This is a genomic window from Brevibacterium oceani, from assembly GCF_017948325.1.
GTDB lineage: Bacteria > Actinomycetota > Actinomycetes > Actinomycetales > Brevibacteriaceae > Brevibacterium > Brevibacterium oceani.
The window spans coordinates 344,362-575,047 of record NZ_CP072846.1 but is presented as its reverse complement, the minus strand read 5'-3'; the positions used below and the strand labels follow the sequence as shown (position 1 = coordinate 575,047).

The window sequence follows — 230,686 nt, the reverse complement described above, 5'->3', positions numbered from 1 at the left end:
TGGCCCAGACACGAGGCCAGTATGGCTCGAGAGGTTGTGTAGACGTGTTCACCATCGCCTTCATCACCAAGAGAATCGCAGGCATGAGCCTCGAGGAGTTCACCAACCACTACCAGACGACTCATTACAAGCTCGGTTCGTCACTTCCTGGCCTATTGGCCTACCGACAGGCGTTGATCGCCCATGGTTGTCAGCTCTGGTCAGATCCGGAGTCTTATCCCGGGTATGACGCATTCTCCACCTACCGTTTCGCCAGTCGCCAGGCAGCAGATCACGCCTTCGCCTCCCCCGAAGGGCTCCAGCTGCTGGATGACACGGGGACATTCATGGACTGGCCCAGTGTTCTGTCCATTCCGGTGGAAGACATCAAAGATTTCGTGGCCCCGCCTCGGGGATGAGGCGGGGCCACGTCATCACATGAGCGCCGAGGCGGTCGCGCAGCTGTCAGCGCTCATCGATCGCTTCAGTGCGCTTCAATGCGCGTCGGAAACCTCAGTGATCCTCGGTGACCTTCGAGTTCGTCAGCGTCCGTGCGCCGATGAACCCGAGGACGAGGACGATGCCGGCGAGCACGGTGAACGAGATCTGCTGGGAGTGGATGAAGCCGGCGACCATCGTCGAATCCCATGCTCCCTGCGGCAGCGTCGAGCCGAGCACGGTGGCCATGATGGTGCCGACGATCGCCACGCCCACGGCATTGCCGAGCTCCTGCGCGGTGTCATTGAGCGCCGAACCGATCGAAGTGTGCGTCTCGGGCAGTGCGCCGACGAGAGCCACGGCACCCGTGGTCATCACGGTCCGCATGCCGAAGGTCATGATGAGCATGCCGATCGCGCACCAGAGGAATCCGTGCGAGAGCGCAAAGATCCAGATGACGACGCTGAAGAGGACGAGGCCGACGCCGCCGATGGACGTGGCGCGGTGCCCGTACTTCGCGACGGCACGGTCGACGAACGGACTGGCGACGAGCATGCCGACGACGAACGGCAGGTTCGCGAGCCCGGCCTGCAGCGGCGTCCACCCCCACGCGAACTGGTAGAGCTGGGTGGAGACGAACATGACACCGACCATGGCGATCATCGTCGCGGTCTGGAGGATCGCCGAACCGCTGACAGTCGGCAGGGCGAGCAGCTTCAAGTCGAGCATCGGATCGGCCGCGGTCTTCTCGCGCCAGATGAAGCCCACCAGTGAGAGAATTCCAGCGGCGAAGACGGCGATGGTCAGCGGGGCGGTCCAGCCGTTCTCGACTCCCGCGGTGAAACCGTAGAGGAGGAAGCCGAGCGCGGCGACCGAGAGCACAGCGCCGGGGACGTCGGCTCCGCCGGTCCGCCGATCAGCGGGGTCATCGGGGGCGATGCCGAAGCGCACACCCAGCCAGGCGATTGCCGCCACGGGTGCGTTGAGCACGAGAAGAGCCTGCCACGGCCAGCTGGCGATGGCGAGTCCGGCGAGTGTCGGGCCCAGCGCGAAGCCGATCATCGACACGACCATGATGAGGCCGATCGCCTTGTTGCGCAGCTCGTCGAGATCGAAGAGTCGGAAGATCAGAGACATCGTCAGCGGGGCGATGAAGGCGGCAAAGGCTCCCGAGAGGGCGCGCACGATGATGAGCTGGGCCGGGGTGGTCACGAGCAGTACGGAGAGTCCGGCGAGGCCGAAGAGAGCGAGCCCGACGAGGAGGGTGCGCCGTCGGCCGAGCTTGTCACCCATCGTGCCGCCGACCATGAGCAGGCCGCCGAAGGTGAGCGAGTAGGCGCCGACGATCCACTGCAGATCAGTCGGTGAGGCACCGAGGTCGCGGCCGATCGTCGGCAGCGCGATGTTGAGGATGGAGTTGTCGACCATCTCGACGAGCATGGTCAGGCACAGGGCAACGAGAGCGGGCCAGGCGGCGCGGAGACTCTGCGGCTTGCGCGACGGAGTCTCCACGGCGCCGGAAGCTGGGATCGGAGTAGTCATAGCGGTCCTTTCAGATCGAAGGGAGGGAATTCATCGAACCTCGTTCGTTTATGGAACGTTGTTCGAGTCAGTCGAACCATGTTCGAGAATAGAACGTTGTTTGATACTTCGCAAGTCCCTCGGTAGATTCGGACCATGGCTTCTGACACACCTCGGCGCCCAGGCGGCGGCACCGACCCCCGATCCGCCGGACCCGATCCACGCACCGCCCGGGCGGCGCGGATCCAGCGATCGGCTCAGGCCCGGGAAGCGGGGCAGGCTCGCCGAGCAGCGGCCCAGGCTCACGGAGCGGCAGCTCGAGCACGCGGGGCAGGCCGTGCGGATCTCCGTCGCCGAGGCGGCGGCAGGCAGCCGCGTGCGCGGGCTTCGCTCTCCCTCGATCAGATCATCGAGGCGGCGATCGCCACGCTCGATGCTGTCGGTGCGGAGAAGGTGACTCTCCGTGGGTTGGCGGCTCAGCTCGACAGCGGCGTGGCCAGCCTCTATTGGTATGCCTCGGGCAAGGACGAGCTCATGGCGATCGTCGCCGATGAACTCCTCGGGCGTGCCCTCGATGATGCTGATGAGCTCATCGATGCTGGTGAGGCGACTCCCTCGATGTTCGCCGACTATCCGGGGATCGATCTGGGCGAGGCGACGAGCGAGGTCACGGCCGAGGCATTGGCCGACATCCGCCGCCTCGTCCTCTGCCTGTTCGTCCAGATGATCGAACATCGCTGGCTCGCCGGACAGCTCATCAAGGCGGGGCCGGACGAACCGAACTCGCTGACCTATTGGGAGCGGGTCGGCCAGGCGCTCCAGCGCACCGAGCTCGACCTCACGACCCAGTTCCACGCCTCGCTGGCCGTGGTCAACTACGCCTCAGGCATGGGCGCGGAGGTCTCCCAGGGGGCGATCGACAGAGACGCGATGGACGACGCCGATGCCGAATTCGCCGAGCAGATCGACCGTTGGTCGAGCTTCGATGAGCAAGAGTTCCCCTTCGTCCACTCCGTCCTCGGCGAGTTCGCGAAGTTCGATGCGAAGTCCGAGTTCATCGTCGGACTCCACCTCGTCCTCTCCGGCATCGAACGGCTCACCTGGAGCTGAGCCAGCGCGGCAGCTCTCCCTACCCGTCCAACAGTGCCGTGAGTTCGGCGACCGTTCCCACCGGCAGGGAGCATTGCGTGCCCCGACAGACGATCGCCGTCCCCGCGGGGACGTCCACCTCGTCTCCGTCTGGCCCCGGCACCCCGGTCGAATCCGTCAGCAGAGTCACCGATGGGTGCCGCGCAGCAGCTTGGCGCAGCTCTGTCTCGTGGGTGGCGACCCGGACCGGGCCGAGCGCGCGCTCAGCCTGCCAGAGAGCATGCCCACAGCCGCGCGGGGCCTGTCCGGCGAGCGCCCGATAGACACCGAGCAACCGGTCGCGCTCCTCGAGCAGCCGACCGGTGTCCACCGGCTCAACACCGCCTGACTCGGCAACGTCGTCACCGGCAGAGCCGTCACCGGCAGAGCCGTCACCGGCAGCGCCGGTCCCACGATCGGCCCCGCCCGCCTCGACCCCGAGTTCGGCGAGCAGCAGCACCGCCTCGGCCGCGGCCGACCGGCCCGAGGGCACCGTGTTGTCCACCGGATCCGCCGACTTCACATCGATGATCCCGTCACCGAGCGAATCGACGACCTCGAGCACTTCGTCCGGTTCGCCCGCGGTGAAGAGGTCGAGCATCCGCGCGATCGTCCCGGTCAGGAATTCCACCGGCACCGAGGCGGCCCCACCCCGGAGCTGCCGAACCGTAATTCCAGCGGTGATGAACTGCGCCCAGTCGGCCAGTCCCCCGCGCCCGGGTCCGGCCTTGCCGCCAGTGAAGCTGCGCCGGATGTCGAAATCCGCTGCCCCGTCGCCGTTCGGGTCCGCTGCTCCTCCATCACCCGTGACTTCGCCACCCGCACCGTCTTCACCCGTACCATCGTCAACTGCCCCGATGAAGCGCGCACGCATCGCCGTCCAGTAGCGCAGCGCGGTTCTCCCCCACGACTCAGTCTCGGCGGTACCTTCCGCCCCACTCGAATCTCCGGCGGCACCATCAACTGCCCGCGAACTCTCGGCACCATCCACACCACGCGGATCTTCAGCACCCGCGCCCATGTACAGGGCCGCCTCGGCGAGGGCGGTGACACCTAAGGAATTCCACTCGGTGATGATCTTCTCGTCGCGGGCCGGCTGCGCACGCCGGGCCCGGATCTCGTCGAGGACCTCCCGTTGGCGCCGGGTGTCGGCGATGTCCCACGGCGCGGGGTGCGCGGCGTCGAAGGGCACATCCTCCATGCCCAGCCAGTCGATGATGCGCACGGCCGCGACCACCTGGCCCGACAGCTCAGCGCCGGCCGGCGAATCGACGAGGCCCAGCAGGCCCGCCTGTCCGGCTTCGGCGAATTCTTCGGGAGTGAACACATACGCCGCCCCCTCCTCGGCGACCCCGGCCGAGTTGAGCGAATCGGCGTCGAGCGCAGCGATCAGCCCGTCCTCGGTCGACAGATCGCTGACCAGGAAGTTCGCGGTGTCGGCGATCTCCCGCTCGGCCAGCGCCAGCCATTTCGACGCCGGATCCAGGGCGCGTTCGACCTTCGCCCACGCGGTCACCGCGCGCAGGTAGAGGGCGTTGTCGTAGAGCATCTTCTCGAAGTGCGGCACGAACCACTGCCGATCGACGCTGTAGCGCGCGATCCCGCCGCGCACCTGGTCACGCATGCCGCCCGAGGCGATTCTGGCGAGCGTGCTGCGGACCGCGATGAGGCAGTCGAGGGCGAGTTCGCCGCTCAGGTGCCCATCGGCGCCGAGCCAGCCCAACCGCCCTTCGGACCGCACTCGATCCACTGGATGAGTCTCCGACTCGTCAGCCGTTCGGTTGTTCAGCCCGTCGGCCGATCCATTCGTCGAGGCGGCTGCGCCCTCCGCGAGGTTCACCGCGGTCGCGTCGCTGCCGTCCTCCTTCGCCGAGGCGGTCCCACCCAATCGCACGAACGCCGCCAAGAGCTGGAGGACGTTCATCATCGGCGGGAACTTCGGCGCCGCACCGAACCCGCCCCAGGCCGGATCGTAGGAATCGAGGAGAGCAGCGGCAGCGGAATCGAGCTCGTCGGCACTGAGCAACTCGGCGGCCGCCTCGGCGGGCAGAGCGCTCGTCACGGCGTCGGCCATCTCGGCCAGGCCGCGGTCCATGCGCTTGGTCATCTGGTCGACCTCGGGGCGGCGGTCGGTCCACGTCTGCGACACAGCGGTGAGGACCTGGGTGAACGCGGGCAGGTTCCCGCGCGGAGCGGGCGGGAAGTAGGTGCCCGCATAGAAGGGGCTGCCGGTCGGGGTCGCGAAGATCGTCATCGGCCAACCGCCCTGCCCGGTCATCGCCTGCAGCGCGTTCATGTAATAGGAGTCGATGTCCGGCAGCTCCTCGCGATCGATCTTGATCGGCACGAAACGGTCGTTCATCACTGCCGCGATCGCCTCGTCTTCGAAGGATTCGTGCGCTATGACATGGCACCAATGACAGGTGGAATACCCGATCGAAATGAGGAGGGGCACGTCACGGCGGGCCGCCTCGGCGAGGGATTCCTGGCTCCACATCCGCCAGTCCACGGGATTGTCGGCGTGAGCGCGCAGGTACGGGCTGGTCGAAGCGGCGAGTTCATTCGGCATGGCCCCAGCGTCTCACTTCGGACCGGCGCACGCGAGGGCAGAGCAACAATCCCCGCCATCCCAAAAAGCAAGGAAACTGGTTTTATGGAATGATGGAATCATGAGCGTGACCCCGAACGAGACCACGGGAACCGCCCACGAGGCGACCCCTCCCACCGCACCGACAGCCCTGGGCAGCACGGGCATGTCCATCACGGTCGTCGCCTTCGTCGTCTTCATCGCGGCGTGGATCGGAGCGAAGGCAGTTGCCCTCACCGCCCCCACCAGACTCACCGGACTCTCCGGCGCGAGCGATTTCGACCTGCTTCGGCTCGTGCTGTTCGTCATCGCCGGCGCGGCCGCCATCGTCGTCGGACGGCAGCTGAGATCGATCCAGCGCAGCGTCTTCATCGTCATCACGGTGTTCTACTTCGTACTCGCCGGGCTGGGATCGATCTTCGCCTCGGACAGTTTCGAGGGCGATGTCCCGTTCCTCGCGATCCTCACGGCGATCGTCTTCGTCGCCGACCTGGCCTATCCGCTCATCATCGCCCAGGTCCTCGCCGTCACGGTCTCTCGAGTCACGCCCGTGGCCGACGCCGACGACGACACCACGGCCGACAGCGTCGGCGCCACTGTCGCCGACGCCGCCGACGACACCACGACCGACAGCACCACCGACGCAGCCACAACCACCGAGGTCGCCGAACTCGACGCCCGAGCTCGCCGTCACGGCAAGACGGCAGCGACGTTCCTCTTCATCACGGCGGCCATCACGATCATCGTCTGGCTGGCGCGCACGGTGCCGCTTTACCTGCCGTACTCGCAGTTCACCGACTGGGCGACGAGGTCTGGGCTGTGGACGTGGGCGGATGTCCCCAACGCGATCGCCGCGGCGGTCGGCTCGGTCGCCGCCGTCTTCGCCCTCCGCGCCGTCGCGGAGTCACGCGCACTGCCGATCCCTGATCCGGTCGCAGGTCCCCACCCGAAGCAGGCACGCCCGAAGCTTGCCCATACGCTGACATTCCTCACGGTCGCCGGCGGTCTCTATTTCTGCCTGACGTCGACGTCCATCGCCATCGGCTTCGCCTTCGGAACCGATGGAAGCTACCCCGCGTGGGCGCTGGGAATGATCCTGTTCACGCTCGGCTCCATCGTGCTCGCGATCGTCACCCTCGACGCCGTGACCAGCCGCCGCACGACCCCGACCACGCACTCCTGAGCCCGCGCACTCCTGAGCCCGCAAGCCCTGCCGCACGCCTGCCCGTCAGCACGCACGTCCCCGACGCCACACGTCCCTGAGACTCCAGGTCCCGATTGTCGGCACCCTCTTCCCTCGCCCACCCCTTTCTTCTACTCTAAGTAGAAATCGGCGGTGAGGGAGCCGACCCCCGGCCCCGCCGCTGACGGATGGGAGGCCGACCGTGAACGCCGAATCAACCTGGAACCTCGAGGCCAAGGACTGCTGGGAACGCCTGCGCGCGACCTCCGTCGGACGCCTGGCCGTCATCGTCGACGATGCCCCGGAGATCTTCCCGGTGAACTTCACCGTCGAACATTCCGCGCTCGTCATCCGCACCGGCGACGGCACGAAGATCGACGCCATCCGCCGTCACCCGCGCGTCGCCTTCGAGATCGACGGCCTCGAGTCGGGGTACGCGTTCAGCGTCGTCGTCAAGGGCGAGGCGAAGGAGATCAGCGCCCCCGAGGAGCTCCGCGACACCGTCTCCCTCGACGTGTCACCGCTGCAGGCGGGCACGAAGAATCACTTCATCCGGATCCTCGCCGAGGTGGTCACCGGCCGCTGCTTCCCCGTGACCGATGCCTCGACCTGGGAGTCAGCGCTCAGTCACGTCGCACGCGCACCGCAGGAGTGACTTCCGCCCGCCTCGTCACAGCGCTTCGACGATTTCGACGAGGCGGTCGGGGATGTTCGTGATGATGCCGTCGGCGCCGACGTCGATGGCCCGCTCCATCTCGCCGAGGTCGTCGACCGTCCACACGAGACTCGACATCCCGAGCTCGTGGACGGCGGTGAGGAAGCTTTCGTCGGCGGCACGGAACTCCGGGTTGATCTGGTCGACCCAATCGGCGAAGTCCTGGAGTTCGTCCGGGCACGGCCGGCCGAGGATGCCGACGGGGATCTCGGGCGCGAGCCCGTGGAATTCGCTGATGAACGCCCAGTTCGCGGATTGGACGACAAGCATGCCGGCGGCCAATGCCCGCTGCAGGTAATTGGGCACGGCCCGCAGGGAATGAACGATCGCCTCGGCGATTCCGGGATAGCGTTCGGGGTGTTTGACCTCGAGCAGCAGGCCGGTGCGGGTGTCGTGGACGAGGGTGAGCACCTCGGCGAGGCGGGGTACACCGATGCCGGCGAACTGCTCACCCTTCCAACGTCCGGCGTCGAGGGTGGCGATCTGGGCGGCGTTCATGGCCGCGATCGACCGGTCGATGCGGCCGGGGTAGAGGTTGCGTGCGTCGGTGGTGCGGTCGACGGTGGTGTCATGCATGATGATGAGTTCACCGTCGGCGCTCATGTGCACATCGGTCTCGATCATGTCCGCGCCCTGGTCGATGCCGGCCATGAACGCGGGGATGGTGTTCTCCGGCCAGTCTTCGGACGCGCCGCGATGTGCGATGACCAGGGGCGGGACACGGTGGCGAGTGGATTCGGCGAGGTCGGCGCCATGGTCGGCCAGATCTGCGGATCGCCGCGGGGCGGGTCCGGCGGTGGGGGTGATGAGGGTGATGGGCATTTTCAGAACTCCTCCACGGAGACTGCAGGTTGGGGATCGAGCAGCAGTGGGAGCGGCCGATCGAGCTGTGCTTGACGGGTGGTCGGGTGGTGCTGTGGCGGCCAGCCTAGACGGCGAGGGCGAGTTCCCGGTGATATGCGGGTGGACGGGACGTGAATCCTGCCGGTGCCGGAGCTTGACGTTCGCTTGGTCGACGCTGCGCGTTCGGCATTGACGACGTTCCGCCGCAGTCGGCAAGGCAATCGCCGCCCCAGCTGGACAGCCGGCCTCACTGCGTCAGGGGCCACCCTCCCCGAGAGCGACCGTTGATGGCAGACTGGAAGCAACCACGGACGGAGTTCTTGCATTCTGCCCTCCGATCCCCGCAGCACAATTGCCGAAGGAGGCGCAGTTCGATGGAGATGCTCCAAAGTGCGTTCGACAGCGTCAGCACCGTTTCGTCATACGTCCTCGTGGCTGTTCTTATCCCCACGGGTCTGTATTTCACGATCCGCACGGGAGTGGTCCAGGTACGACTGCTTCCCGAGATGTTCCGTACCCTGACGGAGCCTGGCGGACGGGATTCCGAAGGCAACCGGAACATTTCACCGTTCCGTGCCTTCTCGATCTCCGCAGCCTCGCGTGTGGGCACGGCGAACATCGCCGGCGTCGCCCTGGCCATCTCGCTCGGCGGCCCGGGCGCGATGTTCTGGATGTGGCTGACGGCGATCGTCGGCGGTGCCACCGCCTTCGCCGAGTCCGCCCTCGGCCAGCTGTACAAGCTCAAGGACGGTCCGAACTTCCGCGGCGGACCCGCGTACTACATCAAGCACGGGCTGAACATGAAGTGGCTCGGGCTCGTCTTCGCCGTCATCGTCGCAATCACCTACGGCATCGTGTTCAACTCGGTGCAGTCGAACTCGATCGTCGACGCGGTCGGGGCGTCTTTGGACGTCGACTCCTCGAACGGCACCTTCGCCGCGATCGCCGGTGCGATCATCGCCGTCGCTGCCTTTGCGATCTTCGCCGGCGGCGCCAAGCGCATCTCGAACATCTCGGCCTATCTCGTGCCGTTCATGGCCGGCGTCTACCTCATCGTCGGCATCATCGTCGTGGTAATGAACATCGGCGCCGTCCCCTCGATGGTGGCCACGATCTTCTCCGATGCCTTCAGCATGGATTCGATCGCCGGCGGTACGCTCGGTTCGATCATGCTCATCGGCGTTCAGCGCGGCCTGTTCTCCAATGAGGCGGGCATCGGTTCGGTGCCGAATGCGGCGGCGACGGCCTCGGCGTCGCATCCGGCCAAGCAGGGCTTCGTGCAGGCGCTCGGTGTGTACTTCGATACGATCCTCGTCTGCTCGATCACCGCGTTCATCATCCTGCTCTCGAACCCCGAGTACGGCAGCTCAGCCGAGGGCATCCAGCTCACGCAGACCGCACTGAGCGGTCAGCTCGGGCAGTGGGCGATCCACTTCCTGACCGTGGCGATCTTCCTCTTCGCGTTCTCCTCGATACTCGGCAACTACTATTACGGTGAGGCGAACATCGAGCACCTGACGACGAGCAGGGTCGCTCTGCGCATCTATCAGGTGATCGTCATGGCGGCCGTGTTCATCGGCGCGATCGTCGCCCTCGACCTCGTGTGGACGGCGGCGGACATCTTCATGGCGATCATGGCGCTGATCAACCTCTTCGCTCTGCTGTTGCTGTCGCCGCTGGTGTTCTCGCTGCTGAAGAACTACCAGCAGCAGCGTCGCGCCGGCGAGGAGCCGATCTTCCGCCGCGGGGACCTGCCGACGTTCAAGCGCATCAACACCGAGGTCGACGCCTGGGACGGCACCGACGAGGTGACGACCGCGAAGTTCTGGCGCGACCGCGGCAAGAAGGTGCGCTCCGACGCTGATGACGCTGCCCGTGCCGAGTGAGGCCGCCCGCACTCTGATTCCGCACGCACAGTGACCCGGAAGGCAGATCGGGCGTTCCCTCTTGGGACCGCCCGATCTGTCCTTCCCGACGCCCAGAACCATCCCCTTGATCCATGAGAGGAGAATCCGATGAGTATCGATCGTGCTGAGTTGGCGAACACCCTCGCCGAGGCGACCGGATGGTCGGTCTCGGCCGATACCAAACGGTTCACCTTCGTCAATGATGATCCACCGCAGGTGGTCATCTGGACGGTCACCGATGCCGAGATCGGTCAGTTGCGCTACAACGAGAATCTCCGCGCCAAGGGGTATGGAGGCAGCCAGACGAACGACCCCGGCGTTTTGAGCCTTCCCCTCGACGAAGCCCTGGGTCCTTTTGGGCTATTTGGGGGTTCCCGAGGGTTTATGGATGGAACGGACCTGACGATCCGCGAGTGAGAAGCGTCAGCGCTTGACCGACTTCGAGGTGGCTCCCGTCGCCCAACTGACCTGGTCGAAGGTGACGCGATAGGTCTTCTTGCTCTTCGACTTCACCTTGTAAGTGGCTTTGCCTTTCTTCGCGGTGACCGTCTTCAAGGTCTTCCACTTGCTGCCGGACTTGACCTGGAACTTCACCTTCGAGTTGTAGCTGACCTTGCCGTACTTCTCGGGGTTGTAGACCTTCGTCGACGAGGTCAGAGTGACGGTGCTTCGGCTGCGCTTGGACGCGAGCGACGCATAGGACTTCCCTCGGACGTAGAAGTAGCCCTTAGTTTTGTCAGTGCGTGCATCCCAGTGGGTGTCATAATCGGCATCTACATATTCCATGTCGACCTCAGACGGCCCAATCATGTACCTACCGAGCCCTTCCAAGCTGGGACAGATCATTACTCGGTCTTTGTTACTGGGACTCGTATAGTTGCCGAAATACGCCTCGGTGGTGCTTCCATGTCGGCCAGCGATATCAGAGTCGACTGACCACGAGTCAACGTTCTTCTTCTTGTACTTCAAGTAGACGTTGAAGTACTTGCAGTTCGAGTTCGAAATGACCATGTCACTTGCGGACAGCTTGGTCACATCGAATGACATAGAAACCGCCTCGGCGGAAACTGCCGGACCAACAGCGAGAGCAACAGCAGCGATCGACGCCACCAGGGCGCGCTTGAGGAACTTCATGGACACTCCAATGAGTTGAGAGAGACAGGATGAAAACGAACAGAGGATGCCAAAGTCGAAGTCACTGGAGTGATGTCGGCAGACTGCGTCACGATAGTTGAAGTTTCGTCAAACCGAAGAGTACCACACCTGCAGTCGCCGCGGTCGTACCGTGGGCTCGTCAACAGGCAGACGGCACAAAAGGGCGGCCCGAGCGCAAAGCTCGGACCGCCCTTTCTGAGCTCAGGAGCTCAGTTCGCGGGTGCCGCTTCGTCCTCGACGATGAGCGGGTACACGCCGTTCTCGTCGTGGACCTCGCGGCCGGTGACCGGCGGGTTGAACACGCAGGCCATGCGCAGCTCTTCCTCGGCGACGACGGTGTGCTTCTCATGTCCGTCGAGCATGTACATCACGCCGTCGTGGAGCGGGTAGACCTTGCCGGTCTCCTCGTCGGTCAGCGTGCCCTTGCCCTGCACGCAGTACACGGCTTCGACGTGGTTCTGGTAGTGGAACGTCGAGGTGGTTCCGGCGTAGATCACGGTGTCATGGAAGGAGAAGCCGACGCGCTCGCGACCGAGCACCATGCGGCGGCTGCGCCAGGTCTCGGACTGGATGTCGCGCTCGGTGTCGTTGAGGTCATCGCGGTTGACAACGTACATAGGTGAAGTCCTTTCGTGAAGGGACGGTGATGTTCAGGGGGGGGTGGGCATCGTCGATCCCGGCAATCCGAGTCCGATTCCGCCCAGAGCGCGGGCCGGCGCCACTGTCGCGACGCCGGCCCGGCAGAGGTGGGTTCAGGCCAGAACGGCTTCGGCCTTGGGAGCGAATTCGAGCACTCCGGCTTCGATGATGTCCAGACCGGCCTGCAGATCGCGGGAGTCGATCGTCAGCGCCGGCATGATCTTGATGACTTCGTCCTCGGCACCCGAGGTCTCGAGGAGCAGGCCGCGCTCGAAGGCGTAGGCGGCGACCTTCTCCGCCACCTCGGTGTCCTCGAAGTGGATGCCAGCCAGCAGACCGCGTCCGCGGATCGAGGCACCCTCGGCCTTCTCGACGATCGAGTCGAGACGCTGGTGCAGCTCGGCGATGGTGTCGGCAAGCTGGTTCTGGAACTCGTTGTCGGCCCAGAAGTTCTTGATCGCGGCGGTCGCGGTGACGAACGCGGGGTTGTTTCCGCGGAAGGTGCCGTTGTGCTCGCCGGGCTCCCAGACATCGAGTTCGCGACGGAAGAGCGTCAGCGCCAGCGGCAGACCCGAACCGGAGATCGACTTCGACAGGCAGACGATGTCGGGCTCGATTCCGGCCTCTTCGAAGCTGAAGAACGAACCGGTGCGACCGCAGCCGGCCTGCACGTCGTCGACGATGAGGAGGATCTCGTGCTTCTTGCACAGATCGGACAGGGCGCGCAGCCATTCGGCGCGAGCGGCACGCAGTCCGCCCTCGCCCTGCACGGTCTCGACGATGACAGCGGCAGGCTTGTCGACACCCGAGCCGGAATCCTCGAGCACCTTCTCCAGCCACAGGAAGTCCGGGATCTCACCGTCGAAGTAGTCATCGTAGGGAATCTTCGAGCTGTTGGTCAGCGGGATGCCTGCGCCTTCGCGCTTCATCGAGTTGCCGGTCACCGACAGCGACCCCAGGGTCATGCCGTGGAAGGCGTTGGTGAACGAGAGCATGTGCTGACGGCCCGTGACCTTGCGGGCGAGCTTGAGCGCCGCCTCGACGGTGTTGGTTCCCGTCGGTCCGGGGAACATGACGGAGTAGTCGAGTCCGCGCGGTTTGAGGATGAGGTCCTGGAAGGTCTGCAGGAACTCGCGCTTGGCCGGGGTCTTCATGTCCATCGAGTGGAGAACGGCACCGGACTGGAGGTACTCGATCAGCGGGTTCATCACCACGGGGTTGTTGTGCCCGTAGTTGAGAGCGCCGGCTCCGGAGAAGAAGTCGAGGTATTCGTTGCCGTCTTCGTCCCACTGCTTTGCGCCCAGCGAGCGAGCAAACGTCGCCGGCCATGAGCGGCAGTAGCTGCGAACTGCGGATTCGCGGGTCTCGAAGATGTCGGGCTTGTCGGTCGGTGCGGTAGTGCTTTCGGTCATCACTTGAGTCCTTTCGACTTCTGGATTGCGCGTCTGCCACGTGAGCAGGCGCTGCAGGCGGTGGCCGCTCAGCCGCCAGGCTGCCGATTCGCATGATCGCTCATCGGCTCTCGACTCGTGGGCGGGTCGGCCCGTGTAGGCCGGTCAGCCCGTCTGCGCCGGTCAGCTCATCGGCCGGCGGTCGCTTCCGCCTTCGGACACCGGGCGCGGGAGCACCCGACAGGAGGCGCCTCGTGCAACGGAGGCTCCCGTCCAACGGAGGCTCACTCCCGTGTCGGAGTTCGCGCGGTGTCGGGGTGGGGCTCGTTACAGCGGAGCGATCTCGTAGAGGTATTCGGTGTCGTGGCCGTCCGGGTAGAGATCCGGGGTGAACAGCGGGCGACGGTCGAAACCGGCTCCGCGCTGATCGGCGAATGCCTGGAACAGACGGTTCGATGCCGCATTGTCTGCGGTGATCGTCGTCTCCAGGCGCAGGGCGCCGGTGTGATCGGCCAGCTCATGGAGCATGGTCGAGGCGAGCCCATGGCCACGGAACTTCTCGTCGACGGCGACCTGCCAGATCATCAGGGTGTCCGGATTCTCCGGACGGGTGTACCCGGTGATGAAGCCGGCGGGTTCTCCGTCGATCCGTGCGATCACCGAGGTGTCCGCGAAGTCACGGCACCACAGCAGGTACGAGTACGAGGAGTTCAGATCGAGCACGGCTGTATCTTTCGCGAGCCGCCATAGATGTTGTCCGTCCTCCAGCTCGGGAGTACGAACGTCGGTTTGCGTCTTCGGTTCAGCGAGTGCGTTTCTCACGCCAACAAACCTAACGGGATGAGACCCAGCGTCAACCTCACAAACGTCGATTCCGGGGCACTTTCGCAACGTTCGCCACGGCCTACCGACATGTAACAGACCAGGCTTTCCCCATGGCATCTCTGGGATGTGGCGGGGCGCTCGTTCGCGCTCATTTCGCGGTTTCGCTTCGTTATCGTTTCGTTACATTAGCGGGTAGTTGGAACAGTGGTTCCACGTGTTCCATGTCACTGCAGCGGATTTGGGACAGCAAGGATTCCTGCTGATCTGGTACGCCACGGAAGGCTCAGTGAACGGCTTGAAGGCGATTGCGGCGTGCCGAAAGGTGCGATGGCCCACGCAGCGTCGGAGAGGCAGCCGACAATGAGGCGAGCCCGCCGCTTTATCGGTCGATCCGCGGGGTTCTCCGCGCGGCCTCAGACGCGGTGGATCGACCAAAGAATCTGCCGACCGCTCGCGTTACCGTCCACCGCTGACCGCACAGCGCGATACAGCGACGACAACGTGAGCGGTCGGCGTGTGCTGGGCCCCGGCCAGGCGTTCAGCTCCAGCCAGCCACGAAGCCAGCCCCGGTCTCAGCCCGACCTCCGAGCCCTTCAGCCCCTCAGCACTCGACGACGTTGACGGCCAGGCCGCCCTGCGCAGTCTCCTTGTACTTCGAGGACATGTCCGCGCCGGTCTGGCGCATCGTCTCGATCACCTCGTCAAGGCTGACTCGGTGCTGCCCGTCGCCCCACAGCGCCATGCGTGCGGCGTTGATGGCCTTGCCCGCTGCGATCGCGTTGCGCTCGATGCACGGGACCTGCACCAGTCCGGAGATCGGATCGCAGGTCAGGCCCAGGTTGTGCTCCATGGCGATCTCGGCGGCGTTCTCCACCTGCTCCGGCGTGCCGCCCATCACCGAGGCCAGTCCGCCGGCCGCCATCGACGAGGCGGATCCGACCTCACCCTGGCAGCCGACCTCAGCGCCGGAGATCGAGGCCCGCTCCTTGTAGAAGACCCCCACCGCCGCCGAGGTGAGCAGGAAGTCGATGATGGCCGCATGCTTGGCGCCTTCGCCGCCGTCGACGACCGATTTCACGTAGTTGAGCGCGTAGTGGAGTACGGCCGGGATGATGCCCGCCGCCCCATTCGTCGGGGCGGTGACGACCCGTCCGCCGGAGGCGTTCTCCTCATTGACGGCCATGGCGATGAGGTTGACCCACTCGAGGTAGTAGCCGGGATCGCGATTGGGATCCTCGGCCTTGAGCTTGAGGTACCAGTCGTGCGCACGACGGCGGACCTTGAGCCCGCCCGGCAGGTAGCCCGAGCGGTCCAACGACGCCGAGGCGCACTCCTCCATCACCGAATAGATATGGAGCAGCCCATGCCGGATCTCGTCCTCCGAGCGCATCGAGCGTTCGTTGGCGTACATGATCTCGGTGATCGACATGTCGTTCTCGCGACAGCGCTGCAGCAGCTCGGCCCCGGAGTGGAACGGGTAGGGCAGTTCCTCGCTGTAGGTCTCGAGCTCGGCCTCGATGACGGACTCGGAGACCGCGAACGCGGAGCCGTCCCCCACACCGGACGCGACCTGACCGGATGCGACCTCACCAGGCGCGTCGTCATCAGCCGCGGCCCCAGTCCCATTCTCCTCCGCCCCACTCTCCTCGGCCTCAGCCTCGGCCGCAGACCCGGCAGCAGCCTCGGCGGCCTGTTCCTTCTCAAGGAATTCGGTCTCGGAGGTGACGAATCCGCCACCCACGGAGTAGTAGGTCTCCTCGGCCAAGGTTTCGCCTGAGGAGTCGAACGCGGTCAGCGTCAGGGCGTTGGTGTGGCGCGGAAGGACGGTCAGGGGTCGCTTGACCATGTCATCTTCGGTGAAGGGCAGCTCGACGCCGTTGCCGGTGGCATCGCCGAGGATGATCGTTCCGGTCTCGGACATCCGTGTCCGGCGGGCGGTGAGTTCATTGGCTTCGACGAGGTCGGGGCGGCAGCCTTCGAGGCCGAGCAGGATCGCGTCGAAGGTTCCGTGGCCGGCACCGGTGGCGGCCAGGGATCCGTACACGTCGACGCGCAGGTCCGTCACGGAGCCCAGCGCGTCGCCGAGGAGGGTGATGAAGCTCGAGCCTGCACGCATCGGTCCGACGGTGTGCGAGCTCGAGGGTCCGATGCCGACGGTGAAGAGGTCGAAGACGCTCAAGGGCATGGCAATCACTTCGTTTCTGCGGATATGCACAGCGGGGCCGACGAGAGGCCGGCTCGGCCTGGTGTCGGCCCCGCTGCGGGGAGAGTCGTCTCAGAGGGAGTTGGCTTCGGCATAGGCGGCAGCGTCCATGACCTCGCCGACCTCGGTGACGTTGACCTTGACCAGCCAACCCTCGCCGTACGGATCGGAGTTGAGCAGACCGGGGTTTGCCGTGGCGAGTTCGTTGACCTCGACGACCTCACCGGAGACCGGCGAGTAGAGGTCGGAGACGGACTTCGTCGACTCGACCTCACCGCAGGTCTCGCCAGCCGTCACGCTGTCGCCGACGCCGGGCAGATCGACGTAGACGACCTCGCCGAGCGCATCGGAGGCGACGGCGGTGATGCCGACCTTGACGGTCTGTCCGACGAGGCCGTCGGCAGGTCCGTCGACCCATTCGTGCTCGGCGGAGTACGTGAAGTTCTCGGGGAGCGGGGGCAGCTGTGCCATGTTTCTTCCTTCTCTGCGACCGACGCTTGAGCGCGGCGGCCGCGACGTTGTTGGGGCAGGTGAGACCAGTGTACGAGCCACCGGCAGCACCCGATTGAACTCTGAGTGAGCGATTCCCATCCGTGCCGAGGCGGTTCATCCACCTCGGCGCGGGCAGGACCCGATCAGTGCGATTGACGCTTGTAGAACGGCAGCTGCGTGACGGTGAAGTCGTGCACCTTGCCGCGGATGTCGACGGTGACCGCGGTTCCCGCCTCGGCGAATTCCCGGTCGAGGTAGGCCAGTGCGATCGGATGGCCGAGCGTCGGGGACGGCTGCCCCGAGGTCACGGTGCCGACCTCGGCACCGTCGACGACGACCGTCGCACCCGAGCGTGCGGCGCGGCGTCCCTCCGAGGTCAGGCCCACGAGCACGCGCGCCGGCTCGGTCTGCCCGAGCTTCTCAAGCGCCTCCCGGGCAACGAAGGTCTCCTTCGTTGTGAACCCGATCATCCGGCCCAGTCCCGCATCGAACGGGGTGGTGTTCAGGTCGAGTTCGTTGCCGTAGAGCGGCATCCCGGCCTCGAGGCGCAGCGAATCGCGCGAGGCCAGCCCGCAGGGCACGAGCCCGTAGTCGGCGCCCGAGGCCACAAGCGTCTCCCACAGCCGGGTGGCGCCGATGTTCGGGGCGTAGAGTTCGAAGCCGTCCTCGCCGGTGTATCCGGTGCGGGCGAGCATGAGGTCGATCCCGGCGATCGTCAGCGGCATCCATGCGTAGTACTTCAGCTCGCGCACCGCCTCACCGATGGTGATGGTCTCATCCCCCGCCGAGGTGGCTCCCCCGTTGGCGGCGTCCGTGACCTCGGCCTTCGCCTTATCTCCGGCTCCGGTGCGGGGCCCGAATTCGCCGTCGGCGCTGTCGTCGAGGGCGCGGAGGATGATGGCCTCGGAGTTCGGGCCCTGGACGGCGATGAGCGCAGTGGCATCGGATTCGTCGACGAGGCGGACATCGGCGCCCGGGATCACCTCGTGGACGAAGTGCTCCACACGCTCCTTCAGGGCCGCGACCACGGCAGGCGTGTTCGAGGCGTTGGGGACGATGAGGAACTCCTCCTCACCGATGCGGTAGGTGATGAGGTCGTCGAGGAGGTAACCCGACTCGTTGACGATGACGCCGTATTTGGCCTTGCCGACCTTCATCGTCGAGTACTTCGCCACGAGCGCGTAGTCGAGGAACGCCGCCGCGTCGGTCCCGCTGAGGCGCACCTCGCCCATGTGGGAGAGGTCGAAGAGGCCGGCGGCCTCGCGCACGGCCCGGTGCTCGGCGAGCTCCGAACCGTATTTGAGCGGCATGTCCCAGCCGCCGAAGTCGGTAAACGAGGCACCGAGTTCCGCGTGGATCGCGTGCAGCGGGGTCTCCTTGGTCTGGGTGGTCTCACCCTGCGTGTTCTCAGTCATCACTTGTCCTCTTCCTCGAACTCTTCGAACGCCTCGGGAGGCGGGCAGGAGCACACCAGGTTGCGGTCGCCGTAGGCTCCGTCGATGCGGCTGACCGGCGGGAAGTACTTCGTGTGGCGCAGGCCGGGGACAGGGAACACCGCGGTCTCACGGGAGTACTTGGCGTCCCAGTCGTCCATCACCACTGTCGCCGGGTGCGGGGCTCCGACCAGCGGCGACTCCTCGTAGGAGTAGGACTGGCCGATCTCGTCGATCTCGGAGCGGATGGTGCGCATCGCTTCGATGAACCGGTCGAGTTCGGCCTTGTCCTCGGATTCGGTGGGTTCGACCATGAGGGTGCCGGGGACCGGGAATGCGAGCGTCGGGGCGTGGAAGCCGAAGTCGATGAGACGCTTGGCGACGTCTTCGGCGGTGACTCCCGTCGCCGAGGTGATCGCGCGCAGATCGAGGATCGTTTCGTGACCGACGAGTCCGTTCTCTCCCGAGTAGAGGACGGGGAAGACGTCGCCGAGCTTCTTCGCGATGTAGTTCGCGCCCAGCAGTGCGGCCCGGGAGGCCTCGCGCAGGCCTTCGGCGCCCATGAGTTCGAGGTAGGCGAAGCTGATGGGCAGGACGCCGGCGGAGCCGAACAGTGATCCGGAGATCGGCAGCTCGTGGGCATCGGGATCGCCTGCGACGAGTTCGGCGGTGGTGGGGTCGCCTGGCAGGTAGGGGGCCAGGTGGTCGCGCACTGCGACCGGTCCGACGCCGGGTCCGCCGCCGCCGTGGGGGATGCAGAAGGTCTTGTGCAGGTTGAGGTGGGAGACGTCGCCGCCGAACTCGCCGGGCTTGGCCAGCCCCACCATGGCGTTGAGGTTCGCTCCGTCGACGTAGACCTGGCCGCCGGCGGCGTGGACCTTCTCGCACACCTCGCGCACCTGCGGTTCGAACACGCCGTGCGTCGAGGGGTAGGTGATCATGATCGCGGCGATCTTGCACTCGTGCTTGGCGATCTTCGCATCGAGGTCGTCCATGTCGACCGATCCGTCGTCGGCGGTGGCGACGACCTGGACCTGCAGGCCCGCGAGCACCGCGGAGGCGGCGTTTGTGCCGTGCGCCGACTGCGGGATGAGCACGACGGAGCGGCCCTCATCGCCGTTCGCGACGTGGAAGTTGCGGATCGCGAGCAGTCCGGCGAGTTCGCCCTGTGAGCCGGCGTTGGGCTGCAGGGACACTCGGTCGTAGCCGGTGACCGCGGTCAGCGAGTCCTCGAGACGGCTGATGAGCGTGCGCCATCCCTGGGTCTGCTCGGCTGGGGCGAAGGGGTGGATGGAGGCGAATTCGGGCCAGGTGATCGGTTCCATCTCGACGGCGGCATTGAGCTTCATCGTGCAGGAGCCCAGCGGGATCATCGTCCGGTCCAAGGCGAGGTCCCGATCGGCCAGGGTGCGCAGGTAGCGCATCATCGAGGTCTCGGAGCCGTGGGTGTTGAACACGGGGTGGGTGAGGAATTCCGTGTCGCGGTGGAACTTCGCATCGAAGGCGGGCTCGGGCACGGCGTTGGCCCCGAAGGTCCCCGCCGAGGCGGCTTCGAATTCCGCTTCGTCGATCCTCGCGTAGATGCCGAGTGCTTCGAGCAGGCCGTTGGCGTCGGCGACCGTGTGGGGTTCGCCGAAGGAGACGCCGACGGTGGTGGAGTCGATGACGCGGATGTTGTATCCGGCCCGGTCGGCGACGGCGCGGGCGGCTTCGGCGTCGGCCACGCGGACGGCGACGGTGTCGAAGAATTCCCAGGTGGCCACCTCGGCGCCGGGGGCGGTGTCAGCGGCCTTGGCGAAGGCGTGGGCGAGGCGGTGGATGCGGGAGGCGATGCGGGTCAGCCCGATGGGGCCGTGGTAGACGGCGTACATCGAGGCGACGTTGGCCAGCAGCGCCTGCGCGGTGCAGATGTTGGAGGTGGCCTTCTGGCGGCGGATGTGCTGTTCGCGGGTCTGCAGGGCCAGGCGGTAGCCGGGCTTGCCCTGGGCGTCCTTGGACACGCCGACGAGGCGGCCGGGCAGCTGGCGCTGGAGGCCGGACTTCACGGCCATGAAGCCGGCGTGGGGTCCGCCGAAGAAGAGGGGCACGCCGAAGCGCTGGGCCGAGCCCACGGCGATGTCCGCGCCCTGGGAGCCCGGGTCCTTGAGCAGGGTGAGCGCGAGCAGATCGGCGTCGAAGGTCACCAGTGCGCCGCGGTCGTGGGCACCGGTCACGGCCTCGGTGAAGTCGCGGATGGCACCGGTGGTGCCGGGCTGGGCGCAGACGATGCCGAAGATGTCTTCGCCGACGAGGCCTTCGGCGAGGTCGGCGACGGTGACGCGGAAGTCCATGGCCTTGGCCCGGGCGCGGACGACGGCGATGGTCTGCGGGTGGAGCTCGGAGTCGAGGACGACGGTTGTCCCCTTCTTCACGGCTCGACGCATGAGGAGGACCGCCTCGGCGACGGCGGTGGCCTCATCGAGCAGCGAGGCGTTGGCGATGTCGAGGCCGGTGAGGTCCTGGACGACCTGCTGGAAGTTCAGCAGCGCTTCGAGTCGGCCCTGGGAGATCTCGGGCTGGTAGGGGGTGTAGGCGGTGTACCAGGCGGGGTTCTCCACGAGGTTGCGGCGGATCACGGCGGGGGTGATCGTGTCGTAGTAGCCCTGGCCGATGAACTGGGTGTGCATGACGTTCTGGGCGGCCAGGTTTCGGAGGTCGGCGAGCACCTCGAATTCGGAGCGGCCGGCGGGGAGGTCGAGGTCCTCGTGCTGGATCGAGGAGGGGACGGCGGCATTCGACAGGGCCGCCAGCGAGTCATAGCCGAGTTCGTCGAGCATGGCCTGCACGTCGTCGGCGCGGGGGCCGATGTGGCGGTCGGAGAAGGGGCGCGAGGTATCCCCGGTCACTGCGGTGGTGTGGGCGAGTGAACTTGTCATTGCCGTCCTTGGGTCGGTGTCGCGCCCACCGATGGAGGACGCGTTGTGCACTGTGTCCTCCCCGATCTGTCGGGCGCGTGAGAGCGCCACAGTTATGCGGCGATCTCGCGTCCTTCAGAAGTGCCTGCAATCGGTGGTACTGGGCCTGAGAGTTTCCCGGGGAGGGAATTGCACCTACGGCGCTGCGTCGCGCTGCTGGCAACTGGTCGTTGCGGCAGCGGGCAGCTCTCCCACGTCATGTCTTAGCGGCGTATGAAGTTATCCACGTCTCAGTCTAGTCAATGCTCACACGGCGGCCAAACAGCCTGTTCGGGGGCTCCGACCGAAGTGCAGGTCGCTATCGGATGCTTTCCGGCGGCAGGAAGTATCCGATGGTGACCTAAGTTCTGCGCTGCCGACTCAGGCCGAGCCACCGGCGGTGATGACGCCGCCGTCGGCGGTGAGCACCTGGGCGGTGATCCATTCGGCGTCGGCCGAGGCGAGGTAGGCGACGGCGCCGGCGATGTCTTCAGGGGTGCCGAGTCGGCCCACCGGGTAGGTGGCGGCGACCTCGGCCTCGCGACCTTCGTAGAGTGCGGTGGCGAAGTCGGTCTTGACGACGGCCGGGGCGACGGCGTTGACGCGGATGTCGGGTCCGAGTTCGACGGCCAGGGACCGTGTGAGGTGCGAGACCGCGGCCTTCGAGATGCCGTAGAAGCTGATGCCCGGACTCGGGACCTGCCCGGCGACGGAGGAGATGGACACGACCCGGCCCTTGTTCTGACGGAAGTTCAGGCGCTCGTGGTGCACGGCCTCCTGGATCCAGGCGAGCGTACCGATGACGTTGACGTCGAGGATCTTCCGAGCGGCGTCGAGGTCGATGTCGATGAGCGGCCCGTAGACGGGGTTGATGCCGACGTTCGTGACGAGCACGTCGAGGCGTCCGAACTTCTCCGCGATGGTGTCGAAGACCTCCGCCCGATGGTTTGGGTCATCGGACTTGCCGGCGATGCCTACCGCGGCGCCGTCCGGGAACTGCGCGACCGCCTCGGCGAGGGCATCTGCTTTGCGTGCGGTGAGGATGACGGTGGCGCCTTCGGCGTTGAGGCGCTGGGCGATGCCGAGGCCGATGCCGCGGCTGGCCCCGGTGATGAGGGCGACCTGGCCGGCGAAGCGCTGTCCGGACTGCGGGGTGGTGGCCTCTGACATGCGTGAACTCCAGTGTTCTGTCGGTGACGGTGGACTCGTGAAACCCGATCGAGATTGATCGTTCGTTCAGTACCTGGATTCATCGTAGCCACGGCGTGCGCCCGATGACAAGAAGGGCGTGCCCGATCGAACTACACGATGCTCCTCATTTCGACCGGACGATACGATGCCCTCATGTCGACCGCGCAGCAGCACGCACTCAGGTCCGCCTCGGCGCTGCTGGGGCGTGAGCTGCGGTTGGTCGAGATCTTCACGGCGGGCCAGCATGCGACGACGCTGCTGGCCTCGGACGGGGAGGATGAGTTCGTCGTCCGCTCCTTTCCTGCCGGTGACGCCACTGCGGCGAAAGAGCCGGAGGTTCTTCTGCGGCTGAGCACGCTCGGCGAGCAGGTGCCGCGGCTCATCGAGCATCGGGCCGATCTCGACGATCCTTTCATCATCACGACGAGAGTTCCCGGCTCCACCCCGGATCCGGCGCTTCCTGCCTCGACGATCGCGCGCGAAATGGCGAGAGCGCTTGTGCGCATCCATGCCCTCGACGGGACCGGCCTGCCGCAGACACCGACCGTCCCGCCCATCGGCGACTCCCCCATCGCACACCGCGTCCGCGCCGGCTTCGCCGAACTGCTCCAAGGCGAGCGCGTCCTCAGCCACGGCGATTTCTGGTGCGGCAATGCCCTCTGGTCAGGCGAGAGGCTCACCGGTGTCGTCGACTGGACCGGCGCCTCGCATGCACCCCGCGGCCGAGACCTCTCGTGGTGCCGCCAGGATCTCGTCCTGCTCGGCTCCCCCGATGCCGCCGCCGAATTCCTCGACGAATACGAGTCTCTGCTCGGCCGTCGGATCACCGACATCCACGCCTGGGATCTGCACGCGGCGGCGAGCGCGATCGACCGCGTCGAAACGTGGCTGCCGAACTACCACGGCATCGGCCGAACGGAGATCACCGCCGAGCTTCTCCGCCGCCGCCTCGACGAGTGGAATTCACGCCTCTGAGCGCTGCCACGATGAGGAGGCAGGAGAGACGCTGCAGCGACACGAGACACTCCGGGTGGCACAGGGACTACGAATGCGCGACGGTGCGCGCAGGCGGTCAACTGGGATTCATGAACCAAATCGCAATAATCTTCTTCAATTATGACCGATCAAGCGTTAAGGTGGACTGAGCCACCGAACTGGCCCAGCCGCAGAATTGACCGAGCGGCAGAATCCCCGGATCGAACGAGAATGGACTCCCCCACGATGACCGACCGTGACGACTTCCTCACCCGCGCAGGCTCCGGCCCGCTGTCCGGCCAGGTGGTCGTCGACTTCTCTCGGGTCCTCGCCGGTCCCTATGCGACGATGATGCTCGCCGACCTCGGTGCCACCGTCATCAAGGTCGAAGGACCCAAGGGCGATGACACCAGGCACTGGGCACCACCCGTCCGCGACGACGACGCAACCTACTTCCTCTCGGTCAACCGCAACAAGCTCGACATCGTGCTCGACTTCGCCGACGCCGACGACCTCGCAGTCGCCCAGGATCTGGCCGCACGCGCCGACATCATCGTCGAGAACTTCAAACCCGGCGGACTCGCCAAGTTCGGCCTCGACTACGACACTGTCGCTGCGACCAACCCTGCGGTCGTCTACGCTTCCATCACCGGCTTCGGCCCGGACAACCCCCTGCCCGGCTACGATCTCCTCGTCCAGGCGATGTCGGGATTCATGTCGGTCACCGGCAGCCCCGAAGGATCGCCCTACCGTGCCGGAGTCGCGGTCTTCGACGTCATCACCGGACTGCACACGACGATCGGCATCCTCGCCGCCGTCCAGCACAGAACGCTGACCGGAGAAGGCCAGCTGGTGGAGACGAACCTCATGTCCTCAGCGATGTCCGGCCTGGTCAACCAGTCCGGAGCCTATGCAGCGGCCGGGGCGAACCCGACGCGCATGGGCAACGCCCATCCCAGCATCTACCCCTACCAGCCGATGGCGACGAAGGACGGAGAGATCGTCATCGCGGTGGGCAACGACGGCCAGTTCGCCACCTTAGCCGAGGCGCTCGGACGCCCCGATTGGGCCGAAGACGACCGTTTCGCAAAGGCGAAGATCCGCAATGCCAACCAGGAACAGCTCGAGCCGGAGATCCTCGAGGCACTGCGGGCCCACACGGCGCAGGAATGGTTCGATGCGCTCACGCCTCTCGGAATTCCCTGCGCCCCGATCAATTCGATTGCCGAAGGGGTCGAGCGTGCGAAGGACCTCGGCCTCGATCCCATCGTCGAGGCAGGGGAAGGCGAGCGCATCATCCCGACCATCCGCAATCCGATCCGTCTGTCGAAGTCGGAGGTGTCCTATGACCTCGCGCCACCCGAATTCGGCAGGGACTCCGAACGGGTTCGCGACTGGCTCCGGAACTCCCCCGCCGCCACGACGCTCGGCACCACCGTCACTGATGAAGGAGAATCACACCATGGACACCACTGAACTCGACGACATCCTCGCCGCCGTCCGCGAATTCGTCCGCGAGAAGGTCGTCCCGCTCGAGACCCAGGTCGAGGACGAGGACGCCTTCCCGGAGAGCATCATCAAGGAATCCGCCGAGATGGGACTCTTCGGCTGGGCCCTGCCCGAGGAGTACGGCGGGCTCGGTCTCAATGCCGAACAGGACGCGCTGCTGGCCATGGAGCTCGGCTATACGACCCCGTCGTTCCGCTCGCTGTTCGGGACGAACAACGGCATCGCCGGTCAGGTCCTCGTCAACTACGGCACGGATGCGCAGAAGTCCGAATGGCTGCCGCGTCTGACCTCCGGCGAGGTCGTCGCCTCCTTCGCCCTGACCGAGTCCGAGGCCGGCTCCGACCCCTCCGGACTACGGACCAAGGCCGTGCGCGACGGCGACGACTACGTCATCACGGGTTCCAAACGCTTCATCACCAACGCCGAATCCTCCGACGTGCTCATGGTCTTCGCCCGCACGGACCCGAACGCCACCGGGTCGAAGGGGATCTCCGTCTTCCTCGTGCCCACGAAGTCCAAAGGTGTGACCGTCGGACCCCACGACCACAAGATGGGTCAGGCCGGAGCCTGGACCTCGGAGATCTTCTTCGACGACGCGCGCGTGCCCGCCGCCAACCTCATCGGCGGCGAAGAGGAGAAGGGGTTCTACGCAGCCATGGCCTCGCTGAATAAGGGCCGGCTCCACATTGCTGCGATCTGTGTGGGCCAGTGCATCCGCATCCTCGACGAATCCGTGAAGTTCGCCGCCGAGGCGAAACAGGGCGGGGAACCGATCTCCCGGTTCCAGCTCGTCCAGGGGATGCTCGCCGACATCTACACCGACACGGCCGCTGCGAAGTCGCTCGTCCTCTCGGCCGCCCAGCGCTGGGACGCCGAGGCCGACCGCAAGCTCGGCCCCTCCTCGGCGAAGCTCTTCGCCTCCGAAGCACTCGCCCGCGTCGCCGACAAGGGCGTGCAGATCCAAGGCGGCATGGGCTACATGCGCGAGTCCGCGGTCGAACGCTTCTACCGTCACGCTCGTCTGTTCCGCATCTACGAAGGCACCTCCGAAGTCCAGCGCGTCGTCGTCGCCAAGCAGCTTCTCAAAGGCGCGCACAAGCCTCAGTTCAACCTCTGACCTGCATGAACAGGACTGTTCACGCACAAACACAACGGCGGGCCGCCTCGGCGACCTCCACACACCACCGAACACCGACGAAAGGACACATCGTGACCGACTCAACCACACCGGCGAATTCCGACTCCGGGATCACCGCCACCGAGGTCGGCGGGATCACCGCCGTCCCCGGCTTGCTGACCGGCAAGGTCGCCGTCGTCACCGGAGCCGCTCAGGGCCTCGGACTGGCGATGGCGCACAGCCTCGTCGATTCCGGGGCACGCGTGGTCATCGGCGATATGGATGCCGAAGCCATCGAGGCCGCCGTGACCGAACTCGGCGGATCCGACGTCGCTGCCGGCCTCGTCTGCAACGTCTCTTCACTCGAGGCCGTCCAGGAACTCGCCGACACCGCCGCGAACACCTTCGGCGGCGTCGACATCTGGGTCAACAACGCCGGCATCACTCGTGATGCGACGATCCGGAAGATGACCGAGCAGCAGTTCGACGACGTCATCTCCGTCCACCTGCGCGGCACGTGGAACGGGCTCAAGGTCGCCACCGCGCTCATGCGCGAGCAGGACCGCGGCGGCTCGATCGTCAACGTGTCCTCCATCAGCGGCAAGGTCGGCAACGCCGGCCAGTCGAACTACTCGGCAGCGAAGGCCGGGATCGTGGGCATGACGAAGGCCGTGGCCAAGGAGGTCGCGTTCAAGAACATCCGCATCAACGCCATCCAGCCCGGCTTCATCAACACCGCGATGACCGCCGCGATGCCGCAGCACGCGATCGATTCGAAGCTTGCTGACATCCCGCTCGGACGCGCCGGCGAACCCGAGGAGGTCGCCTCGGTGGTCCTCTTCCTCGCCTCCGGACTCTCGAGCTACCTCACCGGCACGGTCACCGAGATCTCCGGCGGCCGCCACATCTGACCTGCATGGTCCCCTCGCCGAGGCAGGGCGGCGTTCCCGTCCTCCCCTGAGGATCAGCCCTTAGCGCTCGTGCGGCGGCCGGGCAGGCGGACGACGCCGAAGGCGAGCATGCCGACCAAGGGCAGCAGCGGCCAGATCCAGGTGACCCCATCGGCGTTGACCATTCCGGTATCGGCCATGATCGCCAGCCCTGCGCAGATGGCCACCGAGGCGGCGATCGGCATCCACATCGGCGGCGCGGGCCGATCATCGGGCGCCGGTGATTCGAAGCGGCCGAAGACGGCCACGAGCACTCCCGTGATCGCCAGCAGGGCGAGTGCCCACAGCGGACGCGTCAGCCACCAGATCCCCGTCAGCGGAGTGGGCAGAAGGGCCCGAACGTCAAGAGCCAGTAGCACATTCGCCAGTGCCGTCAGTGCGGTCAGGTGCCAGAGGAACCAGGTCATGATGCGCTGATTGACCAGGACGGTGAGGAACCACAGACCGGGGCTGCGCAGCAGTGTCGCCAGTGGGCGTTGGAGCATGAGTACGATTCCGGCCTGGGCCATGCCGAGGAAGGCCATGGTCACGCGGGTTGGTGCCGAGTTCGAGATGGCATCGCCTCCCGCGGTGATCATCGAGACCGGATACGGTCCGAGCCCGACGAGGAGCCCGAGGCCGACCGCCCCGATGACGAAGAGCAACAGGCAGCGCTTGAGGTTCGAGAGCCGACCGTCGAGCCAGGCATACCCGAACTGGTGGAAGCTTGCCCACACGAGGAGGTAGTTCGGGTATCCGGCGAGCGTGCTCTCGGTGGCGATGCTGATGACATCGATGATGCCGGCCAGCCCGATGCCGAGGATGATCGACCACCAGCCCCATCGCTCCCACAGCAGCAGGCAGGGCGGGGCGACGATGACGACGAGCAGGTAGGCGGCGAGGAACCATGTCGGCACGAGGGCCATCTGCGAGGCCAGCTGCACGGCGGCGGGCGCAGCCCCGGCGGCCAGGGCGATGACGCACGTGACCAGCCAGGTCAGCAGCAGCGGGATGAGCGGCAGACCCAGGCGACGCAGACGGGTGCGCAGCCACTCGGCGTAACCGGTGTTCTTGCGCCGGGCCGAGCGCCACGACAGAGCATTGGAGTAGCCGCCGACGAGGAAGAAGATCGGCATCACCTGGAACACCCAGGTCAGTGGGTGCGTCCAGCGGGCTTGGTCGAGCAGTCCGTGCGGGTTGATGCCGCCTGAGACGCTGACGGCGATGATCGTCCAGTGACCGAGCACGACGACGGTGATCGCCGCCGCACGCAGGAAGTCCACCTCGCGGCTGCGCGAGTCCGGGGTGGCCGCATCGACCTTGCGGGCCTGGGCCAGGAACGATCGGGGCATTCTGCGGTCTCCTTCTCGGTCGACGGCCAGGGCCAGGCCAGGTAGCCAGGGCCAGGCCTGACGGCCGGGGTCAGGCCTGGTACTTGATCTCGCCTCCGACGACGGTGAGCGCGACACGGGTGTCGCGGATCGCCTCGGCGTGGGCGAACAGCGCTTCTTCGGAATCGTAACCGAGGAGACCGTCGGATTCGCCCACGGCCGCCTCGGCGTTCAGGCCCTCGGCGACGCAGGGGTCGGTGTCGACGAGGATGAAGTCGGCGTCCATTCCCGGCGCCAGATATCCGCGTCGGTCCTCCAGACCGGAGGCGTACGCGGGTCCCTGCGTGTGCAGGCGGATGGCGTCGACGGCGGTCAGCCGGCGCCGAGGCTGGAAGGACGTGGACGCGTCACCGGAGATGTTCGCCCTGGTCATCGCCGCATAGATCGCGGCGAACGGGTTCGCCGGCTCGACCGGCCCATCGGAGCCGAAGACGACGTACGCTCCGGTTCCGAGGAGATCCGGCCAGGCGTAGGCGGCCAGCTGTGCGGACTCGTCGATGAGGTGGAGGAGGTGAAGGTCGGAGATGCAGTGCCGCGGCTGCATCGAGGCGATGACATCGAGTTCGGCGAAACGGGAGACATCTGAAGGCTGGATGAATTGGGCGTGTTCGACCCGATGACGCAGGGGTCGGCCGTATCGTTCCTCGGCGGCAAGGGTGGTCTCGCGCAGACGTTCGAAGACGTTGAGGACGTGGTGATTGGCCTGGTCGCCGATCGCGTGGATCGCGACCGAGATCCCTGCTTCGGTGGCCCATCGGGCGTTGTCGAAGAGGTCGTCCTCGGACATCTGCGCGATGCCGTAGTTGGCCTCGACGGGTTCGGTGCTCAGCGTCCCCGCGGGGACGTGGCCGGGGTAGGCGTAGGTCCCAGGGTCGGAGTCGGACGATTCGGCGCCAGCCGGTGCGGCACCATCCGCTTCGGAACCGGCGGCAACTGCCGCCGGACCGTCCGTCCCGGCGGCTTCTTCGTCGAGGCTTCCCGGCTCGGGGAACGGTGAGGACATATGCGAGGTGTGCGAGCCCAGGGCTCCGTCGGAGAAGAGTTTGAGGCCGCCTCGGCGCAGCCAGTCGTCACCGTCGCCGGTGTGCCACCCGGTCTCGATCGCCCACGGAACCTCGTTGCCGCGCAGGTACTTCGTCACGCGGATGTGCTGGCGATCGACCGCACGGAGGTCGGCCCAACCCAGCGTCGAGGCGATCCCGTCGAAGTCGTGGATGCCGGTCAGGCCTTGGGAAAGGAACAGCTTCTGCGTGCGATCGAGACGTTCGATCTGCTCGTCGCGGCCGGGTTCGGGAACGTACCTGGCGACGAGTTCGGTGGCGTCTTCGCGCACGAGCCCGGTCAGAACTCCCTGTTCGTCGCGGACGAACTCTCCGCCGAAGGGGTCGATGGTGAGATCATCGATGCCAGCGATCTCGAGGCCGTGCCCATTGGTCCACAGGGTGTGCAGGTCGACCGACCACATCGCCACGGGATGGTCCGGCACGACCTGATCGAGCAGCTCCCGGTCGGGGTAGCGCGGATCGTCCCATTTGTTGAGGTCCCAGCCCGATCCGACGACCCACGTGCCCAGCGGAACCTGTTCGGCGCGTTCACGGATCGCCTCGACCGCCTCGGCGAGGGAATGGACATTCGACAGGTCGAGGTCGGTCAGCGAATCGGCATAAGCGATCGAGTGCATGTGTGCGTCGACGAAACCGGGCAGGATGACCTGCCCGCCGCAGTCGATCTCTTCGATCTCGAAGCCGGGGATCACCGTCGTGGCTCCGACCCCACCCGCCGAGGCGAGCGCCGCCGTCGTCGACGATTCCGCGGCAGCGATGTCGAGCAGTTCGGCCCGGGAGCCGATGGCCACGATCGTCTCCCCGTCGACGAGGATCGCATCGGGTGCCGTATCAGAGTCAGTGGGCAGCGTTGCGGTGTCGGACTCTGGGGAGGAAGGGGCAAAGCTGCGCACAACGGCGTTGGAGAACAGACGCATGAGCACCAGTCTAAAGCGGAAGGCACCTGCACCCCGGCACGAGGAAAACGGAGTTTCGCAGGGGCTCGATGAGCCTCTTTCTACTCGGAGTAGAATCCGAGGCATGGCCAACGTCTTCAGTTCTCAGGACACCAGGCTCGCCGCCGGTGCCCGCATTCTGCTGCCCGCGATCTGGCTCGGGCTCATCATCGGCATCTCACTCATCGAGGCTCCGCTGAAGTTCACCGCTCCAGGCATCACGATCCCCCTCGGCTTGGGAATCGGCCGGTTGGTGTTCGCGGCGATGAACTGGGTGGAGCTGGTCATCGCAGTGGTCCTGCTGTGGGCGATACTCAAGTCCGGGGTCGACCGCGCCTTCCGAACGCTGGCCTGCGGGCTCATCGGTGTGCTCATCATCAAGGTCGTCGTCATCCGCCCGCTGCTCAACCAGCGCACCGATGCCGTGCTCGCCGGCATCGACAACGGCGGCTCTGCCCTGCACGTGTTCTACATCGCCGCCGACGGCCTACTCATCGTCGGGCTGGTCACCGCGCTCATCCTCGGCGTCCGCCGCTGGGTGAGCGTCCGTCCAGGTGTGGGTGGCGCGGCCCAGGGAGACTGACGGTCGACGACCGAGCGCGAGAGCCCCGAGTTGCGCCAGTCGCGCAGAATCGGATCCGGCGGCGGGACGACTCTGTGGTCCACATATAGGTCGGTTGAGATGATCGCGACGGCGACTCGGTTCAGATCGCGGCGACGAGCCTGTCGACCTCTTCCTGGGAATCGGCAGCGGCGGTCGGTCCGCCGGACCCTCCGCGGCTGACGAGGAGCCCGGCCTCCTCGACGATGACAGCGCCGCCGGCATAGTCATAGATGCCCAAGCCGCGTTCGGCATAGGAGTTGATGCGCCCCTCGGCGACCATGCACAGGTCGATTGCGGCCGAACCGCAGCGCCGCAGATCGTCATAGCCGTCCATGAGGTTCTCAAGCTTGGCCAGCTGCGGACCTCTGTTGTCTCCGGTGTAGGCGAAGCCGGTGGCGAGCAGTCGGCCGGAGAGTCCGGCCGGGGTGCCGTGCAGCCGCCGCGCGGGGATGCCCGCCGGGGCCTGACCGTCTTCCGCACCCACCGAGGGAGGGGCCTGACCGTCTTCCGCACCCACTGAGGGAAGCGCATCGGAGACCGCCGTGGAATCAGACACCGCCGTGAATTGGTCGGCCAGGCGGCCATCGACCCGATAGGAGCCGAGACCATCGGCTGCCAGCCAGGTGGCGTCGAGTCCGGGTGAGGCGACGAGCCCGATGAGCCACCGGCCGAGGCCGAGTCCACCATCGGACGCCGAGCCCTCGCAGACGCCGACGGAGAAGGCGTGATGTTCGATGCCGCGGACAAAGTTGACGGTCCCGTCGATGGGATCGACGTGCCACTCAAGCGACGGTCCGCTGTCGCTGAGGTCGACCAGCCCTCCTGTCGAAGCGTCAAAGGCATGGAGACGTCCGAGGATTTCGGCGGAGTAGAACTCGACCGGGTCGAGCGCAGGCGAACCCTCTTCTCCGACCATGAGGTCGTTCGGCCTCACTTGGGACAGATAGCCGCGGACGAGTGCTTCGATCTGTGCATCGGCCTGAGTGACGAGATCATTGGGTGAGGTCTTCGTGTCGACGACCCGCGCGTCGAGGCTCGCGCCGAGCAGCGGCCGGAAGGCCCGCATCTGCTCCCACGCCATGAGAGAGAGGTCGCAGGCGATGCGAATGAGGGCAAGGTCGGCGACCTCGGCAGGCAGGGTTTCGGATTCGATCGGCATACCGCCACTCTAGACACAGAACGCGACGCAGCCGCGCAGAGTCCACTCTCCCGCACCCTGTAACAAGATTGCAATACAGCGCCGAGTATGTACTTCTTGTATCTAAGCCGCTCGAACGCGGTGCAGACGTCCGAGGATTCGACATTCTCGCCGCGGGCGGAACGCGTCTGCGGATTCTTCCGCCGAGCGCCAGAGCCGAACTTTCTCTCGGTCGAGCCCGGGACAATGGGCAACGGTTTTCGTGCGGGGAATCGCATGGTCGATTCGGCAGATCGCCTTCCTCGCCGAACCGATTTCGACACAATAAGATTCCTTGTTTCCCGGGGGCAGGGCGACCCTGACACGAAGTGAGCAAGAAACGGTCGTGAAATGTTCACGGAACACACAAGGGCGGTGACCCATATCCGAAAGGGGTCACCGCCCTGGTGCAGGCGCGGGAAAGGTGCGCGCTCAGCGGTCCGACCGGAGCCTCCTCGGCCCCGTCATGTCAAGGTTCAGGCGCCTCCGGCGACACCCGCCTTCGGCTCGCTGCGCTTGACCGGCGCATGCCGACGTACGATCTCCTGCACGGCCTGCGATGAGGTGCCGGCCGCCTCGGCGATCGCACCGAAGGTCGCGCCCTCTTCACGGGCGCGCAGAATAGCCATCACATAGTCGGTGTTGATTTTTGAACGTTGCCGAGCAACCTTTCGCACGACGCCGACTAACGCCGTCTGATCAACTGTCAATTCTCGAGCTCTGCGCGACATGGTTTCTTCCCCTGCATTCCCACTGTGGCCCGTTGCCACGAATTCGTGTAGTCCCATTAGATACCACGAATATGTCAATACACCAAGAATTCCCGGATATTGGAATCAACGCCAGATAACGGCACCGTTCTGAGCACGTAATATAACGAAACGGTAACGCCGAGGTGGCCTGATCGGCACGACGCGCCCACATTTCGAATCGTGAGCTGCCACACACCCCGGGGGTGAAATGAGTCGATGTTCCGACAACCCTAGTGGCACAATGCGAAGCATGACGACTATGGCCCATCCCACCGGAGCGAATCGGGCGACCGTCGACGAAGACGAGTCCACGACGACGCTGCCTGCCGCCCTCGACGCCGAGTTCCGTGCTGCGGGTATCGACGACTTCAGCATCGAGGCGACGGACCGAGCCGCCTATACCTCCGACGCCTCCCTCTTCCGGCTCGTCCCCGCCGCCATCGTCTTCCCTCACAACGAGGACGATGTGCGGTCCGCTCTGGCGATCGCGCGCCGCCGCGGGGTCCCGATCACCAGCCGCGGAGCCGGCACCTCGATCGCCGGCAATGCGATCGGACGCGGGATCATCCTCGACTTCTCACGGCATATGAATGCCGTGCTCGACCTCGACCCGGACGAGCAGTCGGCGTGGGTCCAGGCCGGCTGCGTGCACGCCCACCTGCAGAAACAGGCCAAGCCGCACGGCCTGCGGTTCGGCCCCGACCCGTCGACGCATACACGGTGCACGATCGGCGGGATGATCGGCAACAATGCCTGCGGACCCCGGGCCCTAGGCTATGGGCGCACCGGGGACAACATCCTCGCGCTCACGGTCATGCTCATCGACGGCAGCGTGGTCACCCTCGACGACTCGGATGCGTCCGGGATCTTCCCGCGACTGCATGAACTCGTGGCTGCGAGCCTCGGCACCATCCGCACGAACTTCGGCACCTTCTCCCGCCAGGTCTCGGGCTACGGACTCGAGTCCCTCCTGCCGGAGAACGGCTTCGACGTCCGCCGCGCCTTCGCCGGCACCGAGGGCACCTGGGGCATCGTCCTCGCCGCGAAGATGCGCCTGGTCAAGGATCCGAGCCACACCTCGGCGGTCGTGCTCGGCTACGAGGACATGGTCGCCGCAGCTCATGATGCTCCGCTGCTGAAGGACTTCCCCGTCGCCGCGTGCGAGGGCCTCGATTCGCGGATGCTCGCCCGGGTCATCGAAACCAAGGGCGCCGAGGCGGTCCCCACGCTGCCCGAGGGATCCGGCTGGCTAGTCGTCGAACTCACAGGTGAGGACGAGGACGAGCTCGACCGACAGACCCAGCGCCTCATCGCCGAATCGCAGTCCCTGGACTCCGCGGTCCTCGACGCTGCGGCCGCCGCCGAGGTGTGGGCGATCCGCGCCGACGGCGCGGGTCTGGTCTCGCGCACCCCGGACGGGCGGGACGCTCATGCGGGGTGGGAGGATTCGGCGGTTCCGGTCGACCACCTCGGCGATTATCTGCACGACCTCATGGCGCTGCTCGACGAACATGGGCTGTGGGGGATTCCATACGGGCATTTCGGGGACGGGTGCCTGCACATGCGGGTCGACTTCCCGCTCGAGGACCCGGACGGGCCCCAGATCATGCGTGATTTCATGGTCGCGGCCACGAAACTCGTGGCCCGCTACGGAGGGTCGGTCTCCGGTGAGCACGGCGACGGTCGGGCGCGCTCGGAGCTGCTGCGTCTCATGTACACCCCTGCTGCGCTCGATCTGTTCTCGCAGGTCAAGGCGCTCTTCGACCCACAGCATCTGCTCAATCCCGGGGTCATCGTCGATCCGGACGCGCTCAACGAGTCGATTCGGCTGACCGAGCTGCCGCTGCGGCAGGAGCTGCCCGGTGGGCTGGCGATGGCGTATGAGGGCGAATCGGCGGGCTTCGCCTCGGCGGTGCATCGGTGCACCGGTGTCGGCAAATGCCGCGCGGATTCGGCGGGCGGCGGCGGGACGATGTGCCCGTCCTATCAGGCCACACGCGATGAACGGCATTCGACCAGGGGGCGTGCCCGGGTCCTGCAGGAGATGGTGTCGGGGGATCTGCTCGAACCGCGGTGGGATTCGCCCGAGGTCGCCGAGGCTCTCGATCTGTGCCTGTCGTGCAAGGCCTGCGGGACCGAGTGCCCGACCGGCACCGACATGTCCACGTACAAGGCCGAGGTCCTCCACCAGTCCTACAAAGGCAGACTGCGGCCGATGAAGCACTACTCGCTCGGGTTCCTCCCGCAGCTCGCACGCCTGGTCACACCGGTGGCGCCGGTACTCAACCGGGTGTCGGGGCTGCCGGTGCTGTCGACCGTGGCGAAGCGGATCTCCGGCATCGACGTCCGCCGGTCGATCCCGCAGTTCGCGTCGACGACGTTCCGGAAGTGGTGGCAGGGTGCGCGTGCGGGTGCAGTGCCTGCGGATTCTCGCACCGGCGCCGAGGCAGGTGCGCAGTCGGGCGCGGGAACGTCGAAGACCGCCGAGGTGGTGCTGTTCGCCGATTCATGGTCGAACCACTTCGCCCCGCGCATCCTCGCGGCGGCCGTGGCCGTGCTCGAGCGGGCGGGGGTGACCGTGCGGGTGATCGACCAGACGGTGTGCTGCGGTCTGCCACTCATTTCGACCGGTCAGCTCGATGCCGCTCGTGCGAATCTGTCGCAGACGATCGATGCCCTCGATGCCACCGGGGATGTGCCGATCATCGGCGTCGAGCCCTCGTGCCTGGCCACGCTCAAGGACGATTCGCGCAAGCTCGTCGCCGACGAGGCGTCGAACCGGGTGGCGGCTCGCGTGCAGACCTTGGCCCAGTATCTGCTGAGCATCGGCGCGGAACTGCCGGATCTCTCCGGTGTCGAGGCGCTCGTTCAGCCGCACTGCCATCAGTCGGCGATCTTCGGCACCGCGGCGGACAAGGAGCTGCTGGCCAGGGCCGGGGCGAGCAGTCGGTTCCTCGGCGGGTGCTGCGGCCTGGCCGGGAACTTCGGCGTCGAGGAGGGCCACTATGAGACCTCGGTCGCCGTCGCCGAGGTGGCACTGCTGCCCGCGCTGCGGGAGCGGGGTATGCGAGCCGGCGACCGGGCCGGATCCTCCCCTGCCCACTCTGGTCGCGCAGCGACGGGGAACGACAGGGATTCGGTACAGTCCGGCGGCCGCGTCGGGCCCGCGCCCGAATCCGAGTCACAGACGTCGGTCGTGCTCGCCGACGGCTATTCGTGCCGGACGCAGATCACGGATCTCAGCGACGCCGATGGTGTGTCACTGGCCGAGCTCCTCGCGTGGGGGTGGGGGCTGGAACCGCGCCGTTGATATCACCGGCAGAGCCGCCTCGGCGAAGGTTTTCAGTCCGTTCGACGCAGAGTTCCCAGGTCTCCTCGGCGAGGCGATCGACCCCCGACTGTGAGGCGGTCAGGCTTTCGCGGTCAGCACCGGGACTTCGGCCTCGAGGAGGATGCGCTGGGCCTGCGAGCCGAGGATGAACTTGCCGATCGCCGAGCGTTTGCGCAGTCCGATGACGATGAGTTGGGCCTCGTATTCGACGGCGAGGTCGTTGAGGGTGCCGGGCAGATCGTCCTCGTGGTCGGGCTGGAGCACCTCGACGTCGACATCGGACTCCTTGCCGAGGTCGACGATCCGTTTGATCTCATCGGGACCGATCTCGGTCGGGGTTCCGCTGGCACCTCGTCGTTGTGAGTTGATCACGACGGCAGCGCTCGACCGCAGTTTGGCCTCCGCGAATCCCGCACGCAGAGCGGCCTCACCCTCGGGAGCGGGCAGGTAGCCAATGAGAATCGTCATGGCCCCCAGTATATGGACTCATCCAGGATTCATTCATTCGGGTCTCACCATCCCTTCACCTCCCCTCCTTACTACCCGACGGCGGCGCAGCAATGTGGCGCGAGGTTGCTGCGCCGCCGTCGGGTAGTACGGAGGTGTGGAAGTGGTCGGGTGCGGAGTCAGACTGCCGGGGCGAAGCGGGCGCGATAGTCTCGTGGACTGAGCCCGAACCGAGAGGCGAAGTGCTTGCGCAGATTGTCCTGTGTTCCCATGCCGGAATCAGCCGCGACGATCTCGATCGGCGCCGAGGTGGACTCGAGCAGCAGTCTGGCCACGTCGAGCCGCAGACCGATCAGCCACTCGTGCGGGCTGGTGCCCAGCAGCGACGCGAACGTCCGGTAGCAGGTGCGCTTCGAGAGCCCGAGCTCCGTGGCGAACCGCGCCACCGACCAGTCCTCATAGGGCTTCGACCTCACGCGGTCTTCGAGCAGGCGGAAGTCCTCGGCCGCGCTGGTCTCAACCTCATGGTCGATGAACTGTGCTTGGTTGCCGGACCGGCGCAGCGGAATCACCATCGACCGCGCGACGATGCCCGCGACCGTCGCCCCGAGGGTCGATTCGACGAGGTGGATCAGCAGGTCCGCCCCGGCACTGACCCCAGCCGAGGTCCAGACCCCGTCACCGCCGACGAAGATCTCATCAGCGGCAACGTCGACCGCGGGGAACCGTTCACCCAGCGCCGAGGCGAATCTCCAGTGCGTCGTGGCTCGTCGACCATCGAGCAGACCCGCCTCCGCAAGGGCAAACGCGCCCGTGCACAGTCCCGCAACGATCGCTCCGCCTTCGTGGGCTCGCCGAATCCATGCGAGCTCTTCCTCATCGAGGCGACCCAATCGTTGGTCCGACCCGGGAACGATGAGGAGATCCGGGATATCGGCAAATCCGGTGAGTTCGATTGTTGCTCCCGAGTCGCAGGACACCCGTGGCTGCGATCCGACCAGGCGCACATCATGGCGCGGCAGTCCTCGATCGCTGCGATCGGAGAACACCTCGAGCGCAGTCGCGAGGTCGTACATCCGCGCCTGCTCGAACACGAGGATGTCGACGCGCAGGCCCTGCGGGCCCGCACCCTGATCCGGGCCCGCAGCAGTATCTACGGCAGATTCCATGGCACAATCCTATCGAATGCTGTCATTCATGCCGCTGACTTCTCGGTGAGATGCGACTTGAATACCACCATGACTACGAACATTTCACCGACCGCCGACCTGCCCCGGGCGCTCATCGTCATCGACATGGAACAGGGATTCCTCGATCCCAGCTGGGGAGCCCCCCACGACCTCGAAGGGTGCCGGGCGAACGTGGCCGCGCTCATCGCCGACTTCACCGGGCGGGGGCTGCCGATCGTGCTCGTCCGCCACGACAGCATCCACCCCCACTCGCCCTTGCGGGTCGGCCAATCCGGCAACGACTTCTTCCCCGAGGTTGCCGCTGCCGTTCCCGATCTGCTGGTGACGAAGACCGTCAACTCATCGTTCCTCGGCACTCCGGATCTGGCCGAGTGGCTGCGCGAACGCGGCATCGATGCGATCGTCCTGGCCGGAATTCAGACGAACATGTGCGTCGAGACCACGGCCCGGATGGGCGGGAACCTCGGGTTCACGGTGACGGTCGCCCTCGACGCGACGACGACCTTCCCGCTCAGCGCGACTGGCACCACACCGAACTCGCCCTCGCTGAGCGCGGAGCAGCTCATCGAGGCCACTGCGGTCAATCTCTCCGGCGGCGGTTTCGCCGAGGTGACGACGACCGAGTCACTGCTCTCGCGGCAGTCACGTTTCGCCTGAAGCTCCGCGCGCGACCGGCGCGGTTCACTCGCCTGCTCCCAGCGGCGACTTCCCTGTCTGACCGATGGACCGCGCCCGGTCTGCCAGCGCCGTGAGTTCGGCCAACAGTCCACCCGGTTCGAGGACGTCGAAAGGTTCGGGAGTCATCACGACCATCACCGCCGCCCATCTCAGGTCGTCGACACCGAAGGTGACACGGACACCGTCGGCAGCCTCGGCGACCGTCGCAGCCCTGCTCGGGAACCATCGTCTCGCCTCATCCACACCCGCATCGGTCCGCAGGATCACCGTGTGGCGGTACGCGGCCGAGGTGACAGCGGAACTCACGGCAGCCTCGGCGTCGGGATGGTCTCTGGGGGAGATCTTCGAACGCGTCATCTCAGGTATCGATGAGGTCCGGCAGACCGTCATCGACACGGGTGTCGATCTCGGGGCCGTGAGCGCGACTCCGCCGAATCCGTGGATGCCGCAGGACTTCGTCATGTCCGTGCGCTGGATTCTCCTGCATCTCAACACCGAGGTGGCCCGGCATGTCGGTCACGCCGACATCATCCGCGAGTCCATCGACGGAGCGATCGCCTATCAGCTCAACGCCGAGGCCGACGGCGAGCCGTGGCCGCCCGAGGGCATGGACGACTGGTCCTGACCCCCTCCCGCCCTCCCAGAACTACGTGACGGCGGCCCAGCAACCTGGCGCAAGGTTGCTGGGCCGCCGTCGGGTAGTAATAGGGGTCAGGCGACGTAGAGTTCCGCGTCGGTCTTCGACACCCGGTCGACCAGGTGGTCGTTGTAGGCAGGCATCGTGAGGAACTCGGCGAAGGGCTCGTCGAGAGCGGTGGAGCGGAAGATCTCCACAGCCTCGTCGAAGTGATCGTCGGGGCGGCGATCCATCGCAGCCAGCTCCTCTCCGAGGTAGCGTTCGACCAGGTGACGGGTCACCTGCTGGCCGTTGTCGAGGGTCACCTCATGGTGGATCCACTGCCAGATCTGTGAGCGGCAGATCTCTGCGGTCGACACGTCCTCGAGCTGGTTCTCCAGCGCCACGTGACCGTTGCCGCCGAGCCATTCGTTCATGTATCCGATGGCCACGCGGATGTTCACCCGCACACCCTCTTCGGTCACGATCGGCTCGAGGCCGGTGATGTCGAGGATGTTCGCGCTGGTCACCTGCACGTCGGGACGCTTGTTCTCCAGCTGGTGCGGCTTCGAGCCGAGAGCAGCGTCGAACACGTCCAGGGCGGCCGGAACGAGAGCCGGGTCGGCGACCCAGGTGCCATCGAAGCCCTGCCAGGCCTCACGAGCCTTGTCCTCACGCATGCGCTCGAACTCGGCGGCGACGAACTCCTTGTCCGGGTGATCGGCCATGAGGTTCGACATCGTGCCGATCGCATGCGCACCGCGGCGGTGGCAGGTGGCGACGAGGCGGTCGGTGAAGGCCTTCATCAGCGGCAGGTCCATCGTCAAGCGCTGCCGGTCGGGCAGCACGTAGTCGGTGGCATTGCGCAGGTTCTTCACCACGGAGAACAGGTAGTCCCAGCCGGCGGCCTCGAGTCCGGCGCAGTGGTCGCGCAGCTCGTAGAGGATCTCCTCCATCTGGAACACAGCCGTGATCGTCTCGATGTGAGCGGTGGCGCGGATGGTTCCCTGCTCGATGTCGAGCATGTTCTGGGCCTTGACGAAGATCTTGTTCCACAGCCGAGCCTCCTGCGAGGACTCGAGCTTCGGCAGGTAGAAGTACGGGCCGGAGCCGTTGCTGATGAGGTGGCGAGCGTTGTGGAAGAAGTAGAGGCCGAAGTCGACGAGGGCACCCCAGGTCGCGAACTCCTCGCCGTTGTCGTCGACGTAGAGCAGGTGCTTCTCCGGCAGGTGCAGACCGCGCGGACGCAGTCCGATCGTCGGCTGGTTGTCGTTGTTGATGCCTGGCAGCCGACCGCGGATGGCACGGAAGAGGTTGACCTGACCGCCGATGATGTTGGCCCAGTTCGGGCTCGTGGCGTCTTCGAGGTCGGCCAGCCACACCTTGGCCTGCGAGTTCAGCGCTGCCACGACTTCGGGTTCGGTGACCGGACCGGTGAGTTCGACGCGACGGTCCTCGAGGCCGGGAGCGTCCTGCGAGCCGGCGACGGTCCAGGACCGGTCGGCGCGGATGCGGGCCGTCTCGGGCTTGAAGCGCGGCAGGGTTCCGCCGTTCATCTCCTCGGCCCGGTTGGCGCGTGCGCGCAGCAGGTCGCTGATGGTGCCGGCGAACTCGTCATGCAGGGTTGCGATGAAGGTCAGAGCGGGCTCCGAGAGGACGGTGCCGAAGCCGGTTTCGAGCGGCGCGTTGATCTTGATGTAAGACATGGGCTTCTCCTCACCCGTCGTAGTGGCTGCCTGGATGGTGCGGTGGCGGTGGTGCTGGTTGGTGGTGCTGCTGGTGGAGGCTTGTGACGCCTGGCGGGGTTGTTCGATCTGTGGTGTGACGGCGCGGACCGACAATGCAAACCCCGTGAAAACATTGCCGACCCGCGCCGGGTTCGTGGCGGCCGATGGCCGGTGCCTCACCCGGGCCCGTGAGCCCGGGTGGGCGGGGCTCCGTGGAGCCCGGCCCAACTCAGCTGAACTGAGCGGTTTCGGTCGATCCGGCCAGTGCGGTGGTCGAGGACTCAGGGTTGAGTGCCGTCGAGACCAGGTCGAAGTAGCCGGTGCCGACCTCGCGCTGGTGGCGGGTCGCGGTGTAGCCGCGGTCCTCGGCAGCGAACTCGCGTTCCTGCAGGTCGACGTAGGCCTTCATCTGCTCGCGGGCGTAGCCGTGGGCGAGATCGAACATCGAGTAGTTCAGGGCGTGGAAGCCGGCCAGGGTGATGAACTGGAACTTGTAGCCCATGGCGCCGAGCTCGCGCTGGAACTTCGCGATCGTGTCGTCGTCGAGGTGCTTCTTCCAGTTGAACGACGGCGAGCAGTTGTAGGACAGCATCTGGTCCGGGTACTCGGCGTGGATCGCCTCGGCGAACTTCTTCGCGGCTTCGAGGTCGGGCGTCGAGGTCTCCATCCACAGCAGATCCGCGTACGGAGCGTAGGACAGACCGCGGGCGATGCCGGCTTCGAGTCCGTTCGTGATCTTGTAGAAGCCCTCCGAGGTGCGCTCACCGGTGACGAACTGCTGATCGCGCTCATCGATGTCCGAGGTCATCAGCGTGGCCGCCTCGGCGTCGGTGCGGGCGATGACGAGGCTGGGCACGTTCTCGACGTCGGCCGCGAGGCGAGCCGCGTTGAGCGTGCGGATGTGCTGCGAGGTCGGAACGAGGACCTTGCCGCCGAGGTGGCCGCACTTCTTCTCGGAACCGAGCTGATCCTCGAAGTGGACACCGGCAGCGCCGGCGTTGATCATCGAGCGCATGAGTTCGTAGACGTTGATCGAACCGCCGAAGCCTGCTTCCGCGTCGGCGACGATCGGAGCGAACCAGTCGTCGACCTGCTTGTTGCCTTCCGAGGTCTCGATCTGGTCGGCGCGCATCAGCGCGTTGTTGATCCGACGCACGACCTGCGGAACCGAGTTGGCCGGGTAGATTGACTGATCGGGGTAGGTCTGTCCGGCGGCGTTCGCGTCGGCGGCGACCTGCCAGCCGGAGAGGTAGATGGCGTTGAGGCCGGCCTTGACCTGTTCGACGGCCTGGTTGCCGGTCAGCGCGCCGAGCGCGTTGACGTAGTCACCGGAGTGGATGTCACCGGACGTGATCTGGTTCCACAGGCGCTCGGCTCCGTGGCGAGCCAGGGTGTGCTCCTCGATCAGCGAACCGCGCAGTTTGACGACATCCTCGGGCTCGTAGTCGCGAGCGATTCCCGACCAGCGGGCGTTGGTCGCCCAGTCGCGGCGGATGGCTTCAGCATCGTGCAAGTTGCTCTGCGTGGTGTTCTCAGTCATTGTCCTTCACTTTCTCGTTCGTTCGGGGTTGTTGATGTATCCAGTCTGGAGGGGCCGCAAGGGGTTCGACAGAGATTTCTCGGGTGAATAATCTCGATATTTCCGGTATCAGAAATTTCGGTGTTCTGTCATACTGATTTCCGAACGTGTGAAGTGAGGCACAGAAACGATTGGAGCCGCCTTGACCAGCGTAGAAGCGGAAGTCGAACCGGAAGAGCAGCAGACCGATCCATTGAGCATCGGCAGAAGAATCCGATTTTTTCGCAAACAGCGGGGTCTGACTCTCAGCGAGCTGGGGCAGGAAGTGGGGCGTGCGGCCTCGCAGATCTCGACGATCGAGAACGGCAAGCGAGAAACTTCTGTCACGCTGTTGGCCGCGATCGCGAAGGCCCTGAAGACCGATGTCGCCGACCTCATCGACCCCGCCCCGATCGACGAACGTCAGGCCCTCGAACTCGAGGCCGAACGCAATCAGGCCTCGCCCATGTACTCCTCGCTGGGACTGCCGCAGGTGCGGATCAAGTCCCTTCCTGCCGATGCCCTCGAAGCGATCGTGGGTCTGCAGCGGCAGCTCGGTGAGGTCCTCGAACGCCGTGCCGCGACCCCCGAGGAGGCCCGGCGCGCCAACCGTGAGCTGCGGGATCGGATGAAGGAGAAGAACAATTACTTCGCCGATCTCGAGGCCACCGCCACCGAGCTGCTCGACCTCGTCGGCTACGAGTCGGGCACGGTCTCACAGCGGCAGACCGCGCTCATCGCGGAGAAGCTCGGGTTCAGCCTCCATTACGTCTCGGACCTGCCGGAATCGACCCGGTCGATCTCGGACACGGAGAACAAGCGCCTCTACCTGCCGAACACCGATGCCGCGTTCGATCCGCGCTCCCATCTGCTCATGAGTCTGGCCCCGCATGTGCTCGGCTACGATTCGCCGAAGGACTTCCATGAGTTCCTCCAGCAGCGCGTCGAGGCGAACTATCTGGCTGCCGCGATCCTGCTGCCCGAGTCGGCGGCAGTGCCGATGCTCGAGGAGGAGAAGAAGAAGCGGGTGCTCTCCGTCGAGCACCTGCGCGACATGTTCGGCGTCGGCTACGAGATGGCCGCGCACCGGTTCACGAACCTCGCCACGGAGCACCTGGGTCTGCCCGTGCACTTCATGAAGGTGCACAACTCGGGGACGATCCACAAGGCGTATTCGAACGACGGCCTGCCCTTCCCGACCGATCCGCTCGGTGCGATCGAGGGCCAGTTCGCGTGCAAGCGCTTCACTTCCCGCACGGTGTTCCGCGTCGCCGACCGTTTCAGCCCCTACTACCAGTACACCGACACGCCGCAGGGGTCGTTCTGGTGCACCGCCCGCGTCCTGCCCGGCGGTGACTATGCGATCAGCGTCGGCGTCCCCTTCGCCCACGTCCGCTGGTTCGAGGGCCGCGAATCGACCATCCGCTCACGGTCCGAATGCCCCGATCCGTCGTGCTGCCGGCAGGCACCGGGGGATCTCGCCGAGAAGTGGGAGGAGAAGTCGCTGCCGTCGGCGCGCATGCACGCCTCCCTGCTGGCCGCGGTCCCGCCGGGTGCCGTGCCCGGCGTCGACGACACCGAGGTCTACGAGTTCCTCGAACGCCACTCCGAATGAGAGAGGCGGTGGATGCCGCTGGGCAATCCGCCGCAGTCGCCGAGGCCGGGACGGTGCGGCGCTCAGCGACCGCGCGCACCGGTGGGACCGCCGTCCAATGCCCGATCGACGATGGCTTCAGCGATGGCCAGCGCCGAGGTGGCTCCCCACTTCGGCACGGCCCTGACCACGGTCAGCCTTCCGCGCCGAGTCACGGTGAGATCGTCGACGAGCTCACCGTCGTCGTTCATCGCCTGCGCTCGGACCCCGCGGGGTCCGGGGCTCACGGCTTCGGCATCGAGGCCGGGGACGAGCTTGCGCACCTCGTCGACGAATGCCGACTTGCTCACCACGGTCTTCACTCCCTTGGCCGCTGTCTTCGCGGTCTGGGCGGCGAACCTCCAGAATCCCTTGAACCGCGCGGTCGAGCCGATATCGCCGAGGTCGAAACCGCGCCGCGCGTAGGACTCGCGGCCGAGGGCGACGAAGGTATTGGGACCGAGGATGAGGGAGTCTCCGAGGCCGCGGATGATCGAGGTCTCTGCGAAGGGTGCAGCCGGGTCGGGGACGGACCCGATGATCCCGCGGACCTCAGCGGAACCAGGAGCCTGCCCCGTACCAGGTGACTGCTCGGTGTTGGATGGATTCGTGGAGCCGGATGGCGGCGCTTGGTAGTAGTCGCAGGTGAACGGCACAATGCGAGGCTGCTCGTCGAGTCCGGCCGCGGCTGCGAGGCGGTCGGCCTGCAGTCCTGCACAGACGATGACGATATCGAAGGCACCCAGCACCTCCTCGGCGGATGCGTCTGAGTGTCCGTTCGCCTCCCCGTCACGAGCGCGGCCTGAGCCCTGCGTATCCGAGCCACGACCCGAACCATGTGTGCCCGAGCCGCGCGACCATGAGCTCGAGAGCCGGTCGGCCCAGTCCCCGATGGTCGATTCGGCCTGTTTGAACCAGTCCTGCCCGCCGAAGCGATCGCGCAGCTCATCGCCGATGCCGATGACCGGTTCCCGACCCTCGCCGCCGCGGTAGGTGCGGGGACGGTCGTAGACCTGATCGTCGATGTCGGACTCACCCGAGGTGTCCGAATCGCTCGAGGTACGGGAATCGCTCGGGGCACCAGCGCGACCGCCTTCATCGGCATCTCCAGAGTCGGCCGTCCGCGGGTCAGCCGCACCGCCGGCATCAGCAGCAGCCCCGCGTTCGTTCTGAGCTCCCGGCTCGACCGCTCGTCCGCGCAGGCGGACCTCGTTGCTCATGACATCGAAGTCGGTCACCTCGGTGCTCAGTCGGATCGTGCCGCCGGCAGCACGCACGTCGACGGCGAGCGCCTCGGTGAGTGCGGCGAAATCGGCGACCGCGGCATGGGGTGCGAACAGGCCGAGCACGCCTCGGGCCGCGGGTTCGACCGCCGCGATCTCGTGGCGTTCGAGCAGCCGGGCACCGGGGACCTCATTGTCCTCGGCTCGGGTGAAGAGCTCTTCCAGCCGCTCGGCCTCATCGGTGTTCTGAGCGATGAGCAGCTGTCCGCATTCGCGGTAGGGCACTCCGTTCTCGGCCATATAAGGCACGAGTTTCTCAACGCCTCGGCGGGCGAGCTTCGCCGCCTCGGAGTCGGGGATCTGTTCGAGCCCGGAGTCGACGATGCCCGAGGTGTGACCGCTCTGATGTGCGGCGACGGCATCGGCCTTGTCGAAGACGGTGACCTCGGCGTCGGGGAGTCGCTCGGTGATCTCGCGGGCGGCGGCGAGACCGAGGAGCCCGGCACCGACGACGGCCACTCGTGAAATACTCATACAGCAATCTTGGCACCGTTCGGGATGAAGGAGAAGGATGACGACCGTCTTGGAGTGGCCGGGCAAGGCCGCCGCCTTCGCTCTCGGCCGTCGCCTCATCGACTCAGCGATTCCCGGGTCCCACCTCGGCGAGTCCGACGGGAAGCCCGGCCCCCACCTCGGCGGTGGCGATGCGGAGCCCGGCCCCCACCTCGGCGAGGGTGTCCACGGTCCGCACCTGCGGAGCGACGACGGATCGATCGCTGTTCCCGATCCGCGCGACAATCTGCTCGTCGTCGGGGATAATCTGCCCGCGCTCACGGCGCTGCTGGCCACGCATCGCGGGCGCGTCAAGGTCGTCTACATCGATCCGCCGTACAACACGGGCAATGCGCACACATACAAGGATCACGGGCATGATCACGACAGTTGGCTGTCCTTCATGGCGCCGAGGCTGCTGCTGGCCCGCGAGCTCATGCGCGAGGACGGGGTCCTCTTCCTCCATCTCGATGACCGGGAGAGCGCGTGGGCGCAGCTGCTCGGGCACGAGATCTTCGGCGAGGACAATTCGCTGGGCACGCTCATCCACCAGCGAGCGAAGGGCGGAGGCAACGCGCGTTCGTTCGTCCGCGGGCACGATTACATCCACGTGTGGGGGCGGAACGCGAGTCTGGTCGGGCCGTTCCTCACGGAGAAGAAATCACCGGCGAAGCTCGAGGTCATTGACGGGCGTCGGATGCTCGTGGAGACCGATGTGCTGCGCGCCGGATTCGGTCGGTACGCCCGCGGGTCCGAGCGGCGGCTGATGTACGAGGACATCCTGTCGGTGAAAGGGGCGAAGAAACTCGCCGAGGTGGACGCGAAGCTGGCGACGGGTGAGTACATTCTGCGGCCCTGGGGTGATGCGGGCAAGCATGCGGTGGTGCGGGTGACCCCGGCGGAGAAGGCGAGTTCGAAGATGTACTCGATCATCAAGGCGCTCGGCGGGCAGAACGATCTGGACCCCTTGGGACTCGGCGGGATGTTCAGCTATCCGAAGCCGGTGGAGCTGGTCAAGGCTCTCGTGGACTCGCAGACCTTCTTCGACCCCGAGGCGATCGTGCTCGACTTCTTCGCCGGTTCCGGGACCACAGCGCAGGCGGTGATGGAGGCGAACCGGCGCGACCAGGGTTCGCGGTCGTTCGTGCTCGTCCAGACCCCGGAGCCGCTGCGGTCGAAGAACGCGCAGGCCGTGATGGGCGTGGGTGGCACCGTGGGTGACTCACGAGTCGCCGGGAGCGGCGATGGCCTGGAGCAGGGCGACGGCACGACCGGCAGCACGCGCCCGACCGGCAACACGCGCCCGGACGGCGACTCGCTCGCGGACGGCGATGCTGCGTTCCCGACGATCAGCGAGCTCACTGCCGAACGCATCCGCCGCGCCGCCGAAGTCCATGCACCGGGACTGCAGGTCACGCAGCTCGACGTGGTCAGCGTGGTCGACGGCCCATAGTGCCTCGCCGCCTCCATCCGCCGCTGAGATCTTTGGTCGATCCGCGGCGTTCTGAAGCTCGAGAACACGGCGGATCGACCAAACACTCACCTCCCAGAAGGCTGATTCTGAGACACCAGAGGCGAACAGTCGGACTCTTCAGACAGCACTCGGCTCCGAGTCGTAGGGTCGAGGTGAGCCAGCCGCTCACCGACAACCAACGCCTCTGAGGAGAAGGAGTTCCCATGTCAGTCGTCGCCATCAATACCCTCACCGTTCCCGAACCGGCTCGCGCCGAACTCGAGAAGCGCTTCGCCGATCGCAAGCACTCCGTCGACGGTGCTCCGGGCTTCGAAGGCTTCCAGCTGCTGCGCCCCGTGGCGGGCGGCGACAAGTACTTCGTCTACACCCAGTGGGCCACGAAGGAAGACTTCGAGAACTGGAAGCAGGGCCGCAAGTCCTCGCACGAGTCCACCGGCAAGGAGCCCGTCTCGAGCGCCGCGGAGCTCCTCGAATTCGAGGTCGTCGACCTCGGCGAATGAGGCGAGCCAACTGCCGGGCAGCCTTGCGCATCGTCTCACACGAACCGCCGCACCACCTCGGCGAATGAAAATCAAGCGGAGGACGTCGACCATTGAGTCGGCGTCCTCTCCGCATTCATGAGTCGTCTGCGTACACTCAGGTCACCTCGTCGACCGCGACGCTGCTGTCCGTTGTCCACGGAGCGCTCCGATAACGCTCAGATTGCTGTTACTCTGCTTTCAGAGTTCCAGAGTCGACCCGATCTCGCAGCGGATCGAGTCCTCGGCCACCCACATCAAAGTGACGAGGTAACCATGAGTCAGCCCGACGCACAGACAGTCATTCACGACCGCGGCCACGGCTTCGTCCGCGCGCTCGGCACGGTCGATGCCCTGTTCATCGGCTTCGGCGCGATGATCGGCTTCGGCTGGGTCGTGCTCACCGGGGAATGGCTCAACGGGGCCGGAACGCTCGGTGCGATCCTCGCCTTCGTCGTCGGCGGCATCATCATGTGCTTCGTCGGCACCGTGTATTCGGAGATGGTGGCGGCCATGCCCCACGCCGGCGGTGAGCACAACTACCTCATCCGCGCGATGGGTCCGCGCGTGTCCCTGTTCGGGTCGTGGGCGATCACCGGCGGCTACATCAGCGTCGTCATGTTCGAGGCGGTCTCGGTGCCGAAGACTGCGCTCTACCTGTTCCCGAACCTCGAGCAGATCAAGCTGTGGAACGTCGCCGGATTCGACGTCTACCTCACCTGGGCGCTGGTCGGGACCATCACCGCGATCATCATCGCCTGGGTCAACATCCGCGGCGTCAAGGTCGCCTCGCTCGTCCAGACCTTCGTCGTGTGGTTCCTCATCATCGTCGGCCTCATGCTGCTGACCGGCGGATTCGTCGGCGGCGACTTCGAGAACACCGAACCGCTGTTCACCGGCGGCGGAGCCGGATTCATCGGCGTCATGGCCGTGGTGCCGTTCCTCTTCGTCGGCTTCGACGTCATCCCCCAATCCGCCGAGGAGGTCAAACTTCCGCCCGCGAAGATCGGCAAGCTCGTCGTCATCTCCGTGATCATGGCCATCGCGTTCTACGTCATCATCATCGGCACCACCTCGATGGCAATGCCCGCCGATCAGCTGGGCACCCACGACCTCGTCACCGCCGACGCCCTGTCGGTCATGTTCGGGTCGACGATCTGGGGCAAGATCGTCATCGCCGGTGGTCTCGCCGGCATCATCACCTCATGGAACGCGTTCCTCATGGGATCCTCCCGCCTGATGTGGGCCATGGCCGCTGCCGGCATGATCCCGAAGTGGTTCGGCAAGCTGCACCCGAAGTACCGCACTCCGTCGAATGCGATCATCTTCATCGGCACCCTCTCGGCGATCGCCCCGTTCCTCGGCACCGCAGCGCTCGGCTGGATGGTCGATGCCGGATCGCCCGCGATCGTCATCGCCTACTTCCTCGTCAGCGTCGGATTCCTCGTGCTGCGCAAACGTGAGCCGAACATGGAACGGCCCCTGCGCATCGGCGGCCCGCGCGGAGGCGGCGTGGTCATCGGAGTGATCGCATCCGTGCTCACGCTCATCCTCTTCATCCTCTACATCCCGATCACCCCGGTCTCAGCACAGCTGGCCTGGCAGTCGTGGGTCGGCTTCGCGGCGTGGCTGCTCGTCGGCATCGTCTTCATGTTCCGGCTGCCGACCGGCATCAAGGCCGGCCCGAATGCGGAGAACGAACTGCTCGCAAAGGTGAAGTCGCTGCGCAGGAAGTGAGGGGTGTGACGGTGCCGGATGCCGGCAGCCCGACATGCGAACGCGGCCGCCGGCTTTGCGCAACGGCGACCGCGCTCGGTCCTGGGAGTGAAAAGCGACCTGTCCTTGGCGCGGGAAGCACCCGGTCCTTGGTGGCAGAACGCTTCTCAGACTGCGGCGTCGAGGCCCTTCATCTTCAGGCGCTCACGCTGGTTGGGGTTGACGCTCGGGCGGAACGGCATCTCGACCACCTCGGCGCGAACTGGGACTCCCGGAGTATCGGCGAACGGCTCGGGCAGATGCACCCAGTACTCGGTGCCTAACGCCGAGGACTCGACCGGCACGTGCGCCATCGCGATGTTCGCCTCGAGCTCCGGCGAGTACCACGGTGATGTCACATACCCGACGGCCTCCCCATCAGCGGAGGCGGAGACCAGCCAGAAGTCCGGTGCATAGTCCGTGATCGGCTTGCCCCCGACGAGCAGCCCCACCAGCTGGGTCCGGTACGGCGGCGTTCCGGCCTCGATCTGGGCCCGCACCTCCTCGAGCTTGGCCTTGCCGATGTAGTCGGCTTCCTTCTTCCTCGGCACCTGGTAGGACAGGTTGACCTGGAACGGCAGGGTCTCGAAGTCCATATCCTGCCCCCACGAGAGGATGCCCGCGGCGATCCTGCGGTGGTGGCTGGGAGCGACGACCCTGAGATTGTAGGGCGCGCCCGCCTCGAGGACGGCGTTCCACATGTCCTCGGCGTACTTCGTCGCATCCTTGAGGTAGATCTCGTACCCCTTCTCACCGGTGAACCCGGTCTGGGAGATGATGACGTCATGGCCGCCGACCTGGGCCTCCATGAGACCGTAGCTCGGCAGCGTGCGTCCTTCCTCTCCGACGAGATCGGCGATGACGTCGACGGACTTCGGGCCTTGGACCTGGACGGGCGCGACGTCGATCTCGCCGATCGTGACATCGAACCGGTGCCCGGCGTTGATGCCCTGCAGCCAGAGCATGAGGTCGGTGTCGGAGAGGCTGAACCAGAATTCGTCGATCGCCACTCGCAGCAGAATCGGGTCGTTGAGGATGCCGCCGGCTTCGTTGCACAGGATGACGTAGCGGGCGCGCATCACCGGGATCTTCGTCGCATCACGGGTGATGACGAAGTTGACGAACGCCTCGGCGTCGGGGCCTTTGACCTGGATCTGACGTTCGACGGCGACGTTCCACAAGGTGACGTCATTGACGAGGGACTGGTACTCGGCCATCATCCCGCCCTCGTCGCGGGGAATGTAGCCGCGCGGGTGATACATGCGGTTGTAGATCGACGCCCGCCAGCACCCCTGCTGCATGGACAGCTCCCAATAGGGAGACTTGCGGACACGGGTGTCGATGAGCATCTCGACCGGAGTGGGGCCGGATTGACGAAGGTTGATCGGGACTTCTCTGTCGCTTTGATCCACTGACGGGACGTTGTTGTCCATGGTGTTCCCCCTGCTCACACAGTTCTATATTATGGAACTCGATTCCCATATTATGGGTACAATGAGTGTAGGATCGAACACACCGGGACGCAAGGGATTCGCTCCCGCGAGTTTCATGCGACGCCACGAGGGAGACGAGGATGTCACAGGCAACACTGCGCACGCTTCTGACCACCGCCCGCTACGAGATCCTGCCGACGGCAGGCATCGTCGAACGCGTCGAGGAGTACGTCGCTCCCGGCCGCGAGATCACGATCACCGCGTCGACGGGGCTGAGCCTCGAAGCGACGCTGTCCACCGCCGAGCAGCTGCAGGCCCTCGGCTTCCGCGCCGTGCCCCACCTCGCCGCACGGATGATCCACGGCCGCACCGAACTGACGGAGATCGTCGATCGACTCGCCGAGGCGGCCATCGACCGGATCTTCGTCCCCGCCGGTGACGCCACTCCCCCGGCCGGTGGCTACGTGGGAGCGCATGACCTCCTCGTCGATCTCTCCTCCATGGCCGCACCGTTCCAGCACCTCGGCGTCAGCGCCTATCCGGAATCGCATCCGATCATTCCCGACGACGTGACGGTCCAGGCGATGTGGGACAAACGCGACTACGCCACGCACCTCGTCTCGAATCTCTGCTTCGACCCGAGCGTCGTCGCCTCGTGGGTGGCCCGGGTCCGATCGCGGGGGATCGAGCTGCCGCTCATCCTCGGCATCGCTGGCAAGGTCGAGCTCGTGAAGCTCGCCAAGGTGGCGACGAAGATCGGCGTGGGCGAGTCCACGCGGTTCCTGCGGAAGAACACCGCGACGTTCACCCGGATGGCCAAGCCCGGCGGATACAACCCGCGGAAGTTCCTCGACAAGCTCGCCCCGATCCTCGACGACCCGGGCATGGGCGTGGCCGGGCTGCACATCTACACGTTCAATCAGATCAAGGACACCGAGGTGTGGCGGCGCAAGCAGCTCGCTGCCCTCGGCGGGGCGGAGGAGTTCTCCAGCCTGCAGTGACCTGTTCTCACCGAAGAGCGGGGCGCCCTCAGACGACGCCCCAAGATTAGGTCGCAAACGGACATTTCCGCCGCGCAGAAATTATCCGATTGCGACCTATTTTCGGGTGAGCAACGGCATTGCCCGACGTTCAACGCTCACCGGTGCGCGACCTTGCGTCGCAGGGTGCGTGAGAGCAGACCCGCTTCGTCGGTCAGCAGCGCACCGAGCTTGTCGTGATGCTCGGCGATGCGCATCGTCGGACCCGAGATGCCGACGGCCGCGACCACGGCGCCATCGGCGCCGAAGACGGGGGCGGCCAGGGCGTCGAGGCCGATCTCGAATTCCTCGTGGACGATGGCGAACCCGCGTTCGCGCACCTCGGCGAGGTTGTCCGTGAGCTCCTTACGCGACCCCAGCGTCCGATCGGTCCGGCGTTCGAGCCGACCCGTCGGCAGGGGGATGACGTCGAAGGCGTACATGACCTTCCCGAGTGCCGAGCAGTGCGGCGGCACGTCGACATCGGCCCAGTTCGTGGCCCCGAGGACGAACGTCGAATCGACCTGAGCGACCTGGACGACGCCCTTCGGTCCGGGCATCGCCAGATTGACGGTCTCTCCGGTCTCCTCGCTCAGGCGCTGCAGAGTCGGGTCGGCCGCGGAGACGAGGTTCTCGACCCGGTCGAAGCGCGAGGCATAGGTCGCGAACAGCGAACCCCCGCGATAGAGACCATCGCCGTCGCGTTCGACGAGGCCGTTGCGCTCGAGCGCCGAGAGCAGCCGTGAGACCGTCGATCGGGCCAGCTCGGTCGCGTCGACGACCTCGGTGTACGAGATCGGGTCGTCAGAGTTGACCACCAGCGACAGTATCTCTGCCGCCCGGTCGATCGACTGGGTCCCATTGCTCATCGTGCTCAGCTCCGTCGGGGAAAGGTGGGTCGGCGCCCTTCGGCAGACCGACCGGAATCACCCTACCGCACGGCCGTCTCCCGGGCCCGGCCATCGTCACCTGAGCAGCCGAGGGGAACCCTTGACATGCCTCGGCGACGGGGAGGACGATCAACCTACCGAGTTCCATCTCGTGCAGTCTGCCGCCCGCCGCGCGGCACCTGCCGTTGGAGGCGAAGGTGCCTCCGGAGAGGGGCCGCCCCATGGCTTCCGTCCCCGCCCAAGCCAGCGTCGTCGTGATCGGCGCCGGCATCGTCGGCAACAGTCTCGTCCATCATCTCGCCGAGCTCGGCTGGACCGACATCGTCCAGGTCGACAAGGGTCCGCTGCCGAATCCGGGCGGCTCGACCGGGCACGCATCGAACTTCATCTTCCCCGTCGATCATTCCCGTGAGATCGCCGACCTCACCCTCGATTCGATGGCCCAATACAAGGAGCTCGGCGTCTTCACCGAGTCCGGCGGCTTCGAGGTCGCCCGCACCGAGGAGCGGATGGAGGAGCTGCGACGCCGCATGGCCTCGGCCAGGGCCTGGGGCATCGAGTCCTCCCTCGTCACCCCCGCCGAGGTGGCCGAGAAGGTGCCGTTCCTCGATCCGTCCGTGATCGTCGGCGGCTTCTGGACGCCGACCGTCGGCGTCGTCGATTCCGTGCGGGCGGGCACGATGATGCGCGAATCCGCCGAGGCGGCCGGTGCGCTGACCGTGTCCCCGAACACCGAGGTGACCGGCATCGACGTGGACAATGGCCGGGTCACACGGGTGCACACGAGCAGGGGTGAGATCGTCACCGACCGCGTCCTCGTCGCCTGCGGGGTGTGGTCACCGCGGATCGCCGCCATGGCCGGTGCCGCGATCCCGCTGACCCCGGCGGTGCACCAGATGATCAGCGTCGGCCCGGTCCCGCAGCTGGCCGAACGCCCCGGCGAGATCTCGTTTCCGATCGTGCGCGACATGGACACCTTCTGCTATGAACGCCAGCACGGTTCGGACATGGAGATCGGCTCCTACGCGCACCGCCCGATCCTCCACGACCCCGATGAGATCCCGTCCATCGAGGCGGCCAAGCTCTCCCCCACGGAGATGCCCTTCACCGATGAGGACTTCGACCCGCAGCTCGAACAGGCCGTCGAACTCATGCCCGAGGTGCTGTCGAACCCCGATGTCGAGATCCGCTATGCGATCAACGGCCTGCTGTCCCTGACTCCCGACGGAGCCCCCATCCTCGGCGAATCACCGCAGGTGGCAGGCCTGTGGTCGGCGGCGGCCGTGTGGGTGAAGGAAGGCCCGGGGGTCGGTCGGGCGGTGGCCGAGTGGATGACGAACGGACTGCCCGAGATCGATGTCCAGGGCGCCGACATCGCCCGCTTCCACCCCCACCAGCGCACCCGGGAACACGTGCGGGCCCGAACCTCGGAGGCGTTCAACAAGACCTACGGCATCGTCCACCCCGGCGAGCAGTGGGCTTCCGATCGTAACGTCCGTCTCTCTCCGATGCATGCGCGGGAGAAGGAGCTCGGCGCGGTCTTCTTCGAAACCGGCGGCTGGGAGCGACCGCAGTGGTTTGAGTCGAACGCGGGCCTGCTCGAGGAGTTCGGCGACCGTGTGATGCCGCGGCCGAACGAATGGGATGGACGCTGGTGGTCACCGATCATCAACGCCGAACACCTCGCGATGCGTCAGCGCGCCGGCCTCGTCGATCTCTCGAGCTTCGTCATCTTCGACGTCGCCGGACCAGCCGCGCTCGACGCGGTCCAGCGCATCGCGCTGGCGCAGATGGATGTGACGATCGGCCGGGTCGTCTACACCCCGATCCTCGATGAGAACGGCGGGTTCCGCTCGGACCTCACGATCATGCGCCTGGCCCACGACCGGTTCCGTATCGTCACCGGCGCCGCCCACGGCATGGCCGACGTCAAATGGTTTCACGACCGGCTGCCTGCTTCGGGTGCACAGATCGCCGATCTCACGAGTTCATGGACGACGATCGGGCTGTGGGGACCGAAAGCCCGCGACATCCTCGGCGGTCTCACCAGTGCCGATGTCTCCCACGAAGGATTCCGGTTCGGCACCGCCCGCACGATCGAAATCGGGTCGCTGCCAGTACTGGCCTCCCGCATCTCCTATGTCGGCGACCTCGGCTGGGAGCTCTACGTGCCGATGGAATCCGGGCTGAGACTCTGGGACGTCCTCTACGAGGCCGGCCGGGACCACGGCCTCATCCCCGTCGGCCTCGGCGTCTACGGCACCACCGGCCGGATCGAGAAGGGCTACCGTGCGTTCGGCGCCGAACTCGACTCCGAACGCACCGTGGTCGAGGTCGGGTTGAGCCGGCCGAAGGTCAAGGCGCAGGACTTCATCGGCCGGGACGCGCACCTGCGCCACCGGGACGAGGATCCGGCCACGGTCCTGTGCTCGCTGACCGTCGATGACCACACCTCGGCGAGTGGGGCCAAGCGGTACATGCTCGGCGGGGAACCCATCGTCTCTGCCGACGGTCAGCCGCTGACCGACGGGCACGGACGCAACGCGTACGTCACCTCGGCGGGGTCGGCTCCGAGCCTCGGCAAGCACGTCCTCATGGCCTTCCTCCCACCCGCCGAGGCGGTGCTGGGCAACCGTCTGCAGGTCGTGTACATGGAGGAGTTCTTTCCCGTCACCGTGGCGTCGATCGATTCCACGCCGCTGTTCGATCCCGACAACGAGTGCATCAGGAGGTAGCCGTGGACGTTCTCGTGTGCATCCGCCGCGTCCCCGACATCGCAGGAAGCGTCACCCTCGACGACACCGGCGCGAACATCGACGAATCCGGCCTCGGGCACACGATGTCCGCGCATGAGGAGTGCGCGGTCGAGCTCGCGATCCAGACGGCGGCCGCGACCGGCGGGACGGTCACGGTGCTGACCTTGGGCCCCGCCGAGGCGGTCGAACAGCTGCGCTCAGCCCTGGCCGTCGGCGCGAACGACGGAATCCTCGTCGAAGCGGCCGACCTCGCGGCGTTCGGGCCCGAGGACATCGCCCAGGTCATCGGGGACATCATCCGCGACCGCGCCGAGGGCGGGCAGACCTTCGACCTCGTGCTGGTCGGCAACGACGCCGCCGATACCGGGGATTTCCAGGTCGGCATCCGGCTCGCCTACGACCTCGGGTACCCGGTGCTGACGAGCATCCAGACGATCAGAGCGGTCGACGGGGGTGTTGGTGGCGGCGGTGCAGTCGACGGTGGCAGCGGCAGCGGATCCGGGGGTGTTGCCGACGGCGGCGCCGGGGTCATTGAGGCCCGCGGGATCGGTCCGGCCGGCACCGAGGTCTTCACGCTCGCGCTGCCGGCGGTCATCGCTGTCCAGGAGGGCGGAGTCGATCCCCGCTACCCCTCGATCACGGGGCGGATGAAGGCGAAGAAGGCTCCGATCGCCGAATACGACGCACCCGAACCCGGCACCGGCAACCCGCGGATCCGGCTCGAGCTGCCGGAGGTCAGGCAGAGTTCGGTGACGATCCTCGGCGAGGGCCCGGATGCGGCGCCGGCACTCGTCGACGTCTTGGAAGAGATCGGAGTGATGAGGCCATGACACTCGTCTTCGTCGAAACGGACGCCTCTGGCGAGGTCACTCTCACCTCCGCCGAGGCGGTCACCTTCGCCCGCAAAAACCCCCAATTACTACCCGACGGCGGCGCAACAACCTCGCGCGAGGGTGCTGCGCCGCCGTCAGGTAGTACGGAGGGGGTGGTGATCGGGTTGCTGAGCGATTCCGCCGTGAACGAGCTGGGGCGCCTCGGGGTCAGCGTCATCCACCATCTCGAGCACCCCGACCTCGCAGACTACTCGGCGGCCGCATGGGCGCAGGCGATCGTCGACATCACTCCCGAGTCCGGCACGCTCATCGCCTCGGGGACACCGCGCGGCATGGAGCTCATGGCCCACGCCGCCGTGCACACCGGCCAGCGGATGGCCGCGAACGTCATCGCCTGCGATGAGGACGGGCTGCTGCGGCAGGTCTTCGGCGGCACCGCGTTCGAGAGGCTCCGCCTCGACGGCGATCTGCACGTGATCACGATCGCCGGCCACGCTTGCACCCCGGAGGAGACCGATCCGATCACCCCGGAGGTCTTCGACTATGACCTCGACGTCGCCGAGGCGGACCTGACCACCCGTGTCCGACGCACCGAGGCCGAGGCCGCCGATGACGCATCCGGACTGACCTCGGCCCGGGCCGTCGTCGGGGCCGGTCGCGGTGTCGGTTCCGAGAACGGCTTCGGCGAGGTCCTCGAACTCGTCGACCACCTCGGAGGGGCGCTCGGTGTCTCCCGCGTGGTCACCGGACTCGGGTGGCGACCGCACGCCGAGCAGGTCGGCCAGACCGGTTCCCGAATCTCCCCGGACGTCTACATCGCCTGCGGAATCTCCGGCGCGATCCAGCACATGGCCGGCATCGAAGGCGCGAAGACGCTCATCGCCATCAACACCGATGAGGAGGCGACGATGGTCCAGCGCGCCGACTACGCGATCATCGGCGACCTCCACGAGGTGATCGCCGCCGTCAACGAGGAGATCGTCCGCCGCCGAGGCTAGAATTTCCGTTGCCGCAGTACACCTGGTTTACTGTAGAACGCTCGTTAAGTACCAATTTCTGCGACGTTCCCGGAGGCAAGCGTGGCGACATTCGAATACACACCCGAGGTGCGCTGGTCGGACCAGGACATGCTCGGCCACGTCAACAACGCGCGGCTGATCACCATCGTCGAGGAGTGCCGCATCCGCTGGATGCACGAGGTCAAGGCCGGTCACATCACCGGCGGCGGAATGCTCGTCGCCAACCAGAGCATCGACTACCTCGTGCCTGTCATGTATGGATCCGAACTGCTGATGACCGTGACCGTGAAGCGGATCGGCACCTCGTCGTTCACCGTCAACACCCGCGGTGACCAGGACGGACGTCAGGTATTCGACCACGACTGCGTGCTCGTCCACATCGACCGCGAGACGCAGAAGCCGACCCCGCTGACGCCCGAGCTGCGCGCCGCGTTCGAGCCCTACCTCCAGAGCTGAGACCCGAGGCGGGCGGACTTTCCCATCGCCCGGGCCTTCCGCCTAGATGGGCGAAATGGCCGGACGGCCCACGCGCGGTGAGTGGACCATTTCGCCCACCCAAGGGCGGTCAGAATACCCAGCGCACGCACGCGATCGTGGCCGATTCGTTCAAGCCGACATCGCACCCCTGCGCCTAGTCTGAAGTCATGAAACTCGACGCGATCTCGATCATCACCGCAGACATGTCCGCCGCCATCACTTTCTATTCGGCCCTCGGCCTCGACCTCGTCGACGGCGGCCCCGAGGCCCCACACACCGAGTTCACCTCCGGTGCTCTGCGCATTCTCCTCGACACCAAGGCGGTCATGCTCGGCATCGACCCCGACTGGACCCCGCCGACCGGCGGCCACAAGATGTCCTTGGCCTTCGACTGTGCCACCGCCGAGGCGGTCGATGCGACCTTCGCCCAGCTCACCGGCCGTGGCGGCGAGGGAAGTGCACCCGTGGCCGGGATCGTCCACGAACCCTGGGACGCCTTCTGGGGACAGCGTTATGCCGTGGTCTCCGACCCCGACGGCAACAAGGTCGACCTCTTCGCCGCCCTCGACTCCTAATTGCTACTGTGAGGATTGATAGTGGCTGGTCTGGGACTGGCTGGCAGAGTAGGAACCGACCGTCCCATCGATCATCATGACTCTAATTGCTACTGACTCAGACGATGTCATCGTCAGGATCTGTCTGGTGATCGGTGGGCGGCCGGCCCCGGCTCGGCCCACATCGGTAACTTGATCAGAAGGTTGTCCGTTCCTGACCGAACGTGACTCATCACAGTAGTGTTCCGACGTGACTATCTCCCGGACCGGAGCCGACCGTTCGACGGTCGGACATCATCCGCTCTAACACGGGAGAATCACGAACCGTCATGACTATCATCTCGCATTTATATGCGTTTGTCGTCGGCGTCGACACGCATGCGAAGAACCACGTCTACGCCGTGCTCACCAACACCGGCGAGCACATCGATACCCGCGAATTCCCAACGACGAATGCTGGACTGGCACGAGCGTTGGCCTGGGTCGGTCGTCGCACCGGCGGGCACTTGGACACCTTGTGGGTGATCGAGGGTATCGGCACCTACGGAGCAGTCCTGGCCGAGAACGTCGCTGAGGCTGGATACACAGTCGCCGAAGCAGCGAGCATGAATGTTCGCGACCGTCACAGCACGGGCAAGGATGACCAGATCGATGCCCGCAGAATCGCGGCCACCGTTCTGCCCTTGGAGCAGTCACAACTGCGTGTGCCCAGGCAGGCCGATGGGCCGCGCCAGGGACTGCGGATCCTGGTGGGTGCCCGCGAGTCCATGACGCGGGAGAAGACCCGCACCATCAACGCGCTGACCGCATTGTTACGGGCGAACGATCTCGGTCTCGATGCGCGAAGGAAACTGTCAGTCGCCAAGATCCGAACGGTGTCGAAGTGGCGGGTCAGGAACGAGCCTGTGGCACGTTTGGAGGCACGTCGGGAAGCGATCCGGTTGGCCAAACGTGTCATCGAACTCGATGCGGACATCAAGGATTACGCCACACGGATTCTGGCTCTGGTCAAGGACAGTCCGGCTGCTGTGTTGCTGGCTCAGCCGGGGATCGGGCCGATCACTGCCGCCGTGTTCTATCTGGCGTGGTCGCATCCGGGGCGGGTGCGTTCCGAGGCTGCGTTCGCGAAGCTGGCGGGGGTGAGTCCGATTCCAGCGTCGTCGGGCAATGTGGTGAGGTTCCGGCTCAACCGCAGTGGGGATCGCCGGTTGAACTCCGCGTTGTACATGGTGGCCATCACTAAGTTGTCCTTCGATGAGGAGACTCGAGCGTACATGGCCAAACGGCTCAGGGAAGGGCTGTCGAAGAAGGAAGCTATCCGGTGTATCAAGCGGTTTGTGGCTCGGAGAGTGTATCGGCTTCTCGAGGCGACGAACGTGGTTGGGCAGGCCGCTTGACAAGCATAGAAGGATCCCGACGGCGGCCCAGCAACCTGGCGCCAGGTTGCTGGGCCGCCGTCGGGTAGTTCTGGTCGGGACGAACTTACGGGAGGAGCGCAGAGGGCACCGCTACCCGATGAGCGAGCGCTCGTCGCGTCGCAGGTGAGCGGCATCGGCGTACCCGACATCCGCAGCGGCCGCAGTGCGGGTGCGACCTGCGGCGATGAGTTCTCTCGCGGCCTGCCAACGCAGGATCTTCGCTAAGTGTTTGGGTCCGTAGCCGAACCATTCGGCACTCAGCCGGCGCAGCTGCCGCGGTGAGTATGCGAACTCGGCGGCCGCCTCGGCGACGGTCTGTCCCGGCGATCCCGAGCGCACGTCCAACCGCCCGGCCAGGGCCATCGGCCACGGATCGAGCGATGCCCGATCGGTGAGGCTACCGGCCAAGTCGAGCAGGGCGCGAGCATCCCCCGTCACCGAGGCGGTCCCTCTCTCTTCCGCGGCCCGCGTCGCTCCCTCATCGTTGACCCTCGCCGCTTCCCCAGACGTACCCCGCACCCCGAATCGCGTATGCCTGAGTACCGCGTCGAGGGGTGTCACCCGGTCGGCCAGCTCACCCGCCGAGGTGGCCAGCAGCTGCGGAAGCACACCCGAGTCGAAGCGCAGGCCCACGGTCGGGGCGGCTGCACCCCAATAGGTCCGGGCGAGGGAATCGGCGCCGGCGATGACGATCTGCCCGTCGATGACGATGAGATCCATGCACCCGTCGGGGACGATGAGCGAGGAACCCGCGGCGGAGGGAGCTGCACCGACAGCCGAGTCCCCACTGTCGAGATCGGCCACCTCGGCGAGGGAATCTGCCTTGTCGGGAACCGACACCCACAGGCTCGCCCGCAACCGGGGGATGCGGGTCTGTCGGTACATGGACTCAGCCTTCTGCGGCGGTCGGCGGTAAACTCGAGGGTGATCATCTGGTGCGGGCGGCACGATCTTCCCCCAGACTAACGCGCGATCGGCTCTGGTGGGGCCGGCCTCACAGACTCAGTGGAAGGAACGATGGCAGCAGCATCCTCGGCGCCGGTGTCGGCACGCAGGCAGGCTCGCCATGTCACGGTCTTCCTTGACGTCGACGGCGTCCTCAACTCCTACCCCGTCCCCAAACTGCGGGGCATGGCCGAAGGGCGGAAGAGGCTGCGGGCGTGGAACTACGAACTGCACTACCGGCCCGCCGTCGTCGAATTCTTCGACCGAATCGTCGAGACGCACGAGGTCGACGTCGTGTGGCTGTCCACCTGGTCGCAGCGGTGCAAGTCCGAACTCGAACCGAAATTCGGACTCCGCAACTCCTTCGACGTCATCGAAATGCCTGACCAGACCCACAATCGCCATGCCGACGACCCGCAGCTGTGGTGGAAGGCCCGGGCCATGGAGGACTGGCTGGAGGCCCATGAGCACGGTCGGGCGGTGTGGATCGACGACGATCTGGCATGGCCGGCCACCCGCGACTACTTCCTCCGCAACTACTCGCCGAACCGGCTCAAGCTCATCGCTCCGGACTTCGCGCACGGCCTGACGAAGGCCCATCTCAAGGAGATCCGGGAGTTCGCGTACCCGAAGGGAAGTTCATGACACGCATCGGTCTGCTCGATTCCGGACTCGGACTCCTCGGCGCCGCCGATGCTCTCTTCCACCTCGCCCCCGACGCTGACCTCGTCCTGGCCATGGACCCTGACTTCACGCCCTATGGCAGCCTGAGCGCGGAGACCCTCGAGGCCCGCGCCCTCCATTCGGCCGGGGTGCTCGCCGAATGGGAACCCGATGCGATCGTCATCGCCTGCAACACCGCCTCGGTGCAGGCGCTCGAGGCCGTGCGCGCCCGCTACGAACCGGGCATTCCCGTCATCGGGACCGTACCCGCGGTGAAGATGGCCGCCGGCACCGGTCAGGACTTCGCGATCTGGGCGACGCCGGCGACGACGGGCAGCGCCTACCAGCAGAACCTCATCGACTCCTTCGCCTCCGACCTGCACGTGGCGAAGGTCGCGTGCCCGGGGCTGGCCGAGGCGATCAACGCCGCCGACCTCGCGACGATCGACCAGGCCATCGAGGACGCCTTCGCGACGATGGGCCCCGGCATGGAGACCGTGGTGCTCGGCTGCACCCACTACGGCCTCATCGCCGACCGGATCATGGCCGCTCGCGCCGGGGCCGTGACCCTCTTCGATTCGCCGCTGCCCGTGGCCAAGCAGACCCTGCGTCGCATCGGCCTCGAACCGGCCGGCGTCGGCGAGGAGCAGCCGGGCACCGGTCGCGTGCTCGCGACTTTCGCCTCCGGCCGTCGCGTCAGACTGCCGGAGACGCTGGGCGCCTACCCCGCGGGGAAGAGGTTGCTGGCGAGGGAGGCGTGAGCGGGGCGGAACCCGCTGACAGGCCCGGCTGACCGCCCGCACCGCCACAACCATCGCCACCCCAACCCCCACCTCCACATTGCCTCTGAACCGGGTCTTTCCGCGCCCGCCAGGAGTAAAATGGGGTGGACAGTCAATCGTCAAAGGAGGCGATTCGACATGTTGGCGCTCAGTATCCTCGCCGCACTTGTCGCACTCGGAGCCATCACGCTGGGAAACAGCCTGAAGATCGTCAAACAGTACGAGCGTGGGGTGGTGTTCCGACTCGGCAGAGTGAGTTCCGCGCCCAAATCTCCCGGCATGACGGCGATCATCCCCTTCGTCGACAAACTCGAGAAGGTCAACCTCCAGATCGTGACCATGCCGATCCCGGCCCAGGAGGGCATCACCCGCGACAACGTCACCGTCCGCGTCGATGCGGTCATCTACTTCAAGGTCGTCGACCCGCGCAAGGCACTCGTCGACGTCGAGGACTACCAGCTCGCCGTCGGTCAGGTCGCCCAGACCTCCCTGCGGTCGATCATCGGACAGAGCGAACTCGACGACCTGCTCACCAACCGCGAGCGCCTCAACCAGGGCCTGGCGATCATGATCGACAGCCCCGCCGTCGACTGGGGCATCCACATCGATCGCGTCGAGATCAAGGACGTCGCCCTGCCCGAGACGATGAAGCGCTCGATGTCGCGCCAGGCCGAAGCCGAACGCGAGCGCCGGTCCCGCGTCATCATCGCCGATGGTGAGCTGCAGGCGTCGAACAAACTCGCACAGGCCTCCGAGGCGATGGCGCACACGCCGTCCGCCCTGCAGCTGCGTCTCCTCCAGACCATCGTCGAGGTCGCTGCCGAGCGGAATTCGACCCTGGTCCTGCCCTTCCCCGTCGAGTTGCTCCGCTTCCTCGAGTCCAACACCCCGACCAACCGTCCCACCGCCGAGGCAGCCGCCGACTCCCGCACGCACGCCGAGTCGGGTGCGCCGACCGATCCCACCACCGCCGAGCCGACCGCACCTCCGGCCGACCTCGACGCGATCGTCCAGGCGATGTCCGAATCGCTCAAGCTCACCGGGCTGATGCCCGAGACCGAACGCGTCACTTCGGACATGCCCGAACAGGAGCGCACCACTTCGGACGCCGCCGAGCAGGAAGAGCATCTCGGCCACGCGTGAACGCCGAGGCGGTGGTGACCGTCGAACCACCCGACCGCGACAGCCGCCACAGCCGCAACCGAGTGCTCAGCATCCGTCCAAATCGACCGACTAGGCTGTGTCCATGGACCTCAAACGCACCGGCAGAACAGTCATCATCAACGGCGTCATCGCCTTCGTGATGGGTGTGCTGATGATGGCTTGGCCCGGTGCCACCGCCGAGGTGGTCGTGCGCATCTTCGCCTGCTGGCTGGCCGTCATCGCCGTCTCCTCCCTCGTCTTCGCGCCGAAGGGCGGCCGCACCGGCAGCCTGGTCACACGGGCGGTCCTGCTCATCCTCCTCGGGGTGCTCATCTTCCTCACCCCGATGCTCTTCGCCTCGATGGTCACGGTGCTCACCGGCTTCGCGATCGTCTTCTTCAGCTTCCTCGCGCTCACCGTGTCTTTCTTCATCCGCCGCCTCGGCGTCCGCTCGTGGTGGGTGCTCACGGTCATCGGTGTGCTCGGCATCATCCTCGGTGCGTTCTTCCTGTTCGCTCCGGGTGCGGGAGTCCAGGCGCTGATCTTCACTCTGGCCGGGTTCATCATCCTCGTCGGCATCGCCCTGGTCTCACTCGGATGGCGCCTGCGCAAGGTTGACCAGCGGATCAAGTCCGATCCGCATCGCAATCGTCCCGATGACGGGGGCGGCGACGTCATCAGCGGCGAGATCATCGAATAGGGAACGGCCACCTCGGCGGGCATCTCCCACCGACGCCGCGCCAGGGCCCGGATGAGCACATCTGCTCGTCCGGGCCTTTCCGTGCACCGTTCCATGCGTTCGTGACGATGTTCACACCGTCATCCTGCGCCCCGCTCAGTCCCCTTCTCTCTCCCTCGGGCACTCGCGCTCATAGCACCTGACCTGGAACATTGCATGAACTGCCGGCGAAAAGCACCGACTGTGCATGAGCATTTCGCGCACGTCCGATACGGAGTTCACCGGGTATTCACCATGCCCGTAACCTGGCAGTCATCCAGCCTGCGAATCATGGAGGCAGACCCCCAGCCTCGACGACTGATCCGCGCAAGGAGAACTCACATGACCCAGGTTCTGGCCCCGGAGCACCACGCTCCGACGCCTGCCGTCGGCCGCAGCAACGACCGCCTCTGGCACCTGGCCTTCGGCGCCCTGCTGGCGATCACCCTCATCGCCTTCACCCTGTGGTCGTTCGACTTCGTCGGCCGGGACGCACCGCGCATGGTGGTCATCACGACCGTCATCTTCGGCGCCTTCATGGCCTTCAACATCGGCGGCAACGATGTCGCCAACGCCTTCGGAACATCGGTCGGCGCGGGCACTCTGACGATGAAGCAGGCCCTGCTCGTGGCAGCCGTGTTCGAGGTCAGCGGCGCCCTGCTCGCCGGCGGAGACGTCACCGACACGGTCAAGAGCGGAATCGTCGACCTCGGCGCGGTCGCCCTCGACCCGATGGACTTCGTGTTCATCATGATGGCCGCCCTCCTCGGCGCCTCGGTGTGGCTGCTCCTGGCGACCCGGATGGGCTGGCCGGTGTCGACGACACACGCGATCATCGGCGGCATCATCGGCGCCTCCCTGACGATCGGCTTCGTCACCGGCACCGGCAGCTTGGCCATGGTGCAGTGGTCCGAGGTCGGGCAGATCGCGGTCTCGTGGGTTCTCTCCCCGGCCCTCGGCGGACTCGTCGCGTTCGTCATCTACGGACTGATCAAGAAGTACGTTCTCGGCAGCTCGCTCTCCCACACGCTCAAGCCGCATATGCTCGCCCCGGTCACCGCTGCAGACGATTCCGTCGATGCCCGACTCGACGAGGCGACCGACAGCTCGGACTCGGCTGCAGCCACCGGTTCCGGCCTCATCGGCACGCACGCGGCGCTGCAGCGCTGGGTTCCGCTCATCGCCGCCGTCGGTGCGGTGATCATCACCGCGATGCTGCTGTTCAAGGGCCTGAAGAACCTCGACATGAGCGTGTCCACCGTCGGCGGCGTGATCATCATGACGATGATCGGCGTGGCCGTGTGGCTGGCGGTCTTCGTCTTCGCCAAGACCCTGCGCCGACAGACCGTCCCCCGCGCCACCTTCGTCCTCTTCTCCTGGATGCAGGTGTTCACCGCCTCCGCGTTCGCCTTCAGCCACGGTTCGAACGACATCGCCAACGCCGTCGGACCCTTCGCCGCCGTTCTCGACGTGCTCCGCACCGACAGCATCCACGCCGAGGCGACCGTGCCGTTCGCGGCAATGCTCACCTGCGGGATCGCCCTGGTCGTCGGGCTGTGGTTCATCGGCCGCAAGGTCATCGCCACCGTCGGCACCAAACTCACCGAGATCCACCCGGCCTCCGGCTTCGCTGCGGAGCTCGCAGCGGCCGGAGTCGTCATGGGCGCCTCGGTGAGCGGACTGCCCGTGTCCTCGACCCACATCCTCATCGGCGCGATCATCGGCGTCGGCCTGGTCAACCGATCGGCGAACTGGAAGCTCATGAAACCGATCGCGTTGGCATGGATCATCACCCTTCCGGCCGCCGCGGCCATCGGTTCGATCGGCGTCATCACCCTACGCACCATGATGAGCTGACCCACTGACACGAACGCCCCCGAAGCGTTCATCGGGTCGCACTCGCAGCATCCGCTCGAAGGGATCCGGCTCCCCGCCCCTTCCGACGAATCCGATCCCCCGCCCCGCCGACCTCCCCGCCGACTCGATTCAGAAGTCGGCGGGGTGTTTTTTCGACCGCACCCTGGTGGAGGCAAAGCACCCTGTGCTACCTTGTCCAGCATGGGAACATTGAACAGCAGCGCAGTGACTGCGCCTTGCTTCTACATTCGTCACCGCAGCGCCTGACGGCGCGCTCGACGAATTCATTCGTGATCGGCTGACCGACGACGGTCATCCGGATCCATTCTGCAAGCGCGTTGTCCTCCCGGATCACTACGGCATCCGGGCGATGCGGCAATCGGCTGACTCCCATCTGATCCTGCACTGATTTCATCGGTCAGCACGGGTCGATTCGATCACCACAGAGCTGGCCCTCACCGATCCACTCACCCTCATCGCGCTGCCTCGGGTGCCTCCACACTTCTTTTCTGGAGCACCGCCATATGCGAACCCATCCACGTTCGACTCAATCACGTTCATCACATGGAGGCCGGCACGAACTCGGCCAGAACTTCCTGCGTTCACGCACCATCATCAACACGATTGCGAGCCTGGCTCGCTCCACCTCGGGGCCGATCATGGAGATCGGGCCCGGCGACGGAGCAGTCACGGCCGAGCTCTACCGGCTCGGACGCCCGCTCACTCTCGTCGAACTCGACGAAACGAGGCTTGATCACCTTGAAGACACATTCCCGCGGGCAGAGGTCCGGCACGACGACATCCTGACCACCCGGCTCGACCGGCCGGTCATCGTCGGCAATCTGCCGTTCCACCTCACCACTCCCATCCTCCGCAGGCTCCTGCGCGCAGACCGGTGGCAGCAGGCCATCCTGCTCACCCAATGGGAGGTGGCCCGCAAACGCGCCGGAGTCGGCGGTTCGACCATGATGACCGCCCAGTGGTCTCCCTGGTTCGACTTCCGCCTCTCACGACGCGTCCCCGCCGACGCGTTCGCCCCGAAACCCAGCGTCGATGGCGGAATCCTCACCATCGACCGCTGTTCCACCGGCCGGATCCCAATGAAGGAACGCGCCGACTATCACCGATTCGTCCATTCGGTCTTCACCGGCCGTGGGCGAGGAATGAAAGGAATCCTGACGAAGATGAGCATCACCGATCAGCGCAGCCTGCAATCGACCATGGACCGCAACGACGTCAGAGGAGACACCTTGCCCAAAGACCTCACCCCCGAGCAGTGGGCCGGACTCTACACCGAGCTGAGCAGCGGTTCGGACCGAGCACACACCGCTCATCAGCCGAAATCTGCACAACAGAAGAAGAATTCACAGAAGGGAAACACCATGCGAAACAACAAAGGATCAAAGACGAGCCCCATCGCCGAGGCGGCTGCTGAGAAGCCGGTGATCACCGGAGAGATGCCCATCATCGGTGCCGAACAGGCCACCGAGAAGCTCCAGGCGTCCATCCCAGGGGCTGATCCGAAGGCGAAGAGTCACGACAAGGGACACCTGCAGGCCGAACGCGGATTCATGAATCAGCATCAGAAGCCGCAGAAGCCCCAGCCGAGGTGGAACCTGCCGCGGCGGTGAACCGCTCACAGGGTCGAACCCCAGACGACCGTGAGCCGACGAAGTGAACAGCTGCGGCCCGGCGACTCCAGGGAACTGGAAGTCACCGGGCCGCAGCACTTCCGCTTTCGAACACTTTTATGAGAGCATGAAAAACAGGCGCATAGGAGGATCGGAAATGACTGGAACAGAGCACTCGCTCACGGGCGACGATCCACGGCGGGTCCGGCAGGGTGCGGACGCACTGCAGCGGCTGAGTGAACTCGCCATCAATGCCGAGGCGATCATCACCGCACTCAGAGCCGGCGAACTGAGCGCGCGACAAGCCGACGAATTCAGCCCGGTGACTGCCGCTGGCACACAGCAGTGGAACGGCACCGTGCAGGAGCTCAGACGAAACCTGGCGATCGACGGTTGGCTTGTGAGGAATCCGAACAACTCGCCCAGGATCGTCCGCCCCGATGGACAATTGTCCATTGCTGTCGTGTCGGGCAACCTCAACACCGGAATTCCCTTCAAGGAGCCGAGGAACGCACATCTGCTGGGTCCGACTGTCGATGCCTCGGTAGTCAGCAATCGACTCGGCGAGGTCACTGGTCAGCTCGTTTTCGAGAGCGTCGAAGAGGCGGCGATTGCCGATGCCGCCTCCACACCGCGCCTCGATCCCAACACGTGGATCCTGCTCTACGTCGACGATCCCGTCAATGGTGTTCGAGCCGAGCTGTCCCACCCGGATTCGACTGCCGACAGATTCATCTCGCATTGGCTGGAACGCATCATCATCCCCGGGGAGAATACGATGGACGAGACACTGCCGATCGAGACCCCGGTCGAAGACGTCCATTTCGATATCCGCGAAGCCTGACCGTTCCGAGAAAGCAGAAATCCCCATGCTCAACCCTGCCCGCATCACTCTTGCGCGGGAACTGCGCGGCCTGACCAAGGCTGCCTTCGCCGCCGCACTCGGGGTCAGTTCGCGCACCGTGCGGACCTTCGAGTCCGACGGCGCCCCGATGACACGGGCGGCGGACATGGCCGGGGTTCTCGATGTCAGCGAAGCTTTCTTCAGCCTTCCCGACGCCACGGAAGTCTCCCTGCAGGACGGTTTCTTTCGCTCACTGCGGTCGGCGACGGCATCGCAGCGCGCCTCGGCCCGCGCCTCTGCGTCCATCGGCACGGACCTCTATCGGTTCATCACCGACAGGTTTCAGCTGCCCCACCTCAACCTCCCCGAGGAGGCTCTCTCATCCCCGGAGCAGGCCGCTCGCAGCCTGCGGGCGGCGTGGGGACGAGGCACCGAACCCCTGCCGAACCTCATCCAGCTCTCGGAAGCCCATGGGGTGCGAGTCATGTCGCTGCCGGTGAAGTCTCAGACAGTCCATGCCTTCAGTTTCGTCCGCGATCACCAAGCCTATGTTTTCTTATCGACGGAGAAGACTGCGGAACGATCCCGCTTCGATCTCGCACATGAGCTCGGGCATCTGGTGATGCATACGCACCAACCACTGACAGATGACGCGGACTCGGCGCCGAACCGGGAACTCGAGCGTGAGGCCGACAGGTTCGCTGCCGAATTCCTTATGCCCGAAGAGGCAGTGCTTCCCCGCAGCAGCAGGGAGCCTGCAGTTCCGGAGATCCTCAAGCTCAAGGGACATTTCCACGTGTCGGCGATGGCGATGACGAAGAGACTCCATACCGTGGGACGTGCCACGGATTGGACGTACCGAAAGAACTGCTCCGAGCTCACCAAACGCGGGTTCAAGGCCGACGAGCCCGAGGGCATGCCGCGTGAGCGCTCACGAGTCTTCGATGTCGTATTTCCCGCATTGCGCAACAAGGGCAATCTCGAAGAACTGCTGTCAAATGAACTGGGCATATCGCTCCCTTTGGTGCATGAACTGTCGTTCGCCCAGGTGCCAATCTCTTTGTCCGGGGGGCGGGAAACAGTCACCTCTGACCGTCCGAAGCTGACGGTCGTCAAGGGATCCGCCTGAAGTCTGCAGTCTTCGGTGTCAGACCATCCGTGTCACCGCCCCCCCGCTACACTGAGAGCACGTTCACGAGTCGTGGCCATCGGTACCTGGCCGGCCACGCGGCAACCCGTCATCGACCGGGTGCCCCAGGGGAAGAACGGGTCCGGGCAGCCAGTCCGGGCAAGCTTCGATCCGGACCTGCGCCGAGCGGCGCTCCCGGGAAGGACGGTCCATCATGACTGCAGACTTCAATGAACATTCCTCGTCCGACAGCGACGATGAGTCCAACAGCAGCCGCGAACCCGGATTCCGCTGGCCGGGATTTGAGAAAGACGAGGCGCTGCACTGGTCGCGTGTTCTCCTGCGTCACTCCCCCGACCCGCAGCGTGCCGGCATCAAGGCGCAGATGTCTGCATCGATCGCGCGCGGTGTCGCCGTCGCCGGACCCGGCTGGGTGAGCACCGCCGATGCTGCCCGCAGCGACGGCTTCACACCTGTGCTCTACCAAGCTCTGTTCGAGGCGCTGGGCACCATCCCACCCGGCTCGTTCCGGTCCCACCCGGGGCATCGGAAGGTGACGTTCAAGACCTATCTGCCCGGCATCCCCTATGAGTCCGAGCTCTGGAGCGACTGGCCGCGTCTCTTCCTCGACGAAGGGTTCGATGCCCATGCGGCCACGGGTCTCACGCTGTTGCGGGCCGAGCCGAAATTTCCCGTGACCCGAGGTCAGGAAGGGTCTTAAGGCGCACTCAGATACACCGCCGAGGCGGCTTCCGGGTCGATTGAGACGGTGGTCTCTGCATCGATGACGACGGACAGGTCCTCTCCCTCCACGGTCACCTCGATGACCTCGACGGAGGCCCCCGGTCGCACCCCCGCCTCGGCGAGCTGTCCGAGAACCGCGGGATCCGCATCGGAGACCCGCAGCACGACGTAGCGACCGGGGGCAGCCTCGGCGAGCAGGGTGGGCGTGTGGGAATCCACGCGCCCATCCGGCCCCGGAATCGGATCCCCGTGCGGGTCCGCGGTCGGGTGCCCGAGGAACACGTCGATGCGGTCGATGAGCCGATCCGAGGCGGCATGTTCGAGGATCTCGGCCTCGTCGTGGACCTCGTCCCACCCATAGCCGAGCGACTCGACGAGGAACGTCTCGAGCAGCCGATGCCGTCTCACCATCGACAGGGCGATCGTCTTACCTTGGGCGGTGAGCACTGGCGGGCGATAGGGCACTCGCGTGATGAGGTCGAGCTCGTCGAGACGCTTGAGCACCTCGGTGACGTTGGCCTTCGTCGTGCCGAACCGGTTCGCGAGCTCCGTGGCCGTCATCGGGTCCCCACCCCATTCCTGGGCCGACCAGATCGCCTTGAGATAGTCCTGGCTGACCTCGGACACTTCGCCTGCACGCATGAGTTCAGTATCCCACGGACGTTCCGAACCTAGCCGATGACCGCAGGCGCCTGGCTCCGGAACCAAGCCGCTCACTTCACCGGTCGTGAACGTTCGGGAACAGATGTTGCGAAACGATTACCTGCCGACCGGCCCTTCGCCGAGGCGGCCCTGCCAGAATCTCAGACATGACCTCCCCTTCCAGCCCCTCCGAGCCGGTGCCCCCGACCGGCGAAGCCGGCCCCACCCGCTCCGGCCCATCCGGCTCCGCTTCCGAGAAGTCCTTCCTCGCGTTCGTCCGCACACCGTTCCTCGCGCTGCGCAGACGACCCGAAGTCAGCCGCGCCCCTGCCACCCGGGGCTCCACCCGTCGCACCCCTGCCGGCCGGTCGAGTCTCCCACCGGCAGATCTGTCCGGGCTGTTCCGCCCCGGCGAGGTCGAGTACGCCCGGCTGCGCAGCCAACCGCCCTTCGACTCCGACCTGTTCATCCTCACCGACCGGCGGCTGATGCGGGTGCGCACCGATGGCTCCGGCGCCGTCGCCCAACTCTCCCAGGCTGCCCCCTGGCAGATCGCGCGCGCCCGCGCCGAAGACTTCCGCAATCATGCGAGCGTCACCGTCGAACTCCACATCGGTGCCACGATGCGACTCGAGGAGACCGCACCGGACGAAGCCGAACGATTCGTCGCCACCCTCGCCGAGGTGGTCGCCCGCGCCTGACCAGGACCGCCACAAGGCTTAGTCGGTTTCCTGAAAAGAGGGGGTGCTGTCTTTGTGAAAATCCTCCACTCGTAAGATGGATCAGGCCCCTTTTCGGGGCCGTCCATTTTTCCCGACCGGAGGTTGATGCGTGCAGGACCCGAACGACGAGAAGTTGAAGCGCCCGGTCGTCGAACGTGAACGGTTCGGCGGCACCGATCGAGCGACGAGAATCAGCAGAGACATCGACCCCGACAAACGGCCCCCGATCGACAGTTCGGAGCTGAGCAAGGGGCCGGCGGAACTCACCGACGAACGTGGCTCTCGGATCAACTGGCGAGTCTTCATCGTCGCTTCGCTCATCATCCTCGCATTCTCCGTCTGGGCCATGCTGATGCCGGGCCAAGCACAGTCGACGATGAAGACGGTCGTGGACTGGATTGCGGAGAACCTCGGCTGGTTCTACGTCGTCACCGTCACTGTCGTCATCGGCTTCGTCCTCTGGGTCGCCCTGTCCAAGGAAGGTTCGGTCAGGCTCGGCCCCGACCACTCCCGGCCGCAGTACAACCTCTTCACCTGGGTCGCCATGCTCTTCGCCGCGGGCGTGGGCATCGACATGCTCTTCTACTCGGTGACCGGACCGATCACCCAATACCTCGAACCGGTCAACGCCACAGCCGAATCAGCCGCCGCCGCACAGGACGCCGTGGTGTGGACGATGTTCCACTACGGCATCGCCGGATGGTCGATGTACTCGCTGCTGGGCATGGCGATGGGCTACTTCGCCTACCGCTGGGGCATGCCCCTGTCGATCCGCGCCGTGCTCTACCCGCTGCTGGGCAAGCGCGTGCGCGGTGCCACCGGTGACGTCATCGACATCTTCGCCCTCGTCGGCACCGTCTTCGGTGTGGCCACCTCGATGGGCATCGGCGTCGTCCTGCTCAACGTCGGCTTCGCCACCCTCTTCGGACTCGAACAGGGCCTGGCCCTGCAGATCGCTCTCGTCATCGTCGCCGTGGTCATGACCGTCGCCGCCTGCACCTCGGGCGTGGACAAGGGCATCCGCCTCGTCTCCGAACTCAACCTCTGGTCATGTGCGGCGATGATGCTCTACATCCTCGTCACCGGCAAGACCGCGTTCCTGCTCAACGCCATGGTCGAAAACGTCGGCCGGTTCATCTTCACCCTGCCCGAACGCACCCTCTCGACCTTCGCCTACGTCGACGGCGGCTCCGAATGGATGGGCGGCTGGACCCTGTTCTTCTGGGCGTTCTGGCTCGCCTGGGGTCCCTTCGTCGGACTGTTCCTCGCCCGCATCTCCCGCGGTCGCACTCTGCGCGAGTTCGTCATCGCCGCGATCACCGCCCCCGTCATCTGCGACTTCATCATCGTCACGATCTTCGGCAACTCGGCCCTGTCGGAGGTCTTCGACGGCAACACCGAATTCGCGCAGACAGCCATCGCCTCCCCCGAACAGGGCTGGTACGACCTGCTCGAGATGTTCCCGGGAGCGACCTTCCTCATCGGCCTGGCCACCCTGTCGGGTCTGCTGTTCTACCTCACATCCGCGAACTCCGGGGCCATGGTGATGTCGAACTTCTCCTCCTCGATCCCGAACCCGGAAGAGGACGGAGCCAAATGGCTGCGCATCTTCTGGGCCCTGGTCACCGCAGTGCTCACGATCGCCATGCTCGTCGCCGGCGGCGTGACCACGATGGAATACGCGACCTTGATCTTCGCCCTGCCGGTGACGATCATCGCCTACCTCGTCATGGCCTCGTTCTCGAAGGTGCTGCGTATGGAGCGCGCCGAACGTGAGGGCCGCATCCGCCGCCGTCGCGCCACCGCGGCCCACGGCGGCAGGGCGCCGGAGAAGACCTGGCGACAGCGGTTGGCCACCCTGCGGTCCTATCCGTCGAAGAAGTCCGTCGAACGCTTCGTCGCCGAGGTGGTCGGACCGTCCCTGACGGCCGTGGCCGCGGAATTCAGCGAACTCGGCTACACCGTCGAACACGTTCAGACCATGGACGAGGACACCGGCATCACCTCGAACACGATCAACGTCGACATGGGCGAACAGCGCGACTTCCACTACGAGGCGGCCGCCGTCGAGGCGAACGTCCCGTCGTTCGGTGCCCGCAACGCACCACGCGGAGACGACCGCTACTACCGCATCGAGGTGTTCACGCAGACCGGTTCGGAGGGCTACGATCTCATGGGCCTGAGCGGTCAGCAGATCATCGACGACGTCCTCGACCGCTACGAGAACCACCTGTCGTTCCTCGCCTACTCGCACGAGCATTCGTACCAATCGGTCGTCACCCCGCCGAGTCCGCCGGCCACGGATTCGATCCCGGCGGTACCCACCTCGGCGGATGACGTCGAAGAGCTCGAAGAGCCGAAGCACTGACCCCATCCCTTCGCCGAGGTGGCCGTGCCCACCCGCAGAGGCGGCACACTGTTAGTGTGCGAGCGGCCTCTGCGAGGTGGGATTCGTCGAATCTGAAACATCATCGGCAAGTCGGGCACCCCCAGATCTGACAGACTCTGAGTATGAAGTTCCGCTGGTCAGCATTCCGCAGAATCCTCGTATACGGTGCAGTCGTCGCGGCCGTGATCACTGTCTACTTCCTCTGGGCAAATACAGGATTCATGGCACAACCGAAGAGCTTCGACGGCGGCACCCTCGATGCCTCGTTCGCCAAGACCCTCGCCTTTCAGCTCTATGGCTCAGTCTGCTTGGTTGCTTTCATCGTGTTCCTGCGGATCAGTCCGCGGGACGGCGATGACTCCGGCCCGGAACCCTCAGTCGCGCAGACGCGCGGATCCTTCACCGGATTCATCAACCAACCGTGGCATATGATTTTCGCTGTCGGTCCGATCTGGGCGGTGATCGGGGTCGCGGCGACTTTCATCTGGCACGCGAGTGCGCAGGACTCTGGGAACCTCGGAACCGTGTGGGGCGACTTCGCGTCCTCACCCTTGCCTGCTGTCGTCATGCTCTTCGCCTACTGGTCTGCGGCCAACCTCAGCTTCATCTGGACGTCGGTCGCCGAGGCGGTCAGCCGCCACCATCGCGGCCTGTACCTGACTATCCTGTCGTTCATGTGGCTGTTTGTCATCGCCGCCTCCTTCTTCTTCGGATACGGAGTGCCGGAGATGCCGACCTGGATTGCACTCGTCGTATGCGGTTTCATCTTGCTGCTGACGCTGCCCGTCCTCGCGGGCACACATTGGTGGGCGGTCGCCCGTATCTCAGGTGATGACCAAGCGGATCCACCGCAGGACCGGGACTTTCAGGACCGGCAGACCGCCGCTGCCAGACGTCAGAGGGCACGATCCGACAGGGCGCGGGAGGGCGAACCGCCATACGATCTGCTCGCGGCCAACGAGAAGCTCTACCTATATCACCTCAGCGATCGCGGTCGCGAACCGCAGATGATCGTGCTCACAAACACCCGGATCGTCCGTGCCTCCGTCGTCGCCCCGGGCCGATCGTTCGTCCTCGAACAGGCGGAACCGGGTCAGCTGCTCGGCGCCGAGACGACTCACCGCGGTTCGGAAACGGTCACCCTGCTCTACTTCCGGAACCGCCCGGACATGGAACTCGTCGGCGGGGACCCGGGAGCCGCGAGCACATTCGCCGAAGCGGTGACGTCCCTGGCTGCCACCGGCCGTCTGCCGCAGTAGGAGGCATAGGCCGTGGACCTCAGCCAGGTGATCGTGCTTCTCACCGCGAGCGACTACACCATCTCCCGCGAGATCATCCAGCGCGGCTTCGGCGCCCTCTTCTTCATCGCCTTCCTCTCTGCTTTCAACCAGTTCCCGGCGCTGCTGGGAGAGCGCGGGCTCACCCCCGCCCCGCGGTTCATCGCCCTGACCACGGCGGCTCAGGCGCCGAGCCTCTTCCGCTGGCGGAGATGAGTTCAGAAGGAGCGGTGACCGATACGGTCACCGCTCCTATTCGCATTCACTCTGATCTCTCTGCATTCACTCCGACGCAACGGATCCGGAACAACTCCGCGCCCCATGCTTGAGCAGTTCTTGCGATGATGGAGGTATGAAAAGGGACAGACGCTCCACAGGCACAGTGCTCGTGTTCGGGATCGGGTTCACGGTCTTCGCCTCGTTTCCGTTCTTCCTCGCCAATGCCGGCATCAACCCGCTCACCGATCATCGGTTCAGGGGAATCAACCCAGATCAGGCACCTGGTCTCGGAATCGGGGCACTGTTCCTCGTCGCAGCCCTTGCGGCCTTCGTCTTCTACGAGGACAAACCGCCCGCCGGAAGCAGCCGCGCTAGTGCAGACCACGCCGCCGATCCACATGGAGTGAAACGCAGGCAGCCACCCACCGCCTTCGTCCGGGACCCGTGGCCTCGGGTGTTCGCTGTCGGACCGGTGTGGGCCGCCTGCGGAGTCATCGCCACCTTCATCTGGCACACTTTCGCGAAGAACACCGGTGTTCCCGGCACAGTCTGGGGCGACTTCACCGAGTCCCCGCTGCCGGCCTTCGCTCTGCTGTGCGGACTATGGGCGGCAGCGAACTTCAGTCTCACACTCGGGGCCATCGCCGATGCCTTCAACCGCACACTCTGGGCGATCTTCCTCATCGTCTCGGTGCTCATCGCGATTCTGGCCATCACCATCGGTGTCGTGGCCTCGAACCTCCTCACGATGTCACCGCCGGCGGGCCTGGCTGTGACCGTCGCCTGTCTCATCATCACCACGGTCGCTTTGGTCCCGGCCCGCCGGTTCGCCGTCACCCGAGCACGTGCCACCAGCCAGATCGATGCGGCCCACGAAACTCGACTGCAGTCCCTGCTGTCGACGCTTGGCCCGGGTGAGAACCTCATGCTCCATTTCGCCGACAGGGAGAACCCAGCAGGACAGATTCTCGCCGCCACGAATCAGCGACTCCTGCTGGCCGCCCCCACCGGAACCGCCCGACCTGGGCAGATCCACATCCTCGACCGGGCCCATCCCGGTCAGCTGCGCGGAGCCAGCACAGCGTTCCGCCCGGACGGGCACACCACCTCGGTGCATTTCCGGGACCGCCCGGACATGGAACTCGTCGGCGGGGACCCGAGCGCCGCAGATACATTCGCCGAAGCATTGAACTCTCTGGCCACGACCGGTCGACTGCCGCAGGAAGACACATAGTCTATGGACGTCGGCACGGTCACGCAGCTCCTCACCGCGGGTGATTACACCATCTCCCGCGAGATCATCCAACGCGGCTTCGGCGCCCTCTTCTTCATCGCCTTCCTCTCGGCTTTCAACCAGTTCCCGGCGCTGCTGGGTGAGCGCGGGCTCACCCCCGCCCCGCGGTTCATCGCCCTGACCACCTGGGCGCAGGCACCGAGCCTCTTCCGGTGGAAGCGCTTCTCGTATTCGGATCGGCGGCTGCGCATCGTCTGCGTGGTCGGCATGGTCCTGGCCGCCTCGGCGATCATCGGACTGCCCCAGGCCGGGCCCGCATGGGTGCCGATTCCGGTGTTCCTGGCGATGTGGGGACTCTACTTCTCGATCGTGTCGATCGGGCAGCGCTTCTACGGCTTCGGTTGGGAGTCGCTGCTGCTCGAAGCCGGGTTCCTCATCGGGTTCCTCGGATCCGCCGAGGTGGCCCCGACCCTGCCGATGATCCTGCTGCTGCGGTGGTTCGTCATCCGCGTCGAATTCGGGGCGGGCATGATCAAGATGCGCGGGGATGCGTCGTGGCGCGATCTCACGGCGATGGACTTTCACCATCAGACTCAGCCGATGCCGAACCCGGTCTCCCGGCGCGCTCACTTCATGCCGGGCTGGTGGCACAAGGGCGAGACGTTGGGCAGCCATATCGTCCAGCTCGTCGCTCCGTGGCTGTTGTTTCTGCCCCAGCCGGTCGCGTCGTTCGCCGCTGCGGCGATCATCATCACGCAGCTCGCACTCGTCGTGACCGGCAATTATGCGTGGCTGAACTGGGCGACGATCCTGCTGGCCTGCTCCGGAATCAGCGATACGTTCTTCCGCTGGATCGTGGGCGGGCCGTTCCCCGGGTGGGGATGGAATACCGTGGGCTCGATCCTGTCGGATCCCACCGGCGCCGAGGTGGCTGGTGGGGACGTCGGCACCGGGTCACCTGTGCCCGCCTGGTGGCTCATCGTCGTCATCGTGTTCGTCGCGTGGCAGTGCTGGTTGAATGTCCCGGCGCTGCGCAATCTCTTCTCGCCACAGCAGTTGATGAATGCGAGCTTCAACCGGCTCGGCCTCGGCAACGCCTATGGTGCGTTCGGGTCGATGACCGAGACCCGGGAGGAGATCATCATCGAAGGCTGGATCTCCGACGGCGCCGACAGCTCGGGCGATGACGACGCGGACAACGGCGATGCGTACAACGGCGACGCGGACAACGACGATGACGGCTGGCGGGAGTATCAGTTCAAGGGCAAACCCGGTGACGTGCACCGTCGCGCACCCGTCGTCGCGCCCTATCACCTCAGGCTCGACTGGCTGATGTGGTTCGCCGCGCTCGGCGACTACCGGCAGTCCTGGTTCACCGAGCTGCTGCGCCGCATCGGCACCGGCGACGCACAGATCCGCCGCCTCATAGGCCCCGATCCCTTCGCCGGTCGCGCCCCGGACCTCATCCGCGTCCGCGTCTTCACCTACCGCTACGCCACCCGAGCCGAACGCCGTGACGCCGCCGCGGCCGGGCAGCCGCGACCGTGGTGGGTGCGCTCGGACCCGCGGATCCTCGTGCGGCCGATCGATCTGCGAACCGAGCGGCAGAGCTGACGACATGAGCGAACACAGGCGGATCCTCTCCCACGCTCTCATCGGAGCCGTCACGTTGAGCGTTCTGGCGACGGTGCTCTTCTTCGTCTTCAACACCGGGTTGGCGCGCGCATCCAGCACATCGAACAGCGTCATCGACGCCGAGGCGGCCGGACCGCTGAGCTTCGCGTTCATCGGACTCATCACCTTCGTGGCGATCATTTTCTTCACCGGCACCGATCGAGGCGAGGGGCTGAGGTCCGAACTCAACGGTGCCCCGCGAGGTGCCCTCACACTCTTCATACGAGATCCGCTCATCGGGTTGATGAGCATCGCGCCCCTGTTCGGTCTCTTCTTCTCCGCGGCGGCTCTGCTCTGGCGCTCCTTCGCCACCGCACCTGGAACACCCGGAACCGTGTGGGGAGATCTCACGAGTTCTCCGCTGCCCTTCTTCGCCCTGTTCGCGGCGACGATCGCCTCGACGAACTTCGGTCTGGCGCTCGCGGGACTCACCGTTGCCGTGCGCAGCCGGGTTCGGCTCGCACTCACCCTCGTCTGCGCTGATGTCGTTCTGGGAATCGGCGTCGGCGCGCTCTTCGCCTGGTTCTCTGCGGCAAGCACCGTCGTCACTGCCGCTGCCGCTCTCCCCCTGGCTATGATCTCCGTCGTCGCACTGGTCGGGGCGCGCCGCCTGGCCGCCTCGAGCCTCGGTGCCGATGGGCACCTCTCTGCACGTGCCCGCCGGAGGGGTCCGACCCCACCTCCCTATGACGCCCTCGAGCGCGGGGAGACCGTGCTGCTGATGATCGGCAACCGGATTCCGCGTGGACAGGAATTCCTCCTGGCCACCGCCACCCGCGTCGTCCACGCTCGAACGCGCACTGCCGGCCCCACGGAGATCCTCGACGAGGCGGCGCCGAATCAGCTGATCGAAGCGAGCACCCGCATCGACCACGGGCACACGACCGTCGTCGTCCGGTTCCACGACCGACCGGCGATGCGACTGCTCCGGGCCGACACCGAGGAGGCATCCGAGTTCGCACACAGGCTCACCGTGCTCGCCCGCTCGGGAATCCTCCCCGACTGACGGGCCCCTCCAGGGAAGTCCCCGGTCCGCGCGGAAAAGGGCTGCCGAGGCCCACCTCGGCGAAGGTCATTCCACGCCGAGCGCGAGGAGGACGATGAGCACGACGTTGAGGACGATGATGAGCGCCGAGGCGGCCACCGCGATGACCGTGATCCACCGAGCATTCGCGAACTCGCCCATCACCGTCCGGCTGCTCGTGAGCCTGACCAGGGGAATCATCGCGAACGGGATGCCGAGACTGAGCACGACCTGACTGAGTACGAGCGCCCATGTCGGGTCGATGCCGAGACCTAAGACGATGAGCGCGGGGATCATCGTCACCGCACGCTGCCACACGATGGGGATGTCGACGCGCAGCAGACCCTGCATGATCGACGCCCCGGCATAGGAGCCGACCGCGCTCGAGGCCAGGCCGGAGGCGAGCAGGCCGATGCCGAAGAAGAGCCCGACGATCTCGCCGAGGTTGGCCGTGACGACGGCGTGCGCGCCCTCGATCGTGTCGGTGCCCGCCTGCCCGCGCAATGATGCCGCGGCCAGGAGGAGCATCGCGATGTTCACGGAGCCGGCGACGACGAGGGAGAGGACGACGTCCCACCGGCTCGCGCGCAGCAGCTGTCCGGTCGAGGCTGTCGTATCGCGGCGGTGGCGGTCGACCGAGAGTGCCGAGTGGAGGTAGATCGCGTGGGGCATGACGGTGGCGCCGAGCATGCTGGCGGCGAGCACGACCGAGTTCGTGCCTTCGAGTCTCGGCACGATTCCACCGGCGGCTTGTCCCCAGTTCACGTCCCCGACGAACAGCCCTGCTAGAAAGCCGATAGCGATGATGACGAGCATCGCGATGATGACGAACTCGAAGGGACGCTGACCGCGGGTGGACTGGATCGAGAGCAGGAACAGGGACACGACGCCGACGATGAGTCCGCCGAGCAGGAGGGGTAGGTCGAAGAGGATCTTCAGCGCAATGGCACCGCCGATGACCTCGGCGAGGTCGGTGGCGACGGCGACGATCTCGGCCTGGCCCCAGTATGCAAGACGGGAGCGCCGGCGCAGCCGATCGCCGAGGATGCTCGGCAGGGACTGCCCGGAGACGAGCCCGAGCTTCGAGGACAGGTATTGGACGAGAACGGCGATGAGGTTCGCGGCCACGAGCACCCAGACGAGCAGGTACCCGTATTCGGCTCCGGCCGTGAGGTTGGCCGCGACATTGCCGGGATCGACGTAGGCGATGGCGGCGACGAAGGCCGGACCGAGCAGCGCGACCGTGGAGATCTTCTTCGTCCGGCCGCGCCGGTTCCGCCCACGTTCGCTGGTGTGCACTGCTGCAGATGGATCGACGTTCATGAAGTTAAGGTACATTAACTTTTCTGTGCGGGCAAGGTATCCCGCGACGCATGACCTGGAAAGTGAACACGAAAGGACTTAAGGTTCGAGCATGGTGAGTGAACATGTTCAATTTCGCACCGACAAGCGTCGACAGACCGAAGCGAGGATCATTTCGGCCGCCGCCGACCTGTTCCTCGAACACGGGTACAGAGCCACGACCATCCGTGCCGTCGCGAAGGCCGCCGAGGTGTCCGTCGGCCGAGTGATGGCGATCGGCGACAAGGGCTCCATCCTCGTCGCCTGCTTCGACCGCTGGATCGGCCAGCTCCAGGACGGAACGTACACCCCTCCGCCACCGCGGAGAGCGACCCTGTCGAAAGCAGGCAGCGAGCCGGCAGAAGCCGCGGGGGCAACGTCAATCGGTGGGACCACCTCTGCCACCAACCCCCGACCCGCCTCGGCGGTGCAGCGGCATCTGCTCGACCTCTTCCTGCCCTTCCTCGAATTCTTCGCCGCACACGAAGATCTGTCGCGCGACTACACGGCCGCGATGGTGCGGGTGAAGGAGGATCCCGAGGTGTTCCGCACTCTCGCCGAGGATCTGCAGGGCCGCCTCGGCGACTCCCTGACCTCGATCGGCATCGGCGAGGACCATGCCCGGGCCAGCGCGGTCGCACTCTATGACTCCTACCTGGGCATCCTCTTCCGCTGGGCGGCCACCTCGATGACTCTCGCCGAGGCCACGGACGCACTGCTCGCTGTCATCGCTTTCCACACTCGCGTCAGGAATCCGCTGTGAGCGCGCAGCCTGAGACATCTATCGCTGCCCCGGGCACCGCCGTGCACCGGATGCGGATCGCCGAAGCCATGGAGGTTCGCCCATGACTCTGCTGCCCGATCCCATCTGGCCCGTCATCGTCCTCGCGGTCATCGTCTTCGGCGACGGATTGCTGACGTTCCGGCCGCCCAGGGCGATCGCCGCGTGTCTCGACGGGGTCGGATTCCCGCGTGACTGGTGGTGGGTGATCGCGGTCGTGAAGTTCCTCGCCGCGGCGGGGCTGGTGGCGGGCATCTGGGTCCCCGGGGTGGGCGCGGCCGCCTCGGCGGGACTCGTCGCCTACTTCGCCTGCGCGGCCGCCGCTCACCTGCGCGCACGCTATGTCGGGCGGGACTTCTGGCTCAACTGCCTGGGCATGCTCGTCGTCTGCCTGGCCGTGTTCGTCTTCTGCTTCCTCGTCTAGCCGCAGCCCGCACACCCGCAGCCCGCGACGCGGACGAACCAGCTGTCTTGGGTGGGCGAAATGATCGGGACCACTCGCCTTGGGTGGGCAAAATGGTCAGCCCGCCGGCGGTGAGTATCGGAGAATTCCGGCGATTCCCATGTGCGCCGCGGCATTTCTGCCCTAGAGTCGAAGTACGGCATCGCCGCCGGCCCAGGCACAGCACGAACCGCCATCGGCGGCAGATCGTTCGGCTGACGCACCGCGTCGTCCGGCAGCCGTGCCGAACCGCCTGGCAGAGGAGTGTGGACATGCCCGAATATGCCGACAGCAGTCGCACCCGCGACGAAACTCCCCACGAACGCTACGAGCGATGGTCCTGGATCCACGAGACGGCCGCCATGACGGGATGGGACTTCTCCGCACTGGCCGGCCGCCTCATCGCCGATGACCCGCCGTGGGACTTCGACGAGATCTGCCTCGAGGCGATGGCCGAATCGACCACCTGCCTCGACATGGGCACCGGCGGCGGCGAGTGCCTCAGCGAACTCATCGACCGCCTCGACGAGGCACGGCCACCCGGCGAATCGACCCCGACGATCACCGCGACCGAGGGGTGGGAGCCGAATGTCCCGTTGGCCACCTCGGCGCTGGAGGATTACGGGGTCACCGTGACCCGGTACGACAGCGATCACCATCCGGAGATGCCGTTCGGCGACGGCGAGTTCGACCTCGTGATGAACCGACACGAAAGCTATGACATCGCCGAGGTGGCCCGTGTCCTCGCCCCGGGTGGGCTGTTCCTCACCCAGCAGGTCGACGGCACCGAGGCGCAGGAGTTCCGTGATTACTTCGGCGGCGGTCCGGGCAATCTCAGCCAACAGCTCGAACCCTGCCTCGACGGCCTCGAACGTCACGGGCTGACGATCGAGGCCGCCCGGAAGTGGCAGGGGACGATGTCGTTCACCGACGTCGAGGCGGTCATCGAATACCTCGCCTACATCCCGTGGGACGTGCCCGGATTCACGGTCATGCCGAACCTCGGCGTGCTCGGGCGCCTGGCCGAATCGAGCGATCCGATCGAGGTCACGCAGAAGAGATTCCTCATCGTCGGCCGCAAGCCCTGACCGGAGGGAGGTTTTCCCGACCCTCGGCTTGGGTTATCAGGATGGGCCGCGTCACGCCCGCGTCGATAGCGTCGAGGTATGACTTCGACGGACTTCACCTATCCCCAGCCGACCGATGACGAGCTCGCGTCACAGCAGCCGCGACACCCCGCCCCTGACGCCCCGCTGATCTACTCCTCACCCGGCGGTGCCGGGCCGCACTGTGCCGCGCCGCACTCTCCCAGAACCAACTCCGCCGATGCGACGAACTCGCCTGCCCTGGGTCGAACGGCGATGGTGCTGTCGATCGTCGCCGGAGTTCTCTCCGTGGTCGCCTCGGTGATCCTCGGCGCCACGGTCGGACCCTCCGAGGCCGCCTCCGGGTACTACTTCACCGACACCCCGGACTGGTACCAGTCCCTGGCGGCCGCCCTCGTCGGCCTGCAGGCCCTGTGCACCGGGCTGGGCGTCACGGCCATCATCCTCGGCATCGTTGCGGCGGTCACGGCACGCGGTCGCACCTTCGGCATCATCGCGATTTCTGCGGCAGTGGTCGCTCCCTTCGTCTCCTTCGGCACTTTCATCGCCCTCAGCTTCGCCTTCGCCTGACCGCCGAGCGGCGAGCGGCGAGCGGCACGCAGCTTCGGCACCTCGTGCCGGCAGCCTCCCGGCGCTGTCCGAATCGCGAGTCACCTGTTGACACTGCCCCCACCACGGTGCACGATTGAACAAATCGATTTGGCCATTGAGTTCCAGGCCGATCACGATGCGCCTCAAGGAGCAGTGCCATGAGCGAGACGAACGATGCCAACGACGACATCCACCCGGTCGACCGACTGCGTCCGATCCACACACTCATCCCCTTCGCGATCCAGCATGTGCTCGTCATGGTGGCGACGCCGATCTCCTCGGTGTTCCTCATCGCCACCGCGCTCGGGCTGGATGCCAGGACCACCTCGGCGGTGCTGTCTGCGGTCTTCGTCTTCTCCGGTCTCGGGTCGATTCTGCAGTCGGTTGGGGTGTGGAAGATCGGCGTCCGGCTGCCGTTCGTCATGCTTCCCGGCGGGGCGGCGACGATCCTGTTCATCACGATCGCCCAGGGCACCGACGTCGAGACGGCGGTCGGCGCCGTCCTGCTCACCGGTGTCTTCTACATCCTCGCGGTGACCCTGTTCGTCAAGGTCCTCAAGTTCTTCCCGCCGCTGGTCATCGGCATCATGGTCATCGTCATCGGCATCAACCTCGTCCAGGTCACCGGCAAGCTCATCGTCGGCGAAGCGGACTCTCCGGACTTCGGCGACCCGCAGAACCTGCTGCTGGGACTCATCACCATCGTCATCACGGTGCTGTGCTTCCGGTTCCTGCGCGGGATGCTCGGCAAACTGTCCGTGGCCATCGGGCTCGTCGGCGGCACCATCGTCGGCGCCTTCATGGGGGCGACGGACTTCGCCGGGCAGACCGACGGCCCGCTGTTCGCCCTGCCCACGCTCTTCCCCTTCGGGTCTCCGAAGTTCGACCTCATCGCCGCGATCCCGATGCTGCTGTGGGCACTGGCCTCCATGGCCGAGGCGACCGGGCAGACGATCATCAACGCTGAGGTCGTCGAGAAGAAGGTCGAACCCGCCCGCGCGGTCCCGCGCCTCATCCGCGCCGACGGAATCACCACGATCATCGGCGGCCTCTTCGGCACCCCGGCCATGGTCACCAGCGGCGAGAACGTCGGCATCGTCCGTGCCTCCGGCGTGCGCAGCCGGTACGTGACCGCGATCGCCGGCATCATCCTCATCCTCATCGGCATCAGCCCGATCGCCCGGATCCTCAACGGAGTGCCCTCGGCTGTGGTCGGCGGCACCGCCGTGATCGTTTTCGCGATCATCGCGGTCCTCGGCATCCAGATGCTCGCGAAGATCGACTTCAACAAGACGGGCAACCTCATCACCGCCACCGTGGGTCTGGCCGCGGGTCTGATGCCCGTGCTCATCCCCGGCATGTACGCGCAGCTGCCGCAGAGTGCGGCATCACTGCTCGGCAGCGGCGTCGCCATGGCCGCGTTCGTCTCGGTGCTGCTCAACCTGCTCTTCCATCACACGGGCAAGCGCAACCGCCACCCGAAGGCACGCACACCGATCGCCGATCCGAGCGGCCTGGAGCAGCGTCCCGCCGACTACCGGATCTGAGTCGGGCGGACCGTCCGCTGGGCGAGGTCGTGCCGCCCACCCCTACATGAAGCATGTCCTACGCTTGGGCTGTGGATATTTCGTATTGGGTGTGTGCCGGCATCACCGTCATCAGCGCCGCTGTGAGCTTCGGCTACTCGCTGGCGGGGCTGCGCACGTCGGATGCCCCGTCGAAGACGGCGTCACGCTATGCGTTCTCCAGGAGCGTCGCACTGCTCGCGGTGGCGCTGACGGCTCTTTTCGCTGGTTCGGTCGGGTTCGTTGCGGCGGCGGCGATCGCGATGGTCCTGGTCCAAACCATCGACGCCGTGATCGGCGCAGGCATCCACGATCGCCTCAAGACCTACGGCCCGGCACTCACGGCTCTGTTCAACCTCGCCGCGCTCGTGTGGATGCTCGTCGCGTAGGTGACTGCAGAAGGGCCAGGACTTCACTCCGTCGGAACCACGCGCCCTAGTGCCGCGGTCCCGCGGTCGATTCCCGGACCACGAGTGCAGGTCCGGGTACGGTCGCCGAGGCGGCTGTGCCCGGTGAGTCCGAGGCCGCCGGTTCCGCACTTGGTTCGCTCGCCCCCGTTGCCCCACCCGGCCCCGTCGGATCGTCCTTGAGGACGGCCACGAGCATCTCGACGGCTGCGGTCGAGATCACCTCGAGTCCGAGGTCGACCGCCGTCAACGCAGGCGTGCTCGTGCGAGCGCGCAGCCCGTCATAGCGGGTGGCGATGAGCAGGTCACCCCCGACGGTTCGCCCGGCTTCCTGCGCGGCCCGGACCGCCCCGGTGGCGAAGGTGTCGATGGGAGCGAGCAGGGCATCGATGCCCGGGTGCGCGGCCAGCAGCTCAGCGGCGGCCGCATAGGCTCCGTCTTCTCCTGTCGTTTCGTCCGCCTCGACGATCAGTGGGGCAAACCCCCTCGCCGAGGCGGTCTGAGCGTAGATCTCGCGTGCTGCCGTCTGCGCACCGCGCCGACTGCGACCGACGAGCAGCGCCGGCTGCCTGGCGCCCTGATCGAGCAGATGGTCAAGCAGAAGCTGAGCCGTGCGCTCATGATGCAGGTCGATGCTCCACCGGCTGTCGGCAGCACTCGGCACACCTGCCGCGATGCCAGGGTCACCCACCTCGGTGCCGGACTCACCCGCCTCGGCGATGCGCTCATCGGCACTCGGCCCGTCGATCGTGACATAGGGGATTCCCCTGGCACGCAGCGCCTCGGCGATGGGGTCGTCGGCGGCCGGTTCGAGCAGGATCGCACCGTCGATGTCGAGCAGATCGACGGGATCGGTCTCCTCATTCGGCGGCGCGAGGACGAAGACATATCCTTCGAGCAGTGCGGTGCGCGCGCACCCCATTGCGAGTTCGGTGAAGAACCCGAGCTGAGAGGGCCCGGCAGACACGGCCGCCGGCATCGACGACAGCAGGGCGAGAGTCTGCGACTTCCCGGATCGCAGGCTCTGGGCACGCACGCTCGGCCGATAGTTCAGCCGGTCAGCGACCTCTTTGACCTTGGCTCGAGTGGCCGCGTTGACCTTGCCCTGACCGCTGAGCGCATGGGAGACCGTCGTCCGCGAGACACCCGCCTCACGCGCCACGTCGGCGATCGTGACGCGGTGCGCACGCGGGAAGTCGGACATGGATTCAGCCTACTGCACAGCGTCCGGACCGCGGCTCGGACAAGACCGGGTGCGGCTCGGGAGCGGCCAGTTCACGGTGGCGCTACGGCTCCGTCAAAACATAGGTCACTAACGGATACTTTTTCATACCCGAAAGTATCCGTTAGTGACCTACGTTTGCGCAGAGGATGCCCTTTTCTTGCCGCAGGCCTGAACGCGCGCGCCTCACTGCCCGCCCGCGCGCCTCACTGCCCGCCCGCGCGCCTCACACCCGCGCGCGGCCCTCACGCCTGGACGATGACGATGGCCCCGGACACGATGGCGAATCCGAGGACGATGTAGCGCAGCACCGGTCCGTCGAGACGGTGGTGGACGTAGCGGGAGAGGAACGACCCGACGACGAGGAACGGCAGCATCCACGCCGTCGTGACCATCGTGTCGGCCGTGACCCGCCCGGAGAAGGCGAGCACGATGAGCGAGATGACCTCGCCGACGAGGAAGCACACCGCCACCGTCGAGCGCAGCTCCGGGCCGGGACTGTGCTGGTAGGCCAGCGCATAGGGCGGTCCGCCGATGCCGGTCGAGGTCTCGGTGACGCCGGTGACGAGCCCGACCGAGGCGAGCACCGTGCGATTCGGCGTGAATTTCGGCGCGAGCAGGGCGATGACCGCGGCGATGAGCGTCGACCAGCCGATGAGCAGGGAGAGCTGGTGGAGGTTGATGATGACGAGGATCCACAGACCCGCGAACGTCCCGGCGAATCGGCCGACGCTGATCCATTTCACCCCCGTCCAGTCGATGTGCTCACGTTCGCGCGCGGCGACGTAGAAGTTGAGCGGGATCATCAGCACGAGCAGCATCACCGGGATGAGGCTCGGGTCCATGAACGTCACAACGGGAGCGAGGATCATCGCAAACCCCATCCCCGTCGACCCCTGCACGAACGCAGAGATGAGAACGACGACGGCGATGATCGTGAACGCGAGACCCGTCACCAGTCGGCACCTCCCGCCGAGGTGGCTGTGCCGTTCCGCACCCCGTTCGCCGAGGCAGCGCCCCCGTCCCGAAGCGGAGTGCCCTCGTGCTCGGCCATCCACCTCGACCGATGCTCGGACGCGCTCGGATCGATGCGGGTGATCGGCGAGTTCTCGACGACGCGGCGCGAGACCTCCCTGGCACGGTCGAGGAATTCGCGTCCGTCCCAGTCGACGGGCCACCCGTGTTCGAGTCGCAGCTTTCCGTCGACGATGACCGCCTCGATCTGGTCGCGATTGGCCACGCGGACGAGTTCCCAGGGCAGGTCCCAGGAGGGGACGAATTCCGGGGTGTCGATGTCGACGACGAGGAGGTCGGCGTGGGCACCGGGGGTGATCTCGCCGACCCGGCCGCTCAGTCCCAATGCGTCAGCGCCGCCGCGCAGTCCCTGTTCGAGCCAGGTCCAGCCGCCGCCGGATGAGGAGTCGACGACGTCCATTCCACCGGTGAGTCGCTGCGCGGTCTCGGCGGCGTCGAGGAGTCGGAACGCATCCGAGCGGGTGCCGTCGGTGCCGAGTCCGATGCGCACACCGAGTTCGTGCATGAGCAGGGCGGGCGCCACGGCGTTGCCCTTCCATGAGCTGGCCACCGGGTTGTAGGCGATCGCGCCGCCGGAGTCGCGCAGCAGGCGGATCTCGCGCGGGGTGAGCAGGGTGGCGTGCGCGGCGAGCAGTTCGGGACCGAGGGTGCCGAGGCGGGCCATCCTCTCGAGCGGACGTTCCCCGCTCGAATTCAGGGAGCGTTCGACGGCGACGATGTGTTCGTTGAGGTGCGTCTGGAAGGGCACTCCCGCCTCGCGGGCCATTCGCGTGAGCGCCACGAGAGCCTCGTCGGAGGCGACCTCGGGGATGGATACGGCCAGGGAGGGGTGGACGAGCGGCTCCGCGTCCCACCTGATCAGGTGGGATTCGGCGGCGGCGACCACCTCGGCGACGGTCGAGGTGCGCACTCCCCCGCCGAGGTCGTTGCCGATCATTCCGAGCACGCAGCGCAGGCCCACCGCCGAGGTGACGTCGGAGATCGCGGAGATGTCGACGCTCGAGCGGGTGCCGGCGTCGGCGACGGTGGTGAAGCCGCCGCGCAGGGATTCCCAGGCGGCCAGCCGGGTGGCGACGTCGATGGCCTCGGCGTCCATATTCGACTCCATCGGCACCCACACGCGCTGGAAGATCTCGGAGGGTTCGCCGAAGACGAGGGACTTGCCGAAGGTCTGCGTGAGGTGATGGTGGGCGTCGATGAAGCCTGGCATGAGCAGGCGACCGGGCAGGTCGATGCGGGTGACCTGGCGTTCGGTATGGGCAGTGCCCGTCGTTTCGGGGGCGTGCACTTCGGTCAGCAGCGCTGGGACTTGGGCGGCCACCTCGGCGAGGGGACCGACGGCGAGGATGCGGCCGTCATCGACGAGGACCGCGTGGCCGGTCTGCGGCCCTTCGGGGAGGAGGACCTGGTCGGGAACGAGCAGGGCCGGGGATTGGTGGAGCGTGCGCAGCTGGGACATGGGTTCCTTCGCACTCGATAGGGATGGAGCCAAATCGATTTGGCTTTCTTGATTGTACTGTCCTCGGCGAGCCCGGGTCAACGATTTCTCGAGGGTCGCGGCAGGAAGCGCTGCGCGATTCCGAGGCCCGGATCGGCGACTAGAATAAGGGGATGACGACCCTGCCGCTCGCCCCCGCCTCGGCGGATCATGGGCACCTGGAGTGCGGGTATTTCGACCGCGGGGAGTGCCGCTCGTGCGTGCTCCTCGAGACGCCGTATCCGCAGCAGCTCTCGGACAAGGAAACCTGGTGCCGGGAGATCCTCGCCGAGGCGGCTCCGCAGGTGTGGCTGCCGAGTTTCGCCGGCGGGGTGGCCGGCTTCCGCAATCGGGCGAAGCTCGCCGTGGGCGGGTCAGCCGGTCGCGTCACCTTGGGCATCCTCGATGGGGAGTTCCACGGCGTCGATCTGCGCGACTGCGGGATCCAGGCGCCGGCGATCCGGGCCGTGATCCCGGTCCTCGCGGACTTCCTCGACGACACCGGGCTCGAACCCTACGATGTCTCCGCACGCCGCGGTGAGCTAAAGTTCGTCCACGTCACGGTAGCTCCGTCCGGGGATCTGATGATCAGGTTCGTCGTGCGCACCCAGCACGGCCTCGATGTGCTGCGCTCGCGACGGGTCGCGCTGTTCGAGTCGGTGCCGACCGCAACCGTGGTCTCGGTGAATCTGCTGCCTGAACATAAGGCCGTGCTCGAAGGCAGCCGGGAAGAGATGCTGCGAGGCGAGTCTCTGCGAATGAATCTCGACCGGGTCGACCTGCACCTGAGGCCGCAGAGTTTCTTCCAGACGAACACGGATGTGGCCATCGGTTTGTACAACCAGGTGGCCGAGTGGGTGGACTCGGTGCATGCGGAGAACCTGTGGGATCTCTACTGCGGAGTCGGCGGATTCGCGCTGTTTTGCGCGGGCGCCGAAGCGACGGCGGCGGGCACCGCTGCGGGGCCGTCAGCGGTCGTGTCCGGAAGCGAACGGTCGATCGACGAGGTCACCTCAGGTTTCCGTCGACCCCGCCGAGTCACCGGCGTCGAAGTCAGCGAGCAGGCGATCGAGTCGGCGAAGATCAGCGCCGCCGAGCTCGGCATCGAGGCACACTTCCTCGCCGCCGATGCCACGGAGTTCGCCGAGGAGCACCTGGGTGGTGCTGGTTCCACGCCCCTGGTCGGCGCTTCCGCCTCGGCGACCGAGGAGCACCTAGCCACGTATGAACGGCCGGACTGCGTGATCGTCAACCCACCTCGGCGAGGGATCGGCACCAGGCTGTCGACCGCACTCGAGAATTCGAGTGTCGAGCACATCGTCTATTCGAGCTGCAACCCCGTCTCCCTGGCCAAGAACCTCGCCCGGATGCCGAGCTACGCGGTCGAGCAGGCGCGGATCTTCGACATGTTCCCGCACACGAAGCATCTCGAGGTCGCGGTCCTGCTCCAGCGAAAGTGAACAACTGCGGACCTTCACCCTTCCCCTTCTGCTACCACATTGATACCATGGGAATATGGCTATGACACTGCGGTTGAATTCGGACGATGAACGCCTCCTGGCCGAGCTGGCAGAAGCCGAAGGCATCAGCCGCCAAGCGCTGACGATTCGAGCCATCCATGAGATGGCGGAGCGACGCGGCCACGCCGCCAAAGTCAGTCAAGCTTCCGAACGCGCGCGCGACCGCTATGCCAAACTCCTCGAACGCCTCGGTGAATGACTTCTTACCTCCGCACTGAGGACATGCTCGCGCTGACCGCCGACCTCAATGTGGGGCCGGTAAGAGATCTGGGCTTGCTGGAGTCAGCGACGCACCGTCCTCGAACTGTGCTCTGGGGAGCGGAGGCGTACCCTTCTCTGGAGACCAAGGCGGCTTCGCTCCTCGAATCCGTCGTACGCAACCATCCGCTTGTCGACGGAAACAAGCGTCTCGGGTGGCTGAGCGTCGTCGTCTTCTACGAGCTCAATGGGGTCTTTCTTGAAGCACCAGACGACGAAGCCTATGACCTGGTGATATCGGTCGCCAGCGGAGAGCTCGGTGTCGATGAAGTCGCTCACTCCCTCCGCCGGTGGCGTGACCAAAGCTGAAGACCCTCACACCGAGACCACCCCGCACCCTCGAGACGACCCAGCACAAAGGGAGGTCTCGACGCTCCGGGGTGGTCTCGAGGCACCGGCGGCCAGCACTACGCCGGCGTCAGTAGTCCATCCCCATCGCCGTGCGCACCTCGGCCAGCGTCGCCTCGGCGATGGCATTGGCCCGTTGGTTGCCGGCAGCCAGGATGCGCCTCACCTCGGCGGGGTCGGCTTCCAACTCGGCGCGACGGGATCGATGGTCCGCGAGATAGTCGTTGACCACCTCGGCGACATGGTTCTTCAGTGCCCCGGCACCTGCGTCGGCGATGGTCGCCGCAATGGCCTCGGGTGACTCACCGGTGCACACCGACGCCGTGGACAGCAGTGCCGAGACCCCCGGGCGGTTGTCGGGGTCGAAGGTGATGTGCCGCTGCGAGTCCGTCTGCGTGCGGCGGATGACCGCGGCTGTCTCGTCGGCGCTCATGCCCAGGGAGATGGCGTTTCCGTAGCTCTTCGACATCTTCCGTCCGTCGAGTCCGGGGAGTTCGGGTGTAGTGGTGAGCAGGGCTTCCGGCTCGGGGAAGATCGCGCCCGAATCAGACCCGTAACGCTCGTTGAAGCGGCGGGCGATGGTGCGAGTGATCTCGACGTGCGGCAGGTTGTCCTTACCGACCGGCACGAGGTTGCCCTTGCAGAAGAGGATATCCGCGGCCTGGTGGACCGGGTAGGTGAGCAGGAGCCCGCTGAGTGGTCGCCCAGAGGCGGCGAGTTCGGATTTGACCGTCGGATTGCGTCGGAGTTCGGAGTCGGTGACGAGGCTGAGGAACGGCAGCAGCAGCTGGTTGAGTGCGGGAATGGCTGAGTGCGTGAAGATCGTCGTCCGTGTCGGATCGATGCCTGCCGCGAGGTAGTCCAACATCGCCTCGAGGACGTTGTTGTGGACATTCGCCGAGGTGGCCCGGTCCGTGATCACCTGGTAGTCGGCGATGACGATGAACGTCTCGATGCCGAGGTTCTGCAGGCGCACACGCTCGAGTACGGATCCGAAGAGGTGCCCGAGATGGAGCGGTCCGGTGGGCCGCTCGCCGGTGAGCATGCGAAATCGGCCGGGGTGAGCGTCGATGTCGGCGCGCAGCTGCGGCATGCGTTCGAGGGTGGCCGTGAGTGAGTCCATGGATGTGTCTCCTGTGTTCGTGTCGATGTGATGACACGGACTGCACGGAAGCGACCTCACAGGGGGAGCGGGCTGCCATGCAGCCCGCGGGTATGCGTCAGTCGGCTGCGTCGAGAGGCAGCCACCACCAGTTGAGTCCGGAATTGCGCATGCCCCGATCGTACTCCGGCCCCATCGATCGCCGAAGCGGCGGGTGGGGTTTGTCAGCGATGAGCCGCGGTAAGCTCGACACCATGACCGGACAGGCATTTAGCCGCTCACGGATCGGTAACCAGGTCGGCAGTTGAGCCGCAGAGGGCAAAAGCGTTCGGCTCGCAGCCCTCCCACGAAGAAGTCTTCTCCAACATCATGCTCTCGGACGGGGTGATGCTCCAGTTCGCCTCTCCCCCGCCGGGGTTCGACATCCTCCCGGTCCATATGGCGTTCCTGTGCACGGCTGAGCACTTCGATCGGGCCGTTGGCCTGCTCGAACGACGTGGCCTCGACTTCTGGGCCGATCCACAGCGCACCCGCCTACACGAAACGAACGAGAAGCACGGCGGTCGCGGCGTCTACTTCCTCGACCCGTCGGGCATGTACTTGGAGCTCATCACCAAGCCGTACCTGTAAGGATCGCTGACCGCGCGAGTCAGCGCCCACCGCGCACCGCATAACGCACTACAGTGTCGGCAACTTGAGCGGGCGGCGTCCTGCTCGCTCATGTGCCGCCGCTGTCGACTGCGCCGAAGCTATGCCAGCAGACTCTGCCGGAAACGCTCGACGACAGCCGGCAGGGGCCCGCGCTTGCGATGAACGACGACAAGTGTGCGCTCGATGGTCGGACAGATCGGTATGCTCACGATGCCTTCGAACTGCACCAGGGGCACGACCATCTCGGGCACGACCGAGACGCCTAATCCAGCTGAGACCAAACCGCCTACAGCTGGAATGCTGCGGGCCGACTGCACTACGTCGACACTGACGTCGTGCTTGGCGAACGCGTGGTCGACCAAGGGTCCGATGCTGGTGACCGCATCAAAGCCGATGAACTTCTCCAGAGAGAAATCACTCCAGGTGAGTTTTTTCAGCTCGGCCAGCCGATGACCAGTCGACATTATCGCCACCAGCTTGTCGGAGACGACCTCTTCGATCTCAAGCTCGGCGGGAATACTCGAATCAAGGGCCAGGATGCCCAAATCCACGGTGCCGTTGAGGATCTTCTCCGCCACGTTCTCCTGGGGTTCGTCGTGGATCTTCAACCCCACCTGCGGCAGATCTCGGCGAAATCCCGCGATCACGTGCGGCAGCAGCGTCGCAGTCACTGATGGAAGGCATGCCACTCGCACGATGCCGTCTTCGCCGTTCATATGTCGTGCGATGCGATCCAGTGCCTCATCGTAGGTGGCGACTGCCATCGAAGCGTGAGCCGCGACCTCCTCGCCCAGACGGGTCGGGACGACCGATCGTGTGCTCCGGTCGAAGAGCCTGCTGCCGATGCGCCGTTCCGCCTCAGCCAATGCCCGACTCACAGCTGGCTGGCTGATCTGCAAGCCCTCGGCGGCGAGGGTGAAGCTGCGCAGTCGGTGAAGCGCCTCGATTGCGCGCAGGTGGTACATCGCCAGATTAATAACCATAGTTCATCAGTGTAGAGCGAAACGATATTGGACGAAGCCTTCAATGAGCCTGGATCATGGACTTTGATCTCTGAGAAAGGAATCAAAGGTGCTTTCACTCATTGGATACGTATCAATGCTGGTGATCCTCGCTCTGCTGCTCTGGCAGAAGGTGTCACCCATCGTCGCTCTCGCAGGAGTCCCGATCGTTGCGGCTCTCATCGCAGGCAATTCACCGGCGCAAGTCAGCGAATTCGCGTTGGCCGGCATCAACAGCGTCGCCAGCGTTGTCGTGATGTTCGTATTCGCCATCGTGTTCTTCGGCATCCTCCGTCACGTCGGGTTCTTCGACCCGATCATCGACAGGATCGTCCGCCTCGGCGGCTCGTCTCCGAAAGCCGTGGCGGTAGCGACGACACTGTTGGCCTCCGTGGCTCACCTCGACGGCGCCGGCGCGACAACGTTCCTCATCACCATCCCTGCGATGCTGCCGATCTATCAGCGTCTCGGCATGAGTCGCTTGACGCTGACGGCTTGCGTAGGTCTTGGTGCGGGTGCCATGAACATGCTGCCCTGGGGAGGTCCGACCGCACGGGCCGCGGCAACCGTGGGTGTCGAACCCAATGTGGTGTGGACACCGCTCATACCGGCCCAGATCGTCGGTGTCATCGCTGCGCTCGGCGTCGCATGGTTCCTCGGCAGTCGCGAAGCCAAGCGCATCACGAAGGGTAAGCCTGCCGAATTCGCCGAGGCGGTCGACACTCACAACGGTGACCACTCCACTCGTTCGATCGAGGTCGACACAATCGAGGCCGGCCGGAACAGGGCCGAGTCATCCGAGCACAACAGCTTCAACTCACGTTCAACCTCGGTAGTGGAAGACAAGGGTCGTCAGGAATCCGGCGACCGCTCCGACACCGTCGAGAAGGACTTCCGCAACATTCCGCTGTGGGTCAACGGGCTGATTCTGCTGGCAACCCTGGTGGTGCTGATGTGGGGCATCGTCTCCCCAGCTGTCGCCTTCCTCGTCGCGACGATCATCGCACTCATCATCAATTTCCGAGGGTTGGAGAACCAGTCACGGCAATTCGACATCAGTGCGAAGTCGGCAATGCTCATGGCCAGCACCTTGCTGGCCGCAGGTGTCCTCCTCGGTGTCCTCGACGAAAGCGGGATGATCGAGTCGATGGCCGAATCAGCGGTCAAGATCCTGCCGGCGGGAATCATGCCGATCCTGCCGATCGCCGTCGCCGTACTCGGCGTGCCCATGAGCCTGTTCTTCGGGCCTGACGCCTACTACTTCGGCGTCTTGCCGGTCCTATCCGCCGTGGGCTCGAACTACGGCATCGATCCTGTTGTGCTCGCCCAGGCATCAGTCATCGGACAGGAGACACTCGGATTTCCCATCAGCCCCCTGACCGGGGCGTTCTACCTTCTCGTCGGGCTGGCAAACGTACCGATCGGCAAGCACATCCTCGGCCTATTCGGCTGGGCATGGCTGGTCAGTATCATCGTGCTCATCGCCGCAATCGTGATCGGAGTGATTCCCCTGTGGACAGCCTGAACCTTTCGAACCCGAACGGACTCTCGTCCCCTCCCAAAGCTCCGGATCAGGTGCGGCTCGGAGCCGGCGCCGGATTCGCAGGGGATCGGCTCGATCCGGCGATCGCCCTTGCCGAGCACGGCCGACTCGATTTCCTCGTCTTCGAACTCCTGGGAGAGCGGACTGTGGCCGCGGCCCAACGACGCGAACGAGAGATTGCGGACACGGGCTTCGACCCGACCTTGATCGATCGAATAGTCTCGGTCGCCGCCCACTGCGCAGCCAACGGCACACGCATCATCACGAACGGCGGTGCCGCCAACCCGAGGGCCGCTGCCGAAGCCGTCGCCGAGGCGGTCCGGAAACTGGACGTCGACCTGCCCGTTGCCTATGTCAGCGGAGATGATGTCCTTCAGATCGTTGAAAACACCGATCCAGTGACTTGGGAGACCGGACAGCCGGCATCCTCTATCGACGGGGAACTCATTTCGGCCAACGCCTATTTGGGCAGTGAGCCGATCCGGCGGGCCTTGGATGCTGGTGCCAGAATCGTCATCACCGGTCGCGTCGCTGATCCTTCGCTCTACGTCGGGGCGATGGCTCACCACTTCGATTGGGACCTCCACGATGCCGACCTCATCGGTCGGGCCACCGTGATCGGGCACCTGCTCGAATGTGCCGGTCAGGTCACTGGCGGATATTTCGCTGACCCAGTAACCAAACCCGTGAACGGTCTCGCTGAACTCGGTTTCCCTTTCGCCGATGTCGATGCCGATGCCCAAGCCGTCCTCGGTAAACTCGACGGTTCCGGAGGAGAGGTGTCCGTACATACCTGCACTGAGCAGCTGCTCTACGAGGTCGCCGTGCCGAGCGCCTACATCACACCGGATGTCACTGCCGATTTCTCACATGTGAGTTTCGAGCAAGTGTCCGCTGACCGTGTGCGCGTGTGCGGCGGCTCGGGCGCGGTCAAGCCCTCTGACCTCAAGGTCACGCTCGGCTACGACTCCGGATGGCAGGGTGAGGGGCAGATCTCTTACACCGGCATTCGGTCGAAGGAACGCGCGGAGCTGGCGGCAGCGATCATCCTCGAGCGCCTCAAGTCGCTGCATGGCTTCGACCCAAACTCCGTGTTCGTCGAATACATCGGAATGGCCGCGGCGTTCCGCGGTCTGATGAAGGTCGATACCTCAGCCGAGGTGCGGCTGCGCATCGTTGGAAGCGCTAGCTCGCGACGGAGAGCAGCCATCATCGGCGACGAGGTCGAAGCCCTCTACACGAATGGACCGGCAGGCGGCGGAGGTGCGAGGAAGTCCGTGCACAGCGTCATCTCGGTCAAGTCGTGCAGCGTCGACCGAGCGATCATCGAAGATGCCGCATCCATTGAGTTCGTCGATGGCCGCACCCAGATCTGAGGAGAGAATTCGAATGACAACCATCGACGAGCTGGCATCGGTGCGCACCGGCGACAAGGGCGATACGCTCATTCTCGGCGTGATCGCCCACGACCAGGCCGCATTCGAACGTATGGACAGAGATCTCAGCGCACGACGCGTCGCCGAGCACTTCGGGCTCGATGCGCAGAAGGTGACTCGCAGCGATCTTCCGTTGCTGAATTCCTTCAGCTTCGAACTCTCCGGGCTGCTCGGCGGCGGAGTGACTGGTTCACCCAACTTGGACGGGCACGGGAAAACCATGAGCTACCACCTTCTGACCCTCGACATCTGAGTCTCCCGCTCAATCTCGAGGCGCAGATCTGCTCATCACTCGAGAGCATCCCGGGTTGCCGTGCCTGTAAGGATCGCCGACCGCCTAAGTCGGCGCCCACCGCTCACCGCATAACGCACTACAGTGTCGGCAACTTGAGCGGTCGGGGTAATCAGGTGGCGGGGACCTGCGTCAGCGGGTGCGCGCAGCGGCAGCGCAACCTCGCGCCTCACCGCAGCTTCGCGGTCACCTCGGCGGCGGTGGCGATGACCTTCTCGACCAGCGGCGCCAACGGGTCGGAGTCCTTCCCCAAGGCTTTCCCGGAGTCCTTCCCGGGCCCCTTATCCGTGTCCCTCCCGGAACCCGTCCCCGCGTCCTTCACGCTGTCGGGCACGGACAGTCCGATGGCCGCGATCGGGCGGCCGAGCACGTCGAACACGGGTGCTGCGATCGTCGAGATGCCCGGCGTCACCTCGCCGTGTTCGATCGCCCAGCCGACTCGTCTCTCCTGGGCGAGCACGGCGTTGAGGGCATTGACCGAGGTCGGACCCTTGCCCGTGCGGGTGACGAATCCGGTCTCGGACTGCAGCATCGCGAGCACCTCGGACTTCGGCAGCTGCGCGAGGATCGCCCGCCCCGTCGCGGTGAGGTAGCTGGGCATGCGCACCCCGGTCGCGGTGATGACAGCGACGGACTTCAGCGACTGCTCCTTGAGCACGTACTCGGTCTCCCAGCCGCGGATGACGGCGAGCTGCGCGGTGGCGGCGGTGTCTTCGGCGAGCTGCCGCACGATCGGCTGCGCCAACCGCTGCAGCGGGTTCGTCCGCAGGTAGGAGGCCCCGAGCTCGTGCACTCCGGCCCCGAGCACATACCCGGATTCCGTGCGCGCCACGAGCCCGAGTTCCTCGAGCACGGCGAGGATGTCATAGGCGCTCGACCGCGGAATCTCCAGCGACCTGACCAGCGCACCGGCCGTGATCGCCCGGTTCGATGCCGCCATGTGCCGCAGGATCCCGATCGCCCTGCGCAGCGCGGGGACCTCAGCCACAGCAGGCCCCTCCGATATCGGCGACGCCGACATTCCGACCCGCGACGATCTCACCCACGACTCAGCCCTCCATCTCCAACGCGGCGAAGGCTTCCGCGTAGAGTGCGGAGATGTCCCCGAGTTCGGCGTGCACGCCATCGCGCACGCGGACTCTGCCGCCGCTGACGGTCAATGACACATCCGCCGAGGTGGCCGTGAGGATGATCTGTTCGTCCAGTGATCCCATGGTCCGCATGTTGTCGGTGCGCAGGGCCACGAAGTCACACGCCTTGCCGACTTCGAGCGCGCCGACGGGCAGGTCGAGGCTGCGCGCCCCACCCTCGGTCAGCGCCGTGATGAGTTCGGCCGGGGAGAACCTTCCGCGCTGGCCCGAGCGCAGGCGTTCACCGGCCTCGAGGCCCTGGGTCTCGCGCAGGGCGTCGAGGACGACGTGCTGATCGGAGCCGAGTGAGATCACGGCCCCGGCGTCGGCGAGTTCTCTGGCCGGTCCGATGCCGTCGGCCAGGTCCGCCTCGGTGCACGGGCACATGACGATCCCTGCCCGCGAGCCGCCGAGGATCGCGATGTCGTCCTCGCTCAGGTGCGTGGCATGGACGGCGGAGAGTCGGTCGGAGACGACTCCGGAGCGTCCGAGCACCTCGGTGGGGCTGGCCCCGTAAGCTGCCTGACAGGCCTCGTTCTCCGCGGGCTGTTCGGACAGGTGCACGTGCACGGGTCCGTCGAGTTCGGCGAACCGGGGCAGGTTCGCGGCCGGGACGGCGCGGATCGAGTGGATGGCCGCACCGACGTGGACGAAGCTCTCACCTGGGGCGTTGACAGGGAATTCCTCGGCGAAAGCTTCGGTGAGTCCGGCATGCCGGCCCATAAAGCCGTCGATGGTGCCGTCGCCGAACCGGACCTGCTCGGCCGAGAGCTCCGCGTCGATGGCGCCGGTGAGATAGCAGGTGTCGAGGAGTCGGATGCGGATCCCTGCCGAGGCGGCCGCCCGTGCCAGCGCCCGTTCCATCGCGTGGGCGCGGGCTGCGTCGACCGTGCCGTCGGCAGTGCCCTCGCTCGCGTCCCCGCGGGGACGTTCGCTTCCGTACGGAGTTCCGTCCTGGGCGTGGTGAACGTAGTGGAACTCCCCCACCGAGGTGTAGCCGCCGGCGAGCATCTCCGCGAACACGGCGCGGGCCACGGTCTCGTACGTTTCCGGGTCGAGCTTCGCGGCGACGGAGTACATGACTTCGCGCCAGGTCCAGAAGGTGCCGCCGTCACCGTGGGTGCGGCCGCGCAACATGCGATGGAAGGCGTGGGAATGAGCGTTGACTCCGCCGGGCATGACGAATCCGGGAACCGCCTCGGCGTCGGAGGGAGCGGCATCGATACCGGTTTCGACGGCGTTGAGCGTCCCGGTGTCATCGGCGGTCAGCAGCACACCGCGGGCGACGGCTCCGTCGACCCAGGCCGTCTCGCACCAGTAGCGGGTGCTCATGCCGCACCTCCTGTCGCCGGACCTGCGGTGACGCCGTCGGTCGGGGCAGCGTCGGACGGGGCGCCGTCGACAACGAGTTCGCGTTCGAGCACCTTCACCAGCGCATCGACTCCTGCTCGCTGGTCGTCGACCTCGCAGGCCTCTTCCGGAGCGTGCGAGACGCCGGTCGGGTTGCGCACGTAGAGCATCGCCGAGGGCACGTGAGCCGCGAGGATGCCGGCATCGTGTCCGGCGCCCGAGGGCAGCAGCGGTGCGGTCGGCAGCACCGAGCTCAGACGTGCGTTGAGGTCGGCGGTGAAATGCGTGGTCGGCGAGTAGGACTCACGTGAAACGGTGACCTCGACGCCGGTCGCTGATGCGTGTTCGCGGGCGCGGCGGGTAATGGCTTCGAGGACCTGCTCGACGACGGCGTCGTCGGGGTGGCGGATGTCGAGCCAGAAGCTCATGGCCGAGGCGATGACGTTCGTCCCGCCCGGGTGGATGAGGGTGCGGCCGACGGTCGCCACGGCGCTCGCGTCAGTGGCTGCCGCTACGGTCGGGATATCCCCGATCACACGGGAGGCTGCGACGACCGGGTCCGCGCGATGGCTCATCGGGGTGGTCCCGGCATGATTGCCCTGGCCTGCGAAGGAGAAGTGCCAGCGGCCGTGGCCGATGATCGAGGAGCCGATGGCGACGGCCTGATCGGTGTTGATCAGACCGATGCCCTGTTCGACATGGAGTTCGATGAAGGAACCGATTCCGGCCAGCCGAGACTGGTCACGCCCGACCCGTTCCGGGTCGAGGCCATAGCCACGGGCGACGTCGGCGAAGGTGTCACCGGCGGAGTCCTTGAGCCCGAGCGCCCGATCGGCGTCGATGGCGCCGGTGATCAGCCGTGAGCCGAGGCAGGCGACGCCGAAGCGTGAACCCTCTTCCTCGGGGAAGACCGCCAGAGCCAGGGGCCGGGTGGCCCGGTCGAGCGCACCCGATGCCTTGAGCTCGTCGAACGCCGCCAGCGCCGAGGCGACACCGAGGGGTCCGTCGAAGGCGCCGCCGCCGGGGACGGAGTCGAGGTGGGAGCCGGTGACGACGGCGTTGTCCCCGGGCTGGGTGGCCCAGGCCCAGGTGATGCCGTTGGCGTCGATCTCGGTGTCGAGACCGCGGCGGTCCGCCTCGGCGAGGAACCACTCGCGCAGCTCCCGTTCGGTGCCTGAGAATCCCGGGCGCTGGTAGCCGGGACCGCGGCTGTCACGGCCGGTGTCCTCGATCTGCCCAAGCAGGGAGACGACATCGCTCATTGTCTGTTCACTCCGTTCGAAATCGGTCGGGGGCCGGTCCGGCCCCAACGTCGGGCCAGCCCCGGTGTGGGCCTGCTCTGGTGCGGACCGGGCCCGGGATGGGGCCACCCACTTGGCGAGATGGGCCCCAGCCCTGCCTCAGTCCTTGTGGGTGGTGGCTGCGTCGGTGCCCGAGGCTTCGGCCGCCGCATCGAGGTTGCCCAGTGCCGTGAACTCGGGGTCGTCCACGGCCGGTCCGCCGCCGGCCGGATGCCAGGTCCCGGCTGCCGACGTCACGGTGTGGCGGAACTCAGCGACTGCCTCGGCGGCGGTGACGAGGGTCCCGTCCTTGACCTTCGCGATGGTCTCGGCGAGCTCGGGCGAGAGGAACCGGTCCGGGCCGGGGCCGGGCACGGTCTCACGGATCGCGGCGATGACGGCGCCGGTGACCGGGGCCGGTGCGGCCTCGCGCATATCGCAGGCGCGGGAGGCAGCGTAGAGCTCGATGCCGATGACAGATGCGAGGTTGTCGACGACCTTGCGCAGCTTCCGGGCTGCCGACCAGCCCATCGACACGTGGTCTTCCTGCATCGCCGAGGACGGGATCGAGTCGACCGAGGCCGGGGTCGCTCCCCGCTTGGCTTCGGAGACCATCGCGGCCTGCGTGTAGTGGGCGATCATCAGGCCCGAGTCGACGCCGGCGTCATCGGCGAGGAACGGGGTGAGATCCTGGTTGCGGGCGACATCCATCATCCGGTCGGTGCGGCGCTCGGACATCGAGGCGACGTCGGCGGCGACGATGGCGAGGAAGTCGAGTGCGTGCGCCAGGGGTGCGCCGTGGAAGTTGCCGTTCGAGGACACCATGCCGTTGGTGAGCACGACAGGGTTGTCGATGGCCGCGCGCAGTTCGCGTTCGGCGACTCCGGTGGCGAAGGCGACGGCGTCGCGGGCGGCGCCGTTGACCTGTGGGGCGCAGCGCATCGAGTAGGCGTCCTGGACGAGGTGGGTGGACTCGCGGTGGCTGGCGGTGATGCCCGAGTCCTTGAGGGAGGTGAGCATGTTCGCCGCCGAGGCGGCCTGACCCTCGTGCGGGCGCAGGGCGTAGTGGAGTTCGGGGGCGAAGACGGCGTCGGTGCCGAAGAGTCCTTCGATGCTCATGGCCGCGGACACGTCGACGGCGGTGAGCAGGTTCTCGAGGTCGGTGAGCGCCATGATGAGCATGCCGAGCATGCCGTCGGTGCCGTTGACCAGGGCGAGGCCTTCCTTCTCCGCGAGTGTGACCGGGGTGATGCCGGCGGCGGCGAGGATCTCGTCGGCAGGTCCGGCGACGCCGTCGGGTCCTTCGGCCACGCCTTCGCCCATGACGACGAGCGCGCACGCGGACAGGGGTGCGAGGTCGCCCGAGCAGCCGAGCGATCCGTATTCGTGGACGACGGGGGTGATGCCGGCGTTGAGGAGGTCGACGTAGGTCTGGAGCACCTCGGCGCGGACTCCGGCGCGGCCGGTGGCCAGGGTCCGGGCGCGCAGCAGCATGAGCGCGCGCACGACCTCGCGCTCGACGGGGTCTCCGACTCCGGCGGCGTGGGAGCGGATGAGGGACTTCTGCAGCTGGGTGCGCAGCTCGGCGGGGATGTGCCGCTGGGCGAGTGCGCCGAACCCGGTCGAGACGCCGTAGACGGGCTTCGGTGCCGAGGCGAGTGCGTCGATGGCCTCACGGTACTTGTTCACTCGGGCCAGGGTGGCCTCGGACAGGGAGACCTTCGCGTCGTTGCGGGCGACGTCGACCACCTCGGCGAAGGTGAGCGTATCGGGGTCGAGATCGATGAAGTCGGTCATCGTCTTCCTTTCCTGGGATTCGTCGGTGATGAGGTTCGGTCGGAGGGTGGGTTGAGGTTCAGTCGTGGGGCGGCTTGCCGGCGATCAGTAGCTGGGTCGGTTGTCGGCGATGAGGTCGCCGCCTGAGTAGACGCGTTCGACGAGCTGCACGCCCGGCCGATAGGCCAGGTGGCGGAAGCTCGGAGCGTCGAGGACGGCGAGATCCGCGCGGGCGCCGGCGCCCAGGTGGCCGATGTCCGTGCGCTGGAGGGCGTTGGCTCCTCCTGCGGTCGCCGCCCACACGGCCTGGTCGACGGTGAAGTGCATGTCGCGCACACCGATGGCGATGGCGAACGGCACGCTGTTGGAGAACCCGGAGCCCGGGTTGCAATCGGTGGCGATGGCCAGGCGGACCCCGGCGTCGACGTAGCGGCGGGCGTCGGGGTAGGGCTGGCGGGTGGAGAATTCGATGCTCGGCAGCAGGGTGACGACGGTGCCCGCCTCGGCGAGGACCTTCAGATCGTCGTCCGTGGCGAAGGTCGCGTGGTCGACGGACGCGCAGCCGAGTTCCGCTCCGAGCTGGAGTGCCCCGCCCTCGGTGAGCTGGTTCGCGTGCAGGCGCGGAATCATGCCTGCGGCCTTGCCGGCGTCGATGATGCGCCGGGTCTGGTCCTCGGTGAAGGCACCGGTTTCGCAGAACACGTCGATCCACTTCGCCTTGCCCGCAGCGGCCGGGATGATCTCGTCGATGACGAGGTCGACGTAGCCTTCCGGGTTCTCCTTGTATTCGGGTGGGACGACGTGGGCGGCGATGAGCGTCGACTCCTCGGTGTGCCGGTTGATGATGTCGAGCGCCTGGATCTCGTCGTCGAGGGTGAGGCCGTATCCGGTCTTGATCTCGAAGGTCGTCGTGCCCTGGCATCTGGCCTGGTCGAGGAGGTGGACGAGGTTGGTCTCGAGTTCGGCTTCGGTGGCGGCGCGGGTGGCGGCCACGGTCGTGGCGATTCCTCCGGCCGAGTACTTCTGTCCGGCCATGCGTGCGGCGAATTCCTCGGAGCGGTCGCCGGCGAAGATGAGGTGGTTGTGGCTGTCGACGAAGCCGGGGATGACAGCTTTGCCGCCGAGGTCGATGGTCTCGACTGCGGCCAATCGACCCACCGAAGTGACTTCGCCGTTGACGATGTCATCGTCGTTGACCGTGGCCACATCGGCCCGCGGGGACGCTGGAGCATTCGCACCGGCACGGTCGAAGTGCTCCTCCAGTGCCGTGTCCGCCTGGGCGGACGGCCCCGACCAGACGACTCGGCCGTCGTCGACGAGCAGTGCGGCATCGGTGATGACGTCGAGTTCGCCGAGGCGGTCGAGGTCGTTGACGACCAATTCGCTGATCCCGGTGAATAGCTGCATGACGGTCGGCCCTTTCCGATCGAGTGTGGTCCAGTCCCAGTATGGACCGCTCGGAGACGACAGAGAACGGCTCACCGAGAGATTCGTCCGATATTTCGGACGGTCAGAGCGAGGAATGGCCCAAGCGACGTCGCAAGGCACGCCCGCGACGACGACAGGTTCGACGGCTCCGGCACGCGTGCCGCCGATTTCGGCACACAAGAAGCTGAGCAGCCCAGTTCGGAAACCGGGCCGCTCAGCTTTTCTTGAGCTGTTTCAGATCAAGCGCGGACGCAGCGCGCGGACCGCGGCCTCGCACTGAGCGCGCCCCACGCCACCTGCCTCTTGCTGCGCGTTACTGCGCGGCGGATTCCTCGTCGCGCTTGTCGAGCTCGGGGATCATCGGCACGCGCTGACCGCGCTCGGCGGCCACCTCGGCGGCGCGATCGTAGCCGGCGTCGACGTGGCGGATGACGCCCATGCCCGGGTCGTTGGTGAGCAGGCGGGCGAGCTTCTTCGCGGCCAGCTCGGTGCCGTCGGCCACGGAGACCTGACCTGCGTGGATGGAGCGGCCGATGCCGACGCCGCCGCCGTGGTGGATGGAGACCCAGGTGGCGCCGGAGGAGGTGTTGACCAGGGCGTTGAGCAGCGGCCAGTCGGCCACGGCGTCGGTGCCGTCGAGCATGGATTCGGTCTCACGGTAGGGGCTGGCGACCGAACCGGAGTCGAGGTGGTCGCGACCGATGACGATCGGGGCCGAGACCTTGCCTTCGGCGACGAGCTGGTTGAACAGCAGGCCGGCCTGGTGGCGTTCCTTGTAGCCGAGCCAGCAGATGCGGGCCGGGAGACCCTCGAACTCGACGTACTCATTGGCAGCGTCGAGCCAGGTGTGGAGGTGTTCGTTCTCCGGGAAGAGTTCCTTCAGCGCCTGATCGGTGACCTCGATGTCCTTGGGGTCTCCGGACAGTGCGACCCAGCGGAAGGGTCCGAGGCCTTCGCAGAAGAGGGGTCGGATGTAGGCGGGGACGAAGCCGGGGAATTCGAAGGCCCGGTCGTAGCCGGCCTTGCGTGCTTCGTCGCGGATCGAGTTGCCGTAGTCGAAGACTTCGGCTCCGCGGTCCTGGAATTCGACCATGGCTCGCACGTGCTTGGCCATGGATTCCTCGGCGCGGATGGTGAACTTCTCCGCGTCCTGTTCGGCCTCGTCGTGCCAGTCGTCGACGCTCACGCCGATAGGCAGGTAGGACAGCGGGTCGTGGGCAGAGGTCTGATCGGTGACGATATCGACCTCGGCGGCCTCGGGGCGATCGAGGATGAGCGGGAGGATCTCGGCTGCGTTGCCGACGAGGCCGACGGACAGCGCCTGCTTGTTCTTCTTGGCTTCGATGACCTTCGCCAGCGCGGTGTCGAGGTCGGTTTCGACCTCGTCGAGGTAGCGCTTGGACTTGCGACGGTCGAGTCGGGTCTTGTCCACGTCGATGATGAGGCAGGCGCCGCCGTTGAGCGTCACGGACAGGGGCTGGGCTCCGCCCATGCCGCCGCAGCCGGCGGTGATGGTCAGGGTGCCGGCCAGGGTGCCGTCGAAGCGTTTGCGGGCGATGGCACCGAAGGTCTCGTAGGTGCCCTGGAGGATGCCCTGGGTGGCGATGTAGATCCAGGAGCCGGCGGTCATCTGGCCGTACATCATCAGGCCTTCGGCCTCGAGCTCGCGGAAGTGCTCCCAGTTCGCCCAGTCGCCGACGAGGTTGGAGTTGGCGATGAGCACGCGCGGGGCCCATTCGTGGGTGCGCATGACGCCGACGGGCTTGCCGGACTGGATGAGGAGGGTCTCGTCGTCCTCGAGGTCGTCGAGGGTGCGCACGATCGCGTCATAGGCTTCCCAGGAGCGGGCGGCGCGGCCGGTGCCGCCGTAGACGACGAGGTCTTCGGGACGTTCGGCGACTTCGGGGTCGAGGTTGTTCATGAGCATCCGCTTGGGAGCTTCGGTCTGCCAGGACTTCGCAGTGATCTCGGTTCCGCGATCGGCGCGGATGACCCGACTCGGGTCGTGCTGGGTGAACGACGGCTTGGTGGTCATGGGATTCTCCTAGTCGCTGTGTCCGACAATACGGATGCTGGTCTGGTGCTTCGCCCGGGTTGCGTCAGTCGGCTTCCCGGGGCTGTCTGCTCTGACTACACCATCCATTCTCTCGGCTGGAGGTGAATGCGGAAGTGGCCCCGATCAAGTTCTGTCCGAAATCTCGGACTAAACAGCGACCGCCGCCCTCCGACCCTTCGGAAATGCCGAGGACAGGCACTGCCCAGCGCCTCGGAGATCGAGACGTCACTCGCCTCACCCGTTGACGCCGGCGACACCACAGCCCTCCCATTGATTACGCAGCGTGCAATAATGATGGCCATCCGCTTACCCGTCCGCCTGAAGCGTGACCGCCTGACCGGGGAGAACCTCCATGGAGCTGCAGCAGATCCGCGCCTTCGTCGCCGTCGCCGAGGAACTCCACTTCGGCCGCGCCGCCGAACGCCTCGGCATAGCTCAGCCGCCGTTGAGTCGCACGATCCGCACCCTCGAGACCGAACTCGACGTCTCCCTGTTCCAGCGCACCACCCGTTCGGTCAGCCTCTCTCCTGCCGGCAAGGCACTGTTCGAACCGGCCAAGCACATGCTCGCCACCCAGCAAGCCGCGATCGAATCGGTCCATCGCTCCTCCAGCGGTGAGGTCGGACGCGTCCGCTTCGGCTACTCCCAACCGTCCTCGCGTGACCTCACCGCCGCCCTCGTCACCGCATCGCACGAGCGCAGCCCGGGGATCACCTTCCAGCTCGAGTCAAGCGTCTACTCCGAGGAAGGGCTCGAGCGGATCATGGACGGCACGCTCGATCTCGCGCTCGTCCGCTGGCGCAAGCGCCCGCCACTCATCGCCGGACGCCCGGTCGCGATCGAGAGGCCCTGCGTCGCGATGCCGAACACGCACCGCCTGGCCGCCCGCAAGCAGATCCGCGTGGAGGAGCTGGCCGAGGAGCCGTTCGTCCTCTTTCCCGCCCGACCGAGTTCGAATCTGCGCGAAACGGCGATGCGTCTATGCCTCGACGCCGGCTTCAGCCCGCGAGTCGTCCAGGAGGCACCGGATTCGCAGTCGGTCTCGGCCCTCGTCGCCGCCGGGATGGGAGTGACGATCACCTTCGATTCGGTGGCCGTCGGCTACGATTCCCGCATCACGGCGGTCCCGCTCAACGCCCCGAACGAGATCACGCAGCTCCACCTCGCCTACAGGCTCGACCATCAGGACGCAGCACTGGACACCGTCCTCGACGTCGCCGAGGCGGTCCTGCCGACCGTCCGCTGAGCTCGCCGAGGCGGCCCTGCCGATCGTCCGGCAGCCTCGACCGGCCCGCCAAGCCGTTCCCCGTGCAGGAGCGAACCCCTTCCAGGGTCGTACGTCCGGACACCCATTCATTGAGACGCCCCCTTGTCACTCGCAATCTATTCGGATATGTTCATAAATCTGAATGTATTGATATCAGTATCGGCAGTGATGCCGAATGAGTCGAGCGTTCTGCCCCGGCAGGACGGCTCGATCACGATCCGAGGGAGACCGAAGTGTCCGAAGACATCGTCATCTGCGAACCCCTCCGTTCCCCCGTGGGCGGATTCGGCGGCCAATTCAAGAACGTTCCGCACGAGGAACTCGGCCGGCAGGTGCTCACCGCCCTGCTCGAGAAGACCTCACTGCCGGGCGAGGCCGTCAACGATGTCATCCTCGGCAACGGCTATCCGCATATGGAGACCCCGTCCATCGGCCGCGTCGTCGCTCTCAACTCCGGACTGCCGACCACGGTTCCCGGTCGTCAGGTGGACCGTCGCTGCGGCTCGGGACTGCAGGCGATCGGCGACGCCTACGCGATGATCCACGCCGGGTTCGCCGATCTCGTGATCGCCGGTGGCGCGGAGTCGATGAGCCGGGCCCCGTTCTACAACGAGGAGATCCGCTGGGGCGTCAAGGGCACAGGGGTCGAGCTCAAAGACAGCCTGGCACGCGGTCGAGTGACTGCCGGTGGAGATGACCACCCGGTTCCCGGCGGGATGATCGAGACCGCGGAGAATCTGCGCCGCGAGTATCGAATCCCCCGCGAGGAACAGGATGCCTATGCCGCGGAATCGCACCGCCGGGCCGCCTCGGCGACCGAGGAGGGCAGGTTCGCCGATGAGATCGTTCCGATCACCCTGCCGGCCACCCGCAAGACCCCGGAGCAGGTCATCACGACCGACGAACACATCCGACCCGACTCCACGCCGGAGAAGCTCGCGAAGCTCAAGCCGCTGCGCGCGAAGGTCGACGACGAGGCCACGGTGACCGCGGGCAACGCTTCGGGACAGAACGACGGTGCCGCAATGTGCATCGTCACCACCGCATCAGAGGCCGCCGAGCTGGGCCTGCGGGTCTTCGCTCGGATGCGCAGCTGGGCAGTCGCCGGCGTGGGACCGGAGACGATGGGCATCGGTCCGGTTCCCGCGACGACGAAGGCGCTGCAGCGCGCCGGACTCGAACTGTCCGACATCGACCTCATCGAACTCAACGAGGCTTTCGCCGCCCAGGTGCTCGCCTGCACACGGGAGTTCGAGCTCACGGAGTCCGACTTCGCCGAACGCCTCAACGTCAACGGCTCGGGCATCTCTCTCGGCCACCCGATCGGCGCCACCGGCGGACGCATCCTCGCCACTCTGCTGCGCGAGATGGATCGGCGCGGGTCGAGGTACGGCCTCGAGACGATGTGCATCGGCGGCGGCCAAGGAATGGCTGCGGTGTTCGAGCGCGTCGATCGCTGATCCCAGTCAGAGCACGAGGGCCCGGTTCGCAGCACAGCGGACCGGGCCCTCTTGTCACCCACCACGCCGGACCGACCGACCCCTCGGAGATCCGGCGTCATCACCCGGTCACTGGCGAAGCAGCGATCACGTCGGTTGAGTCGCACGACGGTTCGCAGCTATCCAACCGTCGAGAGAGCGCAGGACTCGGAGCGCCACCTCGACGTCCACATCTTCGAGTCCTGCGCCGTCGACCACTCGCAGCCATTCTTCGTGGACGCGACCGAGGTTCTCGGCGGCCCTGCGCGTGAGCGACAGGATCATGCGCCTCCCGTCCTCGGGGTCGCGTTCGCGTTCGACGAGCCCGACGTCGACGAGGCGTTTGATCGCAGCACTGGCGTTGCTCACCTGCAGGTTCACCTCGGCCGCGACATCGTGGAGTGAGGCACCCGGCGTTCGCTCGAGGTACTGGATGACGAGACGTTCAACGGGAGTGAGCTCGACGATGCGAGGATCATCGAACTTCCGCGTCTCCAGCCCCCTGGTGATGTGCAGCGCCGACTCGATGAGGTCGATGAGTGGTTCGCGCGATGAGACGGTCATTTGACCAGTCTACACAGTTAGTTATAGTTATATAAGTATTTACCGATGACGAGGCGGCTCGTCCATGCCCGGTCGTCATCACACCACACCTCACCCCTCGAACGGATTCGCATGCCAGGACGCTCCACCCGAGTCACACCCGCAATGCTCATCACCCTCGGCCTGCTGGCTGCGGCCGCCCCTCTGAGCACCGACCTCTACCTCTCGGCCTTCCCGACGATGGCCCAGGATCTCGCTACCTCGGCGACCGGAGTTCAGCTGTCGCTGACGACGTTTCTCGTCGGGGCCGGTGCCGGACAGGTGCTGTTCGGACCATGGTCGGATCGCGCCGGACGCATGCGTCCCCTCCTGGTGGGACTCGGCGTCTACGTGCTGGCCAGCATCGCCGCCGCCATCGCCCCGTCGATCACGATCCTCGTCCTCGCCCGCTTCCTCCAGGGCATCGGCGGATCATCGGGCATGGTCATCGGACGCGCAATGATCCTCGACCGACAGTCGGGCACCGAAGCGGCCCGGGCTCTGAATATCATGATGGCAATGACGGGAATCGCGCCGATCGTCGCCCCGCTGGCCGGCAGCCTGCTCGTCGACCCGCTCGGCTGGCGCGGAATCCTGTGGGTGGTCTTCGGCATCGCCGCCATCTCACTCCTCACCACCGTCTGCGTGCTTCGGGAGACCCTGCCGGCACAGGAGCGCGAGAGGAGGCGCAGCGATCGGCAGCCCGGCTCATGGCGGTCGCTGCTCTCCCGCCCGTATATCGGCACGACGGTCGCCTTCGCGTTCACGATGGGCATCCTCATGTCCTATATCTCAGCCTCCCCATTCGTCTACCAGACGCTCATCGGAATGGACGAGATCAGCTACGGACTCGCCTTCGCCGTCAATGCGATCGGCATGTCGTTAGCCACCATCTCCTCGAACCGGCTGAGCAGGAGCTATTCGCTCACCAGGCTGGCCATAATCGGGTTGGCAATCAGCCTCGTCGGCACCGCAGCCACTCTCATCTGCGCCGGTGCGGGCCTCGAGTCGTGGCCGCTGATGCTTCCGCTCTTCGTGGCCGTGGCGCCGCTGGGCATGGTGCTCGGCAATGTCAGCGCGATGGCGATGTCGGCGGTCTCGCCGCGGGCCACCGGGCTCGCCTCGTCGCTGCTGGGCCTCGGACAGTTCACCCTCGCCGGCATCGCCGGAGCTCTCGTCGGACTCGGCGGCGAGACGACCGCGCTGCCGATGACGATCATTATGCTCACCAGCGGGATCATCGCCGTCATCTGCCTCGCCGTGTCCCGTATCCGAGCGCCGCAGAGGGAACGGGAGGCCGTCGAGATCAGTTGAGTGCGGCGGAGCCACAGCGGCGAAACATCACCGACATCTTTCACGGTCTACCATCGTTCCGTCGGCCACGGCAGCGAATCATTCCGAGATTTCGGACATTAAGTGTGACCTAGGACTCGTGTGAGCCTGCGCGTGGTGTCACACTGAACCAGATTCATCAGTCCGAAGGAGACAGCCATGGCGAACGCAACGAGTTCGGGGATCGAGAAACGGTCCATCGAAATGGTCCCCGACGCCGAGCGCCACGGAACGCCGCGCTCGCAGTTCACCCTCTGGTTCGGGGCCAACACGCAGATCACGGCGATCGTCGACGGCGCGCTGGCCGTCGTGTTCGGCGCCGACGCACTGTGGGCGATCATCGGCCTGCTCATCGGCAACATCCTCGGCGGCATTGTCATGGCCCTGCACTCAGCGCAGGGCCCGCAGCTCGGGCTGCCGCAGATGATCTCCTCGCGTGCCCAGTTCGGCATCATCGGGGCGATCATCCCGCTCGTCCTCGTCGTCCTCATGTACATCGGTTTCGCCTCGACGGGTGCGGTCCTTTCCGGCCAGGCCGTCAACCTCATCATCGGCGTCGACACCCCGGCCGTGGGCATCATCATCTTCGGCGCCCTCACCGCTCTGGTGGCCCTGCTGGGATATAAGTACATCCACGTCCTCGGACGGATCTCCTCGGTGACGGGCCTGCTCGGCTTCCTCTTCATCACCGTCTGCGTCGTCACCCAGGTCGACGTCCCCGGGCTGATCTCGCACTCATCGTTCGCCTTCCCCGCCTTCCTCTCAGCGATCGCACTGGCCGTCGGCTGGCAGCTCACCTACGGCCCCTATGTCGCCGACTACTCGCGCTACCTGCCGCGATCGACCCCGTCGTCGAAGACCTTCTGGTTCACCTTCGGCGGTTCGGTCATCGGCTCGCAGTGGTCGATGACGTTGGGGGCGCTCATCGGCGCGGCCGCCATGACCGAGTCCGGCAACGAGTTCGTCGAGAACCAGGTCGGCTATGTCGGGGACATCGTCGGCGGCGGGGTCTTCGCCCTGCTCATCTTCATCGTCATCCTGCTAGGCAAACTCACCGTGAACACGCTCAATGCCTACGGGGCGTTCATGTGCACGCTGACGATCCTCACCTCATTCGGCGACAAGGCCACCATCCGTCGCTGGACCCGTGCGGTCTTCGTCATCGGCATCGTCACACTCACCGTGCTCGTCGCGCTGCTCGCCTCGGCGGACTTCCTCGCGAACTTCAAGAACTTCGTGCTCGCCCTCCTCATGGTCTTCACCCCGTGGTCCGTCATCAACCTCACCGACTACTACCTGATCTCGAAGGACCGCTTCGACATCCCTGCCTTCTACGACCGGGCAGGCCGCTACGGCGCATGGAACTGGCGAGCGCTCGTCGCCTACGGCGTCGGCGTCATCATCCAGATCCCGTTCCTCGCGCAGTCGTTCTACACCGGCCCGCTGGTCGCGAAGCTCGGCGGGGCGGACATCTCGTGGCTCGTGGGCATCGTCGTCACCTTCGTCCTCTACTACGCACTCATCCGCAACCACGGTGTCGCCCCGAAGGAGACGATCTACCCCAGCCTCGAGGACCTCGAGCGGAAGTAGATTCCCACCCTCACCGAGGCGGCCCCGCCCTATCCGGGCAACTGACCTCGGCAAGGTGGCTTCGTTTAGTCAACGGCCGTCGGTCGGCAGCGTGCTTCGCTACCGACCGGCGGCCCTCGTCATGTTCCCTGCGGGTGGATCCGCCTCGAAACCTGCATGGAGATCGGGGTGGATCCACCCGCAGGAGACATCAACGGTTCCCGCGGCGCGCGGTATCGGTCATCGAAAGCTCGCTCCAGTCGAATCGCCTCACCTCGCTCACAACGAGCAGTCCGTCATCGTCGAACCACTCCTGCATGCGCGATTCATGCACCATTGTTGCGCACATCACGCACTTAATGTCAGACTTGCATGAGCCGTGCCAACCGGGCCGTCGCGCGCCGATCACCCGGAAGTGCCGGCACGATCACTGGACAGATCAACCTTCGTGCAAGGAAGCCGAGTATGACCGCGCAGAACATCGACCGGGACGACCTCACAGGCACCGATGCCAATGTCGACCCCTACCATCTCGACCCCAAGGACGTGCTCGAACCGCCCACGACCTTTGCGGGCAAGCTCAAGTACCTCGGCCCTGGTCTCGTCATCTCGGCGGCGGTCATCGGCTCCGGCGAGCTCATCACCACCACGGCACTGGGCGCCAAGGCCGGCTTCGTCCTCCTCTGGCTCGTCATCATCTCCACCGCGGTCAAGGTCTGGGTCCAGCTCGAGCTCGCTCAGTGGACCATCCTCTCCGGCAAGCCCGCGCTCGAAGGCTACGGCCGCGTCGGCCCCCGCCTCATCGGTCGCGCCGGCTGGATCAATCTGCTGTGGATCCTCATGGACTTCGCAAAGGTCCTCCAGCGCGGCGGAATCATCGGCGGTGCCGTCGCGGCGCTGAGCATCATGGTGCCCGTCTTCGGTGAGCCGCTCTCAACTCCATCCCTCGTCTTCTGGACGGTCGTATCCCTCGCGGTCGTCATCGCCCTACTCGTGACGAACAGGTACAGCATCGTCGAGAAGTTCTCCGTCGGCGCGGTCATCATCTTCACCGTCTCGACCGTCGGCCTCGCGATCTCACTGCCCTTCACCGACTTCGCCTACACCTCGGCGGACGTCATGAGCGGACTCACCTTCGCCATCCCCGCCGGCACGCTGGGCTTCGCGGTCGCGATGTTCGGGATCACCGGCGTCGGTGCCGACGAGATGACGACCTACACCTACTGGTGTCTGGAGAAGGGCTACGCCCGCTACACCGGCCCCAACGACGGCAGCGCCGAACGCGCCCGCCGCGCCCGCGGGTGGATCTCGGTGATGCGCACCGACGTGCTCGTCTCCTGGATCGTCTCGACCGTGTGCACGATGTCCTTCTACGTCATCGGCGCGGCCATCCTCCACCCGCAGAACCTCGTCCCCGAGGGCAACGACATGATCACCACACTGTCGTCGATGTACTCCTCGACGATGGGCGAGGCCGGTCACTGGATCTTCCTCATCGGCGCCTTCGCGGTACTCTTCTCGACCTTCATCGCCTCGACTGCGAGCGTGCCCCGACTGTGGACGAATACGGTGTCCATCCTCGGTGTCTTCGACTGGGAGAACACACTCACCCGTGGACGCATCATCCGTGTGCTCACCGTGGTCTTCCCGATCATCTGGGCGCTGAGCTACCTCATCATCCAATCCCCGGTCATCATGGTCCAGATCGGAGGTGTGGCCAGCGGCGTCTTCCTCGTCGCCGTCGTCATCGCCGTCTGGTACCTTCGCTCCCGAGAGGTGCCGGCCGAATTCAGGTCCAACCACTTCTTCACGGTGATGCTCGTCTTCGCTTCGCTGGCGATCGGACTGCTGGGAATCTACACCGTGTTCGAGACCTTCGGAATCGAGATCGGAGCCTGATGCGCCTCACAGTCCTCACCCCGTCCTTCGGCAAATACTCCTCCGAGCCCAGTGCGCGATCCGCGCAGCTCGGGCTCGAGCTCGACTACCGAACAGAGAACCATCCCAAGTCGGGACCCGAGCTCATCGAGGCGATCTCCGGCGCCGAGGCGGTCATCGTCGGACTCGATCGGATCGACGCCGAGGTGCTCGCCGCCTGTCCCGACCTCAAGGTCGTGGCCAAACACGGTGCCGGAGTCGACAACATCGACCTTGCCGCCGCGGCTGCGGCCGGCGTCACCGTCGTCAACACCCCGGGAGCCAATGCGGAGTCCGTCGCCGACCTCACCCTCGGGCTCCTCATCATGGGAGCTCGTCGGATCCGCGAAGCCGAGGACTCACTGCGAGATGGTAAGTGGGGCGTGTTCTTCGGTTCGCAGCTGAGCGGCAAGCGGCTCGGCATCCTCGGCTTCGGCCGTATCGGTCGGGAAGTCGCGAAGCGTGCCGCCGGGTTCGGATTGAGCATATCCGCGTACGACCCCTTCGTACCCAATGAGGCCATCAACGAGGCCGGTGCTCGACCGCAGAGCCTCGCCGAGGTGGTCGCCGCCTCCGATTTCCTCACCCTGCACCTCCCCGGAGGCGAGGAGCCCCTCATCACCTCCGAGCACATCGCGTCGATGCCGGCAGGTGCAGGGCTCATCAACGCCGCTCGCGGCGGTCTGGTCGACGAGACGGCTCTGGCCGAGGCACTGCACCGCGGTCACCTCTCCTTCGCCGCGCTCGACGCCTTCGCCACGGAGCCCCCGACTGCCGATGATCCGCTGCTGGGCGCACCCAACCTCATCGCCACCCCACACATCGGTGCATACTCCGATATCGCGAACGCGAACATGGGCACGTGGGCCGTCGAGGATGTCGTGCGCGTGCTGCAGGGCGTGGAGCCCCGGTTCCCCGTGGTCTGATACCCCGTAGAACAACATCGCCGAATACGACAAGGGCCTGCGCTGACCGGCGCAGGCCCTTCACGATCGAAACACCTCAGGGTCTCCGGCTCGGGTGGTCATTCTGGTCTCCGGATTCCAGGTGGAACCCCGACCATTTCTCCCACCTGAGCGACGACGGAGGTGGGGCAAATGGCCGATCAGACCGGATCAGGCGAGTCCGCGCTCCACATCGGCGGCGACAGTGGTCTCGACCTGGCCCTTCGCTTCGACGGAAAGGGCGTTGAACGGCGCACGAGCAGGCCCCAGGCCGAATCCGCGCGCGTTCGCTGCGTGCTTGACGACGGTGTTCGGGTTACCGAGGGCGAGGCAGTTGCGGATCGGGCGAATGCTGTCCTGCGCGGTGCGCGCAGCATCCATATCGCCGGAGAGGAACAGATCATAGATCGACGCCATCGTGCGCGGGTAGATGTTGGCGATGCCGCTGATTCCGCCCGCGCCGCCGGCCAGGAGAGTCCACAGGATGAGGGAGTCGTTGCCGGAGATGACGTCGAAGGTCTCTCGATCGGTGCGCTCGAGGTACTGCAGGATCGTGTCGAAGTTCCCGCTCGAGTCCTTGACAGCGGTGATGTTCTCGACCTCGGCGAGCTTCTCGAGCGTCGCCGGAGCCACCGCGTTCCCCGTGCGGGCGGGGATGTTGTAGACGATGACCGGAACGTCGACGGAGTTCGCGACAGCACGGAAGTGGTTCTCGATCTCGACCTGCGACGCAGCAGCGAAGTACGGGGTGATGATCGACAGGGCGTCGGCACCGGCCGCGGCAGCCTCGGCGGCGATCGCGATCGTCTCCTTCGTCGTCGCCGCACCGGCACCGATGACGACGGGGACACGGCCGGACACTTCGTCGATGACGATGCGGGCAGCCTCGGCGCGCTCGGTCGGAGTCTGGGCGTAGAACTCACCGTTCGTTCCGAGCGCGAAGATCCCGTGCACGCCGGCCTCGAGCTGACGCCGGACGTGGGCGCGCAGAGCGGACTCGACGAGGTTCTCGTCCTCGTCGAACGGGGTGGCGATCGCAGCGAGGATTCCTGATATGGATGACATGATTTCCCTTCGAACGGTTGGTGCAGCCGAGCCTGTGCAGGGTTGCGAGATCGGTGGAGACGGATGTTGAGCCGGTGGCTCTGTCGAGCCCGCTCAGGTCCTGACTCAGCGGTTGTAGAGCGGTTGCGATCCCCGCACCGAGGCAGTCGCCTCGTCCACGGCGGCGAGCACATCGGCCGGAAGCGGTCCCTTCGCAATGGCCGCGATGTTCGCTTCGAGCTGCGCCGCACGGCTGGCCCCGAGCAGCAGGGCGGAGATGCCCGGCGCCTCGGCGACCCAGCGCAAGGCGAGTTCGGCCTGCGGGATACCGGCGTCGTCGGCAACTGCGGCGAAGGCCTCGACGGCAGCGATGACGGAGTCGGAGAGATAGCGCTGAGAGTACATCTCGGCGAGCACTGAGCCAGAGAACCGGTCCCCGGTTCCATCCGTCGAGGGTCGGCGGGCCAGCAGTCCTCCGGCCAGCGGGTTGTAGGCCATCGTCGCGATGCTGTGCGTCTGGCCGCACTCGAGCCATTCGTCTTCGATCCGGCGGGCCAGGACGCTGTAGACGTTCTGCGCCACGGCGGGTCGCGGGGCGCCCGCGCGCTCGGCGGCGGCGATGACGTCGACGGCCTGCCAGGCAGCGAAGTTCGAGATGCCCAGAGCGGTGATCTTGCCTTCTGCGCGCAGGGCGGCGAGGGTCTCGAGCGTCTCGTCGAGCGAGGCCGCACGGTCGGGCTGATGGAGGTAGAAGAGGTCGATCGATTCGACGTCGAGACGTCGCAGGGACCCTTCGACGCTCGCGCGCAGGCCTGTCGCGGACAGCGGCGAATGCTCGCCGGCGTCGGCGTGAGGCATCCCCGCCTTCGTCGCCAGCACGATCCGATCGCGGTACTTCTTCACCAGTGGCGAGATGAGTCCCTCGGTCGTCGACTTCGCGTAGCCGTTGGCAGTGTCGATGCCGGTGATCCCCGCTGCGATGGCGCTCTCGAAGACCTCGTGCGCTGTCGTTTCGGACACCGTGTCACCGAACGTCATCGTACCGAGGACCAGTCGGGACAGTGGGACGGAGACTCCGTCGAGCGTGATGGTCGAGTCTGTGGTCAAGAGAGTCTCCTCGTTGAGTGGGGCAGATCGTCGATACCGTTCATCCTCCCACCTATGCGTGAATCGTGCAAGAACTTGCGCATTGCGCGCACGCATGTCAATGTAGAGATGTTCAGCCGGACCGGACGCAAAGGAGTGCCATGTCAGCAGGCGAATCCGGTGTCCTGGTCATCGCCGACGATCTCAGCGGAGCCGCCGAGGTCGCCGCGACCTTCGAGGCCGGCACCCCGATCGTGCTCACCCCGTCGAACGCACCGTCCTCTCCCAGCTCGGAGGGCGATATCACCGAGGTGGCCGACACCGCTGCCCGCGACCTCGTCATCGATCTCGACTGCCGGTACCTCCCGGTCGAGGCGGGGTACGAGCGCACCATCGCCGCCCTCCGTGATTTCGGCACGGCACGCACCACGCTCATCAAAGTCGATTCGCTGCTGCGCGGCAACATCCGCGCCGCCCTCTCTGCGGCACTCGGCTACGCGCACGGGCCCGTGATCTTCGCTCCGGCGCTTCCGCAGCAGAACCGCACAGTCGTCGACGGTGCGCCCTTCGACGACGGAGTTCGCCTCAGCCGCACCCGCGCATGGAGCCTCGAGAGCGACCGTGCCCCGGAGTCGCTCGAGGATCTCTGCCCTGTCCCGGCCCGGCATCTGAGCCTCAAGGACGTCCGGGCGCTTCGCCACAGCGGGCCGAACTGCAACGATCGCACCACCGCCATCCTCGACGGAGAGCGCCTCATCACCGCTGATGCCGAGACCATGGACGATCTGGCGCGCATCGTCTCCGTCGCCGAGGCGGCCTCGGCCGTCCTCGTCGGCACCTCTGCCCTGGCACGTGCCCTGGCCGAGCACCGCGGTGACAGCTCCGCCGAAACGAGCATCGCAACCTCCTCCGCCGAAACGAGCAGAGACAAGGCAGAACGACGGCCCGAGCCGTCAGTCCTCGCGCACACGGCTGGTCGCGTCCTCACTCTCCTCGGCACCGCCGCCGAACGGATCGATGCCCAGGTCACTCATCTGCTCGACCATTCGAACACCCGTGTGCTCGAACTTCCCGCTGCCGAAGTGGCGACGTGGCCCGATCGCCCCGAACGGCTGCGTGAAAGCGCCGGACGCGTGCGCACGGCGCTGGCTCAGAGCCACCTCGTCGTCCGACTCACGGACACGGGGACGAACGTCGATCCTCGACCCCTGCCGGGGCTTCTCGCCGAACTCACCACCCAAGCCCTCAGCGGATTCGGCCCCGTCGCCCTCGCCGCCGCAGGAGGGGAGACGGCACGTGCCGTCCTCGACCGCCTCGGCGTGCATCGGATCGAGACGATCCGCGAGATCCACCCCGGGGCGGTGCTGTCCACCGTCGCAGCCACCTCGGCGAGATCTTCGGCAGACATCGATCGATCCATCGATGCCGGCCCCGCTCCCGCTGCAGAGTCCGGCCGCGAACCCGATGTCGAGCTCACTGCCGTCGTCACCCGCCCCGGCGGCCAAGGCGGACCCGATTCCCTCACCCTCATCCACACGGCTCTGACCACCGGTGAGCCCACGACCACCGCGGCCAGCGTCGCGAACCACGAAGGAGAGTCAATGAACGCGCTTCCCACAGTCGCAGTGACCATGGGCGACGGGGCCGGCGTCGGCCCCGAGATCTGCATCGCCGCCTGCCTCGACCCCTCGGTGCTCGCCGTCGCCGCGCCCGTCGTCATCGGCGATGCCGCACGGCTCGGGCAGGCCGCGCAGGTGCTCAGCGCCGCAGTCGAGATCCGCCGCGTCAACTCCCCCGACGAGGCCGACCACGTTCCCGGAGTCATCAACGTCATCGACCTGGCCTTTCTGCCGGGCGACCTGCCCTGGGGCGAGCTGTCCCCGGTGGCCGGCGATGCTGCGTTCCGCTACATCGAACGCGCCGCGCAGCTGGCGATGTCCGGTGAGGTGCAGGCGATCTGCACGGCACCGCTGAATAAGGAAGCACTGCATTCCGCCGGGCACAAGTACCCCGGGCACACCGAGATGCTCGCGTCGCTCACCGGGACCGAGGAGGTCTCGATGATGCTCTCCTCCCCCAAGCTGCGCGTCATCCACGTGACCACGCACATCGGCCTCATCGATGCCGTGGCGAAGATCGAGCCCGGACTCGTCGAACGCACCGTCCGCCGCGGCCACGAGGCCCTCGTCCGGGCCGGACTCGAACGTCCGCACATCGGGGTCTGCGCGATCAACCCGCACGCGGGTGAGAACGGGCTCTTCGGCTACGGCGAAGAAGAGGAGAAGATCGCCCCGGCGATCACGAAGCTCCAGGCCGACGGCATCGACGCAATCGGACCGCTGTCGGCCGACACCGCGTTCTTCCTCGCCGGCCGCGGCGACTACGACCTCATCGTCGCGATGTACCACGACCAGGGGCATGGGCCGATCAAGGTCCTCGGCATCGACGCCGGAGTCAACATCACCGTCGGCCTGCCGGTCATCCGCACCTCGGTCGATCACGGCACCGCCTTCGACATCGCCGGCACCGGCAAGGTCGACACCGAATCCATGAGCGAGGCGATGCGCCAGGCGGCCGCTCTCGCCGTCGTCTGAGTTCCGACCGCCTCTCGGCGCCGAGACGGCGGTCCGCGCCGTGGGGCCGGAGCGCGATCGAGGCGGCGGTCGTCCCGCACCGCAGACATGTTGCTGCGTAGTCTGCGCGGTCCGCGCGGAGATCCGCGATACAGTGGCGATCAACGGCAACTGATCAGGAGAGAGATGAACGCAGGCGAACGTCGCGAGGAGATCCTTCAGCTGGCCCGCACCCAGGGCGAGATGAGTGTCGAGACCCTGTCGGACATGCTCGGAGTCACAGCCTCGACGATCCGCAGAGATCTGGCGAAGCTCACCGATTCCGGCGAGCTGGCCCGGACCTACGGCGGTGTCATCGCCGTACCCACCGAATCCGAGACAACGCTGGCCGAACGGTCACACGAAGCCCCCGAGGTCAAGCGCGCGATCGGTTCGTGGTGCGCCAAGCAGGTGCCCGCCGGTTCGCATGTGCTCCTCGACGCCGGCACGACCACGGCGCAGATCGCGCGCGGACTGCGCGACACTTCCCCGCTGTCCGTCGTGTCCTCCGGTCTGACCTCCCTGCAGCAGATGGCCGATCTCGACGACGTCGAGTTCACGCTGCTCGGCGGTCGCTATCGGCCCGTCAGCCAGGGTTTCATCGGCCCCATCACCGAAGCGGGGCTGGAGAAATTCACCTTCGACTTCGCATTCCTCGGCGCCGATGCCGTCACCGCCGAGGACGGGGTGTGTGAGGCACTGCCCGAGCAGGTGCGCCTCAAGGAGCTGATGAGCCGCCGGGCCGCCCATGTCTTCGTCGTCGCCCATGCCGAGAAGCTCGGTCAGCGCCCTTTCCACGCCTGGGCCGACCTCGGCAACGGCTGGACGCTCGTCACCGACGACTCCGCAGAGCCCGCACAGATCACACCGTTCGAAGACCGCGGCATCACCGTCGTCCGAGTCGATCAGATGGGCAACGCCCGGCAGAGCTGAGAGCACAAGACCGCGCAGAGGCCCCGGGACTCCGACGAGCCCCGGGGCTTCTGCAGTTTCGCCAGGCCACCCAGGTCGAGCTCGGATTCCGCGCCTCAGCCCCAGAGCTTGCAGTCGGTATGGACCTGATCCTCGACTCCCGAGATCCACTCCTCGTCGAAGACGACGTGCCGGATCGCCCGTCGCGAGCTGTAGGCGTAGACGACGTGGATGAGCCCGTCGGCATCGACGATCCCGTGCGGGTACTCCTGCCGGCGGTTGCTGCGCAGATTGCCGACTCCGGCGAAGCCGTCGCCGGGATCGATGACCCGCCGCACCGGCCAGGTGCGTCCCTCATCGTTCGACACGGCGATGATGATCCGCATCCGCTCATACGGCCAGACCACCTCGCCGGGCTCGGTGGCGACCTGGTGTTCGTTCGACACGAGCGCGAGCATGCCCGAGGGCAGCAGGAAGGCGCTGAGACCGGCGTTGTTGTTGGGAACCTCGGTGGCTTCGGGCACCGACCAGGTCTCTCCCCCGTCCTCGGAGCGACTGAGATAGGCCCAGTCGGCGAAACGCGAGCGGAACAGGCACACCAGCCGACCGGGGGCCACCTCGACGATGTTCGGATGGACCCGGCCGGCGGCGTCGGGGAAGTCCACCTGCCGCCAGGTGGCTCCCTGGTCCGATGAGATCTGCACGACCGGTTGGTCTGAGCCGTTCTTCGAATCGTCGTCGAAGCACAGCCACTGAGTGTGCACCCACGTCCCATCTGCGAGGATCTGGATGGGCTGACGACAGAACGTTCCCTCCCGGCCGAACAGCGTCTCCGGTTCGCTCCAGGAGGTTCCTCCGTCGGAAGAGCGGCTCATCTTGACCACGGAGGTGTGTTGGAGGTTGAACGTCTCGGGCACCCCCGACTGCCGCGAGAGCTGCGAGGTGTAGACGAGCCGGATCGTTCCATCCGGAGCGGCGAAGAGTCCCGGGTTCTGGTCGGAGCGGATCTCATCGTGGGTGACGCTCGCCGAGGCGGCCCACCCTCCCGTATCCGGATCGAAGCGGGAGACGAGGATGTCGATGTCCTGATTGCCTTCATCGCTGCCGGCGAACCAGGCGGCAAGCAGTCCCCCGTCCCGCAGCGCCAGGATCGACGGGGCATGGTTCGACCGACGGTCGGTCGGTATGACCGCGGCCGCGCAGCCTTCGTCGTCGAAGAAGCGGAGTCGCCCGTCCGCCGGCGGTGCCGGCACGCGTTCGAGGGAGGGCTGGGACAGCAGACTCATGGGTGTTTCTCCTCCATGTCTCGGCAACGATCATCAGGGTACGCAGGGTGAGCCGCCTCGGCGGGGGATTCCGCGGGCTGACGGTCCGAACTCATCATCCGAACGCGGTCTGGAACATCGCGGGGATCTGCAGGGCGATCTGGACGCCGACGACGATGGCGATGATGCCGAGGAGCAGCAGCAGTCCGGTCTGCCATTTCCGGTTCACCGCATATGAGTGCATGTGCTTCTTCCGCGAGGTCAGCAGCAGAATGCACACAACGATGATCGGCAGGCTGAGTACGGTCGAGATCGCAGTGCCCACGATGTTGAGCGAGATGAGGTCCGGGGCGCCGGGGATCGTCGAGGCAAGGGGCAGGATGATGAAGACGATCGCCTGAATCCAACGGAAGGCAGGGTTCTCCTCGTCACGGCCGAGGAATCTCCGCATCGACGGCACGGTGTGATTGATGCCGTTGATGGCCAGCTGTGCGAAGCCGCGGGACTGCGGCGGGAAGCTCGTCATCGCTGCGAAGAAGATGCACATCCACAGCAGGTACGGACCGATCGGGCCGACCGCGACCGAGAGCATATGGGAAAGATCGAACTCGTCGCCGATGGAGAAGCCGGGATGGGCGGCGCTGAACTCGGCCGCGACGATCCAGAACAAGAGGTTGATGATGAGCAGCGGGGCCATGCCGACGATGAGGTCGAACTGCTGGATCTTCCGATATTTCGGTCCGATCCAGCCCTTGTCGCGCATGAAGCCGGAATACAGCAGATTGGGCATGTTGCCGGCGATCGTGCCGATCGTGGCCGAGGCGATGACGATCGGGGCGAACGCCGAGGTGTTCTGCTCCTTCGGGATCTCGAATGCCATTCCCTGGACGAAACCGGCGATGTCGAAGGTCCCGATCTTGATGAGCGCGTAGATGAAGGCGACGATCATCGCGACCGAGGCGAAACGGGCGAAGTACTCGAGGACGACGAACTGCTTACGCAGCATCACCAGCGACAATGTGAGTGCGACGATGATGATCGCGCAGATGAATCGGCCCCAGGCGCCGCCCCACTCACCGCCGGTGAGCTCGTGGAGCCCCACGGCTGCGGCGAGGAGGAAGGTGGCCTGGGTGATGAAGCCGGCGATGAGGACGACTGCGCCCATGATTCCCGGCAGCACCGGCGAGAGGCGGGCGAACCCGTCGAGGATCTGGGTGTCGCCGTGCTTGTTCATCAGCGTGTACTTCGCGATGGACGAGATGATGAACGTGCGGGCGACGAGCGAGAGGATGAGCGTCCACAGCAGCGCGTATCCGTAGGAGGCTCCGGAGACGGAGGAGCTGACGAGGTCGCCCGTGCCCAGGAAGGACATCGCGAGCACAAGGCCCGGTCCGACCGAGGTGACGAGGCCGAGTCCGCGCGGCAGCGGATTCTGCGCGGGCGTCGAAGAGACAGAGCTGCTTTTCACGCTATGGACATCGGCGGCCATGGCTGCACTCCCATGTGTAGATGGACTTCTGAACGATCGGCCGGTGGATGATGCCAGGATGGAACCACCACACCGTGCGCAATCTTCGTCAAGAGTAGCCCATGCGTGCGTGTTGTGCGCAAGTCTTTTCGAGAAAAAGATGCCTACCTGTGTGTTCTGCGCATATAGTGGCTGTTCAGAACGCGCAATGTGCGCTGCGCGGTCCAGTGCTCCAGTAACAGCGAAGTGAGGAATCGATGGAGATCATCCAGTACCTGATCATCGGGATCGTGGTGCTGGGCTCGGCATGCCTGCAGGGCTCCATCGGATTCGGCCTCGGCATGATCACCGCGCCTGTGCTCGCGCTCCTGTGCCCCGACCTGCTGCCGTCCGCCCTTCTGCTGCTGGCCACTCTGACCTCATTCACCGCCTTCGCCCGCGAGCGACAGGACGTGGACTGGAAGCTCGTCGGCTGGGGCGCCCTCGGCCGGCTGCCCGGCATTGCGATCGGCACCGCCGCGGTGGTGCTGCTGCCGGATTCCGGCCTCTCCCTGATGCTCGCGATCACCGTTCTCGGCGGCGCCGCATTCAGCCTGGTGGGCTGGTCCCCGGCAGCCTCGCACCGCAATATGTTCATCGCCTCGTCGGTCTCCGGCATCTTCGGCACGGCCACGAGCATCGGCGGACCGCCGATCAGCCTCATCATGCGCTCGCTCGACCCGTCATCGATGCGCTCGACGATGAGCGCCTACTTCACCCTCGGCAGCATCCTGTCCCTGACCGGCCTGACCATCGGCGGCGAGGTCGGCACCAGGCACCTCGTCGCGGCCGGACTCCTGCTCCCGTTCATGCTCATCGGCTTATGGCTGTCGAACTTCGTCATCCGCAGGGCCGACCGACAGCTGCTCTATCGCTTGGCAGTCGGAGCCTCCATTGTCGGCGCACTCCTCGTCATCGCCGAAGTGATCCGTTCCGCTCTCACCTGAACGCGGCCCACGACCGCTCATCGGTATTTCGACACCGACCGATCGCATTAAGTTACCACTGAGTTCTACTATCGAGTAGGCTTGTGATGCCCGTCACCATACGGGCACAGAACGATGGCGACCGCGCCGGCACCACCCCTGTCACGTCGGTCTGCGACACCACCCTGTCCATGCACTCTCAATGCCGAGATCCACGACAGAACAGGAATGCCGCCTATGAGAACGCGCACCAGCCGCACCGGCACCAACACCACCAGCGAAGATCCGAACCTCAGCTCGACCTCGTGCCACTCCGCCCCCCGCGGGATGCCGACCCGTCGCCTTGCCGCGCTGACCACCGCCGCTGCGGCCTGCCTCACCCTCGCCCTGAGCACGATGGCAGCACCGGCGCACGCCGCCCCGGCCTCAGACGTGGTCCCCCAGACGGACCAGGAGGCCAAACAGCTCGTCAAAGACCGCGAAGCCGAGGATCCCGGAGCCCTCAACACGAACAACGTCCCCGAGGGCGTGAGTGTCGAGCAGGCCCGCAAGGCGGTCGAGAAGTCCGATGAGCTCACTCCCGCCGACGTCGAATACGCCGCGGCCCAGGAAGACCTCCCCGCGTCCGGCGTCCCCGAAGACTTCTACAAGACCCCGTCCTCGCTGCCGAGCAAGGACGGCACAGTGCTCAAGCAGGCCGACTCCGAGTTCTACCTCGATCCGGTGAAGCTCATCAAGCATGATGCGAAGGCGACAGCCTTCATGTACAAAACCACAGATGAGAAGGGCACCGCGCGGGCGGCGACGGCCACACTGCTGACCCCGAAGGGCGCGAGCGGCCACGCCGACGACGCCGTCGTCATCTCGCCCGGCACCCAGGGCATCGCGGACAAGTGCGCGCCCAGTCGGCAGATGGGAATGGGCACGGAGTACGAGGGGATCTCGGTCGCCTCGGCCTTGGCCGCGAAGCATCCGGTCATCGTCGTCGACTACATGGGGCTCGGCACCGAGGGCGACCACCACTATCTCGATCGCGTCGAAGAGGGACGCTCGGTCCTCGATGCGGCACGTGCGGTCCAGCAGGTCGACGGCGGCGGCATCGATGAGGACACGAAGCTGCAGCTGCGTGGATACTCGCAGGGCGGTCACGCCACGACTTCGGCACTGGAGCTCAAGGATGAGTGGGCACCCGAGCTCAACGTCGCCTCCGCCTCGGCCGGTGCCGTGCCCACTGATCTGTACAAGACGGTCTCCGGGCTCTCGAGCGTCTACACGGCGTTCGCCCTCTACGGAGTCGACTCCTTCGCCGCCCAGGCCGACATCGATCTCACCGAGTTCCTCAATGAGAAGGGACAGAATACGGTCGCCGAGACCTCGAACCAGTGCACCATCGAGGCTCTGCTCTCGACCGCCTTCACTGACACGAAGTCGCTGACGAAGGACGGCCGGTCCCTCCAGGAGATCGTCGAGGAGCGATTCATGGACATCGCCGACAGGCAGCGACTGGGCAAGGCGCCCGTGCCCGATGTCCCGCTGCTGGTCAACCACAGCCACCTCGACGATGTCATCCCGTTCGAGCAGGGCAAGGAGCTCGCGGCGACGTGGTGCCGGGCCGGTCACAAGGTCGCCTTCGAGGACAACCTCGGTCCGACACACATCGGAGGTTACGTTGCTTCGGTCCCCCGCATCGAGACCTTCACCACCCGCACGTTCGCGGGCAAGGCACCACTCGACAGCTGCTGGAGGCTGTAGGACTAAGGCTTTAAAGCTCTAGCCATCTCCGGGAAACGGGGTCGGTGCCGAGACACGCATGTCGATTGCGCTGTTTCGGCTCCGGCCCCGCTTCGTTGGTACGACCGTCTCGTTGGTACGGGGGCTTCGTTGGTACGGGCGCTTCGTTGGTGCGGCGCCCCCCTCAGGGTCAGGCGCCCGTGAGCCGAGTACCTCCGATGTCGGCGGCGAACTCGAGCAGATCACGATCCCCGTGCGGCCGCCCGACGATCTGGACTGAGACCGGCGACCGCCCGACACCTGCGCTGCTTCTCACCGGCAGAGTGACCGCCGGCCATCCGAGCACGTTGAATGGCAGCGTGTAGCGCATGAATTTCGCTGCGGATCCGTCGTCGATCTCGTCCCAACGGATCACCTCACCTTCGATCGCGGGGGTGACGATGAAATCCACGTCGTCGAAGAACGAGACGGCCGAGGCTCGGAAGTCCTCCAAGGCGGCCACCTGTGACCGGTACTCCGCCTCGGTGATGGACTGCCCGGACAGGATCTTCGCCCACACTCCCGGCTGGTAGGCCTCCCCCTGTTCGTCGAGGTACTGCTCGTGGAGCACGAATGCCTCGTACCGGCGCACGATGTCGTAGATCGCAAGGCCCTCGTCGATGACCTTGACGAGGTCGTCCGATATCGCCGAGGTGGTTCTCAGCTCCGCATGATCTCGCCGGCTCTCCGTGAGGTTCTGTCGAGCCCATGCCTGGGCATCCTCCGCGAACGCCCCCGCGGAGTCGATCAGCCCGGTGTCGACGGTGATGGGTCCGCGCGCACGCGCCTCGCGATTTGCCGCCTCGGCGCCGGCATCACTAAGCGCGCCGTCCCCCGTGGTGATCGCCGCGAACGCCGTGGCGATCAGGGGGATCTCGCGGGCGAAGAGCCCGACGGTGTCGAAGGACGGCGAGAGCGGGAAGACCCCCTCGGTCGGGAGCGCGCCGAAGGTCGGTTTGAAGCCGATGACACCTTGGCATGCGGCCGGCACTCGCACTGACCCTGCCGTATCGGTCCCCACGGCCAGCGGCACCACCCCGGAGGCAACCAAGGCCGCCGAGCCTGAGCTCGATCCGCCTGTGCACAGTGCGGGGTCGACCGGGTTGGTCACCCGGCCGAAGGCGCTCTCATCACCGAGGATTCCGTACGAGTATTCCTGGCAGTTCGTCTTCGCCACCGGGATGGCTCCGGCCCGTTCAAGGAGGTGGACTACGGGAGCGGTAGTGCTGGGGTCCGGTCCGCTGCTCACTCGCGAGCCCATCGTCGTCGGGAATCCCGCGACGTCGATGACGTCCTTGATCGCGAACGGCACACTCTCGAGGCGCCGAGGAGGCTGCCCCGCAGCGGTTCGTTCGGCCGATCTCCGTGCGAGCGTCAGTGCTCGATCGCCCATCGCCGAGGTGACCGCGTTGAGTTCGCGCCCGATGTCCTCGACCGCGGCGATCGTTTCATCGATGTTCAGCGCCGAGGCGGCTCCGCGCCGTGTCGTCTCATCCACGATTCCCATCGTGTCAGAAGAACCGGAAACCGCAATGGCGAAATCTGCGCGGGCCGCTGGACCAGTTCACGCCGGGAGCCCAGCAGCACGATGACATTCGGCAGGATCAGATCTCGTCGGCGAGTAAGAAGTCGGCGATCTTCCGATGCCTGATCCCGTTGTCGTTTCCACCTGTAATGGGGTCCAGCGTAAGAACATACTTCGGATGGTTATCCGCGATAGCTTGAAGCGAACCATGTTCTCTGCGGTAGGTTTCTTCACTAGCGATTGTCGCCGCAACCTGAATGTAAACAACATCCTCGGCACGACGGCCGACGAAGTCGACCTCTGCCCCGCCGATGCGCCCTATGGTCACGTCGTAGCCGCGCCGCTTCAGCTCTGCCCAGACAATGTTCTCGAGAACTCCAGGCAAGCGCTGGTCGGAGTACCCGAAAAGGGCATTGACGATCCCATGATCCCCGACGAAGTGTTTCTCATCAGTGGCAAGAAGTGATTTGCCGTGCAGATCGTACCGAGGAACGCGAGCGATGACGAATGCCTCTTCCAGAGCCGCCAGGTAATTGAGCACAGTCTCATGCGAAACCGACCGGCGCTGAGACTTCATGAAGTCGGCGACCCGCCTAGCAGAAAAGGGGTTGCCGACGTTGTCGATCGCGAATGCAGCTACGCGTTCGAACATGTCCGCGTCTCGAATTCTGTTGCGAGTCAACACGTCGCGCACCAAGGTCGACCGATAGATGTCCATAATCATCGAGCGGGCGTCAGTCTCATCGAATGGCAGCATGTGCACCCCCGGAAACCCGCCGAGGCGCAGATAGCGAGCGAACTCGGCATCGGCGTGGTCCAGATTCGCAGCTGAGAATGTCTGCCGGAACACTAGGTATTCGCGAAACGATAATGGCCACACATCGATCGTGACGAACCTGCCCGCGATATAGGTGGCGAGTTCACCGGACAGCAGCCGCGAATTCGACCCGGTGATGTACAGATCGGTCCTCCCGTCGACAAGAAGTGAATTGATCAGCCGCTCCCAGTTCGCCACTTCTTGGATCTCGTCAAGAAGAACATAGACGGGCCCCGTAGCCGGAAGTGCCTTCTTGAGGTGATCATTGAGCGCCTCCGCTGATGCCAAAGACGCATGCTCAAGCGAATCGAAATTGAGATGGACGATGCGGTCGGAATCGATTCCGCGTTCGATCAATCGCTCGACCACAAGATCAAGGAGCCGCGACTTTCCCGAACGGCGCAGACCGGTGAGGACCTTGACCACCGGAGCGTCGATAAACGCCTCGATCCTCTTGAGATAATCCGGCCTGTCTACGACGATCATCGCGCCACCCCACTGCACTGGCGACTGCAATCGCCACTAAAACAAACTGATCTGTAGTGGCGATTATAATCGCCACACACCCTCTATGTAAGAGCTATGGCGATCATAATCGCCACGAGCAGTTGGGCCGGCAGCACAGATCAACAGCGAAGACGACCTTGACCGCCTGCCTCACACCGCCACGTACGACAGGATCATCGACACCAGTGTCGCGACGACGACCGAGTTGAAGGCGAATGCGACGATGACGTTCGTGCGCACGAGTCTCCATCCCGAACGGGTGACTGCGCGCCCGGGCAGGGCAGCCGTCATCGTCGAGGACAACACCGCGAAGGTGAGGTAGTCGCCGAACCTCCGCGGGCCTTCCATGTCGAACTCCAGCTGCCGAGCATCGGCACTGCCGCCGCCTCCCAGATCGATGCGCATGAACTCGAGTGCGAACGAATAGACGAGCACGGCCCACGACGCGATGACGTTGGCCAGACCGAGCAGAGCGGCGAACACGGTGTTCTCCTGCGAGGCAGAAGTGATGAGGTAGATGTTGAGCAGGAACGCGACGTAGGCCGCCATCACCGCCCACGAGGTGGCGCCGCCCATGCTGAAGAACTTCGTCCACCATCGGCGACGGCGAGCGAGTGCCCACCGGGAATGGACCATGAGTTCGGTTTCGCTGAGCTCCGCGAGACCGAGATGGGTCCAAGTGAGATATGTAAGGGAGAAGAGCGGCCAGAAGATGAGGAAGATGCCAACGAGCTCGCGGGTCAGGCGAAACAGCTCACTATCGCCGGAATCGGCCGAGAGCAGATTCATCCCGAAGGCCAGGACGAGGACGATGCTGACGACGAGGGCGGGCACAGTTGCCACGTTCGCCCGTGAGTCATCGGAGAACGTCATCATCTGACTGTGCTTGGGTCGCATGACGGGGCCCGTCCTCAATCCGCTTCAAAGCCGTCCGGCTCCAGCCTAATCGCTCACGGCACAGCGATCGGCGTCTACCGCCTTTCGACATCTGTGTGACTTCACGGTCGGCTGTTTCGAGAATTGCCAAGTTGCGAGAGTCGTCCTTGGGACCGGTTTGGTGTTGATTCCCGAACTGAGGTAGTACTCATAGCAGAACGCAACCATGACGAGCCATCAGCTGGTTTTCTTTCTTGGCCCTTTCACAATCGGAGCAAGCATGAACATGTGGGGCATCCACAACGACACATTGACGGATGAATTGGTCGACAGGAGTTTTGTGAGCATCGGCTGGGACGACATCCCAGATTTGAGGACGGTCCAAGGAGGGCGCGAAGGTATCAAGCGTGCGCTGTTCGCCGCTAATCCGGACGCAAAGCCTCAGTCGGTTGCCGGGCAAGCAGGAGTTCTCTATCGCTTCAGTACCGACATTGCGATTGGTGACATCGTGGTCGCCCCCTACAAGCCAGACAGCACTGTGAACATTGGGGTGGTAGCAGGTGACTACTACTTCGAACAGAACGCTCCCACTCATAAGCATCGACTGCCGGTGGATTGGAAACGTGTAGGACTATCTCGGACAGTGTTCACTCAATCCGCTCTGTATGAAATCGGTTCATTCATCACGGTGTTCCAGATTCGTAAACATTCGGCAGAATTCATCGCAGCGCTCAACTCGACTGACGGCTCAATCGACGTAGTTGCTGAAAACATCGACGAAGTTCTTGAGAAGACAGATGAGGCATTGGCCAATGACGAACCGAGAGCATCGCGAATAGAACGTCACACTCGCGATTTCATCTTGGAGTGCCTTCATCGCCGAATCAACCACAAGGACTTCGAAGACTTCACAGCTTCATTGCTTCGGGCTCTGGGGTATGAAGCGCGGGTCACCCAGTATTCGCAAGATGGCGGGGTCGACGTCATCGCTCATCGCGATCCGCTAGGCGTCGAGCCGCCCCAAATCAAGGTGCAGTGCAAACACCGAGTTGCCACTATCGGAGCTCCGGAAGTCCAACAACTTGTCGGCACACAAGGGTCCGGCGAGCTCTCACTCTTCGTCACGTTGGGAAATTACAGCCGCGACGCTCAGGCTATCGAACGTCAACGCCCGGGCCTTCGGCTGTTGACTGGTGAGGACCTTGTCTCCCTCACTGTCGATAACTACGCAAAACTGCCAGAAAAATGGCGCTCGCTGATCCCTCTGACCAGCCTGCTTGTGGTGGCTGACAGCGCCGAGCTCTGACTTCACTCCGGCGCGAGCACCGTCCATGGCTTCAGCTGTTCGATCGCGGCGGCGACCTCGAAGGCGGCACGGTCGTCGTAGGGATGCGCGACGACCTGGATCCCCGTGGGGATGCCGCAGTCGGCGAGTCCTGAGGGCACGTTGACGATCGGCACCCGGTTGCAGATGTTGAATGGCATCGTCATGTGCGCCTGCCAGTAATGGTCGAGCCGGATCCCTTCGACCGTCTGCTCCGCACTGCCGTCGTGACCGACCCCACTCGAGCCGGTGCCGCCCGAATCTCGGTGGCACTCGCGTCCCACTCCCCCGGCGTCGATCGTGATGCCGTCGAGGTAGCTCGCCCCGGCTTCGAGTCCCGCCACCGCCGAGGTGGGGGCGAGCAGAATATCGAATCCCTCCATCGCGGCCGCGAGCTCCGCCTGGATCTGCGCTTCCATGGCGAGCCCCTCGTAGAGTGAGCGGCGCGCGGCGACCGCCTCGGCGTCGGCCATGAACTGCAGCGTGTAGTCGGCCAGCGTGTCCTCGTAACCCCGGGTCGCTGCCCGCATCGCCTGCGCGAGGAGGTTACCGAAGTGGGTGAACGCGGTTTCGAAGATCCTCTCGGCCGTCCACGGCAGTTCGATCTCCTCAACGATCGCTCCCGCCTGCTCCAGCGCCGAGGCGGTCGCCCGGGTGTTGGCGATGATGTCCTCCCCGACGGGGAAGTCCCCCAACCTCGGGCACAGCGCGACGCGACGTCCGCGGAGACGGTCGACCACCTCGGCGGAGGTGGCGTCGAACCCGTCCAGCCAGCCGGTCGAGTCGATCGTGGCATGGTCGCTGGGGTCGAGGCCGACCATGACGCGGGCGAGCAGCGCGGCATCCGCGACGGTCCGGGCCATCGGCCCATCGCCGCGGTACCAATCCGCGGCCAGCGGCTGGGCGCCGGGGATGCGGCCGTAGGGTGCCTTGAACCCGACGGTGCCGGTGAAGGCGGCGGGCAGCCTCGTCGATCCGGCGATGTCCGAGGCGGTGGCCAGCGGCGCGTACCCGGCGGCGAGAGCGGCCGCGGACCCGCCGGACGACCCTCCCGGTGAGAGTTCGAGGTTCCACGGATTGCGGGTCACGCCCCACATCGGCGAATGCGTGATCGTCGCGCAGCTGAACTCCGGCGAAGTCACCCGCGCGTGGACGTAACCGCCCGCCGCGCGGATGCGGGCGATGATCGCGGCGTCCGCCTCGGCGACGGTGTCGCGTTCGTGCAGGAGCCCCTGGGTCAGTCCGCGGCCGGCGATCGCATGCTTCTCCTTGGCGATGACGGGCAGGCCGAGCAGCGGCTTCGTGGCGGCCGCCTCGGCGAGGTCATCGTCGGTGGCATTCGCGTAGAACTTCTCCGCATCCCGCGCCGAGGTGACCGCCTCCTCGACGACCTCGGTGACGGCGTTGACCTGGTCGTCGAGGTGGGTGATCCGGCCGATGAGAGCTTCGAGGCAGTCGACCGGGGACAGCTCCTTGGCGCGGAAGGCGGCGAGCGCCTCGGTGGCGGAGAGCGAGTGGAGATCGGCGGCTGCGGTCATCGGGTCACCTCGGCGTGAGTTCGGTCGACATGGTTGCTCAACTTACCGTAGCCCCGATCTTCGCTCAGCGATGGAACGCCCGCCCAATGACCGCATAGGGGATTGCCAGCCAGGTGCAAATAGACTGGCCCCATGCCTGCAGTCCTCACGAGCTCGCCCCTGACTCCCAGCGCCACAGCGATTCCGCACGACATCTCGGCGGCGATCCCGAGCCCGAGCGTCTCGAGCTTCCAACTCGGCCCGCTGACGATCCACTTCTATGCGCTGTGCATCCTCGTGGGCATCATCATCGCAATCGTGCTGACCAACCGCCGCCTCACCGCCCGCGGCGTCGAGGACTGGCAGGTGCTCGATATCGCGACCCTGGCCGTGCCGATGGCCATCGTCTTCGCCCGCATCTACCACGTGATCACGCATTACACGGACTACTTCGGACCCGGCCGCAACCCATGGAACATCTTCGAACCCGGGTCCGTGTGGGCGATCTGGGAGGGCGGGATCGCGATCTTCGGCTCTCTCATCGGCGGCACCCTCGGCGCCTGGATCATGTGCCGGCGGCGCGGCCTCAAACTCACCACGCTGCTCGATGCACTGGCCCCGGGCCTCATCCTCGCCCAGGCCTGCGGCCGCTTCGGCAACTGGTTCAACCAGGAGCTCTTCGGTCTGCCGACCACCCTGCCCTGGGGCCTCGAGATCGACCCCGGCAACTCGGCGATCCCTCTGGGCACTCCCCCGGGAACCCTGTTCCACCCGACGTTCCTCTATGAGGTCATCTGGAACAGCCTCGGCGCCCTGGTCCTGCTCTACCTCAGCCGCAAGATCTTCTTCCAGTGGGGACGCCTCTTCGCCGTCTACCTCATGTGGTACGGTGCCGGCCGCATCGTGTGGGAGTCGATCCGCATCGACCCGAGCTTCGTCATCCTCGGCCTGCGCACGAACGTCTGGGGTGCGATCGGCGCGGTGGCACTGGGCGTGATCATCATGGCCGTCCAATACAAGCGCCATCCCGAACCCGAGGAATCACCGTTCATCCCCGGCCGCGAACCGCAGCCGGCCGACGACTGAGTCAATCCCTCGCCGAGGTGGCCCACCCCCGACGTGCGCATGTGGCCTCACCGCGTCGTCGGCATGATTCACAGATAACTTACCATCAAGTAACATAGGGCTCATGCACTTCACGCGTATGATTCTGCAGCTGCTGAGATCCCGCCGTCGCCCGACGCAGGACATCTGGGACACCTACTCACTTCCCTTGCGGGTCCGGCCTTCAGAGATCGACATCTTCATGCACGTCAACAACGGCAAATACTTCGAGATCATGGATCTGGGTCGACTCGACGTGCTGGTGCGCAGCGGAGTCTGGAACACTCTCCGCAGCAAGGGGTGGACCGGCGTCGTCAGCGCCGAGACCATCAGCTTCCGCAAATCACTCAAACTCGGTCAGCGCTACAGTCTCGACACCCGGATCATCGGAGTCGATGAACGTGCCGTCTACTTCGAGCACCGCATCGTCGTCGAGGGAGAGATCTACGCTCGTGCATTCGTGGCCACGCGGCTGCTCTCTGAGTCGGGCACCGTGTCCAAGGAGGAGGCCATCGGCGTCTTCGGACCGCCGCCGACCGATGTGGAACTGCCCGACTGGATCCACGACTGGCGCCTGAACAACGCCCTGCCGAGTACCAGACGTCCGGCCGCACACACGTGGGCATGATCGGACAGTTCAGGCCTCGATCCACTCCTTGAGCCGGCCGACGCCTTTGGTGATCGCGGCTTCGTCGATACCCGAATAGGCCAACCGGATGTAGGACCTGTCCTCGCCCGGCTGCGGTGATCCGAAGTGTTCGCGGGTGCAGAAGGACACTCCGGTCGCGTGCAGGGCTTCGGTGGAGAAGTCGGCCAGGGTCGCGATCCCCTTGGCGGCCATCGCCTCCGTGACGTCGGGGAAGACGTAGAACGTCGAGCCCGGGGTCGCCACGCTCATGCCGGGGATCTCGTTGATCAGGCGGCACGTGGCGTCGCGACGTTTGCGCAGCACCTCGAGCATCTGCCCCACCTTGGTCTGTGGTCCGCGCAGGGCAGCGATGCCCGCCCACTGCACGTAATGGTTCGTACAGGACTCGTCGTTGGTGTTCATCGTCGAGATCGCTTCGGCGACCTCAATGGGTGCGACTGCGCAGCCGAGCCGAGAACCGGTCATCGCGTACTTCTTCGAGAATGTGTAGAGGATGACGGTGCGCTCACGCATCCCCGGCAGGGCGGCGATCGACTGGGACTTCCCTTTGTAGCGCATCTCGAAATACGCCTCGTCGGAGAGCACCCACAGATCGAACTCCTGCGCGATCGCGGCGATCGCCTCACGCTCGCCAGGCGTGGATTCGGCCGAGATCGGGTTCTGCAGGTCGTTGTAGATGATCGCTGTGGTGTTCTCGTCGATCGAGGCCCGCAGGTGGTCGAGGTCGATGGCGAAGCCGTCGGCGGTCGGCACGTACCGGTAGGGCAGGGCCGTTCCACCCAGGTAATCGATCTGGGATTCGTAGATCGGGAACCCGGGATTCGGGTAGAGCACGCCCTCGCCGGGATTCATCACCGCTTGGAGGAATTTGGTGATCACGGGCTTGCCGCCGGTGGTCACGACCACCTCGGCGGGGTCGATCGTCATTCCACGGCGGGACCCGATGTCATCGGCGAGCGCTTCCCTGAGTTCGGGGATTCCGGGACCTGGACAGTACCCGGTCTTGCCGTCGCGGATGGCCTGCTCCATCGCCTCGACGATGTGCCCGGCCAAGGGGAAGTTGAGATCGCCGAGGTGGAACGGGAAGATCTCGTTTCCCCGGGCCTTCCAGTCGGCGGCGGCCTGGGCGACGCGGAACGCGGTCTCGGTGCCGAGGTTGTCCAAGCGGCGAGCGGTCTTCATGATCGGCTCCTTCGTCGAAGGTCTGGGCGCGGAGGGGGATGTCTGTGCTCCGGTTCACACACGATAGTCCAGGTGGGAGTCGATTGTCAGCGGTGTCCGGATCCGAGGTCACCGACGCGGCGGGGCCCTTGGTCGATCGCACACACGGATCGGTCTGCCCGCCCTTCACCCCGCAGGAAGAGCAGAGCGTCCCGCGAGCAGGCACCACAGACCGATAGCGAGGAACACAGGTGCGCCGAGCAGTCCGCACCAGAAGCTCGGCGCAGCGAGTTCGCGTGGCAGCACGAACGCGAGCACCGCGACGATCGTCAGTGCCAACGCCGCTACGTGGAGGACGGGCTGGCCGAAGACAACGGCGAGCGCGAAGAAGTGGATGCCGACGATCGCGAGGATGAGCGGGGCGATGATCTCTGTCTGACCTGCGCGGATGGCGAAGAAGCTCGCGACCGCGCCGATGACGACCTCGGCCCAGAAGACGATGACGTAGAGCGTGAAGGCCGTCGTACCGGTGGTGAAGGCGCTCGATTCCGACCAGTGCCCGATGGCCGAGAGGATGCTCGGCACCGACACCGCGAGTCCGGCGACGGCGAGTGCCCCGAGAATGATGCGGAAGATCAGCGCCTTCGGCGGCGCCTCCTGCGCCCACCCTGCCCAGATGAAGGCGGCGAGGCCGAAGATCGCGCCGATCATCACGAGGTCGCGCGGGTGAGCCAGGTCGATCATCGTTGATCCCTTCGTCTCGGCGGGCTATGTCTTCACCTTACCCAGCGCCGAGGCGGCCGTCCCCTGCGGTTTTCCCGATTCCCGGGCGCACCTGCGCCCGTTTTCGCACCCGTTTTCGCACGGAAGACAGCAATGCGCGGGCCCCGTCGAACAGGCAGCACCCGGGCCACGAGCGGAACCCGCTCAACCCTCGCTCGGGCCGATGAAGAGCTTGCGCAGGGGCGCCTCGGTGATGGTCCAGCGGGTCTTCTCACCGTCACTCAGTCGGACCAATGTCTCAGGGGCCATGTCGATGTCGGGCCGTGTCGATTCCTCGAACTCGATGCGCCCGGTGCCGCTGATGACGAGGAAGACCTCATCGCCTTCGACGTCGCGCATCGACCCGACGCTCATCTCCCACAGCCCGTAGTCCGCTCCCCCGATCGAACCGAGTTCCGCGAAGGCCGTGGTGACGTCGACACCCGCGGGACCGCTCACCGCAGCTGAGCCGACCCGCTGCCACGCCTCGATGGGCTCGTGGTCGAGGGGGAATTCGTGGGTGTTGGTCGGCTCCATTGCGCTCATGCGATCAGTGTAAGCAAGTCCCGACGGCCCGAGCCAGTACGACCCATGGAATCAGAACACCAGTGCACCGATTCCATATGGCAAAACGCTTCCCGACAACCATTTACTTCGCCGGGAGCGTGAGATAGACATGATTCCGTACGCTCCGCCTTCGCTGACCGACGTCACATGTCACCGTTTCCCGACGCTGCCTGGGAGAGGCGACCGACACCACCCGGCACCGGCGAACCCGAAACCACGAGCGGCCACCGACGACCAGGAGAAGATCCGTGTCCTACCTCAACGGCGAGGCCTCCCACTGGCTGACCCAGTCACCGCCCGCACCTGACTCCCCGTCCCCGCTGCCCACCGAGAAGCAGGACCTCGTCATCGTCGGCGGTGGACTCACCGGCCTGTGGTCGGCCTACTATGCGCGGCAGGCTCACCCGGATTGGGCGATCACGATCATTGATGCCACCCACATCGGCTACGGCGCCTCGGGACGCAACGGCGGCTGGCTGTCGACCCTGCTGCCCGGCAATCGAGTGAAGTACGCCGAGGCGGTCGACCGTGCCCGTGCCACCGATCCGACCGGGCCGGTCGGGTCCGCCGGGCTCGACGGGATCGCCAGCGTGCGCGCGTTCCAGTCCGCGCTCTTCGACTCGATCGACGACGTCCTCGCCGTCTGCGAGACCGAGGGCATCGACGCCCACCAGATCCGCGGCGGCCACATCGACATCGCCCAGTCCGAAGCCGGGATGTCACGTCTGCGCGATCTCCAGGCGGGCAATGAGCAGTTCGGCTACGGGCCCGAGGACATGCAGTTCCTTGATGCCAAGGCCACGCGTGCCCGCATCGATGTCGCCGGAGCACTTGGCAGCCTCTACTTCCCCGCCACCGCCGCCATCGATCCGGCGCTGCTCACCCGCGGTCTCGCCCGAGTCCTGCGTGAGCAGGGAGTGACGATCTGTGAGGACACAGCGGCCGGTCACATCGGCAAGGGCGTCGTCTCAACGACCCGCGGACAGGTCTCGGGGAACACGGTCTTCATCTGTCTCGAAGGCTATTCCGACACCGTCACCGGCGACCTCCCCGGACTGCAGGGACGCCAGGTCATCCCCGTCTTCTCCTCAATGATCGCGACCGAGCCGCTGCAGCCTGAAGTATGGGAGAGCATCGGCTGGGAGGGCCGCGAATGCCTCGGCGACACCGCGCACACGTTCATCTACGCCCAGCGCACCGCCGATGATCGGATCGCCATCGGCGGACGCGGAGCACCCTATGCGTATCGATCGGGTCTGCCCGGTGACGGTGAGGTTCCCGCCGAGGTGGTCGACCTCCTGGCAGGACGCCTGTCCTCACTCTTCCCCGACCTCGACTTCGATATCGCGCACGCTTGGCGGGGTGCTCTCGGGGTGACCAGGGACTGGTGTGCGGGCATCTTCTTCGACCCCGAGCAGCGGATCGGCGTGGCCCGCGGGTATGCCGGGCACGGGGTGACGGCCACCCACCTGGCGGCGAGGACCCTCCTCGATCGCGCGTCCGGCCAGGCGACTCCGCTGACGGCACTGCCGTGGAACGACCACTTCTCGGGTCAGTGGGAGCCCGAACCGGTCCGGTGGCTGGGCATCCGCTCGATGTACAGGATCTTCGGCATTGCCGACACCTGGGAGCGGGCCACCCGGGCGAAGCGGACAAGTCTGCTCGCTCGCTTCGGCTCGCACCTCGCCGGGCTCGCGGAGTGACGGGCGGAGCGCGGCTATGCCGAAGCGGGTACGTTCCATCATCAGCACCAAGCTCCCTCACCGCCGCACTCTTCCACGCCAGCTTGGTGAAACTGCACCAGCTCGGTGCATGGACCAAGCTGGTGCAGTTTCACCAAGCCGAAGAGCGCACCCCGCCCCGGTCTCGCCTCGTGACCGGCTCATCCCGCGCCCGAACGACAGGAGGACACTGACAGCATGACGAACATGCACCCTCGCATCTCCCCCATGGCCACCACCTACCCGGCCTCGAGCATCCGCAAGATGTTCAACCTCGCGCTCGACTTCCCCGACGCCGTGAAGCTCACCGTCGGCGAGCCCGACTTCAATACCCCGGAGCACATCAAGGCAGCCGGCATACGGGGAATCGAGCACGACAACACCCGCTACGTCGCCAATGCCGGCATCCCCGAACTGCGCGCGGCCATCGCCCGCAAGTACTCCGGCCGGTGGAATCGCGGCGTCGGACCTGAGAACGTCATGGTCTCCTTCGGTGCGATGGAGGCCCTGACCTTCGCCCTCGACGTCACCGTCTCCCCCGGCGACGAGGTCATCATCCCCGATCCCAGCTTCCCGAACTACATGGGCCAGGTCCACCGCCTCGGCGGGAGTGCGGTGTCCGTTCCCGTCACGGAAGACAACGACTTCAAGCTCCGCGCCGAGGATATCCGGGCAGCGATCACCGACCGCACTGCCGCGGTGCTCATCAACAGCCCGTCGAATCCGCTCGGCTCGGTCATGGACCGCGCCGACCTCGAACAGATCGCCGACCTCGCTGAGGAGCACGGGTTCACCGTCATCTCCGACGAGGTCTATGACGAGATGGTCTTCGACGACGCCGTCTTCACCTCCATCGCCGAGGTGCGCCCTGACTTCGACCGCTACCTCGCGATCGGCAGCTTCTCGAAGACCTATGCCATGACCGGCTGGCGCTGTGGGTTCGTCATCGGCTCCGAGGACTTCATCGCCCCAATGGCACTCCTCCAGGAGGGCCTGACTTCGAGCCTGCCGGGCTTCGTCCAGGAGGCTGCGGTGGCCGCGATCGACGGACCGCAGGACGTCGTCGCGTCGATGGTCGCCTCGTACGCCGAGCGCCGGGAGCTCATGGTCGAGCGCATCAACGCCATCGACGGACTGAGCCTGCTCCGGCCGGCCGCGACCTTCTACGCCTGGGTCAATGTCAAGGACTGGGGACTGAACTCCTGGGACCTGGCGACCCAGCTGCTCGAGAAGCACAACCTCGCGACGATCCCCGGTTCGGCCTTCGGCCCCGCCGGTGAAGGGTATCTGCGACTGACGTTCGCCGTCTCCCCCGAGACGATCAACACCGCCTGCGACCGCCTGGAGGCCTTCGCCGCCAGCCGGTAATGCCTGCTTCGCGGTGATCGCACGAGTGACTACTGCACGGACCAGCCGCCGTCCGAGGCCAGAATCTGGCCGTTGATGTTCGCTGAATCCTCGGAGAGCAGGAAGGTGATGGAGGCCGCGAGAGTCTGTGGTGTGGTGACCGGTGGAATGAGATCGAAGAAGGGTGCCATGCGCTCCTGTGCGAACTCGGAAGCGAAATCTCCGCCGATGGCTGTCGCTGTCGGCCCCGGGGCGACGGCATTGGTCCGGATCCCCTGCGGGCCGTAGAAGAAGGCTGAATTCTTGGTCAGTCCCACAACTGCGTGCTTCGAAGCGGTGTAGGCCGCACCCGCTGCATTGCCGCGCAAGGAGGCCTCGGACGCGACATTCACCACTGATCCGCGGCCAGCGTCGATCATCAGAGGGAGCACCGCACGCGAGAGCTTGAAGGTCCCTGTGACATTGATGTTCATGACCCGCTCCCAGACGTCGTTGCCCAGTTCGTGAACCGGTTGCATCGCGTCCATCACCCCGGCCACGTTGGCGAGCCCATCCACTCGACCGCCTGCGGCATCCACGATCCTGGAGATATCGTCGTCGTTGGTGATATCGGCGCGCACACTGACCACCGCGTCCTGCGGAGCGGCTTCTGCCAACTGGTGGAGTCCGCCCTCTGCCACATCAACAGCGATCACCCGACCGCCTTCTGCGACGACCCTCTCTGCAGTGGCTCGTCCGATTCCTGAACCTGCTCCGGTGATGATCACCGTCTGACCGGCGAAGCGCGCACCTGCAGCCGAGGAGGCGTCCGATGCGTCTTCAGGGAGCACTCCGTCATTAGCCGCTCGCACCAGCTCGTCGACGGTCTCCTGGCCCAGTTTGCCCTGACTCATCGAGACGAGACTGTTGAGAGGCAGATTGCGCACCTTCGCCAGGACAGATTCGTCCTGCCCGACTGCACCAGCAAGCAGCTCGCGAACGATGGGTCCGCCCTTGGGATGGTCCAACCACTCTCCGAGAGTGTTGCGTCCGGTCAGCGGGGTTGAGTTCTCAGACATGGATAATATTCCTCTGTGAGTGTGGAACCTATTATGAGACTGCGTTCTCATAATAGGTTTGACGATCTCCCACCGCAATGCGGGACTGGCCTCCCTGCAGGTATCTTCAGTGAATTCGCATCGTGAAGTTGTGGCATCATGTCCCTCATGGCCACTCCTCCTTCCCGACCGCGTGTAGGTCGCCCGGAGAGTGCCGCAATGCGAGCGGCGGTCTTGGAAGCGACAGGAGCGCTGCTCTCTCACCGCGGCTACGACGACATGACTGTTGCGGCCATCGCCGAACGTTCGGGAGCTGGAAAACAGAGCCTGTATCGCATCTGGGGTTCCAAAGCAGGGTTGGCCGCCGAGGCGGTGCTCCACGGCACCTTCTCGCTGAAGGTCGAGCCCGTCCCGAACACCGGTCACATACGACAGGATCTGACTGCCTGGCTCACCGGCGTTGCTCGGTACGTGGGACAGCCGCGCATCGCCTCAGTGGTTCGCGCGCTGGCGGCGGCGTCAGCGGGCGACGGCACCCGGGCTGGGGCTTTCGACGAGGTCCTCACCTCTCCAGTGCGCAGAGTGCTCATCGATCGCCTGGAGGCAGCCAGACATGCCGAGAACCTTGTCGTAGCCGGCCCCCTGCCGATCATGGCCGACCTCATCATCGGCTATCTCGCTCTCTCGGCGGTGGGAACTGCCCCGATGGACGAACGGTCCGTCGCTGATCTTGTGTCAGTGCTGCTTCAATCCTGAGTAGTGGAGAACTCGCTGAAGTGGCGAAACGCGGCCCCGCCTCGGCCGATGGCGGCGAATGCATCGTTCCAGGAGTCGAATCTCTCCCGGGTCGTCTGACTCGTCGACAGTCAGACGACGGCGCCCCTGGCCGAAGCAATGCCGAGTTCACTCAGTGCGGCCGGGTGTGTTCCTCGCCTCGACGCGGGTGAAGAGGCCATCTGCTCGGCGCAGCATTCCCGCTGCCCCGTGTTCGACGACACGTCCGGAGTCCATGACGACCACCTCGGTGTCATCGGGCAGCAGGTCGGCCCGGTGGGTGATCTCGATGACCGTGAGTTCCGGTCGGTGCTGCGCCAGACGCTGCCGAACGGTGCTCGCCGTCGTCGCATCGAGCTGGCTGAGCGCCTCGTCGAGCACGAGGACCTCCGGCTCGGCGACGAGTGCACGGGCGAGCGCCAACCGCTGCAGCTGACCTCCCGAGACCGTGAGTCCGCGCCCCTGCATCCGCGTCGCCAGGCCCTCCGGCAGACCAGTCGCCCATTCGTCGAGGGCAACGATCGCCAGCGCTTCGCCGATGAGGTCATCACTGGCCTCCGGTGCGGCCAGGCGCAGGTTGTCGGCCAGGCTGCCCGACAGCAGCGTGGGGTGCTGGGTGACGAAGGCGATGCGCTCGCGCAGCACATCGAGCGGCAGGTCCGTGACGTCGACCTCGCCGAGGCGGATCGCCCCGGATTCGGGATCGCGACCGCGGACGAGCAGTGATGCGAGCGTCGACTTCCCCGATCCGGACACCCCGACCACGGCGCTCCACGTTGCCGCCTGGAACCGAGCGGCCACCTCGGCGAGGGCGGGCGTCTCACGTCCGGGGTAGTGCAGGGTCACGGCATCGACGGAGATGCCGGTCGGACCTTTCGGCGGCTGGGCAGTCCCGGTGTCGGGGACCGCGGGGGCGGTGTCGATGATCTCCCACACGCGTGCGGCCGCGGCGAGGGCCGAGTCGAGGCCGGTGGAGAAGTTCTCGATGCCGCGCACCGGCACCCAGAGCCCGGCGAACACGGCGAGCGCGGTGGCCGTCGCCAGCGCGGCATCCGAAGCAGCGCCACCACCAGCGGCGAGACTGCCACCACCCGCGATCTCCCCACCGGCCGTTCCGACCATAGCGACGGCGACGAGCCCGATGAGCTGCAGTGCGACGAGCAGTGCAGACCGTCCTGCCTGGATCCGGGCAACCGAGGCCCGGTTCGCGCTCAGCGCTCGGCCATCGGCGTCGAGCTTCTCAAGTCTGCGAGACTGCGCACCGAAGGTGAGGACCTCGCGGATGCCGTGCACGTCGTCGCCGATGTGCCCGGCGAGCTCACCGCGCGCCTCCGCCACATCGGCCGAGGCCCGCCACGTCGACCGGCTGGTGAGCACGGGTGCTGCGAGCATGAGGATGACGATGACGGCGAGGGTGAGCGCGAGCGTCCCATCAACGGCGAGGCCCAACCACGTCATCGCGACCGCGGGAACGACGACGGCGCTGACGGCAGGCGGGAAGGTGTGGGCGAAGAAGACCTCGATCCGGTCGATGTCGCCGGAGGCGCGTTCGGTGAGCTCGGCACCGGCACGGCCGGTGGTCGCGGCCGGCGCCTGTGGCACGAGTCGGGTGAAGAAGAGCTCGCGCAGCCGTTGCAGTGCGGTGAAGGCGACACGGTGGCCGAGGTAGTGCTCGAGGTAGCGCAGACCCGCCTTGGCCAGGGCGATGACGATGAGCGTGGTGATCAGCGCGCCGCGGTGGGGCACCCCACCCTGTGCGGCACCGACGAAGGCAGTGGCGGCGATGACGAGGAGCGCGATGCCGAACAGTTGGTTGAGGATGCGGCAGATCGTCGAGGCGATGAGCGAGGGGTAGAGGTTGCCGGCGGCGTCGAGGAGGCGCGCGGCGAGGCGAACGCGGGTCACTGGGATCCTCCTCGAACGGGTGTACGGCTTGAGGGCGGTGCATCGCCGGAAGTCTCTGCTCCATTGGAGGAGTGTGCCCGAAGTTCGGCGAGGTCGATGATCCTGTCGGCGGCGAGGATGGCCTCGGGGCGGTGGGCGATCATGATGACGGTACGCTCGGCGCCGAGGCGGCCCAGCGCCTCGAGGATCGCAGCCTCTCCGGCGAGGTCGACCTGCGAGGTGGGTTCGTCGAAGAGAAGGATCGGAGCATCGCGCAGCCAGGCGCGGGCGATCGCCAACCGCTGTGCCTGCCCCCCCGGAGAGCAGCCGTCCGTGATCGCCGACCTCGGTGTCCAGACCATCGGGCATCGCTTCGACGTCGATGCGCAGCCCTGCGAAGTCAAGGGCCTCCCACAGCAGGGAATCGTCGGCTGCGTGATCGTCGGCGGGGAGGGCGAGGCGGAGATTGTCGGCGATCGTGCCCATGAACAGGAAGGTCCGCTGCTCGACGACGCCGAGGTGGGAACGCACAGCTGCCTCGGTGGGGAGGTGTTCGCACGGTTCCCGTTCGGCAGGATCGTGGATGTCGACCTGGCTGGCCGCCTCGGTGAGGGTGTCGGCGCTGCCGGAGCCGCTGCTGGTCGGGATTCCGTCGACGATGACCTGCCCCGTCTGCGGTGTCAGGTGGGCTTGGATGAGTGCCGAGAGGGTGGACTTGCCGACCCCGCTCGGCCCAACGATCGCGACGCGTTCTCCTCGTTCGATTCGCAGATCGAGGTTGACGAACACCGGTTCGGCACCCGGCCAGCCGGCCGTGACCGAGCGCAGTTCCAGCGCTGGCGGACGCGGTTCGGTGCTGTGGCCGGCATCGGTCCCAGCGGGGTCGCGGTGGCTATCGCTTCGGTGGTCCGTCGGAGTCTCACCGCTCGGTGCCGTGGTGGCCGGCACCTCGGTGCTCGCACTGTGGTCGCCGAGGTGGCCACTGATCCGCTGCTGCGCGGCCCGGCCGGAGACGCCGATGTAGAAGAACTGGCCGACGATGTCGACGGGCCCGATGACCAGCGTCGTCATCAGCAGGATGGTCATCCCTTCGCCGAGGCTGAGCGACCCGTCGCTCACCCGCGCGACCGTCAGCGCAGCTGCCGCGACGATGACGGTCAGGGAAAACGCTGCGTCGACGACGAGGATGAGGAGCTGGTTGCCGGCGAGGAGGCGCATGAGGTTGCGCCGGTGGGCTTCGCCTCGGCGGGCGAGGTCGTCACCGATTCGTCGGCCCGCTCGGGCATAGACGATGTCTTCGAGCGCGGTGATGGCACCGAGGAAACTGCTGGTCAGCTGGCCGCGGGAGCGCCGGTAGGCGGCACCGACGGGTCGGATGAGCCGTCGGAAGCCGCCGATGAACACGGGCACGAGGAGGACGAGGAGGGCGACCCAGCTGGCGACCTCGGCGCTCGTGGTCAGTGCCATGATGCCCAGGACGAGCAGCGGAGTCGTCAGCGCACCGACGATGGGGCCGAGGAATCCGGCACGGTAGTGTGCGGTGCGGTCGACGGCATCGGTGGCCAGGGAGATGAGGCTGCTCGAACGTCGGTTGGTGGCCACGGCGCCGAGGTCGAAGACCCGGCTGATGACAAGGGAGCGCAGCCGTCGCTCGGTCGTCGATGAGGCCCAATCGGAGAAGACGACCCCGCCCCAGGCGCAGGCCACGGCGATGGCGATGAGCAGGACGAGACTGACACTCGTCGCTGGACTCAGTGGCCTGCCGTCGAGGAGGGTGCCGACGCGGACGAAGAGGAGAGCGGTTGCGGCGGCCGAACCCCACGCGATGACCACGGAGGTCCAGAGCAACCAGCGCGGAGTCGCATCCTTGATATCCGGGTGGAGTGGAGCTTTCTCAGCCGAATGCGGGTGGGTCGAACCCTGCTGCGGATGCCCGGGCGCGCTCATCTGCCTGCCTTTCGCGGAGTCACCGTGATCTCAATGTGCGGCTCTGAGCAGAGCCCATGTCCTGTTGAGAATCATTCTCTCACGCAAGGTTGTTCCGCGGCCCTTCGGGCGAGCAGCCGACCCTTCACCCGACGGCGGCGAGGGCTGAGTTCCAGCTGCCGTAGAACTTCCGCACCGCCGCGGCCGAGGGCACCTCGCCCTTATGTTCGGCGGCGTAGTCGGTGTAGGACTTGTAGGTGGTTGCCAGCCCGCGGGATTCGCAGTCGGCGAGGAACTCGCCGATCGCTTTGTCGTAGGCGGCCGCGTCGAAGCGCAGCTGCCCCTTGGCGCGTCCGATCTTGTTCGTGGCCAGGCCAGCAGATTTGAGCGCCTGGTTCCACGACCCGAATCGCTGCACTGCGGTCTGGCTGGTCGGCGGCCACACGGTGGCGCCCTTGACCGATGCCGCGCCGAGTCCGCCGAGCACCGTCTTGCGCAAGACGTCATAGCGGCTGGCGGTCAGGCTCGGGACCTCCGCACGGCCACGGACGTACGCGATGGCGGCGGCCACCTCGGCGAGGGTGGAGGTCACGGTCGACGCGGACCCCACGGGCTCGCCGGCGCTGTCGGAACCCTCGGATTGGGCGGCCAGGGCGAGCTCCACCTCGGCGAGGATGTCGCGGTCGGCCGGGCTCAGCTGGGCGGGATCGGCACTTGCGAGCGTGCCGGGAACGTCGGCGGTATCGAGGCTGCGCGCGGTGATGAACAGCAGCGCGCCGAGCACGGCCGGCGACGACGTGTGGGCTTTCCCGGAATCAGACATCCCCTCCATACTACGATCTCAGTCGTCGGCGCGCTCCCACGACGGGACGGCTGCGGGCCTGCTGTCCCAGCCTCACGTCGACCCACACGCTCAGCGCGAGGACCAGTCCGGCGAGGATTCCGGCGATGGTCACGGCCGCCCAGGCCGAGTCGAGGATGAGCAGATACCCGCCGCCGAGGATGAGCAGCGAGGCTCCCGCGGAGACGAATCGCCCGGTCAGCGACCCGGCGGCATCGCTGCCGTCGATGATCACGTCGATCACCGAGGTGAGGACGAACCAGGCGGCGAAGACTCCGAGTGTCGCCAGCAGCGCATCGGCGAGGTCGAGTCGCATCGGCAGGCGGATCACCCAGCCGATGATGGTCGCGGAGAACGGGAGGACGACCGGCAGGCCCAATGCCACGAGCACGAATGCCGAGAACGTCAGCGGGCGGCGGTGTCGGTGGGCGATGGTCATGGGTCTTCCTCTCTCTTGTGGTGCAGGTTCGGGTGGTGCGGGATCGAGTGGTGCGGGATCGAGTGGTGCGGATGCGCGCGGTGCGTCGAGCGCCCGAAGCGCTGGTGGGTACGGGCCCCGACAACCTCAGCCGGCGAGCAGAGTGAGGGCGCCGGTGGCGATGAGCGTGGTCAGGGTCGTCCAGGCGATGATGGCGATGCCCTGCCAGAGCAGAATCCACGAGGTCTTCACGCCCGCACCGACGAGGATCGTCGAGGTGATCTGGGTGGGGATCGCGAGCGGTCCGAGCAGGCTCGCTCCGGGAACGCCGAACCGGGTGAGGAAGCGCTTGAACTTGGTCCTGCCCTTCGACTCGGGCTTGTCATCCTCGCCGAGGTTGCCCTCGGCAACCGTGTCACCTGCGGTGCCATCAGCCGGAAGGGTTTCAGCGGCCGTCCCGGCCGCCTCGGAGCCGGCGCCAACGCCGGCACCGACGGCAGCGAGTTCACGCTTCTCTGCCTTGCGGGTGACGACGGCGCGGCGGGCTCGGGCGCCGAGGAGAACGATGACGGTGACGCAGACGAAGTTGCCGATGGCACCGGCGACTCCCGCGACGATCGGGTTCATGCCGGCCCAGACGCCGATGATCGAGGAGATCTCCCCTTCGATGAAGGGAACGGCTCCGGCTGCGGCGATGATGAAGGGCTGGAGAAGGTCGGGAACGTGGGCGGCGAGCCCCTGGAAGAAATCGATGACGGGGTTCATGGTGTCCTCCTGAACGGTGATCGTCAGATCCGGTCCGGTTGATCCAGATCTTGTGGTCGATGTGTTCAGTACAGACTGTGTTCTCGGAACCGGGTCAAGCCGTCAGTGACGAACTCAGCAAACCCTCAGTTTTCCTCCTCCTCGCGGATCATCTGCTGGATGTGGGCGATGAACCGCTCGCGGTCGGCCTCGGGGACGTCGAGGGTCGGGAAGACGGAGATGAAGGCACGTTGGATGACGTCGATCTGGGCCTCGTTGTAGAGCTCGCCGATCGTGCCGATGATGGCGGCCTGCCCCATCTTCACATCGCCTTTCATCCGTGACGTCGGTGCGAGCAGCCAGGGCTTGTCCTCGAGGCTGCGCTTCATACTCGGGGCGATCTGCTCGGCCAGGCGCGCACGCGTGGCCTCGTCGGCATCCTCGGGGAGTTCGTCGACCTCCTGGTCGTATGGGGTGGTGTCGGACATGATCGACCGCATCTCCGACATCGCCGATTCGTCGTAGAGGCTCGAGTAGATGTTCATCAGGCTGCGGTCGGCGTGCGACATCCGCGCGGCGATGTCGATGAAACTCGACGCCGTATCGATCGGTGCCCCGTGTTCGAGGAGTTGGGTCACTTCGGTGCGGGCCTTCTCCAGCACGGCGATCTGCTCGCCGAGGTCGCGTTCGAGCTGCTTGAGCGCGAGCTGCTGCTGTTCGTGGTCATCATCGACCGAGCCGATGTCGGACAGAGGAATGCCGAGTTCGCGCATTCGCCGAAGCTGGTGGAGTCGGAGCAGGTGGGAGGCTCCGTACTGCTTGTAGCCGTTGCTCATCCGCTCGGGCTCGGTGAGCAGACCGAGCTTGTGATAGTGCCGGATGGTGTTGACGGTCGTGCCGGTCAGGCGCGCCAGTTCACTCGTGCTCCATCCCACGGTCGGTCCCCTTCGTCGGTGCCGTGTCGTTGCCGGATGCCTGCCAGTCTATGCGGTGGTGCTGACATAGACGCTCCTGCAGCCTCGGGCTACCGTGAAACCATGACTGCACGATTCGACGGGGTCGAGGCCCTGGTCTTCGATATGTTCGGCACGGTCGTCGACTGGAGGAACAGTGTGGCCGCCGAGGTGACCGTGCACTTGCGCGATCATGTTCCCGATCTCGATGCGCATGACTTCGCCGATCGCTGGCGAGCGCAGTACCAACCGTCGATGGAGCGGGTGCGCAACGGAGGGCGTGAGTTCGTCCGGCTCGATGTGCTCCATCGGGAGAACCTCGAGACCGTGCTCGCCGAGGTGGGGGTCGATCCTGCTTCGGTCCCCACCGAGGTGCTCGACGAGACGAATCTCGCCTGGCATCGCCTCGATCCGTGGCCGGACGCGGTCCCCGGGCTGACCCGGCTGAAGGAGCGGTTCATCATCGCACCGCTGTCGAATGCGAATATCCGTTTGGCCCTGGACGTGGCCAAACGCGCAGGGCTTCCGTGGGATGCAATCCTCGGCGCCGAGGTGGCTGGTGCCTACAAGCCCGAACCCGCCGCATACCTGCGCACTGCCGAGGTCCTCGGTCTCGAACCCAACCAGGTGTGCATGGTCGCCGCTCACAACGGAGACCTCGCCGCCGCTGCCGAACTCGGCCTGCGCACCGCGTTCGTGCGCCGTCCGACCGAATACGGCCCGGCCCAAACGAGCGACCTCGCCCCTGAGGGTGATTGGGATGTCATCGCCGACGACTTCGAGGACCTCGCACGTCAGATCGTCTGAGCGCAGTCGCCACGGTCACCGCGCTCAGCGCAGTTCCCGCAGCGCCTCCTCGGCGCGCTTGCGTCGATTATCGAGCGTCATCTCCCACCAGTAGTCGCCTCGTTCGCCGAGACCGTGCTTGGCGATATCCACCCGATGCCGGGCCTGTTTGAGTTCCTCCTCCGTCCCGTTCTTCTTCGTCGTGCGCACCGCATTCCTCGCCTTGCCGAGATGACTCTTCAGTTCTTCGACAACCGTCGACTCCAGCTCGGGGTCGGTCCGACGCCACCGACGTCCTTTGACGACCAGCCACTTGTCGTCCTCGGAGTACGAGTCTTCCGTCGTGCGATCCGAAGAATCAGGCATCGGCAGGGTCTCCTCTCATTCACACACCAGCGGTGTGAGGACCGCGATCTTCCAGCCGGCCTCCGTGCGCACAAGCTGGTACATATTCCGTTCGTCCGGAGCACCGCCGTGATAGTGCCAGGTGACATCGGCCCAGATGCTGTGATCGGTCTTCGCGGTTACGGTGATATCGGCATCTGCCTCGGTCACCTCGGCGTACTGGCCGAAGGCCCCGGCGAAGAAGTCCTCGGTCTGGCGGGCATCCGTGACGAGGATCCGCTGTCCCGGGAACTCGATGAGCGCCGGCACGGCGTAGTGAGCGGCGATGGCCGTGGCATCGCGATCGAGCAGGGCTCGCGTATAAGTGGCGAAGAATTCCGTGTGAACCTCATTGTTCTCATTCATGCCGTCGAGGGTAGCGCACGCCACTGACGCATCGCAGGGATGTGCTCGCACCACGACCATTGCCATCCGACCTGGCGAGAGGGCCGCAACTCGCGCACATGGGAACAGCTCGGTAACGAATTCACGATAGATACAGATTTCAACAACTTCGAGGTGCCGGGCATCTTATGATTCCGTCATAGGCATCGAGTTCGCTCGGAGACTCGCTGGGCCCGACCTCGACCGACGGGGTTCCCACAGACTGTACCGCTGTTCAGATTTCGGAGGCCTATGCCTCTCCCCGTCACTGAATCCCCGAAAGCGACCCCGCCCATGAAGAGAACCGTCATCGCCTCTGCCCTTGCCTTGGCGTTGTTCGGCTTCGGTGCGACTCCGGCATTCGCCGATGCGCAGACGACGACCACCGAGGCGGCCGCTGCGATTCCGGAGGGGCCGTCGGCTGAGGCGGACGGCACCGGGTCATCCCCCGAGCCTGTCCCGGATCAGCTGGGCGGGCCTTCGTCGAACGGTTCCGCCGAGGCGCTTCTGCCACCGGATTCGACCGAACCGACCGAGTTGCTCCCCGAGCATGACCCGGCCGACCGCGGCTCCGCGGGAAATGGATCGGCGAACAACGGCTCGTCGGCCGGCGCGAAGCCAGGTACAGGCACCGGAGACTCGACGGTCTCTTCCGGGTCCGGTCACACTTCGGGTTCGAGCACGCGGGCAAATGCCGGCAGGACAAACAACAACGGCAGGTCCGTGTCCGAACACGGCGCCACCTCGGCGAGTGCGCGTAGCGTCTCGACGGACGCACCCAACGATGGCAACTCCGCAGGCGAGACGAGCGCACCGGCCGGAGCGGAAGACTCGGACATGGTGGACAATCCGAAAGCCGCGAACGGCACCGGCACGAAGGAAGATGGCACCACGGCTTCCGGCGACGGGACCGACGGCACGTCGGCAGCAGGCACCGCCGACACTGACACCGCCGACTCCGACTCGGACGCACCCGCGCAGATCGATGCCTCGGTGACCGTCTCTTCCGACGAGATCACCGAGTCCGACCTCTACTTCGAGGGGATCACGGTGACAGTGTCCGGCCTGGAGCCTGGCGACCGAGTGACGAACTCACTCGACGACGAGGTGGCAGTGGCACGGTCCTCGTCGGTCGAGTTCATGTACCTGCCCGAGGATTTCGTCGAACCAGGAGTCGTCACCGTCACCGTCACCGTCGCTCGTGAGGGCGTCGCGAATCAGGTGATCCAGTCCGAGTTCACCGTCGTGTCCGACACTGATGCCGTCGAGGGCACCCTGACGATGTCGGCGACCCGGATGAGCGTCTCCGACTTCGCGGACAAGGGAATCGGCTTCACCGCCGAACCCTTCGCTCAAGGTGAGCCCATCCTCGGATTCGCATTCTCTGACGATTCCGAGGAAGCCCTCTACTTCGACGGCGACCTCCAGGCCGACTCCTCGGGACGAGTGTCCGGAACCGTCACCGCCAACGATGTTGCCGAGCCGACGCCCGGCGACTACCACCTCTTCGTCATCAGCGACGACGCCGAAGCGTGGGCGGACTTCACCCTCACCGAAGACATCGCGCCGACCGAGCCGACAAGCCCAGGCACAGAAACGACGGGCTCAAAAGACACGGAACTTCCGCACGCTCAGAACGAGTCGACATCGCGCGAGAGGACATCAGCGCACTGGAGCCGCGCCGGCTCGGCATGGTCCGATTCCGAGGAGGCGGCGTCGGAGTCCGCCTCGCTGCCGCGCACGGGGGCCGAACTCGGTTCACTGGGTCTCGGCGGGGCACTGCTCATCGCCGGTATCGCGATGGTCGCCATCACAGCCCGCCGCCGGTCAGGGTCGCAATAGCGGTCGGGGTCGAAAGGACGCCGCCCACCAGCATCACTCCGCCCGCACGTGCACGGGCCGACTGGGCCAACCCGAGCGCCTTTATCGACGGATGACCTTCAGTGACTCGCTCGACTCAGGGTCAAGCGCCGAAAGCTTCCCGACCAATTCCTGCATCGCACCTCCACCTCCGCGTGACAAGCGCTGCGTCCACGTCTCAGTTTAGTGCGCAGGACCCTAAGATGGCCTCGCGTGCTAGGCTCCAACCACGCCGCCCTCAGACTCCGAGAATTCTCGCCAGCCATGCGGTTCGAGTAGTCATCATTCCTTGTGAAAGCGCAGTGTGCGGTGCCATCATGTCGAAACCGTGGAACCCTCCGGGCCACACGTGCAGTTCTGCAACACCACCATCGGCCCAAATCTGCGAAGCGTAAGCTACGTCCTCGTCTCGAAACACCTCGGCCGTACCGACGTCAATGTGAGCCTGGGGAAGTCCGCTCAGGTCGACCGCTCGAGACGGAGCAGCATAGATCGACACGTCCTCCGTCCCGCGACGATCACCGAGAAGTGCATCCCAACCAGTGAAGTTGCTGGTGCGGTCCCACACTCCTTCGCCTTCAATCTGGTGTGATGAGATTGTGCCGTTGCGGTCATCGAGCATCGGGTAGATGAGACATTGAGCAAATAGAGAAGGACCTTTTCGATCCCGAGCGAGCAGAGAGACTCCAGCCGCGAGTCCTCCGCCCGCACTCGCTCCGGCGATGAGCAGTCGGCTGGGGTCAATGCCGAGCTCATCGGCGTGCTCAGCCGTCCAGACAAGACCCGCGTAACAATCTTCAACTGGGAATGGGTCTGGGAATTCTGGCGCAAGACGATACTCGATGGAGACACAAACTGCATCAAATCGCTCGACCCAATCAAGCATCACTTCGATTCCAGTGAACCTGTCGCCGATGATCATGCCGCCACCGTGTGTGTGAAAGATTCCGGGCCCGCCGGCTTCATGGTCCGACCTGGTGAAAATCGAAGCCACCAGATCGGCACCCTGATATCCGGGTATCGTGACCTCACTGTGCAAGACATCGCGTCCTTCGAGCACCTCGGCGATCGGCGCAGTCACATCCGCGTCTCGCATGATTGGGATCATCTCCGGGGTGATCGTCGAGGGCAGCTGCTCACCCACTGCGGCCAGCACGGCTTCCAATTCCGGGTCGAATGGTGGCCTGATGTGCGTCTTCGCTTCTGTCATGGTGATCTCCTTTGATCTGCATCGTCTCTCCACGACGCCGGTATTGTGATTTTAGGTAATCCGTTTGTCTATCGCCTCCGCCGAGTGTTCCAGATCTTTGACTATTCGGCCGCCGAATGGCGGGTGAGGTGTGGAGCTTCGACTCAGCCATCGAGTCGGCATATCCGCCTCCGGTGTCGGCAGCCATCACAGCCTGGCGCATCAATTCGCCGTGTCACCGTCCAATGAGAAGATGGCTTCGTGCCCGAGAACCATTCGAACCCCGCCGCGACCGGCAATCCGTCCGCGACGGGTGCCGCTGGCACGCCCGCTGACTGGCGTGAGGCCTTCGCACCCCTCGCCGAGGCGGCTCCGCAGATATATACGCCCGTGGCCCTGGGATTCGAGCTCGTCGAGGTCATCCCCCGCACCTGGTTCGAAGCCCAACATTCGGTGCTGCTGGAGAAGAACGACGTCACCCCGGGCGCGAACCCGTCCCTGGCGATCCGCCCACTCATGCTCAGCGGATCCGGCAACTGGGTGAAGAAGTCGCTGAGCTGGCGCACCATCGATCGGATGGCCCGCCAGCACGGCATCGACCCGGCCCATCAGGAATGGTTCGCCCAGCTCGCCGGCCTGCGCACTCGAGGGAAGACGGACTTCACGCCCGATGGGGCGCCGTACCACCTCGGCGATTTCCATACTCCCCTGCTCTGGGAGCATTTCGCGCAGGGGCAGAGGCTCGGCATCGAATTCGTCGGCATCAACCCGGGCATGACCGTCTGGGTCGGGCACCGTGCGAAGGCCGCCGTCGACATCCGCCGCAGCCAGGGCAGGCTTCGCGTCCAGACGCAGGCGAGCATCGACGAACGCGAATTTACCCCCGGTCTCATCAAGCCGATCTGGACGCACGGTTTCTTCGGCGTCGACGTGACCTCCGGGTTCTCCGTCACTCTCGCGCCTGCCGAAAAACCGACGCACGAATCCGCGCTGCCGGTGCTGCGCTCCCCCGGACCGATCACCATCCCCGATGCCGAGGCCGAGGAGTTCTTCGAGGAGTACTACCCGCAGCTGCGTACCAGCGCTGAGGTCGTCAGCAGCGACGACACCGTCACCTTCCCGCAGTACCGGGCGCCGCACCTCGTCGCGTTCCTCACCTTCGGCGCCGGCGATCGGCTCGACCTGCGCTGGTACTGGGAGTATTCGGGACCCCGCCGCACCTACCCGGTCAGCGATCGGGCCAAACGGACGGCCGCCTCGGCGGCGGAGCAGGCGAAGGTCCGCGACCTCGACCACGAGGATGCCGTGGTCAAGGAGGTCGAGCGGGTGCTCGCCGACACCCACGAAACCGGGTCCGCGCTGAGCCGGATCAGCGACACGGAGCTCGACGACGCGGACACCGCGGACTTCGTCGTCACCGTCGTGCCTGCCCTCGAGGAGATCGAGTATCTCAAGGTCATTACGCGCGGGAAGAAGCAGCCCTACCGGGAGCTCGGCGGGGAACCGAACGTGAAGATCACCTCCGTCGAATCGGAGAAGAACGACTGGTTCGACCTCGGCTTCCAGGTCACCGTCGACGGGCACCCGGTCCCCTTCGTCAAGCTGTACAAGGCGCTGGCGCGCGGGACGAAGAAGATCAAGCTCTCCGACGATTCGTTCCTGTCGCTGAACAAGCCGATCTTCGACCGGCTCAAGGCCCTCCTCGCCGAGGCGGATCTCATCCCCGAATGGGAGCCCGAGTCCCCGAAGATCTCGCGTCTGCATGTGGGCCTGTGGTCGGATTTCGAGGACCTCGCCGACGAGGCCGAACCGGCCGTGACCTGGCGGGAGTCGGCTCAGGCACTCGCGGATCTCGAACATCTGCCCGCCACCGAGGTGCCAGAGCTGGGTGCGGCACGCCTGCGGCCTTACCAGGTCCAGGGGTTCCGCTGGCTGGCGCTGCTCTACCGGTGCCGCCTCGGCGGGATCCTCGCCGATGACATGGGCCTGGGCAAGACCCTGCAGACGCTCGCGCTCATCAAGCATGCGAAGATCACCCACGCCGAGGCGGCCGACCGTTCCCCCGGTGACGACGGTCCCTCTGGCGCCGGCGATGCGACGCTGCCGCCGTTCCTCGTCGTGGCTCCGACCTCGGTGGTGCCCAATTGGGTGAAGGAGGCCGCCGCATTCACCCCTGACCTCGACGTTCGCGTCGTCGCCGAGTCGACGCGGGCGCGTGGCATCGACCTCGCCGAGGTGGCTCGCGGTGCCGATGTCATCGTCATGTCGTATGCGATGCTGCGGCTCGAGGAGGACCCGATCTCGCGGATGGAGTGGGCGGGGCTGATCCTCGATGAGGCGCAGTTCGTCAAGAACGCTTCCTCGCAGGCTCATCAGGCGGCGAAAGAGGTGAACGCACCGTTCCGGCTGGCGCTGACGGGTACGCCTTTGGAGAATTCGCTGCGGGATGTGTGGTCGCTGTTCTCGATCACCGCGCCGGGGCTGTTCCCGTCTCCGCACCGGTTCGATGACGAGTACGTCCGCCCGATCGAGTCGGGTGAGAATCCGGGGCGCATGCAGCGTCTGCAGCGACGGATCCGCCCGTTCATGATGCGGCGGACGAAGGATCTGGTGGCTGCGGATCTGCCGGAGAAGCAGGAGCAGGTCATCACGGTCGAGCTCAATTCTGCGCACCGGAAGCTCTACGATCGGGTGCTGCAGAAGGAGCGGAAGAAGATCCTCGGCTTCATCGACAGCGAGTACGACAAGCAGCGGTTCATCGTCTTCCGGTCACTCACCCTGCTGCGCATGCTCGCCCTGGATCCCGCCATTGTCGACGCCGAGCACTCCGAGGTGCCATCGTCGAAGCTGGCGGCACTGATGGACCGGCTCGAGGACGTCATCGCCGAGGGACACCGGTCGATCGTGTTCAGTCAGTTCACGTCATTCCTCGACCGGGTGGCCACCGGGCTCGAGGCGCGAGGCATTCCGTACGTGGTCCTCGACGGGTCGACGCGCAATCGCGGGGCCGTGGTCGAGGCGTTCCGAACTGGTGAGGCACCGGTGTTCCTCATCAGTCTCAAGGCCGGCGGGTTCGGCCTCAACCTCACCGAGGCGGACTATGTCTTCCTCATGGATCCGTGGTGGAATCCGGCCGCGGAGAATCAGGCGATCGACCGGGCGCACCGGATCGGGCAGACGAAGAACGTCATGGTCTACCGCTACGTCGCCGAGGGCACGATCGAGCAGAAGGTGCTCGCCCTGCAGAAGCGCAAGGCCGAACTCTTCGACTCCCTCATGTCCGACGCCGGAACCTTCGAAGGCCGCGGACCCTCCGGCCAGGCGTTCAGCCAGACGGTCACGGCCGAAGACATCAAGGGGCTGCTCGAAGGGTAAGCGTGGTTGCCCCTATCCCCTTAGTTCGCGTGGACGTTCCGGCCACTTGGACCACGACTGTCTGAATTCCACGGCGTCCGCCGTATCAGTGAATTCCAGTATGTTCCCGACACGCTCCATCAGGACTAGTCTTACCTCCTCAGGAGTCGCAAAGAAGAACTCTTTCCTGGGGTTCGCCTGGTTCAACCTGAGTTCCACAATTTTAGTGTCCCGAAAATCGGTCCGGCAGTAGCTCCGCCGCGATTTCTTTCGCCTCGCCAGTGACCTCGGGATCGAAGGTGATGTCCTGCCCACCGACCTGCCCGGTGAACTCCCGCAACGGCCGCAAACTCGTGATGATCTTCTTCAACGACGCCCTGATTCGCCCCGGGAATAATGGAGACAGTGAAGCCACGGAAAGGACTTCCCTGTCATGCCCCAAAAGAAATACCCGCTCGAGCTTCGTGAGAGAGCAGTCCGCATGGTCCTCGACGCACTCGAAGCTGACCCGGGTGCCCGCCGCGGCATCTTCCGCCATATCGGCGACCAGCTCGGTGTCAACCCCGAAACGCTGCGGTCGTGGGTCAACCAGGACCAGGTCGATGCCGGCGACCGGCCCGGCACCACCACCGCTGATGCCCAGCGGATCAAGGACCTCGAGAAAGAGAACCGGGAACTGCGCCGGGCTAACCAGATCCTGAAGTCGGCGTCGGCTTTCTTCGCGGCGGAGCTCGACCGCCCCTCGAAGTAATCGTCGCCTTCATCGACGAGCATAAGGACGAATTCGGAGTCGAGCCGATCTGTTCCACGCTGCGTGCTGCCGGCGTGAAGATCGCTCCGAGTACCTACTATGCCCGCAAACAGCGGCCAGCCTCGAATAGGCAGAAACGTGACGAGATCCTGAAAGAGGAGATCAGCAGGGTGCATACGAACAACTACGATGCGTTCGGAGCCCGGAAGATGCACATCGTCCTCAACCGCGAACCCGACCCGTTAGGGCGCGGGCATGTAGCCCGATGCACGATCGAACGCCTGATGAAAGACCTCGGATTACACGGGATCAAGAGGGCCAAAGCACCGAACACCACACGGTCAGCACCGCGGGAGAACTGTCCAGCCGATCTCGTCGATCGCCACTTCGCGGCTTTCGCCCCTGACCGGCTGTGGGTTGCCGACATAACTTATGTGCACACGTTCACCGGGTGGGTCTACGTCGCGTTCGTCACCGACGTGTTCAACCGCGAGATCGTCGGCTGGCAAGTCTCGAGATCGCTGCATACCGAGTTGGCTCTTGATGCTCTGCAGATGGGGATCTATCAGCGGAAACGTGCAGGTGGCGACCTATCCGGGCTGGTGCACCACTCAGATCGCGGGGTCCAGTATCGGGCGATTCGCTATGGCGAGGCCCTGGCCGAACAAGACGCCGTCGCCTCTGTCGGGTCGAAAGGCGACTCGTACGATAACGCCCTTGCCGAAGCCTTAAATTCACTCTATAAGGCCGAGCTGATCCGGAACAAGGGTCCGTGGAAAGGTATTGATGATGTCGAGATCTCCACGGCGGAGTGGGTGCACTGGTTCAACACGTACCGGCCTCACGGAGCACTCGGTGGTGCGACTCCCGCTGCGTTCCGAGCAGACTATTTCAACGCGCTGCCACGGGCTGCCTAGCTCGTGCACAAGCTGACGATTTCCAAGTAGAAAACTCTCCATCAAACCCGGGGCTTGACACCCCGGTCGCGTCCTGCATGAACCTCGATACGGCCAATGCTGTGAACACGAGCGTCAAGTGTGCCTCGATCGCGTCCCTGGTCCGGTGGAAGATCGGGCGGGCTCGCAGGTCTGTCTTCGACATCCGGAAAGACTGCTCGACATGCCACAGGTCGTGATAACTGCCGATGACCTCGGTCGCCGGCATGGTACCGACGGGAATGTTCGTCACATAACCTTTGAACCCGGTCAGCTTCATCGCCCGCTCGTAAGCCTTCTCATCGAAGGCTTTCTCCTCATCCGTGACCTTCACAAACCGTGCCTTCTTCGCCGGCTTGTCACCATCGATGATCGCTAACGCCCGATTACGCTGCAGGTTCAGCGTCTGCTCATCACGCATCGCACGCTTACGCCGGTACTGCCACACCACTCGCCACGCATCCGGATGCTCTTCAGGTGACCAGACAGGTTCGCGTCTCTTCTTCACCCGCTCCGGATCGAGTCGCTTCACACCCTTCGGGGTGATCGTGTCGATGATCTGTCCGTCTTCGGTGTACTCACCGTTCCACCGAAAATGGGTGGCCAGATCGTGTGGGGCTTTCGTCTGCCTTGAGCCGACGATGAACCGCAGGCCGGCATCATCGAGTTCCTTGAGGTTCTTCGCCGACAGCATCCCGGCATCGGCTGCAACGACCATGTCCGTGACATGGTGGCGTTCTTGGAAGGCTTTGATCACGGGAATGATCGTGTGGGTCTCTGCTTTCGATCCTTCGAAGCAGCCGATCTCGAGTGGGAATCCGGTTCGGTCGACGAGAAGACCCACGACGATCTGTGGGTCGACGCGGCGTTCTTTCGAGTATCCGACCTGACGCAGCGCGTCTTCCTTTTCAGCCTGAAAATATAATGTCGTGACGTCATAGAGCAGCAGACTGATGCCGGTGGTGGCGACACTGTGGGCGAAGCATTTGTCTGCGATCTTCCCGCGGTAGTCGCGTTCGTTGGCCCGTCGTAGACAGTTGAGGAACGTGTTGTGATGCGGTGGCTCGATGCCGAGTTCGGCAAGGACACGGAGACTATCAGCCTTCGACGTGGGTTCGACCAGTCGTGCAAGCACGAGGTGGAAGAAGGCGTCGTCGTTGATCACCTGGCCGAAGCCGAGTCTCTTCCACGACTGGGTGATGGCGTCGATGAGGATGGATGCCCGTGAACCCACAACGGTTCGTGCCCGCGGCGGTGCACTAGTGCCGGTGGGTAGGCCAAGTTCGAGCTCGAGCTGCTCGGCTGCACCGTAGCCAGCGAGCTTCTCTTCCCCTGCGGTCAGCAGAGCCGTCAGTTCTGCTTCTGTGTGAGCAGATCCCAGGTGTTCAAGGACCGTGACTTTCCCACGGTGTTTGCGCACGATCTGCACGGCAGTGGCCCCGGAACCGGTGGTGACTTTCCGGAGACGAGGCGACATAACCCCATCGTAGACAGCCGATTAGTGTCCCACCAACACAATTTGCGACCTTTTGACCAGCGCAAACACAAACAGGATCGAGAAATCAGCACCTAGTTGTGGAAGTCAGGTTCGAAGGCCGCGGACCCTCCGGCCAGGCGTTCAGCCAGACCGTCACGGCTGAAGACATCAAGGGGCTGCTCGAGGGGTAGGCGTGGTTGCCCCTATCCCCTTAGTTCGCGTGGACGTTCCGGCCACTTGGACCACGACTGTCTGAATTCCACGGCGTCCGCCGTATCAGTGAATTCCAGTATGTTCCCGACACGCTCCATCAGGACTAGTCTTACCTCCTCAGGAGTCGCAAAGAAGAACTCTTTCCTGGGGTTCGCCTGGTTCAAGGCACGATCAGCGAAGTGTTTGTGAAGTTCGTTTTCAAGAGTCACTGCGTCCTCTGAGAAAAACAGAGTGTGCGTATCAAAGCGGAACGGGACAGAAGCGCCGCTCAGTTCGGAAATCCGCTCAGATGGCTCAAGCCTCCGCGTTAGACCGATCTTCACCACGCCTCGACCGAATGCGCCCTCATTCGAGATCACGTAGATGTATCCAGCTCTGATATTTGCCGCCCGGAAGTCATTGTGCTCGATTGCTTCGTCGATGACTGCTAGGCGCTCAATCAATGCATCATCGGCCTGCCCCTGTTCCCGAAGAATACGTAAAGTATTCGTCAGGTGGGTCTTCTCTTTGTCGAGACGCTTACGCTCTTCTTCAAGTTCTTGTTGAACCTTCCGCTCTTCCCGGAGACGCTGCCGTTCTTCCCTTGCCTCCTCGCGCTCTTCCTGCTTTTTCATCAGCCAGTCAGCGGTCAGCTCAACCTCTTGCACGCGAAGATCGTGGTACTGGTCACCGATCTGCATCTCCATCAATGCACCCAGTTTGGCGATGGCATTTCGGGTTGCTTCGAGCCTCCGCAGTGCCGTTCGAAGATTTCCGGCTCTGAGTGATCGGATCACGTTGTCAGCTTCGGCATTGTAGGCGCGCAACATGAGCCTCCCCAGATCGCTGGAGAGCTTCTTCCCCTGCGCCAAGGAATTGTTGAACGTAAACAGTTCTGAACGAGTTATCGCTCTTTTGCTTTTCACCAGGTCAGCAATTTGGCTTTCAATCTCTCGAAGCCGTTCTTTGTATGCAGCTGCTGACTCGAGTGGGTGATGGTACCGGTAAATACCAACGTCTTGGAGCACCTCTTGGTCGTTCAGCTCGACTAGGTCGGATGCACGAGAATGGAGTTGCTGCTTAAGCCTCAAGTTTTCGGCACCGAGAGCTTCCAATTCCGCCTGCAGGTCTGGCACCGAGGCCGGAGGGCTACTTGGGCGCGGCGGAAGTTGATCGCCCACCGTCTCTGACCCGGTTTGCCCTATCGCCTCACTACTTTGAGTGCCGACGTGTGCATCCGCGGCATCATCGCTGGACTCGTTTGAGGCACCTTGGTCTTCAGAGATCCATAGTTGCCAGCCTGGGGGCGGTGGAGGCCATGCAGGATCCGGAGCCCACGATGCAGGTGGCCGCCATCCCTTCGGCGGCGCGGGCCAGCCTGGAGGGGGATTAAAAACCAATCCACCGTCATCTGTCATTTAGTTGCCCGTATGCCATCGACGTCAACAGGAACGAGACCCACCGGATTCTTAGAAACTGTAGCGCCGAGATACTCCAGGGTTGCCGCAGGAACTACTGCCGACAGTTCCAGAGAGTTGAAAGTCTCGCGGCCAGCTGCCACTGCCGCCAACGGCACAAACTCGTTTCGCCCAGTCGCTGGGTTCAAGGTCTCAGTCGCCACCACAAGTGAGATGGCTTGGATCAACTCTCGTCGGTCACCTTCGAACACTTCATGCAAGGTACGCAACGCCACCGAGTGGACAATGCCCGCGTAGCGATCTTTGATGGCCTTCTGTGAGAGAGACGTCTCCGTGATTTCATCCGAAGTCTTCACATAGCGGTAGTTCTTGACTGTTTGGATATCCGACGGGCCAGGAATTAACACCTGCATAGTCAGCTCAGCAGTGCTGGGGTCGAACTTAGACGAGTGTTCGACGTTAAACCCTTCTGGGTATGACGAGTTTGTCAGGACGAGCGAAATGTACTCTTCAACTCGTTCGGGGACCCCGTAGCTGAGTTCTGAGATGAACTCGTCCAGTTCAGCGTTGAGTTTGTCGACTTCGTTCTGTCGGCTCTCACACTCCTGCTTGTACAGCTGGAGAGCAGTCTCGAGCCGTGCAACTCTTGTTGCTTCTGCTTCTGCGTATTCTCGCTCTTGCGCTTCCCGTCGTGCCGGCAGACTAGCGACTTCGCGTTGCCAGCGTTCAAAATCTGCCGAGTACTTTATCTCCACTTCCATCTGGGCCTTCGCAAGCTTCTTCTTGCGACCAAAGAGTCCCTTTGGCTTCGGTACTTCAGCTCTTTCAGGCCATGCGGGGTCTGGGATCGGCGCTGGCCTTTGCAACGGCTGACGCAAGTCTTCGCGTTCGAACGGTGGATGCTCCACCTTCATTCGGAAGGTTTCAAGATCAATAAAGTCATCGACGGGCAATGTCGCCGCCAGGATGCCGTCGAGTTCCGCGTAGGTTGCCGCCAGTTCGTCGTTGAGCTTTTCGACCTCTGCTTGACGTGAAGCCACATAAGCTGCGGCTGCTTCTCGCTCCAGTCGCTTCTTTTCAGCTGCTGTTGCCTTTGCAGCCGCAACTCTCGCACGCTCTTGCTCTCGCTGCGCCTGTTCTAGTCGCCTATTCGCCGCGGCGCGTTCACGTTCTCGTGCACGCTGTCGCTGGTTTTCTTGCTGTGCTTGAATGCGCATCTGTCGCTGAACCTCAGCAACAAAGCCTTTGCGTCGAGCCATTGCCATTTCCTCCTACCGTAGGAACCTCAGACTATCCAACTAGTCAGATTTCAAAAAATAGCTTCTAAATGACGGTCCTACTATCGATGCCTCGCCTCTAAACCAGCGTGAAATGGCTGGCCGACCAACAGTCCACGACTTCTGAATGGTGCAACGTTCTTGCCGTTCAGACCCCGTGCCGCGTCTAAGTCTCCACTCCCCACGACGACGGTTGCGTAGCCAGTCAAGGAGTAGACCACAGGACAGCCGGGCAAGTCGGAGATTTCATCTCACCTAGATTCGCGAAATCAGCGAAGAGACTTCCTTTCTATTTTGTAAAGCAACTCGCAAGCCCTCTCAAGCACTATTCAGCAGGTTTCGAGTCAAGTGAAGAACGTTTCGGGTGTGCACCCTCCACGCGCCGTAATGGTTTGGCTGCCTCTGAGCATCAGCGCGGCTCCATAAGGACCCATTTCGTGGAAACCCCTACAACGGAACGGCTTCTTCTCCCGCTGTCCATCCGGGAGGAAACGGCTTCTTCTCCCGCTGTCCATCCGGGAGGAAACGGCTTCGTATCAACAATGACCTCCGTAGGAAAACCGGTGATCTGACGGACGCGATCAACGAAGTTGGCGATGTCGAACGCGTTCGTTCCCTCGCCCGGAGTGACGAGAAGGTCGATATCACTGTCGAACCCGTCGTCGCCGCGGGCAACCGAACCGAATATCCGAACGTTGCGCAGACCCCGCCGTGTAGCCTCCTGTCGAATCTCTGCGTAATAGTGTTTAAGGGCGAGGTTGGGCCTATAGTCCGCGGCCCTCAGCACGTGTTCGAGCATGTCCGGCGAGACACTCATCGCACCCGATTCCATTTCGGCGATGGTGGTCTCGGGGAGTTCGGCACGTCCCGCAAGCTCGGTCTGGGTGATGCCCAGATCAAGCCGTGCGTCCCGGATGAGCGTGCCGGGGTTGTCCGAGTGGAAACGTCCCATGTGAACGAATATAGCCCGGTGCAATAGCGGCGACTACGCCCTGCGGACCTGCTCCTCGAAATTTACTTTAGGCACCCTAAAGTAAATATTCTCCCTGCGATCATGAGCTTATCCCCACTGCAGGAGCCTTGACCGCCGCACACTCGCCTCGGCGATCACCGCCACCGCCCCAGCCCACAATCCGGTCACGACAACCGCTCAGGCCCCTGATCAGCCCTGCCAACCTCAAGCTGCTTGCGTCCCGGAGCCGATGGAGTGAGGACGACCTCTTGGATCATCGGCAGCTTCTCGAGTTCGACCTCGGCCTCGCGCAGTCGCAGCGCCAGCGCACTCTCCCGGTCGTCGCCGGTGAGGTCGATGGCCGCGACGACGTAGACGCGACCCGCACCGACGAACTCGATGTGGAGGTACGAGACGCTGGCGATCGAGGGGTTCTCGAGCATCGACTCGAGCAGGTCATCGCGCACGGCGGAGCTGACGGTCTCGCCGACGAGGAAGCGCCGGTTGCGGTCCATGAGCACGATCGCGACGATGCCGAGCAGCACGCCGACGAGGATCGAGCCGATCGCATCGAACGCGGCAATGCCGGTGATCTGGTGGAGCAGCATCGCGAGGAACGCGATGGCGATGCCGATGAGCGCCGCAGCATCCTCGGCGAACACCGCACGCAGGGTCGGGTTCGACCCGTTCATCACGTAGTCGACGGTGTGGCGACGCAGCTTGACCGCCCGACCGCGGGCCTGCCGCACCGACTGGATGAACGAGAAGCCCTCGAAGAGCGCCGAGACACCGAGGACGATGTAGCCGACAAGGTAGCTCGTCTCGGATTCGCCGGCGGAGAGTGACTGGATGCCGTGCCAGATCGACACCGCCGAGCCGACAGAGAAGAGACCGAAGGCCGCGAACATCGACCACACATAGGCCTCGCGACCGTGCCCGAGCGGGTGCTTCGCATCGGCCGGCTTCGCCCCACGGCGCTCTGCGACGAGCAGGAAGATCTCGTTGCCGGTGTCCGCCCAGGAGTGGGCCGCCTCGGCGACGAGGGCGGCGGAGCCGGTGATGACCGCGGCGATCGTCTTCGCGATGGCCACCGCGAGGTTCGCGACGAAGGCGATGATGACGGTGACCGTGCTGTCGCTCGACGCCTGCTCGCTGTCCTGCTTGCTCATCGCGCTTCCTCTCACTCGGCGGGGGGTCGGTCCCAGCTTACGACCGTACTGCCTCACCGAGGCGGGGCATCGTTGAAGCGGGGCTCGTCGCCGAGGCGGCTGCCCGGTCGGTCACCCCCGTTCGCCGAGGCTGCCGATGAGTCGCGCGATGATCCGCGCCCTGGCCTCGTCGGAGCGGGCGGTGAGGATCGGCAGCATCGCCTGGAACCGCTCCGAGCGAGTGAGAGCATCGAACCTCGCCGAGGCGGCCGGAGCCCTGGCCAGGGCCGCGCGCAGATCGTCGGGGACGTCGACCTGTGACTGCCCGAGGTAGGCGCGGTCCCAGCGGCCGTCGTTCTGGGCGGCGGCCACCTCGGCGCGTCCACGATCGCGGAGCCGTCCGGCAGCGTCGAGTCGGGCGATGATGTCGACGTTGCGCTGTGACCAGATCGAGCGGGGTCGGCGCGGGGTGAAGCGTTGGACGTAGGTCGTCTCGTCGAATCTGCGGCGCTGTCCGTCGATCCATCCTCCGCACAGGGCTTCGTCGAGGGCCTCCTGGTAGCCGAGCGAGGTCGGCGAGGTGATTCCCTTCTTCGCAAGCAGCAGCCAGACCCCGCCAGCGTCGGCCTCGTTCTCGATGAGCCAGTCGCGCCAGGCGGCGAGGTCGGCGACGATGAGCGGGGTGTCCGGGACGGTGCCGGCTGGTGTCGCGCCGGACGGAGTAGTGCCATCCGAGGTGTGGTCTGTCATCGGGTGCTGCCTTTCATCGGCTTACCGGTTCGGCCGTTCGTCGACGGACGCAGGTGGATCCTCGGCCGACCTGCCCAGCCGGACTTCGAGAGCCCTCGCCGCCTCGAGGAGCTCGACGGGCCCCTGGATGCGGAAGGGCACGTCGAGCCTGAGCACGTGAGCGAGCAGACCGGTCCACGACCACGAACCGAGGGTTACACGGCATGAGTCGACGGTGAGCGCGTCGACGTGGGCGTCGCGGAACCACGGCGCCACCTCGGCGGCGGGGGCATCGACGTCGATGGTGCCGGTGCACGGCCAGCGGTCTTCGCTCTCCGAGCCTTTGAACCTCGCCTCGATGAACGTCGCTGCGTCGCCTCCGGGCACATCCCGCAGCTGGAAGCGCGGGCCGGTCGGGGAGCGCGGGGACATCCGGTCGGCACGGAAGATGCGCCAATCGTCGGCATCGAGATCCCAGGCGACGAGGTACCAGCGGCCGGATCGGGCGATGAGGTCGTGCGGTTCCACCCGCCGAGGCGGTGCGGCCGACGTCCCAGCGGAGGCTGGACATCCGGACGCGGCCGCGCGCGGCGAATCACTCGCGCGCGGCGAATCACTGTCCTCCTCGGCGCTGCCGTCATCGCCGCCACCATTGCCAGTGGCGTAGTCGAAACGCAGAACCATCGACTCGGCAACGGCCGTACTGATCGTCTCGATCACGGTCGGGTCGGCATAATCGGCACCGTCGATGGTGGTGAAGGTCAGGCGGTCGATGCGGGTGCGGAGCCGGTGCGGGAGGAGCTGGCGGATGGTGGCCAGGGCACGGTCGGCCGCCTCGGTGACCTCGACTCCGGTCTGCGGCGAGTTCTGCAGCGCGATCGCAATCGCCACGGCCTGGTCGTCGTCGAAACGCAGGGGCGGGAGTTCGGAGCCGGCTTCGAGTCGGTACCCGCCGTCGGGTCCTTTGAGAGTGCGGATCCGGTACCCGAGTTCGCGCAGTCGGTCGACGTCGCGGCGCACGGTGCGTGTGGTCACACCGAGGCGCTCGGCGAGGACCAGCCCGGACCAGTCCCTGCGCACCTGAAGCAGCGAGAGCAAGTCGAGCATGCGCGACGACGGGTCAGTCATGGAGTCGGCCCCATCACCGAGTTGCCGCAGTCATCGATTCGTCCCCGTCATAGATTCCATTGTGCCTCAGATAGCGGACCGAATCTGTCCTCTACTGGTGTGAGAGTGGGTGTCGGCGACAATCAGTCGCCGCAGATTCGATGCAGGCGACTGCACGGAGAGGAACGACCATGACCATCACGACGACCACCCATCTCAACTTCCCAGGCACCGCCCGCGCCGCTCTCGACTTCTACCAGGAGGTCTTCGGCGGCCAGGTGCAGGCGACCACCTACGGTCAGCTCGGCGCACCGGCCGACTCGCCCGATGCGGCTCTCATCGTCTTCGGCGGCCTCACCTCACCCGAAGGATTCCGGGTCATGGCCTACGACATCCCCGGCAGCGCTGACCCGAACAGTGGGGCCTCCGTCGCGGGAAACGACGATGCAGGCACCACCTCGGCGACTCCATCTCCTGGTGCCCGCCGTGAGTACGGGATGACGATCACCGATCGCCCGTTCTTCCTCTCGGTGCGGGGTGAGACCCTCGCCGAGGTGACCGCTTACTGGGAGGGATTGAGCGCGGGTGCGGCGATCATCGAACCGTTGGCCGCCTCGGCGTGGAGCCCGGGCTTCGGCATGCTCACCGACCGGTTCGGTGTCACCTGGGTCATCGACGTCGCCGCTGAGCACTGAGGTCGGCGGGTTCAGTGCTCAGCACTGAGCGGTCCATCCGGTCGGCCTCGGGAACAGTACCCTTCTCAGATCGCGCCCAGGCCGGATGTCGGATGATGGAGGTATGGACATCACCAGCATCCTCATCTCCCTGGGCCCGCTCGCGCTCGTGGCGGTCGCGCTCATCGTCTTCGTGGAGAACGGCCTGCTCTTCCCGTTCCTGCCGGGCGACAGCCTCGTGTTCGCGGCGGCGATCGTCGCCGGGGCGATCCACATCAACTGGATGCTCATCGCGGCCATCGCCGCGGTCGCCGCGTGGGCCGGCGGTGAGGCCGGCTATGCGATCGGGCGCAGACTCGGTCCGCGGCTGTTCCGCGACGATGCCAAGATCCTCAAGACGAAACACCTCGACGAGGCGGCCCAGTTCTTCGCCAAATGGGGCAGCCTCTCACTCGTGCTCGGTCGGTTCGTGCCGATCGTGCGCACGTTCATCGCCCCGGCGGCCGCCTCGGGGCACATGCCGCGGTCGAAGTTCTCGACGTGGAACGCCGTGAGCGCAGTGGTCTGGGCGGCGCTGTTCGGCCTCGGCGGGGCACTGTTCGGATCGATCCCGTGGGTGGCCGACCATGTCGAGCTCATCGCGCTCGGCATCGTCGCCATCACGGTGGTCCCGATCGTCATCACGGCCCTCGCACGCCGACGGTCCGCCGCGCAGGAATAAGGAGGCGGCCCGGCTGAACAAGCAGCCTCAGCCTTTGACAACAGAGTGGCTGGCCGATCGATCCGCTCAATGCTGAGAGGCCGATGAGCTCACCACGCTTCACGAAGCAGCATCTCGGGTGGAACCCCCGGAGTGGCTGAAGAGAACGTCCGTCATGTGGTCTCGCGCGCGCTCGATGCCGGACAGAGCGGTCTCCCGAATCACCTCGGCCTCCCCAGTCATGATCGCATCGACAAGTCGGCCGTGATTGACCGCGCTGTAAGGACGACCGAGTTCCCTCCGCAGATTGAGGCACCGTTCGATCTCTTCATGAATCGACTGCACAGTCCGCGACAGCAGCGGAATACCCGAAAGTTCGGCAATACGAACATGGAGCCGACTGTTGCGCGCGTTGCGCACCGGCGCCGAAGCATCTGGGTCGACGCTCTGAGAACTCAGCTCCTCGAGTTCGGCAAGCTCCTCGCTCGAAGCGCGCTGAGAGGCAAGGACTGCGGCTTCGGGCTCGACCAATGTACGCAGCGTATAGAGGTCGTGAATCTCAGCGAAGTCGATGGTCTTGACGAAGGTGCCCCTCTTGGGCAGCACCACCACGAGCCCCTCACGGCGGAGGTTGTTTATTGCCTCCCGAACCGGAGTCCGGCTCATCTCATACTGCTCGGCGATATCCGAATCCGAGAGCACCGACCCCGGACGGAGGCGCGCCTCGACGATATCCCTCTTCAGCCGGGAGTACGCCCGGTCCGCCATTGACACTTTCGCAACCATCGAACACTCCCTTTCGGCCACGCCTCAATGCCCGATCATGCGGCGCAGGGTTGACTTTTCCCGCACCGCGATCCTAGCATTCCTGTTATATATTTCATGTATTTGAACTGCATGAAACATATCCACCTTCCGTCCTCGCTGAGGACCTCACCACAACGGAGTGCCATGAGTTCACAACCACAAGAAGGGTCGATGACGCCCGAAGTCGAGACCGATCCGGGACCTGAGCAGGATCTCAACCCTGACAACCGCCTCTATCGCATCCTGAGCGCCATCGAACGAGCCGGGAACCGACTCCCCCATCCGTTCTGGCTGTTTGTCATCCTCTGTGCGCTCCTGGGAATCACGAGCGCGATCATGGCCGGGTTCGGAGTGTCAGTGACGCTTCCCGCTGATGGGTCAACGGCCGCGGTCAAGAATCTGTTCTCGGTCGACGGAGCTCTCTTCGCCATCGAGAATGCCCTGACGAACTACGCAACGTTTCCGCCTCTCGCGATGATCGTGGTCGTCCTCCTCGGCGTGAGCATCGCAGAGCGCAGCGGGATGCTCACCGCCTTGCTGCGTGTGACAGTCGGACGACTGCCGAGAGCATGGCTGACATTCTCGATCGCGTTCGCTTCCATGATCGCGCACGTGATGTCGGATTCCGCATATCTTGTGATGATCCCCCTCGGCGCATTGGCCTTCAGAGCCGCGGGTCGAAGCCCGCTGCTCGGCCTCATGGTCGCCTATGCGGCCACTGCGGTCGGGTTCAATGCGAGCCCGCTCGTCACGCCCTCGGATGCGATCCGGGCTTCGCTGTCGATGGCGGCCTCGCACATCGTCGACAAGGACTACGTTGTCACGCCCTTCGCAACCTACTTCTTCACCGCCGCCTCTTCCGTCATCCTTTCGGTCACGATTGCCGTCGTCGTCGATAAGCTGCTCAGTCGCCGTCCAGAGTTCTCCAAGAGTCGTCTTGAAGCGGATTTCACTGTGTCCGACCGGCTCTTCAACACGGACACGACCGCACAGACCAGCGGATCTGTGACTCTCAAGGCCGACGAACGCCGCGGCCTCATCATCGCCGCGGTCGTCTTCGTCATTGCAGCGGGCGGTATCGCGCTCATGCTCATGCCAGGCTCGCCCTTCCGCGGAGAGGGTGGCAGCATCATCCAATCCCCGGTCCTCAAGAACATCGCGATCTTCATCGCCATCGTCTTCGGACTGCTCGGCATCGTCTACGGACGGATCACGAAGTCGATCCCCACCCTCGGCGATGTACCGCCTGCGATGGCCGAGGGCATCCGCACGTTGGCACCAGTGCTTGTTCTGTTCTTCGTCGTAGCGCAGTTCCTCGCCTACTTCGAGTGGACCAATATCGGGTCGGTCATCAGTGTCAATGGTGCTGAGCTGTTCAAACAGCTCAACGCCCCGCACCTTGTGCTGCTGCTCCTCATCGTCGCCGCGATCTGCGTGCTCAATATGCTCATCACCAGTGGCTCAGCCATGTGGTCGATCCTCGCTCCCGTGCTCGTCCCGCTCGTGATGTACATCGGGATGCGGCCGGAGTCGGCGATGGTCGCGTTCATGATCGGCGACTCGGTGACCAACTGCCTCACGCCGCTCAACGGCTATTTCGTGCTCGCCCTCGGATATGTCCAGCACTTCCGCAAAGGAGCCGGCGTCGGCACGATGCTCTCCTTCACGCTTCCGCTCGCCGTTGCGGTGCTCATCGTATGGACGGCCTTCTTCGTCCTCTGGTATCTGCTCGGAATCCCGCTCGGACCGGGCGTACCGGTGCGCTGACCGCGCCGTCCGCGGCACCAACGGCACAACTGCAGCCACAACGAAAGGAACAGAGAAATGGGAACGATCGCCGTCATCGGCGCAGGCAATGTCGGACAGACGATTGCCGGACACATGACGTTGAATGGACATTCGGTCCGTCTGTACTCCGTCTGGGACCGAGAGTTCGAACCGATCCGTGATCGGGGAGGCATCGAACTCTTCGGAGATATCGAGGGCAAGGCGATGCCGAAGCTGCTCACGACCGACATCGAGGCCGCAGTGACCGGCGCCGAAGTCATCGTGGTGGCGGCACCCGCCTTCGCGCATCCCGGGCTTTCGGCATCGTTGGCACAGGTTCTGACGCCCGAGCAGCTCGTCGTCTTCCAGCCCACCGTACTCGGCAGCGGTGTCGAACTGTCCCGGCAGTTCGCCCTGGAGAATCGTCGACCGAGCCTCATCGCAGAGAGTGCGACGAGCCTCTACACGTGCCGGCTCAAGGAGCCGGCACGGGTATTCGTCGGCGCGATCAAGGACTCGATACGTATCTCGAGCCTGCCGAACAGCCGGACGCAGGAGGTGATCGATCGCTTGACGCCCTTCTTCGGGGAGCACTACTCCGCGGCCGTCGACAGTCTTGCGGTCGGGCTGAGCAATTCGAATCCGATCTATCACGTCCCGCCGGCAGTCCTCAACTTCAAAACGGTCGAGGATGCTGATCGTCTGCCCCAGCACACACTGGTGACACCGCGGATCGCAGAGGCCATCGAAGCTCTGGATCAGGAGAGACTGTCACTGTCTTCGACTCTGCACACGGACACGACCGGATTCTGGCAGTTCCTCGCCGATGCCTATGGGGTCACCGAAGGATCGTTCGTCGACCGCGTCGTCCAAGGCTATGGTCGGCAGGCGTTTCCGGAACCGGATTCGCTCACCCATCGCTACTTCACGGAAGACATCCCTTTCGGGTTGGTCACGTGGAGCTCGATCGGGCACGAGGCGGGCGTGGAAATGCCGCTCACCGACGGGTTCATCGCCATTGGCAGCGTTCTGTGCGGCGTTGACTTCCAGAAGACCGGCCGCACCGTCGACTCACTGGGACTGACTGGAGCCACGGTCGAAGACATTCTCGATGTCTTTCGCCACGGCGTCCGCTGAGAACGCGTATGGCCGAACGACGGCGCCCAGCCGATAGGCAATGGGCGCCGTCGATCCACGGTTCTCACGTGGCGCCGGCCCGAAGACTCAGCCGGTCAGACGTCTCACTCCCCCTGAATCGGCACCTCGTCGAGCTCACCGGTCATCTCGTCCCGGGGAACCGCCTCGGCGCTGCCGGCGGAATTGTCCACGCTGTCATCGGCGGGCATCCCGGTCAGCCGTTCGGGGCTGAGGATCTCACCGAGCTCATCGCGTTCGAGCAGTCCGTGTTCGACGACGAGGTCGGAGATCGATTCGTTCCGTGCCAGCGCCTCCTTGGCCAGCTTCGCCGCGGACGCATATCCGATGACCGGGGCGAGGGCGGTGATGACGGTGACCGAGCGGTCGACGATGCCCTCGAGCCGATCCTCGTTGGCGGTGATCCCGGTGACGCAGTTGACGCGGAACGTCTGGCAGGCACGCTCGAGCCACGTGATCGACTGGAACAGCGAGTGGGCGATGATCGGTTCGAACGCGTTGAGCTGCAGCTGCCCGGCCTCGACGGCCATCGACACGGTGACATCGGCCCCGGCCACGGAGTATGCGACCTGCGAGACCGCCTCGGGGATGACCGGATTGACCTTGCCGGGCATGATCGATGAGCCCGCCTGACGGGCCGGCAGATTGATCTCGCCGAGGCCGGCCTGCGGTCCCGAGGACAGCAGACGCAGGTCATTGGCGATCTTCGACAGCTTCAGGGCGCTGCGCTTGAGCGCCCCGGAGAAGGTGATGAACACCCCCGTGTCCGAGGTCGATTCGACGAGGTCGCCGGCCGTGACGAGGTCGAGTCCGGTGATCTCGCGCAGGTGTCTGATCACCGATTCCTTGTACCCGACGGGTGCGTTGATCGACGTGCCGATCGCCGTCGCTCCCATGTTCACCTCGCCGAGGAGGGCGACGGCTTCCTCGAGTCGCTGCACATCCTCACGCAGCGTCGTCGCGAACGCCGTGAACTCCTGGCCGAGGGTCATCGGCACCGCGTCCTGCAGCTGGGTGCGGCCGACCTTGACGATATGGGCGAACTCGCGGCCCTTGGCCGCGAACGCGTCGGCGAGCAGGCTGAGTTCCTGCAGCAGGTTCTGCAGTGAGAACGCCAAGGCGATCTTGATCGCCGTCGGGTAGGTGTCGTTCGTCGACTGGCTGTGATTCGTGTGGTCGTTGGGGTTAAGGAACGTGTAGTCACCCTTGGGGTGGCCGCCGATCTCGAGGGCCCGGTTGGTGATGACCTCGTTGGCGTTCATGTTCGTCGAGGTCCCGGCCCCACCCTGGACGACGCCGACGGTGAACTGGTCGTGAAGTCGACCGGCCTTGATCTCCTCGCAAGCGGAGTCGATGAGGTTGGCGCGCTGTTCGTCGAGCGCTCCGATCTCAGCGTTGGCCCTGGCCGCGGCCTGCTTGACGCAGGCGAAGGCGCGGATGAAGTCGGGATAGACGTTGATCGGGCGGCGTGTGATCGGGAAGTTCTCGTTCGCCCGGGCCGTGTGCACACCCCAGTACGCGGTATCGGGGACCTCGAGGCTGCCGATCGAGTCGGTCTCGGTGCGGGTGGGAGCAGCCTGCGGGTTCTGGGCTGTCAGAGGAATCGAAGCGGTCTGCGGTGAGGATGAAGTCGACTCAGTCATAGTGTCTTCAGACTCTCACATTCCGAGCGCCGACCGAAGGGGCGACCGCCCTCATGACACGGCCTCGGCGAAGTCGTCTGCGTGAACCGGCGCGTAGTCGCGATACATCCGCTGGATGCCGATCTGGTCGGCGAGGTACTTCGCATCGTGCCACACACCCCAGATGAAGCTCGATCCGCGCCGGGAGAGCCACGGCAGACCGAGGAAGTACATGCCGGGGACCGGGCTGACTCCGCGCTTCTGCACCGGGTAGCCTCGCTCGTCGAGTACTCCGTCGACGCCCAGCCATGAGTAGTCGACGCCGAATCCCGTCGCCCAGATCACGGTGGTGATGCCGGCGCCGGCGAGATCGAGTTCGCGGATCGGTTCGCGCACGCTCTCGGGGTCGGGTCCGAGGATGTGAGCCTCCGGCTCGGGCGGAAGGTCGAGTCCGTTGCGCTCGATGTAATCATCGGCGTCGCGCAGCAGCGTCAGGTAGTTGTCGTCGCCGCGGGCGATGTTCGTCTGGAGGTCGTCGCCGATGATGAGCCGACCGTCGGCATAGGAGTTTGCGCGCCCGAGCAGGGTGATCCCCGATGCTGCGAGATCCCGGAAGTCGACGGTGTGGCCCCCTTGGGCGCCGCTGACGGCGATCGTCACATGCTCAGCTCCGGCCGGAGGGGTCGCGAGGTCCCACAGGCCCAGGACCCCGAGCCACCAGCAGAAGTCGCGTCCGCGGTAGGACCGGGGCGGACGGTCATGCGGTCCGACGGCGAGGTGGACGGGTCGGCCCGATTTCTGGATCTCGGCGGCGATCTGCACGCCCGAGGATCCTGCGCCGACGACGAGGACACCGCCGGCGTCGAGCTGCTCGGGGTTCTTGTACGAGTTCGAGTGCAGCTGATTGAGCTCCGCCTCGGCGGGGATGATGTCGGGGATCCGCGGAATCTGGAACGGTCCCGTCGCAGCGACGACGAAGTCGGCAGCGATCTCGCCGGCATCCGTGGTGACCTTGTATCCGCGGGCACCGGGGTTCTCCGTCACCGAGGTGACCGTCACTCCCGTGCGCACGGGGAGGTGCTTGCGGTCGACGAGGGTCTGGAAGTAGTCGGCGACCTCTCCCTTCGTCGCGAAGCCGTCCGGGTCGGTGTCCGAAAACTCCTGCGTGGGGAATCGATCATGCCAGGCCGGCCCGTTGGCGACGAGCGAGTCCCAGCGGCGTGACCGCCATGCTTCGGCGACGCGATCCTTTTCGAGGACGATGTGGTCGACTCCCCGTTCGTTGAGATGCTCACTCATTGCGATTCCGGCTTGGCCTCCACCGATGATGACGACTTCGGTGGTCTCTGCGGCTGTCTTCGGCATGATCGCCCTCCCTTGTCCGCCGCCCGTCATCGCGGTTACGGCGTGTGCTTCGTTGCTGTCGGAGCGAACTTCGTCGTCGCTCTTCGTCATCCAGCAAACCGCAGAGGTGAGGACCGAAGCCAATAGTTCTTCACGGTCAACTGCATCTGATGAGTAGATGCATTCGTGGTCAATCGATCACTTGGACGTATGCGATCAGCCCCAGGAAAATGAACTCAGAGGTAAGCGAACGAGCGCTACTCAGCACCCGCCTCGGCGAGGATCTCGCGGACCGCTTCGGTCACGGCAGCGGCCTTCGCGGTCATGCGCGACCGAGCCAGCGTGGAGACCGCCACGTGGAGTGTGGGAACGGCATCGGAGATCTCGAGGATCGTCGTCCGCTCACCCGTGTAGGTCTCACGGATGCGCGGTCGCTGATTGAGGATCGAGAACCCCAACCCCATGGCGACCATCGACCGCACGGTCTCGTAGCTCGTGCTGCGGTACCGCACCGAAGGCGTGATCCCGGCGATGCGGAGCATGTCGAGGAAGTACTCCCGACTGTCCGGCAGATCGAGGAGGACCAATGAGTCATCGGTGAGCTCGTTCAATGAGATCTTCTTCCGCCGTGCGAGCCGATGCCCGGTGCCGACGATGACATGCGGCCTGGCTTCACCGATGATCTCGGCACGGACACCTTCGGACTTCGTGAGGTCGTAGTTGAGCGCCACCTCTGCTCGGCCGGAGCGCAGTGCGTCGATGCTCTCCTCGTGGTCGCCTTCGATGACGTCGACGCTCAGCTCGGGATACCGCTCCCCCAGACGCTGAAGCAGCTGCGGCAGCAGGAACGGCGCGATCGTCTGGAAGCAGGCGATGACGATGGTGCCGCGCACCTCCCGCTGGCCCGCCTGGATCGACTCGACGGCGTCAGTGATCCGGCCGAAGATCTCGCGCGTCTCATGGAGCAGCCCCTCCCCTGCCGGCGTGAGGACGAGCCCCTTCGAGTGCTGGCGGACGAAGAGCGGAGCCCCGAGCGCCTTCTCGAGTTGGTTGATCGCCGTCGACACTGCCGACTGGGCGATGTGCAGCTCCTGGCTCGCCTCGGTCATATTGAGCGTCTTCGCGCATTCGGCGAAGTACGACAGCTGGGTGAGTGTGATCGAGAATCTCTGCACCATTGCGGCCCCCCGGGTTCGAAGAATCTGTTTTGTAGATGCTCTGCCTAGATTTTAACTATTTCACAGATGCACTGATCTTACTGAGAATAGGTGGCAGATCACATGACGACAACCACTCGATGAGGAGATCTCCGTGGCCCAGCCGACACACACCCGTTTGCGGATGTTCAACACCAAAGACACATACCCCGAGCAGAACCTCGACAATGACCTCTGCCAGGCCGTCGTCGCCGGCGGAGTCGTCTATCTGCGGGGACAGATCGGCCAGGACCTCGACACCCGCGAGTCTGTGGGCATCGGGGATGTCACCGCGCAGACGGAGAAGGCGATGGCGAACATCGCGATGCTCCTCGAGGAGGCCGGCAGCAGTCTGGCCGACATCGTCAAGGTCACCGTCTACATCATCGATCCCCGCTACCGCGAGGACGTCTACCGCACGATGGGCACGTGGCTGAAGGGCGTCTTCCCCGTGTCCACCGGCATCGTCGTTCAGGCGTTGGCCCGCCCGGAATGGCTCGTCGAGATCGACGCGACCGCCGTCATCAGCGATCCCGCCGAGGCGGCTCCCACCGAGGTGGCCCAGTGACCTTCTCCCTCCTCCTCCACGACCCCGAGACCGGCGAGTTCGGTTCGGCCATCTCCTCGTCCTCCCCGGCCGTCGCAGCACGGTGCATCAACCTCGCCGACGGCATCGGGGGCGTGAATTCGCAGAACATCACCGACCCTCGCCTCGGCACCGCGATCCTCGATGAGATGGGCAGCGGCAAGGACGCGCAGTCGGCCCTCGACGCCGTGGTCGCCGCGGCCGATCCGACCGCGATCGACTATCGACAGCTGCTCGTCATCGATTCCGCAGGAAACACCGCGGCGCACTCGGGTGCGCAGGCGCTCGGGACCTTCGGAGCTCGCACCGAGACCAATGCGGTCGTCGGCGGCAATATGCTCGCCACCCTTGATGTCCTCGATGCGTTCGTCGAAACTGCACTCTCTTCCTCCGGGCGTCTCGAAGAGCGGCTGTTCGCAGCCTTCGAAGCGGCGATGGCCGCCGGAGGCGAGGCCGGCCCCGTCCATTCGGCCGGACTGTCGGTGGTCAACGGCACCGGATGGCGGGTCACCGACCTCCGCGTCGACTGGGCCGACGAGGATCCGATCGGTCAGCTCGGTCGCCTCCTCGACATCTGGATGCCGCAGCGCGACGACTACATCACCCGCGGCCTCGACCCTGCCGCCTCCCCCTCCTACGGAGTGCCCGGAGACGACCGATGAGCAGCGCGCTCAAGGACCGCATCGCCGCTCGGATCAACGATGTCGCACCGACGCTCGTCGGGCTGTCGAATGCTCTCCACGACGATCCCGAACTCGGTTGGCAGGAGTTCCGCTCCTCGGCCGCGGTCGCAGGAGTCCTGTCGGCTCACGGCTTCAGTGTCGAACAGCCCTACCTCGGGCTCGAGACAGCGTTCCGTGCCACTTATGGGGCTGGAGAATTCACCATCGGCTTCCTCGCCGAATACGATGCTCTGCCCGGGCTCGGGCATGCCTGCGGCCACAACCTCATCTCGGCGATGAGCGTCGGTGGAGCGATCGGACTCGCCGAGGTCGCTGATGAGCTCGGCATCACCGTCGAGGTCATCGGCACGCCGGCCGAGGAAGGCGGCGGCGGGAAGATCGAGCTTCTCGACCGCGGTGCCTTCACCGAACTCGACTTCGCGCTCATGGCACACCCGGCTCCCGTCGATGTCGCCGAGGCCCAGCCCTTCGCCGTCACCCACTGGCATGTGGAGTACACCGGCCGGGCCGCACACGCGGCGGCCTACCCGGAACGCGGCATCAACGCCAACGATTCCTTCCTCATCGCGCAGGTGGCGCTCGGCCTGCTGCGCCAGCAGCTGCCGAAGACCGCTCGCGTCCACGGTGTGATGACGAACGGGGGTGAGGCTCCCAATGCCATTCCGGCCAAGACCGAGGGCCGCTGGTATGTCCGCGCCGAGACGACGGACGAACTGCTCGCCCTCGAGCAGAAGGTCGTCAACTGCTTCGAGGCCGGAGCCTTGGCCACCGGTGCGGAGCTGACGATCACACCGGAGAGCAAGCGGTATGCCGAGATGCGCACCGACGAGTCCGCACTCGACTTCTACCGTTCCAACGCCGTGGCGCTTGGAAGGGACTTCGACGTCGATCCGATCGCCGCGACGATGAACCGGGCATCGACCGACATGGGCAATGTCTCTCAGATCGTCGATGCCATCCACCCCTACATCGGTGTCGGTGGAGACGCAAGCAACCATCAGGCGGCTTTCGCCGAATCGTGCATCGGCCCCCGGGCCGAACGCACGCTCCTCGACGGGGCCACAGCACTGGCCTGGACCGCAGTCGACGTGAGTACGCGTCGAACCTGAACGACCACTGTTTCGGCGCGGAACCGCCGTGCCGACACGACCACGATTCCAAAGGAGGAATTGGCATGTCGGGTGACACTCCGAACGCCGAAGGACTGGCGTACAAGAAGGGACTGCAGAAGAGCGTGGTCGCCGGATCGATCGGCGTCCTCGTCCATTGGTTCGACTGGGCGGTCTATGCGTATATGGCCACGACGATCGCGGCGATCTTCTTTCCCGAGGAGGACAGCACTGCCGGGCTGCTCGCCACGTTCGCGGTCTTCGCCGTCTCGTTCCTCGTCAGGCCGATCGGGGCGATCATCTTCGGCCGCCTCGGCGACAAGCTCGGACGCAAGCACACGCTGTCCCTGGTCATCCTCGCCATGGCGCTGTCGACGCTCGTGCTCGGCGTGCTCCCGACGTACTCGACCATCGGAGTGCTCGCTCCGATCCTCCTCATTCTCACCCGCATCGTCCAGGGTCTGGCCGCCGGTGGCGAATTCGGCAGTGCGGCGGCCTTCCTCGGCGAATTCTCGCCACGGAAACGTCGCGGCTTCGGCTGCAGCTGGCTGGAGTTCGGGTCCCTTCTCGGGTTCCTGCTCGCGAGCTTCGTCGTCTTCCTCCTCAACCAGGCACTCACCCCGGACCAGGTCACCGCGTGGGGTTGGCGGATTCCGTTCCTCATCACCGTGCCCCTGGGACTCATCGGCCTCTATATTCGACGCAGGATCGAGGACACCCCTGAGTTCGAGGCACTGCAGAAGATGGAGACGGTCTCGGAGACGCCGCTGCGTGAGGTCTTCAAGCGCAATCCCAAGCAGTTCCTGCAGACGTGTGGAATGGAGACGTTCATGAACGTCACCTTCTACGTCGTCCTCGTCTACCTGCTCACCTACCAGGAGACAGCGGTCGGCATCGATCCCGGTCGCGCCGCGCTGCTCTCAACACTGGCCTCGGCGTTGGGACTCGTCATCGTCCCCTTGGCCGGAATCGCCTCGGACCGCTTCGGCCGCAAACCCGTGCTCATGACCGCGGCGATCGCTCTCACGGTCCTCTCCGTACCGCTGTTCATCCTCATGGGCGCCGACTACCCGTGGGCCTCGTTCGTCTCGACCTTCGGCCTTGCCTTCATCCTGGCGATCATCCTCGGCACGCATGCCGCCACCGTCGTCGAACTCTTCCCGACACGGACCAGGCAGACCGGCCTGTCGATCGCCTACGCGCTGACGGCGGCACTCTTCGCCGGCACGGCTCCCTACATCCTCACGTGGCTCATCGACTCCACCGGCAGCACGCTCAGTCCCGGCTGGTTCCTCGCTGTGGTCGGCGTCATCGGCATCGTCACCGTCGCCTCCCTTCCGGAGACCCGCGGCATCGATCTGCTCAAGGCCGACGATCTTGAGGACGCCGAGGCTTCGTCGGCACCGCCGGCCACGACCGCGGACGGAGCCGCGCCGGCGAATTCGCGTCCGCTCAACGACCGCTGACCATCCACATCCGTCACTCATCGAAGGAGAACGCCCATGACCGCCACTCTGCCGGATACGGCCACTCGACCGACCACGCTCGCTGACTGGCGCGCTGCCGCAGCGGCACTGACCATCGACGGTCGACCGGTCATCGACGGCCGCCGGGTCGATGCCCGGTCGGGTCAGACCCATGCGAAGACCAATCCCGCCACCGGAGAGGTGATCTCGCAGCTCCACCTCGCCGGCGGCAGCGATGTCGACGCTGCGGTGGCGAGCGCTCGCACCGCGTTCGACTCCGGTGCCTGGTCGCGGGCTTCGGTGACACACCGACGCGAGGTTCTGCTGCGACTTGCCGACCTCATCGAGGCACGGTCGGATGAGTTCGCACTGTTGGACACACTCGACATGGGCAAACCGATCGGCGAGTCGTCGACGATCGATGCCCCGGGTGCGGCAGCGCTCTACCGTTTCTACGGGGAGGCGATAGAGAAGCTCAGCGACGAGATCCCGGTGACCCCTGCCGGTTCCACGGCTCTGGTCACGCGCGAGCCCTTGGGCGTCATCGGTGTCATCGTGCCGTGGAACTATCCGCTAGAGATCGCGACGTGGAAGATCGCTCCGGCGTTGGCCGCGGGCAATGCCCTCGTCGTCAAGCCGCCTGTCGAGGCTTCGCACTCCATCCTGCTCCTCGCCGAACTCGCGGTCGAAGCCGGCGTTCCTGCCGGCATCCTCAACGTCGTCCCGGGTCGAGGCTCGGTCGTCGGTGAGGCGCTCGGTCGACACATGGATGTCGACATGCTCGGCTTCACCGGATCCACCGAGGTGGCCAAACAGCTTCAGGTCTATGCCGGCGAATCGAATATGAAGCGTTTGGCGCTCGAGGCCGGCGGAAAGAGCGCGAACGTCATCTTCACCGATACCGATGACCTCGGGGCGGCGGCGGAGAAGGCGGCGTTCGGGATCTTCTACAACCAGGGAGAGGTCTGCTCGGCCACTTCGCGCATCTTCGTCGAACGCGACGTCTACGAGGAGTTCCTCGACCTGTTCACAGCTGCGGCCGATTCGTACCAGCCTGGCGATCCGCTCGATCCTGCTACGGCTATCGGTTCGCTCGTATCCGAGAAGCACGCCGACGAGGTGTGGGACTGCATCGAACAGGCGCGTGCCGACGGAACGATCGTCAAAGGCGGCAACCGGCCGGAGATCAACGGCATGAAGACGTTCGTCGATCCGACCATCGTCACCGACCTGCCGGCTGATCATCGCCTGCACGAGTACGAGGTGTTCGGCCCGGTCGCTCTCGTCACCGCTTTTGACAGCGAAGAGGAAGCGATCGCGAAGGCGAATGAGACTCGCTACGGCCTTGCCGCGGCGCTGTGGACCGGAAGCATGTCACGTGCTCATCGAGTGTCCTCCCGACTGACGGCTGGCACGGTGTCGGTCAACACCGTCGACGCCCTCGGCTTCACGACACCGTTCGGCGGATTCAAACAGTCCGGGTTCGGCCGTGACCTGTCCGTCCATGCTCTTGAGAACTACACGGATCTCAAGACGACCTGGCTGCAGTGGGGGTGAAGTCACCCCTACTAGTAGACGTGCTCACAGCCCATGGCACGCCGGTCATGCCCGCTCTTCCCTCGAACTGTCCGGGCCTTGCCGCCGCCTAAAATATTTCCAATCTCACACCACTATTGCACGTAGCCTGCTACAGCTCGGCGCTCCTTGTCGCGTTTCGAACGGACAGCACGGTAGATCGACCAGGCCACAGTTGCCAGGCTCACTATTGCGAACAAGACAAAAATCGGGCGCTCGACATAGAAGGTCGACGACATGGTGAAAGACTGGCGCATCGACTGCTGTAGCGACGGACCTAGGATAAAGCCCATGACCAGTGGTGCAATCGGCAATTGAGCCCGGTCGAAGAGCAAAGCTAGGAAACCGAAAAGTGCGCATACTCCGACGTCGAACATACTGTTGCGCTCGAGAAGAGCTCCAACAAGACAGCAGACGATGACAATCGGCGCCATGATTGAAAAGGGCACCTTAGCGATCTTCGCCCACAATCCGACCAACGGCAGATTGAGAATAAGAAGGATCACGTTAGCGATAAGGAAGCTCGCGATGATGCCCGCCGTGAAGTCAGCCTTCTCAGTGAAAAGCGTGGGGCCTGGAACCAATCCGTAAACGAGAAGTGCCGCGAGAATGAGTGCCATCGATGGACCGGTGGGGATTCCCAGGCTGAACAAGGGAACGAATCCGCCCATGGCGGCACCGTTGTTCGCGGCTTCCGGACCTGCGATTCCCTCGATTGCTCCTCGACCGAATTTCGAGGTCCCCCTGCGTTGGGCACGATTTCGTTCCCAACTGTAATTAAGAAATGAGGTCACAGAGGGCAACATTCCTGGTATAAGCCCGAGAAAGAAGCCTTGCGCAGTTCCACGCACGGTTGGGCCCACGCTTGCTCTACGCTCGTCTCGACTGGGAAGGAGACTTCCCACAGATGCTACAGATGGCACAGAGTTCTTCTGAATCAGAGTTTTCAGAATCTCGCCAATTCCGAACAGTCCAATCATGACCGGAACAACATTAAGACCCTGAGCCAATGTCCATGAACCAAATGTCAGTACCTGTGCCCCGGAGATCGCGTCGTAGCCGATCAGAGACAACATGATTCCGAATACAGCCATTCCTAGTCCCTTAGCGATCGAACCAGACACCAGTCCGGAGATTGCGGTGAGGCTGAAGAGCAGGAGGCCAAACTGTTCCGGCGGTCCGAATGCCAAAGCGAAATGTGCGATGGTAGGGCCGATGATCATGACTCCGATGGTGCCCACGATCCCTGCGAAGAACGAGGATACTGCAGCAGTTGCCAAAGCCGCGCCGGCTCGACCTCGTTTCGTCATTGGATAGCCCTCCAACGCGGAGGGAAGTGAAGAGACTTCTCCGGGGATATTGAGTAGGATCGCCGTGGTTGAGCCTCCATACATTCCGCCATAGTAGACAGCAGCGAGCATGAGGATCCCGGACACCGGGTCCAAGTATGTTGTCAGTGGGAAGAGCACTGCAATAGCAGTCACTGGGCCAAGGCCAGGCAGCACTCCGAAGAACGTTCCTGCGAAGCATCCAAGGAACGCGACTAGAAGGTGCTCTGGTGTGAGGATCGTGGCGAATCCGCTGATGATGGTGTGAAAATCCATGCGATAGTTCCTCTCGAATGGGTCAGATCAGGTACCAGAGGGCACCGGTTGGCAGGATGACCCCGACAAGCTTGAAGAGAATGGCGAGCCCGGCTCCGACAGCTACGGCTGTGATGAGTGTCGTCCACCATGAAGTTCGGCTCATCCAACGCATAAATAGGAGGCAGAAGATTCCTGTCGCCGCTCCGAACCCGATCCACGGAATTGCTACCATCCAACCGATAAGTAACACCGCACTGAGCAATAGCAGGTGAGTGATTTTCCGAGGCGAGTGCAGTGGGAGTTCGGCCTGGAAGTGGTCTTCGACCTCACGGCCTGCGGCTTCCTCTTCGGCAATGATTGTTGTGGCAAGTTCTGACATCACTGATACGCGCCCCCCGCGGAGATCTTCACGGAACCCAAGTCCGACCAGACCGAGGAGGACAAGGCCGATGATTCCGATGAACCATCCGGCAGCAGCTTTCTCCCCAACGCCTCCGGCAGCGCTGACGATTACCCCGCCATTGCCGACAGCGACAAGGGCAAACAGCGCGATCAGCAGGTGGCCCCACCCGTCAGGAGACCGTAACAGTGAGCCCGTACGAGCTAATAGCGTAGACATCATTCAACCGTTTCTTTCAGGTCCGCGAATGTCTTAGCTTCGTCATGTACCTGCTTTGTCAGCTCCTCACCGGTGTGTACTTCCACGGTCATCCCGATTTTCTCGAAGGACTCATTCAACTCGCCACTGTCAGCAAGCTTGTTCAGAGACTCGGTGAGTCTATTGACGACTCCATCGGGCAAATCCGCAGGCCCGGAGAGCCCAACCCAGTAGTTGAGATTGAGTGAGTCGTATCCTTCATCAGCGGTCAGTGGTATTTCGGGAAAGTTTGGGTCCTCTGTCGTAAGAGCCAGCGGTACGAGGTCACCGGAACTGTACAAAGAAGCAATTGCACTCGATCCACCCACCGCCAGGTCGACGTCGCCAGCCGCTGCAGCTTGCATAGCGTCACCGGAACCGTCGAACGGCACCTTCACTACTTTCGAAGCATCGACATCGATAGCATCGAGAAACTGAAGAGTCGCGTAGTCACTGGTTGTGGTACCACCAAGCCATGCGATATGGAAACCAGATGGGTTGTCCTTCGCTTTGTGCTCGAGCTTATCAAGGGAAGTGATGCCACTCTTCTTACCAACCGCGTAGGCGTGTGCACCGGTTGCGACATCAGCGATGAATGTGCGTTCGTCCCAGGTGAACGGCAAGTCAGGCAACAGTGATTGGATAGACGATGAACCTGCTCCATCGGCAAGCAGAGTGTAGCCATCCTTGGATGAATTGAGTACTTTCCCTACAGCGGTGACTTGCTGCGCCCCAGTTTCATTGGTGGAATTAATCGGTTGCTTGAGATCACCGGAGATAGCATCGGCCATCGCGCGCGCGCCGATGTCGGTGGCCCCTCCTGATCCAAAGGGAAGAACAAGGTCGATGGCGTGGGTTGGAAAGTTGGCGTCGCCTCCGCCTCCGCCTCCCTTGAGGTCTCCAGCGCATCCGCCGAGTGAAAGGGCAACAATTAGTGCGGCAGCAAAGGTGAGCTTCTTTTTCATGATCCTGCGCTTCTTTCTTCCGTAGCAGTGGTGGGCATATGTTCTGTCGAGTTTTTGCTGGAGGATGTTGCAGTGGCACGGGCCCGCCCGGTTTCAATGCGATTGAGCTTTCCAGATTCATCGACGACGACGCCGTAGATGGAAGCTGCTGCCGCCCGAGAGACTCGTCCATCAGCGATATCGATGAGGACCTTGTCAACGGGCCGCTGCAAGGGTGATCCGAAGCCGCCGGCTCCGGGACTCTGAATTCGCATAACGTCACCTTGAGCCAGAGCTACACCGCTTACTCGTCCACCCGGGAGTACTTGCTCTTCAGTCGTGCCTGGGCGGACTGTGAAACGGCCGGCAGTTCCGTTGTGACCGCCTGCCATTCCTGTTGGAGGGAGGGACTGACGGTCGGCATGGGCGGAGAATTCCGCACCGTCGCCCAAGATTCGGATGTCGCGGCGGAGCGCGAGGCCCCCTCTATGCGCTCCCGCGCCACCGGAATCGGTAACGAGCTCGTAGGCGTCGACCATCAGTGGGTACTCGCTTTCGAGGGATTCGATGGGCAGGTTCGAAGAGTTAGTGATATGCACTTGAACTGCGTCGAGGCCATCCGCTTCCGGACGTGCGCCGGCGCCCCCTGCCACTACCTCTGGATAGACGTAGAAATCGCGACCGAGACCCGAGAAATTGACGTAGGTAATCGTCGAGTGGCTACCGGCAGGGATCCTGTCGGGTAGAGCTTGGGCGAGAGCGGCGAATACGGCATCGACAACTCGCTGGCAGGTATCTGTCCTCGCTGCGACCGGGGCAGGCGGACGAGGGTTGAGGATGGTGCCTTCGGGGGCGTGAATCTTCACTGCGTCGAAGAATCCCCCGTTGGCCGGGATTCCTGGATCGAGTGCTGCCTTGAGCGCGTAGAACACTGTCGCTTCGAGAGCACTGCGAACGACGTTGACTGCGACGACTGCTTCTCGGCCGGTGCCTGTGAAGTCGACGGATATGTGTTCGCCGTCGATCATTACAGAGGCAACGATTGGGATCCTGCCATCGCCTGGGCGGTCCTCGTCGAGCCAGTCTGTGGCCGTGTACACGCCATCTGGGACTTCGGCGACGGCGAGGGCCAGACGTTTCTCTGCGTAGTCGAGCAGGGAGGCGCTTGCCGAAGCGACGACGTCGGTACCGTACTTGGCATGGAGTTCCAGGAGGCGCTGTGCGCCGACGGCAGCTGCTGACTGCTGAGCAAGGAGGTCTCCGTAACGCTCCTCAGGCAACCGCGAGTTGAGGAGCACGAATGAGAGAACGTCGTTGATGACTTCGCCCTGGCTGACGACTTTAACCAATGGAATTCGCAAGCCCTCCATGAAAAGGCTGGTCGAGTCTCCAGAGTTACTTCCCGGCACATGTCCTCCGACGTCAGAGTGGTGTGCAATGTTGGCGCTCCATCCAACGATCTCGTCTTCGACAAAGACTGGAGCCACCATTGTGATGTCGGGAAGGTGAGTGCCTCCGCCGTCGTAGGGGTCGTTCGTGATGAAGACGTCACCAGATTCGATGCGGATGTTTTCATATCCCGGAAGACGTCCACTCAGGCGCCCTACCGCGCCGGCCATTGAACCCATGTGGATGGGGATGTGTTCAGCTTGTGCGATGAGTCGACCGTTTGCGTCGAACAGCGCAGTCGAGCAGTCCGCTCTCTCTTTGATGTTCGTCGAGTAGCTTGCTCGTCTGAGAACGGTGCCTGCTTCTTCGGCAACGGAGAGAAGTGCGTTCCCAATGACTTGGACGGTGATCGGGTCGATTTGATCGGTACTGTTGGCGGTGTGATCTTTTGTCAGGGTGTCGTGATCGAGGCTCATTTTCCTACCTCCACGATGAGTGTTCCGTATGAGTCGACGCGTGCGTGGGATCCTGGTGGCAGCAATGTAGTTGAGTCCTCCTGTTCGATGACGGCTGGGCCGTCAATTTGGTCTCCGGAACGTAGAAGTTCGCGACGGTGGATTGTGGATGGGAGCTTTCCCTCTGGGAAGCGCACGTCGCGTGTGGCGATGATGGAGTCCTGGTCGTCGATCGTTCTGGTTGGTAGCGTTGTAGGGTCCAATGGCTCGACGGGCTGGGACGCAATGACGGTGATGTTCACGACGCGCACTCCGGAACCGGCATGTGCGAACCCGTATGTTTTTCGGTGGATCTCGTGGAAACGGTCGATGATGGACGGTATATCCGCATCCGCCAGTACCCCATCGCCGATTTCGACAGGGAGCTCGAAGTTTTGCCGCTGATAGCGCATATCAAGGACGAAGCGGGTTGATCGTTCTGCGGAGGGGACATCTTCGCGGATGAACCATTCCTCTGCCGAGGTGCGCAGCCCAGCGATGACCTCTTGCAATGGGGCGGCACTTTCCCCGAGATCGAGCAGACTCGACTGTCGGATCTCTGTCCGGACTTCGCTGACGAGTAGTCCGAGTGCGCACAATGTGCCTGGGTTGGGCGGGACAATCACAGTTCTCATGCCGACCTCTCGCGCGACTTCCACGGCGTGCAGTGGCCCGGCACCGCCGTAGGCAACGAGAGCAAGATCCCTGGGATTATCGCCGTTATCGACGCTGACTCCGCGTACCGCACGGGCCATGTGGGAGTTGGCTACGCGAACGACGCCGAGGGCTGCTTCTTCAACGTCGATCGCGAGTGCTGCCCCGATCTCTTCCACGACATGTTCGGCTGCCTCAGTATCGAGATGCAGTCCTTCTCCGATGACTTGGTCAGGGTCTTGTCGGCTCAGCACGATATTCGCGTCGGTCACCGTAGCACGAGTTCCTCCATGTCCGTATGCCGCAGGTCCAGGACGAGCACCAGCACTGCGTGGCCCGACCTGCAGCGCACCCGCACCGTCGACTTGCGCAATCGAACCGCCTCCAGCGCCGACCGTGTGAACGTTGGCGCTTGGAGTGCGGACAACGTATCCGTCAACGCTTCGTTCGGCAGTCACGAGGGCCTCACCGTCTCTGACGAGACAGACATCGGTGCTGGTTCCACCCATATCGAAAGTGACGAGCTCGGTGAATCCGGAGTTCTCAGAAACCCAAGCAGCGCCCAACACTCCAGCACTTGGCCCAGACAACAAGGTACTCACTGGACGGCGCACGATTGAGTCCGGAGAGACAATGCCGCCGTTGGATTGGATGATCTTGGGAGGCACGGGAACCCCGAGTTCTTTTGTGCGCTTCTCAAGCATCGAAACGTACCGGTCCATGCGGGGTCCAATAAACGCGTTGATGACCGTGGTCGAGAGTCGTTCGTACTCGCGGAATTCTGGTGCGACTTCGCTCGACCTGGTCACGTAGCGGTCGGGGAAGCGTTCAGCAATCGCTTCCGCGACCTCTATTTCATGCGCGGGGTCACGGTAGCTGTGGAGGAAACAGACGGCTACCGCTGTGACGTCGATCTGGGCGAGTTTCTCCAGCAATGTCGCGAGGTCGTCGGACTGAACGGGGCGTAATTCTGTGCCATCCCCGAGCAGCCGTTCATCGATCTCGAAGACCTTGCTGCGGGGTACAAGGACACGGGGCTTCTCAGCGAACAAGTCGTACAGGCTCGGTCTCTTTTGTCGTGCGATCTCTAAGACATCACGAAATCCACGGGTGACGACTAGAGCGGTGGGTGAACCATTCAGCTCGAGCAAAGTGTTCGTCGCAACTGTCGTTCCATGGCCGAGGTAGTCCACCTCACCTGCCTGGGCCCCGCTGCGTTCGAGGACGCCCGCAACTCCCTGGGCCAGCGCCACCGACTGGTCGTCGAGTGTGCTCGGAATTTTACCGATGTGAAATACACCCTGGTCATCCACGGCTGTGATGTCCGTGAACGTCCCGCCGATATCGACGCCTACTCGCATTCTTCTACTTCCTCTTCTCACATTTCTGCGATTGTGCTTGTTTTGGTGATGACAGGTAACGGTGTGGTGCGGTTCCTACTGAGGCGAGTCGACCGGTGCCGAAGTCATGGTCCTCGGACAGCTTCGACTGCCGGTGTCCCTGGACTTCGGATCACGCCGTCAAGACTCAAGCTCGGCATTTCGCCTTGGATGAGCTCTACGAGGTGTTCTGCCAGTGCAGGCGCCAGTTTGAACGCTTGTCCAGAGCCGCCTGCCAAGAGCCAACGGTTCTTGGTATTCGCGGCTCGGCCAAGCAGTATCCGGTAGTCAGGTGTGTAGCTCTCCACATAGGCGGCGGAGGCCGTTCTCCTGCCTAACCCGGTCAGAGTCCTCTTGAGGCCACCGACGAGCTCGTCGAAATCGGAGGGAAGGTTGACTTCGCGCATCTCCGGATGCGGCACCACTTGCTTCGGAGAATGGAGGTTGACCTTGATTCCGTTCGCATCAACTTGAGGAAAGAACGAGTAGCGCACGTTGCCCGTTCGCCGCAGGCCGACCGGAAACTGGGTGGGCCCGTACTCGAAATCGTTCGGTGTCGAAAACCAATGGAGAATCGCGCGGCGAAGTTCAACAGCATTGGTGAACTCTGGAACAAAACGACCGGACCATGCGCCCGCGGTGACGACGATCTGGCGGGAACGGAGTTCTTCTCCGTTGCTCAAGGTGATGGTGCTGCCTCGCGAGCTTTCCTTGATAGCTGTGATTGGAGAATGGAATCGCAGGGTTGCTCCGAGCGCTTCGGCATCTGCTCTGACTCGGGCGGTGATTGCTGGTGGGATGAGTAGGGAGCCCGCAGGATCGTAAAGCGCGATATCACCGGGCACCAGGTGATGCATCGGCCAGCGCGTTGACATGGCGGAGGCATCAAGTAGCTCGTGAGGTAGATTGCAGCTTTGTGCGGCAGTCACGGCCTTCGCTATTTCGGGATCTGTGGGGTCCCCGATCATCAACGCGCCGGTTTCGAAACGTGTTTCCGGATAGCGGGAGCTGAGGTTGTTCCAGAAGGTCAGAGAGCGTTGCAGAGCCGGAACATAGTCGGTACCGAACGTGTATGCCAACCGAAATATTCGAGTGCGGCCTCCGGTTGCTGAATGCTCGTGATCTCCGGTTCCTGAATCTAGGCCGACGACGTCGAGGCCCTTTCGTGCAGCTGCAAGGGCGACATGAGTACCTAGAGCGCCAAGACCAACTACTGCCAGGTCGTGCATGGTTGTACCCCTTAGCTTATCGACGACATCGGCGACTCCAATATCGTTTATACTACATATCAATGTAGCTGTGTAGTGTTTCCGTCATGTTTCGTGGATCTGCCGCTTTCTTTCCTCGAAGCATCCGGGCACGATTGAACACAGCAGCGGCTTGCAGTAGACGCCAGATCAGGAGAGGGAGTGCTGTGGCTGACGACGACACCAGCGACGAAACCTTGTTCGAACGCGCAACCCGAGTGGGGCCGCGCTTACGCGGCAGACTTGCGGATATCGCATCGTATTTCGCTCGCCATCCGGATCAGGTGGCCACGTCGAGCGCGAAAGATATCGCGAAGGTGATCGGGACGAGCGATGCCAGCGTGATCCGCGCTGCACGTGCTCTCGGATATCGCGGGATGAAGGAAGTCCGGAAGGCGGCGATGTCGCTCGTGGCCAGCAGAGCCGACCCGGGAGCTGTCATTCATCGGCGAATGCACTCGACCACTGCCGGCAGCCACCTTCGCACAGTTATCGACGACACCGCTGTCGCAGTTGAACAGTTTCGTGAAACGATCAGCGATACCGAGTGGAACGCGATCGTCCAGTCCGTGGCAGATGCCGACCATGTCGCCTGTTACGGCCTGTCTCCAACTGGCTTCATCGCGGACTATCTGGCCTTCTTCCTTTCCAGAGTCGGACTATCGGCCGACTCGTCGCGCGCATCCGGGGTACTTCTTGCGGATGAACTCGTCCAGTTAGCTCCCGGAACTGTGCTCATCGTGTTTGCGCCAATTCGGGAATTTGACGAGATCACGGTCGCTTGCCAGCATGCCCGAAAGCTCGGCCTCACCGTGATACTCATTACTGAGGCCATCGGAATGCCAATCCGGGAGACGGCTGATCACGTTATTACGACCTCCCCGACATCACTGTCTTCAGCAAGCGACGCATCAATTCCGCTACTCGTCTCCCAAGCTCTCGTCAACGCTGTAGCGGCTCAGAATCCCGAGCGCGCTCTTGAGCGCATGGAGGGACTCAACCGACTCAGGACGGCCATCTCGGGCCAAGACATTCTGCTGACCGCCGAGAAGGTCGGCCTCTCTCACGTCGGCTCCAAATCAGCACTATCCAACACGACTAGCAACAAAGATTCGGAAGGCATTTCTCACTCATGACAACTCAGTTAGAGCAGTCGGTAATTGTCATCGGAGCCGGAATTATCGGAGTCAGCCTCGCAGATGCGCTCGTCAAGCGCGGGCAGTCAGTAAAGCTGTTGGACTTCGGCGAGCCTGCAGGTGGCACTTCAGAGGTGAGCTATGGGTGGATCAACAGCCACAGAAAACATCCCATTGCTTACCACCGACTGAATGTCGAAGGTCTGCGCAGATGGCAGGAAATCGCTCAAGACGATCCGCAATCTGTAACATTCGCTGGCCATGTGGAATTTGCAGACGATGAAGAACACCGACAGACTCTGACCGAGCGGGTCGAACGTCTTATCTTGCTTGGCTACCCCGCCGCCTGGGTAGATACATCCGAGGCGGAGAAACTGACAGGGCTGCAAGTACCAGCCTCTGCCATTGCGGCAGTCTTCGAGGCAGAGGGGCACGCCTTCCCAATCACAAGAACGAGCACGCTCTTGGACGGCCTGGTTAAGAACGATCGATTCTCGATGAACAAGTGCCGAGTCACTAGCGTTCGCGAAACTTCGGACGGCGTCACGGTAGTGACGGATCAAGGCGAAATTAACGGGAGAGCAGCAGTAGTGGCCGCTGGCAACGGAAGTGAGCACCTCGTCGAGTCCGCTGGCGGAAGACTGCCGCTGGTACCAGCAGTGGTCAATGGCTCAGCCTACGGCTACCTTGCTCGCGTCGAAGCCGCCGGACACCCTGTTCAAGGGCTCGTCACGACCGATAGCTTGAATCTCCGACCAGAAAATGGCGAGCGCCTATTGGTGCAAGCCCTTGATCTCGACTCCACCGCTGATCGAAATTACGCACCTAGCGAATCAGTGGTTGAAGAATTTTCCGCCCGCGTCTCGAAGCTTCTCCCTGATCTTGAAACACAGATTGTAGACATTCGCGTCGGCCATCGCGTGATTCCAGCAGATGGCTTACCTGCTGTCGGCCGAATCCACCCCAGCTCATCCATTTTTGCTGCGGTCACACACAGCGGAATAGTCCTCTCTCCGTTGTTGGCCGATATCCTGTCTGAAGAAATTCTGGGCGCAGAACCGAATGACCTACTCAAAACTTTCCAGCCATCCCGATTCCTCGACAATATGCAGAGGGAATCATTTGCCGCCCCACGACGCCCCGGCGAGCAGTAGAACCCTGAATCATACTATTCGCTATTTGACCAACAGCAGGTTCCCACTTTCTGAGTGGGGCACGGCACAGCTACCGACTCACTCGTGTTGATTATCTTGGATAAGGAGCATTCTGAAACAGATCCCCCATAAGGAAGATCGCGCCTCGCACTTCACCCGCGAACGCAATATAGCTATTTGTCCGATTTCATTAGTTGACGAAGCAATGCCCGAGGGCACCTAACGGCATGATCATCGCGGTGAGCCATGACCAGGTCACTACCGGCTTATCGCGCACTTGCCGACTAATAACAGCGGCAATCGCTCACCTGAGCGATTGCCGTTCCGTCGAAGAATCCAGCAACCGGCACCCCGTCAATGCCTCGGCGTTGGCGACGATCAGTTCGTAGATCGCCTCCGCGTCGAGCGGAGTTCCTCCCATGAAATGCAGGGCGTAAGCGTCCTCCAATGCCACAAGATTCTTCGCCGCGGTCTCCACCGGCACCGCCATCGCAAAGACCTCGGATTCGACTCCTTCGCTGAGGATCGAGTGATAGAGCGAGACCTCGAGTCGAAAGAGCTCCGCCATGAGTTCGGCGTGGAACCGGTCCCGATAGGCATGCGTATGGAGTTCGCCCAGTACCTGGAAGTCGATGTCCTCTCGTGAAACCGGGATCCCGCTGCGGATCATGCTCGTCAGCTTGACTCGTGGGTCGTCGCCTTCGCTCGACTGCTGCTGTCGATTCCAATAGAAGCGAGAGACCGCGTTCTGGTGCACCTCTCGCACGAGCTCGCTGAGATCAGGATAGTAATAAGCCACCGATCCCGCGCCCAGTTCGGAATACGCGGCGACGTCGATCGTGCGGAGACCGGTGAGCCCACGTTCGGCGATCGCCTGCTTCGCCGCCTGCACCATCTCTGCGCGGCGATTCGTCTGGTTCTTCGGTCGGGCCATGACTCCATTATCTCCAGAAGCGATCTAGGCAAGCGCCGATCGGTATGGCCGCACCTCTGTTGCCTGCCGACGTTCCGTGCAATTCTTTTGGGTGTAACGCAAAGAATACTATTGGACACCCACTCACAAGGAGGTGGATGGTGTCTTCTCTCGAACACACAACCGTGTATGCCGATGAACAGAAGCAGCATCTGAAGAAGACTCTCGGCCGATTCGACATCGTGCTCATCGTCATGTCGGCGGTCTTGAGCATCGAAGTCCTCGCCGAGACCGCGGGGTTCGGAGCGGAGACCTTCACGTGGACTCTCGTCCTCGCGATCTTCTTCCTCGTGCCCTACGCCCTCGTCTTCGCCGAGACCGGCAGCACCTTCGTCGGGGAAGGTGGAGCATATATCTGGGTGCGCCAGGCCTTCGGACGCCCCGCAGGTGCGATCGCCTCGATCCTCAGTTGGGTCACTCAGCCGGTGTGGGTCGGCGGTTCGATGGCCTTCCTCGCCACCGGGACGTGGAACCAATTCATCAGCCCGATCGAAGCCGGATCGGTCGGCGACTGGGTCTTCAAGATCGTCTTCATCTGGATCACGGTGATCGCGGCGATCCTGTCGCTCGCGAAGGCGAAGTGGCTGCCGACCCTCGGCGGTGTCCTCAAGGTCGTCTTCATCGCCTTCTTCCTCTTCACTACGATCCTCTACGCCGCCCAGCACGGAGTCCAGCCACTTCGCCTCGCAGACTTCAGCCCCAGCCTCGGCGGCTTCCTCGGACTCGTTCCGCTTCTGCTCTTCTCCTACCTCGGATTCGAGGCGTCGAACAGCGCCTCGGACGAGATGAAGAACCCGAAGCACGATATTCCAGCCGCCATCGCCCGCTCGGGATTCGTCTCGGCCCTGTGCTACATCCTGCCGGTGCTGGCAATGCTGCTCGTGCTGCCGACCGAGACGATCACGGGCATCGGCGGGCTCCTGGACGCCGTGCAGACGGTCTTCACCGTCTACGGTCCGGCCGCCGAGGTCATGGTTGTGCTGGCAGCGCTGATGTTCGTCATCATCCTCGCCTCGCAGGGTGCGGCCTGGATGATCATGAGCGACCGGATGCAGGCGCTGACCGCCGCCGACGGCGCCTTCTTCGGCGGGTTCTTCGGCAAGATCTCCCGCTCACTCGGCACCCCGGTCAACGTCAACCTGCTTTCGGGCACCGTCGCAACGATCTTCCTCATCGCGGCCATGCAGCTCAGCGGCGACGCCGGGGCACTCTTCGGTGTGGTCCTCTCGATCTCCATCTCGACCTTCCTGCTCAGCTACCTGCTGATCATCCCGGCGGCCGTGAAACTGCGGTGGAAACACCCCGACAGCGAACGCCCCTTCCGTGTCCCGGTCGGCAATGTCGGCTTCACCATCCTCGGCGGAATAGCCTTCGTCTGGGTACTCCTCGGATCCTGGGTCGCGATCTTCCCCGGCACTCTGGAGCGGCTCTTCGGCCTGCACTACGACTTCCTCGACGAATGGGGCGTCGAGCAGGGGCCGTTCACCGCACTGACTCTCGGCACCCTCGGCGCCCTCGCCGCGCTGGCCCTCATCGGATACGTCCGCGGCCACCGGATCCGCGTGTTCCGACCGACCCCCGTCGATCCTCAGGAGCTGCTCGACGATCTCGATGCTCCACTCGACGCTCCTCACGACACCACTCTCGACACACAGAAAGGCATGTGACCACCCATGACTGCAACGACAGCGACCGCCGCCGGCAGTGCGACCACCCACCCGCTCGACCGCCTCACAGGCGAGGAGATCGAACTCAACCGAGCGATCATCGTCGACGCCGGCCACGTGAGCGCGCAGACCCTCTTCGCCCTCGTCAGCCTCGTCGAGCCCGACAAGCGAGATGTCATCGCAGGTACTGCCGATCTCGATCGTCGGGTGCGCTCCCTCCTCATCGAGCGCGGCAGCGGGGAACAGACCGAAATCCTCGTTTCCCTCCGTGAGCGCAGAGTCCTCCTCGCACGCGTGCTCGATGTCGCCGCCGAGGGTCAGGCTCCGATCACGATGACCGAGTACGAGGCTGCCGAACAGATGATCCGCAACGATGACACCTGGCGCGCTGCGGTCGAAGCGCGGGGAATCACCGACATCGAGACCGTGCGGATCTGCGCGCTCTCGGCCGGATGCTTCGACATCCCGGGAGAAGAGGGGCGCCGCCTCATCCGCGGCTCGTCGTTCATCCAGTCGGATCCGCAGGACAATGCCTGGGCGCATCCGCTCGAGGGGCTCGTCGCCTACCTCGATCTCAACTCCGGGGAGGTCGTCGAGGTCGTCGACACCGATGTCGTGCCCGTCCCTCAGGAGCGTTTCGACTATCACCTCGACTCCTGGCTGCCCGAACCGCGGACCACGCAGAAGCCGATCGAGATCACTCAGCCCGAGGGTGCGAGCTTCACTCTCGACGGTGATTTGCTCGACTGGGAGAAGTGGCAGGTGCGTCTGGGGTTCGATCCGGTCGAGGGATTGGTTCTCCACCAGATCAGCGTCGATGACAAGGGTCAGCGCCGTCCGATCGTCTACCGCGCCTCGGTGGCGGAAATGGTCGTCCCATACGGCGACCCGAGCCCCGTGCGGTTCTGGCAGAACTACTTCGATGCCGGTGAGTACTCGATGGGCAAGAGCGCGAACTCGCTCGAACTCGGGTGCGACTGCCTCGGCGAGATCCACTACTCCGATGCCGTTCTCGCCGACGATCAGGGGCATGCGCACACGATCAAGAACGCCATCTGCATCCATGAGGAGGACGCCGGCATCCTGTTCAAGCACACCGATGAGTTCACCGGAGCCGTCGATGTGCGCCGCAACCGCCGCCTGGTCATCTCCTTCTTCATCACGGTCGGCAACTACGACTACGGGTTCTACTGGTACCTCTACCTCGACGGCACCATCGAGCTCGAGTGCAAGGCGACCGGAATCGTCTACACCGCGGCCTACGATGATGAGTCCCAGCGGCAGCGCTGGTCCTCGCCGTTGGGCGACGAGGGGCTGGGGATGCCGTTCCACCAACACATGTTCTGCGCCCGGCTCGACATGCAGGTCGATGGCATCGCCAACGCCGTCGACGAGCAGGAGGCCGTGCGCGTGCCCTTCAGCGAGGACAACCCCTACGGCAATGCGTTCACCAGGAAGCTCACGCGACTCACCGCAGAGGGTGGACGCACCGCCGACGGCGAGGCCGGTCGGGTGTGGCACATCGTCAATCCGGAGAAGACGAATCGTCATGGGTTCCCGGTCGGCTACGAGCTGCGCGTGCCCGATGAACCGACGATGATGGCCGCCGAGGGTTCGTCGATCTCGAAGCGGGCGGGCTTCGGGTCGAAGCACATGTGGCTCACGCACTTCGACGCCGATGAGCGGTTCCCCTCGGGAACCTATCCGAATCAGAACCCGGGCAATGGCACGATCACACAGTGGGTCGAACAGCAGCGCCCGGTCGACGGTGATGACATCGTCGTGTGGGCGGCGTTCGCAATGACGCACTTCCCCCGTCCCGAGGACTGGCCGATCATGCCGGTCGACCGCCTCGGATTCACAATGAAGCCCTATGGCTTCTTCGATGAGAATCCCGCACTCGACGTGCCACGCCCGAAGTCGGCGCATTGCGGCACCGAGGCCGGCGGGCACTCCTGCGAGTGTGACTGACAGGATACGACGATGAGCAGCCTTGCCTCTTTCCTCATGGTCGCCTCGGGGGTCCTGTGCTTGTTCGGCGCCGTCGCCTCGAAGAGGAAGCCGGCCATGGTCGCCGCGACCGTGATGGTCGTTGCGATGGCCGACTTGGCCTATACCGCCCTGGTCCCACCGGTGGTCTGGTCGGGGGCGCTGCTCATCGTCGGGCTCGGCCTAGCCGTGTTCCTCCGGACACGGTCAAGCATTCCCACGCCGAGGCGGTCCCCCGCACTCGTGATGAGTGGCCTGGGCGGTCCCCCGGAGATCGAAGACGACGATTGCGCTCGGCCCGGCGGCGCCGCCCCTGGCCGGTCATGGTCACGGGCGCCTCACCCGGGGCCGTCGTCGAGAGTCCTGTGCGCCATGGCCTATCCGGTGATGGCGTGGCAGGTCCTCAACCACGGTGCGCACATGGGCGGTTCGGCTCATGCCGGCGGCCACGGTGGGCATCATGCCGGGGATATGACGCTCATCAGCACGTTTCTCACGGTGGCCGTTGTCGTCCTTGCCGCGTGCCTGGTGGTCTGCGCAATTCACGACATCGCCCGCAGGCGCCTGTTCGTCTCACTCGACTGCTGGGGAATGGCCGCGATGATCGTGGTGATGCAGTTCCTTCACTGAGCGAATTCTTCAGTGACGGGCAAAGTAGAGATCCGAATGCGCCGCACAGCGCGGATTGAATGGGGCGGCGCATTCTGGGCAGGAGTCTGAGGCCTTGTACGTCTCGATGCTCAGTTCGCTCCGGCACATCCCGCAGAGGATGGCTTCCTGGTCCCAACGGTCACGTGGCCATTGCTCGACGGCGTGGTCCGCGGTCTCCGAGTGGCAGAGGTGGCACGGATAGTAGCGGTCGCAGCAGGCGAAGCGGATGGCGATGATGTCGAGCTCGGTCGCGTAGTGAACGCACCGAGTGTGTTCGTCGACGGTCTTGCCGAAGACCTCGGGAGATCGCGAGCGTTCAGACACCTTGCGCTTGCTTCTAGTCATGAAGATTCCCGAGCGCTTCTCAGGAGCTCATCGGCGAATCGAGAAAACGGCTCCAACCGACTTCCCCTATCAGTAATCACTTGGAACAAGGCCATTTCAACTTGCGGCAGGTTTGCAAAGTCTACGGCCGGGGTCGAGAAACGCGATGAGGCGAAGAAGAGCTTACTTTTATCTGGATAGCCCATCATCGCACCTGCGAACTGTCGAACTTCCGGCGCTGAGACCTGAGCGGCATATTGTTTGACTTGCGCAGCGCCATCCTCAGCGATTACATCAATACCACCATCCGCTCCTGAAGCAGTGAGGACTGCATCAGGAAAGCCCAGCCAGACCATCCACTCCCGGCTCAGATCTTCGAAATCTCGTGGCGACTCGATCGATCGGAATGCGGGAACCTGCTTCGGAGCCCGAGCACGCCCACTGGGATCCAGCGCAGCGGCTTTAGGACGCAGCTCTGACTCTCGCCCGGCGATTACACTTTCGATAACCTGCTGAGCCATGACTTGAAGCATCTCTGACGCGCTTGTGTCCATCAGTTCGATTGACTCAAGGCTCAGTGTTGCTACAAATTGGCGACATAGGTCCTCCCACCAAGCTTCGTCGTGGAGCCACACCAAACTTGAACTGGCTTCATTTCGCAACATCATCACACGCCTATACAAGGACGCTGAGGCTCTGGGCGCGAGCTCGGCCATTCTCGCTGCCATTTCGTCCCGCTTTGCCTTGGCTCGGTTGAGCTGACCCGCGAAGACCAGTGGAAGACGGTCCTCAATATAAGTTCTGATTTCGTCAACCACCTCTTCTGGCTCTCGATGCTCAATAGCCACTCGCGAATCACAAATTTCCTCAATGGCCCAGGAGAAGGCCATCTTTTCAACTTCGCCGAAGTTGGATAGGTCGCGAGCAAACTCTTCTTTTATGGCACTCACGAAGGCTCCGCCAACGAATCTATCAATGGGCAGTTCAGAATCGCCGATTGAATTTGTAATCGGAAGTCCAATCCATCCCTTATTTCGCTGGGAATATTCAGTCCAGCTAGCCACGTACTCTCGCCGACGCGCGTCTTCCTGCTCCTTCACGAACTGGCCAAGCTCTAGCCGCAAGGCACTGCGAACCTCAGCCGTCACTTGCGTAGACATACTCGATGAGAAATCTTGGAAGAACTCAACGGGATCCAGGTTTTCCGGTGATACCGCCATAGACAGAAACTGCCCTACGGCAAAATTGATAGCAGCTTCCTTCCGGGCATCCGGAAGAGCACGGAATTCTGGCGAATCGGCCCCTGCGACAGCAACAGACCTCACCGATGACTGATAGCTCTTGCCAATCAAACGAGCGACAGTTGCATTTTGCCAGAGCATTCGGTCGTCGTTGTGGCCAATTTCCCCCACGGTCGCTGGCTCCGCTGCCGCATAGTCCTTCCATGCGTCTCTATTTGCCTTTCGCCGCGCGAGGTCCTCGAGCTCTCTCGCTTGCTTCTCGATCTCCGCAGCGAGCGCGTTAGATGCGCTACGCACATGCGGAAGAGCTTTTGTGAACATCTTCTCACCGAACCGGTCCATCGCGCTCTGACTTGTAGTTGACGCGTTCAGCTTCACGCGATCCAGCTGCGCCACAAGGATCTCCCGAACGACTTCTTCCTCTACCGGTGGCACTACCTTCGCCTGAAGACGGGAAATAAGTTCTTGCATGTGCTCGTTACTGAGAATTTGAGCAATGCTCAACTGACGTTCGACACCCGAGTACTCGTATGGCTCATGCGCCGCTCTCCGTGGCGCAGAGGCCTTGTTGATTCTGCGTGAAACACGGTACATTACAACGTCTTTGTCATTCGACATTACACCAAATGGCCCAATATCTACCGGCCCGAAATCAGATAGGACTTCCTCAAGGACGGATCTAACCTCGTCAATATCCACTTGATAGCGACGTGAAGCTAGAATTTCCCTGAGAAGATTGTCCAGCTGCTCATCGGAAAGACCGTGACCCGGCGATCGCTCTTCACTTTCGATAAGCGCCGTCGAATACTCGCCTATGATAGAGGCATCAGAATTCACACTCAAACCCTTGCGGTCCAATTCAGATTTAACATCTACCAAGATTTTAAGAATTTCTTTGAAGTGATCAGAATCCATTCTGATTTGATCGCCAGGCCGAATTAGATCTCGCAATTCTCTACCTTCAAGCGCTTCTTTGACAGCATTAATGAGCAGGTGGTCGTTCCCGCGAACATCAGGGCTAGCGCATAGCACAAAATATGTCAAAATAAACTCACCGACCTGTTTTTCATCGGTGAATTTGACCTGATCCACCGGATCGGTAAAACAGCGGTGAACGAGCTGAATGTAATCGGCAGCCAAGGGCCGAGAAGACCCTCGGAGCCTGATGTAATCCGCAACTCGTCGGCTCCGAACGTACGCGAGATCCACCTGGCTACCCTGGATAGTCGCCACACGTGAAGTCTTCTCAGACTGCCCGGTTCCCTCACCGATTGGTTGACGCCGGCGTGAAAACCAAGCCATCTCGTGCCTCCGAATATTTGTTTGTCTGCCCATTTGGGCAGGTCAGCTATGTTGTTATGCATTCTATAGTGAGCGACTGACACCGCTGAATCCGGCCCTGCTGTTGCGGGAAAACACAATCTTTCTGTGGCCCGTCCGAAGTTGCCGCCGTCACGGCTGAGTGCCGTCCAGTCATCAGAATTCTTCGTCACTGCAGCCGAGAGATCTGGCCCAGTAGTGCAGCGTTCCGTAAGCAACGTTTGTCTGCAGCTCATAAAGCACCTTGTTGCCGGTTCGCTTTGCCGTAGCGAAGTGACTCATCACTCATGGTCCAAGTCGAGTCGACGAGATTCGTTTAAAGGGCTGAATCCAAATGCGCTGCTGGGCGAGACTCATACGTGAAGTCACACTAAGCGTGAGATCGTAGGTTGTTAGCACATGATTTCCCAACTTGATAAGCATAGAGAGAGACCACCAGATGGCAACGAATCATTTGATACACCCCCTCGCCGAGGTGGCTCTGAGCAACATCACCCGCGACTATCCGTACGCCGCCCATCATCTGGCTCGGAGCCTGGCCGATATCGTGCCCGCAGCCGAGAAGACTCCTGCGTTCGCGAATTCCTTCGACTGGCATTCGAGCGTGCACATGCACTACCTGCTCGCGTCCCTCCTGGAGACAGAGAAGGGACGGGACTCAAGCTGGTTCAATGAGGCCCTCGAGATCTTGGTCGAGCATCTGAGCGAAACGAACATGCTCGCCGAGGCGGCCTTCCTCCGAGACAATCTCTCGTGGGAGCGGCCCTATGGCTGGGCATGGGCGGTTGAACTCAACCGCGCACTCAATGGCAGCGACGTCTCGGAGTTGCGCGAGCTGGGGAAGAACACGCAGATCCTCGCGGATGCGGTCTTCGACCTCGTGTCCTCATGGCTGCCGAGGGTCGCCGAACCGGTTCGCCATGGTGTGCACTCGAATACGGCGTTCGGGCTGCGCAGGATCCTCATCGGCGCTCGTGCGCAGGGGCGTCATGACGTCATTGATGTCATCGCTGGCGCGGCTCGTCGTTTCTTCGCCGAGGATGGTGCATGGAACTTCCGTCAGGAGCGCAGCGGTCACGACTTCCTCTCCCCTGGTTTGTGCGAGGCGGACCTCGTGGCCGAGGTGCTCACCGAGGATGAGTTGGCGACGTGGCTCCCCGCATTCCTTTCCGAGCTGGATCCGGAATCGCCGGCGCTCACCCCGGTCAAGGTCCTCGACCCGACCGACGGTCAGCAGAGTCACCTCTACGGACTGGGCCTGTCGGTGGCAGCGTCGGTAATGCGACTAGCACCGAAGCTCGAAGTCATTACGGAGAAGACGGGTGACAAAGAGCTCGCAGCTCATGCCAAAGGCATGCTCACCCGTGTCGATGCACTAATGGCGCCGGGCCTCGAGGCAGCAGTATCCGATGAATACATGTCCTCACATTGGGCTGCCACGTTTGCTTGGGAGTCGCTACTCGCCGCTACCAACGTCGACCATTGATCGTTGGGTCTCGTTCAACGCTATTTGAACTGGCCCTGTTGTCAAAACAACGTGGAACTAGAGTCATCGCCGTATTCATTCTCGACCGGTGACTGCTGATAGCTGAGGTCAACCCTTGGCGCGGGCTCTTTGTCACGGTGGTATTCCTCAATCGCCGGACCCGTAGTCAAATAGTCATATAGAGCGGCGCCTATTGAGGACTCCAAATTGAGATCCATAGTGACAACGTCAAGGCTCGTGCCATTGTCGCCTGGCATCTTCGTTTGGACCGGATTCGACGATTTGGCTCGGCCCAAGTAGTAGAAATCCGTTCCCTCGGCGTCATCTTTCTTGGCAAAGAGATGAAGTTCGAAGGAGTTCGACACGATGCGTTGAACGTCCGGACTCTGGAGCGTCTTCCGGCTCTTGCTGAACCAGTGGAGAGTGTTTTCGTTAATGAACGAGTCCCCGTATGAGGTACTCGCTGAGATGCCGTCTCCCTTGTGATAGGTGACGAAGATCGGGCAGGTGTTCGTGTGGAAGTCAAACTTGTAGCCGAACATTGTGCCTTGCTGATTGTCTCTCCAGTTAAGCAGCCGGCAGACATCCTTACGCGAGTACATCTTTCCCTGCTCCATCGACTGGTCCCACTGGTAGCGGTGGCGTGAAAGATAGAGTCCTGTCTCCACTAGATCGCGCACGTGCTCTTTGAACTCGGCTGATCGGGCAAGCTGGCTGCTGAACCAATCTGCCAATGCAACCCGATCAGAGGTCCAGACGACGAGCGGCTTACCGTATTTTGTTCGCTCAGGAGCGGTAAAGAATTCCATGGTGAAAATTCGCTGGAGAGACTCCACGATCAACGCGCCAGTCTCGGCACCAGCTTGTCGAAGGAATTCAATGCACTCGAGTTCTGTCTGCGGCGGCTGATTGTCGAGCAACCTATCAAGGATCAAGAGTTCGTGTGGCCTTTTACCGTCGAGGAGTTCCGCGCTGAGAAAGGTGAGTGCCTTGCTTTGAACGTCGGTTGGACCCCATTCGACAGCTCTGAACGAATGCAAGAGGTTCCAGTAGTTTCCGCGTGCGCCGGCGATGACAACAGGGTCAACGACGTCAAATCGAGCGAAGTCGATCAGTCGTGGCGGGCGTCCGAGCCTCGAGTGCATGTCTCTGAACGTCTTCTTGAGATTCTTCATACTGTCGAGTTTCGTCGACGCAATGGATTGGAAGATCCGCTCTTTAGCAACCGCATCAAAGTTGATGCTCGACAGACCTGAAACGGCGCCTATATCTTGGGCCTCGATCATCTTCTTTCGAAGAGAGTCTTTGTTTAGGCTGCTGTCCCCGAAGAGGGCAATCGGGACAAGGAAGTTGTTCGTATAGTTGCCAATGAAATCGATAACAATGAGGTGGCTCTTCCCTGCCGCTTTCCGCAGTCCACGTCCAAGCTGTTGCGTGAAGATGATGCTGGATTGCGTCTGGCGCAGCATGACGACCTGATTCACTGTTCGGATGTCGATGCCCTCATTGAAGACATCTACGGTGATGATGTAGTCGAGCTCCCCGTTCTCTAGCTGAGCTACCACTCGTTCACGGACCTCAACGGAGTCTTCTCCCGTAAGCGCTCGAGTGCGGAGTGGCTGACCGTGCACCAAACTCCGGTTGAGGAGCAGCGACAGTTCCCGCGCTTCATCTTTACGACTACAGAACATGAGACCTTTGACTGGATCTCCGACATGCCCATATCGCTCAATCGCTTTGATGAGATGAGTTACTCGTTCTGGCGCTACGAGAGTTTTGAGCTGACTTGCATCACTGATCACTTCGCCGCCCATTTCGAAGTCAGTCACTCCGTAGTAGTGGAACGGGGCGAGCATGTCCTCCTCAAGCGCCCTTTGCAGGCGGATCTCGTAGGGCACGTTGTAGTCAAACAAACTGTAGACGTTGAAATCGTCAGATCGTTCTGGTGTAGCGGTGATTCCGAGCATGAAGTCTGGCTCGAAGTATTGGATAATGTTCTGGTGCATCCGCGCCCCCGCTCGATGAACCTCGTCGATAAGTATGTAGTCGAAGTAATCTCGGGGGATTCGCTGGAGCTTGTCGAGAGTCCCTAGAGACTGAACCGTAGCGAATACAATCCGCCGATCGAGCTCCCTCTTCGATCCTACAAACTTGCCAACTTCCCCAGAGTCGAGATTGAGGACTTTGGTGAATTCTTCGATTGCACGGTCGAGTATTTGCTCCCGGTGCACGACGAAGAGTACTCGCTGCGGATCTGTCGCTTTCACATCCAACGCAGCGAGAATGGTTTTTCCGGTTCCAGTTGCCGACACCACGAGGGCTTTGTCCTCGCCCGCATCCCGTACCTTCTCGATCTCCGCGAGTGCCTCGGCCTGCATAGCGTTGGCGACAATCTGCGAACTGACGCTCGGCTTGAGGGTTTGAACACCTTCGAACGGGGCGCGGGAACTCGGCGGAACATAGCTCGCTTCGTATTCGCGGATCCAGTCCTCGGTGAGCAATGTTGATGACTCAAGTTGGGTATCGATTGCTGCTGACAATTGGTGCACAATGTCGCCATCTGGGAGTGCCGAAAACCGGAGGTTCCATTCATGGTTCCGCTTGAGCGCACGAGATGTGAGGTTGGAACTACCTACAATTGCCGTGGTGCTAGCTTCTTGTTCAAAGATGAATCCCTTGGGGTGGAAGCCCCTAGAGTCGTCTTCGTATACGTAAACTGCAATTCCGAGATCGCTGAGGTTCATCAACTCTCGGAAGGACTCTGGTGAGTTGAACCCCAGGTAGGTGGAAGTGATGATTCGGCCGTGCCCAGGGAACTCAATGAGCGGTTGCTTCAGCGATGCGATCGCATCTGAACTGACAAATGCAACGGAGAATGTGAAGTTCTTAGAGCGCCTCAGTTCCTCGAGGATGGTCTTATGCATGGTGTCAGCTTCAAAGTTTGAAACCAGCGTCGGGTTGAAGAGCTTTTCAGAGGGAGAAGTTCGATCGAGAAACCCAAAAGCCGTGTCTCGCTGAACATGCTCTGGAACTGTTGCCACGCCTACTCCTCGGCCATTGAGAAATCGTGCACCACCGTTTCAACAGCAGGTATATCAGCTGGCGCCCATTCCACCGAATTGAGAGCGGTTGCCTCGATCCAACGAATCTCAGAGTGTTCGGTCAATCGCGGATCACCGTCGACCAACCTCGAATAGAAGGTGGTCAACGTTACGAAGCCGAAATCGTACTCGTATCGAGTCGAAGCCACTTCATCGCCGATTTCAGCTGTACACATCAACTCTTCCTGGAGCTCGCGAACAAGCGCCTCACGTGGGGTCTCTCCGGGCTCAATCTTCCCTCCGGGAAACTCCCACATGCCTGGCAAAGACATCATTGAGCTTCTCTGCGCTGCCAAGACAGTTGAACCATCGACGATGATGGCACCCACGACGTTGATTTCCTTCTTCACGATCCCGCTTCCCTCTTCCTCGGTGACCCTCTCACCCTACCGACTTGCTATACATCCTTGGGCGCAATTTGGGCCAAGTAGAGCCTCGAACCCTCACACCGGCTGTTGAGTGTTCGAAGCAACCTGGCGCAGCTCTATTACGCGGCTAGACAGCGCTCATGCACAACCCTTCTGGGCGCCCGACATGGTGCCCTCAGCGTGATCTCGTGGCCGCTTGAGCCGTCGAAGTCCTCACACTGGCCGCGATTGCGGCCTCACCGTTCGGAGCAACTGCTTGAAGTTCATATGTACCGGCCCCGACAGGTTTTCCAACAAGGTGAATCTGCTCGTTCGCGAACAGCGGTGACTTCGCGCGGAAGTCGAAACCGGTCACCGTCTCCTCGGGATGATTCGTCATGAACGCGTCGAGCAGCAGGGTCGCTGTCAGCGGGCCATGCGTGACGAGTCCCGGGTAGCCCTCGACCTCAGTGACGTACGGGTAGTCGTAGTGGATACGGTGCGAGTTGAACGTCAGCGCCGAATACCTGAACAGCATGACCTCGTTCGGCCGCACACTTGTGGCCCAGTCCCATCCATCCGGAACGGGCGAATCTGCCCGGGGAGGCAGTGCCGCCGCTGATCCCACTGTCACGGAAGTGGCTTCCCGGTAGACGATCGTGTGCCGGTCCGTCGTCGCCAGGACACCATCTGCGTAGACCTCGTGACGCAGCTTCACGAAGCACAGCGGTCCGGTGCTGCCGGTCTTCTCCGTGATCGATTCGATCGTCGTCGTCCGCTCAAGCTGCTGCCCAGGCAGGATCGGTGTGTGGAACTCGAGCGCACTGCCAGCCCACATACGCCGGGACAATGGCACCGGAGGCATGAACCCACCAAGCTTCACGTGCCCGTCTGCGCCGAGTTCGCTCATCGGCACATCGTCCTCGGAGAAGTGCAGCCAATGTCCGAGAGGGAATAACGGCGCACGTTCGTCACCTTCGCGCCCAAGCAGAGAGGACAGGCGGGCGGCTCGTTGCCCGTCGGCCACCTCGGTGACGGTCGAGGTGCGGCCCACCCAATCCTGCAGATTCACGGTCCCTCCGTTACTCATGGCTTCTTCCCTCCGATCAGCACGACGGTTCAGGCCTTGTTCCGGCCGATGAGCTGCTTCGCGATGACACCGAGCTGTATCTCGTTCGTGCCTTCGCCGACGATCATCAGCGGAGCGTCACGGTAGTAGCGCTCGACATCGTATTCGGTGGAATATCCGTAACCGCCATGAACACGGATGGCGTCGAGGGCCACCTCGGCGGCCATCTCCGAGGCATAGAGCTTCGCCATACCGGCCTCCATGTCCACTCTCGCGCCCGAGTCATACGTGCGTGCGGCGTGAAGGACGAGCTGCCGGGCGGCCTCGAGCTTCGTTGCCATCGTGGCGAGCTTGCTGCCCACCGACTGATGCTTCCAGATCGGCTTGCCCATCGACTCACGCTCCTGCGAATACTTCACCGCATCATCGAGCGCCGCCTGCGCGACACCGAGCGACCGGGACGCCACCTGGATGCGACCGATCTCGAGTCCCTTCATCATCTGTTTGAATCCGACGCCCTCGGCCTCGCCGAGCAGCTGCGACTGCGGCTGCCGGAGCCCGTCGAAGGACAGTTCGCAGGTCTCGACTCCCTTGTACCCGAGCTTCGACAGATCCTGGAAGACACTGAAGCCCTCCCCCTTCTCGACGAGGATGATCGAGATGCCCTTATGCCGCGGTTCCGCCTCGGGGTCGGTCTTGCACAGCAGCGCGATGAGGTCAGACTTTCGGGCGTTCGTGATCCACGTCTTCGACCCGTTGATGACGTAGTCGCCGCCGTCCTTCGTCGCGGTGGTGCGCATGGCCTGCAGGTCGGATCCGCCGCCGGGTTCGGTCAGCGCCATCGTCGCCCGCAGCTCTCCGGTGGCCATCCGCGGCAGGTACTTGTCCTTCTGTGCGTGCGTGCCGTATTCCTGGATGAGCTTCGCGACGACGGTGTGCCCGCCCATGGCACCCGCCAGGGACATCCATCCGCGGGCGAGCTCCTGAGTGATGAGCGCATAGGCCTCGGTCGAGACCTTGCCCATCCCCCACGGCTCGTCGATGGCGAGCCCGTAGATGCCCATGTCCTTCATCGTCTCGATCCACGCTTCAGGATATTCATTCGCGTGCTCGACCTTGTTGACGCTGGGTTTGACCTGGTGGTCGATGAAATCGGCCACCGTGTCGATCATCATCTGCTCTTCATTGCTCACTGCCATGGTGAGATCATCGGCTCCTCCCTGCTCAGATCATCTGTCATGTGCCGGACTTCTTCGGCATCACCGTGAGACGGACGGCCGAAACCAGAAAGAAGACTGCCCCGAGGCCAGCGTATCCGGCGACGCCCACGATCATGTCACTTCCCTGCAGTCCCTGAAGCAGGAATCCGGCACCGGCGAATACCGAGATGCTTCCGGAGAACATCTGGGCGACCTGTCCACCGCTGTATCGATTGCGAATCGCAGCAATGAGCTGCGGAACACCGACGACTATCGCCCAGACACCCCAGATCGCGAGAACCGCAGAGATGCTGGCCGACGACGCAAAGCCGAGTGCCACGGCAACCGCGACGCTGAGGACGACGTTCACCCACTCGACAACCTTCGAGCGGTGCCGATCCGGGTCAGCTCGCAACTGCCACAGCACAGCAGCAGCGTCGAAGGCGGGATAGATCACGAGAAGCACCGTCAGAAGAGGGCTCACGTCGGGGACCTTCGCTGCGGTCACGACCATGGATGCCACCCAGATGGCGGCGAAGATGAAGCGGATGAAGTACAGGGCACGCAATGACCGACCGTACCTCTCCTCACTGTCTGACTGAGTCTTTACAGGGTTCACCATTGCTCTGCTCCTGACGTATACGCGCACCCTGGTGAGGCTGCGCTGCTGGTGATGATGGAACTGAAAGTAGAGTTACTAGTACGTCTACCTAGATCAATGTAGACTACTTCGTATACCAGCGCAAGCAATCCAGTCGAAGACAGAGAGTGAACATGGCGCAGACTGCAGTGAAGACCACCCGAAGCAGATCAGGGCCAGCTACGCGTGAACGCATCATTGAGGCCGCGAACGAGATGTTCTACGCGCAGGGAATCCACAGCACGAGCGCGGATCGAATCATCGCGCAGGTGGGGATCACGAAAGTCACGTTCTATCGTCACTTCCCCACCAAGAGCAACCTCGTCGAAACCTATCTGCGCCGACAGGCCGAGGGAGAGCGCGAATGGTTCTCGTCGATGCGACGAGCCGATGATCCGGTGGGGACCCTCCACGCCATCGCCGCAGGGATCAGCGCCGCGAGCTGCGAACCCGGATTCCGCGGATGCGCGTTCATCAACGCCGCAGCAGAATTCCCCGACCCCGAAAGCCCTGTCCGCAACGTCGTCGATGAGCACCGAGGCTGGATGCTCAGCGAGTTCGCCGATATCGCATCCGAAGCCGAAGCGGCCGACCCGGAATCCGTCGCACGACAACTCATGATCGTACGCGACGGGGCCATGGTGAACGGCTACCTCGGCGAGCCGACATCGAGCACCGAGTCACTGCATGCCGCATTCGATTCGGTGATCACGGCAGGACGCTGAACCCAGGAAAAGACGGCTCGTGCGGAGCCCGGAAACCCTTCAACCCACAGGCCCCGGGAGTTCGAGCACACGGGAATTGCGCAGCCGCCACCGGAGCACACTGATGCCCAACCTGGTGCGGTTGTAGCCCGACAGCGGGTCGTATCCGAGGCAGCGCTCGATCTGCTCGGCCCGGCTCTGCACCGTGCTGTGATGCAGGCCGAGATCGCGGGCCGCCTGTCTGATCGTCGGTGCCTCAAGCAGCACGCGCACCGTGGACTCTGCCCACGGCGAGTCCATGATCTCGTCGATGCGCGCTGCATCCGGATCGGTCGCCTCGGAGGATTCGGCAAGCAGTTCGACGAGTCCACCGAAGTTCTCCGCTCGCACGAGTCCTTCCTCGGGTGGCCGGCTGAGCCGCAGTGCCACCACGGCCGCCCGCAGTGACCGCGGCAGTTCTCCAATCGACCCGGCCGGCCCCAGCCCGGCCGGTGTCACGGCGATATCCTCGGCGTGGTCGGCCACGATGACCACCTGCAGAGTGCCGTGTTCGCTGGTGATCACGTCGGTGGGACCGGCGGGTCGCTTCTCGAATACTGCGAACAGCGGGGCCGCGAGGACTCGGTATCCGTGTCCGGGCCTCAGGCCCAGGCGGAGCGCTACGGCACTCCGGTCTTCGACCGTCGCAGCGACGTCGAGGGCGAGCGCCACGTCGCGCGGGGTCTCCAGCTGCTGCCGTTCGAGACCGAATCTCACGCCGATGGCCAGGCCGAACCGTTCGAGGATGAGTTCGTCGTTCGGCAGGGCATCGCCCTGCCGCTCAAGCCAGACCTCGGATTCGTTCGGCAGCGAGAGTGGAGCAACCTCGGCGGGTCGGTCTCCCGAAATCGAGATTCCGCCCGGATCGACCCGCAGCTGTCTGGTCCCATCACCGCTGCGGAAGCCGGCCGGGCAACCTGCCAGAGCCGCGGCTGCGGAGGCGAGGGCATGGGAATTGACCTCGCCTGCCATGAGTTCGTCGAAGCAGGCGATGACGCGCAGACCCAGGCTCGCCTCGGGATCCAGCTTGGCAATCCTGCCGAGCAGCTCCTGCACGTCATCACCTCCTCGCTCGTCCATCGGTCGACGGTCGTCACTCGACGGCCGTGATTCGCATCGTGCCGCGAATCAGCCTTTCAGAGCATCGTAGACTGCCGTCTCCATCTCGAGGTACCCACCGACGGATTCGGGGTCGGCGAAGGGGAGGATCTGTGTGGCCCAGTACCCGCCGATCTTGTTCTGTCGGTCGAACCAGTAGAAGAGGTTGGCAAGGCCCGCCCAGGCCGCTGCGCCCGCCGGTCGTCCGGTCGGGGCGTCCTCCTCGTTGATCATGAACGTGTATCCCCAGGTCTTCGGCATGCCGGGGAAGAACTCCGCATCATTGGACAGGCTCGGGATGACTCCGGGCAGCAGTTTCACCCGAAGATCGCCGAGGTGGTTCTGCGTGGCCATGTCCACCGTTTCGGGGCGGAGGACGACGGTGCCGTCGTCGGCCGCTCCGTCGTTGAGCCACATCCTGATGAACTTCAGATAGTCATCGACGGTCGAGAAGAGTCCGTGTCCTCCCATCTCCACCTCCGGGTCGGGCAGCATGAAGTCCGTCGCCGCGAGTTCGCCGTCGGTGCGTTGGTGCATCGTGGCCTGCCGGTCCTGCATCGACGCGGTCGGGCGGAAGGTGCTGTCGTTCATGCCCAGCGGGTCGAGGACACGGGTGCGCATGGCCTCGCCCAGCGTCGTTCCGGTGATGCCTTCGATGACCTGGCCGGCCCAGTCCATGTTCGACCCGTACTCCCACTGGGCGCCCGGATCGAACAGCAGAGGTGTCTCAAGAGCCTTCCGCGTGGCGGTGACGATGCTCGGCTGGCCGTGTTCACGAGCGAGGCGTTCGTACTTCTCGTTGAAGAAGTCGTAGCCGAACCCGGCGGTATGCAACAGCAGCTGCTTGGTCGTCGGTTCGCTGGCAGGCGCTCGGAAGATCGGCTCACCGCTGTCGTCGAAGCCATCGATGACCTGCACGTCGGCCAGCCCCGGTGCATATTCTTTCGCCGGTGCGTCGAGGTCGAGCTCCCCTGACTCCACCAGCTGCAGTGCCACGGTGCCTGTCAATGCCTTCGTCGTGGAGAAGATCATGAACACGGAGTCCGTGGTCATCGGCTGCGGGTCGTCGAGGGAACGAACGCCTGCCGCTGTCAGACTGATCGTCTCCTTGTCGGTGGTCACTCCGGCGACGACGCCGGGGACGCCACCGCTGTCGACCGTCTTCGTGGTCACGCGGACAACTGCGTCGTTGACAGCTGTGTTCTCGGACATGATGTTCCTTTCAGTCGGCCAAGAGCTTCTCGATCCAGGCCATTCGGGTGCTGATCATTCCTTGCGCAAGGTGTGTATGGGCGGCAAAGATGTCGAAGGCGTGGAAGCCTCCGGGCCACACGTGCAGTTCCGCTTCGCTGCCGTCGTTCCAGAGAGCCGAGGCATAGGCCACGGCTTCGTCCCGGAAGATCTCGGCCGAGCCCACATCGATGTAGGCAGGCGGCAGGTCGGTCAGGTCGCTGGCACGCGATGGTGCGATGTAGGGCGAGACCGCCTCGGTGCGGTAGGCATCGCCGAGCATCGCCTGCCATCCGGTTTCGTTGCTCACCCGATCCCAGACCCCGATGCCGTCGAACTGATGAGTCGACGGTGTGATGTCGCGATCGTCGAGCATCGGGTAGATGAGCAGTTGGCCCTTGAGTTTCGGTCCATTCCTGTCGCGGGCCGCCAGTGCCATTCCGGCGGCCAGTCCTCCGCCGCAACTGGCTCCGGCGACGATGAGCCGGGTGAGATCGACGCCGAGGGTCTCTGCATTCTCAGCCGCCCACAGGAGCGAAGCGTACATGTCCTCGCGCGCATACGGGTCTTGGAACTCGGGTGCCAAGCGATATTCGGGGCAGATGAGGACCGCACCGATTTTCTCGACCCAGTCGAGGTTGAGGCCGAGCGCGCTGAAGCGATCGCCGAACATCAGTCCGCCGGAATGGGCGTAGACGATCGTCGGGCGTCGGCCGGTGTCCCCCGATCGTCTGAATACAGAGACGGTGATGTCCTCGCCGAGGTGGCCCGGCACCTGGTGTTCGGAATGTTCGACCCGACGACCGCTGAGGGTCTCCGCCAGCGGCTCCGAGGCATAAGAGACTCGCATGAAGTCAATGAGAGAGGGAGTGATGGTCGGCGGGAAGACACCGCCGATGACGGACAGACTCGCGGCGAGCTCCGCGTCGAATCGTGACCGTCGTTGTGTCATGTCACCAAGTATGCCGACCCTGGCACCGTGGCACTACCGCCAGACCATCGTGCTTTTCGCGCAGTCACCCGACAGTTGTCGGGTCCGAGTATTTCTACCCGATGAACCCCATCACCGACTCCTTGACCTGCAACGCCGCAAGGAATCCGAAGAGTACGAGGCACACGGTCAGCAGCGTGTTCGACCACCACGTGTTGCGCAGCCCGGTCGGCACGGATCTGCGGTTGAGGATGACGAGCAGAGCCAGGGCGAGGACGGGCAAGATGAACGCGCTGATCGCGGCGTAGACGAGGACGAGGGTGACGGGTTTGCCGAGCCCCATGATCACCAACGTGGCCACGGACAGGTAGACGAGCGCTCCACGGAACTCGACCGACTTCGCTGACATGTCGAAGCGCGCCTCGTCCTGGTGCGGGTACCGCCTGAGCACCCGCAGGCAGTCGGCGGTGACGTAGGCGATGCCGGAGAACCCGCCGAGCACGCTCGTGTACACCACGGCGAGGAAGCTGATGAGGAAGACCAGCCGCCCGACGTCACCGATGCGGTTGACCAGGCTGTCAGCGATCGCGAAGAGCGCATCGTTGTCCGCGATCGTGAAGCCCTGACCGTAGAGGATGAAGGCTCCGACGGCGCTCATCGCTACGGCGAAGACGAAGACGAGCCCGTAGCTGATGACGAGGTCGAGGCGGACGACAGGCTTCCAGTCCGGCGTGCGCCAGGCTTTCTCCCGGATCCAGAACGAGTACGCGAGGATGCCGGTCGCCCCGCCGACCCCGCCGATGAGCGACATCACCGTGATGATCGAAGCATTCGGGAAGGTGGGGACCACGGTCTCGGCCGCAACCTGCTGGGCGCCATCACCCTGGAAGACGGAGATCGCCAGCGCGATGATGCCGAAGAACATGATGATTCCGAAGCCCATCATCGCCTTTTCGACGAGACCGTAGCGGCCGATGCCCACCAGCACCGAGGCAGAGAGCAGCACGACGACGGCCGTCGGCCAGAACGGCAGCACTGGGAAGATCGCTTGGAGGATGTTCGTCGTCACCGCGATCACGCCGGCGCCGAAGAAGAGCCCGACGAGCAGTTCCGCGATGAGGAAGAGCACCGGGAACGTCCGTCCGCCGAAGCCGGTGAGGTGGGACAGCAGCGACCGGTCCCCGCTCATCTGCAGCCGGGAGACCGCTTCGGAGAGAACGAATTTGAGCATGATGCCCACCGTGAAGACCCAGATGAGCGCGAGTCCGTACTCGGCGCCGGAGTTCATCGTCGTGATCATGTCCGAGGCACCGACGCTGGCGAGCGCGAGCACGATGCCGGGTCCGATGAGCCGCAGCCGGCCTCCGAAGGTCACCGGCGCCGAGGCGGTGATGTCAGAGGTCTGCGAAGTCGTTTCTGCGAACATAGGCAGGGCGGGGCTCCTTCACGTGCGTTTGTCGACACAGGAAAGGCATCGACCACCCTCTAATGTGCCGGACAACATCGCATGTCAAGATGCGTGTCTCAACTTTTGGAACGCGCTCCACGCGCTCGGGCCGCCAGTCTGTCGAGCCCGGAGATCTGTGAGACACTCCACTTCTAGCGGGCCACGGTCAGAACGTATCTAAACCTGGCCTTCACCAAATTGCAGTTCTGCAACGGCGTTCACGCAGTGATACTCGCCCACCGACTCACGACGCCGCAGAGCGAAACAGGAATGAGGCGTTGCAGGAAGCGCGTCACTCCCGATTGGCGATACTCGCAGAAAGCCGCCGCTCGCGGAAAAGTCAGAACACAGCGCTCATCAGCATTCAGAAGACACATTGCCCACTAGGCATATTTGCCCACTGGGCACCTTTCCGCTAACGTTCTGATCATGACTGGTGAGACTGAGGTGGGCCTGCGTGAACGCAAGAAGCTCGAGGTGCGCAAGGCGCTGAGCGACGCGGCTCTGGATCTCATGTTCGAGCGCGGACTGGAGAACGTGGTGCGCGAGGAGATCGCTGAGCGTGCCGGCGTATCGCTGAGAACCTTCAGCAACTATTTCCCGAGCAAGTACGACGCGCTTGCATATCGGGTCGGCTTCCGCCTTCGACGCAGCGCCGAACTCCTAGCGGGCCGTCCCGCCGAGGAGCCGCTATGGACGGCGATCTGTGAAGCGATCATCGGACCCCTGCTCACCGACGGAGCCTCGCACGGTCCGCCGACGTCCCAACGGCTCTCCGAAGTGCACAAGTTGAACCAGATCCCGGAGATGCAGACCGCTCTCGCGCGAACGACGATCGACGACCTCGTCCAGGCGATCGCCGAACGCACTGGAACCGACCCGCAGTCTGATCTCTATCCGCGGCTCGTGGCGCAGGTCGCGTTCAGCGCCTTGACGACCGTGACGAACCACTACCCCGCGATCGACCCCGCGATCACATTGCCCGACGCCCTCCGGCGGGTCTTCGTCAGCATCGCCGACGGCCTCCCGACTCCGAACCCATCCCGCCCTAACGCACGACCGATCGGATTGCTCAATGACCCTGACGACCGATGACCAGCTGAACGTCATAGGGGTAATCAGCCTCCACGGCCATCTCTGCGACGCGAACGCCCTCGACCGTCTCGACGAAGTGTTCACACCGGACCTCGTGCTCGACGTGAGCGAACTCGGCCGGCCCGCGCTGCCGAACTTCGATCCCGCACGCTCGTTGGAGGCGTACATTGCCGCGGGAAAGCGCAGCGGCCCGGGGACGACGGTCGGTATGCACGCGACCAACATCATCGTCCGGGAGGCGGGTAGTGGTGCGCACGCCGTCTCGAAGGGATTTACCGTCGACACGTCCGGGACGACGTCCAGCTTCACCTACACGGATCGGCTCGTGCGCACCGATGACGGCTGGCGTATCAGCCATCGCCGCATCTCCCCTCGGCGCGAACCGGGCCGAGGACCGGAACCGACATTCGAGGAGCACGAATGACGACCAACGAGACCAGCCCACTCGCAGAGTTCGCCCGAGCGGCCTCTCAAGAACAGGTGGCGAGAGCGGCTGCCGCGCTCTCTGCTCACGGCTTCGCCGTCGAAGTTCTCCGCGATGCCGGCGAAGCGCGCACGCGGGTCCGGGAGCTAGTGCCGGCCGGGGCGAGCGTGCTCACCGCCTCGAGCGAGACCCTGCGTGCTTCCGGAATCGATGAGGACATCAACGGCAGCGGACGGTACCTGTCGGTTCGAGAAGCAGTCCAGTCGATGGACCGCAGCGCCAAAGCTGACGACATCCGACGCCTCGCGGCGACCCCCGATGTCATCGTCGGCAGCGTTGCTGCTGTCACCGAGACGGGGTCATTGATCGTGGCCTCCGCCAGCGGCAGCCAGCTCCCTGCCTACTCCGGCGGCGCACCCGCCATCTGGATCATCGGCGCGCAGAAGATCGTGCCGGACATGTCGACCGCGCTGCGACGGCTCGAGGAGTACGCCCTTCCACGAGAGGACGAGCGGGCCCAGCGCGCATACGGGCAGCCGAGCGCGGTGAACTTCATGCTCACACTCAACGCCGAGCCCCGCCCAGGCCGCGCCACGGTCCTGCTTCTGCAGGAAGCGATCGGGTTCTGAATTCGATGCCGATCACACGTCTACGCCCCAGCCCACAGAACGAAAGAAGCTTCCTTGGATAGTGACCGAGCTCCGCAGAAGCTGATCGGATGGTGGCTCAAGGAGGCCGACGCCCGGCTCGACGCGGTCTTCGACGCTCGACTGCGAGAGCACCAAGCCGATCGGCGCAGCTGGCAGATCATGGCCAGTCTCTCGCGGTCTCCGCTTCGGCGTCCTGAACTGATCGCCTCCCTCCGTCCCTTCGATGAGGAGACCGCCATCGACGGTGTCGTCTCGGAACTTGTCCGATCCGGGTGGATCGACGAGTCGGGCGACCGACTGGTCCTGACGCCGTCCAGCGTCGCGAAGAAGGCGGCTCTCGCGTCGACGGTCGCGGAGGTCAGGAACCAGGTCGCGGAGGCGCTCCCCGGCGACAACTACGACGCGCTGATCCGGTTCCCCGCGCGGCTGGTGGCCGCGCTGCCGCCTCGCGCCCGGAAGGAAACGAATTGAGCGCGGGAGTCCCAGGCGGAGGGACCTCAGGGATGACGCCGTGCGACGTGGTCGTCGTGGGCGCGGGGCCCACGGGCCTGCTTCTCGCGGGCGACCTCGCCCGGGCCGGACTGCAGGTGACGGTGCTCGAAGAGCTCTCCGAGCCGAGTCCGGTGCCGAAGGCGAACGCCGTCATCGGTCAGGCCGCACGCCTGCTGCGGCAGCGCGGCATTTACCGGCGTCTCGGGATGTCGCGCATGCCCGAGCCCGCGACGGTTTTCCAGTTCGGCGGCCTGTCACTGGACCTGTCGCTGGCCGACGACGATCGCCTCCACGGGATCAGAGTCTCGCAGCAGGACCTCGAGCAAGCACTGGCGGCGAGGGCTGCGGAGGCCGGGGCCCGGATTCGGCGCGGATGCCGCCTCCTGGAGGCTACCGATGACGGGCAGGCAGTGACGGTCCGCTTCGAGCACGAAGCCTCTGGGCGGCAGACTCTAGCGGCGAGCTACGTCATCGGTTGCGACGGCGCGCACAGCGATGTCCGACGTCTAGCGGGGATCGGCTTTCCCGGCGTCACCGACGACGACGTGATCTCCCGCTCAGCCGATGTCGTCATCGCGGGAACGAGCGTCTCGTCGGGCCAGGTCACGGTCGACGTTCCAGGCGTCGGGCCGCTCGGCCTGTATAGCTGGAACCGCACCCAGCGCGGCGCATGGTCGATGCTGCCCAAAGGCGACGGAATCATCCTAGCCAGCGCGATGGAATGGTCGGCTAACAATAATATTGCGGACGCCGCTCCGGTAACATTCGCGGAAGTCTCCCAAGCCTTCAATCGAGTCGTCGGGGCGGACATTCCAATCCACCCCCCGTCGTCGCCGGGACGGCACCAGTTACGTCGGTGGGGTGGGCGCAACACGAGGATTGCTTCCACCTACCGCCGCGGAAGGATCCTTTTGGCCGGGGACGCAGCCCATGTTCACAACGCGGTCGGTGCACCGGGCCTCAACGTCGGCTTGCAAGATGCCGCATGCCTCGCCTGGCGGATCGGAGCCGCTTTTCACGGTGCCGTCGATGCCCTCGATGGTTACGAAGCGGATCGACGGCCGGCTGCCGAACGTGTGGTCATGCATACACAGGTTCAGACTCTCCTGCTCTCCCCCGCCACAGCGATCACGTCGCTACGGACACTGCTAAGTGAGCTATTCGATGAGTCGGTCGTGATATCTCGACTCGTGCGAATGCTGGAGGGATCTGATGTCGACTACAATGCAAACTCTGCCGTCCATCCCCTCATCGGAAAATTCGTGCCTGATCTCGGCCACATCGACGACGCACTAGATGGTGTGCAGCCGACGCTTATCCGCTCACAGTCGAGCCTCGACTTCACATTGGAAGGAGTACGGACGATCGACTCACCCATGGCGGTATGGCCGGCGGCCCTGACGCTCGTCCGCCCAGATGGATACGTCGCCTGGGCCTGCGACAGTCCAGTCCCAAATGATCTCGCAGACCTCCGGCGCGTTGCAGAACACTTAGTCGGGGACGCGAGCAAGACGCAGGCCGAGCATTGATCCACCACTATTGTTCGGGCCCGCACCCGTGCAGAAAGCTGACGGTGCAATGCTGGAGTAGACTGGCGAGAAAGATGGCGGGCCATAGTGGGAACCAGCATGACGTCCTCCATTGACCTGGAATATCCATTCGTTGGTCGCTGGCTCACCCAGAACAGCCCGGCTAATCGCGTGCCTAGCCACGGCACGACTCTGTTCGCCACCTCCTACGCAGTCGACTTCGTGCCAGTTAGCGCTGCCGGACACACAGCGCCGATCACGTTCGCCACTCTCACACGCCCTGAACCACCCGGAAAGTTTCCAGGCTTCGGGCGTCCGCTACTGGCTCCGGCTGATGGGATCGTTGTAGCCACGCACGACACTGAGCCCGATCATGTGGCCTTCCGTGGCCTACCATCGATCAGCTACGCACTGACCCAGAAGCTTCGAACAAAAGCGGGCTGGGTCGCGCTCGCCGGGAACCATGTCCTGATCGAGAGCAACGGATGCGTCGTCGCCCTCTGCCACTTGCAGCGAGGCAGCATCGAAGTTCGATCAGGACAGCGCGTACACGTCGGTGACGTGCTCGGTCATTGTGGCAACTCCGGGAACAGTACCGAACCGCACGTCCACGTGCAGGCTATCGACGACCGCAACGTCGAGCACGCCAACGCCGTGAGGCTGTCGTTCAGAGCAGCTCTCCCGCGCAACGGGGTAATCATCGACATATCCGAGTAGTGGCATCGAACTCGTTCTGGTTGAGCGCCATCTGCCTTCCGGGAACGGGGGCTCAGCCGCCGGCGAATTCACGGGGGCACGCGAGTATCGGACCGTTGCAGACAGTCCTCGCTGATCGAGGCCCAAGTGCGAGGGCGCTTTTCGATGCACGTCCACTGCGCATCTCGAACGGGAGTGTCGATCGCAACGCTGTGATATGCGCCAATAACAGCGACGCTAAACCTGCATCAGGCCCGTTCGGTATCAATACGGGTACCGAGCTCTGTTCTGGTCTTTCAGGAGAGTCAGATTCGACGAATGATATGTTGGAGGCTATTTGGCGCGCGGCGGCTGTTGTCTGTCAGCAGTCGAGACGGTTGTTGAATGTTGAGGTGCTGTGATCGGATGCCTGGCACCCAACAATTTCAGTACTTCAGCCGCCGCCGACGAGGACGTGGTGACCGGTAGTGGGAAGTGCGCGAGAGTTTCTCCCTAACATTTCCTGTTCTTTAGTGTCGTAGCCGGTCGACTACTGCGTCCTGTGGTCCGTCGGCGCTTGTCGAAGAGCCCGTTCGAGACGGCAACGGCGGCAATGACGATGCTCGCCCCGGCAAGTTGGAGCTTTGTCGGATGCTCGGCGAGAATCATGGCAGACAGCCCGAGCGCGAGCACCGGCTGGATCAAAAGCAGGGCGGCAGTGGTGACGGGTTCGAGTCGAATGCTGCCATGATGGATCAGCAGCCAGGCGACGATCTGTCCGAGCACTGCGAGCATGATTAGGTATGTCCAGGCCAGTGGCGTGATGGCTTTGAGATGGAGACCACCGGTAAAAGGGGCGATGAGAGTGGCTGTGACAGCAGCCGAGGTCGTTGCCCAGGCGAGCGGCTGAACAGTGCGTCCCGGTTCCTGCCTCGTCGCTCGGCGTGTGAGAAACAGATACGCTCCGTAACCGAGACCGGCAAGCAAGCCGAGCAATGTCCCACTCATGGCTGCTTCCTGTCTCAGAGTGGCGGCGTCCCAGATGCCAGCGACGAGACTGATTCCAAGAAGCATCAATGGCAGGGCCAGCAGGAATCGCAGGCGGATCCTTTCTCGATCAACCGCGAAAGCCAGCAGCGGCAGCACGACGACCTGCACGTTGACCACAACGGTGCTGATCCCTGCACCAACATGATAGATCGACGCTGTCCAGGCGGCGTAGTCGATGCCGAGTGCGACTCCTGCCGCGAGAGCCGAGCTGATGCCGCGTCGAGAGAGCGGGCCCCGTCGTCCGCGTTCGCCCAACGCCAGGGGTATGAGGACGACAACGGCGATAGCGCACCTCAGCATCGCTGTGGTCGCAGCGTCCACCCCCGCGAGTTTGACCAGAATCGCTGACATTGACAGGCACGTTGCGCCCGCAAGCACCGCCACCGATGCGACGGCACGGGATTGGAAATTGATTGAGTCAGGTGAATCTTGATAAGTCACAATTCGACGGTAAACGCCCATTACCCATTAGCACTAGTTCTCAGTTCTCCTCAGTACCGTTAAGCTAAACGTATGAATGTGGAGTGGAGTCGGCTTCGAATATTAGACGCGGTTGCACGCACGGGGTCGGTGACGCGGGCGTCGATGCTGCTGCACATGACCGGGCCTGCGGTCTCGCAGCAACTACGCCGGATCGAGGCCGAAGCTGGCATCAGAGTTGTCATACCCGACGGGCGTGGCGTGCGACTGACGAACGAGGGTCGCGTCCTTGCCGACTACGCCGGACGCGTCGCAAGGCTCATGATGAAGGCGGACAATGACCTGCACCACGACGATGAACTCGTCGGTCGCATCGGGATCGGTGCACTCGCCTCCATTGTCCGCACCACCCTGGTCGACGAACTGCCTGCCTTCCAAGAACACCATCCGCGCGTTGAACTGCGCATCGAGGATGGCGAAACTGCATCTCACCTCGATCAGCTTGCCGGCGGTCGGCTGGATGTGGTGTTCGCCGAATCGTGGAGTCCCTCCCCGCTGCAACTGCCCGCCGGAGTCAATGCCCAGCGTCTGTCCCAAGAGACCGCCTGGATCGCATTGCCCGAGCTCCATTTCGCGCGCGCAAGGACAGACATCGGTCTCGCCGACCTCGCAACAGAAGCGTGGGCGGCGTGCACCCCCGAATCCGACAAGCACGACGCTCTCACCCAGTTCGCTCGCCGGAACGGAATCGAACTGGACATCCGACATTTCGTCGCCGATCACGTCACCCAACTCGCACTCGTCCGGTCAGGCATCGCAGTCGCCTGCGTTCCGGCACCAGCAAAGAAGACAGATGCTCCCGGCATCATCTACCGCAAGCTGATGCCCGAGATGACTCGCGACATATTGCTGTTGACCCACAACAGGAATCATGCACGTCACGTCGAAGCGCTCATCACCCACCTCACCACTGCCAAATCTCGCCGGTGAACTCGAACCTCAAACACCTTCCGATCGGAACGAGCAGCGGGCCCGGTCCGCCGAGAGCCGACTATGCCTCACTATAGAGTGTTTGGCTTTTGCATTGCCGTTGCCGTGCTCACCGCGAGCGGCGTGCCCTTACCGCAGAACAGTGCACCGGCGTTGACGTCACTACTCACAGCGTGAGGTTGCCGGAGAGTCGCTTTCATGCCTTGCAACGCCACCGCGCTTGCCCTTGTGAGTGCTGGCGAAAAGCCAAAATCGAGGGCCGAAGTCAAAGTTGTCTTTGACGAATTCGCCATCCAAAGTTGTAGCCGGATGAAGGGAGCAACCGTGGTGGATGCAATCGCTGGCAAAGTGGGACAGATTAAGACCGAACAGGGTTCGGTCGACACGATGTATGCCCAACTGGACTCAGAAGTAGCCGCCCGCATCGCGGCACAAGAGAGGGCGACGGAATCGCCAGCAGAGGGGGCGGAAGCCCGCTATGAAAGGGACGTCGAGTTCTCGCATTTGTCTGACGATATCAGTCGGCTTCGACAGGCAGAACGGTCTCTGTGCTTCGGCCGCATCGACAGCGACAGCAAATCGCTGCATGTCGGCCGCATCGGGCTGCGTTCAGCATCGGGCGAGATTCTGTTGGTGGATTGGCGTGCGGAGGCAGCGCGGCCCTTCTACGCATCAACGATGGTCTCACCGCTGGGTCTACGCCGTCGTCGCCACCTGCGCGTCGCAGATCGTCGTGTCGTCGACGTCTCTGATGAAATCCTCGACGGGACTACCCCGACCGCAGTCGACGTCGTCGGCGATGGGCCGCTCGTATCGGCGTTGAGTGGAGCGCGAACGGGTCGTATGCGCGAGGCGGCCTCGACTCTCCAACATGAACAGGATGAGATCGTCCGGTCGGAACATCGAGGAATCATGGTCGTCGATGGCGGCCCGGGAACCGGCAAGACGATCGTCGCTCTACACCGGGCCGCGTTTGTGCTCTACGCCTTTCCTTCGATCGCCGAACGCGGTGTCCTCGTCTTCGGCCCGAACAGGCGGTTCCTCACCTACATCTCCGATGTATTGCCGTCGCTTGGCGAGAACAACGTCGAGCTAGCCACGGCATCGGATCTCGTCGGAGTCGATACGACTGGTTCCGAGCCCGAAGCAGTCACCCTGGCGAAAGGAAGCCGTCGATTCGCTGAGACCCTCGCGCAGCGGGTACAGAAGCGGCAGCCGCACGGCGTGCCACTGCGGGCAACTACCGCACATGGCCAGGTCATTCTCGGCTCCGCCCAAGTCGATGCTGCTCGGCGCAGCGCGCTTCAGGGCGGCATCGGTCACAATCCTGGGCGGGACTTGTTCCTCGAGCACATCGTCGACGAGCTGGTCAACGAGCTGGAGCAGCAGACAGCGAAAGAGATCTCCGACTTCGAAGACGAGCTCAAGGAAGTCAGCGGAATCGACCTCGACCGCATGTTCGCCCGCCGCCCCGGAGATCCGCAATCGGACTATCTTGAAACGCCGTCGGCGGAGCTGGACATCGACTGGGATCGAGTGCGCGACGACCTCCTCGGCGACTCCGATATCGACCGGACCATCGACGAGGTCTGGCCAAGGCTTCACCCGCAGGACATCATTCGCGAGGTGCTCGCGGATCCGGATTTGCTGACCTACGCCTTTCCCGAGCTCACCGAAGAACACATCGCCTCGATCGTCACGGGCGTCGGTACGGGATGGAGCAGCGCTGATCTCCCGTTGCTCGACGAGGCACGAGCGCTCATCGACGGGCTTCCCGAGACAACCTACGGGCACATCGTTGTCGATGAAGCGCAGCTACTCTCCGAGATGGAATGGCGCATGATCATGCGGCGCTGCCCAAACCGCTCGATGACCATCGTCGGCGACCTCGCACAGGCAGGACCGGCAACCACGATCATGAGTTGGGAGGGTGCTCTGGAGCCATTTGTCGCTGACCGATACATCCATCACACGCTGACCGTCAACTACCGCACTACTGCTGAAATCCTGGAAGCGACGAGTCCAACACTTGCGCTGATTGCCCCGATGCAAAAGCTCTCACGCTCGATCCGTCACGGCGAATCTCCGACCCACATTAGGATTGCCGACAGCGACACCGAAAACGCCATTGGTCAGCTCATCGCCCGTCTCCGCGACGACCATCCTGACGAACTCGTCGGTATCGTCGCTGCGCCTCAGCGCGCGCGGAGAATCGGACTCGGATCCCTTGCAGACGATGCGGCGGTCGTGCCCGCGCCCGACGCACGGGGCCTGGAGTTCGATACGGTGATCATCGTCGATCCGGAAGAGATCCACAGAGAAAGCAAGTCTGGGCTTCGGGACCTCTACGTCGCTCAAACGCGAGCGACCAAACGACTCATCACGCTCGAGATTCCATCCGCCGAAGCGGCAACGTCTCCAGCATGAGCCGCGTACCAAAAGCGAAGAGCCGAACGTCCCAGTCGACTGATCGGCGCCCAGCCTGATACTCCTCAGCCGGCTGGACAATCGGCAAGCCTATCTCGCGGCCCGCCAGCGCCCAGAACAGGTCCGATACACGGCCCGCGAGCAGACAGAGACTGCACGGTATCATCCCGCACCACCGCGCGCCTCCTCGTCGAGGTCAATAGGTTGCACAACGGGAAGTACTGGAATGCCCGGGAATAGGCCCACCGCCGGATCGGGGCCAGATAGGTGAAGTGTTGATTCAGGACCACATACCTGCTTCCAACCTTGTGCGCGGCCTTGGTGGACTCGTGCACACGCTCTTCCTCGGCATAGACCGATACGCAGTAACCCCTGCTGGGGTCCCGCTGCACCGCAGCAAAGGTGACACCATCAGACCGCTGCGCCGATCGGTTCGCAACAGCGGGTAGGTCCAACAGCTTCCGAATGTCAGCGCTGTCGGGGCGACGGCCGGCGTCGGGGAGGCAGGCGGCTCCGAATATGTGTCAGGCGCTTGGGGTGGTCGCTATTGCCATTGCAGGCGGCTGACGGTGCCCCGGCCGGCCGGGCTCAGATATTCCGGAGCTGTGCGCGGCCAGCGGCGCTGAGCTCGGCGATCGAGTGTGAGCCCTTCGGAAAAAGCGAGCCGACCATCAGCCGGTGCAGGCCGGGGAGCTTCATCGCCCGGAAGCCCCAGCGCCGCAGCAAAAGGGTGCGGGTCGTCTTCGGTAGAAATATCTCGACAACTCGTTCGCGGGCCGACGCCTGGATCTCGGTCGCCACTGGCCGCCAGCGGCGCTCGTACTCCGCGAGGGACTCCGATACCGGTCGCTGCGTCGCGAGCATCTCGGCCATCACGTAAGCTCCGGCGATACCCAGTGAAGCGCCCTGCCCGGCAACGAGGGACACCGCATACGCGGCGTCGCCTACCAGGCCGACACGGGAATCGGTCCAACATGGCATGACGATCTGCGCAACCTGGTCATAGTACATCTCGCGGGATGGTGGGCAGTGAGACAACGCCCGGTCCGCGAGATCGCCCAAACCGGAGAATTCACGGCGCACCTCCTCGCGCGCACTGTCGGGCGAAGCCACGTCGCCGGTGCGGTGCACCGTGAACGCTGCAACGTGCCCGTCGTCGAGCCCGTAGAGTCCCATCTGGCGGTTGAGGGTCTCTGTCAGGACGAACTGGCTTCGGACCTGTTCGAATACGTCCCGGTCCTCGAAGACAAACGCGCTGGTGTGCATGCCGAGGTCACGCAGGAACTCTGACTCGGGGCCAAAGGTCTCGGAGCGGACGTGCGAATGGATGCCGTCGGCCCCGACGATCAGGTCTGCTTTCATTACAGTTCCGTCCGAGAGCACGGCAGTTTCGTCGCTCACCCGGTCGACGGTGAGCCCGTAGCGCAGATCTACGCCGCTACCAAGGGCAGCACGCAGCAGTTCCTCCAGTGCAGGGCGCATGATGCTGACGATCTCGCCGTCGAGGGCCTTCACGAAGAAGTCATAGTCGAGACCGACCGTGGTATTGCCTCGATTGTCGATGTACCGGAACTCGCTGACCCGGCTGGCCATCCGCCGCAGTTGCCGCTCCAGGCCCATGGCAATAATCGCTTCGTATCCTGGGCCCGAGAAGTCGATCATATACCCGTGGCGGCGCGGCCCAGTTGCGCGCTCGACCAAGGTAACGTCCCATCCGTGATGGTTGAGGCGTCCGGCAAGGGTGAGGCCAGCGATGCCGGCTCCGCAGATCAGGGCTTTCATAAATGTGTCCCTTCTTGGTCAGGGTGGATGATCCTGCGTAGAAGTGCAAGGGCTTCGTCGGTCGGCAGCTCGGGGTCGAGCCCTTTCTGGAGGGCGAGGCCGTCCAGCGCCGCGAGGACTACGAGCGCCGTCGCTTCGGGCCTCGGGTTCCCGGAGCGGGCAAGAGCCGAAGTCAGTGTGCGACGAAAGCACGCCATCACCTCGACCAGCTGCTCCTTCAGCAACCGGTCGCGGGTGGCGGCGAGGTAGGTCTCGATCACCAGGAGCGACGTTGGGTCGGAGCCGTCAAAGAAAACCACGAGGGACAGCAGTGCTTCTGTGCCCTCCTCGACGTCCACCTCCTTACCGAGCTGTGCGCTGGTCTCGTCGAGAAGCACGGTAATCCTGTCCATCGCTGCCAGCCGCAGCAATGCCTGCAGGGAGTCGAAGTGGTAGTGGACCAGCCCGGCACGGATGCCCGCGTGGTCGGCGAGCCGTCGGGTGGTCACGGCGTTCCAGCCGACCTGCGCGATGAGTTCCGCGGCAGCCTTCAACAGCTGGGCCCGAACCATCCGACCGCGCTCGGTACTGGTCGGAGGATTAGAATCGTCAAGTTGGTCACTTGCATTGGTCATATGCCCAATTATGTAAGCCGTGGTCTTTGATGTAAAGGGCACGTGTCAGACGAGCCACGACAGCATTCGGCAGGCTCGCCTCGCGCGTGATGGGGTGTTTACCCGCAACCTGCGTCCGACGTTGGTGTCGATCACGCGTCATCGGCATCTCCGGCGCGGCTGCTGACGCCGAACGAGCCGATTGCACGGTGACTTGCTAAATGCAGGGGGTTACCGCCGGCCATGTGCTCGGCAAATCCGTGCTCGGATCGATCAGGTTCTCCGCCCTAGAGCTGGACGTCCCTGTCATCCTCATCGTCGGTCACACTTCGTGCGGAGCCGTGACCGACGCAACCCGCATCCTGGACACCGGGGAAGTACCGGCGACCACCTGACCACGCTTGTCGAGCACATCCTGCCATCAGTAGTCGCGTCTCGCCGCAAGGTCGCCCAGTTCCGAGACCTCTCCCCGCCGCTCAAGGGCCCCGAGGCAGCGGGCGGGCTCAAGATCGCCGGAGCTGTCTACGACCTCGGCACCGGACGGATCGCAGCGCTCGACTGACCCGCCCAGAATAGGCGTGCTCAAAATCGCACCGGAGCAGGCAGATCCCCTTCACCTGCGCGGAGGCACTCCTCCGTGCCGGCACAGGCATCGCCGATCTATTGCACTCATCGGCGGTTAACATTCAGCCGGATGCAACATCTAGTTGTACCACCCAGGGCTGGCATACTCCACGGACGCTTCGCGCCCACGGAAGTCATTGCCCAGAAGACCGTGGTCCAGAGCTTCAAACGTGTGATTGATTCTAAGGTATTCGTAGTTACATGGAACTAAGATAATAGTACTATGGGGGTATGAGAGGTGAAGCGATCATCATCGGAGCGGGTATCGCTGGACTGGCTGCAGGAAGGGCGTTGCTGCACGACGGCTGGGAGGTCACACTTTACGAACGCACCGAAGGCTTGCCTTCCTCAGGGACGGCACTGGGGATGTGGCCTGAGGCGATGGCGGCTCTAGAACGACTCGATGTTGCGGATGCGGTGCAATCAACGGGAATGCTCCAGCACGGTGCCGCGTTCCTCCGGCCGGATGGGTCCGCGTTCGCTCGCATCGCCTCGAAGGATCCGGCCTACCTGATTTCCCGACCGGCGCTGCATGAACTCCTCTACGGTGACGCCCTCGAAGCCAACGTGAGGTGGTCGTCCGCTGTTGAAGATATCGCTGCTCTTCCCAATGCCGACCTGATCGTGGGGGCCGACGGGATAAACAGCCGCACCCGGCACGCCATCACTGACCGGAGAAACTCCACTCGGCCGCTCGGGACAGTGGCATTTCGTGGGGTCGTGCCAGGACCTGTGGACAAGGCGACGGAGACTTGGGGAAACGGTCGACTGTTCGGCATCACGCCTCACGACGCTCAGACGACCAATTGGTTCGCCTGCGTGCGAGAGGACGTGCTCGGCGAGCATGACGGCAACCTTCCCGATGCAGAACTCTTGGCCGAACTGTTCCATGGCTGGCACTCGCAAGTCACGCGGGTCGTGAAGGAAGCGGATTCGGAGCAAATCGACCGCCGCGTGCTGCAAGATTCGACTCCGTTGAAATCGATGATCCGAGGGAAGACTGTCATCATCGGCGATGCCGCTCACGCGATGGCGCCCAACTTGGGGCGAGGGGCCTGTGAAGCGCTCGTCGACGCCGTAAGACTGGCTGATGCGCTGGGTGCAGCGAAAACGATCGAAGACGGGTTGCACGCGTTCGACCGGAGCCGATGCCGTGCCGGACAGAGAACGGCACGAGTCTCGCGTTTACTCAACCGCATTTCCACTGCGCGCCATTTCGCCGGGTTGCGGCAGAGGACAATGAGTGCGCTCACCCGCTTCGCCTGACGCGTTTGCTAGTCCAATCACCGACGACGAAAGCTGAGAATGAAAAGCCACAGCGGGAGCAACCGTGACCGAGCCCTGCATGCCGCCCTGGCAATCGCGGGGAACCAGGGAATCCGCGCCCTGACGCATGGACGGGTCGATTCCACAGCCGGATTGCCCGCAGGAACGACCTCCAACCACTTCCGCACCCGCACTGCACTCCTCCATGCGACAGTGGACCGCCTCGTCGAATCCGAGCAATGTGCCTTCTCTGCAGATGACACGCCGCAAACCGCAGACGATCTAATCCACGCACTGACCCAGTTCATCTGCGACGCTGCAGGGCCGCAACGAAATCTCACGACTGCTCGGTACGCCTTCTTCGTCGAGGGATTCCACGATCCGCACATCAGAGAAAAACTCACCCAGGCACGGCATGAAATCGAAGTCTGGGCTGCGCAGGCCCTTGAAACGCTGGGCGTCTCTCGGCCATTCGCAGCCGCCGGTCGGGTCCTCAGCTATGTCGATGGTGCGATCCTGCACTCACTCGCCTTAGACTGCAGCACCCACAGCGAGAACATCGCGGTTGCCGTCCGGCAGTTAATAGGGGTTGTGGATGACTTGATTCCACATGAATCTGCCCATTAGAAGTTACGACAACTCGACATCAAGCGCGGCACTCGGTATGACTCCGAACACGCGAGCAGAACTCAATAGTCGCTCATGTCAACTGGTCCGCGACCTCTAACGTGCGGATGCCCACAAGGTCGTACCGTCATATGTACGCCAGTCTCCATTCCGCCGGCGAGCATAGCATCTCGAGCGGCTCGGTCGGCGACCTGGGCGAGCACGGGAGGGCGCCCCCACGTGCTCGCTGAAGTCCTTTCAAACCGTTGCTTCTGACCCACGTGCACAGGATGCGCGCGTATATTCGACGCATGTCTGAGCTGCTTGATACCGGCCCCTTCTTCCACGGCACCCGCGCAGCGCTCGAACCCGGGCAGCTGCTCACCGCGGGGTATGTCTCGAACTACCGGCCCGAGGTGTCAAGCCCCGGGTTTGATGGAGAGTTTTCTACTTGGAAATCGTCAGCTTGTGCACGAGCTAGGCAGCCCGTGGCAGCGCGTTGAAATAGTCTGCTCGGAACGCAGCGGGAGTCGCACCACCGAGTGCTCCGTGAGGCCGGTACGTGTTGAACCAGTGCACCCACTCCGCCGTGGAGATCTCGACATCATCAATACCTTTCCACGGACCCTTGTTCCGGATCAGCTCGGCCTTATAGAGTGAATTTAAGGCTTCGGCAAGGGCGTTATCGTACGAGTCGCCTTTCGACCCGACAGAGGCGACGGCGTCTTGTTCGGCCAGGGCCTCGCCATAGCGAATCGCCCGATACTGGACCCCGCGATCTGAGTGGTGCACCAGCCCGGATAGGTCGCCACCTGCACGTTTCCGCTGATAGATCCCCATCTGCAGAGCATCAAGAGCCAACTCGGTATGCAGCGATCTCGAGACTTGCCAGCCGACGATCTCGCGGTTGAACACGTCGGTGACGAACGCGACGTAGACCCACCCGGTGAACGTGTGCACATAAGTTATGTCGGCAACCCACAGCCGGTCAGGGGCGAAAGCCGCGAAGTGGCGATCGACGAGATCGGCTGGACAGTTCTCCCGCGGTGCTGACCGTGTGGTGTTCGGTGCTTTGGCCCTCTTGATCCCGTGTAATCCGAGGTCTTTCATCAGGCGTTCGATCGTGCATCGGGCTACATGCCCGCGCCCTAACGGGTCGGGTTCGCGGTTGAGGACGATGTGCATCTTCCGGGCTCCGAACGCATCGTAGTTGTTCGTATGCACCCTGCTGATCTCCTCTTTCAGGATCTCGTCACGTTTCTGCCTATTCGAGGCTGGCCGCTGTTTGCGGGCATAGTAGGTACTCGGAGCGATCTTCACGCCGGCAGCACGCAGCGTGGAACAGATCGGCTCGACTCCGAATTCGTCCTTATGCTCGTCGATGAAGGCGACGATTACTTCGAGGGGCGGTCGAGCTCCGCCGCGAAGAAAGCCGACGCCGACTTCAGGATCTGGTTAGCCCGGCGCAGTTCCCGGTTCTCTTTCTCGAGGTCCTTGATCCGCTGGGCATCAGCGGTGGTGGTGCCGGGCCGGTCGCCGGCATCGACCTGGTCCTGGTTGACCCACGACCGCAGCGTTTCGGGGTTGACACCGAGCTGGTCGCCGATACGGCGGAAGATGCCGCGGCGGGCACCCGGGTCAGCTTCGAGTGCGTCGAGGACCATGCGGACTGCTCTCTCACGAAGCTCGAGCGGGTATTTCTTTTGGGGCATGACAGGGAAGTCCTTTCCGTGGCTTCACTGTCTCCATTATTCCCGGGGCGAATCAAGGTGACAATGAACCACATCTACTTCACCTCGATCG

197 protein-coding genes, 4 pseudogenes, 2 riboswitches and 2 other annotated features (2 of these 205 running past the window's edge) are annotated in these 230,686 nt (G+C 64.4%); of the genes and pseudogenes, 105 read left to right on the top strand and 96 right to left on the bottom strand.

Features of this window, described 5'->3' with window-relative positions; translation table 11 throughout:
- Together J9314_RS02560 and J9314_RS02555 are read left to right on the top strand one after the other, a co-directional pair.
- On the top strand, nt 1–42 hold the 3' end of the coding sequence (locus tag J9314_RS02560) for an NADH:flavin oxidoreductase/NADH oxidase (protein ID WP_246490719.1). The gene continues 1,053 nt to the left of window position 1, outside the view; the window shows 42 of its 1,095 coding nt (coding positions 1,054–1,095); its start codon lies off the left edge, out of view; its stop codon occupies nt 40–42.
- 2 nt (nt 43–44) lie between these two features.
- Nucleotides 45–398: an EthD domain-containing protein gene (locus J9314_RS02555; RefSeq protein WP_210604340.1), complete on the top strand. Its 354-nt coding sequence runs from the start codon at nt 45–47 to the stop codon at nt 396–398.
- Between the two features lie 94 nt (nt 399–492).
- On the opposite strand, the gene J9314_RS02550 is transcribed toward J9314_RS02555, so the two are convergent.
- Nucleotides 493–1,959 (bottom strand): MFS transporter, encoded by a 1,467-nt coding sequence (locus J9314_RS02550; protein WP_210604339.1) that lies wholly within the window; start codon nt 1,957–1,959, stop codon nt 493–495.
- A 135-nt stretch (nt 1,960–2,094) separates the two neighbouring features.
- Between J9314_RS02550 and J9314_RS02545 the strand changes: the two genes are divergently transcribed.
- Complete coding sequence (locus J9314_RS02545; protein WP_210604338.1) at nt 2,095–3,048, top strand: TetR/AcrR family transcriptional regulator; 954 nt, start codon at nt 2,095–2,097, stop codon at nt 3,046–3,048.
- 19 nt (nt 3,049–3,067) lie between these two features.
- Here the strand turns inward: J9314_RS02545 and J9314_RS02540 are convergent, their stop codons facing one another.
- Nucleotides 3,068–5,635 (bottom strand): thioredoxin domain-containing protein, encoded by a 2,568-nt coding sequence (locus J9314_RS02540; RefSeq protein WP_210604337.1) that lies wholly within the window; start codon nt 5,633–5,635, stop codon nt 3,068–3,070.
- 100 nt (nt 5,636–5,735) lie between these two features.
- On the opposite strand from J9314_RS02540, the gene J9314_RS02535 reads away from it, so the two are divergent.
- Together J9314_RS02535 and J9314_RS02530 are read left to right on the top strand one after the other, a co-directional pair.
- Nucleotides 5,736–6,836: a hypothetical protein gene (locus tag J9314_RS02535; RefSeq protein WP_210604336.1), complete on the top strand. Its 1,101-nt coding sequence runs from the start codon at nt 5,736–5,738 to the stop codon at nt 6,834–6,836.
- A gap of 202 nt (nt 6,837–7,038) precedes the next feature.
- Nucleotides 7,039–7,491, top strand: a complete 453-nt coding sequence (locus tag J9314_RS02530; protein WP_210604335.1) for a pyridoxamine 5'-phosphate oxidase family protein — start codon at nt 7,039–7,041, stop codon at nt 7,489–7,491.
- Nucleotides 7,492–7,506: 15 nt separating this feature from the next.
- Here the strand turns inward: J9314_RS02530 and J9314_RS02525 are convergent, their stop codons facing one another.
- Complete coding sequence (locus J9314_RS02525; protein WP_210604334.1) at nt 7,507–8,373, bottom strand: glycerophosphodiester phosphodiesterase; 867 nt, start codon at nt 8,371–8,373, stop codon at nt 7,507–7,509.
- Nucleotides 8,374–8,768: 395 nt separating this feature from the next.
- Between J9314_RS02525 and J9314_RS02520 the strand changes: the two genes are divergently transcribed.
- Entirely contained in the window at nt 8,769–10,280 is a 1,512-nt protein-coding gene (locus tag J9314_RS02520; RefSeq protein WP_210604333.1) for an alanine/glycine:cation symporter family protein, read from the top strand.
- 129 nt (nt 10,281–10,409) lie between these two features.
- Nucleotides 10,410–10,718 carry a hypothetical protein gene (locus tag J9314_RS02515; RefSeq protein ID WP_210604332.1) on the top strand — a complete coding sequence of 103 codons (309 nt, stop codon included), beginning with the start codon at nt 10,410–10,412 and terminating at the stop codon, nt 10,716–10,718.
- Between the two features lie 6 nt (nt 10,719–10,724).
- Here the strand turns inward: J9314_RS02515 and J9314_RS02510 are convergent, their stop codons facing one another.
- From J9314_RS02510 to J9314_RS02470, 9 genes are all read right to left on the bottom strand, one after another.
- The gene (locus J9314_RS02510) at nt 10,725–11,087 is read right to left on the bottom strand and encodes a hypothetical protein (RefSeq protein WP_210604331.1); all 363 of its coding nucleotides are present in this window, start codon (nt 11,085–11,087) and stop codon (nt 10,725–10,727) included.
- Between the two features lie 578 nt (nt 11,088–11,665).
- Nucleotides 11,666–12,073: an ectoine synthase gene (locus J9314_RS02505; RefSeq protein WP_181276121.1), complete on the bottom strand. Its 408-nt coding sequence runs from the start codon at nt 12,071–12,073 to the stop codon at nt 11,666–11,668.
- A gap of 135 nt (nt 12,074–12,208) precedes the next feature.
- A complete protein-coding gene (gene ectB / locus J9314_RS02500; RefSeq protein ID WP_210604330.1) occupies nt 12,209–13,507 on the bottom strand; it encodes a diaminobutyrate--2-oxoglutarate transaminase in 1,299 nt (432 codons plus the stop codon).
- 306 nt (nt 13,508–13,813) lie between these two features.
- A complete protein-coding gene (gene ectA / locus J9314_RS02495) occupies nt 13,814–14,308 on the bottom strand; it encodes a diaminobutyrate acetyltransferase (RefSeq protein WP_281412351.1) in 495 nt (164 codons plus the stop codon).
- Between the two features lie 604 nt (nt 14,309–14,912).
- Nucleotides 14,913–16,496 (bottom strand): L-serine ammonia-lyase, encoded by a 1,584-nt coding sequence (locus J9314_RS02490; RefSeq protein ID WP_210604329.1) that lies wholly within the window; start codon nt 16,494–16,496, stop codon nt 14,913–14,915.
- Nucleotides 16,497–16,586: 90 nt separating this feature from the next.
- The gene (gcvH, locus tag J9314_RS02485) at nt 16,587–16,985 is read right to left on the bottom strand and encodes a glycine cleavage system protein GcvH (RefSeq protein WP_181276117.1); all 399 of its coding nucleotides are present in this window, start codon (nt 16,983–16,985) and stop codon (nt 16,587–16,589) included.
- 164 nt (nt 16,986–17,149) lie between these two features.
- Nucleotides 17,150–18,421 carry a glycine cleavage system aminomethyltransferase GcvT gene (locus J9314_RS02480; protein WP_210604328.1) on the bottom strand — a complete coding sequence of 424 codons (1,272 nt, stop codon included), beginning with the start codon at nt 18,419–18,421 and terminating at the stop codon, nt 17,150–17,152.
- Nucleotides 18,421–21,354, bottom strand: coding sequence for an aminomethyl-transferring glycine dehydrogenase (gcvP, locus tag J9314_RS02475; RefSeq protein WP_210604327.1), 2,934 nt, complete (start codon nt 21,352–21,354; stop codon nt 18,421–18,423). Before gcvP ends, J9314_RS02480 begins: the two co-directional genes overlap by 1 nt.
- 124 nt (nt 21,355–21,478) lie before the next feature.
- Nucleotides 21,479–21,597, bottom strand: a riboswitch (glycine riboswitch).
- Between the two features lie 156 nt (nt 21,598–21,753).
- A complete protein-coding gene (locus tag J9314_RS02470) occupies nt 21,754–22,542 on the bottom strand; it encodes an SDR family oxidoreductase (protein ID WP_210604326.1) in 789 nt (262 codons plus the stop codon).
- A 174-nt stretch (nt 22,543–22,716) separates the two neighbouring features.
- On the opposite strand from J9314_RS02470, the gene J9314_RS02465 reads away from it, so the two are divergent.
- From J9314_RS02465 to fabG, 4 genes are all read left to right on the top strand, one after another.
- Nucleotides 22,717–23,538 carry a phosphotransferase family protein gene (locus J9314_RS02465; RefSeq protein WP_246490574.1) on the top strand — a complete coding sequence of 274 codons (822 nt, stop codon included), beginning with the start codon at nt 22,717–22,719 and terminating at the stop codon, nt 23,536–23,538.
- A gap of 231 nt (nt 23,539–23,769) precedes the next feature.
- The gene (locus J9314_RS02460) at nt 23,770–25,014 is read left to right on the top strand and encodes a CaiB/BaiF CoA transferase family protein (RefSeq protein ID WP_246490573.1); all 1,245 of its coding nucleotides are present in this window, start codon (nt 23,770–23,772) and stop codon (nt 25,012–25,014) included.
- Nucleotides 25,001–26,164 carry an acyl-CoA dehydrogenase family protein gene (locus J9314_RS02455; protein ID WP_210604325.1) on the top strand — a complete coding sequence of 388 codons (1,164 nt, stop codon included), beginning with the start codon at nt 25,001–25,003 and terminating at the stop codon, nt 26,162–26,164. Before J9314_RS02460 ends, J9314_RS02455 begins: the two co-directional genes overlap by 14 nt.
- Before the next feature lie 92 nt (nt 26,165–26,256).
- Complete coding sequence (fabG, locus tag J9314_RS02450) at nt 26,257–27,075, top strand: 3-oxoacyl-ACP reductase FabG (RefSeq protein WP_246490572.1); 819 nt, start codon at nt 26,257–26,259, stop codon at nt 27,073–27,075.
- 53 nt (nt 27,076–27,128) lie between these two features.
- On the opposite strand, the gene J9314_RS02445 is transcribed toward fabG, so the two are convergent.
- Nucleotides 27,129–28,445, bottom strand: coding sequence for an acyltransferase family protein (locus tag J9314_RS02445; protein ID WP_210604323.1), 1,317 nt, complete (start codon nt 28,443–28,445; stop codon nt 27,129–27,131).
- Between the two features lie 70 nt (nt 28,446–28,515).
- Entirely contained in the window at nt 28,516–30,465 is a 1,950-nt protein-coding gene (locus tag J9314_RS02440; protein ID WP_210604322.1) for an amidohydrolase, read from the bottom strand.
- Between the two features lie 103 nt (nt 30,466–30,568).
- On the opposite strand from J9314_RS02440, the gene J9314_RS02435 reads away from it, so the two are divergent.
- On the top strand, nt 30,569–31,066 hold the full coding sequence (locus J9314_RS02435) for a hypothetical protein (RefSeq protein ID WP_210604321.1): 498 nt from the start codon (nt 30,569–30,571) through the stop codon (nt 31,064–31,066).
- A 121-nt stretch (nt 31,067–31,187) separates the two neighbouring features.
- Here the strand turns inward: J9314_RS02435 and J9314_RS02430 are convergent, their stop codons facing one another.
- Together J9314_RS02430 and J9314_RS02425 are read right to left on the bottom strand one after the other, a co-directional pair.
- Nucleotides 31,188–32,246 (bottom strand): inositol monophosphatase family protein, encoded by a 1,059-nt coding sequence (locus tag J9314_RS02430; protein ID WP_210604320.1) that lies wholly within the window; start codon nt 32,244–32,246, stop codon nt 31,188–31,190.
- Nucleotides 32,247–32,740: 494 nt separating this feature from the next.
- A complete protein-coding gene (locus J9314_RS02425) occupies nt 32,741–32,893 on the bottom strand; it encodes a hypothetical protein (RefSeq protein WP_210604319.1) in 153 nt (50 codons plus the stop codon).
- A gap of 373 nt (nt 32,894–33,266) precedes the next feature.
- Between J9314_RS02425 and J9314_RS02420 the strand changes: the two genes are divergently transcribed.
- On the top strand, nt 33,267–36,326 hold the full coding sequence (locus J9314_RS02420) for an FAD-binding and (Fe-S)-binding domain-containing protein (protein WP_246490571.1): 3,060 nt from the start codon (nt 33,267–33,269) through the stop codon (nt 36,324–36,326).
- A 99-nt stretch (nt 36,327–36,425) separates the two neighbouring features.
- Here the strand turns inward: J9314_RS02420 and J9314_RS02415 are convergent, their stop codons facing one another.
- Together J9314_RS02415 and J9314_RS02410 are read right to left on the bottom strand one after the other, a co-directional pair.
- Entirely contained in the window at nt 36,426–36,815 is a 390-nt protein-coding gene (locus tag J9314_RS02415) for a universal stress protein (protein WP_181276106.1), read from the bottom strand.
- 158 nt (nt 36,816–36,973) lie between these two features.
- Complete coding sequence (locus J9314_RS02410; protein WP_210604318.1) at nt 36,974–37,963, bottom strand: GlxA family transcriptional regulator; 990 nt, start codon at nt 37,961–37,963, stop codon at nt 36,974–36,976.
- Nucleotides 37,964–38,032: 69 nt separating this feature from the next.
- On the opposite strand from J9314_RS02410, the gene J9314_RS02405 reads away from it, so the two are divergent.
- Nucleotides 38,033–38,641 (top strand): cysteine hydrolase family protein, encoded by a 609-nt coding sequence (locus J9314_RS02405; RefSeq protein WP_210604317.1) that lies wholly within the window; start codon nt 38,033–38,035, stop codon nt 38,639–38,641.
- A gap of 24 nt (nt 38,642–38,665) precedes the next feature.
- Here J9314_RS02405 and J9314_RS19100 read toward each other — a convergent pair whose 3' ends face one another.
- A complete protein-coding gene (locus J9314_RS19100) occupies nt 38,666–38,968 on the bottom strand; it encodes a WCX domain-containing protein (protein WP_246490570.1) in 303 nt (100 codons plus the stop codon).
- Here J9314_RS19100 and J9314_RS19095 point away from each other — a divergent pair.
- Complete coding sequence (locus J9314_RS19095) at nt 38,952–39,287, top strand: mycothiol transferase (protein WP_343207039.1); 336 nt, start codon at nt 38,952–38,954, stop codon at nt 39,285–39,287. The genes J9314_RS19100 and J9314_RS19095 overlap by 17 nt on opposite strands.
- Before the next feature lie 86 nt (nt 39,288–39,373).
- Here the strand turns inward: J9314_RS19095 and aceB are convergent, their stop codons facing one another.
- Nucleotides 39,374–40,984 carry a malate synthase A gene (gene aceB, locus J9314_RS02395; RefSeq protein WP_210604315.1) on the bottom strand — a complete coding sequence of 537 codons (1,611 nt, stop codon included), beginning with the start codon at nt 40,982–40,984 and terminating at the stop codon, nt 39,374–39,376.
- A gap of 250 nt (nt 40,985–41,234) precedes the next feature.
- Nucleotides 41,235–42,545 carry an isocitrate lyase gene (aceA, locus tag J9314_RS02390; protein ID WP_210604314.1) on the bottom strand — a complete coding sequence of 437 codons (1,311 nt, stop codon included), beginning with the start codon at nt 42,543–42,545 and terminating at the stop codon, nt 41,235–41,237.
- Between the two features lie 181 nt (nt 42,546–42,726).
- Between aceA and J9314_RS02385 the strand changes: the two genes are divergently transcribed.
- On the top strand, nt 42,727–44,178 hold the full coding sequence (locus tag J9314_RS02385; protein ID WP_210604313.1) for an XRE family transcriptional regulator: 1,452 nt from the start codon (nt 42,727–42,729) through the stop codon (nt 44,176–44,178).
- 62 nt (nt 44,179–44,240) lie between these two features.
- Here J9314_RS02385 and J9314_RS02380 read toward each other — a convergent pair whose 3' ends face one another.
- Nucleotides 44,241–45,953 carry an FAD-dependent oxidoreductase gene (locus J9314_RS02380; protein ID WP_246490569.1) on the bottom strand — a complete coding sequence of 571 codons (1,713 nt, stop codon included), beginning with the start codon at nt 45,951–45,953 and terminating at the stop codon, nt 44,241–44,243.
- 37 nt (nt 45,954–45,990) lie between these two features.
- On the opposite strand from J9314_RS02380, the gene J9314_RS02375 reads away from it, so the two are divergent.
- From J9314_RS02375 to J9314_RS02365, 3 genes are all read left to right on the top strand, one after another.
- On the top strand, nt 45,991–47,424 hold the full coding sequence (locus J9314_RS02375) for a site-specific DNA-methyltransferase (protein WP_210604312.1): 1,434 nt from the start codon (nt 45,991–45,993) through the stop codon (nt 47,422–47,424).
- A gap of 224 nt (nt 47,425–47,648) precedes the next feature.
- Complete coding sequence (locus tag J9314_RS02370; protein WP_210604311.1) at nt 47,649–47,945, top strand: antibiotic biosynthesis monooxygenase family protein; 297 nt, start codon at nt 47,649–47,651, stop codon at nt 47,943–47,945.
- 294 nt (nt 47,946–48,239) lie between these two features.
- Nucleotides 48,240–49,700 (top strand): APC family permease, encoded by a 1,461-nt coding sequence (locus J9314_RS02365; RefSeq protein WP_210604310.1) that lies wholly within the window; start codon nt 48,240–48,242, stop codon nt 49,698–49,700.
- A 146-nt stretch (nt 49,701–49,846) separates the two neighbouring features.
- On the opposite strand, the gene J9314_RS02360 is transcribed toward J9314_RS02365, so the two are convergent.
- The gene (locus tag J9314_RS02360; RefSeq protein WP_246490568.1) at nt 49,847–51,130 is read right to left on the bottom strand and encodes a glycine cleavage T C-terminal barrel domain-containing protein; all 1,284 of its coding nucleotides are present in this window, start codon (nt 51,128–51,130) and stop codon (nt 49,847–49,849) included.
- Nucleotides 51,131–51,291: 161 nt separating this feature from the next.
- On the opposite strand from J9314_RS02360, the gene J9314_RS02355 reads away from it, so the two are divergent.
- Complete coding sequence (locus tag J9314_RS02355) at nt 51,292–52,152, top strand: methylenetetrahydrofolate reductase (RefSeq protein WP_210604309.1); 861 nt, start codon at nt 51,292–51,294, stop codon at nt 52,150–52,152.
- Nucleotides 52,153–52,289: 137 nt separating this feature from the next.
- On the opposite strand, the gene J9314_RS02350 is transcribed toward J9314_RS02355, so the two are convergent.
- Nucleotides 52,290–53,039, bottom strand: coding sequence for an IclR family transcriptional regulator (locus J9314_RS02350; protein WP_181273873.1), 750 nt, complete (start codon nt 53,037–53,039; stop codon nt 52,290–52,292).
- A 242-nt stretch (nt 53,040–53,281) separates the two neighbouring features.
- Here J9314_RS02350 and J9314_RS02345 point away from each other — a divergent pair, with 242 nt between their 5' ends.
- The 6 genes from J9314_RS02345 to J9314_RS02320 all read left to right on the top strand — a co-directional run bounded on the left by J9314_RS02345 (nt 53,282) and on the right by J9314_RS02320 (nt 60,096).
- The gene (locus J9314_RS02345; protein ID WP_210604308.1) at nt 53,282–55,795 is read left to right on the top strand and encodes a GcvT family protein; all 2,514 of its coding nucleotides are present in this window, start codon (nt 53,282–53,284) and stop codon (nt 55,793–55,795) included.
- A gap of 2 nt (nt 55,796–55,797) precedes the next feature.
- Nucleotides 55,798–56,646, top strand: a complete 849-nt coding sequence (locus tag J9314_RS02340; protein ID WP_210604307.1) for an electron transfer flavoprotein subunit beta/FixA family protein — start codon at nt 55,798–55,800, stop codon at nt 56,644–56,646.
- A complete protein-coding gene (locus J9314_RS02335; RefSeq protein ID WP_210604306.1) occupies nt 56,643–57,647 on the top strand; it encodes an electron transfer flavoprotein subunit alpha/FixB family protein in 1,005 nt (334 codons plus the stop codon). The genes J9314_RS02340 and J9314_RS02335 overlap by 4 nt, the downstream gene beginning before the upstream one ends.
- An 81-nt stretch (nt 57,648–57,728) precedes the next feature.
- Nucleotides 57,729–58,124, top strand: coding sequence for an acyl-CoA thioesterase (locus tag J9314_RS02330; protein ID WP_181273877.1), 396 nt, complete (start codon nt 57,729–57,731; stop codon nt 58,122–58,124).
- 188 nt (nt 58,125–58,312) lie between these two features.
- Complete coding sequence (locus tag J9314_RS02325; RefSeq protein WP_210604305.1) at nt 58,313–58,720, top strand: VOC family protein; 408 nt, start codon at nt 58,313–58,315, stop codon at nt 58,718–58,720.
- 308 nt (nt 58,721–59,028) lie between these two features.
- The gene (locus J9314_RS02320) at nt 59,029–60,096 is read left to right on the top strand and encodes an IS110 family RNA-guided transposase (RefSeq protein WP_210604304.1); all 1,068 of its coding nucleotides are present in this window, start codon (nt 59,029–59,031) and stop codon (nt 60,094–60,096) included.
- Nucleotides 60,097–60,207: 111 nt separating this feature from the next.
- Here the strand turns inward: J9314_RS02320 and J9314_RS02315 are convergent, their stop codons facing one another.
- Nucleotides 60,208–61,002 (bottom strand): helix-turn-helix domain-containing protein, encoded by a 795-nt coding sequence (locus J9314_RS02315; protein ID WP_210604303.1) that lies wholly within the window; start codon nt 61,000–61,002, stop codon nt 60,208–60,210.
- Nucleotides 61,003–61,134: 132 nt separating this feature from the next.
- Here J9314_RS02315 and J9314_RS02310 point away from each other — a divergent pair, with 132 nt between their 5' ends.
- The 9 genes and pseudogenes from J9314_RS02310 (at nt 61,135) to J9314_RS02270 (ending at nt 70,550) form a co-directional block, all read left to right on the top strand.
- Nucleotides 61,135–61,707 carry an HAD domain-containing protein gene (locus J9314_RS02310; RefSeq protein WP_210604302.1) on the top strand — a complete coding sequence of 191 codons (573 nt, stop codon included), beginning with the start codon at nt 61,135–61,137 and terminating at the stop codon, nt 61,705–61,707.
- Nucleotides 61,704–62,486, top strand: coding sequence for a glutamate racemase (locus J9314_RS02305; protein ID WP_210604301.1), 783 nt, complete (start codon nt 61,704–61,706; stop codon nt 62,484–62,486). Before J9314_RS02310 ends, J9314_RS02305 begins: the two co-directional genes overlap by 4 nt.
- A gap of 159 nt (nt 62,487–62,645) precedes the next feature.
- The gene (locus J9314_RS02300; RefSeq protein ID WP_210604300.1) at nt 62,646–63,650 is read left to right on the top strand and encodes a slipin family protein; all 1,005 of its coding nucleotides are present in this window, start codon (nt 62,646–62,648) and stop codon (nt 63,648–63,650) included.
- Between the two features lie 103 nt (nt 63,651–63,753).
- A complete protein-coding gene (locus J9314_RS02295) occupies nt 63,754–64,350 on the top strand; it encodes an HdeD family acid-resistance protein (protein WP_210604299.1) in 597 nt (198 codons plus the stop codon).
- Nucleotides 64,351–64,710: 360 nt separating this feature from the next.
- Nucleotides 64,711–66,225, top strand: a complete 1,515-nt coding sequence (locus J9314_RS02290; RefSeq protein WP_210604298.1) for an inorganic phosphate transporter — start codon at nt 64,711–64,713, stop codon at nt 66,223–66,225.
- A gap of 524 nt (nt 66,226–66,749) precedes the next feature.
- Nucleotides 66,750–67,517, top strand: a pseudogene (gene erm / locus J9314_RS02285) (23S ribosomal RNA methyltransferase Erm); the annotation flags it as partial.
- Between the two features lie 496 nt (nt 67,518–68,013).
- Nucleotides 68,014–68,700, top strand: a complete 687-nt coding sequence (locus tag J9314_RS02280) for a hypothetical protein (protein WP_210604296.1) — start codon at nt 68,014–68,016, stop codon at nt 68,698–68,700.
- A 25-nt stretch (nt 68,701–68,725) separates the two neighbouring features.
- Nucleotides 68,726–69,829 (top strand): XRE family transcriptional regulator, encoded by a 1,104-nt coding sequence (locus J9314_RS02275; RefSeq protein WP_210604295.1) that lies wholly within the window; start codon nt 68,726–68,728, stop codon nt 69,827–69,829.
- Nucleotides 69,830–69,890: 61 nt separating this feature from the next.
- Nucleotides 69,891–70,001, top strand: a riboswitch (SAM riboswitch).
- Between the two features lie 42 nt (nt 70,002–70,043).
- On the top strand, nt 70,044–70,550 hold the full coding sequence (locus tag J9314_RS02270) for a hypothetical protein (RefSeq protein ID WP_210604294.1): 507 nt from the start codon (nt 70,044–70,046) through the stop codon (nt 70,548–70,550).
- Here J9314_RS02270 and J9314_RS02265 read toward each other — a convergent pair.
- Nucleotides 70,547–71,215 carry a metal-dependent transcriptional regulator gene (locus tag J9314_RS02265; RefSeq protein WP_210604293.1) on the bottom strand — a complete coding sequence of 223 codons (669 nt, stop codon included), beginning with the start codon at nt 71,213–71,215 and terminating at the stop codon, nt 70,547–70,549. The two genes, J9314_RS02270 and J9314_RS02265, sit on opposite strands and share 4 nt — an antisense overlap.
- A 167-nt stretch (nt 71,216–71,382) precedes the next feature.
- Here J9314_RS02265 and J9314_RS02260 point away from each other — a divergent pair, with 167 nt between their 5' ends.
- The 7 genes from J9314_RS02260 to J9314_RS02230 all read left to right on the top strand — a co-directional run bounded on the left by J9314_RS02260 (nt 71,383) and on the right by J9314_RS02230 (nt 79,736).
- Nucleotides 71,383–71,916: a hypothetical protein gene (locus J9314_RS02260; protein WP_210604292.1), complete on the top strand. Its 534-nt coding sequence runs from the start codon at nt 71,383–71,385 to the stop codon at nt 71,914–71,916.
- Between the two features lie 130 nt (nt 71,917–72,046).
- Nucleotides 72,047–74,305, top strand: coding sequence for a choline BCCT transporter BetT (betT, locus tag J9314_RS02255; protein WP_210604291.1), 2,259 nt, complete (start codon nt 72,047–72,049; stop codon nt 74,303–74,305).
- A gap of 242 nt (nt 74,306–74,547) precedes the next feature.
- A complete protein-coding gene (locus tag J9314_RS02250; RefSeq protein ID WP_210604290.1) occupies nt 74,548–75,585 on the top strand; it encodes a hypothetical protein in 1,038 nt (345 codons plus the stop codon).
- A gap of 12 nt (nt 75,586–75,597) precedes the next feature.
- Complete coding sequence (locus tag J9314_RS02245) at nt 75,598–75,819, top strand: hypothetical protein (protein ID WP_246490567.1); 222 nt, start codon at nt 75,598–75,600, stop codon at nt 75,817–75,819.
- A gap of 136 nt (nt 75,820–75,955) precedes the next feature.
- Nucleotides 75,956–77,056, top strand: a complete 1,101-nt coding sequence (locus J9314_RS02240) for a hypothetical protein (protein WP_210604289.1) — start codon at nt 75,956–75,958, stop codon at nt 77,054–77,056.
- A 3-nt stretch (nt 77,057–77,059) separates the two neighbouring features.
- Nucleotides 77,060–78,670 carry a lipase maturation factor family protein gene (locus J9314_RS02235; protein WP_210604288.1) on the top strand — a complete coding sequence of 537 codons (1,611 nt, stop codon included), beginning with the start codon at nt 77,060–77,062 and terminating at the stop codon, nt 78,668–78,670.
- A gap of 4 nt (nt 78,671–78,674) precedes the next feature.
- Complete coding sequence (locus J9314_RS02230; protein WP_210604287.1) at nt 78,675–79,736, top strand: hypothetical protein; 1,062 nt, start codon at nt 78,675–78,677, stop codon at nt 79,734–79,736.
- A 66-nt stretch (nt 79,737–79,802) separates the two neighbouring features.
- Here J9314_RS02230 and J9314_RS02225 read toward each other — a convergent pair whose 3' ends face one another.
- Nucleotides 79,803–81,077 carry an Nramp family divalent metal transporter gene (locus J9314_RS02225; RefSeq protein WP_210604286.1) on the bottom strand — a complete coding sequence of 425 codons (1,275 nt, stop codon included), beginning with the start codon at nt 81,075–81,077 and terminating at the stop codon, nt 79,803–79,805.
- Between the two features lie 91 nt (nt 81,078–81,168).
- On the opposite strand from J9314_RS02225, the gene J9314_RS02220 reads away from it, so the two are divergent.
- The 6 genes from J9314_RS02220 to J9314_RS02195 all read left to right on the top strand — a co-directional run bounded on the left by J9314_RS02220 (nt 81,169) and on the right by J9314_RS02195 (nt 85,969).
- Nucleotides 81,169–81,858 (top strand): TetR/AcrR family transcriptional regulator, encoded by a 690-nt coding sequence (locus J9314_RS02220; RefSeq protein ID WP_210604285.1) that lies wholly within the window; start codon nt 81,169–81,171, stop codon nt 81,856–81,858.
- 82 nt (nt 81,859–81,940) lie between these two features.
- Nucleotides 81,941–82,300, top strand: coding sequence for a DoxX family protein (locus J9314_RS02215; protein WP_210604284.1), 360 nt, complete (start codon nt 81,941–81,943; stop codon nt 82,298–82,300).
- Between the two features lie 290 nt (nt 82,301–82,590).
- On the top strand, nt 82,591–83,406 hold the full coding sequence (locus J9314_RS02210) for a class I SAM-dependent methyltransferase (RefSeq protein ID WP_210604283.1): 816 nt from the start codon (nt 82,591–82,593) through the stop codon (nt 83,404–83,406).
- 78 nt (nt 83,407–83,484) lie between these two features.
- Nucleotides 83,485–83,994 (top strand): hypothetical protein, encoded by a 510-nt coding sequence (locus tag J9314_RS02205; protein ID WP_210604282.1) that lies wholly within the window; start codon nt 83,485–83,487, stop codon nt 83,992–83,994.
- 179 nt (nt 83,995–84,173) lie between these two features.
- Complete coding sequence (locus tag J9314_RS02200) at nt 84,174–85,562, top strand: uracil-xanthine permease family protein (RefSeq protein WP_210604281.1); 1,389 nt, start codon at nt 84,174–84,176, stop codon at nt 85,560–85,562.
- Nucleotides 85,563–85,633: 71 nt separating this feature from the next.
- On the top strand, nt 85,634–85,969 hold the full coding sequence (locus tag J9314_RS02195; RefSeq protein ID WP_246490566.1) for a hypothetical protein: 336 nt from the start codon (nt 85,634–85,636) through the stop codon (nt 85,967–85,969).
- 46 nt (nt 85,970–86,015) lie between these two features.
- On the opposite strand, the gene J9314_RS02190 is transcribed toward J9314_RS02195, so the two are convergent.
- From J9314_RS02190 to J9314_RS02180, 3 genes are all read right to left on the bottom strand, one after another.
- The gene (locus J9314_RS02190) at nt 86,016–87,191 is read right to left on the bottom strand and encodes a LacI family DNA-binding transcriptional regulator (RefSeq protein WP_210604280.1); all 1,176 of its coding nucleotides are present in this window, start codon (nt 87,189–87,191) and stop codon (nt 86,016–86,018) included.
- 263 nt (nt 87,192–87,454) lie between these two features.
- Entirely contained in the window at nt 87,455–88,165 is a 711-nt protein-coding gene (locus J9314_RS02185) for a sulfite exporter TauE/SafE family protein (protein WP_210604279.1), read from the bottom strand.
- A complete protein-coding gene (locus J9314_RS02180) occupies nt 88,162–89,703 on the bottom strand; it encodes an amidohydrolase family protein (protein WP_210604278.1) in 1,542 nt (513 codons plus the stop codon). Before J9314_RS02180 ends, J9314_RS02185 begins: the two co-directional genes overlap by 4 nt.
- Nucleotides 89,704–89,855: 152 nt before the next feature.
- Between J9314_RS02180 and J9314_RS02175 the strand changes: the two genes are divergently transcribed.
- Genes J9314_RS02175 through J9314_RS02165 form a run of 3 tightly spaced genes read left to right on the top strand, consistent with a single transcriptional unit; the run spans nt 89,856 to nt 91,808 of the window.
- Nucleotides 89,856–91,181: a methyltransferase domain-containing protein gene (locus tag J9314_RS02175; RefSeq protein WP_210604277.1), complete on the top strand. Its 1,326-nt coding sequence runs from the start codon at nt 89,856–89,858 to the stop codon at nt 91,179–91,181.
- Nucleotides 91,182–91,236: 55 nt separating this feature from the next.
- The gene (locus J9314_RS02170) at nt 91,237–91,440 is read left to right on the top strand and encodes a CopG family transcriptional regulator (RefSeq protein WP_181273901.1); all 204 of its coding nucleotides are present in this window, start codon (nt 91,237–91,239) and stop codon (nt 91,438–91,440) included.
- A complete protein-coding gene (locus J9314_RS02165; protein ID WP_210604276.1) occupies nt 91,437–91,808 on the top strand; it encodes a type II toxin-antitoxin system death-on-curing family toxin in 372 nt (123 codons plus the stop codon). The genes J9314_RS02170 and J9314_RS02165 overlap by 4 nt, the downstream gene beginning before the upstream one ends.
- Nucleotides 91,809–91,917: 109 nt before the next feature.
- On the opposite strand, the gene trpS is transcribed toward J9314_RS02165, so the two are convergent.
- A complete protein-coding gene (gene trpS, locus J9314_RS02160; protein WP_210604275.1) occupies nt 91,918–92,970 on the bottom strand; it encodes a tryptophan--tRNA ligase in 1,053 nt (350 codons plus the stop codon).
- A gap of 366 nt (nt 92,971–93,336) precedes the next feature.
- Between trpS and J9314_RS02155 the strand changes: the two genes are divergently transcribed.
- On the top strand, nt 93,337–93,579 hold the full coding sequence (locus tag J9314_RS02155; RefSeq protein WP_246490565.1) for a VOC family protein: 243 nt from the start codon (nt 93,337–93,339) through the stop codon (nt 93,577–93,579).
- A gap of 119 nt (nt 93,580–93,698) precedes the next feature.
- Here the strand turns inward: J9314_RS02155 and J9314_RS02150 are convergent, their stop codons facing one another.
- Entirely contained in the window at nt 93,699–94,583 is an 885-nt protein-coding gene (locus J9314_RS02150) for a LysR family transcriptional regulator (protein WP_210604274.1), read from the bottom strand.
- A gap of 88 nt (nt 94,584–94,671) precedes the next feature.
- Here J9314_RS02150 and J9314_RS02145 point away from each other — a divergent pair, with 88 nt between their 5' ends.
- From J9314_RS02145 to J9314_RS02135, 3 genes are read left to right on the top strand one after another with little or no spacing between them, the layout of a single operon-like run.
- A complete protein-coding gene (locus J9314_RS02145) occupies nt 94,672–96,126 on the top strand; it encodes a CitMHS family transporter (RefSeq protein ID WP_246490564.1) in 1,455 nt (484 codons plus the stop codon).
- Entirely contained in the window at nt 96,114–97,520 is a 1,407-nt protein-coding gene (locus J9314_RS02140) for an acyclic terpene utilization AtuA family protein (RefSeq protein WP_246490563.1), read from the top strand. The genes J9314_RS02145 and J9314_RS02140 overlap by 13 nt, the downstream gene beginning before the upstream one ends.
- A gap of 13 nt (nt 97,521–97,533) precedes the next feature.
- Nucleotides 97,534–97,833 carry an AtuA-related protein gene (locus tag J9314_RS02135; RefSeq protein ID WP_210604272.1) on the top strand — a complete coding sequence of 100 codons (300 nt, stop codon included), beginning with the start codon at nt 97,534–97,536 and terminating at the stop codon, nt 97,831–97,833.
- Nucleotides 97,834–98,041: 208 nt separating this feature from the next.
- Here J9314_RS02135 and J9314_RS02130 read toward each other — a convergent pair whose 3' ends face one another.
- The 6 genes from J9314_RS02130 to hutU form a co-directional block, all read right to left on the bottom strand.
- Nucleotides 98,042–98,860, bottom strand: coding sequence for an IclR family transcriptional regulator (locus J9314_RS02130; protein ID WP_210604271.1), 819 nt, complete (start codon nt 98,858–98,860; stop codon nt 98,042–98,044).
- 61 nt (nt 98,861–98,921) lie between these two features.
- Nucleotides 98,922–100,334 carry a formimidoylglutamate deiminase gene (locus J9314_RS02125; protein WP_210604270.1) on the bottom strand — a complete coding sequence of 471 codons (1,413 nt, stop codon included), beginning with the start codon at nt 100,332–100,334 and terminating at the stop codon, nt 98,922–98,924.
- Nucleotides 100,331–101,614 carry an allantoate amidohydrolase gene (locus J9314_RS02120; protein ID WP_210604269.1) on the bottom strand — a complete coding sequence of 428 codons (1,284 nt, stop codon included), beginning with the start codon at nt 101,612–101,614 and terminating at the stop codon, nt 100,331–100,333. The genes J9314_RS02125 and J9314_RS02120 overlap by 4 nt, the downstream gene beginning before the upstream one ends.
- Nucleotides 101,615–101,752: 138 nt before the next feature.
- Entirely contained in the window at nt 101,753–103,429 is a 1,677-nt protein-coding gene (gene hutH / locus J9314_RS02115; protein WP_210604268.1) for a histidine ammonia-lyase, read from the bottom strand.
- 84 nt (nt 103,430–103,513) lie between these two features.
- The gene (hutI, locus tag J9314_RS02110) at nt 103,514–104,815 is read right to left on the bottom strand and encodes an imidazolonepropionase (RefSeq protein ID WP_210604267.1); all 1,302 of its coding nucleotides are present in this window, start codon (nt 104,813–104,815) and stop codon (nt 103,514–103,516) included.
- 334 nt (nt 104,816–105,149) lie between these two features.
- Nucleotides 105,150–106,871 carry a urocanate hydratase gene (gene hutU / locus J9314_RS02105; RefSeq protein WP_210604266.1) on the bottom strand — a complete coding sequence of 574 codons (1,722 nt, stop codon included), beginning with the start codon at nt 106,869–106,871 and terminating at the stop codon, nt 105,150–105,152.
- Between the two features lie 373 nt (nt 106,872–107,244).
- Between hutU and J9314_RS02100 the strand changes: the two genes are divergently transcribed.
- Together J9314_RS02100 and J9314_RS02095 are read left to right on the top strand one after the other, a co-directional pair.
- A complete protein-coding gene (locus tag J9314_RS02100) occupies nt 107,245–108,138 on the top strand; it encodes a LysR family transcriptional regulator (RefSeq protein WP_210604265.1) in 894 nt (297 codons plus the stop codon).
- A 254-nt stretch (nt 108,139–108,392) separates the two neighbouring features.
- Nucleotides 108,393–109,619: an acetyl-CoA C-acetyltransferase gene (locus J9314_RS02095; RefSeq protein ID WP_210604264.1), complete on the top strand. Its 1,227-nt coding sequence runs from the start codon at nt 108,393–108,395 to the stop codon at nt 109,617–109,619.
- A 126-nt stretch (nt 109,620–109,745) separates the two neighbouring features.
- Here J9314_RS02095 and J9314_RS02090 read toward each other — a convergent pair whose 3' ends face one another.
- Nucleotides 109,746–110,201, bottom strand: coding sequence for a MarR family winged helix-turn-helix transcriptional regulator (locus tag J9314_RS02090; protein WP_210604263.1), 456 nt, complete (start codon nt 110,199–110,201; stop codon nt 109,746–109,748).
- Between the two features lie 111 nt (nt 110,202–110,312).
- On the opposite strand from J9314_RS02090, the gene J9314_RS02085 reads away from it, so the two are divergent.
- From J9314_RS02085 to J9314_RS02070, 4 genes are all read left to right on the top strand, one after another.
- Entirely contained in the window at nt 110,313–111,533 is a 1,221-nt protein-coding gene (locus J9314_RS02085; RefSeq protein WP_210604262.1) for a multidrug effflux MFS transporter, read from the top strand.
- 177 nt (nt 111,534–111,710) lie between these two features.
- Nucleotides 111,711–113,141: a purine-cytosine permease family protein gene (locus tag J9314_RS02080; protein ID WP_210604261.1), complete on the top strand. Its 1,431-nt coding sequence runs from the start codon at nt 111,711–111,713 to the stop codon at nt 113,139–113,141.
- Between the two features lie 444 nt (nt 113,142–113,585).
- A complete protein-coding gene (locus tag J9314_RS02075; protein ID WP_210604260.1) occupies nt 113,586–115,019 on the top strand; it encodes an Nramp family divalent metal transporter in 1,434 nt (477 codons plus the stop codon).
- The gene (locus tag J9314_RS02070) at nt 115,019–115,963 is read left to right on the top strand and encodes a phosphoglycerate dehydrogenase (protein ID WP_210604259.1); all 945 of its coding nucleotides are present in this window, start codon (nt 115,019–115,021) and stop codon (nt 115,961–115,963) included. The genes J9314_RS02075 and J9314_RS02070 overlap by 1 nt, the downstream gene beginning before the upstream one ends.
- A gap of 189 nt (nt 115,964–116,152) precedes the next feature.
- Here J9314_RS02070 and J9314_RS02065 read toward each other — a convergent pair whose 3' ends face one another.
- Together J9314_RS02065 and J9314_RS02060 are read right to left on the bottom strand one after the other, a co-directional pair.
- Entirely contained in the window at nt 116,153–117,046 is an 894-nt protein-coding gene (locus tag J9314_RS02065; protein WP_210604258.1) for a dihydrodipicolinate synthase family protein, read from the bottom strand.
- Between the two features lie 105 nt (nt 117,047–117,151).
- On the bottom strand, nt 117,152–118,132 hold the full coding sequence (locus J9314_RS02060; RefSeq protein ID WP_246490562.1) for an aldo/keto reductase: 981 nt from the start codon (nt 118,130–118,132) through the stop codon (nt 117,152–117,154).
- A 140-nt stretch (nt 118,133–118,272) separates the two neighbouring features.
- Here J9314_RS02060 and pdxA point away from each other — a divergent pair, with 140 nt between their 5' ends.
- Nucleotides 118,273–120,705: a 4-hydroxythreonine-4-phosphate dehydrogenase PdxA gene (pdxA, locus tag J9314_RS02055; RefSeq protein WP_210604256.1), complete on the top strand. Its 2,433-nt coding sequence runs from the start codon at nt 118,273–118,275 to the stop codon at nt 120,703–120,705.
- Nucleotides 120,706–120,870: 165 nt separating this feature from the next.
- Nucleotides 120,871–121,656 carry a DeoR/GlpR family DNA-binding transcription regulator gene (locus tag J9314_RS02050; RefSeq protein WP_210604255.1) on the top strand — a complete coding sequence of 262 codons (786 nt, stop codon included), beginning with the start codon at nt 120,871–120,873 and terminating at the stop codon, nt 121,654–121,656.
- Between the two features lie 95 nt (nt 121,657–121,751).
- Here J9314_RS02050 and J9314_RS02045 read toward each other — a convergent pair whose 3' ends face one another.
- Together J9314_RS02045 and J9314_RS02040 are read right to left on the bottom strand one after the other, a co-directional pair.
- The gene (locus J9314_RS02045) at nt 121,752–122,921 is read right to left on the bottom strand and encodes a sialidase family protein (RefSeq protein ID WP_210604254.1); all 1,170 of its coding nucleotides are present in this window, start codon (nt 122,919–122,921) and stop codon (nt 121,752–121,754) included.
- Between the two features lie 94 nt (nt 122,922–123,015).
- Entirely contained in the window at nt 123,016–124,368 is a 1,353-nt protein-coding gene (locus J9314_RS02040; protein ID WP_210604253.1) for an Nramp family divalent metal transporter, read from the bottom strand.
- Between the two features lie 257 nt (nt 124,369–124,625).
- Between J9314_RS02040 and J9314_RS02035 the strand changes: the two genes are divergently transcribed.
- Together J9314_RS02035 and J9314_RS02030 are read left to right on the top strand one after the other, a co-directional pair.
- On the top strand, nt 124,626–125,354 hold the full coding sequence (locus J9314_RS02035) for a sulfite exporter TauE/SafE family protein (RefSeq protein WP_210604252.1): 729 nt from the start codon (nt 124,626–124,628) through the stop codon (nt 125,352–125,354).
- Nucleotides 125,355–125,570: 216 nt separating this feature from the next.
- Nucleotides 125,571–127,085 carry a lipase family protein gene (locus J9314_RS02030; RefSeq protein WP_210604251.1) on the top strand — a complete coding sequence of 505 codons (1,515 nt, stop codon included), beginning with the start codon at nt 125,571–125,573 and terminating at the stop codon, nt 127,083–127,085.
- Between the two features lie 169 nt (nt 127,086–127,254).
- Here J9314_RS02030 and J9314_RS02025 read toward each other — a convergent pair whose 3' ends face one another.
- The 3 genes from J9314_RS02025 to J9314_RS02015 form a co-directional block, all read right to left on the bottom strand.
- Entirely contained in the window at nt 127,255–128,601 is a 1,347-nt protein-coding gene (locus tag J9314_RS02025; RefSeq protein ID WP_210604250.1) for an amidase, read from the bottom strand.
- 106 nt (nt 128,602–128,707) lie between these two features.
- Entirely contained in the window at nt 128,708–129,931 is a 1,224-nt protein-coding gene (locus J9314_RS02020) for an ATP-binding protein (RefSeq protein WP_210604249.1), read from the bottom strand.
- A gap of 171 nt (nt 129,932–130,102) precedes the next feature.
- On the bottom strand, nt 130,103–130,849 hold the full coding sequence (locus J9314_RS02015) for a DUF1345 domain-containing protein (RefSeq protein WP_246490561.1): 747 nt from the start codon (nt 130,847–130,849) through the stop codon (nt 130,103–130,105).
- A gap of 205 nt (nt 130,850–131,054) precedes the next feature.
- On the opposite strand from J9314_RS02015, the gene J9314_RS02010 reads away from it, so the two are divergent.
- The gene (locus tag J9314_RS02010) at nt 131,055–132,134 is read left to right on the top strand and encodes a restriction endonuclease (RefSeq protein WP_246490560.1); all 1,080 of its coding nucleotides are present in this window, start codon (nt 131,055–131,057) and stop codon (nt 132,132–132,134) included.
- 2 nt (nt 132,135–132,136) lie between these two features.
- Here the strand turns inward: J9314_RS02010 and J9314_RS02005 are convergent, their stop codons facing one another.
- A complete protein-coding gene (locus tag J9314_RS02005) occupies nt 132,137–133,690 on the bottom strand; it encodes an amidase (RefSeq protein ID WP_210604248.1) in 1,554 nt (517 codons plus the stop codon).
- 132 nt (nt 133,691–133,822) lie between these two features.
- Between J9314_RS02005 and lgt the strand changes: the two genes are divergently transcribed.
- Both lgt and J9314_RS01995 read left to right on the top strand, forming a co-directional pair.
- Nucleotides 133,823–134,755, top strand: coding sequence for a prolipoprotein diacylglyceryl transferase (lgt, locus tag J9314_RS02000; RefSeq protein ID WP_210604247.1), 933 nt, complete (start codon nt 133,823–133,825; stop codon nt 134,753–134,755).
- 103 nt (nt 134,756–134,858) lie between these two features.
- Nucleotides 134,859–135,401 carry an acyl-CoA thioesterase gene (locus J9314_RS01995; protein WP_210604246.1) on the top strand — a complete coding sequence of 181 codons (543 nt, stop codon included), beginning with the start codon at nt 134,859–134,861 and terminating at the stop codon, nt 135,399–135,401.
- 9 nt (nt 135,402–135,410) lie between these two features.
- Here the strand turns inward: J9314_RS01995 and J9314_RS01990 are convergent, their stop codons facing one another.
- The 3 genes from J9314_RS01990 to J9314_RS01980 form a co-directional block, all read right to left on the bottom strand.
- Entirely contained in the window at nt 135,411–136,604 is a 1,194-nt protein-coding gene (locus J9314_RS01990; protein ID WP_210604245.1) for a pyridoxal phosphate-dependent aminotransferase, read from the bottom strand.
- A gap of 165 nt (nt 136,605–136,769) precedes the next feature.
- Entirely contained in the window at nt 136,770–137,327 is a 558-nt protein-coding gene (locus tag J9314_RS01985) for a hypothetical protein (protein WP_210604244.1), read from the bottom strand.
- Between the two features lie 183 nt (nt 137,328–137,510).
- Nucleotides 137,511–137,891, bottom strand: a complete 381-nt coding sequence (locus J9314_RS01980) for a cupin domain-containing protein (protein WP_210604243.1) — start codon at nt 137,889–137,891, stop codon at nt 137,511–137,513.
- Between the two features lie 269 nt (nt 137,892–138,160).
- Between J9314_RS01980 and J9314_RS01975 the strand changes: the two genes are divergently transcribed.
- Both J9314_RS01975 and J9314_RS01970 read left to right on the top strand, forming a co-directional pair.
- Nucleotides 138,161–139,615 (top strand): NAD(P)/FAD-dependent oxidoreductase, encoded by a 1,455-nt coding sequence (locus tag J9314_RS01975; protein ID WP_210604242.1) that lies wholly within the window; start codon nt 138,161–138,163, stop codon nt 139,613–139,615.
- 216 nt (nt 139,616–139,831) lie between these two features.
- Nucleotides 139,832–141,001: a pyridoxal phosphate-dependent aminotransferase gene (locus tag J9314_RS01970; protein WP_210604241.1), complete on the top strand. Its 1,170-nt coding sequence runs from the start codon at nt 139,832–139,834 to the stop codon at nt 140,999–141,001.
- A 29-nt stretch (nt 141,002–141,030) separates the two neighbouring features.
- On the opposite strand, the gene J9314_RS01965 is transcribed toward J9314_RS01970, so the two are convergent.
- On the bottom strand, nt 141,031–142,038 hold the full coding sequence (locus J9314_RS01965; protein ID WP_210604240.1) for an SDR family NAD(P)-dependent oxidoreductase: 1,008 nt from the start codon (nt 142,036–142,038) through the stop codon (nt 141,031–141,033).
- Between the two features lie 198 nt (nt 142,039–142,236).
- Here J9314_RS01965 and J9314_RS01960 point away from each other — a divergent pair, with 198 nt between their 5' ends.
- Nucleotides 142,237–142,773, top strand: coding sequence for a TetR/AcrR family transcriptional regulator (locus J9314_RS01960; protein ID WP_210604239.1), 537 nt, complete (start codon nt 142,237–142,239; stop codon nt 142,771–142,773).
- A 147-nt stretch (nt 142,774–142,920) separates the two neighbouring features.
- Here J9314_RS01960 and J9314_RS19410 read toward each other — a convergent pair whose 3' ends face one another.
- From J9314_RS19410 to J9314_RS01935, 8 genes and pseudogenes are all read right to left on the bottom strand, one after another.
- The gene (locus tag J9314_RS19410; RefSeq protein WP_425514194.1) at nt 142,921–143,913 is read right to left on the bottom strand and encodes an ATP-binding cassette domain-containing protein; all 993 of its coding nucleotides are present in this window, start codon (nt 143,911–143,913) and stop codon (nt 142,921–142,923) included.
- Nucleotides 143,911–144,624 (bottom strand): annotated as a pseudogene (locus J9314_RS19405) (ABC transporter transmembrane domain-containing protein); the annotation flags it as partial. The pseudogene J9314_RS19405 and the gene J9314_RS19410, both read right to left, overlap by 3 nt.
- Before the next feature lie 68 nt (nt 144,625–144,692).
- Complete coding sequence (locus J9314_RS19400) at nt 144,693–145,037, bottom strand: ATP-binding cassette domain-containing protein (RefSeq protein WP_425514193.1); 345 nt, start codon at nt 145,035–145,037, stop codon at nt 144,693–144,695.
- Nucleotides 145,006–146,622, bottom strand: a pseudogene (locus tag J9314_RS19395) (ATP-binding cassette domain-containing protein); the annotation flags it as partial. The gene J9314_RS19400 and the pseudogene J9314_RS19395, both read right to left, overlap by 32 nt.
- A 124-nt stretch (nt 146,623–146,746) precedes the next feature.
- Nucleotides 146,747–147,424 carry a homing endonuclease associated repeat-containing protein gene (locus J9314_RS01950; protein WP_246490559.1) on the bottom strand — a complete coding sequence of 226 codons (678 nt, stop codon included), beginning with the start codon at nt 147,422–147,424 and terminating at the stop codon, nt 146,747–146,749.
- Nucleotides 147,425–147,434: 10 nt separating this feature from the next.
- Entirely contained in the window at nt 147,435–147,881 is a 447-nt protein-coding gene (locus J9314_RS01945) for a hypothetical protein (RefSeq protein ID WP_210604236.1), read from the bottom strand.
- Nucleotides 147,882–148,007: 126 nt separating this feature from the next.
- The gene (locus J9314_RS01940) at nt 148,008–148,625 is read right to left on the bottom strand and encodes a small multidrug efflux protein (RefSeq protein WP_210604235.1); all 618 of its coding nucleotides are present in this window, start codon (nt 148,623–148,625) and stop codon (nt 148,008–148,010) included.
- A gap of 125 nt (nt 148,626–148,750) precedes the next feature.
- On the bottom strand, nt 148,751–149,539 hold the full coding sequence (locus tag J9314_RS01935; protein ID WP_210604234.1) for a MerR family transcriptional regulator: 789 nt from the start codon (nt 149,537–149,539) through the stop codon (nt 148,751–148,753).
- Nucleotides 149,540–149,641: 102 nt separating this feature from the next.
- Here J9314_RS01935 and J9314_RS01930 point away from each other — a divergent pair, with 102 nt between their 5' ends.
- The gene (locus tag J9314_RS01930) at nt 149,642–150,364 is read left to right on the top strand and encodes a haloacid dehalogenase type II (protein WP_210604233.1); all 723 of its coding nucleotides are present in this window, start codon (nt 149,642–149,644) and stop codon (nt 150,362–150,364) included.
- Between the two features lie 24 nt (nt 150,365–150,388).
- Here J9314_RS01930 and J9314_RS01925 read toward each other — a convergent pair whose 3' ends face one another.
- Both J9314_RS01925 and J9314_RS01920 read right to left on the bottom strand, forming a co-directional pair.
- Entirely contained in the window at nt 150,389–150,709 is a 321-nt protein-coding gene (locus J9314_RS01925) for a biopolymer transporter Tol (RefSeq protein ID WP_210604232.1), read from the bottom strand.
- Nucleotides 150,710–150,724: 15 nt separating this feature from the next.
- Complete coding sequence (locus tag J9314_RS01920; protein WP_210604231.1) at nt 150,725–151,093, bottom strand: Cif family virulence factor; 369 nt, start codon at nt 151,091–151,093, stop codon at nt 150,725–150,727.
- A 312-nt stretch (nt 151,094–151,405) separates the two neighbouring features.
- Between J9314_RS01920 and J9314_RS01915 the strand changes: the two genes are divergently transcribed.
- Entirely contained in the window at nt 151,406–152,953 is a 1,548-nt protein-coding gene (locus tag J9314_RS01915) for a hypothetical protein (protein ID WP_210604230.1), read from the top strand.
- A 256-nt stretch (nt 152,954–153,209) separates the two neighbouring features.
- On the opposite strand, the gene J9314_RS01910 is transcribed toward J9314_RS01915, so the two are convergent.
- Nucleotides 153,210–154,181 carry an alpha/beta hydrolase gene (locus tag J9314_RS01910; protein WP_210604229.1) on the bottom strand — a complete coding sequence of 324 codons (972 nt, stop codon included), beginning with the start codon at nt 154,179–154,181 and terminating at the stop codon, nt 153,210–153,212.
- 240 nt (nt 154,182–154,421) lie between these two features.
- On the opposite strand from J9314_RS01910, the gene J9314_RS01905 reads away from it, so the two are divergent.
- A complete protein-coding gene (locus J9314_RS01905; protein ID WP_210604228.1) occupies nt 154,422–157,535 on the top strand; it encodes a DEAD/DEAH box helicase in 3,114 nt (1,037 codons plus the stop codon).
- A 202-nt stretch (nt 157,536–157,737) separates the two neighbouring features.
- Here the strand turns inward: J9314_RS01905 and J9314_RS01900 are convergent, their stop codons facing one another.
- On the bottom strand, nt 157,738–157,884 hold the full coding sequence (locus J9314_RS01900) for a hypothetical protein (protein WP_210604227.1): 147 nt from the start codon (nt 157,882–157,884) through the stop codon (nt 157,738–157,740).
- Nucleotides 157,885–157,947: 63 nt separating this feature from the next.
- Between J9314_RS01900 and J9314_RS01890 the strand changes: the two genes are divergently transcribed.
- A protein-coding gene (locus tag J9314_RS01890; protein WP_425514171.1) for an IS3 family transposase occupies nt 157,948–159,182 on the top strand; the annotation gives its coding sequence in 2 pieces (ribosomal slippage) (nt 157,948–158,227 and nt 158,227–159,182; 1,236 coding nt in all).
- Nucleotides 158,226–158,354 (top strand) — a sequence feature (AL1L pseudoknot). (Overlaps the previous gene by 129 nt.)
- Here the strand turns inward: J9314_RS01890 and J9314_RS01885 are convergent.
- The 7 genes from J9314_RS01885 to J9314_RS01855 form a co-directional block, all read right to left on the bottom strand.
- Nucleotides 159,157–160,677, bottom strand: coding sequence for an IS1634 family transposase (locus tag J9314_RS01885; protein WP_246490558.1), 1,521 nt, complete (start codon nt 160,675–160,677; stop codon nt 159,157–159,159). The two genes, J9314_RS01890 and J9314_RS01885, sit on opposite strands and share 26 nt — an antisense overlap.
- 203 nt (nt 160,678–160,880) lie before the next feature.
- A complete protein-coding gene (locus J9314_RS01880; protein ID WP_246490557.1) occupies nt 160,881–162,005 on the bottom strand; it encodes an SNIPE associated domain-containing protein in 1,125 nt (374 codons plus the stop codon).
- A gap of 278 nt (nt 162,006–162,283) precedes the next feature.
- Nucleotides 162,284–163,546, bottom strand: a complete 1,263-nt coding sequence (locus J9314_RS01875) for a hypothetical protein (protein WP_246490556.1) — start codon at nt 163,544–163,546, stop codon at nt 162,284–162,286.
- A gap of 427 nt (nt 163,547–163,973) precedes the next feature.
- Nucleotides 163,974–164,516, bottom strand: coding sequence for an XRE family transcriptional regulator (locus J9314_RS01870; RefSeq protein ID WP_246490555.1), 543 nt, complete (start codon nt 164,514–164,516; stop codon nt 163,974–163,976).
- Nucleotides 164,517–164,701: 185 nt separating this feature from the next.
- Nucleotides 164,702–165,685, bottom strand: coding sequence for a cation diffusion facilitator family transporter (locus J9314_RS01865; RefSeq protein ID WP_210604224.1), 984 nt, complete (start codon nt 165,683–165,685; stop codon nt 164,702–164,704).
- A gap of 111 nt (nt 165,686–165,796) precedes the next feature.
- Nucleotides 165,797–166,414, bottom strand: a complete 618-nt coding sequence (locus tag J9314_RS01860; protein WP_210604223.1) for a YdeI/OmpD-associated family protein — start codon at nt 166,412–166,414, stop codon at nt 165,797–165,799.
- A 21-nt stretch (nt 166,415–166,435) separates the two neighbouring features.
- Nucleotides 166,436–167,521: a helix-turn-helix transcriptional regulator gene (locus J9314_RS01855; protein WP_210604222.1), complete on the bottom strand. Its 1,086-nt coding sequence runs from the start codon at nt 167,519–167,521 to the stop codon at nt 166,436–166,438.
- Between the two features lie 170 nt (nt 167,522–167,691).
- Here J9314_RS01855 and J9314_RS01850 point away from each other — a divergent pair, with 170 nt between their 5' ends.
- On the top strand, nt 167,692–168,195 hold the full coding sequence (locus J9314_RS01850; protein ID WP_210604221.1) for a VOC family protein: 504 nt from the start codon (nt 167,692–167,694) through the stop codon (nt 168,193–168,195).
- 103 nt (nt 168,196–168,298) lie between these two features.
- Entirely contained in the window at nt 168,299–168,895 is a 597-nt protein-coding gene (locus J9314_RS01845; RefSeq protein ID WP_246490554.1) for a DedA family protein, read from the top strand.
- A gap of 99 nt (nt 168,896–168,994) precedes the next feature.
- On the opposite strand, the gene J9314_RS01840 is transcribed toward J9314_RS01845, so the two are convergent.
- A complete protein-coding gene (locus J9314_RS01840) occupies nt 168,995–169,681 on the bottom strand; it encodes a GntR family transcriptional regulator (protein ID WP_210604219.1) in 687 nt (228 codons plus the stop codon).
- Between the two features lie 171 nt (nt 169,682–169,852).
- Here J9314_RS01840 and J9314_RS01835 point away from each other — a divergent pair, with 171 nt between their 5' ends.
- The gene (locus J9314_RS01835; protein WP_210604218.1) at nt 169,853–171,448 is read left to right on the top strand and encodes an AbgT family transporter; all 1,596 of its coding nucleotides are present in this window, start codon (nt 169,853–169,855) and stop codon (nt 171,446–171,448) included.
- A 57-nt stretch (nt 171,449–171,505) separates the two neighbouring features.
- Nucleotides 171,506–172,585 carry an NAD/NADP-dependent octopine/nopaline dehydrogenase family protein gene (locus tag J9314_RS01830; protein WP_210604217.1) on the top strand — a complete coding sequence of 360 codons (1,080 nt, stop codon included), beginning with the start codon at nt 171,506–171,508 and terminating at the stop codon, nt 172,583–172,585.
- 104 nt (nt 172,586–172,689) lie between these two features.
- Here the strand turns inward: J9314_RS01830 and J9314_RS01825 are convergent, their stop codons facing one another.
- The 3 genes from J9314_RS01825 to J9314_RS01815 form a co-directional block, all read right to left on the bottom strand.
- Nucleotides 172,690–174,246, bottom strand: coding sequence for an aspartate ammonia-lyase (locus tag J9314_RS01825; RefSeq protein WP_210604216.1), 1,557 nt, complete (start codon nt 174,244–174,246; stop codon nt 172,690–172,692).
- A gap of 51 nt (nt 174,247–174,297) precedes the next feature.
- On the bottom strand, nt 174,298–175,590 hold the full coding sequence (locus tag J9314_RS01820) for a flavin-containing monooxygenase (protein WP_210604215.1): 1,293 nt from the start codon (nt 175,588–175,590) through the stop codon (nt 174,298–174,300).
- A gap of 236 nt (nt 175,591–175,826) precedes the next feature.
- On the bottom strand, nt 175,827–176,747 hold the full coding sequence (locus J9314_RS01815) for a LysR substrate-binding domain-containing protein (protein ID WP_210604214.1): 921 nt from the start codon (nt 176,745–176,747) through the stop codon (nt 175,827–175,829).
- A gap of 163 nt (nt 176,748–176,910) precedes the next feature.
- Between J9314_RS01815 and J9314_RS01810 the strand changes: the two genes are divergently transcribed.
- The 5 genes from J9314_RS01810 to J9314_RS01790 all read left to right on the top strand — a co-directional run bounded on the left by J9314_RS01810 (nt 176,911) and on the right by J9314_RS01790 (nt 182,166).
- The gene (locus J9314_RS01810; protein WP_210605479.1) at nt 176,911–177,333 is read left to right on the top strand and encodes a RidA family protein; all 423 of its coding nucleotides are present in this window, start codon (nt 176,911–176,913) and stop codon (nt 177,331–177,333) included.
- Nucleotides 177,330–178,013: a DUF1028 domain-containing protein gene (locus J9314_RS01805; protein ID WP_210604213.1), complete on the top strand. Its 684-nt coding sequence runs from the start codon at nt 177,330–177,332 to the stop codon at nt 178,011–178,013. The genes J9314_RS01810 and J9314_RS01805 overlap by 4 nt, the downstream gene beginning before the upstream one ends.
- Nucleotides 178,010–179,143, top strand: coding sequence for a M20 family metallopeptidase (locus J9314_RS01800; RefSeq protein ID WP_210604212.1), 1,134 nt, complete (start codon nt 178,010–178,012; stop codon nt 179,141–179,143). The genes J9314_RS01805 and J9314_RS01800 overlap by 4 nt, the downstream gene beginning before the upstream one ends.
- A 65-nt stretch (nt 179,144–179,208) precedes the next feature.
- Nucleotides 179,209–180,609 carry an MFS transporter gene (locus J9314_RS01795; protein WP_210604211.1) on the top strand — a complete coding sequence of 467 codons (1,401 nt, stop codon included), beginning with the start codon at nt 179,209–179,211 and terminating at the stop codon, nt 180,607–180,609.
- Nucleotides 180,610–180,645: 36 nt separating this feature from the next.
- A complete protein-coding gene (locus J9314_RS01790; protein ID WP_210604210.1) occupies nt 180,646–182,166 on the top strand; it encodes an aldehyde dehydrogenase in 1,521 nt (506 codons plus the stop codon).
- Nucleotides 182,167–182,279: 113 nt separating this feature from the next.
- Here J9314_RS01790 and J9314_RS01785 read toward each other — a convergent pair whose 3' ends face one another.
- From J9314_RS01785 to J9314_RS01760, 6 genes are all read right to left on the bottom strand, one after another.
- A complete protein-coding gene (locus tag J9314_RS01785; protein ID WP_210604209.1) occupies nt 182,280–183,788 on the bottom strand; it encodes a tripartite tricarboxylate transporter permease in 1,509 nt (502 codons plus the stop codon).
- 22 nt (nt 183,789–183,810) lie between these two features.
- On the bottom strand, nt 183,811–184,392 hold the full coding sequence (locus tag J9314_RS01780; protein WP_210604208.1) for a tripartite tricarboxylate transporter TctB family protein: 582 nt from the start codon (nt 184,390–184,392) through the stop codon (nt 183,811–183,813).
- Nucleotides 184,389–185,372 carry a tripartite tricarboxylate transporter substrate binding protein gene (locus tag J9314_RS01775; RefSeq protein ID WP_210604207.1) on the bottom strand — a complete coding sequence of 328 codons (984 nt, stop codon included), beginning with the start codon at nt 185,370–185,372 and terminating at the stop codon, nt 184,389–184,391. Before J9314_RS01775 ends, J9314_RS01780 begins: the two co-directional genes overlap by 4 nt.
- Nucleotides 185,369–187,216: a hydantoinase B/oxoprolinase family protein gene (locus J9314_RS01770; protein ID WP_210604206.1), complete on the bottom strand. Its 1,848-nt coding sequence runs from the start codon at nt 187,214–187,216 to the stop codon at nt 185,369–185,371. Before J9314_RS01770 ends, J9314_RS01775 begins: the two co-directional genes overlap by 4 nt.
- Nucleotides 187,213–189,249, bottom strand: a complete 2,037-nt coding sequence (locus tag J9314_RS01765) for a hydantoinase/oxoprolinase family protein (RefSeq protein ID WP_210604205.1) — start codon at nt 189,247–189,249, stop codon at nt 187,213–187,215. The genes J9314_RS01770 and J9314_RS01765 overlap by 4 nt, the downstream gene beginning before the upstream one ends.
- 104 nt (nt 189,250–189,353) lie before the next feature.
- The gene (locus tag J9314_RS01760; protein WP_210604204.1) at nt 189,354–190,496 is read right to left on the bottom strand and encodes an FAD-dependent oxidoreductase; all 1,143 of its coding nucleotides are present in this window, start codon (nt 190,494–190,496) and stop codon (nt 189,354–189,356) included.
- A gap of 185 nt (nt 190,497–190,681) precedes the next feature.
- On the opposite strand from J9314_RS01760, the gene J9314_RS01755 reads away from it, so the two are divergent.
- Together J9314_RS01755 and J9314_RS01750 are read left to right on the top strand one after the other, a co-directional pair.
- Nucleotides 190,682–191,650, top strand: a complete 969-nt coding sequence (locus J9314_RS01755; RefSeq protein WP_210604203.1) for a MurR/RpiR family transcriptional regulator — start codon at nt 190,682–190,684, stop codon at nt 191,648–191,650.
- Entirely contained in the window at nt 191,647–192,804 is a 1,158-nt protein-coding gene (locus J9314_RS01750) for an NAD(P)/FAD-dependent oxidoreductase (protein WP_210604202.1), read from the top strand. Before J9314_RS01755 ends, J9314_RS01750 begins: the two co-directional genes overlap by 4 nt.
- Nucleotides 192,805–193,108: 304 nt before the next feature.
- Here the strand turns inward: J9314_RS01750 and J9314_RS01745 are convergent, their stop codons facing one another.
- Nucleotides 193,109–193,738 carry a TetR/AcrR family transcriptional regulator gene (locus J9314_RS01745; RefSeq protein WP_210604201.1) on the bottom strand — a complete coding sequence of 210 codons (630 nt, stop codon included), beginning with the start codon at nt 193,736–193,738 and terminating at the stop codon, nt 193,109–193,111.
- A gap of 137 nt (nt 193,739–193,875) precedes the next feature.
- On the opposite strand from J9314_RS01745, the gene J9314_RS01740 reads away from it, so the two are divergent.
- Genes J9314_RS01740 through J9314_RS01730 form a run of 3 tightly spaced genes read left to right on the top strand, consistent with a single transcriptional unit; the run spans nt 193,876 to nt 198,063 of the window.
- Entirely contained in the window at nt 193,876–195,444 is a 1,569-nt protein-coding gene (locus J9314_RS01740; protein WP_210604200.1) for an APC family permease, read from the top strand.
- A gap of 6 nt (nt 195,445–195,450) precedes the next feature.
- Nucleotides 195,451–197,415 (top strand): primary-amine oxidase, encoded by a 1,965-nt coding sequence (locus tag J9314_RS01735; RefSeq protein ID WP_210604199.1) that lies wholly within the window; start codon nt 195,451–195,453, stop codon nt 197,413–197,415.
- 12 nt (nt 197,416–197,427) lie between these two features.
- Entirely contained in the window at nt 197,428–198,063 is a 636-nt protein-coding gene (locus J9314_RS01730; protein ID WP_210604198.1) for a hypothetical protein, read from the top strand.
- 9 nt (nt 198,064–198,072) lie between these two features.
- Here the strand turns inward: J9314_RS01730 and J9314_RS01725 are convergent, their stop codons facing one another.
- Both J9314_RS01725 and J9314_RS01720 read right to left on the bottom strand, forming a co-directional pair.
- Nucleotides 198,073–198,429 carry a CHY zinc finger protein gene (locus J9314_RS01725; protein WP_210604197.1) on the bottom strand — a complete coding sequence of 119 codons (357 nt, stop codon included), beginning with the start codon at nt 198,427–198,429 and terminating at the stop codon, nt 198,073–198,075.
- The gene (locus tag J9314_RS01720) at nt 198,426–200,789 is read right to left on the bottom strand and encodes a restriction endonuclease (RefSeq protein ID WP_210604196.1); all 2,364 of its coding nucleotides are present in this window, start codon (nt 200,787–200,789) and stop codon (nt 198,426–198,428) included. Before J9314_RS01720 ends, J9314_RS01725 begins: the two co-directional genes overlap by 4 nt.
- A gap of 619 nt (nt 200,790–201,408) precedes the next feature.
- Between J9314_RS01720 and J9314_RS01715 the strand changes: the two genes are divergently transcribed.
- Nucleotides 201,409–202,455 carry a DUF2891 family protein gene (locus tag J9314_RS01715; RefSeq protein ID WP_210604195.1) on the top strand — a complete coding sequence of 349 codons (1,047 nt, stop codon included), beginning with the start codon at nt 201,409–201,411 and terminating at the stop codon, nt 202,453–202,455.
- A 41-nt stretch (nt 202,456–202,496) separates the two neighbouring features.
- Here the strand turns inward: J9314_RS01715 and J9314_RS01710 are convergent, their stop codons facing one another.
- From J9314_RS01710 to J9314_RS01690, 5 genes are all read right to left on the bottom strand, one after another.
- Nucleotides 202,497–205,496, bottom strand: a complete 3,000-nt coding sequence (locus J9314_RS01710) for a DEAD/DEAH box helicase (protein WP_210604194.1) — start codon at nt 205,494–205,496, stop codon at nt 202,497–202,499.
- 2 nt (nt 205,497–205,498) lie between these two features.
- Nucleotides 205,499–205,906 (bottom strand): (deoxy)nucleoside triphosphate pyrophosphohydrolase, encoded by a 408-nt coding sequence (locus tag J9314_RS01705; RefSeq protein ID WP_210604193.1) that lies wholly within the window; start codon nt 205,904–205,906, stop codon nt 205,499–205,501.
- 193 nt (nt 205,907–206,099) lie between these two features.
- Complete coding sequence (locus tag J9314_RS01700) at nt 206,100–206,975, bottom strand: HTD2 family dehydratase (RefSeq protein ID WP_210604192.1); 876 nt, start codon at nt 206,973–206,975, stop codon at nt 206,100–206,102.
- Nucleotides 206,976–207,022: 47 nt separating this feature from the next.
- On the bottom strand, nt 207,023–208,171 hold the full coding sequence (locus J9314_RS01695) for an acyl-CoA dehydrogenase family protein (RefSeq protein ID WP_210604191.1): 1,149 nt from the start codon (nt 208,169–208,171) through the stop codon (nt 207,023–207,025).
- Nucleotides 208,172–208,208: 37 nt separating this feature from the next.
- Complete coding sequence (locus tag J9314_RS01690; RefSeq protein ID WP_210604190.1) at nt 208,209–208,793, bottom strand: DUF308 domain-containing protein; 585 nt, start codon at nt 208,791–208,793, stop codon at nt 208,209–208,211.
- A 152-nt stretch (nt 208,794–208,945) separates the two neighbouring features.
- On the opposite strand from J9314_RS01690, the gene J9314_RS01685 reads away from it, so the two are divergent.
- A complete protein-coding gene (locus J9314_RS01685) occupies nt 208,946–209,536 on the top strand; it encodes a TetR/AcrR family transcriptional regulator (protein WP_210604189.1) in 591 nt (196 codons plus the stop codon).
- A 39-nt stretch (nt 209,537–209,575) separates the two neighbouring features.
- Here the strand turns inward: J9314_RS01685 and J9314_RS01680 are convergent, their stop codons facing one another.
- From J9314_RS01680 to J9314_RS01665, 4 genes are all read right to left on the bottom strand, one after another.
- Complete coding sequence (locus J9314_RS01680) at nt 209,576–210,634, bottom strand: helix-turn-helix domain-containing protein (RefSeq protein WP_210604188.1); 1,059 nt, start codon at nt 210,632–210,634, stop codon at nt 209,576–209,578.
- A gap of 48 nt (nt 210,635–210,682) precedes the next feature.
- Nucleotides 210,683–211,864, bottom strand: coding sequence for a methyl acetate hydrolase AcmB (gene acmB, locus J9314_RS01675; RefSeq protein ID WP_210604187.1), 1,182 nt, complete (start codon nt 211,862–211,864; stop codon nt 210,683–210,685).
- A 10-nt stretch (nt 211,865–211,874) separates the two neighbouring features.
- Entirely contained in the window at nt 211,875–212,834 is a 960-nt protein-coding gene (locus tag J9314_RS01670) for an alpha/beta hydrolase (protein WP_210604186.1), read from the bottom strand.
- A gap of 94 nt (nt 212,835–212,928) precedes the next feature.
- On the bottom strand, nt 212,929–214,239 hold the full coding sequence (locus J9314_RS01665; RefSeq protein ID WP_210604185.1) for an Nramp family divalent metal transporter: 1,311 nt from the start codon (nt 214,237–214,239) through the stop codon (nt 212,929–212,931).
- A 450-nt stretch (nt 214,240–214,689) separates the two neighbouring features.
- On the opposite strand from J9314_RS01665, the gene J9314_RS01660 reads away from it, so the two are divergent.
- From J9314_RS01660 to J9314_RS01635, 6 genes are all read left to right on the top strand, one after another.
- The gene (locus tag J9314_RS01660; protein WP_210604184.1) at nt 214,690–215,355 is read left to right on the top strand and encodes a TetR family transcriptional regulator; all 666 of its coding nucleotides are present in this window, start codon (nt 214,690–214,692) and stop codon (nt 215,353–215,355) included.
- Nucleotides 215,336–215,779, top strand: coding sequence for a nuclear transport factor 2 family protein (locus tag J9314_RS01655; protein WP_210604183.1), 444 nt, complete (start codon nt 215,336–215,338; stop codon nt 215,777–215,779). The genes J9314_RS01660 and J9314_RS01655 overlap by 20 nt, the downstream gene beginning before the upstream one ends.
- Nucleotides 215,776–216,408: an LUD domain-containing protein gene (locus J9314_RS01650; RefSeq protein ID WP_210604182.1), complete on the top strand. Its 633-nt coding sequence runs from the start codon at nt 215,776–215,778 to the stop codon at nt 216,406–216,408. Before J9314_RS01655 ends, J9314_RS01650 begins: the two co-directional genes overlap by 4 nt.
- A 54-nt stretch (nt 216,409–216,462) precedes the next feature.
- Nucleotides 216,463–216,900 carry a hypothetical protein gene (locus tag J9314_RS01645; protein ID WP_210604181.1) on the top strand — a complete coding sequence of 146 codons (438 nt, stop codon included), beginning with the start codon at nt 216,463–216,465 and terminating at the stop codon, nt 216,898–216,900.
- A gap of 32 nt (nt 216,901–216,932) precedes the next feature.
- Nucleotides 216,933–218,450, top strand: coding sequence for an FAD-dependent monooxygenase (locus J9314_RS01640; protein WP_210604180.1), 1,518 nt, complete (start codon nt 216,933–216,935; stop codon nt 218,448–218,450).
- 99 nt (nt 218,451–218,549) lie between these two features.
- Complete coding sequence (locus J9314_RS01635) at nt 218,550–219,167, top strand: M23 family metallopeptidase (protein WP_210604179.1); 618 nt, start codon at nt 218,550–218,552, stop codon at nt 219,165–219,167.
- Between the two features lie 471 nt (nt 219,168–219,638).
- On the opposite strand, the gene J9314_RS01630 is transcribed toward J9314_RS01635, so the two are convergent.
- Nucleotides 219,639–220,616 (bottom strand): DMT family transporter, encoded by a 978-nt coding sequence (locus J9314_RS01630; RefSeq protein ID WP_246490552.1) that lies wholly within the window; start codon nt 220,614–220,616, stop codon nt 219,639–219,641.
- A gap of 72 nt (nt 220,617–220,688) precedes the next feature.
- On the opposite strand from J9314_RS01630, the gene J9314_RS01625 reads away from it, so the two are divergent.
- Together J9314_RS01625 and J9314_RS01620 are read left to right on the top strand one after the other, a co-directional pair.
- Complete coding sequence (locus tag J9314_RS01625; protein ID WP_210604177.1) at nt 220,689–221,585, top strand: LysR family transcriptional regulator; 897 nt, start codon at nt 220,689–220,691, stop codon at nt 221,583–221,585.
- A 198-nt stretch (nt 221,586–221,783) separates the two neighbouring features.
- Entirely contained in the window at nt 221,784–224,012 is a 2,229-nt protein-coding gene (locus J9314_RS01620) for a HelD family protein (RefSeq protein WP_210604176.1), read from the top strand.
- A 588-nt stretch (nt 224,013–224,600) separates the two neighbouring features.
- On the opposite strand, the gene J9314_RS01615 is transcribed toward J9314_RS01620, so the two are convergent.
- Together J9314_RS01615 and J9314_RS01610 are read right to left on the bottom strand one after the other, a co-directional pair.
- Nucleotides 224,601–225,794, bottom strand: coding sequence for an FAD-dependent monooxygenase (locus J9314_RS01615; protein WP_210604175.1), 1,194 nt, complete (start codon nt 225,792–225,794; stop codon nt 224,601–224,603).
- Nucleotides 225,791–226,408: a TetR/AcrR family transcriptional regulator gene (locus J9314_RS01610; RefSeq protein WP_210604174.1), complete on the bottom strand. Its 618-nt coding sequence runs from the start codon at nt 226,406–226,408 to the stop codon at nt 225,791–225,793. The genes J9314_RS01615 and J9314_RS01610 overlap by 4 nt, the downstream gene beginning before the upstream one ends.
- Nucleotides 226,409–226,608: 200 nt before the next feature.
- Between J9314_RS01610 and J9314_RS19390 the strand changes: the two genes are divergently transcribed.
- The 5 genes and pseudogenes from J9314_RS19390 to J9314_RS19090 form a co-directional block, all read left to right on the top strand.
- On the top strand, nt 226,609–226,782 hold the full coding sequence (locus J9314_RS19390) for a carbonic anhydrase (RefSeq protein WP_210604173.1): 174 nt from the start codon (nt 226,609–226,611) through the stop codon (nt 226,780–226,782).
- Entirely contained in the window at nt 226,719–226,949 is a 231-nt protein-coding gene (locus J9314_RS01600) for a carbonic anhydrase (protein ID WP_210605787.1), read from the top strand. The genes J9314_RS19390 and J9314_RS01600 overlap by 64 nt, the downstream gene beginning before the upstream one ends.
- Nucleotides 226,950–227,242: 293 nt before the next feature.
- On the top strand, nt 227,243–228,277 hold the full coding sequence (locus tag J9314_RS01595; protein WP_210604172.1) for an FAD-dependent oxidoreductase: 1,035 nt from the start codon (nt 227,243–227,245) through the stop codon (nt 228,275–228,277).
- A gap of 39 nt (nt 228,278–228,316) precedes the next feature.
- On the top strand, nt 228,317–228,904 hold the full coding sequence (locus tag J9314_RS01590; protein ID WP_210604171.1) for a TetR/AcrR family transcriptional regulator: 588 nt from the start codon (nt 228,317–228,319) through the stop codon (nt 228,902–228,904).
- Between the two features lie 290 nt (nt 228,905–229,194).
- Nucleotides 229,195–229,302 (top strand): annotated as a pseudogene (locus J9314_RS19090) (NAD(+)--rifampin ADP-ribosyltransferase); the annotation flags it as partial.
- A 58-nt stretch (nt 229,303–229,360) separates the two neighbouring features.
- Here J9314_RS19090 and J9314_RS01580 read toward each other — a convergent pair.
- A protein-coding gene (locus J9314_RS01580; protein ID WP_425514167.1) for an IS3 family transposase occupies nt 229,361–230,595 on the bottom strand; the annotation gives its coding sequence in 2 pieces (ribosomal slippage) (nt 229,361–230,316 and nt 230,316–230,595; 1,236 coding nt in all).
- Nucleotides 230,189–230,317, bottom strand: a sequence feature (AL1L pseudoknot). It overlaps the preceding gene by 129 nt.
- Before the next feature lie 63 nt (nt 230,596–230,658).
- Between J9314_RS01580 and J9314_RS01570 the strand changes: the two genes are divergently transcribed.
- Nucleotides 230,659–230,686, top strand: the 5' portion of a protein-coding gene (locus J9314_RS01570) for an NAD(+)--rifampin ADP-ribosyltransferase (protein ID WP_210604169.1). The gene runs 293 nt beyond the window's last position; the window shows 28 of its 321 coding nt (coding positions 1–28); its start codon is at nt 230,659–230,661; its stop codon lies off the right edge, out of view.

What these genes read in the sequence shown, in the direction of transcription:
- J9314_RS02550 (WP_210604339.1), bottom strand. Translation starts at nt 1,959, where the DNA reads ATGACTACTCCGATCCCAGCTTCCGGCGCCGTGGAGACTCCGTCGCGC.
- J9314_RS02545 (WP_210604338.1), top strand. Translation starts at nt 2,095, where the DNA reads ATGGCTTCTGACACACCTCGGCGCCCAGGCGGCGGCACCGACCCCCGA.
- J9314_RS02540 (WP_210604337.1), bottom strand. Translation starts at nt 5,635, where the DNA reads ATGCCGAATGAACTCGCCGCTTCGACCAGCCCGTACCTGCGCGCTCAC.
- J9314_RS02535 (WP_210604336.1), top strand. Translation starts at nt 5,736, where the DNA reads ATGAGCGTGACCCCGAACGAGACCACGGGAACCGCCCACGAGGCGACC.
- J9314_RS02525 (WP_210604334.1), bottom strand. Translation starts at nt 8,373, where the DNA reads ATGCCCATCACCCTCATCACCCCCACCGCCGGACCCGCCCCGCGGCGA.
- J9314_RS02520 (WP_210604333.1), top strand. Translation starts at nt 8,769, where the DNA reads ATGGAGATGCTCCAAAGTGCGTTCGACAGCGTCAGCACCGTTTCGTCA.
- J9314_RS02515 (WP_210604332.1), top strand. Translation starts at nt 10,410, where the DNA reads ATGAGTATCGATCGTGCTGAGTTGGCGAACACCCTCGCCGAGGCGACC.
- J9314_RS02510 (WP_210604331.1), bottom strand. Translation starts at nt 11,087, where the DNA reads ATGGAATATGTAGATGCCGATTATGACACCCACTGGGATGCACGCACT.
- J9314_RS02505 (WP_181276121.1), bottom strand. Translation starts at nt 12,073, where the DNA reads ATGTACGTTGTCAACCGCGATGACCTCAACGACACCGAGCGCGACATC.
- ectB (WP_210604330.1), bottom strand. Translation starts at nt 13,507, where the DNA reads ATGACCGAAAGCACTACCGCACCGACCGACAAGCCCGACATCTTCGAG.
- J9314_RS02490 (WP_210604329.1), bottom strand. Translation starts at nt 16,496, where the DNA reads ATGCCCTTGAGCGTCTTCGACCTCTTCACCGTCGGCATCGGACCCTCG.
- gcvH (WP_181276117.1), bottom strand. Translation starts at nt 16,985, where the DNA reads ATGGCACAGCTGCCCCCGCTCCCCGAGAACTTCACGTACTCCGCCGAG.
- J9314_RS02480 (WP_210604328.1), bottom strand. Translation starts at nt 18,421, where the DNA reads ATGACTGAGAACACGCAGGGTGAGACCACCCAGACCAAGGAGACCCCG.
- gcvP (WP_210604327.1), bottom strand. Translation starts at nt 21,354, where the DNA reads ATGACAAGTTCACTCGCCCACACCACCGCAGTGACCGGGGATACCTCG.
- J9314_RS02470 (WP_210604326.1), bottom strand. Translation starts at nt 22,542, where the DNA reads ATGTCAGAGGCCACCACCCCGCAGTCCGGACAGCGCTTCGCCGGCCAG.
- J9314_RS02465 (WP_246490574.1), top strand. Translation starts at nt 22,717, where the DNA reads ATGTCGACCGCGCAGCAGCACGCACTCAGGTCCGCCTCGGCGCTGCTG.
- J9314_RS02460 (WP_246490573.1), top strand. Translation starts at nt 23,770, where the DNA reads ATGGACTCCCCCACGATGACCGACCGTGACGACTTCCTCACCCGCGCA.
- J9314_RS02455 (WP_210604325.1), top strand. Translation starts at nt 25,001, where the DNA reads ATGGACACCACTGAACTCGACGACATCCTCGCCGCCGTCCGCGAATTC.
- J9314_RS02445 (WP_210604323.1), bottom strand. Translation starts at nt 28,445, where the DNA reads ATGCCCCGATCGTTCCTGGCCCAGGCCCGCAAGGTCGATGCGGCCACC.
- J9314_RS02440 (WP_210604322.1), bottom strand. Translation starts at nt 30,465, where the DNA reads ATGCGTCTGTTCTCCAACGCCGTTGTGCGCAGCTTTGCCCCTTCCTCC.
- J9314_RS02435 (WP_210604321.1), top strand. Translation starts at nt 30,569, where the DNA reads ATGGCCAACGTCTTCAGTTCTCAGGACACCAGGCTCGCCGCCGGTGCC.
- J9314_RS02430 (WP_210604320.1), bottom strand. Translation starts at nt 32,246, where the DNA reads ATGCCGATCGAATCCGAAACCCTGCCTGCCGAGGTCGCCGACCTTGCC.
- J9314_RS02425 (WP_210604319.1), bottom strand. Translation starts at nt 32,893, where the DNA reads ATGGCTATTCTGCGCGCCCGTGAAGAGGGCGCGACCTTCGGTGCGATC.
- J9314_RS02420 (WP_246490571.1), top strand. Translation starts at nt 33,267, where the DNA reads ATGACGACTATGGCCCATCCCACCGGAGCGAATCGGGCGACCGTCGAC.
- J9314_RS02415 (WP_181276106.1), bottom strand. Translation starts at nt 36,815, where the DNA reads ATGACGATTCTCATTGGCTACCTGCCCGCTCCCGAGGGTGAGGCCGCT.
- J9314_RS02410 (WP_210604318.1), bottom strand. Translation starts at nt 37,963, where the DNA reads ATGGAATCTGCCGTAGATACTGCTGCGGGCCCGGATCAGGGTGCGGGC.
- J9314_RS02405 (WP_210604317.1), top strand. Translation starts at nt 38,033, where the DNA reads ATGACTACGAACATTTCACCGACCGCCGACCTGCCCCGGGCGCTCATC.
- aceB (WP_210604315.1), bottom strand. Translation starts at nt 40,984, where the DNA reads ATGTCTTACATCAAGATCAACGCGCCGCTCGAAACCGGCTTCGGCACC.
- aceA (WP_210604314.1), bottom strand. Translation starts at nt 42,545, where the DNA reads ATGACTGAGAACACCACGCAGAGCAACTTGCACGATGCTGAAGCCATC.
- J9314_RS02380 (WP_246490569.1), bottom strand. Translation starts at nt 45,953, where the DNA reads ATGAGTATTTCACGAGTGGCCGTCGTCGGTGCCGGGCTCCTCGGTCTC.
- J9314_RS02375 (WP_210604312.1), top strand. Translation starts at nt 45,991, where the DNA reads ATGACGACCGTCTTGGAGTGGCCGGGCAAGGCCGCCGCCTTCGCTCTC.
- J9314_RS02370 (WP_210604311.1), top strand. Translation starts at nt 47,649, where the DNA reads ATGTCAGTCGTCGCCATCAATACCCTCACCGTTCCCGAACCGGCTCGC.
- J9314_RS02365 (WP_210604310.1), top strand. Translation starts at nt 48,240, where the DNA reads ATGAGTCAGCCCGACGCACAGACAGTCATTCACGACCGCGGCCACGGC.
- J9314_RS02355 (WP_210604309.1), top strand. Translation starts at nt 51,292, where the DNA reads ATGTCACAGGCAACACTGCGCACGCTTCTGACCACCGCCCGCTACGAG.
- J9314_RS02350 (WP_181273873.1), bottom strand. Translation starts at nt 53,039, where the DNA reads ATGAGCAATGGGACCCAGTCGATCGACCGGGCGGCAGAGATACTGTCG.
- J9314_RS02345 (WP_210604308.1), top strand. Translation starts at nt 53,282, where the DNA reads ATGGCTTCCGTCCCCGCCCAAGCCAGCGTCGTCGTGATCGGCGCCGGC.
- J9314_RS02335 (WP_210604306.1), top strand. Translation starts at nt 56,643, where the DNA reads ATGACACTCGTCTTCGTCGAAACGGACGCCTCTGGCGAGGTCACTCTC.
- J9314_RS02325 (WP_210604305.1), top strand. Translation starts at nt 58,313, where the DNA reads ATGAAACTCGACGCGATCTCGATCATCACCGCAGACATGTCCGCCGCC.
- J9314_RS02320 (WP_210604304.1), top strand. Translation starts at nt 59,029, where the DNA reads ATGACTATCATCTCGCATTTATATGCGTTTGTCGTCGGCGTCGACACG.
- J9314_RS02315 (WP_210604303.1), bottom strand. Translation starts at nt 61,002, where the DNA reads ATGTACCGACAGACCCGCATCCCCCGGTTGCGGGCGAGCCTGTGGGTG.
- J9314_RS02310 (WP_210604302.1), top strand. Translation starts at nt 61,135, where the DNA reads ATGGCAGCAGCATCCTCGGCGCCGGTGTCGGCACGCAGGCAGGCTCGC.
- J9314_RS02305 (WP_210604301.1), top strand. Translation starts at nt 61,704, where the DNA reads ATGACACGCATCGGTCTGCTCGATTCCGGACTCGGACTCCTCGGCGCC.
- J9314_RS02300 (WP_210604300.1), top strand. Translation starts at nt 62,646, where the DNA reads ATGTTGGCGCTCAGTATCCTCGCCGCACTTGTCGCACTCGGAGCCATC.
- J9314_RS02295 (WP_210604299.1), top strand. Translation starts at nt 63,754, where the DNA reads ATGGACCTCAAACGCACCGGCAGAACAGTCATCATCAACGGCGTCATC.
- J9314_RS02290 (WP_210604298.1), top strand. Translation starts at nt 64,711, where the DNA reads ATGACCCAGGTTCTGGCCCCGGAGCACCACGCTCCGACGCCTGCCGTC.
- J9314_RS02280 (WP_210604296.1), top strand. Translation starts at nt 68,014, where the DNA reads ATGACTGGAACAGAGCACTCGCTCACGGGCGACGATCCACGGCGGGTC.
- J9314_RS02275 (WP_210604295.1), top strand. Translation starts at nt 68,726, where the DNA reads ATGCTCAACCCTGCCCGCATCACTCTTGCGCGGGAACTGCGCGGCCTG.
- J9314_RS02270 (WP_210604294.1), top strand. Translation starts at nt 70,044, where the DNA reads ATGACTGCAGACTTCAATGAACATTCCTCGTCCGACAGCGACGATGAG.
- J9314_RS02265 (WP_210604293.1), bottom strand. Translation starts at nt 71,215, where the DNA reads ATGCGTGCAGGCGAAGTGTCCGAGGTCAGCCAGGACTATCTCAAGGCG.
- J9314_RS02260 (WP_210604292.1), top strand. Translation starts at nt 71,383, where the DNA reads ATGACCTCCCCTTCCAGCCCCTCCGAGCCGGTGCCCCCGACCGGCGAA.
- J9314_RS02250 (WP_210604290.1), top strand. Translation starts at nt 74,548, where the DNA reads ATGGCACAACCGAAGAGCTTCGACGGCGGCACCCTCGATGCCTCGTTC.
- J9314_RS02240 (WP_210604289.1), top strand. Translation starts at nt 75,956, where the DNA reads ATGAAAAGGGACAGACGCTCCACAGGCACAGTGCTCGTGTTCGGGATC.
- J9314_RS02235 (WP_210604288.1), top strand. Translation starts at nt 77,060, where the DNA reads ATGGACGTCGGCACGGTCACGCAGCTCCTCACCGCGGGTGATTACACC.
- J9314_RS02230 (WP_210604287.1), top strand. Translation starts at nt 78,675, where the DNA reads ATGAGCGAACACAGGCGGATCCTCTCCCACGCTCTCATCGGAGCCGTC.
- J9314_RS02225 (WP_210604286.1), bottom strand. Translation starts at nt 81,077, where the DNA reads ATGAACGTCGATCCATCTGCAGCAGTGCACACCAGCGAACGTGGGCGG.
- J9314_RS02220 (WP_210604285.1), top strand. Translation starts at nt 81,169, where the DNA reads ATGGTGAGTGAACATGTTCAATTTCGCACCGACAAGCGTCGACAGACC.
- J9314_RS02215 (WP_210604284.1), top strand. Translation starts at nt 81,941, where the DNA reads ATGACTCTGCTGCCCGATCCCATCTGGCCCGTCATCGTCCTCGCGGTC.
- J9314_RS02210 (WP_210604283.1), top strand. Translation starts at nt 82,591, where the DNA reads ATGCCCGAATATGCCGACAGCAGTCGCACCCGCGACGAAACTCCCCAC.
- J9314_RS02205 (WP_210604282.1), top strand. Translation starts at nt 83,485, where the DNA reads ATGACTTCGACGGACTTCACCTATCCCCAGCCGACCGATGACGAGCTC.
- J9314_RS02200 (WP_210604281.1), top strand. Translation starts at nt 84,174, where the DNA reads ATGAGCGAGACGAACGATGCCAACGACGACATCCACCCGGTCGACCGA.
- J9314_RS02190 (WP_210604280.1), bottom strand. Translation starts at nt 87,191, where the DNA reads ATGTCCGACTTCCCGCGTGCGCACCGCGTCACGATCGCCGACGTGGCG.
- J9314_RS02180 (WP_210604278.1), bottom strand. Translation starts at nt 89,703, where the DNA reads ATGTCCCAGCTGCGCACGCTCCACCAATCCCCGGCCCTGCTCGTTCCC.
- J9314_RS02175 (WP_210604277.1), top strand. Translation starts at nt 89,856, where the DNA reads ATGACGACCCTGCCGCTCGCCCCCGCCTCGGCGGATCATGGGCACCTG.
- J9314_RS02170 (WP_181273901.1), top strand. Translation starts at nt 91,237, where the DNA reads ATGGCTATGACACTGCGGTTGAATTCGGACGATGAACGCCTCCTGGCC.
- J9314_RS02165 (WP_210604276.1), top strand. Translation starts at nt 91,437, where the DNA reads ATGACTTCTTACCTCCGCACTGAGGACATGCTCGCGCTGACCGCCGAC.
- trpS (WP_210604275.1), bottom strand. Translation starts at nt 92,970, where the DNA reads ATGGACTCACTCACGGCCACCCTCGAACGCATGCCGCAGCTGCGCGCC.
- J9314_RS02155 (WP_246490565.1), top strand. Translation starts at nt 93,337, where the DNA reads ATGCTCCAGTTCGCCTCTCCCCCGCCGGGGTTCGACATCCTCCCGGTC.
- J9314_RS02150 (WP_210604274.1), bottom strand. Translation starts at nt 94,583, where the DNA reads ATGGTTATTAATCTGGCGATGTACCACCTGCGCGCAATCGAGGCGCTT.
- J9314_RS02135 (WP_210604272.1), top strand. Translation starts at nt 97,534, where the DNA reads ATGACAACCATCGACGAGCTGGCATCGGTGCGCACCGGCGACAAGGGC.
- J9314_RS02125 (WP_210604270.1), bottom strand. Translation starts at nt 100,334, where the DNA reads ATGAGCACCCGCTACTGGTGCGAGACGGCCTGGGTCGACGGAGCCGTC.
- J9314_RS02120 (WP_210604269.1), bottom strand. Translation starts at nt 101,614, where the DNA reads ATGAGCGATGTCGTCTCCCTGCTTGGGCAGATCGAGGACACCGGCCGT.
- hutH (WP_210604268.1), bottom strand. Translation starts at nt 103,429, where the DNA reads ATGACCGACTTCATCGATCTCGACCCCGATACGCTCACCTTCGCCGAG.
- hutI (WP_210604267.1), bottom strand. Translation starts at nt 104,815, where the DNA reads ATGCAGCTATTCACCGGGATCAGCGAATTGGTCGTCAACGACCTCGAC.
- hutU (WP_210604266.1), bottom strand. Translation starts at nt 106,871, where the DNA reads ATGACCACCAAGCCGTCGTTCACCCAGCACGACCCGAGTCGGGTCATC.
- J9314_RS02100 (WP_210604265.1), top strand. Translation starts at nt 107,245, where the DNA reads ATGGAGCTGCAGCAGATCCGCGCCTTCGTCGCCGTCGCCGAGGAACTC.
- J9314_RS02090 (WP_210604263.1), bottom strand. Translation starts at nt 110,201, where the DNA reads ATGACCGTCTCATCGCGCGAACCACTCATCGACCTCATCGAGTCGGCG.
- J9314_RS02085 (WP_210604262.1), top strand. Translation starts at nt 110,313, where the DNA reads ATGCCAGGACGCTCCACCCGAGTCACACCCGCAATGCTCATCACCCTC.
- J9314_RS02080 (WP_210604261.1), top strand. Translation starts at nt 111,711, where the DNA reads ATGGCGAACGCAACGAGTTCGGGGATCGAGAAACGGTCCATCGAAATG.
- J9314_RS02075 (WP_210604260.1), top strand. Translation starts at nt 113,586, where the DNA reads ATGACCGCGCAGAACATCGACCGGGACGACCTCACAGGCACCGATGCC.
- J9314_RS02070 (WP_210604259.1), top strand. Translation starts at nt 115,019, where the DNA reads ATGCGCCTCACAGTCCTCACCCCGTCCTTCGGCAAATACTCCTCCGAG.
- J9314_RS02065 (WP_210604258.1), bottom strand. Translation starts at nt 117,046, where the DNA reads ATGTCATCCATATCAGGAATCCTCGCTGCGATCGCCACCCCGTTCGAC.
- pdxA (WP_210604256.1), top strand. Translation starts at nt 118,273, where the DNA reads ATGTCAGCAGGCGAATCCGGTGTCCTGGTCATCGCCGACGATCTCAGC.
- J9314_RS02050 (WP_210604255.1), top strand. Translation starts at nt 120,871, where the DNA reads ATGAACGCAGGCGAACGTCGCGAGGAGATCCTTCAGCTGGCCCGCACC.
- J9314_RS02045 (WP_210604254.1), bottom strand. Translation starts at nt 122,921, where the DNA reads ATGAGTCTGCTGTCCCAGCCCTCCCTCGAACGCGTGCCGGCACCGCCG.
- J9314_RS02035 (WP_210604252.1), top strand. Translation starts at nt 124,626, where the DNA reads ATGGAGATCATCCAGTACCTGATCATCGGGATCGTGGTGCTGGGCTCG.
- J9314_RS02030 (WP_210604251.1), top strand. Translation starts at nt 125,571, where the DNA reads ATGAGAACGCGCACCAGCCGCACCGGCACCAACACCACCAGCGAAGAT.
- J9314_RS02020 (WP_210604249.1), bottom strand. Translation starts at nt 129,931, where the DNA reads ATGATCGTCGTAGACAGGCCGGATTATCTCAAGAGGATCGAGGCGTTT.
- J9314_RS02015 (WP_246490561.1), bottom strand. Translation starts at nt 130,849, where the DNA reads ATGCGACCCAAGCACAGTCAGATGATGACGTTCTCCGATGACTCACGG.
- J9314_RS02010 (WP_246490560.1), top strand. Translation starts at nt 131,055, where the DNA reads ATGACGAGCCATCAGCTGGTTTTCTTTCTTGGCCCTTTCACAATCGGA.
- J9314_RS02005 (WP_210604248.1), bottom strand. Translation starts at nt 133,690, where the DNA reads ATGACCGCAGCCGCCGATCTCCACTCGCTCTCCGCCACCGAGGCGCTC.
- lgt (WP_210604247.1), top strand. Translation starts at nt 133,823, where the DNA reads ATGCCTGCAGTCCTCACGAGCTCGCCCCTGACTCCCAGCGCCACAGCG.
- J9314_RS01995 (WP_210604246.1), top strand. Translation starts at nt 134,859, where the DNA reads ATGCACTTCACGCGTATGATTCTGCAGCTGCTGAGATCCCGCCGTCGC.
- J9314_RS01990 (WP_210604245.1), bottom strand. Translation starts at nt 136,604, where the DNA reads ATGAAGACCGCTCGCCGCTTGGACAACCTCGGCACCGAGACCGCGTTC.
- J9314_RS01985 (WP_210604244.1), bottom strand. Translation starts at nt 137,327, where the DNA reads ATGATCGACCTGGCTCACCCGCGCGACCTCGTGATGATCGGCGCGATC.
- J9314_RS01980 (WP_210604243.1), bottom strand. Translation starts at nt 137,891, where the DNA reads ATGAGCGCAATGGAGCCGACCAACACCCACGAATTCCCCCTCGACCAC.
- J9314_RS01970 (WP_210604241.1), top strand. Translation starts at nt 139,832, where the DNA reads ATGACGAACATGCACCCTCGCATCTCCCCCATGGCCACCACCTACCCG.
- J9314_RS01965 (WP_210604240.1), bottom strand. Translation starts at nt 142,038, where the DNA reads ATGTCTGAGAACTCAACCCCGCTGACCGGACGCAACACTCTCGGAGAG.
- J9314_RS01960 (WP_210604239.1), top strand. Translation starts at nt 142,237, where the DNA reads ATGCGAGCGGCGGTCTTGGAAGCGACAGGAGCGCTGCTCTCTCACCGC.
- J9314_RS19410 (WP_425514194.1), bottom strand. Translation starts at nt 143,913, where the DNA reads ATGGTCGGAACGGCCGGTGGGGAGATCGCGGGTGGTGGCAGTCTCGCC.
- J9314_RS19400 (WP_425514193.1), bottom strand. Translation starts at nt 145,037, where the DNA reads ATGGTCTGGACACCGAGGTCGGCGATCACGGACGGCTGCTCTCCGGGG.
- J9314_RS01950 (WP_246490559.1), bottom strand. Translation starts at nt 147,424, where the DNA reads ATGTCTGATTCCGGGAAAGCCCACACGTCGTCGCCGGCCGTGCTCGGC.
- J9314_RS01945 (WP_210604236.1), bottom strand. Translation starts at nt 147,881, where the DNA reads ATGACCATCGCCCACCGACACCGCCGCCCGCTGACGTTCTCGGCATTC.
- J9314_RS01940 (WP_210604235.1), bottom strand. Translation starts at nt 148,625, where the DNA reads ATGAACCCCGTCATCGATTTCTTCCAGGGGCTCGCCGCCCACGTTCCC.
- J9314_RS01930 (WP_210604233.1), top strand. Translation starts at nt 149,642, where the DNA reads ATGACTGCACGATTCGACGGGGTCGAGGCCCTGGTCTTCGATATGTTC.
- J9314_RS01925 (WP_210604232.1), bottom strand. Translation starts at nt 150,709, where the DNA reads ATGCCTGATTCTTCGGATCGCACGACGGAAGACTCGTACTCCGAGGAC.
- J9314_RS01920 (WP_210604231.1), bottom strand. Translation starts at nt 151,093, where the DNA reads ATGAATGAGAACAATGAGGTTCACACGGAATTCTTCGCCACTTATACG.
- J9314_RS01915 (WP_210604230.1), top strand. Translation starts at nt 151,406, where the DNA reads ATGAAGAGAACCGTCATCGCCTCTGCCCTTGCCTTGGCGTTGTTCGGC.
- J9314_RS01910 (WP_210604229.1), bottom strand. Translation starts at nt 154,181, where the DNA reads ATGACAGAAGCGAAGACGCACATCAGGCCACCATTCGACCCGGAATTG.
- J9314_RS01885 (WP_246490558.1), bottom strand. Translation starts at nt 160,677, where the DNA reads ATGTCGCCTCGTCTCCGGAAAGTCACCACCGGTTCCGGGGCCACTGCC.
- J9314_RS01875 (WP_246490556.1), bottom strand. Translation starts at nt 163,546, where the DNA reads ATGGCTCGACGCAAAGGCTTTGTTGCTGAGGTTCAGCGACAGATGCGC.
- J9314_RS01870 (WP_246490555.1), bottom strand. Translation starts at nt 164,516, where the DNA reads ATGGGACGTTTCCACTCGGACAACCCCGGCACGCTCATCCGGGACGCA.
- J9314_RS01865 (WP_210604224.1), bottom strand. Translation starts at nt 165,685, where the DNA reads ATGAGCAAGCAGGACAGCGAGCAGGCGTCGAGCGACAGCACGGTCACC.
- J9314_RS01860 (WP_210604223.1), bottom strand. Translation starts at nt 166,414, where the DNA reads ATGACAGACCACACCTCGGATGGCACTACTCCGTCCGGCGCGACACCA.
- J9314_RS01855 (WP_210604222.1), bottom strand. Translation starts at nt 167,521, where the DNA reads ATGACTGACCCGTCGTCGCGCATGCTCGACTTGCTCTCGCTGCTTCAG.
- J9314_RS01850 (WP_210604221.1), top strand. Translation starts at nt 167,692, where the DNA reads ATGACCATCACGACGACCACCCATCTCAACTTCCCAGGCACCGCCCGC.
- J9314_RS01845 (WP_246490554.1), top strand. Translation starts at nt 168,299, where the DNA reads ATGGACATCACCAGCATCCTCATCTCCCTGGGCCCGCTCGCGCTCGTG.
- J9314_RS01835 (WP_210604218.1), top strand. Translation starts at nt 169,853, where the DNA reads ATGACGCCCGAAGTCGAGACCGATCCGGGACCTGAGCAGGATCTCAAC.
- J9314_RS01830 (WP_210604217.1), top strand. Translation starts at nt 171,506, where the DNA reads ATGGGAACGATCGCCGTCATCGGCGCAGGCAATGTCGGACAGACGATT.
- J9314_RS01825 (WP_210604216.1), bottom strand. Translation starts at nt 174,246, where the DNA reads ATGACTGAGTCGACTTCATCCTCACCGCAGACCGCTTCGATTCCTCTG.
- J9314_RS01820 (WP_210604215.1), bottom strand. Translation starts at nt 175,590, where the DNA reads ATGCCGAAGACAGCCGCAGAGACCACCGAAGTCGTCATCATCGGTGGA.
- J9314_RS01815 (WP_210604214.1), bottom strand. Translation starts at nt 176,747, where the DNA reads ATGGTGCAGAGATTCTCGATCACACTCACCCAGCTGTCGTACTTCGCC.
- J9314_RS01810 (WP_210605479.1), top strand. Translation starts at nt 176,911, where the DNA reads ATGTTCAACACCAAAGACACATACCCCGAGCAGAACCTCGACAATGAC.
- J9314_RS01800 (WP_210604212.1), top strand. Translation starts at nt 178,010, where the DNA reads ATGAGCAGCGCGCTCAAGGACCGCATCGCCGCTCGGATCAACGATGTC.
- J9314_RS01795 (WP_210604211.1), top strand. Translation starts at nt 179,209, where the DNA reads ATGTCGGGTGACACTCCGAACGCCGAAGGACTGGCGTACAAGAAGGGA.
- J9314_RS01790 (WP_210604210.1), top strand. Translation starts at nt 180,646, where the DNA reads ATGACCGCCACTCTGCCGGATACGGCCACTCGACCGACCACGCTCGCT.
- J9314_RS01785 (WP_210604209.1), bottom strand. Translation starts at nt 183,788, where the DNA reads ATGGATTTTCACACCATCATCAGCGGATTCGCCACGATCCTCACACCA.
- J9314_RS01780 (WP_210604208.1), bottom strand. Translation starts at nt 184,392, where the DNA reads ATGATGTCTACGCTATTAGCTCGTACGGGCTCACTGTTACGGTCTCCT.
- J9314_RS01775 (WP_210604207.1), bottom strand. Translation starts at nt 185,372, where the DNA reads ATGAAAAAGAAGCTCACCTTTGCTGCCGCACTAATTGTTGCCCTTTCA.
- J9314_RS01770 (WP_210604206.1), bottom strand. Translation starts at nt 187,216, where the DNA reads ATGAGCCTCGATCACGACACCCTGACAAAAGATCACACCGCCAACAGT.
- J9314_RS01765 (WP_210604205.1), bottom strand. Translation starts at nt 189,249, where the DNA reads ATGCGAGTAGGCGTCGATATCGGCGGGACGTTCACGGACATCACAGCC.
- J9314_RS01760 (WP_210604204.1), bottom strand. Translation starts at nt 190,496, where the DNA reads ATGCACGACCTGGCAGTAGTTGGTCTTGGCGCTCTAGGTACTCATGTC.
- J9314_RS01750 (WP_210604202.1), top strand. Translation starts at nt 191,647, where the DNA reads ATGACAACTCAGTTAGAGCAGTCGGTAATTGTCATCGGAGCCGGAATT.
- J9314_RS01745 (WP_210604201.1), bottom strand. Translation starts at nt 193,738, where the DNA reads ATGGCCCGACCGAAGAACCAGACGAATCGCCGCGCAGAGATGGTGCAG.
- J9314_RS01740 (WP_210604200.1), top strand. Translation starts at nt 193,876, where the DNA reads ATGGTGTCTTCTCTCGAACACACAACCGTGTATGCCGATGAACAGAAG.
- J9314_RS01735 (WP_210604199.1), top strand. Translation starts at nt 195,451, where the DNA reads ATGACTGCAACGACAGCGACCGCCGCCGGCAGTGCGACCACCCACCCG.
- J9314_RS01730 (WP_210604198.1), top strand. Translation starts at nt 197,428, where the DNA reads ATGAGCAGCCTTGCCTCTTTCCTCATGGTCGCCTCGGGGGTCCTGTGC.
- J9314_RS01725 (WP_210604197.1), bottom strand. Translation starts at nt 198,429, where the DNA reads ATGACTAGAAGCAAGCGCAAGGTGTCTGAACGCTCGCGATCTCCCGAG.
- J9314_RS01715 (WP_210604195.1), top strand. Translation starts at nt 201,409, where the DNA reads ATGGCAACGAATCATTTGATACACCCCCTCGCCGAGGTGGCTCTGAGC.
- J9314_RS01695 (WP_210604191.1), bottom strand. Translation starts at nt 208,171, where the DNA reads ATGGCAGTGAGCAATGAAGAGCAGATGATGATCGACACGGTGGCCGAT.
- J9314_RS01690 (WP_210604190.1), bottom strand. Translation starts at nt 208,793, where the DNA reads ATGGTGAACCCTGTAAAGACTCAGTCAGACAGTGAGGAGAGGTACGGT.
- J9314_RS01685 (WP_210604189.1), top strand. Translation starts at nt 208,946, where the DNA reads ATGGCGCAGACTGCAGTGAAGACCACCCGAAGCAGATCAGGGCCAGCT.
- J9314_RS01680 (WP_210604188.1), bottom strand. Translation starts at nt 210,634, where the DNA reads ATGGACGAGCGAGGAGGTGATGACGTGCAGGAGCTGCTCGGCAGGATT.
- acmB (WP_210604187.1), bottom strand. Translation starts at nt 211,864, where the DNA reads ATGTCCGAGAACACAGCTGTCAACGACGCAGTTGTCCGCGTGACCACG.
- J9314_RS01670 (WP_210604186.1), bottom strand. Translation starts at nt 212,834, where the DNA reads ATGACACAACGACGGTCACGATTCGACGCGGAGCTCGCCGCGAGTCTG.
- J9314_RS01665 (WP_210604185.1), bottom strand. Translation starts at nt 214,239, where the DNA reads ATGTTCGCAGAAACGACTTCGCAGACCTCTGACATCACCGCCTCGGCG.
- J9314_RS01660 (WP_210604184.1), top strand. Translation starts at nt 214,690, where the DNA reads ATGACTGGTGAGACTGAGGTGGGCCTGCGTGAACGCAAGAAGCTCGAG.
- J9314_RS01655 (WP_210604183.1), top strand. Translation starts at nt 215,336, where the DNA reads ATGACCCTGACGACCGATGACCAGCTGAACGTCATAGGGGTAATCAGC.
- J9314_RS01650 (WP_210604182.1), top strand. Translation starts at nt 215,776, where the DNA reads ATGACGACCAACGAGACCAGCCCACTCGCAGAGTTCGCCCGAGCGGCC.
- J9314_RS01640 (WP_210604180.1), top strand. Translation starts at nt 216,933, where the DNA reads ATGACGCCGTGCGACGTGGTCGTCGTGGGCGCGGGGCCCACGGGCCTG.
- J9314_RS01635 (WP_210604179.1), top strand. Translation starts at nt 218,550, where the DNA reads ATGACGTCCTCCATTGACCTGGAATATCCATTCGTTGGTCGCTGGCTC.
- J9314_RS01625 (WP_210604177.1), top strand. Translation starts at nt 220,689, where the DNA reads ATGAATGTGGAGTGGAGTCGGCTTCGAATATTAGACGCGGTTGCACGC.
- J9314_RS01620 (WP_210604176.1), top strand. Translation starts at nt 221,784, where the DNA reads ATGCCTTGCAACGCCACCGCGCTTGCCCTTGTGAGTGCTGGCGAAAAG.
- J9314_RS01615 (WP_210604175.1), bottom strand. Translation starts at nt 225,794, where the DNA reads ATGAAAGCCCTGATCTGCGGAGCCGGCATCGCTGGCCTCACCCTTGCC.
- J9314_RS01610 (WP_210604174.1), bottom strand. Translation starts at nt 226,408, where the DNA reads ATGACCAATGCAAGTGACCAACTTGACGATTCTAATCCTCCGACCAGT.
- J9314_RS19390 (WP_210604173.1), top strand. Translation starts at nt 226,609, where the DNA reads ATGCAGGGGGTTACCGCCGGCCATGTGCTCGGCAAATCCGTGCTCGGA.
- J9314_RS01595 (WP_210604172.1), top strand. Translation starts at nt 227,243, where the DNA reads ATGAGAGGTGAAGCGATCATCATCGGAGCGGGTATCGCTGGACTGGCT.
- J9314_RS01590 (WP_210604171.1), top strand. Translation starts at nt 228,317, where the DNA reads ATGAAAAGCCACAGCGGGAGCAACCGTGACCGAGCCCTGCATGCCGCC.